210 protein-coding genes and 1 tRNA gene (1 of these 211 running past the window's edge) are annotated in these 223,595 nt (G+C 68.1%); 132 read left to right on the top strand and 79 right to left on the bottom strand.

What is annotated here, in order from left to right:
• From EJO71_RS19455 to EJO71_RS19445, 3 genes are all read right to left on the bottom strand, one after another.
• Window positions 1-516, bottom strand: the 5' portion of a protein-coding gene (locus tag EJO71_RS19455) for a DUF1365 domain-containing protein (RefSeq protein ID WP_125950381.1). The gene continues 285 nt to the left of window position 1, outside the view; only the first 516 of its 801 coding nucleotides appear in the window; its start codon is at window positions 514-516; its stop codon lies off the left edge, out of view.
• Window positions 513-1,859 (bottom strand): FAD-dependent oxidoreductase, encoded by a 1,347-nt coding sequence (locus EJO71_RS19450; protein WP_125950382.1) that lies wholly within the window; start codon window positions 1,857-1,859, stop codon window positions 513-515. Before EJO71_RS19450 ends, EJO71_RS19455 begins: the two co-directional genes overlap by 4 nt.
• A 293-nt stretch (window positions 1,860-2,152) precedes the next feature.
• A complete protein-coding gene (locus tag EJO71_RS19445; protein ID WP_125950383.1) occupies window positions 2,153-2,767 on the bottom strand; it encodes a glutathione peroxidase in 615 nt (204 codons plus the stop codon).
• A gap of 128 nt (window positions 2,768-2,895) precedes the next feature.
• Between EJO71_RS19445 and EJO71_RS19440 the strand changes: the two genes are divergently transcribed.
• The 3 genes from EJO71_RS19440 (at window position 2,896) to EJO71_RS19430 (ending at window position 5,296) form a co-directional block, all read left to right on the top strand.
• A complete protein-coding gene (locus EJO71_RS19440; protein ID WP_093055286.1) occupies window positions 2,896-3,753 on the top strand; it encodes a ferritin in 858 nt (285 codons plus the stop codon).
• A 93-nt stretch (window positions 3,754-3,846) separates the two neighbouring features.
• Entirely contained in the window at window positions 3,847-4,737 is an 891-nt protein-coding gene (locus EJO71_RS19435; RefSeq protein ID WP_125950384.1) for an RNA polymerase sigma-70 factor, read from the top strand.
• Between the two features lie 97 nt (window positions 4,738-4,834).
• Window positions 4,835-5,296, top strand: a complete 462-nt coding sequence (locus tag EJO71_RS19430; RefSeq protein ID WP_125950385.1) for a carboxymuconolactone decarboxylase family protein — start codon at window positions 4,835-4,837, stop codon at window positions 5,294-5,296.
• A gap of 27 nt (window positions 5,297-5,323) precedes the next feature.
• On the opposite strand, the gene EJO71_RS19425 is transcribed toward EJO71_RS19430, so the two are convergent.
• On the bottom strand, window positions 5,324-6,505 hold the full coding sequence (locus EJO71_RS19425) for a septal ring lytic transglycosylase RlpA family protein (RefSeq protein ID WP_125950386.1): 1,182 nt from the start codon (window positions 6,503-6,505) through the stop codon (window positions 5,324-5,326).
• Window positions 6,498-9,308: a bifunctional [glutamate--ammonia ligase]-adenylyl-L-tyrosine phosphorylase/[glutamate--ammonia-ligase] adenylyltransferase gene (gene glnE / locus EJO71_RS19420; RefSeq protein WP_125950387.1), complete on the bottom strand. Its 2,811-nt coding sequence runs from the start codon at window positions 9,306-9,308 to the stop codon at window positions 6,498-6,500. Before glnE ends, EJO71_RS19425 begins: the two co-directional genes overlap by 8 nt.
• Window positions 9,309-9,333: 25 nt before the next feature.
• On the opposite strand from glnE, the gene EJO71_RS19415 reads away from it, so the two are divergent.
• The 4 genes from EJO71_RS19415 to EJO71_RS19400 are packed head-to-tail and all read left to right on the top strand — an operon-like array spanning window position 9,334 to window position 17,051.
• Window positions 9,334-13,521, top strand: a complete 4,188-nt coding sequence (locus EJO71_RS19415) for a YhdP family protein (RefSeq protein ID WP_125950388.1) — start codon at window positions 9,334-9,336, stop codon at window positions 13,519-13,521.
• Window positions 13,518-14,333 (top strand): carbon-nitrogen hydrolase family protein, encoded by an 816-nt coding sequence (locus EJO71_RS19410; RefSeq protein WP_125950389.1) that lies wholly within the window; start codon window positions 13,518-13,520, stop codon window positions 14,331-14,333. The genes EJO71_RS19415 and EJO71_RS19410 overlap by 4 nt, the downstream gene beginning before the upstream one ends.
• 2 nt (window positions 14,334-14,335) lie before the next feature.
• Window positions 14,336-16,381, top strand: a complete 2,046-nt coding sequence (locus EJO71_RS19405) for an ATP-binding protein (protein WP_125950390.1) — start codon at window positions 14,336-14,338, stop codon at window positions 16,379-16,381.
• A gap of 43 nt (window positions 16,382-16,424) precedes the next feature.
• Window positions 16,425-17,051, top strand: coding sequence for a response regulator (locus EJO71_RS19400; RefSeq protein ID WP_125950391.1), 627 nt, complete (start codon window positions 16,425-16,427; stop codon window positions 17,049-17,051).
• Window positions 17,052-17,161: 110 nt separating this feature from the next.
• On the opposite strand, the gene EJO71_RS19395 is transcribed toward EJO71_RS19400, so the two are convergent.
• The 3 genes from EJO71_RS19395 to EJO71_RS34385 all read right to left on the bottom strand — a co-directional run bounded on the left by EJO71_RS19395 (window position 17,162) and on the right by EJO71_RS34385 (window position 18,829).
• On the bottom strand, window positions 17,162-17,725 hold the full coding sequence (locus EJO71_RS19395) for an OmpA family protein (RefSeq protein WP_125950392.1): 564 nt from the start codon (window positions 17,723-17,725) through the stop codon (window positions 17,162-17,164).
• Between the two features lie 86 nt (window positions 17,726-17,811).
• Window positions 17,812-18,468, bottom strand: a complete 657-nt coding sequence (locus EJO71_RS19390; RefSeq protein WP_125950393.1) for an OmpA family protein — start codon at window positions 18,466-18,468, stop codon at window positions 17,812-17,814.
• Between the two features lie 196 nt (window positions 18,469-18,664).
• Window positions 18,665-18,829, bottom strand: a complete 165-nt coding sequence (locus EJO71_RS34385) for a hypothetical protein (RefSeq protein ID WP_164546865.1) — start codon at window positions 18,827-18,829, stop codon at window positions 18,665-18,667.
• On the opposite strand from EJO71_RS34385, the gene EJO71_RS19385 reads away from it, so the two are divergent.
• Window positions 18,828-19,976 carry an MltA domain-containing protein gene (locus tag EJO71_RS19385; protein WP_125950394.1) on the top strand — a complete coding sequence of 383 codons (1,149 nt, stop codon included), beginning with the start codon at window positions 18,828-18,830 and terminating at the stop codon, window positions 19,974-19,976. The two genes, EJO71_RS34385 and EJO71_RS19385, sit on opposite strands and share 2 nt — an antisense overlap.
• Before the next feature lie 222 nt (window positions 19,977-20,198).
• The gene (locus tag EJO71_RS19380) at window positions 20,199-22,442 is read left to right on the top strand and encodes a PhoX family phosphatase (RefSeq protein WP_125950395.1); all 2,244 of its coding nucleotides are present in this window, start codon (window positions 20,199-20,201) and stop codon (window positions 22,440-22,442) included.
• A gap of 132 nt (window positions 22,443-22,574) precedes the next feature.
• On the opposite strand, the gene EJO71_RS19375 is transcribed toward EJO71_RS19380, so the two are convergent.
• Window positions 22,575-23,048: an Lrp/AsnC family transcriptional regulator gene (locus tag EJO71_RS19375; protein WP_125950396.1), complete on the bottom strand. Its 474-nt coding sequence runs from the start codon at window positions 23,046-23,048 to the stop codon at window positions 22,575-22,577.
• 105 nt (window positions 23,049-23,153) lie between these two features.
• Between EJO71_RS19375 and mdeB the strand changes: the two genes are divergently transcribed.
• The 11 genes from mdeB to EJO71_RS19320 all read left to right on the top strand — a co-directional run bounded on the left by mdeB (window position 23,154) and on the right by EJO71_RS19320 (window position 35,438).
• Window positions 23,154-25,808, top strand: coding sequence for an alpha-ketoglutarate dehydrogenase (mdeB, locus tag EJO71_RS19370; RefSeq protein WP_125950397.1), 2,655 nt, complete (start codon window positions 23,154-23,156; stop codon window positions 25,806-25,808).
• A gap of 65 nt (window positions 25,809-25,873) precedes the next feature.
• Window positions 25,874-26,650: a FadR/GntR family transcriptional regulator gene (locus tag EJO71_RS19365; RefSeq protein WP_125950398.1), complete on the top strand. Its 777-nt coding sequence runs from the start codon at window positions 25,874-25,876 to the stop codon at window positions 26,648-26,650.
• 122 nt (window positions 26,651-26,772) lie between these two features.
• Complete coding sequence (locus EJO71_RS19360; protein ID WP_125950399.1) at window positions 26,773-28,098, top strand: MFS transporter; 1,326 nt, start codon at window positions 26,773-26,775, stop codon at window positions 28,096-28,098.
• A gap of 25 nt (window positions 28,099-28,123) precedes the next feature.
• Window positions 28,124-29,050: an L-threonate dehydrogenase gene (gene ltnD, locus EJO71_RS19355; RefSeq protein WP_125950400.1), complete on the top strand. Its 927-nt coding sequence runs from the start codon at window positions 28,124-28,126 to the stop codon at window positions 29,048-29,050.
• Entirely contained in the window at window positions 29,047-29,943 is an 897-nt protein-coding gene (locus EJO71_RS19350) for an alpha/beta hydrolase (protein ID WP_125950401.1), read from the top strand. The genes ltnD and EJO71_RS19350 overlap by 4 nt, the downstream gene beginning before the upstream one ends.
• A gap of 29 nt (window positions 29,944-29,972) precedes the next feature.
• Complete coding sequence (gene denD, locus EJO71_RS19345) at window positions 29,973-30,989, top strand: D-erythronate dehydrogenase (protein WP_125950402.1); 1,017 nt, start codon at window positions 29,973-29,975, stop codon at window positions 30,987-30,989.
• Window positions 30,990-30,995: 6 nt separating this feature from the next.
• Window positions 30,996-32,267 carry a 3-oxo-tetronate kinase gene (gene otnK / locus EJO71_RS19340; protein WP_125950403.1) on the top strand — a complete coding sequence of 424 codons (1,272 nt, stop codon included), beginning with the start codon at window positions 30,996-30,998 and terminating at the stop codon, window positions 32,265-32,267.
• 8 nt (window positions 32,268-32,275) lie between these two features.
• A complete protein-coding gene (locus EJO71_RS19335; RefSeq protein WP_125950580.1) occupies window positions 32,276-32,941 on the top strand; it encodes an aldolase in 666 nt (221 codons plus the stop codon).
• 12 nt (window positions 32,942-32,953) lie between these two features.
• Complete coding sequence (gene otnI, locus EJO71_RS19330; protein WP_125950404.1) at window positions 32,954-33,775, top strand: 2-oxo-tetronate isomerase; 822 nt, start codon at window positions 32,954-32,956, stop codon at window positions 33,773-33,775.
• Window positions 33,772-34,971 carry an amidohydrolase family protein gene (locus EJO71_RS19325; RefSeq protein WP_125950405.1) on the top strand — a complete coding sequence of 400 codons (1,200 nt, stop codon included), beginning with the start codon at window positions 33,772-33,774 and terminating at the stop codon, window positions 34,969-34,971. The genes otnI and EJO71_RS19325 overlap by 4 nt, the downstream gene beginning before the upstream one ends.
• Window positions 34,968-35,438, top strand: a complete 471-nt coding sequence (locus EJO71_RS19320) for a RidA family protein (RefSeq protein ID WP_125950406.1) — start codon at window positions 34,968-34,970, stop codon at window positions 35,436-35,438. Before EJO71_RS19325 ends, EJO71_RS19320 begins: the two co-directional genes overlap by 4 nt.
• Window position 35,439: 1 nt before the next feature.
• On the opposite strand, the gene EJO71_RS19315 is transcribed toward EJO71_RS19320, so the two are convergent.
• From EJO71_RS19315 to EJO71_RS19275, 9 genes are all read right to left on the bottom strand, one after another.
• The gene (locus EJO71_RS19315; protein WP_125950407.1) at window positions 35,440-36,111 is read right to left on the bottom strand and encodes a TetR family transcriptional regulator C-terminal domain-containing protein; all 672 of its coding nucleotides are present in this window, start codon (window positions 36,109-36,111) and stop codon (window positions 35,440-35,442) included.
• A complete protein-coding gene (locus tag EJO71_RS19310) occupies window positions 36,108-37,073 on the bottom strand; it encodes a PDR/VanB family oxidoreductase (RefSeq protein ID WP_125950408.1) in 966 nt (321 codons plus the stop codon). The genes EJO71_RS19315 and EJO71_RS19310 overlap by 4 nt, the downstream gene beginning before the upstream one ends.
• 14 nt (window positions 37,074-37,087) lie before the next feature.
• Entirely contained in the window at window positions 37,088-37,678 is a 591-nt protein-coding gene (locus EJO71_RS19305) for an NAD(P)H-dependent oxidoreductase (protein ID WP_125950409.1), read from the bottom strand.
• 144 nt (window positions 37,679-37,822) lie between these two features.
• Window positions 37,823-38,851 (bottom strand): ABC transporter substrate-binding protein, encoded by a 1,029-nt coding sequence (locus tag EJO71_RS19300; RefSeq protein WP_125950410.1) that lies wholly within the window; start codon window positions 38,849-38,851, stop codon window positions 37,823-37,825.
• Window positions 38,852-38,911: 60 nt separating this feature from the next.
• Complete coding sequence (locus tag EJO71_RS19295) at window positions 38,912-40,291, bottom strand: FAD-binding oxidoreductase (RefSeq protein ID WP_240651458.1); 1,380 nt, start codon at window positions 40,289-40,291, stop codon at window positions 38,912-38,914.
• Entirely contained in the window at window positions 40,281-41,168 is an 888-nt protein-coding gene (locus EJO71_RS19290) for an ABC transporter permease (RefSeq protein WP_171022580.1), read from the bottom strand. The genes EJO71_RS19295 and EJO71_RS19290 overlap by 11 nt, the downstream gene beginning before the upstream one ends.
• Complete coding sequence (locus EJO71_RS19285; RefSeq protein WP_125950581.1) at window positions 41,146-41,958, bottom strand: ABC transporter ATP-binding protein; 813 nt, start codon at window positions 41,956-41,958, stop codon at window positions 41,146-41,148. Before EJO71_RS19285 ends, EJO71_RS19290 begins: the two co-directional genes overlap by 23 nt.
• Window positions 41,955-42,776 carry a creatininase family protein gene (locus tag EJO71_RS19280; protein WP_125950412.1) on the bottom strand — a complete coding sequence of 274 codons (822 nt, stop codon included), beginning with the start codon at window positions 42,774-42,776 and terminating at the stop codon, window positions 41,955-41,957. The genes EJO71_RS19285 and EJO71_RS19280 overlap by 4 nt, the downstream gene beginning before the upstream one ends.
• Before the next feature lie 155 nt (window positions 42,777-42,931).
• Window positions 42,932-45,526 carry an autotransporter outer membrane beta-barrel domain-containing protein gene (locus EJO71_RS19275; protein WP_125950413.1) on the bottom strand — a complete coding sequence of 865 codons (2,595 nt, stop codon included), beginning with the start codon at window positions 45,524-45,526 and terminating at the stop codon, window positions 42,932-42,934.
• Between the two features lie 281 nt (window positions 45,527-45,807).
• On the opposite strand from EJO71_RS19275, the gene EJO71_RS19270 reads away from it, so the two are divergent.
• From EJO71_RS19270 to EJO71_RS19245, 6 genes are read left to right on the top strand one after another with little or no spacing between them, the layout of a single operon-like run.
• A complete protein-coding gene (locus EJO71_RS19270; protein WP_125950414.1) occupies window positions 45,808-46,332 on the top strand; it encodes a DUF1269 domain-containing protein in 525 nt (174 codons plus the stop codon).
• Between the two features lie 42 nt (window positions 46,333-46,374).
• Window positions 46,375-47,535 (top strand): cytochrome c oxidase subunit II, encoded by a 1,161-nt coding sequence (locus EJO71_RS19265; protein ID WP_125950415.1) that lies wholly within the window; start codon window positions 46,375-46,377, stop codon window positions 47,533-47,535.
• A gap of 26 nt (window positions 47,536-47,561) precedes the next feature.
• A complete protein-coding gene (gene ctaD / locus EJO71_RS19260) occupies window positions 47,562-49,331 on the top strand; it encodes a cytochrome c oxidase subunit I (RefSeq protein ID WP_125950583.1) in 1,770 nt (589 codons plus the stop codon).
• The gene (locus tag EJO71_RS19255) at window positions 49,328-49,957 is read left to right on the top strand and encodes a bb3-type cytochrome oxidase subunit III (RefSeq protein WP_125950416.1); all 630 of its coding nucleotides are present in this window, start codon (window positions 49,328-49,330) and stop codon (window positions 49,955-49,957) included. The genes ctaD and EJO71_RS19255 overlap by 4 nt, the downstream gene beginning before the upstream one ends.
• Before the next feature lie 11 nt (window positions 49,958-49,968).
• Window positions 49,969-50,673 carry a heme-copper oxidase subunit III family protein gene (locus EJO71_RS19250; RefSeq protein ID WP_125950417.1) on the top strand — a complete coding sequence of 235 codons (705 nt, stop codon included), beginning with the start codon at window positions 49,969-49,971 and terminating at the stop codon, window positions 50,671-50,673.
• Between the two features lie 8 nt (window positions 50,674-50,681).
• On the top strand, window positions 50,682-50,996 hold the full coding sequence (locus EJO71_RS19245; protein ID WP_125950418.1) for a cytochrome C oxidase subunit IV family protein: 315 nt from the start codon (window positions 50,682-50,684) through the stop codon (window positions 50,994-50,996).
• A gap of 23 nt (window positions 50,997-51,019) precedes the next feature.
• Here the strand turns inward: EJO71_RS19245 and EJO71_RS19240 are convergent, their stop codons facing one another.
• From EJO71_RS19240 to EJO71_RS19230, 3 genes are all read right to left on the bottom strand, one after another.
• The gene (locus tag EJO71_RS19240; protein WP_125950419.1) at window positions 51,020-52,645 is read right to left on the bottom strand and encodes an MFS transporter; all 1,626 of its coding nucleotides are present in this window, start codon (window positions 52,643-52,645) and stop codon (window positions 51,020-51,022) included.
• 32 nt (window positions 52,646-52,677) lie between these two features.
• Entirely contained in the window at window positions 52,678-53,448 is a 771-nt protein-coding gene (locus EJO71_RS19235; RefSeq protein WP_125950420.1) for an amino acid ABC transporter permease, read from the bottom strand.
• Between the two features lie 83 nt (window positions 53,449-53,531).
• Window positions 53,532-54,296, bottom strand: coding sequence for a basic amino acid ABC transporter substrate-binding protein (locus EJO71_RS19230; RefSeq protein WP_125950421.1), 765 nt, complete (start codon window positions 54,294-54,296; stop codon window positions 53,532-53,534).
• Window positions 54,297-54,620: 324 nt separating this feature from the next.
• Here EJO71_RS19230 and EJO71_RS19225 point away from each other — a divergent pair, with 324 nt between their 5' ends.
• From EJO71_RS19225 to EJO71_RS19205, 5 genes are all read left to right on the top strand, one after another.
• A complete protein-coding gene (locus tag EJO71_RS19225) occupies window positions 54,621-55,193 on the top strand; it encodes a hypothetical protein (RefSeq protein ID WP_125950422.1) in 573 nt (190 codons plus the stop codon).
• A gap of 12 nt (window positions 55,194-55,205) precedes the next feature.
• Complete coding sequence (locus EJO71_RS19220; protein WP_125950423.1) at window positions 55,206-55,748, top strand: GTP-binding protein; 543 nt, start codon at window positions 55,206-55,208, stop codon at window positions 55,746-55,748.
• Window positions 55,745-56,128, top strand: coding sequence for a roadblock/LC7 domain-containing protein (locus EJO71_RS19215; protein ID WP_125950424.1), 384 nt, complete (start codon window positions 55,745-55,747; stop codon window positions 56,126-56,128). The genes EJO71_RS19220 and EJO71_RS19215 overlap by 4 nt, the downstream gene beginning before the upstream one ends.
• Window positions 56,129-56,205: 77 nt before the next feature.
• Window positions 56,206-56,565: a hypothetical protein gene (locus EJO71_RS19210; RefSeq protein WP_125950425.1), complete on the top strand. Its 360-nt coding sequence runs from the start codon at window positions 56,206-56,208 to the stop codon at window positions 56,563-56,565.
• Window positions 56,566-56,754: 189 nt separating this feature from the next.
• A complete protein-coding gene (locus EJO71_RS19205; protein WP_125950426.1) occupies window positions 56,755-58,431 on the top strand; it encodes a M28 family metallopeptidase in 1,677 nt (558 codons plus the stop codon).
• Between the two features lie 8 nt (window positions 58,432-58,439).
• Here the strand turns inward: EJO71_RS19205 and EJO71_RS19200 are convergent, their stop codons facing one another.
• Window positions 58,440-58,937, bottom strand: a complete 498-nt coding sequence (locus tag EJO71_RS19200; protein ID WP_125950427.1) for an Lrp/AsnC family transcriptional regulator — start codon at window positions 58,935-58,937, stop codon at window positions 58,440-58,442.
• A 175-nt stretch (window positions 58,938-59,112) separates the two neighbouring features.
• Here EJO71_RS19200 and EJO71_RS19195 point away from each other — a divergent pair, with 175 nt between their 5' ends.
• The 5 genes from EJO71_RS19195 (at window position 59,113) to EJO71_RS19175 (ending at window position 68,834) form a co-directional block, all read left to right on the top strand.
• A complete protein-coding gene (locus EJO71_RS19195; protein WP_125950428.1) occupies window positions 59,113-62,724 on the top strand; it encodes an indolepyruvate ferredoxin oxidoreductase family protein in 3,612 nt (1,203 codons plus the stop codon).
• Between the two features lie 289 nt (window positions 62,725-63,013).
• Window positions 63,014-63,343, top strand: coding sequence for a preprotein translocase subunit YajC (gene yajC / locus EJO71_RS19190; protein ID WP_125950429.1), 330 nt, complete (start codon window positions 63,014-63,016; stop codon window positions 63,341-63,343).
• A 78-nt stretch (window positions 63,344-63,421) separates the two neighbouring features.
• Entirely contained in the window at window positions 63,422-65,305 is a 1,884-nt protein-coding gene (gene secD, locus EJO71_RS19185) for a protein translocase subunit SecD (protein ID WP_125950430.1), read from the top strand.
• 22 nt (window positions 65,306-65,327) lie between these two features.
• A complete protein-coding gene (secF, locus tag EJO71_RS19180) occupies window positions 65,328-66,281 on the top strand; it encodes a protein translocase subunit SecF (RefSeq protein ID WP_125950431.1) in 954 nt (317 codons plus the stop codon).
• Window positions 66,282-66,440: 159 nt separating this feature from the next.
• Window positions 66,441-68,834, top strand: coding sequence for a DUF1631 family protein (locus EJO71_RS19175; RefSeq protein ID WP_125950432.1), 2,394 nt, complete (start codon window positions 66,441-66,443; stop codon window positions 68,832-68,834).
• On the opposite strand, the gene EJO71_RS19170 is transcribed toward EJO71_RS19175, so the two are convergent.
• The 3 genes from EJO71_RS19170 to EJO71_RS19160 form a co-directional block, all read right to left on the bottom strand.
• On the bottom strand, window positions 68,831-69,781 hold the full coding sequence (locus EJO71_RS19170; protein WP_125950433.1) for an IS481 family transposase: 951 nt from the start codon (window positions 69,779-69,781) through the stop codon (window positions 68,831-68,833). The genes EJO71_RS19175 and EJO71_RS19170 overlap by 4 nt on opposite strands.
• A 224-nt stretch (window positions 69,782-70,005) precedes the next feature.
• Window positions 70,006-70,524 carry a DUF494 domain-containing protein gene (locus tag EJO71_RS19165; protein WP_125950434.1) on the bottom strand — a complete coding sequence of 173 codons (519 nt, stop codon included), beginning with the start codon at window positions 70,522-70,524 and terminating at the stop codon, window positions 70,006-70,008.
• A 56-nt stretch (window positions 70,525-70,580) separates the two neighbouring features.
• Window positions 70,581-71,483, bottom strand: coding sequence for a LysR family transcriptional regulator (locus EJO71_RS19160; RefSeq protein WP_125950435.1), 903 nt, complete (start codon window positions 71,481-71,483; stop codon window positions 70,581-70,583).
• Window positions 71,484-71,683: 200 nt separating this feature from the next.
• Between EJO71_RS19160 and EJO71_RS19155 the strand changes: the two genes are divergently transcribed.
• Window positions 71,684-72,670 (top strand): zinc-binding dehydrogenase, encoded by a 987-nt coding sequence (locus tag EJO71_RS19155; protein WP_125950436.1) that lies wholly within the window; start codon window positions 71,684-71,686, stop codon window positions 72,668-72,670.
• A 32-nt stretch (window positions 72,671-72,702) separates the two neighbouring features.
• On the top strand, window positions 72,703-73,185 hold the full coding sequence (locus tag EJO71_RS19150; RefSeq protein WP_125950437.1) for an SgcJ/EcaC family oxidoreductase: 483 nt from the start codon (window positions 72,703-72,705) through the stop codon (window positions 73,183-73,185).
• Here EJO71_RS19150 and dprA read toward each other — a convergent pair.
• Window positions 73,182-74,324: a DNA-processing protein DprA gene (dprA, locus tag EJO71_RS19145; protein ID WP_125950438.1), complete on the bottom strand. Its 1,143-nt coding sequence runs from the start codon at window positions 74,322-74,324 to the stop codon at window positions 73,182-73,184. The two genes, EJO71_RS19150 and dprA, sit on opposite strands and share 4 nt — an antisense overlap.
• Before the next feature lie 34 nt (window positions 74,325-74,358).
• The gene (locus EJO71_RS19140; protein WP_125950439.1) at window positions 74,359-75,576 is read right to left on the bottom strand and encodes a LysM domain-containing protein; all 1,218 of its coding nucleotides are present in this window, start codon (window positions 75,574-75,576) and stop codon (window positions 74,359-74,361) included.
• A 159-nt stretch (window positions 75,577-75,735) separates the two neighbouring features.
• Between EJO71_RS19140 and def the strand changes: the two genes are divergently transcribed.
• The 5 genes from def to EJO71_RS19115 are packed head-to-tail and all read left to right on the top strand — an operon-like array spanning window position 75,736 to window position 78,809.
• Window positions 75,736-76,254 (top strand): peptide deformylase, encoded by a 519-nt coding sequence (gene def, locus EJO71_RS19135; RefSeq protein WP_125950440.1) that lies wholly within the window; start codon window positions 75,736-75,738, stop codon window positions 76,252-76,254.
• Window positions 76,255-76,259: 5 nt separating this feature from the next.
• On the top strand, window positions 76,260-76,769 hold the full coding sequence (locus tag EJO71_RS19130; RefSeq protein ID WP_240651459.1) for a hypothetical protein: 510 nt from the start codon (window positions 76,260-76,262) through the stop codon (window positions 76,767-76,769).
• The gene (gene fmt, locus EJO71_RS19125; protein WP_125950441.1) at window positions 76,766-77,725 is read left to right on the top strand and encodes a methionyl-tRNA formyltransferase; all 960 of its coding nucleotides are present in this window, start codon (window positions 76,766-76,768) and stop codon (window positions 77,723-77,725) included. The genes EJO71_RS19130 and fmt overlap by 4 nt, the downstream gene beginning before the upstream one ends.
• On the top strand, window positions 77,725-78,465 hold the full coding sequence (locus EJO71_RS19120; protein ID WP_125950442.1) for an AzlC family ABC transporter permease: 741 nt from the start codon (window positions 77,725-77,727) through the stop codon (window positions 78,463-78,465). Before fmt ends, EJO71_RS19120 begins: the two co-directional genes overlap by 1 nt.
• A 32-nt stretch (window positions 78,466-78,497) precedes the next feature.
• On the top strand, window positions 78,498-78,809 hold the full coding sequence (locus tag EJO71_RS19115) for an AzlD domain-containing protein (protein WP_093055509.1): 312 nt from the start codon (window positions 78,498-78,500) through the stop codon (window positions 78,807-78,809).
• Between the two features lie 100 nt (window positions 78,810-78,909).
• Here the strand turns inward: EJO71_RS19115 and EJO71_RS19110 are convergent, their stop codons facing one another.
• From EJO71_RS19110 to EJO71_RS19085, 6 genes are read right to left on the bottom strand one after another with little or no spacing between them, the layout of a single operon-like run.
• The gene (locus EJO71_RS19110; protein ID WP_125950443.1) at window positions 78,910-79,884 is read right to left on the bottom strand and encodes a tripartite tricarboxylate transporter substrate binding protein; all 975 of its coding nucleotides are present in this window, start codon (window positions 79,882-79,884) and stop codon (window positions 78,910-78,912) included.
• 45 nt (window positions 79,885-79,929) lie between these two features.
• Window positions 79,930-80,895: an MBL fold metallo-hydrolase gene (locus EJO71_RS19105; RefSeq protein WP_125950444.1), complete on the bottom strand. Its 966-nt coding sequence runs from the start codon at window positions 80,893-80,895 to the stop codon at window positions 79,930-79,932.
• Window positions 80,892-81,101, bottom strand: coding sequence for a DUF2783 domain-containing protein (locus EJO71_RS19100; RefSeq protein WP_125950445.1), 210 nt, complete (start codon window positions 81,099-81,101; stop codon window positions 80,892-80,894). The genes EJO71_RS19105 and EJO71_RS19100 overlap by 4 nt, the downstream gene beginning before the upstream one ends.
• The gene (locus EJO71_RS19095; protein WP_125950446.1) at window positions 81,098-82,750 is read right to left on the bottom strand and encodes an FAD-dependent monooxygenase; all 1,653 of its coding nucleotides are present in this window, start codon (window positions 82,748-82,750) and stop codon (window positions 81,098-81,100) included. Before EJO71_RS19095 ends, EJO71_RS19100 begins: the two co-directional genes overlap by 4 nt.
• Before the next feature lie 7 nt (window positions 82,751-82,757).
• Window positions 82,758-83,879 (bottom strand): alpha/beta hydrolase, encoded by a 1,122-nt coding sequence (locus EJO71_RS19090; protein WP_125950447.1) that lies wholly within the window; start codon window positions 83,877-83,879, stop codon window positions 82,758-82,760.
• Window positions 83,872-84,411, bottom strand: a complete 540-nt coding sequence (locus tag EJO71_RS19085; protein WP_125950448.1) for a VOC family protein — start codon at window positions 84,409-84,411, stop codon at window positions 83,872-83,874. The genes EJO71_RS19090 and EJO71_RS19085 overlap by 8 nt, the downstream gene beginning before the upstream one ends.
• A gap of 93 nt (window positions 84,412-84,504) precedes the next feature.
• On the opposite strand from EJO71_RS19085, the gene EJO71_RS19080 reads away from it, so the two are divergent.
• The 3 genes from EJO71_RS19080 to pyk all read left to right on the top strand — a co-directional run bounded on the left by EJO71_RS19080 (window position 84,505) and on the right by pyk (window position 88,256).
• Window positions 84,505-85,413 (top strand): LysR family transcriptional regulator, encoded by a 909-nt coding sequence (locus EJO71_RS19080; RefSeq protein ID WP_125950449.1) that lies wholly within the window; start codon window positions 84,505-84,507, stop codon window positions 85,411-85,413.
• A gap of 102 nt (window positions 85,414-85,515) precedes the next feature.
• Complete coding sequence (locus EJO71_RS19075; RefSeq protein ID WP_093196043.1) at window positions 85,516-86,709, top strand: phosphoglycerate kinase; 1,194 nt, start codon at window positions 85,516-85,518, stop codon at window positions 86,707-86,709.
• A gap of 98 nt (window positions 86,710-86,807) precedes the next feature.
• Entirely contained in the window at window positions 86,808-88,256 is a 1,449-nt protein-coding gene (gene pyk, locus EJO71_RS19070) for a pyruvate kinase (protein ID WP_125950450.1), read from the top strand.
• Between the two features lie 115 nt (window positions 88,257-88,371).
• Here the strand turns inward: pyk and EJO71_RS19060 are convergent, their stop codons facing one another.
• Window positions 88,372-89,388, bottom strand: coding sequence for a 1-aminocyclopropane-1-carboxylate deaminase (locus EJO71_RS19060; RefSeq protein WP_125950451.1), 1,017 nt, complete (start codon window positions 89,386-89,388; stop codon window positions 88,372-88,374).
• A gap of 135 nt (window positions 89,389-89,523) precedes the next feature.
• On the opposite strand from EJO71_RS19060, the gene EJO71_RS19055 reads away from it, so the two are divergent.
• The 5 genes from EJO71_RS19055 to EJO71_RS19035 all read left to right on the top strand — a co-directional run bounded on the left by EJO71_RS19055 (window position 89,524) and on the right by EJO71_RS19035 (window position 94,952).
• Window positions 89,524-90,009, top strand: a complete 486-nt coding sequence (locus EJO71_RS19055) for an Lrp/AsnC ligand binding domain-containing protein (RefSeq protein WP_125950452.1) — start codon at window positions 89,524-89,526, stop codon at window positions 90,007-90,009.
• A 35-nt stretch (window positions 90,010-90,044) separates the two neighbouring features.
• Window positions 90,045-90,974, top strand: a complete 930-nt coding sequence (locus tag EJO71_RS19050) for an alpha/beta hydrolase (protein WP_125950453.1) — start codon at window positions 90,045-90,047, stop codon at window positions 90,972-90,974.
• Window positions 90,975-91,039: 65 nt separating this feature from the next.
• Window positions 91,040-92,104, top strand: a complete 1,065-nt coding sequence (gene fba, locus EJO71_RS19045; protein WP_125950454.1) for a class II fructose-bisphosphate aldolase — start codon at window positions 91,040-91,042, stop codon at window positions 92,102-92,104.
• A 203-nt stretch (window positions 92,105-92,307) separates the two neighbouring features.
• The gene (locus tag EJO71_RS19040) at window positions 92,308-93,213 is read left to right on the top strand and encodes a phosphoribosylaminoimidazolesuccinocarboxamide synthase (RefSeq protein WP_125950455.1); all 906 of its coding nucleotides are present in this window, start codon (window positions 92,308-92,310) and stop codon (window positions 93,211-93,213) included.
• A gap of 128 nt (window positions 93,214-93,341) precedes the next feature.
• A complete protein-coding gene (locus tag EJO71_RS19035; RefSeq protein ID WP_125950456.1) occupies window positions 93,342-94,952 on the top strand; it encodes a hypothetical protein in 1,611 nt (536 codons plus the stop codon).
• 7 nt (window positions 94,953-94,959) lie between these two features.
• Here EJO71_RS19035 and EJO71_RS19030 read toward each other — a convergent pair whose 3' ends face one another.
• Together EJO71_RS19030 and EJO71_RS19025 are read right to left on the bottom strand one after the other, a co-directional pair.
• The gene (locus EJO71_RS19030; RefSeq protein ID WP_125950457.1) at window positions 94,960-95,415 is read right to left on the bottom strand and encodes an META domain-containing protein; all 456 of its coding nucleotides are present in this window, start codon (window positions 95,413-95,415) and stop codon (window positions 94,960-94,962) included.
• A gap of 150 nt (window positions 95,416-95,565) precedes the next feature.
• Window positions 95,566-96,486 (bottom strand): tetratricopeptide repeat protein, encoded by a 921-nt coding sequence (locus EJO71_RS19025; RefSeq protein WP_125950458.1) that lies wholly within the window; start codon window positions 96,484-96,486, stop codon window positions 95,566-95,568.
• Window positions 96,487-96,522: 36 nt separating this feature from the next.
• Between EJO71_RS19025 and purE the strand changes: the two genes are divergently transcribed.
• From purE to EJO71_RS19010, 3 genes are read left to right on the top strand one after another with little or no spacing between them, the layout of a single operon-like run.
• A complete protein-coding gene (gene purE, locus EJO71_RS19020; RefSeq protein ID WP_125950459.1) occupies window positions 96,523-97,074 on the top strand; it encodes a 5-(carboxyamino)imidazole ribonucleotide mutase in 552 nt (183 codons plus the stop codon).
• Window positions 97,071-98,267 carry a 5-(carboxyamino)imidazole ribonucleotide synthase gene (locus EJO71_RS19015; RefSeq protein WP_125950460.1) on the top strand — a complete coding sequence of 399 codons (1,197 nt, stop codon included), beginning with the start codon at window positions 97,071-97,073 and terminating at the stop codon, window positions 98,265-98,267. The genes purE and EJO71_RS19015 overlap by 4 nt, the downstream gene beginning before the upstream one ends.
• Window positions 98,264-99,265 (top strand): L-threonylcarbamoyladenylate synthase, encoded by a 1,002-nt coding sequence (locus EJO71_RS19010; RefSeq protein ID WP_125950461.1) that lies wholly within the window; start codon window positions 98,264-98,266, stop codon window positions 99,263-99,265. Before EJO71_RS19015 ends, EJO71_RS19010 begins: the two co-directional genes overlap by 4 nt.
• A 99-nt stretch (window positions 99,266-99,364) precedes the next feature.
• On the opposite strand, the gene EJO71_RS19005 is transcribed toward EJO71_RS19010, so the two are convergent.
• The 3 genes from EJO71_RS19005 to EJO71_RS18995 all read right to left on the bottom strand — a co-directional run bounded on the left by EJO71_RS19005 (window position 99,365) and on the right by EJO71_RS18995 (window position 103,113).
• A complete protein-coding gene (locus tag EJO71_RS19005) occupies window positions 99,365-100,963 on the bottom strand; it encodes a prolyl oligopeptidase family serine peptidase (protein WP_240651460.1) in 1,599 nt (532 codons plus the stop codon).
• Window positions 100,964-101,096: 133 nt separating this feature from the next.
• Window positions 101,097-102,518 (bottom strand): D-alanyl-D-alanine carboxypeptidase/D-alanyl-D-alanine-endopeptidase, encoded by a 1,422-nt coding sequence (gene dacB / locus EJO71_RS19000; protein WP_125950463.1) that lies wholly within the window; start codon window positions 102,516-102,518, stop codon window positions 101,097-101,099.
• A 7-nt stretch (window positions 102,519-102,525) separates the two neighbouring features.
• Complete coding sequence (locus EJO71_RS18995; protein WP_125950464.1) at window positions 102,526-103,113, bottom strand: GDP-mannose pyrophosphatase; 588 nt, start codon at window positions 103,111-103,113, stop codon at window positions 102,526-102,528.
• 79 nt (window positions 103,114-103,192) lie between these two features.
• On the opposite strand from EJO71_RS18995, the gene EJO71_RS18990 reads away from it, so the two are divergent.
• Genes EJO71_RS18990 through pyrF form a run of 5 tightly spaced genes read left to right on the top strand, consistent with a single transcriptional unit; the run spans window position 103,193 to window position 106,919 of the window.
• The gene (locus tag EJO71_RS18990; RefSeq protein ID WP_125950465.1) at window positions 103,193-103,963 is read left to right on the top strand and encodes a DeoR/GlpR family DNA-binding transcription regulator; all 771 of its coding nucleotides are present in this window, start codon (window positions 103,193-103,195) and stop codon (window positions 103,961-103,963) included.
• Between the two features lie 34 nt (window positions 103,964-103,997).
• Entirely contained in the window at window positions 103,998-104,702 is a 705-nt protein-coding gene (tsaB, locus tag EJO71_RS18985) for a tRNA (adenosine(37)-N6)-threonylcarbamoyltransferase complex dimerization subunit type 1 TsaB (protein ID WP_125950466.1), read from the top strand.
• Window positions 104,703-104,721: 19 nt separating this feature from the next.
• Complete coding sequence (gene rimI, locus EJO71_RS18980) at window positions 104,722-105,264, top strand: ribosomal protein S18-alanine N-acetyltransferase (protein ID WP_125950467.1); 543 nt, start codon at window positions 104,722-104,724, stop codon at window positions 105,262-105,264.
• On the top strand, window positions 105,261-106,061 hold the full coding sequence (locus tag EJO71_RS18975) for a uracil-DNA glycosylase family protein (protein ID WP_125950468.1): 801 nt from the start codon (window positions 105,261-105,263) through the stop codon (window positions 106,059-106,061). The genes rimI and EJO71_RS18975 overlap by 4 nt, the downstream gene beginning before the upstream one ends.
• Before the next feature lie 33 nt (window positions 106,062-106,094).
• Entirely contained in the window at window positions 106,095-106,919 is an 825-nt protein-coding gene (gene pyrF, locus EJO71_RS18970) for an orotidine-5'-phosphate decarboxylase (protein ID WP_125950469.1), read from the top strand.
• Window positions 106,920-106,922: 3 nt separating this feature from the next.
• Here pyrF and EJO71_RS18965 read toward each other — a convergent pair whose 3' ends face one another.
• Complete coding sequence (locus tag EJO71_RS18965) at window positions 106,923-107,657, bottom strand: helix-turn-helix transcriptional regulator (RefSeq protein ID WP_125950470.1); 735 nt, start codon at window positions 107,655-107,657, stop codon at window positions 106,923-106,925.
• 146 nt (window positions 107,658-107,803) lie between these two features.
• Here EJO71_RS18965 and EJO71_RS18960 point away from each other — a divergent pair, with 146 nt between their 5' ends.
• From EJO71_RS18960 to EJO71_RS18930, 7 genes are all read left to right on the top strand, one after another.
• Window positions 107,804-108,658, top strand: a complete 855-nt coding sequence (locus EJO71_RS18960; RefSeq protein ID WP_125950471.1) for a hypothetical protein — start codon at window positions 107,804-107,806, stop codon at window positions 108,656-108,658.
• A gap of 14 nt (window positions 108,659-108,672) precedes the next feature.
• Window positions 108,673-110,631, top strand: a complete 1,959-nt coding sequence (locus tag EJO71_RS18955) for an MFS transporter (RefSeq protein ID WP_125950472.1) — start codon at window positions 108,673-108,675, stop codon at window positions 110,629-110,631.
• A gap of 125 nt (window positions 110,632-110,756) precedes the next feature.
• On the top strand, window positions 110,757-111,266 hold the full coding sequence (locus tag EJO71_RS18950; protein ID WP_125950473.1) for a YiaA/YiaB family inner membrane protein: 510 nt from the start codon (window positions 110,757-110,759) through the stop codon (window positions 111,264-111,266).
• Window positions 111,267-111,295: 29 nt separating this feature from the next.
• Window positions 111,296-111,757 carry a hypothetical protein gene (locus EJO71_RS18945; protein ID WP_171022473.1) on the top strand — a complete coding sequence of 154 codons (462 nt, stop codon included), beginning with the start codon at window positions 111,296-111,298 and terminating at the stop codon, window positions 111,755-111,757.
• Window positions 111,754-112,554: a DUF2145 domain-containing protein gene (locus EJO71_RS18940; RefSeq protein WP_125950475.1), complete on the top strand. Its 801-nt coding sequence runs from the start codon at window positions 111,754-111,756 to the stop codon at window positions 112,552-112,554. Before EJO71_RS18945 ends, EJO71_RS18940 begins: the two co-directional genes overlap by 4 nt.
• 22 nt (window positions 112,555-112,576) lie before the next feature.
• On the top strand, window positions 112,577-113,647 hold the full coding sequence (locus EJO71_RS18935) for a zinc ribbon domain-containing protein (RefSeq protein ID WP_125950476.1): 1,071 nt from the start codon (window positions 112,577-112,579) through the stop codon (window positions 113,645-113,647).
• Window positions 113,648-113,784: 137 nt separating this feature from the next.
• The gene (locus EJO71_RS18930; protein WP_125950477.1) at window positions 113,785-114,174 is read left to right on the top strand and encodes a DUF3597 domain-containing protein; all 390 of its coding nucleotides are present in this window, start codon (window positions 113,785-113,787) and stop codon (window positions 114,172-114,174) included.
• Between the two features lie 70 nt (window positions 114,175-114,244).
• Here EJO71_RS18930 and EJO71_RS18925 read toward each other — a convergent pair whose 3' ends face one another.
• A complete protein-coding gene (locus tag EJO71_RS18925; RefSeq protein WP_125950478.1) occupies window positions 114,245-115,027 on the bottom strand; it encodes an SDR family oxidoreductase in 783 nt (260 codons plus the stop codon).
• Between the two features lie 113 nt (window positions 115,028-115,140).
• Between EJO71_RS18925 and EJO71_RS18920 the strand changes: the two genes are divergently transcribed.
• Window positions 115,141-115,518, top strand: coding sequence for a hypothetical protein (locus EJO71_RS18920; RefSeq protein WP_125950479.1), 378 nt, complete (start codon window positions 115,141-115,143; stop codon window positions 115,516-115,518).
• A 9-nt stretch (window positions 115,519-115,527) separates the two neighbouring features.
• Here EJO71_RS18920 and tgt read toward each other — a convergent pair whose 3' ends face one another.
• On the bottom strand, window positions 115,528-116,700 hold the full coding sequence (tgt, locus tag EJO71_RS18915; protein WP_125950480.1) for a tRNA guanosine(34) transglycosylase Tgt: 1,173 nt from the start codon (window positions 116,698-116,700) through the stop codon (window positions 115,528-115,530).
• 5 nt (window positions 116,701-116,705) lie between these two features.
• Window positions 116,706-117,749 (bottom strand): tRNA preQ1(34) S-adenosylmethionine ribosyltransferase-isomerase QueA, encoded by a 1,044-nt coding sequence (gene queA, locus EJO71_RS18910; protein WP_125950481.1) that lies wholly within the window; start codon window positions 117,747-117,749, stop codon window positions 116,706-116,708.
• 120 nt (window positions 117,750-117,869) lie between these two features.
• Between queA and EJO71_RS18905 the strand changes: the two genes are divergently transcribed.
• Genes EJO71_RS18905 through recG form a run of 3 tightly spaced genes read left to right on the top strand, consistent with a single transcriptional unit; the run spans window position 117,870 to window position 122,172 of the window.
• Complete coding sequence (locus EJO71_RS18905; protein WP_125950482.1) at window positions 117,870-118,547, top strand: DUF4166 domain-containing protein; 678 nt, start codon at window positions 117,870-117,872, stop codon at window positions 118,545-118,547.
• Window positions 118,544-120,034: a TIGR01777 family oxidoreductase gene (locus EJO71_RS18900; protein ID WP_125950483.1), complete on the top strand. Its 1,491-nt coding sequence runs from the start codon at window positions 118,544-118,546 to the stop codon at window positions 120,032-120,034. Before EJO71_RS18905 ends, EJO71_RS18900 begins: the two co-directional genes overlap by 4 nt.
• A gap of 11 nt (window positions 120,035-120,045) precedes the next feature.
• Window positions 120,046-122,172, top strand: a complete 2,127-nt coding sequence (recG, locus tag EJO71_RS18895; protein ID WP_240651461.1) for an ATP-dependent DNA helicase RecG — start codon at window positions 120,046-120,048, stop codon at window positions 122,170-122,172.
• A gap of 6 nt (window positions 122,173-122,178) precedes the next feature.
• Here the strand turns inward: recG and EJO71_RS18890 are convergent, their stop codons facing one another.
• The gene (locus tag EJO71_RS18890) at window positions 122,179-122,811 is read right to left on the bottom strand and encodes a LysE family translocator (protein WP_125950485.1); all 633 of its coding nucleotides are present in this window, start codon (window positions 122,809-122,811) and stop codon (window positions 122,179-122,181) included.
• 382 nt (window positions 122,812-123,193) lie between these two features.
• Between EJO71_RS18890 and EJO71_RS18885 the strand changes: the two genes are divergently transcribed.
• Window positions 123,194-126,244, top strand: a complete 3,051-nt coding sequence (locus EJO71_RS18885; RefSeq protein ID WP_240651462.1) for an autotransporter outer membrane beta-barrel domain-containing protein — start codon at window positions 123,194-123,196, stop codon at window positions 126,242-126,244.
• 49 nt (window positions 126,245-126,293) lie between these two features.
• Here the strand turns inward: EJO71_RS18885 and EJO71_RS18880 are convergent, their stop codons facing one another.
• The gene (locus EJO71_RS18880) at window positions 126,294-127,004 is read right to left on the bottom strand and encodes a GntR family transcriptional regulator (protein WP_125950487.1); all 711 of its coding nucleotides are present in this window, start codon (window positions 127,002-127,004) and stop codon (window positions 126,294-126,296) included.
• Between the two features lie 326 nt (window positions 127,005-127,330).
• Between EJO71_RS18880 and EJO71_RS18875 the strand changes: the two genes are divergently transcribed.
• From EJO71_RS18875 to EJO71_RS18805, 15 genes are all read left to right on the top strand, one after another.
• Window positions 127,331-128,071, top strand: coding sequence for a DUF969 domain-containing protein (locus EJO71_RS18875; protein WP_125950488.1), 741 nt, complete (start codon window positions 127,331-127,333; stop codon window positions 128,069-128,071).
• A gap of 5 nt (window positions 128,072-128,076) precedes the next feature.
• Window positions 128,077-129,033: a DUF979 domain-containing protein gene (locus EJO71_RS18870; RefSeq protein ID WP_125950489.1), complete on the top strand. Its 957-nt coding sequence runs from the start codon at window positions 128,077-128,079 to the stop codon at window positions 129,031-129,033.
• A 9-nt stretch (window positions 129,034-129,042) separates the two neighbouring features.
• On the top strand, window positions 129,043-129,729 hold the full coding sequence (gene pcp / locus EJO71_RS18865; RefSeq protein WP_125950490.1) for a pyroglutamyl-peptidase I: 687 nt from the start codon (window positions 129,043-129,045) through the stop codon (window positions 129,727-129,729).
• Between the two features lie 41 nt (window positions 129,730-129,770).
• Window positions 129,771-130,538 (top strand): 5-oxoprolinase subunit PxpA, encoded by a 768-nt coding sequence (locus tag EJO71_RS18860; protein WP_125950491.1) that lies wholly within the window; start codon window positions 129,771-129,773, stop codon window positions 130,536-130,538.
• 2 nt (window positions 130,539-130,540) lie between these two features.
• Entirely contained in the window at window positions 130,541-132,106 is a 1,566-nt protein-coding gene (locus EJO71_RS18855) for an urea amidolyase family protein (protein WP_125950585.1), read from the top strand.
• A 10-nt stretch (window positions 132,107-132,116) separates the two neighbouring features.
• Complete coding sequence (locus EJO71_RS18850; protein WP_125950492.1) at window positions 132,117-133,847, top strand: biotin carboxylase N-terminal domain-containing protein; 1,731 nt, start codon at window positions 132,117-132,119, stop codon at window positions 133,845-133,847.
• An 11-nt stretch (window positions 133,848-133,858) separates the two neighbouring features.
• Window positions 133,859-134,848 (top strand): TRAP transporter substrate-binding protein, encoded by a 990-nt coding sequence (locus tag EJO71_RS18845; RefSeq protein ID WP_125950493.1) that lies wholly within the window; start codon window positions 133,859-133,861, stop codon window positions 134,846-134,848.
• A 292-nt stretch (window positions 134,849-135,140) separates the two neighbouring features.
• Window positions 135,141-142,649 (top strand): non-ribosomal peptide synthetase, encoded by a 7,509-nt coding sequence (locus EJO71_RS18840; protein ID WP_125950494.1) that lies wholly within the window; start codon window positions 135,141-135,143, stop codon window positions 142,647-142,649.
• Window positions 142,650-142,653: 4 nt separating this feature from the next.
• Window positions 142,654-143,973, top strand: coding sequence for a nucleotide disphospho-sugar-binding domain-containing protein (locus EJO71_RS18835; RefSeq protein WP_125950495.1), 1,320 nt, complete (start codon window positions 142,654-142,656; stop codon window positions 143,971-143,973).
• Window positions 143,974-144,002: 29 nt separating this feature from the next.
• Window positions 144,003-144,224 carry an MbtH family protein gene (locus EJO71_RS18830; protein ID WP_125950496.1) on the top strand — a complete coding sequence of 74 codons (222 nt, stop codon included), beginning with the start codon at window positions 144,003-144,005 and terminating at the stop codon, window positions 144,222-144,224.
• Window positions 144,225-144,393: 169 nt separating this feature from the next.
• Entirely contained in the window at window positions 144,394-145,629 is a 1,236-nt protein-coding gene (locus EJO71_RS18825; protein ID WP_125950497.1) for an acyltransferase, read from the top strand.
• A 77-nt stretch (window positions 145,630-145,706) separates the two neighbouring features.
• Window positions 145,707-146,672 carry a LysR substrate-binding domain-containing protein gene (locus tag EJO71_RS18820; RefSeq protein ID WP_125950498.1) on the top strand — a complete coding sequence of 322 codons (966 nt, stop codon included), beginning with the start codon at window positions 145,707-145,709 and terminating at the stop codon, window positions 146,670-146,672.
• A 152-nt stretch (window positions 146,673-146,824) separates the two neighbouring features.
• Window positions 146,825-147,400 (top strand): DNA starvation/stationary phase protection protein, encoded by a 576-nt coding sequence (locus EJO71_RS18815; RefSeq protein ID WP_125950499.1) that lies wholly within the window; start codon window positions 146,825-146,827, stop codon window positions 147,398-147,400.
• Window positions 147,390-148,289: a 4-hydroxybenzoate octaprenyltransferase gene (ubiA, locus tag EJO71_RS18810; protein ID WP_171022455.1), complete on the top strand. Its 900-nt coding sequence runs from the start codon at window positions 147,390-147,392 to the stop codon at window positions 148,287-148,289. Before EJO71_RS18815 ends, ubiA begins: the two co-directional genes overlap by 11 nt.
• Window positions 148,290-148,294: 5 nt before the next feature.
• Entirely contained in the window at window positions 148,295-148,777 is a 483-nt protein-coding gene (locus EJO71_RS18805; RefSeq protein ID WP_240651463.1) for a MaoC/PaaZ C-terminal domain-containing protein, read from the top strand.
• A gap of 22 nt (window positions 148,778-148,799) precedes the next feature.
• Here the strand turns inward: EJO71_RS18805 and proC are convergent, their stop codons facing one another.
• Both proC and EJO71_RS18795 read right to left on the bottom strand, forming a co-directional pair.
• Window positions 148,800-149,657: a pyrroline-5-carboxylate reductase gene (gene proC, locus EJO71_RS18800; RefSeq protein ID WP_125950500.1), complete on the bottom strand. Its 858-nt coding sequence runs from the start codon at window positions 149,655-149,657 to the stop codon at window positions 148,800-148,802.
• Window positions 149,654-150,745: an esterase-like activity of phytase family protein gene (locus EJO71_RS18795; protein WP_125950588.1), complete on the bottom strand. Its 1,092-nt coding sequence runs from the start codon at window positions 150,743-150,745 to the stop codon at window positions 149,654-149,656. The genes proC and EJO71_RS18795 overlap by 4 nt, the downstream gene beginning before the upstream one ends.
• 298 nt (window positions 150,746-151,043) lie before the next feature.
• Between EJO71_RS18795 and rplN the strand changes: the two genes are divergently transcribed.
• The 18 genes from rplN (at window position 151,044) to EJO71_RS18705 (ending at window position 159,976) form a co-directional block, all read left to right on the top strand.
• Window positions 151,044-151,412: a 50S ribosomal protein L14 gene (gene rplN / locus EJO71_RS18790; protein WP_009124801.1), complete on the top strand. Its 369-nt coding sequence runs from the start codon at window positions 151,044-151,046 to the stop codon at window positions 151,410-151,412.
• A 12-nt stretch (window positions 151,413-151,424) separates the two neighbouring features.
• The gene (gene rplX / locus EJO71_RS18785; protein WP_093196099.1) at window positions 151,425-151,757 is read left to right on the top strand and encodes a 50S ribosomal protein L24; all 333 of its coding nucleotides are present in this window, start codon (window positions 151,425-151,427) and stop codon (window positions 151,755-151,757) included.
• A gap of 11 nt (window positions 151,758-151,768) precedes the next feature.
• Window positions 151,769-152,308: a 50S ribosomal protein L5 gene (rplE, locus tag EJO71_RS18780; RefSeq protein ID WP_093196100.1), complete on the top strand. Its 540-nt coding sequence runs from the start codon at window positions 151,769-151,771 to the stop codon at window positions 152,306-152,308.
• Window positions 152,309-152,316: 8 nt separating this feature from the next.
• The gene (gene rpsN, locus EJO71_RS18775; protein ID WP_093196101.1) at window positions 152,317-152,622 is read left to right on the top strand and encodes a 30S ribosomal protein S14; all 306 of its coding nucleotides are present in this window, start codon (window positions 152,317-152,319) and stop codon (window positions 152,620-152,622) included.
• Window positions 152,623-152,642: 20 nt separating this feature from the next.
• The gene (gene rpsH / locus EJO71_RS18770) at window positions 152,643-153,038 is read left to right on the top strand and encodes a 30S ribosomal protein S8 (protein WP_081267428.1); all 396 of its coding nucleotides are present in this window, start codon (window positions 152,643-152,645) and stop codon (window positions 153,036-153,038) included.
• Window positions 153,039-153,062: 24 nt separating this feature from the next.
• Entirely contained in the window at window positions 153,063-153,596 is a 534-nt protein-coding gene (gene rplF, locus EJO71_RS18765; RefSeq protein WP_125950501.1) for a 50S ribosomal protein L6, read from the top strand.
• Between the two features lie 14 nt (window positions 153,597-153,610).
• Window positions 153,611-153,976 (top strand): 50S ribosomal protein L18, encoded by a 366-nt coding sequence (gene rplR / locus EJO71_RS18760; protein ID WP_042672913.1) that lies wholly within the window; start codon window positions 153,611-153,613, stop codon window positions 153,974-153,976.
• 18 nt (window positions 153,977-153,994) lie between these two features.
• Window positions 153,995-154,513 carry a 30S ribosomal protein S5 gene (gene rpsE, locus EJO71_RS18755; protein ID WP_125950502.1) on the top strand — a complete coding sequence of 173 codons (519 nt, stop codon included), beginning with the start codon at window positions 153,995-153,997 and terminating at the stop codon, window positions 154,511-154,513.
• Between the two features lie 35 nt (window positions 154,514-154,548).
• On the top strand, window positions 154,549-154,731 hold the full coding sequence (gene rpmD, locus EJO71_RS18750; protein ID WP_019653974.1) for a 50S ribosomal protein L30: 183 nt from the start codon (window positions 154,549-154,551) through the stop codon (window positions 154,729-154,731).
• An 11-nt stretch (window positions 154,732-154,742) separates the two neighbouring features.
• Window positions 154,743-155,174 (top strand): 50S ribosomal protein L15, encoded by a 432-nt coding sequence (rplO, locus tag EJO71_RS18745; protein WP_019653975.1) that lies wholly within the window; start codon window positions 154,743-154,745, stop codon window positions 155,172-155,174.
• Window positions 155,175-155,201: 27 nt separating this feature from the next.
• Window positions 155,202-156,515, top strand: a complete 1,314-nt coding sequence (secY, locus tag EJO71_RS18740) for a preprotein translocase subunit SecY (RefSeq protein WP_125950503.1) — start codon at window positions 155,202-155,204, stop codon at window positions 156,513-156,515.
• A gap of 64 nt (window positions 156,516-156,579) precedes the next feature.
• Window positions 156,580-156,693 (top strand): 50S ribosomal protein L36, encoded by a 114-nt coding sequence (gene rpmJ / locus EJO71_RS18735; RefSeq protein WP_013544106.1) that lies wholly within the window; start codon window positions 156,580-156,582, stop codon window positions 156,691-156,693.
• A 23-nt stretch (window positions 156,694-156,716) separates the two neighbouring features.
• Window positions 156,717-157,082 (top strand): 30S ribosomal protein S13, encoded by a 366-nt coding sequence (gene rpsM / locus EJO71_RS18730; protein ID WP_013544105.1) that lies wholly within the window; start codon window positions 156,717-156,719, stop codon window positions 157,080-157,082.
• A 12-nt stretch (window positions 157,083-157,094) separates the two neighbouring features.
• On the top strand, window positions 157,095-157,499 hold the full coding sequence (rpsK, locus tag EJO71_RS18725; RefSeq protein WP_009124825.1) for a 30S ribosomal protein S11: 405 nt from the start codon (window positions 157,095-157,097) through the stop codon (window positions 157,497-157,499).
• 131 nt (window positions 157,500-157,630) lie between these two features.
• Complete coding sequence (gene rpsD, locus EJO71_RS18720) at window positions 157,631-158,254, top strand: 30S ribosomal protein S4 (RefSeq protein WP_125950504.1); 624 nt, start codon at window positions 157,631-157,633, stop codon at window positions 158,252-158,254.
• A 142-nt stretch (window positions 158,255-158,396) separates the two neighbouring features.
• Window positions 158,397-159,386 (top strand): DNA-directed RNA polymerase subunit alpha, encoded by a 990-nt coding sequence (gene rpoA / locus EJO71_RS18715; RefSeq protein ID WP_009124827.1) that lies wholly within the window; start codon window positions 158,397-158,399, stop codon window positions 159,384-159,386.
• A gap of 96 nt (window positions 159,387-159,482) precedes the next feature.
• Entirely contained in the window at window positions 159,483-159,881 is a 399-nt protein-coding gene (rplQ, locus tag EJO71_RS18710) for a 50S ribosomal protein L17 (RefSeq protein ID WP_125950505.1), read from the top strand.
• Between the two features lie 18 nt (window positions 159,882-159,899).
• Window positions 159,900-159,976: transfer RNA gene (locus EJO71_RS18705), tRNA-Met, on the top strand.
• Between the two features lie 118 nt (window positions 159,977-160,094).
• Here the strand turns inward: EJO71_RS18705 and EJO71_RS18700 are convergent.
• From EJO71_RS18700 to EJO71_RS18670, 6 genes are all read right to left on the bottom strand, one after another.
• The gene (locus EJO71_RS18700) at window positions 160,095-160,493 is read right to left on the bottom strand and encodes a RidA family protein (protein ID WP_125950506.1); all 399 of its coding nucleotides are present in this window, start codon (window positions 160,491-160,493) and stop codon (window positions 160,095-160,097) included.
• Window positions 160,490-162,112, bottom strand: coding sequence for an AMP-binding protein (locus tag EJO71_RS18695; protein ID WP_125950507.1), 1,623 nt, complete (start codon window positions 162,110-162,112; stop codon window positions 160,490-160,492). The genes EJO71_RS18700 and EJO71_RS18695 overlap by 4 nt, the downstream gene beginning before the upstream one ends.
• Before the next feature lie 5 nt (window positions 162,113-162,117).
• Window positions 162,118-163,311, bottom strand: coding sequence for an acyl-CoA dehydrogenase family protein (locus tag EJO71_RS18690; protein WP_125950508.1), 1,194 nt, complete (start codon window positions 163,309-163,311; stop codon window positions 162,118-162,120).
• 4 nt (window positions 163,312-163,315) lie between these two features.
• Window positions 163,316-164,170 carry an enoyl-CoA hydratase family protein gene (locus EJO71_RS18685; protein ID WP_125950509.1) on the bottom strand — a complete coding sequence of 285 codons (855 nt, stop codon included), beginning with the start codon at window positions 164,168-164,170 and terminating at the stop codon, window positions 163,316-163,318.
• The gene (locus EJO71_RS18680; protein ID WP_125950510.1) at window positions 164,167-164,649 is read right to left on the bottom strand and encodes a MarR family transcriptional regulator; all 483 of its coding nucleotides are present in this window, start codon (window positions 164,647-164,649) and stop codon (window positions 164,167-164,169) included. Before EJO71_RS18680 ends, EJO71_RS18685 begins: the two co-directional genes overlap by 4 nt.
• 164 nt (window positions 164,650-164,813) lie before the next feature.
• The gene (locus EJO71_RS18670) at window positions 164,814-167,198 is read right to left on the bottom strand and encodes a bifunctional salicylyl-CoA 5-hydroxylase/oxidoreductase (protein WP_125950511.1); all 2,385 of its coding nucleotides are present in this window, start codon (window positions 167,196-167,198) and stop codon (window positions 164,814-164,816) included.
• Window positions 167,199-167,328: 130 nt separating this feature from the next.
• Here EJO71_RS18670 and EJO71_RS18665 point away from each other — a divergent pair, with 130 nt between their 5' ends.
• Both EJO71_RS18665 and EJO71_RS18660 read left to right on the top strand, forming a co-directional pair.
• Window positions 167,329-168,597 carry a cyclopropane-fatty-acyl-phospholipid synthase family protein gene (locus EJO71_RS18665; RefSeq protein ID WP_125950512.1) on the top strand — a complete coding sequence of 423 codons (1,269 nt, stop codon included), beginning with the start codon at window positions 167,329-167,331 and terminating at the stop codon, window positions 168,595-168,597.
• A gap of 11 nt (window positions 168,598-168,608) precedes the next feature.
• On the top strand, window positions 168,609-168,932 hold the full coding sequence (locus EJO71_RS18660; protein WP_125950513.1) for a DUF1840 domain-containing protein: 324 nt from the start codon (window positions 168,609-168,611) through the stop codon (window positions 168,930-168,932).
• Between the two features lie 118 nt (window positions 168,933-169,050).
• Here EJO71_RS18660 and EJO71_RS18655 read toward each other — a convergent pair whose 3' ends face one another.
• Complete coding sequence (locus EJO71_RS18655) at window positions 169,051-170,070, bottom strand: tripartite tricarboxylate transporter substrate binding protein (RefSeq protein ID WP_125950514.1); 1,020 nt, start codon at window positions 170,068-170,070, stop codon at window positions 169,051-169,053.
• 91 nt (window positions 170,071-170,161) lie between these two features.
• The gene (locus EJO71_RS18650) at window positions 170,162-171,100 is read right to left on the bottom strand and encodes a LysR family transcriptional regulator (protein ID WP_125950589.1); all 939 of its coding nucleotides are present in this window, start codon (window positions 171,098-171,100) and stop codon (window positions 170,162-170,164) included.
• 122 nt (window positions 171,101-171,222) lie between these two features.
• Between EJO71_RS18650 and EJO71_RS18645 the strand changes: the two genes are divergently transcribed.
• Both EJO71_RS18645 and EJO71_RS18640 read left to right on the top strand, forming a co-directional pair.
• Window positions 171,223-171,996 (top strand): SDR family oxidoreductase, encoded by a 774-nt coding sequence (locus EJO71_RS18645; RefSeq protein ID WP_125950515.1) that lies wholly within the window; start codon window positions 171,223-171,225, stop codon window positions 171,994-171,996.
• A 17-nt stretch (window positions 171,997-172,013) separates the two neighbouring features.
• Window positions 172,014-172,772 carry an SDR family oxidoreductase gene (locus EJO71_RS18640; protein WP_125950516.1) on the top strand — a complete coding sequence of 253 codons (759 nt, stop codon included), beginning with the start codon at window positions 172,014-172,016 and terminating at the stop codon, window positions 172,770-172,772.
• On the opposite strand, the gene EJO71_RS18635 is transcribed toward EJO71_RS18640, so the two are convergent.
• The 4 genes from EJO71_RS18635 to EJO71_RS18620 all read right to left on the bottom strand — a co-directional run bounded on the left by EJO71_RS18635 (window position 172,760) and on the right by EJO71_RS18620 (window position 175,908).
• Entirely contained in the window at window positions 172,760-173,227 is a 468-nt protein-coding gene (locus EJO71_RS18635; protein ID WP_125950517.1) for a MarR family winged helix-turn-helix transcriptional regulator, read from the bottom strand. The two genes, EJO71_RS18640 and EJO71_RS18635, sit on opposite strands and share 13 nt — an antisense overlap.
• Before the next feature lie 13 nt (window positions 173,228-173,240).
• Window positions 173,241-174,206: a transketolase C-terminal domain-containing protein gene (locus tag EJO71_RS18630; RefSeq protein WP_125950518.1), complete on the bottom strand. Its 966-nt coding sequence runs from the start codon at window positions 174,204-174,206 to the stop codon at window positions 173,241-173,243.
• Window positions 174,197-175,231, bottom strand: a complete 1,035-nt coding sequence (locus tag EJO71_RS18625) for a thiamine pyrophosphate-dependent dehydrogenase E1 component subunit alpha (RefSeq protein ID WP_125950519.1) — start codon at window positions 175,229-175,231, stop codon at window positions 174,197-174,199. Before EJO71_RS18625 ends, EJO71_RS18630 begins: the two co-directional genes overlap by 10 nt.
• Before the next feature lie 359 nt (window positions 175,232-175,590).
• On the bottom strand, window positions 175,591-175,908 hold the full coding sequence (locus EJO71_RS18620; protein ID WP_125950520.1) for a hypothetical protein: 318 nt from the start codon (window positions 175,906-175,908) through the stop codon (window positions 175,591-175,593).
• Between the two features lie 131 nt (window positions 175,909-176,039).
• Between EJO71_RS18620 and EJO71_RS18615 the strand changes: the two genes are divergently transcribed.
• Window positions 176,040-177,248 carry a TonB family protein gene (locus tag EJO71_RS18615; protein ID WP_125950521.1) on the top strand — a complete coding sequence of 403 codons (1,209 nt, stop codon included), beginning with the start codon at window positions 176,040-176,042 and terminating at the stop codon, window positions 177,246-177,248.
• Window positions 177,249-177,704: 456 nt separating this feature from the next.
• On the opposite strand, the gene EJO71_RS18605 is transcribed toward EJO71_RS18615, so the two are convergent.
• Window positions 177,705-179,153 carry an aldehyde dehydrogenase family protein gene (locus EJO71_RS18605; RefSeq protein WP_125950590.1) on the bottom strand — a complete coding sequence of 483 codons (1,449 nt, stop codon included), beginning with the start codon at window positions 179,151-179,153 and terminating at the stop codon, window positions 177,705-177,707.
• A gap of 103 nt (window positions 179,154-179,256) precedes the next feature.
• Window positions 179,257-179,610, bottom strand: coding sequence for a cupin domain-containing protein (locus tag EJO71_RS18600; RefSeq protein ID WP_125950523.1), 354 nt, complete (start codon window positions 179,608-179,610; stop codon window positions 179,257-179,259).
• 650 nt (window positions 179,611-180,260) lie between these two features.
• Between EJO71_RS18600 and EJO71_RS18595 the strand changes: the two genes are divergently transcribed.
• Window positions 180,261-180,896: a response regulator transcription factor gene (locus EJO71_RS18595; protein ID WP_125950524.1), complete on the top strand. Its 636-nt coding sequence runs from the start codon at window positions 180,261-180,263 to the stop codon at window positions 180,894-180,896.
• Between the two features lie 190 nt (window positions 180,897-181,086).
• Complete coding sequence (locus EJO71_RS18590) at window positions 181,087-181,587, top strand: PA2169 family four-helix-bundle protein (protein ID WP_125950525.1); 501 nt, start codon at window positions 181,087-181,089, stop codon at window positions 181,585-181,587.
• A 24-nt stretch (window positions 181,588-181,611) separates the two neighbouring features.
• Here the strand turns inward: EJO71_RS18590 and EJO71_RS18585 are convergent, their stop codons facing one another.
• Window positions 181,612-181,884 (bottom strand): hypothetical protein, encoded by a 273-nt coding sequence (locus EJO71_RS18585; protein ID WP_125950526.1) that lies wholly within the window; start codon window positions 181,882-181,884, stop codon window positions 181,612-181,614.
• A gap of 263 nt (window positions 181,885-182,147) precedes the next feature.
• Between EJO71_RS18585 and xylF the strand changes: the two genes are divergently transcribed.
• The 4 genes from xylF (at window position 182,148) to EJO71_RS18560 (ending at window position 186,676) form a co-directional block, all read left to right on the top strand.
• Complete coding sequence (xylF, locus tag EJO71_RS18580; protein WP_125950527.1) at window positions 182,148-183,170, top strand: D-xylose ABC transporter substrate-binding protein; 1,023 nt, start codon at window positions 182,148-182,150, stop codon at window positions 183,168-183,170.
• Between the two features lie 159 nt (window positions 183,171-183,329).
• On the top strand, window positions 183,330-184,526 hold the full coding sequence (locus EJO71_RS18575; RefSeq protein ID WP_125950528.1) for an ABC transporter permease: 1,197 nt from the start codon (window positions 183,330-183,332) through the stop codon (window positions 184,524-184,526).
• Window positions 184,527-184,690: 164 nt separating this feature from the next.
• A complete protein-coding gene (locus EJO71_RS18565; RefSeq protein ID WP_125950529.1) occupies window positions 184,691-185,491 on the top strand; it encodes an ATP-binding cassette domain-containing protein in 801 nt (266 codons plus the stop codon).
• Window positions 185,492-185,500: 9 nt separating this feature from the next.
• Window positions 185,501-186,676, top strand: a complete 1,176-nt coding sequence (locus tag EJO71_RS18560) for an ROK family transcriptional regulator (protein WP_125950530.1) — start codon at window positions 185,501-185,503, stop codon at window positions 186,674-186,676.
• A 19-nt stretch (window positions 186,677-186,695) separates the two neighbouring features.
• On the opposite strand, the gene EJO71_RS18555 is transcribed toward EJO71_RS18560, so the two are convergent.
• Window positions 186,696-187,463 carry an SDR family oxidoreductase gene (locus EJO71_RS18555; RefSeq protein ID WP_125950531.1) on the bottom strand — a complete coding sequence of 256 codons (768 nt, stop codon included), beginning with the start codon at window positions 187,461-187,463 and terminating at the stop codon, window positions 186,696-186,698.
• A 101-nt stretch (window positions 187,464-187,564) separates the two neighbouring features.
• Here EJO71_RS18555 and EJO71_RS18550 point away from each other — a divergent pair, with 101 nt between their 5' ends.
• Window positions 187,565-188,488 (top strand): AraC family transcriptional regulator, encoded by a 924-nt coding sequence (locus EJO71_RS18550; RefSeq protein ID WP_125950532.1) that lies wholly within the window; start codon window positions 187,565-187,567, stop codon window positions 188,486-188,488.
• A 15-nt stretch (window positions 188,489-188,503) separates the two neighbouring features.
• On the opposite strand, the gene EJO71_RS18545 is transcribed toward EJO71_RS18550, so the two are convergent.
• Window positions 188,504-189,769, bottom strand: a complete 1,266-nt coding sequence (locus tag EJO71_RS18545) for a helix-turn-helix domain-containing protein (RefSeq protein WP_125950533.1) — start codon at window positions 189,767-189,769, stop codon at window positions 188,504-188,506.
• A 132-nt stretch (window positions 189,770-189,901) separates the two neighbouring features.
• Here EJO71_RS18545 and EJO71_RS18540 point away from each other — a divergent pair, with 132 nt between their 5' ends.
• Window positions 189,902-192,016: a PQQ-dependent dehydrogenase, methanol/ethanol family gene (locus EJO71_RS18540; protein ID WP_125950534.1), complete on the top strand. Its 2,115-nt coding sequence runs from the start codon at window positions 189,902-189,904 to the stop codon at window positions 192,014-192,016.
• Window positions 192,017-192,028: 12 nt separating this feature from the next.
• Here the strand turns inward: EJO71_RS18540 and EJO71_RS18535 are convergent, their stop codons facing one another.
• The 4 genes from EJO71_RS18535 to EJO71_RS18520 form a co-directional block, all read right to left on the bottom strand.
• Window positions 192,029-194,446 carry a hypothetical protein gene (locus tag EJO71_RS18535; protein ID WP_125950535.1) on the bottom strand — a complete coding sequence of 806 codons (2,418 nt, stop codon included), beginning with the start codon at window positions 194,444-194,446 and terminating at the stop codon, window positions 192,029-192,031.
• Entirely contained in the window at window positions 194,443-195,177 is a 735-nt protein-coding gene (locus tag EJO71_RS18530) for a hypothetical protein (RefSeq protein WP_125950536.1), read from the bottom strand. Before EJO71_RS18530 ends, EJO71_RS18535 begins: the two co-directional genes overlap by 4 nt.
• A gap of 112 nt (window positions 195,178-195,289) precedes the next feature.
• Window positions 195,290-196,264 (bottom strand): tripartite tricarboxylate transporter substrate-binding protein, encoded by a 975-nt coding sequence (locus tag EJO71_RS18525; RefSeq protein ID WP_125950537.1) that lies wholly within the window; start codon window positions 196,262-196,264, stop codon window positions 195,290-195,292.
• 120 nt (window positions 196,265-196,384) lie between these two features.
• Window positions 196,385-197,311, bottom strand: a complete 927-nt coding sequence (locus EJO71_RS18520) for a LysR family transcriptional regulator (protein ID WP_125950538.1) — start codon at window positions 197,309-197,311, stop codon at window positions 196,385-196,387.
• A 240-nt stretch (window positions 197,312-197,551) separates the two neighbouring features.
• Here EJO71_RS18520 and EJO71_RS18515 point away from each other — a divergent pair, with 240 nt between their 5' ends.
• The 10 genes from EJO71_RS18515 to EJO71_RS18470 all read left to right on the top strand — a co-directional run bounded on the left by EJO71_RS18515 (window position 197,552) and on the right by EJO71_RS18470 (window position 208,086).
• Window positions 197,552-198,331, top strand: coding sequence for a 5-oxoprolinase subunit PxpA (locus EJO71_RS18515; protein ID WP_125950539.1), 780 nt, complete (start codon window positions 197,552-197,554; stop codon window positions 198,329-198,331).
• A gap of 43 nt (window positions 198,332-198,374) precedes the next feature.
• Window positions 198,375-198,623 carry an acetyl-CoA carboxylase gene (locus EJO71_RS18510; RefSeq protein WP_125950540.1) on the top strand — a complete coding sequence of 83 codons (249 nt, stop codon included), beginning with the start codon at window positions 198,375-198,377 and terminating at the stop codon, window positions 198,621-198,623.
• An 11-nt stretch (window positions 198,624-198,634) separates the two neighbouring features.
• Window positions 198,635-200,041: an acetyl-CoA carboxylase biotin carboxylase subunit gene (locus tag EJO71_RS18505; RefSeq protein ID WP_125950541.1), complete on the top strand. Its 1,407-nt coding sequence runs from the start codon at window positions 198,635-198,637 to the stop codon at window positions 200,039-200,041.
• The gene (locus EJO71_RS18500; protein WP_125950542.1) at window positions 200,038-200,934 is read left to right on the top strand and encodes an allophanate hydrolase subunit 1; all 897 of its coding nucleotides are present in this window, start codon (window positions 200,038-200,040) and stop codon (window positions 200,932-200,934) included. The genes EJO71_RS18505 and EJO71_RS18500 overlap by 4 nt, the downstream gene beginning before the upstream one ends.
• Entirely contained in the window at window positions 200,924-201,901 is a 978-nt protein-coding gene (locus EJO71_RS18495; RefSeq protein WP_125950543.1) for a biotin-dependent carboxyltransferase family protein, read from the top strand. Before EJO71_RS18500 ends, EJO71_RS18495 begins: the two co-directional genes overlap by 11 nt.
• Window positions 201,902-201,950: 49 nt before the next feature.
• Window positions 201,951-203,033 (top strand): TMAO reductase system periplasmic protein TorT, encoded by a 1,083-nt coding sequence (gene torT, locus EJO71_RS18490; protein WP_125950544.1) that lies wholly within the window; start codon window positions 201,951-201,953, stop codon window positions 203,031-203,033.
• 8 nt (window positions 203,034-203,041) lie between these two features.
• Window positions 203,042-204,547 (top strand): sugar ABC transporter ATP-binding protein, encoded by a 1,506-nt coding sequence (locus tag EJO71_RS18485; RefSeq protein WP_206169035.1) that lies wholly within the window; start codon window positions 203,042-203,044, stop codon window positions 204,545-204,547.
• Window positions 204,544-205,590 carry an ABC transporter permease gene (locus EJO71_RS18480; RefSeq protein ID WP_125950545.1) on the top strand — a complete coding sequence of 349 codons (1,047 nt, stop codon included), beginning with the start codon at window positions 204,544-204,546 and terminating at the stop codon, window positions 205,588-205,590. The genes EJO71_RS18485 and EJO71_RS18480 overlap by 4 nt, the downstream gene beginning before the upstream one ends.
• A gap of 44 nt (window positions 205,591-205,634) precedes the next feature.
• On the top strand, window positions 205,635-206,897 hold the full coding sequence (gene gabT / locus EJO71_RS18475; protein ID WP_125950592.1) for a 4-aminobutyrate--2-oxoglutarate transaminase: 1,263 nt from the start codon (window positions 205,635-205,637) through the stop codon (window positions 206,895-206,897).
• 175 nt (window positions 206,898-207,072) lie between these two features.
• Window positions 207,073-208,086: a hypothetical protein gene (locus EJO71_RS18470; RefSeq protein WP_125950546.1), complete on the top strand. Its 1,014-nt coding sequence runs from the start codon at window positions 207,073-207,075 to the stop codon at window positions 208,084-208,086.
• On the opposite strand, the gene EJO71_RS18465 is transcribed toward EJO71_RS18470, so the two are convergent.
• From EJO71_RS18465 to EJO71_RS18435, 7 genes are all read right to left on the bottom strand, one after another.
• Window positions 208,077-209,327 (bottom strand): AMP-binding protein, encoded by a 1,251-nt coding sequence (locus EJO71_RS18465; RefSeq protein WP_125950593.1) that lies wholly within the window; start codon window positions 209,325-209,327, stop codon window positions 208,077-208,079. The two genes, EJO71_RS18470 and EJO71_RS18465, sit on opposite strands and share 10 nt — an antisense overlap.
• A 149-nt stretch (window positions 209,328-209,476) precedes the next feature.
• Window positions 209,477-210,289, bottom strand: coding sequence for an ABC transporter ATP-binding protein (locus EJO71_RS18460; protein ID WP_125950547.1), 813 nt, complete (start codon window positions 210,287-210,289; stop codon window positions 209,477-209,479).
• 169 nt (window positions 210,290-210,458) lie between these two features.
• On the bottom strand, window positions 210,459-211,790 hold the full coding sequence (locus EJO71_RS18455; protein WP_125950548.1) for an ABC transporter substrate-binding protein: 1,332 nt from the start codon (window positions 211,788-211,790) through the stop codon (window positions 210,459-210,461).
• A gap of 58 nt (window positions 211,791-211,848) precedes the next feature.
• Window positions 211,849-212,913 (bottom strand): branched-chain amino acid ABC transporter permease, encoded by a 1,065-nt coding sequence (locus EJO71_RS18450; RefSeq protein ID WP_125950549.1) that lies wholly within the window; start codon window positions 212,911-212,913, stop codon window positions 211,849-211,851.
• 94 nt (window positions 212,914-213,007) lie between these two features.
• Window positions 213,008-213,937, bottom strand: coding sequence for a branched-chain amino acid ABC transporter permease (locus EJO71_RS18445; RefSeq protein ID WP_125950550.1), 930 nt, complete (start codon window positions 213,935-213,937; stop codon window positions 213,008-213,010).
• 2 nt (window positions 213,938-213,939) lie between these two features.
• Complete coding sequence (locus EJO71_RS18440) at window positions 213,940-214,773, bottom strand: ABC transporter ATP-binding protein (RefSeq protein WP_125950551.1); 834 nt, start codon at window positions 214,771-214,773, stop codon at window positions 213,940-213,942.
• The gene (locus EJO71_RS18435; protein ID WP_125950552.1) at window positions 214,770-216,725 is read right to left on the bottom strand and encodes an AMP-binding protein; all 1,956 of its coding nucleotides are present in this window, start codon (window positions 216,723-216,725) and stop codon (window positions 214,770-214,772) included. The genes EJO71_RS18440 and EJO71_RS18435 overlap by 4 nt, the downstream gene beginning before the upstream one ends.
• A gap of 84 nt (window positions 216,726-216,809) precedes the next feature.
• Here EJO71_RS18435 and EJO71_RS18430 point away from each other — a divergent pair, with 84 nt between their 5' ends.
• Together EJO71_RS18430 and EJO71_RS18425 are read left to right on the top strand one after the other, a co-directional pair.
• Entirely contained in the window at window positions 216,810-217,574 is a 765-nt protein-coding gene (locus tag EJO71_RS18430) for a Crp/Fnr family transcriptional regulator (protein ID WP_125950553.1), read from the top strand.
• A gap of 11 nt (window positions 217,575-217,585) precedes the next feature.
• Window positions 217,586-218,056 carry a hypothetical protein gene (locus EJO71_RS18425; RefSeq protein ID WP_125950554.1) on the top strand — a complete coding sequence of 157 codons (471 nt, stop codon included), beginning with the start codon at window positions 217,586-217,588 and terminating at the stop codon, window positions 218,054-218,056.
• A gap of 84 nt (window positions 218,057-218,140) precedes the next feature.
• Here the strand turns inward: EJO71_RS18425 and EJO71_RS18420 are convergent, their stop codons facing one another.
• Window positions 218,141-219,361, bottom strand: a complete 1,221-nt coding sequence (locus tag EJO71_RS18420) for a type II toxin-antitoxin system HipA family toxin (RefSeq protein ID WP_125950555.1) — start codon at window positions 219,359-219,361, stop codon at window positions 218,141-218,143.
• Window positions 219,351-219,632 carry a helix-turn-helix transcriptional regulator gene (locus EJO71_RS18415; protein ID WP_093196151.1) on the bottom strand — a complete coding sequence of 94 codons (282 nt, stop codon included), beginning with the start codon at window positions 219,630-219,632 and terminating at the stop codon, window positions 219,351-219,353. The genes EJO71_RS18420 and EJO71_RS18415 overlap by 11 nt, the downstream gene beginning before the upstream one ends.
• A gap of 168 nt (window positions 219,633-219,800) precedes the next feature.
• Here EJO71_RS18415 and EJO71_RS18410 point away from each other — a divergent pair, with 168 nt between their 5' ends.
• Window positions 219,801-220,565 carry an SDR family NAD(P)-dependent oxidoreductase gene (locus EJO71_RS18410; protein WP_125950556.1) on the top strand — a complete coding sequence of 255 codons (765 nt, stop codon included), beginning with the start codon at window positions 219,801-219,803 and terminating at the stop codon, window positions 220,563-220,565.
• A gap of 19 nt (window positions 220,566-220,584) precedes the next feature.
• Window positions 220,585-220,842: a hypothetical protein gene (locus tag EJO71_RS18405; RefSeq protein ID WP_125950557.1), complete on the top strand. Its 258-nt coding sequence runs from the start codon at window positions 220,585-220,587 to the stop codon at window positions 220,840-220,842.
• A gap of 18 nt (window positions 220,843-220,860) precedes the next feature.
• Here the strand turns inward: EJO71_RS18405 and EJO71_RS18400 are convergent, their stop codons facing one another.
• Both EJO71_RS18400 and EJO71_RS18395 read right to left on the bottom strand, forming a co-directional pair.
• Window positions 220,861-221,868: an MBL fold metallo-hydrolase gene (locus tag EJO71_RS18400; RefSeq protein ID WP_125950558.1), complete on the bottom strand. Its 1,008-nt coding sequence runs from the start codon at window positions 221,866-221,868 to the stop codon at window positions 220,861-220,863.
• A gap of 60 nt (window positions 221,869-221,928) precedes the next feature.
• Window positions 221,929-222,924 (bottom strand): tripartite tricarboxylate transporter substrate binding protein, encoded by a 996-nt coding sequence (locus tag EJO71_RS18395; protein WP_125950559.1) that lies wholly within the window; start codon window positions 222,922-222,924, stop codon window positions 221,929-221,931.
• Window positions 222,925-223,176: 252 nt separating this feature from the next.
• On the opposite strand from EJO71_RS18395, the gene EJO71_RS18390 reads away from it, so the two are divergent.
• A complete protein-coding gene (locus EJO71_RS18390; protein ID WP_125950560.1) occupies window positions 223,177-223,554 on the top strand; it encodes a VOC family protein in 378 nt (125 codons plus the stop codon).
• The last annotated feature ends 41 nt before the right edge of the window (window positions 223,555-223,595 follow it).

Here is a 223,595-nt window from a genome sequence, read left to right as displayed (position 1 = left end):
GCGGAAGCGGTAGCTGCCGTCGATGCGGCAGAAGGGCGAGACGTGGAAGGCCTTCGTCGCCTGCAACTCCGCGCCGTACGCCGGATGTTCGAGCAGGTAGCAGTGACGCTCGCCGAAGGTGTTGTTGACCTCGACCACGATGGCCCGCAACGCGCCTTCGAGCGTGTGGCAGTACCAGAAGCTCACGGGCTTGAAGGTGTAGCCGAACACGCGCGGGTAGCAGTGCAGCCAGGCTTCGCCGTTGGCGTCCTCGATGCCGTGGGCTGCAAGCAGTTCATCGAGCCAGGCCAGCGCGCCGCCGCGTTCGGGCGGGCGGCCGTCGCCGTGGTCGACGTCGTGGAAGGAGATGGCGGCGGCGCGGTTGAGCGCCAGGGCCTGGCTGCCATGCGCGCGCAGGGTGCGCATCGGCAGCATCAGGAAGTAGGTCGGGTAGACGAAGGCATTGCGCGCCGGGCGCAGGCGCGTGTGGCGGACTTCGCCGAAGCCCATCAGCGGCACGGCCTGCGTCGGTGTCATGCCGCCAGCCTCGCCGTCGTTGTCGTTGCGTTCTTGCCGGCGGACAGGCGCGCCCGCAGGCCCTCGGCCACGGCCAGGCCGGCCTTCAGGCCGTCTTCGTGGAAGCCGTAGCCCATCCACGCGCCCGCGAACCAGGTGTTGCGCCGGCCCTGCAGGGCCGGCACTTCGGCCTGCGCGCGGATCGCGGCGAGGTCGAGCACCGGGTGGTCGTAGTCGTATTCAGCCATGACCTGACTACGCTGGATCTCGCGAACCGGATTCAGCGAAACGACGACCGGCTGCTCCCACGGCAGCGGTTGCAGCTTGTTCAGCAGGTAGTGCAGGCAGACGCGGCCCGATTCGCGCTCGCCGGCGGCCGCGCGCTCGTAGTTCCAGGCAGCCCAGGCGGCCCGGTTCTGCGGCAGCGCCGAGGCGTCGGTGTGGAGCACGGCATGGTTGGCCTGATAGCGGATCGAGTCCAGCACCGTGGTCTCGGCGGGGCTCGCGTCGGCCAGCATGGCGAGCGACTGGTCGGAGTGCGTGGCCAGCACGACGTGGTCGAAGCGCTCGGTTCCTGCGTCGGTGGTCAGCAGTACGCCGGCCTCGTCGCGGGCGATGCGGCGCACGCGCGTGTTCAGGCGCTTGTCGGGCAGGCCGGCGACGATCTTCTCCACGTAATGGCGCGAGCCGCCGCGCACGGTGCGCCACTGCGGCCGGTTGGCGATCTGGATCAGGCCGTGGTTGTGGCAGAAGCGGATCATGGTCGCGACCGGGAACCTCAGCATCCGCGTGGTCGAGCAGCTCCAGATGCAGCCCATCATCGGCAGGAAATACCACTCGCGGAACGCCTTGCCGAAGCGGTGGGTGTCGAGGAAATCGCCCAGCTGCTGGGTCAGTTCGCCCTCGGTGCCGGCCTTGGCGATGCGCGTGGTGAGGCGGTTGAAGCGCAGCAGGTCGGCAAGCATCCCCAGGAAGCGGCCGTCGAACAGGTTGCGCCGCTGCGCGAACACGGTGCCGAGGTTGTTGCCGCTCCATTCCAGCCTGCCGCCGCCGTTGTCGCGCGTGGCCTGGACCGAGAACGACATGTCCGACGGGGCAGTCTCGACGCCGAGATCGGAGAAGAGCCGGATCAGGTTCGGGTAGGTGCGGTCGTTGTAGACCAGGAAGCCGGTGTCGACGCCGTGGGCGATCGGGGTGCTGTCGGTGGAGGAGCGCGGAAGCTCGATCGTTGCCGTATGCGCGTGACCACCGAAGTAGTCACTGGCTTCGAGGAGGGTGACGGAGGCCGCGTCGCGCAGCGAGTGCGCTGCGGCCAGTCCCGAGATGCCGGCGCCGACGACGGCGATGCGAGGGGGCCGCGTCATCGCGAAACCCCGCCCCGGCTGGAATACAAAAATGCTGCGAGGCGCCCCGACGCGAAGGAGGGAGGGAGGGAGGAGGAGAAGAATCGCCTCGGGATTTCGACCGGACGGCAGGCGCCCGGAAGACCTCGCAACATGAAAACCGTAGGGCACTTACTGCCCACGCGAATTAGGAGCGCGGCATCCGCGGCACGGTTCCCGTCCGTTTCGTAAACGTTTGTGTCGTCGAGTTCACAATGGGTTAGACGCATCGGTGAATAATATTACCGATGCGTTTTCTTGTGAACTGATTAGTCTCAATTTGGCCCGAGCTGCTTCTCGATGACGTTCACGAAGCCGTTTTCGTCGGGTGCCGTCATGCTCGACCACGCCTGTACGACCTTGCCGTCGCGCCCGATCAGGTACTTGTAGAAATTCCACTTCGGCGTGGTGCCCGAAGCCTGCGCGAGCTGCTTGAACAGCGGATTCGCGTCCGTGCCGCGGACCGAGGACTTGGCGAACATCGGGAATTTCACGCCGAAGGTGCTCTCGCAGAAGTCCGCGATTTCCTTGTTCGAGCCCGATTCCTGGGCGAAATCGTTCGACGGAAAGCCCAGCACCACGAGCCCGCGCGAGCGGTATTTCATGTCCAGCGATTCCAGGCCCTTGTACTGCGGGGTGAAGCCGCAGAAGCTGGCCGTATTCACCACCAGAACGACCTTGCCGGAGTACTGGCACAGGGACTGGGGTTTTTCATCCTGCAGCCGCGGGAAGGTGTGTTGCAGGATCGCCGGGCATCCTGCGGCCTCTGCCGGGGCAGGCGCGGCGGCCGTTGTCTGGGCATGGGCCGGAAGGGGCGAAACGAGGCTCGCCACGAGGGAAACCGCAGGGGCGCAGCGCCACAGCATCGACAATCGGTAGGGGGTTCGCATCGCGGGCTCCTGATTCAAAAAGGGGGTGCGCATCCATGCCGCAAGGGCGCGCGTATCCGCATCATCGCGCGTCTGTCACGGGCGCGCCAAACGGGCCGACTAAAATCGACGGCCTTAGAAAGATATAGATGCTCTATCCGGAACTCTTCAGACAACTCGAATCCGTCCGCTGGGACATGGACAAGGACATTCCCTGGCAGTCGTTCGACGCTTCCTTGCTGTCGGAAGAGCAGGCGCAGACCATCAAGATGAATGCCATCACCGAGTGGGCGGCACTGCCGGCTACCGAGATGTTCCTGCGCGACAACCGCCACGATAGCGACTTTTCCGCTTTCATGTCGATCTGGTTCTTCGAGGAGCAGAAGCATTCGCTGGTGCTCATGGAGTACCTGAAGCGCTTCAGCCCCAAGCACGCCCCCACCGAGGAAGAGCTGCACGAGGTGCGCTTCGACTTCGACCCGGCCCCGCCGCTCGAAACCCTCATGCTGCACTTTTGCGGCGAAATCCGCCTCAACCACTGGTACCGCCGTGCCGCCCAGTGGCACACCGAGCCGGTCATCAAGCACATCTACACCACGCTGAGCCAGGACGAAGCCCGCCACGGCGGCGCCTACCTGCGCTACATGAAGCGCGCCATGGAGAAGTTCGGCGACGAGGCCCGTGCCGCCTTCACCAAGGTCGGCGTCCTGATGGCCAGCGCCCGCCGCACGGCGCAGGCCCTGCATCCGACCAACCTGCACGTCAGCAAGGCGCACTTCCCGCGCGACACCATCCAGAGCCGCATGCCCGATCCGGATTGGCTCGAGCACTGGCTCGACAAGCAGATCAAGTTCGATGCCGTCTGGGAAACCAAGGTCGGCGAGCGCATCCTGCACAACCTGAGCCTGCTGATGAACCGCAGCTTCAAGACGGTTCAGGAGCTGAACCGCTACCGCAAGGAACTGGCGGCCACCCTCGGCCCCAAGCCTGAGTACCAAGGCGCCTGAGCCTGAGAGCACACGAAAAAACGCCCCGCAAGCCGGGGCGTTTTTTTTGCAGAATCCATGTCACAAACCGGGGACGCCAGCCGTCTAGCCCGCATGGACGACGCAACTCTCACCTTCGACCGCCACCGCCCTCGCCTGCAGGGCATCGCCTACCGCATGCTCGGCTCCGTGGCCGAGGCCGAGGAGGTCGTGCAGGACGCCTGGCTGCGCTGGCACGAAGCCGCCAAGGACACCCTCGACAGCGCCGAAGCCTGGCTCGTGACCGTGGTCACGCGCCTGTCGATCGACCGGCTGCGCGCCGCCAAAATCCAGCGTGAGCACTACATCGGCGCCTGGATGCCCGAGCCCACGCTGACCGGGGCCGCCGATTCACCCGCGACGCCCGAGCAGCTGCTCGAGCGCGCCGACAACATCTCCGTCGCCTTCCTTGCCATGCTGGAGCGCCTCGCGCCCGAGGCCCGTGCCGCCTTCCTGCTGCGCGAGGTGTTCGATGCCGACTACGACGAAATCGCCCTCACCCTCGGCAAGTCCGAGGCCGCCTGCCGCCAGCTCGTGCACCGCGCCAAGCTCCAGGTGCAGGAAGGGCGCCCGCGCTTCAGCGTGCCGCGCGAAACCCACGAGCGCCTGCTGCGCGCCTTCGCCGATGCCGCGGCGCGCGGCAGCCTGCAGGACCTGAAGGCGCTGATGGCCGAGGACGTCGAGCTCATCGGCGACGGCGGCGGCAAGGTCCAGACCTTCAGCAAGACCCTGTGCGGCAGCCAGCGCCTTGCGCAGCTGTACTTCTCGCTGTGGCGCCGCATGGGGGCGGGGGTTCGCATGGAGATCGTCGACATCAACGGCGAGCCCGGCATGCTGCGCTTTCTCGACGGCGAGCTCGAATCGGCCCAGACCTTCGAGATCGAGAACGGCCGCATCGTGCGCATCCGCGCGCAGCGCAATCCAGACAAGCTCGCGCGCATCGCGCAGCTCTTTTCCTCGAAATAGTTCGAGCAGCGTGTCACAGGGCGCCCGGCTCGCCCGTCTTCAGCAGGTAGCAAGCAGATTCCGTCGCAACCCACCTACCTACCTACTGGAGAAACCCATGAACACCGCCCCCCGCCTGAACTGGTTCAAGCTCGCCCCGAAGTCCTTCGAGGCCATCCTCGCCGTGAACGCCACCATCGAGTCGAGCACGCTCGGCAAGGTGCTGGTCGACTACGTCTTCGCCCGCGTCTCGCAGATCAACGGCTGCGCCTACTGCCTCGACATGCACGTGCGCGACCTGCGCAAGCAGGGCGAGGAATGGCAGCGCATCAACAGCCTGCCGACGTGGCGCGAAGTGAGCTTCTTCAACGAGCGCGAACGCGCGGCGCTGGCCTGGGCCGAATCGCTTACGCGCCTGGCCGACCGTTATGACGCGCGCGAAGCCGAATTTGCTGCGCTGAAGGCCAACTTCAGCGACCAGGAGATTGCCGAGCTGTCGGTGGCGATCGCGCAGATCAACACCTGGAACCGCCTCAACGTCGCCAGCGGCGTGCCGGTTCCGGTGAAGCCGCTGGTCTGAACGCGCGGGCTCCTGCCCTTTTCCCGGCTACCTGCGTTCCACCACCATCGGCGCGATGCGCAGGCTGTCGCGCAGCTGCGTGACCACCTCGCCGGCCGCATTGCGCGAGGCAAAGGGCCCTGCCTGCAGCCGATGCGTTCCGGCTTCGCTGAACACCCGTAGCTGCGATGCAAGCGAAGGCAGGCCGCGCGCAGCCTGATTCAACAGGCTCTCGGCGCCGTCGCGCTCGCGGAACGCGCCGAGCTGCACCCAGAAGCCGGGTAGCGCCGTGCCGGGTTGCTGCGCGGCGCCCGCGGGTGCCGCCGCTGCTGTTGCTGCCTGCAGCGGCGGAAGCTCGTTGACCAGGATGGCCTGCCGGCCCGGTGGAATGGACGGTGGCGACTGCGCCGATTCCGGCTCCGCCCCCGTCCCCGCCGGTAGCGCCATGGCCATCGGTGTCTGCGGCGCGACTGGCATCGTCGATGCCGGCTGCGGCACATCGTTGTTCGCCGCAGCGACCGGCGCCACCCATTCGGCCGGCACCCGCACCTGTTGCTGCTGCTGCTGCGCGCTCGCCACACGCACCGGCACCGCACGCACCGGCGCGGGCGCTTCGGCGGCGGCGTACGCCGTTCCTGAGTCCCGACGCCATGCACCGGTGCGGATGTCTTCGTTCGTGATCCGCTCGATCTCCACAGGCGCCACGCCGCGCAGCAGGTCGAGCTTGAGCGCGGCCGTGTAGCTCAGGTCGATGACGCGGCCGTCCACGAACGGGCCGCGATCGTTCACGCGCACGATCACCTCGCGCCCGTTGGCCGGGTTGCGCACGCGCACGTAGCTCGGCAGCGGCAGCGTCTTGTGCGCGGCCGTCATGGCGTACATGTCGTAGGGCTCGCCGCTGGAGGTGGACGCCGCATGGAACTTGCGCCCGTACCACGAGGCCAGCCCAGATTCGCGGAACGGCCGGTCGTCGGTGATCGGCGCATAGCCGCGGCCCAGCACCGTGTAGGGCTTGCTGGTGCCGCCGGTGGTGCGGATGGGTTCGACGCGGGGCTCGGCGTCGGGCACGCTGGCAAGGTCCGGCGGGATGTTGGTGCCGGGGCCGTCGCGGCCGCTGGCTACGCCGCCTCCGCTACGCGGTCCGCTTGCACAGCCGGCCAGGAGGACGGCGATGACCACCGCGCACGCAGCCAGCGCGGTGGTGGCGGGGGAGCGGGCGCCGTCAGCCAAATACCGCCTTCCACAGGGCCAGCATGGCGTCGCGTTCGGCCGCCAGCGCGGGCGGCGTGACCTGCGTCGGCTCTTCGTTGAGGCGCGCACGGTGCTGCACGCGACGCAGCTCGCGGTACGCCCGCGCCGCGCTGCGGCCCACGCCTTCGGGCAGCAGCCCCGCGAGCTCGGCCCGCAGCAGCAGCGCGATGTTGCCCACGTTCGGAATCAGCTCGGGATGTTCGCCCGACGACGACAGCACCAGGAACTGCACCGCGAACTCGGCATCGACCATGCCGCCGGGGCTGTGCTTCACGTCGAAGCGGTCGGCCTTCACCGGCCGCGCGCCGCGCAGCTTGTTGCGCATGGCGATGATCTCGGCCTTCAGCGCCTCGCGGTCCCGCGGCGCCACCAGCACCGCCTCGCGCACCTGGTCGAAGCGCGCGCCCAACTCGGCGCCGTGGTCCTCGCTGCCGAGCACGAAGCGCGCGCGCGTCATGGCCTGGTGCTCCCAGGTCCACGCGGTGTTGCTGCCGCGGCCGAGCTGGTATTTCTCGTAGGCCTCGAAGCTGGTGGTCAGCAGGCCCGAGTTGCCGTTGGGGCGCAGGGCGGTGTCGATCTCGAACAGGTCGCCCTCGCGCGTCTTCACCGTGAGCCAGTTGATGAGCTTGCGCACATAGGCCGCGTAGACCTCGCCGGCGCGCTCGTCGTCATCGTCGTAGACGAACACGATGTCGAGGTCGCTGCCGTAGCCCAGCTCCTTTCCGCCCAGCTTGCCGTAGCCGATGATCGCGAACTGCGGCACCTCGCGGTGCCGGTTGCGCACGTGCGGCCAGCACCAGCGGGCGGTCACGCGCAGCGTGGTGTCGGCCAGCGCGCTCAGGTCGTCGGCCACCTGCTCGACGGTGAGACGGCCGTCCACGTCGCGCGCCAGCGTGCGGAACACCTCGGCGTGATGCGCGTGGCGCAGCAGGTTCAGCAGGCGCTCTTCGTCGGCCTCGCCGGTGCGGGTGAGGGATGCGTGGCGCGCGTCGAGCTCGCGCTCGAACTCGGCGGCGACGAAGCGGCCCGAGAGCATCTCGTCGCTTGCCAGTTCGTCGATCACGCCGGGGTGCTGCATCAGGTAGCGCGCGGGCCACCTGGCCGCGCCCAGCAGGCGCAGCAGGCGTTCCTGCACGGCGGGGCGCTCGACCAGCAGCGCCAGATAGCTCTCGCGGCGCATCAGCGGCTCGATCCAGTCGGCCCAGCGCATCGCGGCGTCGACGTGGCGCGGCGTCTGGCCCGCGCCGTCGCCGTCGGGCTCCTTGAGCCACTGGCCGGTGCGCTGCACCAGCTGGCGCAGCCGCGCGCGCGTCTCTTCGCGCAGGGCCAGCACGCGGGGCTGCTCGCACCAGTCGCGGATGCGCTCTGCGAACGCCTGGGGCAGGTCGTCGAGCAGGTCGGCCAGGTCGGCGGGCGCCGCGGCCTTCTTGCCGTTGCACTTGCCGTTGCAGGGCTTCTCGCCGCCGAGCAGCTTGTCGAACTCCTGCGCGACGAACTCGCGATGCGTGTCGAGCTGCTCGAGGAAGGGGCAGCAGCTGGGGTAGCCCATGGTCTGGGCGATCCAGCGCAGGTCGTCGTCGGACACCGGCAGCACGTGAGTCTGCTGGTCGTCGAGGTACTGGATGCGGTGCTCCACGCGGCGCAGGAACTCGTAGGCCGAGGCCAGCGCGTCGGCGGTTTCCTGCGGCATGAGGTTGGCGCGCGCCAGGCGCTGCAGCGCATCGAGCGTGGGCCGGGTGCGCAGCTCCGGAAACTGGCCGCCGCGCACCACCTGAAGCAGCTGCACGGTGAACTCGATCTCGCGGATGCCGCCGCGCGAGAGCTTCACGTCGTTCGCGCGCTCGGGCCGCCCGGCGCTGCGGCGCGCCGACTGCTCCCGGATCTGCCGATGCAGCACGCGCAGCGAGTCGAACACGCTGTAGTCGAGATAGCGGCGGAACACGAAGGGCAGCACGGCGCCGCGCAGGCCCTGGGCCTGGCCCGCGAGCACGATGTCGCGCGGCGCGACCACGCGGCTCTTCATCCAGGCGAAGCGCTCCCACTCGCGGCCCTGCACCTGGAAATACTCCTCGAGCGCATCGAGCGAGACCACGCTGGGGCCCGAGTTGCCGTTGGGCCTCAGGGCCAGGTCGACGCGGAACACGAAGCCGTGCTCGGTGGTGTCGCCCACCAGCGCATAGATGCGCTTCACGGCGCGAGCGAAGTATTCCTGGTTGGCCAGCCGGCCGCGGCCGTCGGCGTCGCCCTGGGTCTCGCCGTCCACGTCGTAGAGGTAGATCAGGTCGATGTCGCTCGACACGTTGAGCTCGCGCGCGCCGAGCTTGCCCATGCCCACGATCCACAGCTGCGCGCGACGGCCATCGGGGCCAAGCGGGGCGCCGTGCGTCGCGTCGAGTTCGCGGCAGGCCTCCTGGCACGCAATATCGAGTGCCAGCTCGGCCAGCTCGGTGACGGCGGTGGTCACCACGGCCAGCGGGGCCTGCTCGTCGCAATCAAGAGTTACAAGCCGCTCCATCACGAGCTGCCGCACAATTCGCAGTGCATCGCCGACGCCATCCCCACGTCGGCGCAATGCCTCGTAAGCCAAGGACATCGATTCGCGCAGCGGCGCGCCGGGGGGAAGCAATGAAAGCTCGCCTGCATACCTGCGGCGCAGGCGCTGCACGAAGCGCGAATAAGAAGAGAACGAAGAACGCGCGTCGTCTCGCGTCGATGTGGTGGCTGGCAACTGGTTCACACTGATGCTGGTTTCCGTGGAACCCCTCTGAATGCTGGCGGTCATAATTCCCGACACAGCGCGATCCTCAATGAACGACACGGCGTCTACCCCTTCACGTCTGCTCAAAATAACCGCTGTGACGGCGCGCTGGCTGCTGGGTCTGTTGATCGCTGCATGGCTTCTGCTGGCGCTGTCAGTCGTTGTCCTACACGCGTGGATTGTGCCGCGAATCGGCGATTTTCGTGATGCGCTGGAGGCTCAGGCTAGCAAGGCCATCGGCGTGCCGGTGCGCATCGGATCGATCACCGCCCGCTCCGAAGGGCTTTTCCCGGCCTTCGAATTGCGCGACGTGGTGCTGCAGGACGCAGGCAGGCGGGAAGCCCTTCGCCTCGCACGCGTGGTGGCCAGCGTGTCTCCGCGCTCGCTCTGGCGGCTCAATTTCGAGCAGCTCTACATCGAGGGGCCGCAGCTCGACGTGCGCCGCGACACTCAGGGAAAACTCCATGTGGCTGGTTTGCACATGGCGACCGACACGACCGGAGAGACCCGCGGCGCCGACTGGTTTTTCGCGCAGCGCGAGCTGGTCATCGAAGGCGGCGTCGTGCGCTGGACCGACGAGCAGCGCCAGGCCGAGCCCCTGCTGCTGACCGACGTGCGATTCGTCGCGCGCAACAGTGCCAGGCGCCACAGCCTGCGGCTCGACGCCACGCCGCCCGCCGGCTGGGGCGAGCGCTTCACGCTGCGCGGCCAGTTCCGCCAGCCGCTGCTTTCCATCCGCAGCGGCCACTGGCAGACCTGGGACGGCCAGCTCTACGCCGACCTGCCCTACATCGACGTCACCCGGCTCGGCCAGTACGTGTCGCTCGACGCCCGCATCCGCGAAGGCAACGGCGCGCTGCGCCTGTGGGCCGACGTGGACGACGGCCAGGTCGTCGGCGGCGCGGTCGACCTGGGGCTCGACAAGGTCGACGTTTCGCTCGACAAGGGCCTGCAGCCGCTGGTGCTGCGCGCCGTCACCGGCCGCATCTCGGGGCAGCTCACCGAGGAGACGCTCGAGTTCGCCACCACCGCGCTGCAGTTCGACACCACCGACGGCCTGCGCTGGCCCGGCGGCAACCTCTGGCTGCAGCACACGCCGGGCAAGGGTCGCACGCCCGAGCACGGCGCGCTGCGCGCCGACCGCCTCGACCTGGCCGCGCTCGCCCTCATCGCCGACCGGCTGCCGCTGGGCGACGCCACCCACCGCGCGCTCGATGCCTATGCGCCGCGCGGCCTCGTCGAGCACGTCGACCTGAACTGGCAAGGCGCACTGGGGGCACCCACCCGCTACCAGGCCAAGGGCCGCGTCAGCGGGCTGCGCATCGCCTCCCAATCGGCCAAGGCAGATACAGCGGCGGCGCCAGCGGCAACCGCCAATGCCACCGGCGCGGCGGCACCCCAGCCCAGGATCCACAGCGGCACCCCGGGCCTGAGCGGCGCCACGATCGACTTCGACGCCACCCACACCGGCGGCACCGCCACGCTCGCCATCGCGCAGGGCACGCTCGAATTCCCGGGCGTGTTCGACGAGCCCGTCATTCCCGTCGACCGGCTCTCGACGCAGCTGCAATGGAAGCTCGACAGCGGCAATGGCAGCGCCCAGCTGCAGATGTCGAAGCTCAGCTTCGCCAACGTCGATGCCGAGGGAGAAGCCCAGGCCAGCTGGCGCACCAGCGATCCGGCCACGTCGAGCAGCAAGTCCCGCTTTCCCGGCGTGCTCGACCTGCAGGGCAAGCTGACCCGCGCCGACGGCACGCGCGTGTTCCGCTACCTGCCGCTCGACATTCCCCAGCACACGCGCGACTACGTGCGAGAGGCCGTCACCAAGGGCACTGCCAGCAACGTCGACTTCCGCGTGCGCGGCGACCTGTACGACATGCCGTTCAAGGACCCGAAGCAGGGCGACTTCCGCATCGTGGCCAAGGTGGCCGACGTCAACTACGCCTATGCGCCGCCCTCGATCACGAACGCCACGCCGTCGCGCAACGGCACGCCCGCACGGGTGTGGCCGGCACTCACCGGCCTCTCGGGCGAACTGGTGTTCGAGCGCGACGGCATGCTGGTGCGCAACGCACGGGGCCGCCTGGCCGGCACCACCGGCGTCGAGGTGACCAAGGGCGAGGCACAGATCCCGGAGCTGTCGCACCATGCGCAGGTTCTGCGCGTCGACGTGCAGGCCAAGGGGCCGCTGGCCGAGGTGCTGCGGGCGGGCGCGCCGCTGGCCGGCATCGAGCCGGGCGGCGTGGGCGAGGTCATGCAGGCCGCGCGCGCCACCGGCTCGGCCGACTACAAGCTGCACCTCGAGCTGCCCCTCGAGGCGATGGACAACGCCAAGGTGCAGGCCAGCGTGGTGCTGGCCGACAACGAGCTGCAGGTGGTGCCCGAGGCGCCATCGTTCGCGCAGGCGAAGGGCACGGTCAACTTCACCGAAACAGGCTTCTCGCTGGCCGGCGTGCAGGCGAAGCTGCTGGGCGGCGACATCCGGGTCGAAGGCCGGGGCCGCTTCTCCGGCCCCAACCGCGAAGTGGCGCTGAAGGCGCAGGGCACCGCCACTGCCGAAGGCCTGCGCGGCGCGCGCGAGGTCGACTGGCTCGCCCGCCTCGCGAAGAAGGCCACCGGCAGCACGCCCTTCGCGGCCACCTTCTCGGTGCGCGAGGGCACCACCGAGTTCTCGCTCAACAGCAGCCTGCAGGGCCTCGCGCTGCAGCTGCCGCCGCCGCTCGTGAAGACGGCCGAGGAGCAGATGCCGCTGCGCATCGAGAAGAAGGTGCTCGCGCGCGACGCCCGGCAGGGCATCGCCACGCAGGACCAGCTCTCGCTCGACCTCGGCCGCGTCGGCGCCGTCCAGTACGTGCGCGATCTCCTGCCCAACGGCGATGCGCGCGTGCTGCGCGGCAGCATCGGCGTCGGCCTCGCGCAGGGCGAGACGGCCAGCCTGCCCGACAAGGGCGTGTTCGCGAACGTCAACGTCGGCAAGCTCGACATGGCCGCGTGGCAGGCGCTGATCGGCGAGGCCGCCGGCACAGGCACCGACGCCGTGGAGCGCGCCGACGATCCGTCGATGGCCTACCTGCCCACGCGCATCGCGGTGCGCGCGCAGCAGCTCGGCATCGCCGGCCGCACGCTGCACAACGTGGTGCTCGGCGGCACGCGCGAGGGCAGCGTCTGGCGCGCCAACATCGACGCCACCGAGCTCAGCGGCTATGCCGAATACCGCCACGCGCAGGCCGGGCGCCTCTACGCACGGCTCGCGCGGCTGAAGATCGCGCCCTCCGAGGCCACGCAGGTCGAGACCTTGCTCGACGAGCAGCCCGGAACCCTGCCGGCGCTGGACATCGTGATCGACGACTTCGAACTGCTCGGCAAGCGCCTCGGCCGCGCGGAGATCGACGCGGTCAACCGCGGCGGCGCGGGGCGCGAATGGGCGCTCAACAAGCTGGTCTTCACCATGCCCGAGGCCAGCTTCGCGGCCAAGGGCACCTGGGCCGCGGTGCCCGGCGCGGCGGCCGGCCAGCGCCGCACCGCCATGACCTTCAGGCTCGACATCGCCGACGCCGGCGAGCTGCTCACGCGCTTCGGCATGCCGGGCGTGCTGCGGCGCGGGCGCGGGAGGATGGAGGGCGACGTCAACTGGCGCGGCTCGCCGTTCTCGCTCGACTACCCGAGTCTGGGCGGGCAATTGCAGGTCGACGTGGAACAGGGCCAGTTCCTCAAGGCCGATCCGGGCCTGGCCAAGCTGCTCGGCGTGCTGAGCCTGCAGGCGCTGCCGCGCCGGCTCACGCTCGACTTCCGCGACGTGTTCAGCGAGGGCTTCGCCTTCGACTTCATCCGCGGCGACGCGAAGATCAACAAGGGCATCGCCAGCACCAACAACCTGCAGATGAAGGGTGTCAACGCCGCCGCGCTGATGGACGGCTCGGCCGACATCGTGCGCGAGACGCAGAACCTGCGCGTGGTGGTGGTGCCCGAGATCAACGCGGGCACGGCGGCGCTGGTGGCCACCGCCATCAATCCGGCGATCGGCCTGGGCACCTTTCTCGCGCAATGGGTGCTGAGCAAGCCGCTCGCCGCCGCCGCCACGCAGGAGTTCCACGTCGAAGGCACCTGGACCGACCCCAAAATAGCGAAGGTGCCGCGTACGCTGCAGCTGCTGCCCCAGAGCATTCCCGGCATTCCCGGGCTGCCGCCAGCCTCCCAGACTGCGGACGACGGCAAGAAAACGGAGACCAAGCAATGAAAGTCGCAGCCATCCAGATGGTGTCGGCCATCGCCCGCGAAGCCAATCTCGCGCGCGCCCACGACCTGCTCGCGCAGGCCGCCGCGGCCGGTGCCGAGCTTGCCGTGCTGCCCGAGTATTTCTGCATGATGGGTGCGCGCGACACCGACAAGCTGGGCCTGCGCGAAACGGCGGGCGCGGGCACGGTGCAGGGCTTCCTGGCCGATGCGGCGCGCGAGTTCGGGCTGTGGATCGTCGGCGGCACGCTGCCCATCGAGAGCACCGACGCCGAGCATGTGTTCAACAGCTCGCTGGCCTTCTCGCCCGACGGCCGCTGCGTGGCGCGCTACGACAAGATCCATCTCTTCTTCTTCGACAACGGCACCGAGCGCTACGACGAGCGCCGCGTCATCGCGCCCGGAGCGAAGCCGGTGGTGTTCGAGCTGCCTTCGCGCGACGGCCACCGCTGGCGCGTTGGCATGAGCGTTTGCTACGACCTGCGCTTTCCCGAGCTGTACCGCGCGCTCGCGAAGCAGGGCGCCGACCTGCTGCTGGTGCCCAGCGCCTTCACGCGCACGACCGGCGCCGCGCACTGGGAGGTGCTGCTGCGCGCCCGCGCCATCGAGAACCTCGCCTGGGTGGTCGCGCCCGCGCAGGGCGGCACGCACGAGAACAGCCGCCAGACCTGGGGCCAGTCGCTGGTCGTCGACCCATGGGGTGAGGTGGTGGCGCAGCAGGCCACCGGCGAAGGCGTGGTGCTGTTCGACATCGATGCGGCAAAAGTCCAGAGCACACGTACGCAACTGCCCGTGCTCTCCCATAGCGTGCTCTAGCGATGTCCGATGCGCTGCTGACCGTCGCACCGCAGCGGTGGGCGCTGCTGGCGTACGGCCGGCTGCGCTCGCTGTGGCAGCGCTGGTTCCTGTGGCTGCTGCTGGCGGTGCTGGTGTCGGTGCTGCTGGTCACGGTGGTGTGGCTCGCTGGCCGGCATGAGGTCGAGCAGGTGCAGGCCGCGCTCGACCGCGATACCGCCGATGCCGTCTCCGACCTGCGCAGCGGCTTCCAGCGCAACGCGCAGAGCCTGCGCGCCACGCAGGCGCCGGGCGCCGACGCCGCGAAGTGGCCGGAGGTGGCCGCGGCGCTGCTGCGCGAGCACCGCGAATGGCTGCGGCTCGAGTGGCGCGATGCCGCGCTGCGTCCGCTGCAGGCCGTCAACACGCCCTACCGCATGCGCGTGCTCGACGAGGACACGCGCGGCCCCGAGCAGTCCGACGTCACGCTGGCCTGCGCAGCCGCGCGCAAGCTCGGCGCGCCGGCCTATTCGCCGAGCCACTACGTGCCCATCGCCGGAGGTGGCGGTATCGAGGTGATGGAGCTGTGCGTGCCCATCGACGCCGGCGGGTACCTCGTGGCCAGCTATTCGCTGCGCGACGCGCTCATCGAGCTGGTCGGCCCCACGCTCACGCGCGGCCAGGAAGTGGCATTCACCGAGGCCGACGGCACGCGGCTCGTGGCGCTGGGCAGTTCGCGGCGCACCGGCACGCGCGTGTTCACCTCGCAGCAGCTCATCGACCTGCCGGGCGCCGCGCTGATGCTGCGCGTGGACGGCTGGCGCGCCGCGCCCGACCTGTTCCCGAACATGCTCACGGCACTGGTCACGGCGATTTCCATCGCGCTGGTGTCGGTGCTGGTACTGCTCGCGCGCGACACGCGCCGGCGGCTGCGCGCCGAGCGCGACCTGGCCGATGCGCTCGCCTTCCGCAAGGCGATGGAAGACTCGGTCATCACCGGCTTGCGCGCGCGCGACCTGCGGGGGCGCATCACCTACGTGAACCCGGCCTTCTGCGAGATGGTCGGCTTCAGCCCCGAGGAGCTCATGGCCGACAGCGTCGAGGCTCCCTACTGGCCCACCGAGCTGGCGCACGAGTACCAGCAGCGGCAGGCGCGCCGGCTGGCCGGCGGCATGCCGCCGCGCGAGGGCTTCGAGTCGGTCTTCATGCGCAAGGACGGCACGCGCTTTCCGGTGCTGATCTTCGAGGCGCCGCTGATCAACGCCCACAAGGTGCAGACCGGCTGGATGAGCGCGTTCATCGACGTGAGCGAGCAGCGCCGCATCGAGGAGCTGTCGCGCGCCAGCCAGGAGCGCCTGCAGGCCAGCGCGCGGCTGGCGACCGTGGGCGAGATGGCCTCGCTGCTGAGCCACGAGCTCACGCAGCCGCTGGCGGCCATCGCCAGCTATGCGAGCGGTTCGCTCAACCTGTTGGGCCCTGACGCCAAGGGCGACCAGGGCGAGGTGGCGATGGCTGTTAAGCGCATCGCCGAGCAGGCCGATCGCGCGGGCCAGGTCATCCGCAGCGTGCACGACTTCGTGCGGCGGCGCGACCGCACGCGCGAGGCCGTGGCGCCGCAGGCGTTGATCGACGCGGTGCTGCCGCTGGTGCGGCTGCAGGCGCGCAAGCTCGGCGTGATCATCGAGGTGGTGCTGGAAGACCGCCTGCCCGCGGCCATGTGCGACCGCACGCTGGTCGAGCAGGTGCTGCTGAACCTTGCGCGCAATGCGATGCAGGCCATGGACAACCCCGACAATGTCGGCAGCCGCGTGCTGCGGCTGCGCGTGGCGCGTGCCGCGGCGATGGGCGCCACCGGACAGGAAGACAGCCGGCGCTGGATAGAGTTCTCGGTGGCCGACCTGGGCAGCGGCATCAGCGAGGAAGTCGAGGAGCGGCTCTTCACGCCCTTCTTCACCACGCGCGCCGACGGCATGGGGCTCGGCCTGAGCCTGTGCCGCACGGTGGTGGAGCAGCACGGCGGGGCGCTCGTGTACGAGCCCAACAAGCCGCGCGGCACGGTCTTCAGGTTCACGCTGCCGGCGGCCGCCTGAGAGCGCTTTTTTCGACGGACAACTTTTTGCTGGACTTCATCGCATGCAACCGCTGATCGATGGTTTGATCTTCATCGTGGACGACGACGCCAGCGTGCGCGAGGCGCTGGCCTGGCTGCTGCGCTCGCGGCGCCTGGCCAGCGAGCACTTCGCGAGCGCCGAGGCGTTCGAGCAGTTCCTCGACCAGGGCCCGTTGCCCCAGCAGCCGCTGTGCCTGCTGCTCGACGTGCGCATGCCCGGCACCAGCGGGCTGGTGCTGTTCGACCGGCTGGTCGAGCGCGGCCTGCTGCCGGCGATGCCGGTGATCTTCCTCACGGGCCATGCCGACGTGCCGACGGCCGTCGACGCGGTCAAGCGCGGCGCCTTCGACTTCTGCGAGAAGCCGTTCTCGGACAACGCGCTGGTCGACCGCATCGAGCATGCGCTGAACGCGTCGCTGCAGGCGCTGGAAGTGCAGCGCGCGCGCCGCGGGCTGGCCGAACGCATCGGCGAGCTGACCGAGCGCGAGCGGGACGTGATGCGGCTGGTGATCGAGGGCCTGCCCAACAAGCTCATCGCCGACCAGCTCGCGATCAGCGTGCGCACGGTGGAGGTCCACCGCGCGCGCGTGTTCGAGAAGATGGAAGTGAAGTCGGCCGTCGAGTTGGCTAACCGTTTAAGAGAGCTCTAGCCTCCCCGATTCCCCAGGGAAACACCGCGGAACCGGCTTTGCCGGGCCGCTGGTGTTGCCCCCTGCAAGGGGGTTGGCGAAGCGACACGAAGTGTCGCGAAGCCTGGGGGTTAGGCCTTCTCCGCCACGAAGATTTCCACGCGGCGGTTTTGCGCGCGGCCAGCTGCGGTGCCGTTGTCCGCCAGCGGTTCGCGAGAGCCGCGGCCGTCGGTCGTGATGACCGTGGTCGAGACGCCGCGGCTCACGAGGTGGTTGCGCACGCTGTCGGCGCGGCTCACCGAGAGGCGCTCGTTGCCTTCCTCGCTGCCGGTGTTGTCGGTGTGGCCGACCACGCGCACGCTGGCGGCGGTGGCGCTCTTCAGGCCTTCGGCCACCTTGTCGAGCACCTGCGCGAGGTTGCGCTTGACGTTGGAGCGGCCGGTGTCGAACGACAGTTCGTTCGGGATCACCACGTGCAGCTGGTTGTCGGTGGTCTGTTCGATCACCACGCCCGTGCCCTTGGTCGAGGTCTCGAGGTCGCTCTTCAGGGCGGCCAGGCGAGCGGTCCAGCTGTTGGCTGGCGCGGCCGGTGCGGCTGCGGGCGCGGGGGCCGGCGGCGGCGCCGACTGCGATGCGCAGCCCGCGATGAACAGCAACGCGGCAGCGGCCGCACCCGAAACAACAAACTTCCTCATGAGATTCCCTCTTAATGGACCAATGGAACGGTGATGGCGGGAACCGGCCTTTCAGCGCGGCCGGTTTCCCTGCGTGCCGAGATCGCTCAGCCTTGCGGCGCGCGCTCGCCCACGTAGATTTCGACGCGGCGGTTCTGCGCCCGGCCGGAGTCGGAGTTGTTGTCGGCGACCGGCTCGTGCGAGCCGCGGCCCTCGATGCGGAAGGCCGCCGCGTTCACGCCGCGCGCCACGAGATAGTCGCGCGTGCTCGTCGCACGCTCGACCGACAGCGGGTTGTTGATGGCGTCCGAGCCGGTGCTGTCGGTGTGGCCGATGATGCGCACCTCGGCGTTCGGGTTGTTGCGCAGGCCGCTGGCGAACTGGTCGAGCACCGGCGCGAAGTTCGGCTTGATGTTGGCGCGGCCCACGTCGAAGGACACGTCGCTCGGGATCTGCAGCTTCAGCTCGTTGTTGGGCGTCTGCGTGACGGCGACGCCGGTGCCCTGCGTGGCGGCTTCCATCTGGCGCTTCTGGTTCTCCATGCGCTGCGACCACAGGTAGCCGCCGAGCGCGCCGGCCGCCGCACCGACGACCAGACCCGTATTGACACCGGTGCGGCCGCCCGTGGCTGCACCGATGGCGGCGCCGCCCAATGCGCCGATGCCGGCACCGATGCCGGTGTTGCGCTGCGTGTCGGTCATGCCACCGGCACAGCCGGAGAGGACGAGGGCGGTGGCGACGGTTGCGAGTACGAACTTTTTCATGGCGATCCCTTTCAAGGTTGAATAGGCGGGCGACAGCTTAGCCTTCGGGGAGTACGCGATGGTACGGGCTCAAAGCCCTACGGAAAATAAGAAAAGTTTCGCCTTCGCGCATGAATGCTGCGATGATTGCTACTAAAGTAATAGCAATCAGGTGCTTGTCCGACAGCGCCGCGCGGCACGGGACTGCACAAGCAGTTCACGCTTCGGGCGGTTGCTTCCGGTCGGTGGCGTCGCGGCTGGCCTCGCGCTCATCGTCGTCATCGTGCAATTCGCCCTTGTTGCGACCGGAGAACATGGTCCACCAGATGATCAGGATGAACACGAGTCCCGCGGCGAGGGCTTCAAGCAGAATCAAACCCATGAGAAATGGACTCCAGTGGCTGGTCGGGCTTGTGATCGTAGCAACGCTCGCCGCCTGTTCCACCGGCCCGCGTGCCCCCGAGGCCCCCATCCGCCCCCCAGTCACCCAGCCGCGCGACCTCGGTCCGCTCACCGGCTCGCTCGCGCATCCCAAGAGCCGATGGGTGCCGGTCGGCTGGGCCGAACTGCCCGGCTTCGGCGAAGACCCGCTGCACGAGGCGTGGATCGCGCTGCTGGCGAACTGCTCGCGTCCCAACGCCGCCTTCGCGCCGCTGTGCCGCGACGTGCGCCAGCTCGCCATCGCTACCCCCGAGGAGCAGCGCCAGTGGATGACCGACCGGCTGCAGCCCTACCGCGTCGAAGCGCTCAACGGCCAGACCGAAGGCAAGCTCACCAGCTACTACGAGCCGGTGTACGAGGCCTCCCGCGTGCCCACCGCCACCTTCAACGTGCCGATCTACCAGGCCCCCGACGGCCTGGTGCCGCGCCGCCCCTGGTACACGCGCCAGGAGATCGAGACCCTGCCCGAGGCGCAGGCCGCCTTGCGCGGCCGCGAGATCGCATGGATGGCCGACCCGATCGACGCGCTGATGCTGCACATCCAGGGCTCCGGCCGCCTGCGCATCACCGAGGCCAACGGTTACCAGCACACGGTGCGCATGGCCTTCGCGGCCACCAACGAGCAGCCCTACCGCAGCGTGCAGCAATGGCTGATGAGCCAGGGCGTGACCAAGGTCGGCAAGTGGCCCGACGACACCAAGGCCTGGGCCGCGCAGAACCCGCAGCGCGTGACGCAGCTGATGTGGAGCAACCCGCGCTACGTGTTCTTCCGCGAGGAGACCATGAGCGAGGTCGACGCCGCCTTCGGCCCGCGCGGCGCGCAGGGCGTGCCGCTCACGGCCGGCCGTTCCATCGCGGTCGACCGCGAGAGCATCCCCTACGGTACGCCGGTGTGGCTTGCGTCGAACGGACCGGCGGCGCAGCTGCAGAAGCTGGTGGTGGCGCAGGACACCGGCAGCGCCATCCTCGGCGCGGTGCGGGCCGACTACTTCGCGGGCACCGGCGCCGACGCGGGCCGCTTCGCGGCGAGCATGAACCAGCCGCTGAGGCTGTGGGCGCTGTGGCCGCGGCAGTTGCCGGCGCCTTGAACTCGCGGGTGCGGCATTTGCCAGAAACACCGCGGAACCGGCTTCGCCGGGCCGCAGGTGTTGCCCCGGCGAGGGGGAGGGCGTAGCGACACGAAGTGCGCGAAGCCTGGGGGTGGATCAAATCAACCTGACCGGAGCCTGATCAATTCACGGAGTCGTCATACGAAGTACCTAACTTCGCGGGCTGGTTACTTTTCCAACCCACGAAGAAAGACATTGCGCATGACCGCAAACACCCGCACCGACGATCCCTCGGTCGATCTCGACGACATCGGCACCAACCCCACGTCGAACCCCTCGTTCACCGACCTGATCGCCTCGCGCCTGAGCCGTCGCCACCTGTTCGGCCTGGGCGTCGGCACCGCCGGCACCGCAATGCTCCAGGCATGCGGTGGCGGCGGCGGCGGTGGCACCGCCTTCCCGGTGCTGCCCCCGGCACCGGCTCCCGCCCCGGCACCTGCGCCGGCTCCCGCGCCCGCCGGTCCGATGAAGCTCGGCTTCAATGCCGTCGCCAAGAGCCTCGCCGACGTGGTCACCGTGCCCGCCGGCTACACCGCCAGCGTGCTGTACCGCCTGGGTGACCCGACCGCCGCTGGCGTTGCCGCCTACAAGAACGACGGCACCGACGACGCCACCACATTCGACCGCCGCGGTGGCGACCACCACGACGGCATGACCTTCTTCGGCGTGAACGCGTCGAACAAGTGGGACGCGACCAACGCTTCGCGCGGCCTGCTCGTGATGAACCATGAATCCATCACGTCGGCGTTCCTGCACCCCAAGGGCCAGAGCATCACCAGCGGCGCACGCACCGTCGCCGACGAAGTGCTGCGCGAGTTCTACGTGTTCGGCGTCAGCGTGATCGAGGTCAACAAGAGCGGCAGCACCTGGAGCTATAAGCAAGACTCGAGCTTCAACCGCCGCATCCACACGCTCACCGAAATGACCTTCTCGGGCCCGGCCGCGAAGACCGAGCATCTGAAGACCAAGTACTCGATCGATGGCAGCAAGACCCGCGGCACGGTCAACAACTGCGCCAACGGCACCACGCCATGGGGCACGTACCTGACCTGCGAAGAGAACTGGGCCGGCTATTTCCGCCGTGTCACCGCCAACGACAACGCCAACCGTACGCCCAAGGAACTCGCGTCCTTCGGCCGCTACGGCGTTTCCGGCAACGGCCGCGAACTCTGGGCGACCGTCACGCCCGATACCGCCGACAACCTGTACGGCCGCTGGAACACCGAAGTCGTTGCCTTGGGCGGCACTGCCGTCGACGACTACCGCAACGGCGCCAACACCTACGGCTGGGTGGTCGAGATCGATCCGTTCAACCCCGCCGGCACGCCGAAGAAGCGTACCGCGCTCGGCCGCTTCGGCCACGAAGGCGCCTGCCTTGGCCCGGTCGTGGTCGGCAAGCCGTTGGTCTGGTACATGGGCGACGACGCGCAGAACGAGTACCTCTACAAGTTCGTGTCGGCCAAGAACTGGGATGCGGCGGACATCGGCGGCGGCATCGCGGCCGGCGACAAGTACATGGACGCCGGCAAGCTCTACGTTGCCAAGTTCAAGGCCGACGGCACGGGCGATTGGCTCGAACTCAAGTTCGGCGTCAACGGCATCACGTCGGCCAACACGACCTACGCGTTCGCCGACGATGCCGACGTCGTGGTCAACACACGCCTTGCCGCCGATTCGGCCGGCGCCACGAAGATGGACCGCCCGGAATGGACCGCCGTCAATCCGAAGAACGGCGAGGTGTACCTCACCCTGACCAACAACGCGAGTCGCACGATCAACGGCGCCAATGGCATCGACGCGGCCAACCCGCGTTTCTACAACGACCCCAAGGGCGCGACCGCGCAGCGAGGCAACCCGAACGGCCACATCGTCCGCTTCGCCGACGCCGGCGGTGACCCGGCGGCCGTCACCTTCAAGTGGGACGTCTACCTGTTCGCCGCGCGCTCGACCGCCTCGGCCGACGTGAACGTGTCCGCCCTCGGCGCCGACAACGACTTCTCCAGCCCCGACGGCATGTGGTTCAGCCAGGCTGCGCCCGGCCTGCTCTGGATCGAGACCGACGACGGCAAGTACACCGACGTGACCAACTGCATGCTGCTCGCGGCACTGCCGGGCAAGGTCGGCGACGGTGGGGCCAGGACCATCACCAACTTCGACGGCGCCACCACCGTGCAGCAGGCGACTTTCGTCGGCAAGGCTCCGGGCACCGACGGCCTGCGCCGCTTCCTGGTCGGCCCGGTGGAGTGCGAAATCACCGGCATCGCCGAATCGGGCGACGGCCGTGCACTGTTCGTGAACATCCAGCACCCGGGCGAGGACACCAAGGTGGCCGACATCCTGGATCCGTCGAAGTTCACGAGCCACTGGCCGCAAGGTGGCACTGCCCGCCCGCGCTCGGCGACTGTTGTGATCACGAAGAACGACGGCGGCCTGATCGGCCTCTGATCGGCTTGGCCGGATCCCCCCGGCCTCTTTTCGGAAGACACCGCGGAACCGGCTTTGCCGGGCCGCAGGTGTCGCCCCCGGCGAGGGGGCAGGCGAAGCGACACGAAGTGCGCGAAGCCTGGGGGAGTGCTACTACCCTGGCGCTGCCGGCAACGGCAGCGCCGTTTTGTATCTGACCTGCTTGAGCGCAAAGCTCGAGCGGATCTTCTCGATCCCCGGAATCGGCGTGAGCTGTTCCAGGATGAATTTCTCCAGCGCCGCCATGTCCGCCACCGCGATGCGGATCAGGTAGTCGCTGTCGCCCGTCATCAGGTAGCACTCCATCACCTCGTCGTGCTCGGCGATGCGTTGCTCGAAGTCGGCGAGCGACTGCTTGCTTTGCGTCGTGAGGCTGATCGAGATGAAGACGTTGAGGCCCAGGCCGAGCGCCTTGGCGCTGGCGAGCGCCACATAGCGGTCGATCACGCCATTGGCCTCCAGCACCTTCACACGCGCCAGGCAGGGCGACGGCGACAGGTGCACGCGGCGCGCCAGCTCCACGTTCGACAGCGCGCCGTCGCGTTGCAGCTCGTCCAGAATGCGCAGGTCGATGGCGTCCAGTTGCATGAAATGCCGCTCAATTTGAATTCGGCGGAATTTTATGCTGCGAAGTAAACGAGGATTTAGCTTTGCCAGTAGCTAATTCTCCGCATTGCGGCCTAAAGTGCCGATATGAACGCCCCGATTTCGCCCGACCAGATGCGCGCCCTGCTGCTGGATGAAACGCAGCTCTCGCACGACCCCGACCCCGCCGAGACCGCCGAATGGCGCGACGCCTTCCTGGCGATGGCGCAGACGCAGGGGCCGCAGCGCGCGCGGCAGATGCTGGTCGAGCTGGCGCGTCTCGCGCGGCAGCAGCGCATCGGCTGGCAGCCCGAACTCGCCACGCCGTACGTCAACACCATCGCGGTGGAAGACCAGCCACCGTTCCCGGGCGACCTCGCCATCGAGGAAAAGCTCGCCTCGCTGATGCGCTGGAACGCGCTCGCGATGGTGGCCAAGGCCAACCAGGCGTATGGCGAACTCGGCGGCCACATCGCCAGCTATGCCAGCGCGGCCGACCTTTTCGAGACCGGCTTCAATCATTTCTTCCACGCGCGCAGCGAGCAGCATCGCGGCGACCTCGTGTTCTTCCAGCCGCACAGCGCGCCGGGCGTCTATGCGCGTGCGTACCTCGAAGGCCGTCTCAGCGAGGAAGACCTGAAGCACTACCGCCAGGAACTCACCGCCCCCGCCTTCGTCGACGGCAGCGGCGCGCGGGGCCTCTGCAGCTATCCGCATCCGTACCTGATGCCGGACTTCTGGCAGTTCCCGACCGGCTCGATGGGCATCGGCCCCATCAGCTCGATCTACCACGCGCGCTTCATGCGCTACCTCACGCACCGCAACCTGCTGAACTGCGAAGGCCGAAAGGTGTGGGGCGTGTTCGGCGACGGCGAGATGGACGAGCCCGAGTCGATGAGCGCCTTGACGCTCGCCGCGCGCGAGAAGCTCGACAACCTCGTGTGGGTCGTCAACTGCAACCTGCAGCGCCTCGACGGACCGGTGCGCGGCAACGGCCGCATCATCGACGAGCTCGAGAAGCTCTTCGCCGGCGCTGGCTGGAACGTCATCAAGCTCGTGTGGGGCAGCGACTGGGACGGCCTCTTCGCGCAGGACTTGAGCGGCGCGCTGGCCCGCGTGTTCGCCAACACCGTCGACGGCCAGATGCAGACTTTCGCGGCCAAGGACGGCCGCTTCAACCGCGACAACTTCTTCGGCCAGAACCCCGAACTCGCGCGCCTGGCCGAAGGCATGACCGACGAGCAGATCGACCGCCTGAAGCGCGGCGGCCACGACCTCGTGAAGATCCACGCCGCCTACGCGGCCGCCGCCCGGCACAAGGGCCAGCCCACCGTGATCCTCGCCCACACCAAGAAGGGCTACGGCATGGGCAGCGCCGCGCAGGGCAAGATGACCACGCACTCGCACAAGAAGATGGGCGACGTGGACCTCATCGAATTCCGCGACCGCTTCAACCTGCCGCTGACCGACGCGCAGGCCACCTCGATGGACTTCTACCGCCCCGCCGAGGACAGCGCCGAGATGCGCTACCTGCGGCAGCACCGCGAGGCGCTCGGCGGCGCCATGCCGCGCCGCGAGACCGCCTGCGAGGTGGTGGCCAAGCCCGACATCGCGAGCTATGCGCAGTTCGCGACCGTCGCCGCCGGCAAGGAGATGAGCACCACCATGGCCTTCGTGCGCATGCTGGGCAACCTCATGAAGGACAAGGCACTGGGCCCGCGCATCGTGCCCATCGTGGCCGACGAGGCGCGCACTTTCGGCATGGCCAACCTCTTCAAGCAGGTCGGCATCTATTCGAGCGTGGGCCAGCGCTACGCGCCGGAAGACATCGGCTCGGTGCTGAGCTACCGCGAGGCCACCGACGGGCAGATCCTCGAAGAGGGCATCAGCGAGGCCGGCGCCATCGCGAGCTGGACCGCTGCCGCCACCAGCTACAGCGTGCACGGGCTGGCGATGCTGCCCTTCTACATCTACTACTCGATGTTCGGCTTCCAGCGCGTGGGCGACGCCATCTGGGCCGCGGCCGACCAGCGTGCGCGCGGCTTTTTGCTGGGCGCCACCTCGGGCCGTACCACGCTCGGCGGCGAAGGCCTGCAGCACCAGGACGGCAGCAGCCACCTCGTGGCCGCGACCATCCCGAACTGCAAGGCCTACGACCCGGCCTTCGCGGGCGAGATGGCGGTGATCGTCGACGCGGGCATCCGCGAGATGATGGTCGAGCAGCAGGACGTGTTCTATTACGTCACGCTCATGAACGAGAACTACGCGCAGCCTGACGTGCCCGAGGGCGCGGAAGGCGACATCCTGCGCGGGTGCTATCGCTTCGGCAGCTACGCGCCGGCATCGGGCAAGGCAAAGAAGAAGGTCACGCTGATGGGCTCGGGTGCGATCCTCACCGAGGTCGTCAAGGCCGCGCAGCTGCTGGCCGACGAGGGCATCGAGGCCGAGGTGTTCAGCGTCACGAGCTGGAGCGAGCTCGCGCGCGACGGGCTGGCCTGCGAGCAGCGGGCGCTGGCGGGTGAAGAAGCCGGTACCGCGTTCATCGCGCAGCAGCTTGGCAAAGGCAAGGCGCCGATCGTCGCCGCCACCGACTATGTGCGCGCCGTGCCCGAGAGCGTGCGCGCCTTCCTGCCCGAGGGCCGCCGCTACATCACGCTCGGCACCGACGGCTTCGGCCGCAGCGACACGCGTGCTGCGCTGCGCGGCTTCTTCGGCGTCGATGCGCGCAGCATCGCCAACGCCGCGCGCCACGCACTGAGCTGAACCCGCGGTGGCCGTGGAAGTGGCGGGCCCTGCGTTAGAGTCGCAGGCCCCACCACCTTCGCGCCATGACTGCCCGCTTCCAATCCATCGCCCCCGCCGTCCGCCTGGCCGATCAGGTGGCCGATGCGCTCGCGGCCGAAGTGCGCAGCGGGCGCCTGTCCGAAGGCGACCGGCTGCCGACCGAGACCGCGCTGGCCGAGCAGTTCGGCGTGAGCCGCACCGTGGTGCGCGAGGCGGTGTCGCGGCTCAAGTCGCTGGGGCTGCTTGATTCGCGCCAGGGCAGCGGCGTGTACGTGCGCGCTGCCGGCGTCGAACCGCTGCGCTTCGAGATGCCGCACGTGGCCTCGCGCGAGGCCGTGATCCAGATGGTCGAGCTGCGCCGCGCGCTCGAGGCCGAGGTGGCTGCGCTGGCCGCCGAGCGCCGCACGGACGAGGACGTGCAGCGCATCCGCGACGCCATCGCCGCATTGCACGCGGCGGTAGCGGCGGGCGGCAACGGTGCCGACGAGGACGTGCTCTTCCACCGCGCCATCGCCGAGGCGGCGCGCAACCCCTTCCTCATCGGCACGCTGCAGTACCTGCGGCAGTTCCTGCACGGCGCCACCCGCGTCACGCGCGCCAACGAGGCGCGCCGCGCCGACTTCGCTCGCGAAGTGGCGCAGGAGCACGCGCGCATCGTCGAAGCCATCGAAGCCGGCGATCCGCTGCGTGCGCGCGAGGCGGCCAAGAACCACATGGACAACGCGATCCGCCGCATCGAGCTGGCCGATCCGGTGTTCTGGCAGCAGGAAGGCGAGCAGCTCGCCCGTCCGCTGGTCGAGGGCTGGCCGGTCGGCGGCTGAGCCGACACACAAAGACACCAGAAAGCCGACGGAAGGCGTTTTTCCGAGGGTTTACCCGGGTCAGTCATCAAAACTCAAATTTGTATGATGACCTGACAAATCATCCGAGACAGACCTCCCTCATGACTTCCTCGACCCTCCAGGCCGGCGCCGTGTCGTCCGCCGCCGCCGATGCCGCGCTCGAAAAGCGCACCTACGCCAAGGTGTTCTGGCGCATCGTGCCTTTCCTCATGCTCTGCTACGTGATCGCGTACCTCGACCGCGTGAACGTCGGCTTCGCCAAGCTGCAGATGGGCCAGGACCTGGGCTTCAGCGAGACCGTGTTCGGCCTGGGCGCCGGCATCTTCTTCCTCGGCTACTTCCTCTTCGAGGTGCCGAGCAACCTGCTGCTGAACCGCGTGGGCGCACGCATCTGGATCGCGCGGATCATGATCACCTGGGGCCTGCTCTCGGCCTGCTTCATGTTCGTGAAGACGCCCACCAGCTTCTACATCCTGCGCTTCCTGCTCGGTCTGGCCGAGGCGGGCTTCTATCCGGGCGTGATCCTCTACCTCACGCACTGGTACCCGGCGCACCGGCGCGCGCGGATCATCGCGGTGTTCATGTCGGCCATTCCGGTGGCGGGCATCTTCGGCAACCCGCTGTCGGGCTGGATCATGGACAGCTTCCACGGCGTCTCGGCCATGAGCGGCTGGCAGTGGATGTTCCTGATCGAGGCCATCCCCGCGGTGCTCATCGGCCTGATGGTGCTCTTCTACCTCGACAACGGCATCGCCCAGGCGCGCTGGCTGAACGCCGAGGAAAAGGCGCTGCTGCAGCGCGAGGTGGCGAAGGACGCCGCCCACGGCGCGAAGGGCCCGCACTCGGTGGCTGGCGTGTTCCGCGATGCGCGCATATGGTGGATGGCGTTCATCTACTTCGCCTTCGTCATGGGTCAATACGCACTCACCTTCTGGCTGCCCACGCTGGTCAAGGCCACGGGCGTGCAGGGCAACCTGAACATCGGGCTGCTCAGCGCCATTCCGTTCCTCTGCGCCATCGTCGCGATGAACCTCTTCGGCCGCAGCGCCGACCGCCGCCAGGAGCGCCGCTGGCACTTGATCGTGCCGGCCATGATGGGCGCGGTGGGCTTCACCGTCGCTGCCTCGTACACGCAGAACACGGCCGTGTCGCTGGCGTTCCTTTCGCTCGCCGCGGCCGGCGTGCTGACCTGCGCGCCGCTCTTCTGGTCGCTGCCCACCGCATTCCTCACGGGCACGGCCGCCGCCGCCGGCATCGCGGCCATCAACTCCGTGGGCAACCTCGCGGGCTTCGTGAGCCCGTATCTCATCGGCTATCTGAAGGACCTGACGGGCAGCACGCAGATCGGCATGTACGTGCTGGCCGGCGCGCTGGTGCTCGGCGCCATCGGCGTGTGGTTCACGCCGAAGCAACTCGTGAATCGTTGACCCGCGAAAGAGAAAGAACTCCTGCATGACTTCCAGCAACAACACCCCCGTCGTCGGCCTCGTGGGCCTGGGCGCCATGGGCGCCGGCATGGCACAGTCGCTGCGCCGCGCAGGCCATGCGCCGCATGTGTTCGACGTGCGCCGCGAAGCCGCTGAAACCTTCGCGCGCGAGGGCGGCACGGCCTGCGACACGCTGGCCGCGCTCGGCGCGCAGTGCGACATCGTGGTCAGCGTGGTGGTGAACGCCGCGCAGACCGAGTCGGTGCTGTTCGGCGACGGCACCGTGCCCGGCTGCGCCGCGTCGATGAAGCCCGGCAGCCTGTTCGTGATGTGCTCCACCGTCGATCCGAACTGGTCTGTGGCGCTCGAAGCGCGCCTCGAGAAGCTGGGCATCCTCTACCTCGACGCCCCCATCTCCGGCGGCGCCGCCAAGGCCGCGAGCGGCCAGATGACGATGATGACCGCCGGCAAGCCCGCCGCCTACGAGAAGGCCGGCGCCGTGCTCGACGCGATGGCAGCCAAGGTCTACCGCCTGGGCGACAGCGCTGGTGCGGGCAGCAAGGTGAAGGTCATCAACCAGTTGCTGGCTGGCGTGCACATCGCCGCCGCCGCCGAGGCCATGGCATTGGGCCTGCGCGAAGGCGTGGACCCGGCGGCGCTGTACGAAGTCATCACGCACAGTGCGGGCAACAGCTGGATGTTCGAGAACCGCATGGCGCACGTGCTCGCAGGCGACTACACGCCGCTGTCGGCCGTGGACATCTTCGTGAAGGACCTGGGGCTGGTGCTCGACGTGGCGCGCGCGAGCAAGTTTCCGCTGCCGCTGTCGTCCACCGCGCACCAGATGTTCATGCAGGCCTCGACCGCGGGCTATGCGCGCGAGGACGACAGCGCCGTCATCAAGATCTTCCCGGGCATCGAAGTGCCGGCACCGAAGGGGAAAGCCTCATGAGCGAACCACAGGTCAAGTTCGTCGACACGCCGCTGCTGCGCATCGGCTACGAGGAATGGAACCCCGCCGGCAAGGCCACGGCGGTGCTGGTGCACGGCTGGCCCGACAGCCCGCGCTGCTGGCACGGCGTGGCCGCGCGGCTCGTCGAAGCCGGCTGGCGCGTGCTGCTGCCCGCCCTGCGCGGCTTCGCACCGACGACCTTCCTGCATGCCGAGACGCCGCGCAGCGGACAGCTCTCGGCGCTGGGCCGCGACCTGCTCGATTTCATCGATGCGCTCGGCCTGCAGCAGCCTGCGCTGGTCGGCCACGACTGGGGCGCGCGTGCGGTGGGCAATGCCTGCGGGCTGCGGCCCGGCGTCGCGAGTTCGCTCACGCTGATGTCGATCGGCTACGGCACCAACGCGCCCGACCAGCCGATGCCGCTCGAACAGGCGCGCAACTACTGGTACCACTGGTACATGGCCACGCCGCGCGGCGAACGCACCGTGCACGACGACCGCATCGCCTTCACGCGGATGATGTGGGACACCTGGGCACCGGCCGGCTGGTACGAGCCCGCCGAGTTCGAGGCCACCGCCGCCGCCTTCGAGGGCAACGACTGGGCGCGGGTGGTGGTGCATTCGTACCGCCATCGCTGGGGCCATGCGCCCGGCGATCTGCACTACGCGGCCGACGACGCCGCGCTCAGTCCCGCGCCCGTGCTGTCGGTGCCCTCGCTGGTGCTGCACGGCGCGGCCGATTCCTGCAATCATCCAGACACCTCGGCAGGCAAGGAGCGCTTCTTCAGCGGTCCCTACCGCCGCGAGCTGCTCGATGGCGTGGGCCATTTCCCGCAGCGCGAGGCGCCGCAGGCGGTGGCCGATGCGCTGCTGCGCTTCCTGCCCGCGCTCTGAACAGAACAAAGACGAAAGACAAGACGACCATGAACATCCTCATCACCGGCGGCTGCGGCTTCCTCGGCGCCCGCCTCGCCCGCACGCTGCTCGCGGGCGGCAATCTCGCGCTGGCCGGCGCCGCCGCGCAGCCCGTCTCGCGCATCACCCTGGCCGACCGCGTGCCGCCGCCCGCCGACCTGGCGGCCGACGCGCGCGTGCAGTTCGTGCAGGGCGACCTGCTGGAGCAACTCGCGAACGGCGCGCTGCCCATCGCCGACACGCAGCTCGTCTTCCACCTCGCCGCCGCAGTCAGCGGCGAATGCGAGGCCGACTTCGACCTCGGCATGCGCAGCAACCTCGACGCCACGCGCGGCCTGCTCGAAGCGGCGCGCCGCGCGGGCCACTCGCCGGTGTTCGTGTTCTCCAGCTCGGTCGCCGTGTTCGGCGACTCGCCCGAGCAGCGCCTGCCCGCGGTGATCGAAGACACCACGCTGCCGACGCCGCAGAACAGCTACGGCATCCAGAAGTTCATCGGCGAGCAGCTGGTGGCCGACTTCACGCGCAAGGGCTTCGTGCAGGGCCGCAACGTGCGGCTCATGACGGTGTCGGTGCGCCCCGGCCGTCCCAACGGCGCGGCTTCGAGCTTCCTCAGCGGCATGCTGCGCGAGCCGTTGGCCGGCGAGCGTGCGCGCTGCCCCGTGTCGCCCGACACGCCGGTCGCGCTGGCCTCGCCCGGCAACACCGTCGCCGGCATCGTGCGCGCGGCCACCGCCGGCGCTGCCGAGTGGGGTGCGCGCACCGCCATCAACCTGCCCGCGCTGACGACCACCGTGCGCGAGATGGCGCAGGCGCTCGAACGCATCGCGGGCAAGGACGCCACCGGCCTGATCGACTGGGAGCCCGATGCCGCCATCGCGAAGATCGTCACCAGCTGGCCCAGCCGCATTCATGCCGCACGCGCCGAGGCTCTGGGCCTGAAAGCCGATGCGAGCTTCGACGCGATCCTGCGCGACTACGTGCGCGAGAACGCGCAGGCAGTGAAGCTACCTATCGCGAAGGACTGAAGAGCCATGGCAAAGCTCGTGCTCGGCTGCATCGCCGACGATTTCACCGGCGCCACCGACCTTGCCAACAACCTCGTGCGTGCCGGCATGCGCGTGGTGCAGGCCATCGGCGTGCCCGAGGGCCCGCTCGACGCCGACGTGGATGCGGTGGTCGTCGCCCTCAAGTCGCGCACTATCGCGCCGGCCGAAGCCATCGCCCATTCTCTCGAGGCGCTGCGCTGGCTGCAGGCACAGGGCGCGCAGCAGATCTACTTCAAGTACTGCTCCACCTTCGACAGCACGCCGCAGGGCAACATCGGCCCGGTCACCGAGGCGCTGATGGACGCGCTGCAATGCGACTTCACCATCGCCACGCCCGCCTTCCCCGACAACAAGCGCACCGTGTTCAAGGGCTACCTGTTCGCGGGCGACGTGCTGCTCAACGAGAGCGGCATGCAGAACCACCCGCTCACGCCGATGACCGACCCGAACCTCGTGCGCGTGCTGCAGGCGCAGTGCAAGCGCAAGGTGGGGCTCGTCGACTACGCGGTGGTGGCGCGCGGCGCGGCTGTCATCGAGGAGCGCATCGCGCAGCTCAAGGCCGAGGGCGTCTCCATCGCCATCGTCGACGCGGTGTCGAACGACGACCTGCTGCGCATGGGCCCGGCGCTCGCGAAGATGCCGCTGCTCACCGCGGGTTCGGGCGTGGCCATCGGCCTGCCGGCCAACTTCGGCCTCGCGCCCTCTTCGCAGGCGAGCGCGCTGCCCAAAGCCGGCGGAAAGACAGCAGTGGTCTCGGGCAGCTGCTCGCTCGCCACCAACCGCCAGGTGCTCGACTTCATCCAGCGCGGCGGTGCGGCGATGGCCATCGATCCGCTGCGCATCGCGGCGGGCGTGGATGTCGCTGCCGAGGCTCTGGCGTGGGCCGCTCCGCTGATCGACAAGGGCTCCGTGCTCGTCTACTCGACCGCCGAGGCCGGCGCCGTGAAGTCGGTGCAGGGCCGCCTGGGTGTGGAAGAAGCCGGCGCGATGGTCGAGCGCACCATCGCCGCCATCGCGCGCGGCCTGGTCGAGCGCGGCGTGCACCAGCTGGTGGTGGCCGGCGGCGAGACCTCGGGCGCCTGCGTGCAGGCGCTGGGCATCGCGCAGATGCAGATCGGCCCGCAGATCGACCCCGGCGTGCCGTGGTGCCATGCGCGCTCCGAAGCCGCGCCCGAGGCCGGCCTGCACATCGCGCTGAAATCCGGCAACTTCGGCAGCGACGATTTCTTCACCAAGGCATTTACAGTGCTCGAATGACCGAGAGCATCACCGAGAACCAGGCCCGCGAGGAAATCTGCCGCGTCGGCCGCAGCCTGTTCGAGCGCGGCTACGTGCATGCAACGGCCGGCAACATCAGCGTGCGGCTGGACGACGGCTTTCTCATCACGCCGACCGACGCCTGCCTTGGCTTTCTCGACCCCGCTCGTCTGGCCAGGCTCGATGCCCAGGGCCAGCAGACCGGCGGCGACCGCGCCAGCAAGACCATCGCGCTGCACACGCGCATCTACGCCGCCGCACGCAGCTTCGACGCGAACACCGCCTGCGTGATCCACACGCACAGCACGCATTGCGTGGCGCTCACGCTGCAGGCTCCGGGCGACGAACTGCTGCCCGCACTCACGCCCTATTTCGTGATGAAGGTCGGCCACGTGCCGGTCATTCCGTACCACCGCCCGGGCGCGCCCGAAGCGGCCGAACAGGTGGCGCAGGCCATCGGGCGCTTCGGCGCGGCAGGTACGCCGATCCGCGCCGTGATGCTCACGCGCCTCGGCCCCAACGTCTGGCACGACACGCCGGCCGCCGCGATGGCCGTGCTCGAAGAGCTTGAAGAAACCGCACGGCTCCAGCAGCTCACGCAGGCCGCAAGGCCCGAGCCGCTGGATGCCGAACAGATCGATGAACTGCGTCGCACTTTCGGTGCGCGCTGGTAGTAAAAACACCCCATGCCTCAATTCGCAGCCAATCTTTCGATGCTCTATCCGGAGCTCGCCTTTCTCGACCGCTTCGATGCCGCCGCGAAGGACGGCTTCAAGGCCGTGGAATACCTCTTCCCCTACGACTTCGCGAAAGAAGAGATCGTTGCGCGACTCAAGCACAACGGCCTGCAGCAGGTGCTGTTCAACGGCCCGCCGGGCGACTGGAACGGCGGCGAGCGCGGCCTGGCCTGCCTGCCGGGGCGCGAAGCCGAGTTCCGCGAAGGCATCGCGAAGGCCATCGACTACGCCGTGGCGCTCGACTGCCCGCGCATCCACGTCATGGCCGGCCTCGTGCCTGCCGGACAGCAGCGCGACGCACTGCAGCCGGTGTACGTCGACAACCTGCGCCGGGCCGCGGCCGAGGCCGCCAAGGCGGGCCGCGACGTGCTGATCGAGCCGATCAACACGCGCGACATCCCGGGCTTCTTCCTCAACCGGCAGGACCACGCGCACGAGATCGTCGAGACCGTCGGCGCGCCCAACCTCAAGGTGCAGATGGACCTCTACCACTGCCAGATCGTCGAGGGCGACGTGGCGATGAAGATCCGCAAGTACCTGCCCACCGGCCGCGTCGGCCACATCCAGATCGCCGGCGTGCCCGACCGCAACGAGCCCGACGTCGGCGAACAGAACTACCCGTACCTGTTCGATGTGCTCGACGAAGTGTCGGCGCAGTGCGGCTGGCAGGGCTGGGTCGGCTGCGAATACCGGCCGAAGCGCGGCGCGGAACCCGGCGGCACTTCGGCAGGGCTCGGCTGGTTGCGCGACTGGCGGCAGCGACACGCATGAAGCTCGAAGCGCTGCGCATACCGGCGCCGCTGCGTGGCTTCGCGGCGGGCGATGCGCAGCTGTTCGACGTCACGCTGGCCGGCGACAAGGTCGCATCCATCACGCCCAGCGCGCAGCAGCAGCACGCGAACGGCACGCTGCTGAGCGCACCGGTCGAGGCCCATGCGCACATCGACAAGAACTACACCGTGCAGGACGTGGGCGCGGCCGAGGGCAACCTCTTCGTGGCCATCGAGCGCATGAACCGGCACCGCGAGAGCTGGACCGGCGAATCGCTGCGCCTGCGCATGGAGCGCGCGCTGCGCGACGCATGGCGATCGGGCACGCGCGCGCTGCGCACGCACCTCGACTGGGTGCAGCCCGAGCCGCCGGCCGCGCTGGCGGTGTTCGAGTCGCTGCGCGAGGAATGGCGCGGCCGCGTCGAGCTGCAGTTCGTCTCGCTCACGCCGCTCGACCTGTTCGCCGACATCGCCGCGGGAGAGCGCATCGCGCGCGAGGTGAAGCGCGCGGGCGGCGTGCTCGGCGCCTTCGTCTATCGCAACGAAGGCGTCGTCCACAAGCTGGGCCGCGTGTTCGACCTCGCGCAGCAGCATGGGCTGGCGCTCGACTTCCACGTCGACGAGGGCCTGGACGTCGAGGCCACCGGCCTGCGCAGCATCGCGCAGCTGGTGCGGGCGCGCGACTTCCGGCGCGGCGTGGTCTGCGGCCATGCATGTTCGCTCTCGGTGCAGGACGACGCCGTCGCCACCGAAACGCTCGCGCTGTGCGCGGGTGCCGACATCCACCTCGTCGCGCTGCCCACCACCAATCTCTACCTGCAGGGCGCGTGGGACCGCACCCCGCTGCAACGCGGCATCACGCGCATCCGCGAGGCGGCGGCACGGGGCTTGCGTGCGAGCCTGGCAACCGACAACGTGCAGGACGCCTTCTATCCCTACGGCAGCTACGACCTGCTGGAGACCTTCGGCCTCGGGGTGCAGATGGCGCATCTCGCGCCGGCCTCCGACTGGCTCGATACCGTCACGGTGAACCCCGCGAAGGCGCTGGGGCTCGCGTGGGACGGGCGCATCGCGCCGGGCTGCCCGGCCGACCTGCTGGTACTGTCGGCCACCGACGAACACGAACTGATCGGCCCGCGCGGACGGCAACGCACCGTCATCCGCGCCGGCCAACGACTGGAGAGCAACGAGCAATGAGCATGGGCAAGCCGATGGCCAACTACGCCGCCGCGAAGCGCGTGGGCGATTTCGTCTTCATGAGCGGCGTGGTCGCCGTCGACCCGGCCACGCGCCGCGCCGTCGCCGGCTACGACGCCATTCCGGAAGAGGCGCGCACCGCGCTGCAGGGCGTGGGCTACGCCACCGGCCAGATGTCGGTCGATGTGTTCGAGGCGCCCATCGTCGCGCAGAGCTGGTTCGTGCTGGAGCGCATCCGCCAGATCGCCGCCGAGCACGGCGGCACGATGCAGGACGTGGTGAAGCTGGTGCAGTACTTCCGCCACCTTCCGCACTACGCCTTCTACAACCGCGTGCGCGGCCTGTTCTATCCGGGCGAGCCGCCGGTGAGCACGGTGGTGGAGGTCTCGCGTTTCCTGCCGGGGGACGAGGTGCTGGTCGAAGTGGAGGCCACGATGTACCTGCCCCTGCACCCCTCCTCGAGCTGATCTACCTGACCCCCGCCCCCTTCAGCAGGAACTCCGTCACCTGCTCGATCAGGTAGCGCCGGTCCTTCTCCTCGCCTTGCTGGGCAGTGTCGCGGTAATAGGCAGCCTGCGTGGCGTGGTCGGCGTAGAACTGCGTCACGGCCCAGATGTGGAACAGCACCAGCATCGGGTCGGCCTTGTCCATCAGGCCCTGGTTCATCCAGTTCTGGATCACGGCGGCGGCCTGGTCGGTGCGCTGCTTGCTCGTCTCCATCATGTTGTTGATGACGGGCGCGCCGCGCATCATCTCGGCCGTGAAGATGCGCGAGCGCAGCGGGTGCTCGAACGAGAACATCATCTTGCGGCGGATCAGGTCGCCCAGCACCTTGCGCGGGCCGAAGGCCTCGTCGCTGAAGCCGAACACCACGATCCAGTCGGTGAGGATGTCCTGCAGCACCTGGCGGTACAGCGCCTCCTTGCTGTCGATGTAGTAGTGCAGCTGCGCCTTCGACAGCCCCGCCTTGTCGGCGATGGCCTGCGTCGATGCGCCGGCCAGCCCTTCGCTCGCGAACACCTCGATCGCGGCCTGGTTGATGAGGCCGAGCACCTGCGTGTACTTGCGCGAACGGCCGCGCGTGGCGGTGGGCGCCTCGGCGTCGCTCTCTTCGTTGATGGAGGCGGGGCGTGCGCTCACAGCTGCAGTTCCAGTTCCTGGCCTTTGGCGCGCGAGCAGCACAGCGCCACCTTGTGGCGGCGCTCGCTGCCCGTGAGGCAGAAGTCGCGGTGCTCGGCGCCCTCGCCGTCGCCCTCGACCACGCAGGTGCCGCACAGGCCCTGCTGGCACGACACGGGAATGTCGATGCCCACCTCGTGCAACGCATCGACGGCCGTCTGGTCCGCGGCCACCGGCACCGTGATGCCGCGCCGCGAGAGCTTCAGCGTGAAGGGCAGGCCGGTGGTGGTGTTGGCGTCGGTCGGTGCGGCGAAGTACTCGGCGTGCAGTGCGTCCTCGGGCCAGTGCGCGGCCGCGTCGCGCACCGCCTGCATGAAGCCGCCGGGGCCGCACACATACAGGTGCGTGCCGCTCGCGCGCTCGGCCAGCAGTGAACGCAGGTCGATGCGCTGCGAGGCATCACCCTGGTCCAGATGCAGCCGCAGGTGCGGCGCCAGCGCCGGCGCATGCAGCGCATCGGCGAATGCCAGGTGCTCCTCGCTGCGCGCGAACACGCACAGCGTGAACGCGGCGCCGCGCGCGGCCAGCGCCTGCGCCATCGCCAGCAGCGGCGTCATGCCGATGCCGCCGGCCAGCAGCAGGTGGTGCGTGGCTTCCTCGCGCAGCGGGAAGGTGTTGCGCGGCGCGCTGATCGGCAGCAGGTCGCCCTCGCGCACGCGCTCGTGCATCGAGGCCGAGCCGCCGCGGCTGGAAAGCTCGCGCTTCACGCCGATCACGTAGCTGCCCGCGCTGGCCGCCGAAGGCGCGCGCGCCAGCGAGTACTGCCGCGAGAAGCCGCCGGGCATGTGCACGTCGATGTGCGCGCCGGCCTCGTAGGAAGGCAGCGGCCGGCCCCACGGGTGGGCCAGCTCGAAGGCCAGGATTTCCGGCGTCTGCCGCGAGATGCGTTCGACGCGGACGGTGAGCGTGCGTTCGAGGCTCATGGTGTTGTCTCTCCCTAAATGCTGCCCAGCTTGCGCGACACGCGCTCTATGAAATGGGTTCGGTCTCTCGCGGTCACGGCGTTCATGTCATGCAGCTGCAGCCACGTCACCTTGCAGCGCCACGCGAAGAGCGCGCGCAGCGCCCGCGTGAACAGCCGCCGCCCAGGGTCGCCGATCACCATCACGAACCAGCGCGGCGAGCCGCCGGTGGTCACCACCGTGAGCCGCCTGATGTGCCGCATGCCCGACTTCGCGAGCTGCCCCTTGCGCTCCGCCGGCAGGAAGGCCACGCCCGGCAGCCACACCCTTTCGAGCCAGCCCTTGAGCATCGACGGCGGCCCGTGGAACCAGGTGGGAAACACGAACACCAGGTGCTCGGCCCACAGCAGCGCTTCGACGTGGGGTCTCACGCGTTCGCGGATCAGGTCGGGGTTGTCGAGGTAGGCGATGCGCTCTTCGCATGTCAGCGTGGGGTCGAAGCCCTCGGCGTACAGGTCGATGGCCTTGACGGGGTGTCGCGGCTCGAGCGCCTCGAGGGCGGTGCGGTAAAGCGCGTGGTTGAAGCTGTCAGGGTTCGGATGGCAATGGACGACTAGCGTTTTCATGTGGAGGGCCGGTTCGCCTGTCGGCGAGACGGGGTCAGAGCCCAAGGAGTGAAAGGCCGCGCGGTGCCTTATGGCAACCCAGGCGCCGGCATCTGACCCCGGCGCAAGCCCCGCGCGACCCACGGGAGAAACTTTCGAAGCGACTTACTTGCCGGTGAGCTTCTTGCGGACGTCGACGCCGACGCCCTTGTTCACGAACTGCGTGGTGACCACCTTCGACAGGTCGACCTCGCCGGCCTTGTACAGCCCGGCCTTGACCATCTTGTCGTAGAAGTCCTTCACGCGGGCCTCGTCCATCGCGCCGATGCCCTTGGTGAGCGATTCACCGCTGTCGACGATGCCCATCTTCTTCATCAGCTCGATGGAGCCCTGCAGCGTGGCGATGGGCGAGTCGGGGTTGGTCTTGGCGATGAGCTCGTTGGCGGCCTTGTTGTCGCCGTAGAGGTAGTTGTTCCAGCCGATGATCGATGCCTCGATGAACTTGCGCACCGTCTCGGGCTTGGTCTTCACCAGGTCGGCGCGCGTCTCGATGGTGGTCGAGTAGGTCGAGAAGCCGTTGTCGGCCAGGAGCTGCACCACCGGGTCGAAGCCGGCCTGCGCCTTGATCGACAGCGGCTCGGAGATGGCGTAGCCCTGTTGAATGGATTTCTTGTCGGCCAGGAACGGGCCCACGTTGAAGGTGTACGGCTTGAGCTGCGAGTCCTTGAAGCCGTGCTCCGACTTCATCCACTGCCAGAAGCTGAACTGGCCGTCCTTGCCGATGAAGGCCACCGGCGCCTTCGTCATGTCCTTGAAGGTGTCGAAGCCCTGGCCCGGGTGGGCGAACATGGCCTGCGGGTCCTTCTGGAAGAAGGCCGCCACCACCACGGTGGGCACGCCGTTCTTCACGTTGTCGAAGGACTGCAGCAGGTTGCCGGTCATCAGGAAGTCGACCTTGCCGGCCGGCAGCATCGGCCGGTTGTTGACCATCGGGCCGCCCTGCTGGATGTCGACGTCGAGGCCGTACTTCTTGTAGGTGCCGTCCACCAGCGCCTGGTAGAAGCCGCCGTGGCCGGCCTGCGCCTTCCAGTTGGTGGCGAACACCACTTTTTCCTGCGCCTGCACGGCGAAGGCGGCGCCCGCGAGGGCCAGGCCGAAGACAAGCGGGCGGAGGGTGAAAGCGGGGATGCGCATGGGGACGGACTCCTGTGGAGGTTTGGGAAAGTACGGTTGGGATGCGGAGACTAAATCGTTTCAGCGTTCGGCGGCCATCTCGGGATGCCATCCGCGCGTCTTGCCGGGGTTCATCAGGCCCATCGGGTCGCTGCGCTTCTTGAACTCGATCTGCTGCGTGTCGATGGTCTTCATGCCGCCGTCCTCGATGGTCACGACGTGCGGGTTGAAGATCTGGCAGCCGCCCTGCGATTCGATCTCGCGGATCAGCTCGTACTGGTGGGCCTCGCCCTTCCAGCGCACCAGCAGGATGCCGAAGGTGCCGCACTCGCCGTTGGCGCGCGCGAAGTCCTGGTGCTGCAGCACGTCGTCGCCGAAGATTCCGAGGTGCCGCTCGACCACGGCCGGGTCGAAGGGCTGCGCGTAGGCCACCTGCAGGTAAGTCCAGCTGCGGTCGGCCTTCAGCGCCTGCAGCGTGGTGTGGTTGAAGGCGCACTCGTAGGCCGGCGGCAGGCCGTCGGCGAGCAGCTCTGCCTCGGTGCCCGCGACGGAGATCGTGCCGCCCTGCGCATCGGCCAGGGCGCGGAAGTCCGCCATCGATTCGGGCGAGACCATTGCGAACACCGCGTGCCGGTCGGCCGGGAAGCGGTCGCGCATGGCCGTGTAGTAGGGCGAGAAGCGAGCCTCCACCGTCGAGAGCAGGAAGATGTCGAGCGAAGGCGCCTGCGCGGCGATGCCGAAGTCGAGCGCGCCGCGATACGAGTCGAACAGCACCGTGCAGTGCACCCATTCGACGGCCGGGCTCAGCGCCACTTCCACGTCGAGGATCACGCCGTTGGTGCCGTAGGCATGGTGCACCTGCTGGATTTCGTCGCCGTGCAGCTCGATGACGCGCGGCTCGCGCTCCACCGTCATCACGCGCGCGCGCAGCAGGTTGCCGGGGTCGCGCAGGATGCCGTGGCGGAACGAGCCGATGCCGCCGAAGCCGCCCGCGATGAAGCCGCCGATGGACGCCACGTGCCAGGTCGATGGCCACATGCGCAGCGCCTGTCCGGTCTCGCGCGCGGCGAGGTCGATGTCGTGCATGCGCGCACCGGCCTCGACGCGGATGCTGCCCGGCTGGATGTCGAGCACGCGGCACATCTGCGTCACGTCGAGCACGATGCCGCCCTCGAGCGGCACGCACTGGCCGTAGTTGCCGGTGCCGCCCGCGCGCACCGTGAGCGGCAGCTTCCACTTCGCTGCGACGGCCGCGGCCTGCCGCACGTCGTCTTCGGTGCTGACCTTGACGACGAGGTCGGCCACGCAGCCCGCGAGCTGCGCCGTGAGGATGGGGCTGTACCAGTAGAAGTCCTTCGACAGCTGCTTGCGCTGCGCCGGCGCGGTGACGAGGTTGAGGCCGCGCAGGTCGGCGCACACGGCATCCCAGTCGACGGCAGACACGATGGTCCTAGCGTTCACGGCGCATCTCGCTTTCATGCCAATGACCGAGAACGAAGCGAGACAAGGCCGCGAACACGATGAAGATCACGATGCCCAGCAACGACACCAGCAGCAGCGCCGCGAACATCATTGGGATCTCGGTGCGGAAGCTCGATTCGAGGATGCGCGAGGCCAGCCCCGTCTCCTTGCCCGCCGTGCCGGCCGTGAACTCGGCCACCACCGCGCCGATCAGGCTCAGGCCGCCCGCGATCTTCAGGCCCGCCATGAAATACGGCAGCGCGCTGGGCGCGAGCAGGTAGCGGAAGGTCTGCCAGGGCGAGGCCTTGTAGAGCTGGAACAGGTCGCGCAGGTTGCTGTCGGCGCTCTTCAGCCCGATGACTGTGTTCGACAGGATCGGGAAGAAGGCCACGATCCACGCGCACAGCAGCAGCGCCGCCGTGGTGCTCGACACGTAGATCAGGATCAGCGGCGCGATCGCGATGATCGGCGTGACCTGCAGGATCACCGCGATCGGGAACAGGCCGATCTCCACCCACTTGAAGAGCGCGAAGGCAATCGCCAGCAGCACGCCGCCCACGATGGCCGCGACGAGCGCGAGCAGCGTGAGCTTCACCGTGAACCACAGCGCGCTCGAGAGCGAATCCCAGTTGTCGAACAGCGTGCGGATGATGAGCGAGGGCGCGGGCAGGATGTAGTGCGGGATGTTGTTGGCCCGTACCGTCCACTCCCACGCCAGCAGCAGCAGCGCGACGATGGCCGCGGGCACCACGATGCGCAGCATCGATTCGCGCCGGCGCAGCCGGTCCTCGTGCGCGCGCAGCGAGGCCTCGGAGGGCGCCGCGTCCGCATCTGCCGTGACGGCGACGGCGGGTTCAGTGATCGATGTCGACGCCATGCAGGGCTCCGTGCAAGGATTGCGACACGGCAGTGCAGTGCGCGTTGTAGCGGGTCGAGGTGCGGAAATCTTCTCCGCGCGGGTAGGGCTCGTCGATGCGGATCTCGTCGATCACGCGGCCGGGCCGCGCCGCCATCACCACGATGCGGTTCGACAGATACACCGACTCGTACACGCTGTGCGTGACGAACACCACCGAGAAGCGGTGCTCGCGCCAGATGGCCAGCAGGTCGTTGTTGAGCTTGATGCGCGTCATCTCGTCGAGCGCGGCGAAGGGTTCGTCCATCAGCAGCAGGCGCGGGTGCGTGACCAGCGCGCGCGCGATCGACACGCGCATCTTCATGCCGCCCGAGAGTTCGCGCGGGTACACGTCGGCGAAGCGCGAGAGGCCGACCATCTCCAGCGCCTGCTGCACCACGGGCGCTGCCGCGTCGCGGCTGGTGCCGGCCAGCTTGAGCGGCAGCCAGACGTTGTCGAACACCTTGGCCCAGGGCATGAGCGTGGGCTCCTGGAACACGAAGCCCAGGTCGCGGTCGGTCTTGCCGTTCTTGCTGGCGGTGCTGGCACCGGACCAGTGCATGTCGCCCGAACTCAGGCGCGTGAGCCCCGCGATGAGGCGCAGCGCGGTGCTCTTGCCGCAGCCCGAGGGGCCGAGGAAGCTGATGAAGTCATGTTCGCCGACGTCGAGCGACATGCCCTGCAGCGCGAGCGTGCCGTTGGCGAAGCGCTTGCTGACGTTGCGCAGGGTGACCAGCGGCGCGCTGGCAGCGGTGGTGGCGTCGGAGCTCATTTCCATGCGGGCTGGTTGGCCAGGCGCGAGAGCGGGAAGCGGTCGACCTCCTGCAGCAGCTCGACGAAGCGGCGGCCCACGTGGTCGAGCACGGCGGCGCCTTTCTCTGCGGTGGCGCGCGTGGCGTCGCCGGCGGCGCCCGCGGGGTTGATGTCGTGCATCTGCCAGCCGAGCTTGCCGCTGGGGGTGATCGAGAGGAACTTGTTCTCCGCGGCCAGCTGCTCGGTCATGGAGCCGAAGTTCTGGAACTGGTCACGGCGCACGTAGTCGGGCGTGAGGTGCAGCATGACCGAGCTTTCGAGGTCGCCGGCGTGGATGCCGTGCTTGCCCTCGTGCGCGGTGAACAGGCCCTCGGGCAGGCCCAGCGTGTACCAGTTGGCGGCCACGACCATCATGTCGTGCTCTTCGCGCAGGTCGCGCGCGACGATGTCCATCACGCTCATCTGGCCGCCGTGGCTGTTGTAGAGCACCAGCTTGCGCACGCCGGCCTTGGCGACGCAGGCGCCGATGTCCTTCCACATCGAGATCAGCGTGTTCGCCGACACGGTGAGCGTGCCGGGGTAGCGCGAGTGCTCGTTGCTCTTGCCGTAGGGCACGGTGGGCAGGAACAGCACCGGCAGGTCGTCGGGCAGGTGCGGCAGCGTGGCGCGCACCATGCCGTCGATGGTGGCGGTGTCGGTCGACATCGGCAGGTGGGGGCCGTGCTGCTCGGTGGCGCCCACCGGCAGCACGGCAATGAGCCGTTCGCGGTCGAGGCGGGAGAACTCTTCGCTGGTCAGGTCGGACCAGAAGCGGCTGCGCAGGGGAGGCGGATTCATCGGGGGTGTACCTCGTGACGCCGGAGTTGGCGGTGGCTTAAATTATCCATACGGTCAAAAAAGAATGGATATCCGTGGATACCCGGCGATTTCCTGCATGCAAGCTGCATGCCGCCAAATTGATCCGAATGGTAAAGAAATGGCTGCCGCCGCGCTCACCAGCGCATACGCAGCCCCATCTGCCCCTGCCAGCCGGTCTGCTGCGTGTTGCCGACGGCGCTGGTGTAGGCCAGGCCGCCGTAGACCGCCAGCGTCCTGTTCAGCTGCCCGACGATGCCGCCGCCGGCTTCGAGCGCGCCCGAGTTGCGGCGGTTGACGACCTGGTCGGTCGGCCCGAGGTAGATCGCGTTGCTGCCGCTGAAGGTGTGCCACAGGTTGAGCTTGAGGTACGGCTTCCAGACGCCGCCGCCGGCCTCGAAGCGGCCTTCGAGCCGCGCGCCCAGCCTGCCGGTGACGGCGTTGTCGCGCTGGAAGCGAACGGACGAGATGCCGTCGTCGAAGCTGTCGAGCGAGCTGCGCTGCCAGATCAGCTGCACCTGCGGCTGCAGCGTCACGCTGTCGCTCAGCGCCAGCGGGTAGCCGGCCTCGATCGACGCGGTCACGCTGGTGCCGTGCGGGCGGCCGCCGCGGCCGAGGAAGGAGCGCGCGTCGGCCTTGTAGCGCGTGGCCATGAGCACTGCGTCGCTGTACCAGCCGCTGCTGGCGACGCGGGTCCAGTACGCGCCCAGGCTGTAGCCCTCGACGGTGACGCGGCCGGCCGCCTCGTTGGTGGCGCCGTCGGCGATGCCGCTCGCGTTGCCGCTGGCGCGCGTGTAGCCGCCGAGCACGCCGACGCGGTTGCGCCCGCCCGAGGCGTCGGTGGCGGCCAGGAAGTCGTGGCCCAGCTGCAGGCCGCTGACGTTGCCGTCGAACTGCGGATTCGCATCGCCGCGCAGGCGCTGCCGGGTGCTCTGGCCGAACACGCGGCCCCACGAGGCCTGTCGGCCTTCGTCGTCGGCAAGCAGCTGCTGGTCGCCCTGCCGGTCGTGGAAGCTGCCGAGCTGCGCCAGCCCGAGGCGGCGCACAGCGATCGGCAAGGCGCTGTAGACCGGGATCTCGGGCCGGTAGAGCTTGACCTGCTCCACCGGCGTCAGCGAGCCCGAAGTCCCGGCCTCCTCGATGGCTTCTTCCAGCGTGCCCACCACGTGGCCGTCGACCAGGTAGCCGTTGTTGCGCAGGTACCAGTTGTCGGCGTTGTTGCCCATCGCGCCGCTGCGGAACAAGCGGTAGTTGTAGGCGCCGGCTTCCACCGGCTGGCTCAGCGAGAAGGCCTTGTCGGCCGTGGTGGCGCCGTTGACGGCCTGCACCACCAGGATGCCGTCGGCCAGCGTCGGCGCGCCCATGCCGCCGCGGTTGACGACGCGGATGGCGGTGCTGCCCGTGGCCGCGCCGCCGTCGATCACCAGCCTGTCGGAAGGCGAGTTGTCGCCCGCCAGCACCGTGTTGACCTGCATCAGCGCGCCGCTGCCGCCGAAGTAGTTGCCGCGCACGGTGAAGGCGCCGAAGTTCGTGCCGTCGTTCGGCCCGGGCAGCAGCGTGCCCTGGCTTGTCACGTTGCCCGCGAAGGTGCCGGTGCCGGCCACGGTGGCGCCGGGCAGCACCGTGATGACGGGGCTGGTCAGCGTGGCGGGCAGGGTGAAGCGGCCGGACTCCACCCGCACCGATTCGGAGAAGTTCGCGTCGGTCAGCCATGACCACGCGGTGCCGCGCATCGTGAGGTTCTGGAAGTTCCTGAACGCGTTGTCGACCGTGCCGTTGCCTTCGAGGAAGGTGCTCGCGGTCTTCCCGATACCGCCGTCCGCGGCGCCGCGTATGACCGAGCCCGTCTGCAGGATCAGCGTGCCGAGGCCCAGCGCGCCCATGTAGATCGCGTCGGTGTTGTTCGCGCCGCCGTTTCCCTCGATGGTGCCGGCGTTGACCAGCGTGTCGTTGCCGTTCTGGCCGCGATAGCCGTAGCCGTTGGCGCTCGAGAGCGTGGCGCCGGCGCGGTTCTCCACGCGCGAGAAGAAGCTCGTGCCCAGCGTGTTCGCGTGTACCGCGTCGGCCCCGCCCGAGGGCGAGTTGGCGCCGGTGGTGGCGATGCTGCCGGTGTTCACCAGCAGGTTGGCCACGAGGTTGCCGCCCTGCAGGTACACGCCCTTGGCCGAGTTGCCGCTGGTCGCGATGCTGCCGTTGTTGATGACCGTGTTGCCCGGCCCCAGCGTGGAGATGCCGTGCGAGCTGCCGCCCGTGGTGGAGATGCTGCCGTTGTTGGTGATGAGCGTGCGCGTGCTGCTGTTCGACGTGACCAGGATGCCCGAGGTGCCGCTGCTGGTGGTGCGGATCGTGCCGTTGTTGGTCAGCGTGTTGTCGTTGCCCGTGGCGACCATCGCCGCGCGCGCCGAGCCCGAGCCGCCCGAGACGGTGATGGTGCCGTTGTTCGTGATGGTGCTGGCGTCGCGCACCAGCAGGGCCTGCGTGGCGTTGGTGCTCAGCGTGGCGCCGTTGTCCACGGTGATGCCGACGCCGGTGCTGCCCGGCACGGCGATCACGCTGGCCGAGCCGGTGGTCGTTCCGCTGCAGACCACGCTGTCGCCGGTGCCCGGCGTGGCGGTGGGGTCGCATGCCGCGTTCGCGGCGCCGCCAGCCAGCCCCGCGAGGGCGGCCACGAACCAGGGGATGGGGTGCGCCGGCGTGCGGCGTGACGATCGGGTCGGGCGCTCGATGTGCATGTCTCTCCTCTTGTTCTTGTTCGCGGCCGTGGGGTCGGGAGCGACCCATTATTCAGGGGAATTGACAATTCAGAAACCGATGAACTTCCGTATTCATCGGTGCCGCCGAGCGGAAGAAGAGGGGTTTGCCGCCGGCTTCCCGCACCTGGAAACAGCGCCGGGCGCCTGCTGATTCCGCTTGGCCGAAATAGGCTCTGTGCGGGCTGCTTGATAGCGGCTCCCCTTGGGCATATAAGTCGTCCATGGATCCTTGTCTCGTCGCAAGACGGAAAGGGGATGCTATGAAAAGACGCATTTACTGGCTGATGCCGGACCTGGCCAGCGCCAGGAGCGTGATGCACGATCTGGTGCGGGCGCGCGTCGACATCGCGCGCATTCATTTCACCGGGCCGGAAGGCATGGACATGACCGGGCTCCATGCGGCCAACGTGTGGCAAACCTCGGATCTCGTCCACGCAGCCAAGACCGGGCTGGTGATCGGCAGCGCCTGCGGCGCAGTCTTCGGCCTCGTGGCCGCGCTGCTCTTCCCGATCGTCGGCGACGACCCCGAATGGGAGGTGGCAGTGCTGCTGGCCATCCTGGGTGGCGTGGTCGGCGCCTGGTCGGCCAGCATGATCGGCATTTCCATCCCGAGTCCCCGCCTGCAGCGTTTCGAGAGTGCCATTGCGCAGGGCCGGATCCTGCTGATGGTGGACTTGCCGCGTTCGCGCGTGCGGGAGATCGAGGCGCTGCTGCAGTCCGCGCATCCCGAAGCCAGGTTCGAGGGCGAGGAGCCGCAAGTCCCGGCGCTGCGCTCGAGCGCATGAGCCCCCGCACCCCTGAACCGATGACGAACCGAGGGGCTGCACATGATCATGGCCGTCGCCCTGTTGCTCATCGTGGCAGCCTCGGTGCTGTTTCACGTCGTCAATCCGTGGTGGACGACACCCCTTGCCTCGAACTGGCGGCAGATGGACGACACCCTGACCATCACGCTGGTGATCACGGGCCTCTTCTTCGTCGTCATCAACGTGTTCATCGCCTACACGCTGGTGCGCTTCCGTCATCGCGAGGGGCACCGCGCGGCGCATGAACCCGAGAGCAGGAAGCTCGAGCGCTGGCTGATCGGCGGCACCACCGTCGGCATCATGGCGCTGCTGGCGCCCGGCCTCGTGGTGTACGCGAACTATGTGAAGGAGCCCCGCGACGCTCTCGTGCTGGAAGTGCTGGCCCAGCAGTGGCAATGGCGTTTCCGCTTCCCGGGTGCGGACGGCAAGCTGGGCGCGACCGATGCGCGCTTCGTCAGCGCCGCCAATCCGTTCGGGATCGATCCCGGCGACCCTGCCGGGCAGGACGATCTCCTGGTCGCCGGCAACGAGGTGCATCTGCCGCTCGGCACGCCGGTGCTGGTGCTGATGCGCTCGAACGATGTGCTGCACGACTTCTTCGTCCCGCCCTTCCGCGCGCGGATGAACATCGTGCCGGGGCAGGTCAGCCGCTTCTGGTTCACGCCGACCGTCGCGGGCAACTACGAAGCGCTCTGCGCGCAGCTGTGCGGCGTGGGCCATCCCAACATGCGCGGCTTCGTGGTGGTTGAGGACCCGGCGAGCTACAGGGCCTGGCAGGCGGCGCTGCCGACCTTCGCCAGTTCGCAGGCCAGGGCTCCCGAACTCCCGCCGGACGCCGCGGCGGCCGGCGGCGGCGCGCGTGTCCAGCAGGGCCGCGCGCTGGCGGATGCCAAGGGCTGCGTGGCCTGCCATACGGTCGACGGCAGCGCGCGCGTGGGACCGACCTGGAAGGGCCTGTACGGCAAGACCGAAACCATGTCGGACGGCTCCACCGCGCTGGTCGACGACGCCTATCTGCGCAGCTTCATCCAGGATCCGCAGGCCCGCCAGGTGAAGGGCTTCCCGCCGGTCATGCCCAGGATCGAGCTGAGCGACGAGGAACTGGCCGCGCTGGTGGCCTATATCCAGAGTCTCGGCAGCCCGCCGGCGCAGGCCGCCCCCGAACAGAAGGCCGCGCGATGAACCATCCCTCGCCCACGGGGCACGCCGTGTCCCACGCCGATGACGCGGGGCACCCCGCGCCGCGCAGTTTCCTGACCCGCTACATCTGGAGCCAGGACCACAAGGTGATCGCGGTCCAGTACGCCTGCACGGCCATCGCGGTGGGCGTGGTGGGTCTGGTGCTGTCCAACCTGATGCGGCTGCAGCTCGGCTTTCCCGGTCAGTTCGAGTTCATCAACGCCGAGCGCTACTACCAGTTCGTGACCATGCACGGGATGATCATGGTGATCTACCTGCTCACGGCGCTGTTCCTCGGCGGCTTCGGCAACTACCTGATTCCGCTGATGGTGGGGGCGCGGGACATGGTCTTCCCCTACCTCAACATGCTGAGCTTCTGGGTCTACCTGCTCTCGGTGGTGGTTCTGATGGCGAGCTTCTTCGTCGAGGGCGGCCCCACCGGCGCGGGCTGGACGCTGTATCCGCCGCAATCGATCCTGCCCGGCACGCCGGGCCATGCGGGCGGCATCGTGCTGATGCTGGTGTCGCTGCTCATCTTCATCGTGGCGACCACGATGGGCGGCCTCAACTACGTGACCACCGTGCTGCAGGCGCGCTGCGAAGGCATGACGCTGCTGCGCATGCCGCTGTCGGTGTGGGGCATCTTCGTTGCCACCATCCTCGCGCTGCTCGGCTTTCCGGCGCTGTTCGTCAGCGGCGTGATGCTGCTGCTCGACCGGACGCTGGGCACCAGCTTCTTCATGCCGGCGCTGGTGTCGATGGGGCAGGTGACGAACTACAAGGGCGGCAGCCCGCTGCTGTTCCAGCACCTGTTCTGGTTCTTCGGCCATCCCGAGGTCTACATCGTGGCGCTGCCGGCCTTCGGCCTCGTGTCCGACCTGATCAGCGTGCACGCGCGCAAGAGCATCTTCGGCTACCGCACGATGGTGTGGGCCATCGTGGCCATCGGCGGACTCAGCGTGGTGGTCTGGGCGCACCACATGTTCGTGAGCGGCATGAACCCGTACTTCGGCTTCTTCTTCGCGACCACCACGCTGGTCATCGCGGTGCCCACCGCGATCAAGGTCTACAACTGGCTCCTGACGCTGTGGCGGGGCGACATCCACCTGTCGGTGCCGATGCTGTTCGCGCTGGCCTTCGTGTGCACCTTCGTCATCGGCGGGCTGACCGGGCTCTTCCTCGGCAACGTGAGCGTGGACATTCCGCTTTCCGGCACCTATTTCGTGGTGGCGCACTTCCACATGGTGATGGGCGTGGCACCGCTGCTGGTGGTGTTCGGCGGCATCTATCACTGGTTCCCCAAGATCACCGGCCGCATGCTCGACGACCGGCTCGGCCGGCTGCACTTCTGGATCACGTTCCTCGGCACCTACGCGATCTATTTCCCGATGCACTACCTCGGCGTGCTGGGCATGCCGCGGCGCTACTACAACTTCGACGGCTACAAGTTCATTCCGCAGTCGGCATTCAGCCTGAACACGTTCATCACCGTGGTCGCGCTGATCGTCGGCATGAGCCAGCTGATCTTCATCGCCAATCTCGCCTGGAGCGCCTGGCGCGGCCGGCGCGCCGACGCCAATCCGTGGCGTGCCGCGTCGCTCGAATGGCAGACACCCGAAACGCCGCCGGCTCACGGCAACTGGGGCCCCCGGCTGCCGGTGGTCTACAGGTGGGCCTACGCCTACGGGGTGCCGGGTGCGGCGGAGGATTTCGTCGCGCAGAACGCACCGCCGCAAGCCGGGGGCGAGGAGCCCGGAGCGCAGCAGGGCGAGGGCGGGGTTCGAGGGGCACCGGCATGAACCCGGGCATCGCCTCCATGGGCGTGCGCGGCGTCGGCCGCGGCGGTGGTCCTCGCGACGCGAGCGCGAGCGCGGCCAGCATCGGCCTGTGGGTTTTCATGGGCGTGGCCACCGCGTTGTTTTCTCTCTTCATCGTGGCCTACGTGATGCGCATGAGCGGCGACGACTCGATGACGATCGCGCTGCCGTGGCAGCTCTGGCTCAGCTCGGCGCTGCTCGTGGGGGGCAGCATGGCGCTGCAATGGGCAGCTGCCGCGTCGCGCGACGCCGGGTCGGCGCGCAGCCGCCGCCTGCTGCTGGCCGGCGGCCTCGGCGCCGCGGCCTTCCTGGGCGTGCAGCTGTGGGCCTGGCAGGTGCTGTGGAGCGCGCAGGTGATGCCGGCCGGCAATCCGGCGGGCAGCTTCTTCTATCTGCTGACCGCCATGCACGGGCTCCACCTGGCGGGTGGGCTGGTCGGGTGGGCATGGACGGCGCGCGTCGCATGGGTCGATCCTGCCGCAGCCGCATGGCGCGTCGCGCTGTGCGCGCGCTACTGGCACTTCATGCTGGCGGTGTGGCTGGTGCTGTTCGGGCTGCTGGGCTGGGTGACGCCGGAAGTGGCGCGCTTCGTCTGCGGCACATCCTGAGGAGGCGTCCCATGAACACCTCGACGATCGCGGCAACGCCATCGAACCCGGCCGTCGCCGCCGCCGCGAGCGGCTGGCGCGGGCTGGTTGCCGACTGGTCTTCCGATCGCCAGGCGTTCCACGTCTCGTGGGGCAAGGCGATGATGTGGATCTTCCTGCTCAGCGACACCTTCATCTTCAGCTGCTTCCTGACCGGCTACATGACGGTGCGCGTCTCGACCACCGTGCCGTGGCCCAACCCGAGCGAGGTGTTCGCGCTCCATGTCGCAGGGGCCGACATACCGCTGCTGCTGATCGCGATCATGACCTTCGTGCTCATCAGCAGCAGCGGCACGATGGCGATGGCCGTCAATTTCGCCTACCGTCGCGACCGCGTGAACGCCGCCACCCTGATGCTCGTGACCGGCACGCTGGGCGAGCTTTTCGTCGGCATGCAGGCCTTCGAGTGGTCCAAGCTGATCCTCGAGGAGGGCGTGCGGCCCTGGGGCAACCCGATGGGCGCGGCGCAGTTCGGCTCGACCTTCTTCATGATCACGGGCTTTCACGGGTTGCATGTGTCGGCCGGCGTGGTCTTCCTGTTCACCGTGGCCTTCAAGCTGATGCGCGGCGACTACGACAGGGCCGGCAACTACCAGATCGTCGAGATCGCCGGCCTGTACTGGCATTTCGTCGATCTGGTGTGGGTGTTCATCTTTGCGCTGTTCTATCTCTGGTGAGGACGACCATGAACCCCGCTACTGGCCAGCAACATCCGATCGGCCTCTATCTCAAGATATGGGGGCTGCTGTTCGTGCTCAGCACGATGTCGTACCTGGTCGACTACTTCCATTTCCAGGGGTATCTGCGCTGGGTCCTGATCATCACCTTCATGCTGTTGAAGGCCGGGCTGATCGTCGCGGTCTTCATGCACATGGCCTGGGAACGGCTGGCGCTGGTCTATGCCATCCTGCTGCCGCCCTTGTGCCTGCTGGTCCTGGTCGGGCTGATGGCGGCGGAGGCCGGCCATACCTTCCTGACGCGGCTGCTGTTCTTCCACTGAAGGTGGTGGTGGCTGCGGGCCCCTCAGCGCCGCACGATGTAGCGCGTGATGACCGGCCCCGCCTCGCCGATGTGGAAGGCGAGCCGGCGCTCGCGCAGCGCCATGTCGCTCGCGGTGGCGCGGTTGAAGCGGCGCAGGTGGTCGGTCCACGATTCGTCGACGATCTGCTCCACGTAGCGCTCCGGCTGCGCGATGTCGTGCAGCAGCTCCCAGCCGATCGCGCCCTGGCTCAGGCGCGCGCGGCGCGTCTGCTGCATCACGAGGTGGAAGGACGCAGCGCGCGCGGGTTCGATGATGTATTCGACGGTGATCACCACGCGGCCGTTTTCCTCCGGCGCCTCCGTCGGCGGCCCGACGGCCCAGCCGGCCTGCGCGGGGCTGGTGTCGTCCTCGCCGCTCACGTCGGTCACCCAGCGCAGCGCCGCGAGCATCAGCAGCGTGCCGCTGATGGCGGCCACTGACAGACTGGAGACCAGCGAGGTGACCGTGGCCACCTGCCCCCAGATGGCCGCGCCGATCGCGCTCGCGCCCATGATCGCCATCTGGTACATCGACATGCCGCGCGCGCGCACCCAGTCGGGCAGCGCGAGCTGGGCCGACACCGAGAGCGAGTTGGCCACCGTGATCCACGCCATGCCGCCGAAGAACATCGCCGGCACCGCGATCCACGCGTTGGGCGCGAAGGCCATGACGGCCGTGGCGCCCGACTGCAGCAGCGTGCCGCGCAGCACCAGCTGGTCGCGCCCCAGCGCCTGGCGCAGCCGCGGCAAAAACAGCACCGCGATGATCGCGCCCGCGCCCATGGCGGCCAGCAGCAGCGTGAAGGTGCCCGCGCCGCCGCCCTGCAGGTTGCGCGCCAGCAGCGGCAGCAGCGCCAGCAGCGCCGTCGAGTGAAAGAAGAAGATCGAGATGCGCGTGAGCACCGCGCGCATGCGCTGCGACTGCCGCACGAACTGCACGCCCACGCGCATCGCGCTGATGAGCTTCTCGCGGCCCAGCGGGTTGGGCGTGTGCTCGCGCCGCCAGCGCAGCACCACGAAGCCCGAGGCCACCGACAGCACTGCGTTCAGCGCAAAGACCCAGATGCTGCCCGCGCTCGCGATCAGCATGCCGGCCGTGAGCGGGCCGACGATGCGCGATGCGTTCATCGCAATGCCGTTCAGGCCCAGCGCGGCCGGCAGCTGCGGCCGGGGCACCAGCTCAGGCACGATGGCCGCGAACACCGGCCAGCGCAGCGCCAGCCCGATGCCGTTGGCAAAGGTGAGCGCCAGCAGCAGCGGCGCGGTCATGAGGTCGAGCGCCAACGCGGCGCACAGCACGATGGCGGTGCCGGCCAGCCAGAACTGCGTGGCCACCAGCCAGCGCCGACGATCGAGGATGTCGGCCAGCGCGCCGCTGGGCAGGCCCAGCAGGAACACCGGCAGCGTGGAGGCCGACTGCACCAGCGCCACCCAGATGGGCGAGGTGGTCAGCGAGGTCATCATCCACGCGGCGGCCACGTCGTTCATCCACATGCAGATGTTGGCGACGAGCCAGGTACTCCACAGCATGCGGAACACGGGGAGCCTGAGGGGCTCGAGGGCCGCGAGCTTCGCTGGCTGCGGCCGGGCCGGGGGGATCGGTGTCTCTTCGGGGGATATGGGCGGCATGTGCCGCTATTGTGGCGCGGCCTGTTGGCGGCCTATCCCCTGTCGCTGCGTGCGAGGCGGTGCTCCAGGCGGCGCAGAAGCGTCGTCAGCACCAGCGTCATCACCCAGTAGATCACCGAGATCGCGAGGTACGGCTCCCAGTAGCGCGCATAGGCGCCCGCCACGGTGCGCGCGGCGTAGGCCAGTTCGGCCAGGCCGATGGCGGAGACCAGCGACGTATCTTTCAGCAGCGCGATGGCGTTGTTGCCCAGCGGCGGCAGCATGCGGCGGAAGGCCTGCGGCAGCACTACGTAGCGCATCACCTGCGCGGGCGAAAAGCCGATCGAGCGGCCGGCGTCGAACTGCCCGCGCGAGATCGACTGGATGCCCGCGCGGAACACTTCGGAGATGTAGGCCGCCGAGTTGAGCGTGAGCGCGACCACGCCCGAGATGAGCGCGCCATGCTCCTGCTTGAGCGTGCGCGCGAGCTCGCCGTCGATCAGGATGCCCGAGGTCGGGTGGATGAACACCGGCATCACCGCGAAGTGGATCAGGAGGATCTGCACGAACAGCGGCGTGCCGCGGAAGAAGCTCACGTACACCGTGGCCGGCCAGCGCAGGAAGAAGCGCGCGACCCAGGTCCACGGTGCGTGGCGCGGGTGCGCCAGCCGCGCGAGCGCGAGGCAAAGCCCCCAGCTCGCGCCCAGCAGCACGCAGACCACCGTCATGCGCAGCGTCATCCATGCGCCCTGCCAGAACAGGTCCTTGTATTCCACGAGGATGTCCCATCGGAACCATCCAAAAAGCAGCACCGGTTGTTCCATGCCTGCGTCCTCAACTCTCTCTTGTCGACCGAAAACGAAACGGCCGCTGGAGGGCGGCCGTATTCAATGAAATGCCGTGCGGCTCAGCGCACGTTCGGGTCCTTGTTGAACCACTTCTTGTAGATCGTCACGTAGCTGCCGTCGGCGCGGATGGCGGCGAGGCCGGCCGTGAGCTTGTCGAGCAGGGGCTTGTCGCCCTTCTTCACAACGATGCCGAAGCCTTCTTCGGGGAAGGACTTGTCGTCCAGCGTCTTCAGATCGGGGTTCTGCGCCACGCGGTAGGCGATCACGCCGTTGTCGCCCATGGCGGCATCGACGCCGCCGCCGGCCAGCTCGGAAATGATGAGCGGCGTGCTCTCGAAGCGGCGGATGTCGGGGCTGGTCTTGCCGAATTCGCGCGAGGCGATGTCGTCGGCGGTGGAGGCGCTGACCACGGCGATCTTCTTGCCGGCCAGGTCCTTCAGCGAGGCGACCTTGCTGTTCTTCGGCAGCGCGATCAGCTGGCGGGCCGCGAAGTAGGGCGGCGTGAAGTCGTAGCTCTGCTTGCGCTTCTCGTTGATGGTCACGCCCGAGATCACGAGGTCGACGTCGCCGTTGTTCAGCGCGCCGAAGATGCCGGTGAAGGGCGTGTTGACGATCTTGATCTTCAGGCCCTGCTGCTTGGCGATGGCATTGATGATGTCGATGTCGAAGCCGACGATCTGCTTGTCCTTGTTCTCGAAGGCGAAGGGCGCGTAGGTGGCGCTGGAGGCCACGATGAGTTCGCGGTTCTGGGCCTGGGCTCCCAGGCCGAAGGCCGCGCTGGTGGCCAGAAGAACGAGCGACAGGGCGCGCCGGATGCGGTTCATGGGGTTATCTCCGGGAAGTGGCGGCCAAGGCCGCCCAAAAAGGGCAAAGGAGCGGGATTTTAGGCTCCCGGCCGCCGGCCCCCTGTTACATCCCGGCGTGCGCGGATGTGGTGCCGAGACCCTGCCTGGTAACAAATGCTGTGGATTTCTTCTCGTTGCCTGCCCCAATTTCAGGGGGTGGCCCGATTTGCAATACACCAATAGTTAACAGGAATAACAATGGCAAACCTTTGAAAACAAGTCATCAGGGAAGAAGAAGGTATGTCTCTCGTTCTGGGCGTCTTGGGGCTCCCTCAGGTTGAGGTCGAGCTCCTGAGAATCATCGTGCGCCTCAGCTCCAATCTCCGTTCGCGCTGGACTGTCAGCGAATCGCGATCCTGCGATCTGCTGCTGATGGACGGCGATGTCCCGGCCTCCGAGTGGCAGGCGCTCAGGGCACGCTTCGTGGTGCCCATGGTGGCCCGCGGCGGTGCCGCCGCCGCGAGCGCCAGCCGCGCGCTCGCGCGGCCCATCTATGCCGAGGAACTGGTGGAGCTCCTCAACCAGGTCGGGCCGGGCACCCCGTCCGGCGACGCACCGCGCGCCGCGCAGCGCTCCGCCAGCATGCGCGCCTCGCTGGTGCGCTGGCCCTCGCAGGCGACCCTGCAGCGCCATCCGGCCTTCGTCCGGCTGGCGGCCGCGCTTTCCAGGAGCACGCAGTCGGCGGAAAGCCTCAGCGTGCTCGGCCGCGTCGACGTCGAGGTGTGCAGCACCTTCCTCGGCCTGCTCGACGGCGAAGGCGCCCTGGCCTGGGCCGAGGAGGCGCCGGTGCCTTCTCGCGCGCCGGCCGGCGGCGATGCCGCGCGGCGCAAGCAGGGCCTGCTCTCGCGCATCCGCCAGCGCCTCGGGCTGGCCTGAGCGGGAGTGGAAATGAGGGAATACAAGCTCGTCTTCACGGGCCCGATGGGCGTGGGCAAGACGACCGCCATCGCCGCCATCAGCGAGACCGCGCCGATCAGCACCGATGTCGCCAATGCCGACACCTCGGTCGCAAAGGCCACCACCACCGTCGGGCTGGACTTCGGCCAGGTCACGCTGGACAACGGCGACCGGCTGCGCCTGTACGGCACGCCGGGGCAGGCCCGCTTCGACTTCGTGTGGAAGATCCTGGTGCGCGACGCGCTGGGCCTGGCGATCCTGATCGACAACAGCCGGCCCGATCCGCTTGCCGACCTGGCGGTCTACCTCGACGGCTTCGCGGACGCGATCCGCAAGATGCCGTGCGCGCTCGGCGTGAGCCGCATGTCCTCGCATCCTTCGCCCACGCTCGACGACTACGCGGGCGCGCTGGCCGCGCGCGGGCTGGTGTTTCCGATGCTGGCGGTGGACCCGCGCCGCAGGGACGACGTGGTCGCGCTGATCGAAACGCTGCTGATGCAGATCGAGGTGCTCGACGAGGAGGTCGCGCCATGAGGATTCCCCACGCCATCAGGGCGCGCGCCGCGGAAGAAGTCCGGCGCCTGCTCGACGAGACGACCGGCGTCGCCTCGGTGGTGGTTGCCACGCCTGACGGCTTCGAGATCGCCAGCGCCAGCATCCGCGACTTCCAGGCCTCGCGCATCGCCGCGATGGCCAGCTCGATTTCCGCCATGGGCGCCGTCGTGTCGCAGGAGGCCCGGCTCGGCCGCTGCACCGGCATCACGGTGACCACCGACAACGGCTTCGCGCTTGTCAGCCCTGTGCGCAACGGCGAAACCGAGCTGGTGGTGAACGTCATCGCCGACGCCGGCGCGGTGCTCGCGCAGGTGATGTACCGGACCGCTGCCTGCGTGCGCGCATTGGAAGCCCCCTGATCTGCCGGCGGTGGCGGTTTGCATGCGACGCCCCTGCTTCATCCCTTCATTCGCATGACCTACAGGACAACCTTCAAATGGCTTCGATCCAGAGCAACCTCGAAAACCTCCTGACCGCCGACGGCGCCCTGTGCGCGGCCGTGGTCGATTCTTCCAGCGGCATGATGCTGGGCTCCATCGGTACCGGCGTCGACCTCGAAGTGGCCGCCGCGGGCAATACCGAAGTGATGCGCGCCAAGCTCAAGACCATGCGCGCCCTCGGCCTGAACGACAGCATCGAGGACATCCTGATCACCCTCGGCAAGCAGTACCACCTGCTGCGCCCGATGGCGCGCCACGAAGGCGTGTTCATCTACTTCGTGCTGGACAAGGCCAAGTCGAACCTGGCGCTGGCCCGCCGCAAGCTGCAGGACGTCGAGAAGGAAATGACCTTCTGAGCGTCCGGGCGCGCGAGCTTTCGGCTGATCGGGGCCGGCCTTCTCGTGGGGCCGGCCCCTTTCTTTTGTCCCTTTGGGTTCCTTCGCGGACGCGGGCTAACTAAGGTTCTCCGGGCGGGATGAAGGACATCGAAGAGCGACCGGTGCCCGCTGGCTAGCATCCGGGGCTTCCCTGTTCAGGAGCCTTGCATGACGACCCTCCGGCTTGCTTCTCTTCTCTGCGGCATCGGCCTTGCATGGAGCGCCACGGGCGCGCGGGCGGCCGATCCGCCGGCGCCGCGCTTCGATCCGCAGCGCCTGTCGCAGATCGTGAAGACAGTTTCGGGCGACGATTTCGAGGGCCGCGCGCCGGCCACCCCGGCGGAGGCGAAGACGGTCGACTACCTCGTGGCCCAGTTCAAGGCCGCCGGCCTCGTGCCCGGCGGGGAACTCGAGGGTGGCCGCCGCACATGGACGCAATCGGTGCCGCTGGTGAAGACCGAGTTCCGCGGCACGCCGCAGATCACGCTGCAGGTGGGCGCGCAGCGCGACGCGCTGGCGCAGGGCGAGCAGATCGCGGTGCGTGCGGCGCTCGACGGCTCCACGGCGGTCTCGATCCAGCAGGCGCCGCTGGTCTTCGTGGGCTACGGCGTCAGCGCGCCCGAGCGGCGCTGGGACGACTACAAAGGCGTCGACCTCAAGGGCAAGATCGCCGTCGTGCTGGTGAACGACCCCGACTTCGAGACCGGCAGCGGCGACTTCGGCGGCAAGGCCATGACCTACTACGGCCGCTGGACCTACAAGTTCGAGGAGGCCGCGCGCCGCGGTGCGCTGGGCGTGCTGATCGTGCACGAGACCGCTCCCGCCGCCTACGGCTGGGCCACGGTCAAGAACTCCAACACCGCGACCATGCTCGACATCGAGCGCGACAAGCCGGCGGCAGTGCATCCGAAGCTGGAGGGCTGGATCCAGCGCGACGTGGCGGTCGACCTGCTGCGCCGCGCCGGGCTGGACTTCGAGGCGCAGAAGAAGCTCGCGCAGACCCGCGAGTTCCAGCCCCAGTTGCTGAAGGACGCGAGCCTGTCGGCCGAGTACGCGATCGACCGGCAGGTGATCGTCTCGAAGAACGTGGTGGGCCGCGTCGAGGGCCGCAGGCACCCGGGCGAGACGGTGATCTACAGCGCCCACTGGGACCACCTGGGCGTGGGCGCGCCCGACGCGAAGGGCGACCGGATCTACAACGGCGCCGTCGACAACGGCACCGGCCTGGCCGCGCTGATCGAGATGGGCCGCGCCTTCGCGAGCGCGCGCAGCAAGCCCGATCGCTCGGTCGTGTTCCTGGCGGTGACGGCCGAGGAGCGCGGCCTGCTCGGCTCCGAGTTCTACGGCGCCAGGCCGCTGTACCCGCTGGAGAAGACGGTGGCCGTCATCAACATGGATGCGCTCAGCCCCGAGGGCACTGCGCGCAACTTCAGCACCTCGGGCAGCGCGGTCTCGCAGCTGCAGGACCTGCTGGTCGAGCAGGCCAGGGGCTTCGGCCTGGCCTACGCGACGGACCCGCACCCCGAGGCCGGCCATTTCTTCCGCTCCGACCATTTCTCGTTCGCCAAGCGCGGCGTGCCTGCGCTGTCCTTCGCCTCGGGCAACGATCTGGTGGAAGGCGGTCTCGCGGCCGGCGAAGCGGCGAGCAAGGCCTACACCGCCGATCGCTACCACCAGCCCGCCGACGAATGGCGCGCCGACTGGTCCTTCGCCGGCATGGCGCACGACCTGCCGCTGCTCTACCGCGTGGGCGAGACGCTGGCGAACAGCCGGCGCTGGCCCGAGTGGGGGCCGGGGTCCGAATTCCGCGCGATCCGCGATGCCAGCCGGAGCGAACGGCGCTGACCTGAGGGCTAGGACGCGCGCTGCCGGGCGGCGCTGCCCAGGTGGCCCAGCGGCAGCGCGCTGCTGGCCTTCACCTCGCCCAGCGAGAAGCTGGTGTGCAGGTCCTTCACGTTCGGCAGGTTCATGAGGTGCTGGCGCGCGAAGGCCGAGAAGCTGTCGAGGTCCTGCGCCACCACCTGCAGTTCGAAGGTGCCGGTGCCGCTGATGTAGTGGCAGGCGATCACGTCGGGCAGCTTGCGGATCGCGTCCTCCAGCTTGCGCGTGGCCTCGTGGGTGACGCGCTCGGTGTCCACGCGCACGAAGGCGAGCACGCCCAGCCCGATCTTGTGGCGGTCGATCTCGGCGTGATAGCCCTTGATGAAGCCCGCCTCCTCCAGCGCGCGCACCCGGCGCCAGCAGGGCGCCGCCGAGAGGCCCACGCGCTGCGCAAGCTCGGCGTTGGTGAGGCGCCCATCGGCCTGCAGTTCTTGCAGGATTGCGAGGTCGAACTTGTCAATGCTTTCCATGGATGGCGATGTTAAGCAAGATTCTTTCTGGATACGCGTTTTTCCCGGCAAAGAACGCAAACACCTGTCGCGGACCCCGGCATACACTTTGCGGGATCATGGGCTCGTGCCCTACCCGGGCACAGACCCAGAAACAGCCAGGCCCACGAGGCCCTGCCAAACGGAGACAGACGACATGAATGCACCGCTACCCGCGCACATTCGCAAGGCCCTAGAAACCGTCACGCTCGACGACAAATACTCCCTCGACTACGGCCGCGCCTTCATGAGCGGCGTCCAGGCCCTCGTGAAGCTGCCCATGCTGCAGCGGCTGCGCGACCAGCAGGCCGGCAAGAACACCGCCGGCTTCATCAGCGGATACCGCGGCTCCCCGCTCGGCGGCTACGACCAGGCGCTGTGGAAGGCCAGCAAGTTCCTCAAGGAACAGAACATCGTCTTCCAGCCCGGCGTGAACGAAGAGCTGGCCGCCACCGCGCTCTGGGGCACCCAGCAACTGGGCTTCTCTCCGCAGGGCACCAACAAGTTCGACGGCGTCTTCGGCATCTGGTACGGCAAGGGCCCGGGCGTGGATCGCTGCTCCGACGTGTTCAAGCACGCCAACATGGCCGGCACCACCCAGTACGGCGGCGTGATCGCGGTGGCGGGCGACGACCACATCTCCAAGAGCAGCACGGCCGCGCACCAGAGCGACCACATCTTCAAGGCCTGCGGCACGCCGGTGTTCTTCCCGGCGAACGTGCAGGAAATCCTCGACCTTGGCATCCACGCCTTCGCGCTGAGCCGCTTCTCGGGCGTGTGGTCGGGCATGAAGACGATCCAGGAGATCGTCGAGTCGAGCGCCACGGCCATGATCGACCCCGAGCGCGTCGAGATCGTCATTCCCACCGACTTCGAGATGCCGCCCGGCGGCCTGCACATCCGCTGGCCCGACCATGCGCTGGAGCAGGAAGCCCGGCTCATGCACTACAAGTGGTACGCCGCGCTGGCCTACATCCGCGCCAACCGGCTCAACCACAACGTGATCGAGGGCCCGAACGACCGCTTCGGCATCATGGCCAGCGGCAAGGCCTACAACGACACCCGCCAGGCACTGATCGACCTGGGCCTGGACGACGCGGCCTGCCGCCAGCTCGGCATCCGCCTGCACAAGGTGGGCGTGGTGTGGCCGCTGGAGGCGCAGCTCACGCGCCAGTTCGCCACAGGCCTGCAGGAGATCCTGGTGGTGGAAGAGAAGCGCCAGGTCATCGAATACCAGCTGAAGGAAGAGCTCTACAACTGGCGCTCCGACGTGCGGCCCAACGTGGTCGGCAAGTTCGACGAGGGCGAGGTGCACGCGGCCGAGGGCTACTCGGGCGGCGAATGGTCGATGCCCAACCCGACCGCGCACACGCTGCTGCGCGCCAACGCCGACCTGAACCCGGCGCTCATCGCCAAGGCCATCGCCACGCGCCTGAAGAAGACCGGCCTGCTGGCGGCAGCCGGCGCCGACATGACCGCGCGCATCGACGCGCAGCTCGCCATCCTCGAGGCCAAGGAGCGCTCGATGGTGGTGCAGCAGGCCTCCACCGGCGTGGCAGACGCCACGCGCCAGCCCTGGTTCTGCTCGGGCTGCCCGCACAACACCAGCACCGTGGTGCCCGAAGGCTCGCGCGCGATGGGCGGCATCGGCTGCCACTTCATGGCGACCTGGATGGACCGCTCCACCATCGGCTTCACGCAGATGGGCGGCGAGGGCGTGCCATGGGTGGGCCAGCAGCCCTTCACGACCGACCAGCACATCTTTGCCAACCTGGGCGACGGCACGTACTTCCACAGCGGCCTGCTCGCCATTCGCCAGAGCATCGCGGCGGGCGTGAACATCACCTACAAGATCCTCTACAACGACGCGGTCGCCATGACCGGCGGCCAGCAGGTCGGCGAGCGGCCCGAGGGCCATTCGGTGCTGCAGATCGCCGAGAGCCTGCATGCCGAGGGCGCCAAGAAGGTCGTCATCGTCACCGACGAGCCCGAGAAGTACGAGGGCGTGAACATCCCCGGCGACCACGTGCAGGTGAAGCACCGCGACCTGCTCGACGACGTGCAGCGCGAGTTCCGCGCCATCGCCGGCACCACGGCCATCATCTACGACCAGACCTGCGCCACCGAGAAGCGCCGCCGCCGCAAGCGCGGCACGGCCGTCGATCCGGCCAAGCGCGTGGTCATCAACGAGCTGGTCTGCGAAGGCTGCGGCGACTGCAGCGTGCAGAGCAACTGCCTGAGCGTGGAGCCGCTGGAGACCGAGTTCGGCCGCAAGCGCACCATCAACCAGAGCAGCTGCAACAAGGACATGAGCTGCCTGAAGGGCTTCTGCCCGAGCTTCGTGACCGTCGAGGGCGGCCAGCTCAGGAAGAAGGGCAAGAACAAGGCAGGCACGCCGGCCGAGTTCGGCCTGCTGCCCGAGCCCGCGATTCCGTCGCTGGCCGGCGGCAAGGTCTGGGGCGTGGTGGTGGCGGGTGTCGGCGGCACCGGCGTGATCACCATCGGCCAGCTGCTGGGCATGGCCGCGCACATCGAGGCCAAGGGCATCGTCACGCAGGATGCGGCCGGCCTCGCGCAGAAGGGCGGCGCCACCTGGAGCCATGTGCTCATCGGCGACACGCAGGACGATATCCGCACCACGCGCGTGGGCACGGCGGCGGCCGACCTGATCCTGGCCTGCGACCCGCTGGTCACGGTGAACGCCGAGACCATGGCGCGCATGCGCGAAGGGCGCACGCACGTGGCGCTCAACAGCCACAGCTCGCCGACGGCCGCCTTCGTGCGCAACGCCAACTGGAAGAACCCGGAAGAAGCCTGCGCCGCCGAGATCGCGCGCGCCGTGGGCATCGACGGCGTGGGCAGCTTCGACGCGGATGCCGCCGCGACCACGCTGATGGGCGACACCATCTACGTCAATCCGATGATCCTGGGCTACGCCTGGCAGAAGGGCTGGATCCCGCTGGCGCACGAGTCGCTGATGCGCGCCATCGAGCTGAACGCGGTGGCCATCGAGAACAACAAGGCGGCCTTCGAATGGGGCCGCCAGGCGGCGGTGCGTCCCGAAGAGTTGCAGAAGCGCGTGCGCCCGGGCCAGGTCATCGAGTTCAAGAAGCGCGAATCGGTCGAGAGCATCGTTGCGCGCCGCGTGGAGTTCCTGACGGGCTACCAGAACGCGGCCTATGCCGAGGAATACAGGCAGTTCGTGGGCAAGGTGCAGCAGGCCGAGTCGGCCGCCGGCAAGAGCATGGCGCTGACCGAGGCTGTCGCGCGCTACCTGTTCAAGCTGATGGCGTACAAGGACGAATACGAAGTCGCCCGCCTGCACACCGACCGCGCCTTCCTCGACCGCGTCGAGGGCATGTTCGAGGGGGACTACAAGCTCAACTACCACCTGGCTCCGCCGATCATCGCGAAGAAGAACTCCAAGGGGCAGCTGCAGAAGCAGAAGTTCGACCCGTGGATGCTGACCGGCTTCAGGTTCCTCGCGAAGCTCAAGGGCCTGCGCGGCACGGCGCTCGACGTCTTCGGCCGCACGGAAGAACGCAGGACCGAGCGCGCGCTGATCGGCGAATACCGCGCCAGCATCGAGGAAGTCATCGGCGCCCTGCGTGCCGACAACCACGCGCTGGCGCTGGAGATCGCCGGCCTGCCCGAGCAGATCCGCGGCTACGGCCACGTGAAGGACCGCAACCTGGCGGCGGCCCGCGCCCGCTGGAGCGAGCTGATGTCCAGGTGGCGCAACCCGCAGGCGCCGCGCGCGGCGGCCTGATCTTCAGGTCCGGTTGATCGTATCGAGGGCGCCCCACGGGCGCTCTTTGCTATTGAAAGCGTAGCAAGGCGCGGTCGATCCCGATTGCAGGAAAGCCCTCCCCACTGCGCCGGATAAGCGCGCAAAGCGGCCATCCGCGCCGAATACAATGCCCGGTGCTGTGCGCGGCCGAGCCCCGCCGCGCTTTGACTCCCGGCCTGCATCCCACGCAGCCGCGAAGCCCAAGGGACTGCGGGTGTCGCCCGCGCTTCCATACGTTTTCTTTCTCTTCCCTCTGCTGGAGACTCTCTTGTTCATTTCCTCTGCTTTCGCCCAGACCGCGCCCGCTGCAGGCGGCGGCGACATGATGTCCTCGCTCGGCAGCATGCTGCCCCTGGTGCTGATGTTCGTGGTGCTGTACTTCGTCATGATCCGGCCCCAGATGAAGCGCCAGAAGGAAGCCCGCGCCATGATCGAGGCCCTGGCGAAGGGCGACGAAGTCGCCACCGCCGGCGGCGTGCTCGGCAAGATCACCTCGCTGGGCGACCAGTACCTCGGCCTCGAGATCGCCAACGGCGTCGAGATCAAGATCCAGCGCAGCGCCGTGGTGCAGGTCCTGCCCAAGGGCGCCGTCAAATAAAAGCGTGAGCTGAACCTTGCGCCTTGCGGCGCAGGCCCCAGATCACGCCGTGTTCCGTTTCAGAAAAAGCGCTTTCTCATGAACCGTTACCCGGTCTGGAAGTACGCGATCATCGTGGTCGTGCTGCTCGTGGGGCTCATCTACGCCCTGCCCAATTTCTTCGGTGAAGCGCCTGCGGTGCAGGTGTCGGCGGCGAAGTCCACCGTCAAGATCGACGCGTCGACCCAGGCCAAGGTGCACGAGCTGCTCAAGACAGCCGGCCTCGAGCCCGACCTGCTGAGCCTCGAGCCGACCGCGGTGCGGGCGCGCTTTGCCACCACCGACGACCAGATCAAGGCGCGCGACACGCTGCAGCAGGCGCTGGTGCCCGACGCGGACGACGCCTCCTACACGGTGGCGCTGAACCTCGTGTCGCGCTCGCCCTCGTGGCTGACGGCGCTGCATGCCTTCCCGATGTACCTGGGCCTCGACCTGCGCGGCGGCGTCGACTTCCTGCTGCAGGTCGACATGCGCGGCGTGCTCGACAAGAAGGCCGAGTCCTTCGCCGGCGACATCCGCTCGAGCCTGCGCGAGAAGAAGGTGCGCGGCAGTGCCGTGAACCGCAACGGCCAGACCGTCGAGGTCACGCTGCGCGACGCCGACAGCGTGGAAATCGCCCGGCGCCTGATCCAGGACCAGATGCCCGACCTCAGCACCGTCGAGACCCAGCAGGGCAACGAATGGCGCATCGTGGCGAGCATCAAGCCCGAAGCCGCCCGCCGCTTCCAGGACGCGGCGCTCAAGCAGAACGTGACCACGCTGCACAACCGGATCAACGAACTCGGCGTAGCCGAGCCGGTAATCCAGCAGCAGGGCATCGACCGCATCGTCGTGCAGCTGCCCGGCATGCAGGACCCGGCCCAGGCCAAGCGGATCATCGGCCGCACCGCCACGCTCGAAATGCGCATGGTGGACGAAAGCGCCGAAGGCCGCGCCGCCGAACTGAGCGGCGGCCCGGTGCCCTTCGGCTCCGAGAAATTCCTCGACCGCTCCGGTCGACCGGTGATAGTGAAGAAGCAGGTGCTCGTCACCGGCGAGAACCTCACCGACGCGCAGCCCGGCTTCGACCAGCAGAGCAACCAGCCCAAGGTTGACCTGACCATGGACTCGAAGGGCGGCAGCATCATGAAGCAGGTCAGCATCGAGAACTACAAGAAGCGCATGGCCATGCTGATCTTCGAGAAGGGCAAGGGCGAAGTGCTCACGGCTCCCTCGATCAACGGCGAACTCGGCAATCGCTTCCAGGTCTCGGGTTCGATGACCGTGGCCGAGGCCAACGACCTCGCGCTGCTGCTACGCGCCGGCTCGCTGGCCGCGCCGATGGAAATCATCCAGGAACGCACCATCGGCCCGACGCAGGGTGCGGAGAACATCAAGAAGGGCTTCGACAGCGTGATGTACGGCTTCGCCGCGATCATGGTGTTCATGTGCATCTACTACGCGCTGTTCGGCCTGTTCTCGTCGATCGCGCTGGCCGTCAACCTCATGCTGCTGGTGGCCATCCTCTCGATCCTGCAGGCCACGCTCACGCTGCCCGGCATCGCGGCCATGGCGCTGGCCATCGGCGTCGCCATCGACTCCAACGTGCTGATCAACGAGCGCGTGCGCGAGGAACTGCGCAACGGGGCGTCGCCGCAGGCGGCCATCCACGCGGGCTACGAACGCGCCTGGGGCACCATCCTGGACTCCAACGTGACCACGCTGATCGCGGGCATCGCGCTGCTGGCCTTCGGGTCGGGCCCGGTGCGCGGCTTCGCGGTGGTGCACTGCATCGGCATCGTCACCTCGATGTTCTCGGCCGTGTTCTTCTCGCGCGGCCTCGTGAACTTCTGGTACGGCCAGAAGAAGAAGCTCAAGACGGTGTCCATCGGCACGGTCTGGCGCCCCGCGGCTGACGGCACGGCCGTGGCCGAGACGAAGTAAGAGGCAAAAGGGACGCACAGCCATGGAATTCTTCCGCATCCACAAGACCATCCCGTTCATGCGCCACGCGGTGGTGCTGAACATCGTTTCCGTCGTCACCTTCGTACTGGCGGTGTTCTTCCTGTTCCACCGCGGCCTGCACCTGTCGGTGGAGTTCACCGGCGGCACGGTGATGGAAGTCGCCTACACGCAGTCGGCCGACGTCGGCAAGGTCCGTGAAATCGTCGGCACGCTGGGCTACACCGAAGTGCAGGTGCAGAGCTTCGGCAAGTCGGTGCAGATCCGCCTGCCGGTGAGGAAGGGTGCAACCTCCGCCCAGCAGAGCGCCGAGGTGATGAACGCGCTGAAGGCGGCCGAGCCCACGGTGGAGCTGCGCAGCAACGAGTTCGTCGGCCCGCAGGTGGGCGACGAGCTCACCACCAACGGCCTGAAGGCCCTCGCCATGGTGGTCGTCGGCATCATGATCTACCTGGCGTTCCGCTTCGAATGGAAGTTTGCGCTGGCTACTGTTCTGGCGAACCTGCACGACGTGGTGATCATCCTGGGCTTCTTCGCCTTCTTCCAGTGGGAGTTCTCGCTGGCGGTGCTGGCGGCGGTGCTGGCGGTACTGGGGTACTCGGTGAACGAATCGGTCGTGATCTTCGACCGCATCCGCGAGAACTTCCGCCGCTACCGCAAGATGTCGACCACCGAGATCATCGACAACGCGATCACCTCGACCATCAGCCGGACCATCATCACCCACGGTTCCACCCAGCTGGTGGTGCTGTCGATGTTCTTCTTCGGCGGCCCTACGCTGCACTACTTCGCCCTGGCGCTGACCATCGGCATCTGCTTCGGCATCTACTCGTCGGCCTTCGTGGCGGCGGCGATCGCCATGTGGCTGGGCGTGAAGCGCGAGGACCTGGTCAAGGGCGGCCCGGCCAAGCGCGACGGCGGCTCCGAGGACGACCCGAACGCCGGCGCCGTCGTCTGACGGATACTTCAGGGTTCAACAACAGGACGGCGGCGGCAACACCGCCACCGCGGTTCGCATGCAACGCCGGGCACTTCCACACTTGTGCGGTAGCCCGTCCCGATGCAAGCTCGCGGTTGTTGCCGACGAACAGACCACCCTGGCCCTTCCGATTTTTCAATGAGCACTGCGCGGTCCGCCTCTTCCCTGCAGCTCGCACGCGAGACGCGTGAGCGTTTCGTATCGGCCACGGAAGGCGCCATCGTGCCGCTGGCCCGCGCGATCCGGGACCGGCTGACGGCATTGGCCACCGAGGCCGGCACCGCCCGCGCCATGCAGGAGAACCGCGACGACTTCGTCGCGTTCCAGGGCCAGGCCACGCAGTGGGTCACGCTTTCCCAGACTGGCTGGCGCAAGGCGCTGGCCGCCTCCGGCGGCGCGTCGAGCATGCCTTCGGCGCTGCGGCTCGAGCTGATCGGCGACGAGGTGGTCGAGAGCAACATCCTCTCCTCGCGCCTCGCCCAGCTGATCCACGACAAGGCCAGCTTCGAGCTCAGCGACCTGCGCCTGCGCATCCAGCACCTCGAAGGCACCACCGAACTCGACGCCAAGGACGTGCTCAAGCCCGAGACGCTGGCCAAGCTGCTGGTCGAGCAATGGCTCGCGGTGGGCCTGAGCCGCGGTCTCTGGACCCGCGTGCAGGACACCGTGCAGCAGGGCCTGGTCGACGTGATCGTCAAGGCCTATGAGAACGCCAACGCCTACCTGATCGCCAACGGCGTGATGCAGGAGATCGACCTCAAGAGCTTTGTCCGGCGCACGGGCAGCGCAGGGGGAAGCGGCGGCGGTGGTGGCGGATCGGGTGCCGCTCCGGTCGACAGCGGGATCTCCGGTGCGCCCCAGAACATGCAGCGGACCGGTTTCAGCTTCGATCCCCAGCAGATGTCCGTGCCGACCACCGCGGCCCCCACGTCGACCATGAGCACCTCGCCGCTGACGATTGCGCGGCAGCGTGCCCAGACCGCGCTGCTGAGCCTCAAGCGCTTCGTGACGGCACGCATCGGCGGTGATGCGGGCGGCGGCGCCGGGCCGTTCCAGACAGCGGGAGCAGGCGGGGACGGCCGTGCCACGGGCCCGGGCGGCCAGCCGGGCCAGGGCGGCGGGGCGCCGCGCGCTTTCTCCAGGACGTTCGCGGGCGCCATTGCCGAAGCCGAGGTCGCCTACCGCATGGCCGCCACGCAGTACATGGAAGGCGCGGGCGAACAGGCCACGCTGATGCAGCAGACGGCCGTCGACCTGCGCCGGCGCACCGCCGAACTCAAAAAGCGCGCGCCCACCACGGCCGACAAGGCCACGGTCGAGATCGTGGCGCTGATGTTCCAGGCGATCCTTGCCGAGGAGCGCATCCCGTTCTCGGCCCGCGTGTGGTTCGCGCGCCTGCAGATGCCGGTTCTGCGCGTGGCCATCGCCGAGCCCGAGTTCTTCGGCACCCTGCAGCATCCCGCGCGCATGCTGATCGACCGCATGGGCTCGTGCGTGATGGGCTTCGACGCGGCCGCCATCACCGGCAGCGCGCTCGAAGGCGAGATCCGCCGCGTGGTGCAGGTGATCGAGCAGTACCCCGAGACCGGCCAGCGCGTATTCAAGCTGGTATTCGACGAATTCGTCGCCTTCCTCAACCGCTACCTGACGCAGAGCGACACCACGCAGCGCGTGATGAGCGTGGCGCAGCAGGTCGAGCAGAAGGAAACGATGGCGATCCAGTACACCATCGAGCTGCGCAAGATGCTGAACGACATGCCGGTGCGCGACGAGATCCGGGAGTTCCTCTTCAAGATCTGGGCCGAGGTGCTCGCCATTGCCGCGCTGCGCTATGGCGCGCAGGGCGAGCAGACCGTGATGCTCAAGCGCGTGGCCTCCGAGCTGGTGTGGGCCGCGAGCGCCAAGCCCAACCGCACCGACCGCGCCCGCGTCATTCAGGACCTGCCGCAGCTGCTGCAGCGCCTGCGCCAGGGCATGGCGCTGCTGGGCATCGTCGACGAGCCGCAGGAAGCGCAGATCAAGATCATCGGCGCCACGCTGTCCGACGCCTTCCTGTCGAAGACCGAGGCGATTCCGCAGGCCAAGATCGAAGCCATGGCCGAGCGCCTGGCGCACCTCGAAGACTTCGTGAGCGACGTGGGCGGCACCGCCGACCTGCCGCTCGACGCCCAGAGCATCGAACTGCTGCTGGGCGTGGACGCTGCGTCGATCGAAGTCATTCCCGACACCGCCGGTGCCAAGGTGCCCGAGGACATGATCAGCTGGGCGCACGAGCTGCAGGTGGGCAACTGGTTCATGCTCGACCACAACGACCGCGTGAGCCAGGTCCAGTTCGTCTGGCGCAGCGAGCGCAAGCAGCTGCATCTTTTCGCGTCGGGGGATGGACGCAGCTTCCTGATCCAGGCCGGGCGCCTGGCGACCTACCTGCAGGCCGGCCTGCTGGTGCCGGCCGAAGAGGAAACGCTCACGGTGCGCGCCACGCGCGAAGCGCTGGCGAAGCTCGACGCGAATCCCGAGCGTCTCCTGAACTAGCTGTGAAGCGTCAAGAGGTTGTTTCTTGACGAGTTGAGTCTGGACATAGGTGCGATGCCGCCAATGCCGCTGTGCGGGCGATGCCAGTTGTAGTGGTGCTGCCAGTCTGCCAAGGCGTCGATTCGTTGGGCTGAGTTCTGGTAGGTCCAGCCATAGGCCCACTCACGCAACGCGGACTGGATGAACCTCTCGGCTTTGCCGTTGGTCTGCGGCCGGTAGGGCCGCGTGAAGCTGTGCTTGATGCCGAGTTCGATGCAAGTCGACCTGAACTCTCGCGAGCGGAACGCCGAACCGTTGTCCGTCAGCAGTCGTTGCACGGCAATGCCCAAGCGGGCGTAATAAGCCACGGCATTGCGCAGGAACAGGGCTGCCTGCGCCTGCTTCTCGTCTGGATGCATGGCGGTGAAGGCCACCCTGGCGTGATCATCGATCGCCACGAACAGCGTCTCCCAGCCTGCCCCATCGACCGAGTCGCGCCGGTTGCCCGTGACGCGATGGCTGGGTCGCACGATGCGTCCAAGCTTCTTGGTGTCGATATGCAGCAGACTGCCCGGAGCTTCGTGCTCATAACGCACGATCGGCTCGGCAGGCTCCAGGTCGCTCAGCTTGGACATGCCTGCTCGCGCCAGCACGCGGCTAACGGTCGAGGCCGAGACGCCCACGCTGCGTGCAATGCGTGCCTGCAACATCCGACGCTTGCGCAGCTCGACGATGAGCAAGGCCTTACCCGAGTCGATGGCCCTGGGCGAGCGTGCTGGCTTGGAAGATGCATCGGCCAAGGCGGCTTCTCCGCCTGCCAAGTACCGCCCAAGCCACTTCCTGGCCGTGGGTGCAGTGACACCGTGCGCAGCTGCAGCGCTCACGGCATCCAAGCCTTCCAAAGTCATCTGCTTGACCATCTCGATTCGGCGGGCAAAGGTAAGTCGGGCATGCTTATGGGTGTTCATCCGGTTGGGCGTCCTGAGTGGATTGGGTGTTTGGCGACTTCCAGTCTCTCAAACCCAATCCGGATGAACACCGGATACAACCTATTGAAGCTTCACAACTAGCCGGCCGGGCTCCCGCTCTTTTCCAGGAACACCGAGGAACCGGCTTTGCCGGGCCTCCGGTGTTGCCCCCGGTAGGGGGTTGGCGTAGCGGACACGAAGTGCCGCGCAGCCTGGGGGCGAACCTAGTGTGCCGTGCGGCCTTCGCGGCTCTCGCAGAGTTCGTCGAGCACCAGCGCATCGGGCTCGATGCCGGTGCTCCAGTGAACCATCAGCACGATGATCTTCAGCTCGTCGAGCGCGACCGGATCGCCGGGGGCGGCCATTGCGCGCTCGATGACGATCTCGCGCAGCCCGCAGGGCAGCACGTCCGAGGATTCGAGAAAACGGATGAAGCCGAGGCACTCGGCACCCAGGTGCTCCTGCTCGGCCTGCGAGTACACGCGCATCGCGTTGCCGGACTGAGGCAGGGCCGCAGGGGGCGCTCCGGACAGCACGACCGTGGCGGTGGCCTCGTCGTCGGCGCTGTGCTCGATCTGCATCCCTTGCGTTGCAAGGCTGAGGCCGTCGAGCCAGTGAAGGGCTTCGCGGATCTCCTCCGCCTCGAAGCCGTGAGCACTGAGCTTGCGGCCCAGTTGTTCGGCTTCGGGGCAGGCATCGCCGCGCCAATAGTTTTCGTACACAAAAACAAGCACTTCGAACATGGACCCAATATAGCCGACGTTCGTGCAATGTCGATTGGTGCAGGCATCTGCTGCGGTCATCGCTGCCGGGCCCTGGCCGGCTCGGCATGCAGGTACGCAGCCACATGCTGCCGGCAGAAGTCCAGGTAGGCCCGCACGATGCTGGACGGGTGGCGGTGCGATGGATAGAGCAGGTGGACGACCTGCTCGGGAAGCTGGTGCCTGGCGAGCAACGGCTCCAGCCGGCCTTTTTCGATTTCCCGCTGCGCGAGGAACGGCGGCAGCTCGGTGATCACTTCACCGTCGGTGGCCCGGGCCCGAAGATGCAGGTAGTCGTTCGTCGTCAACACGGGCGTGGGCTCGAACTCCTGCTCGCCGAGCCGCCACACGCTGCGGCTGCCCGGTTCGGCGGACCACATCGCGCAGGGAAAGCGATGCAGGTCGTCGATCGATCGCGGCTTGCCCAGCCGCTTGAGCAGCGCTGGAGATGCGACCAGCATGTGCCGGTAGGCAGCAACGCGACGCGCCACCATCGATTCATCGGCAACGGCTCCCACCCGCAGCGCCACGTCGATGCCGTCATGCACGAGGTCGACACGGCGCTCGGTCGAATACACGCTCACCCGGATCTCCGGAAACTGATTCTGGAAGTCCTGCAGTAACGCCCACCAGGGCTCGAAGGCCGGGGGCAGCGAAAGCCTGAGCCGTCCCTTCAGCCGCGCCTGGTCGCTGCGGATCGCCTCCTCGCCCTCGGCCAGTGTCTCGAGTCCCCGGCTTGCGTGCTCGTACAGCCGCATCCCGGCATCCGTGAGCTGGATGCCGCGCGCCGAGCGCTCCAGCAGCTGCACGTTGACCTGCTGCTCGAGCTGCCGGATGCGCCGGCTCAGCGTCGGCAGCGGGATGTCCATTCGTGCCGCCGCGGCCGACAGGCTGCCCGACTGGACGGCGTTCACGAACATCAGGGTGGCGTTGAGGTCCATTTTCAGATTCTCAAATATGGAAGGATGGTTGCCGGATTCGTTCATTCCATTCTGGATTCGAGACTCCTAGAGTTCAAGCCACGCAGAGACGCAAGGGGCCCGAACCGATGTTCGAAGAGGCGATGGCCCCGGGTGCCGAGCTGCGTTGCTCATCAACCGTGGTGCGCTTCGGGCGCCATTCACTCCCAAGGAGAATCGAAATGAAGGCTTATGTGATCGAACGTGCGGGCGGCCCCGAGGCTCTGCAGTTGCGCGATATCCCGTCGGTGCCCCCGGGTCCGGACGAAGTGCGCATCCGCGTGCGCGCATTCGGGCTGAACCGCGCGGAGCTCTATCGTCGCGCCGGAAAGATGGGGCCCATCGAAGGCCAGGTCGTGCCGGGCATCGAGGCCGTCGGCGAAGTGCTGCAGGACCCGTCGGGCGTCTTCCGTCCCGGCCAGCGCGTCGCCACCGCGATGGGCGGACTGCAGTTCACCCGCAACGGAAGCTACGCCGAGGAAGTGACCGTGCTGCGCGGCAACGTCGTGGACCTGCAGGCGACCACGCTTTCGTGGGAAGAGCTGGCGGCACTGCCCGAGAGCTACCTGACGGTCTGGGGCGCGCTGGGACGGCTGATCGATCATGACCCCGGCCAGACGCTTCTGGTGCGCGGCGCCACCTCCGGCGTCGGGCAGGCCGGCGTGGCGTATGCCAAGGCTCGCGGACTCAAGGTCGTCGCCACGACGCGATCCGCGCAGAACGCGTCGCGGCTGAAGGCGATCGGCGCCGATGCGGTGGTGGTCGACACGGGCGAGATCGCCGGCAAGCTGCGCGATGCCGCGCCGCAGGGCATCGACGTGGCCCTGGAGGTCGTCGGCGCCGCGACCGTGCGCGACAGCCTAAAGGCCCTCAAGCCCTTCGGCACCGCCGTCGTGATCGGCCTGCTGGGCGGTGCGCCCGTGCTGGAGAACCTGCAGCTGATGAGCGACCTTCCGCAGGCCACGCGCCTGGCGTTCTTCGGCAGCGGCATGCTCGGTACACCGGCCCTGCCGCTGGACGACGCCCCCCTGTCCTGGATCGCCGAGCGGGTGGCGCACGTGGCCATGCCTTCGCTGCGGGTCCAGACCTTCGACTTCGACGATGTCCGGCGCGCGCACAGCCTGATGGAGAGCGACGGCGCGCTCGGCAAGCTGGTGGTGCGCGTCTGAGCGGCAGGCTGCAGCAAACAAGGAGCCGAGCCATGAACCGCTTTTTTCGCAAGATGCTGGTGGCCGCAGCGGCGGCCATGGTGCTGCCGGGCGTTGCCTTTGCTGCCGATGGCGACGACGCGCAGGCCGTCCGCAGGCAATTGCTGCAGTACGAGCAGGCGCTCAACGCGTCGAGCACCGACAAGGTGATGGCGCTCTACGCCGCGGACGCCGTCTTCATGCCGCAGAACAGCATGCCCGCCGTTGGTCGCCAGGCCGTCAGGGAGAGCTACGACCGCGTGTTCGGTGCGATCAGGCTGAACGTCCGGTTCGAGATCGACGAGGTGGGGGTTCTCTCGCCGGGCTGGGCCTATGCCCGCACGCGCTCCAACGGGACCGTGCAGGTGCTCGGCAGCGCAGCGCCGCCCGGACCCGAGTCCAACCAGGAGCTGTTCCTGCTGCACAGGGAGCCGGATGGCCAGTGGCGCTTTGCGCGCTACATCTTCTCGGCCACCACGCCTCCCGCTCAGCGCTAGGTGGCCGCCACCCGCTGGAAGAGCCCGCCGGGAAGCCGCGAGACATGGCCGTCGAGTTCGAGTTCGAGCATCTTCGCCTGGAGTGCCGCGGCACTCCAGCCGGTGCGCGCGCCGAGGGCGTCGAGGCTCACCGGTTCATGGCCGAGGGCCTCCAGCAGCGGGTTGTCCGCCCGAGGCGCCGCGCTCGCACCGTTGGGCGCGGGCGCAGCCGCAATGCGCGGAGCCTGCAGGGGCGGCAGCTCCTCGAGGATGTCGCCCACCGACTCCACCAGCTTCGCGCCCTGGCGGATCAGCGCGTGACAACCGCGCGATTGCGGCGAATGGATCGAACCGGGGATCGCGAACACCTCCTTGCCCTGCTCGGAGGTGAGCCGCGCGGTGATCAGCGAGCCCGACTGCAGCGCCGCCTCGACCACCAGCGTGCCGCGCGCCAGCCCGGCGATGAGCCGGTTGCGCTTCGGAAAATTCTGCGTGAGCGGCGGCGTACCCAGCGGCAGCTCGCTCACGATCAGCCCCTGCAGCGTGATGCGGTGCGCGAGGTCGCGGTGCCGTGCGGGATAGACCCGGTCGAGCCCGGTGCCGACCACGGCCACTGTCGCGAGCCGGTGCACATCGCCCGCCGCGTCGAGTGCGCCCAGGTGCGCCGCGCCATCCACGCCAAGTGCCAGCCCCGAGACCACTGGCAGTCCGGCCTCGCCGAGCGCCCTCGCGAAGCTGCGCGCATTGGTCGCGCCCTGCGGCGTGGGGTTGCGGCTGCCCACCACGGCGATGCTGTGGCCGAGCTGCGTGAGATCGAAGTCGCAGGCGCCGAGCACGTAGAGCATCAGCGGCGGATCGGCCATTTCGAGCAGGGAGGCCGGGTAGCCGGCGTCGCCGAGCGTGACCACGCGGCGCGAGACCTGGTCGTCGCCCGCCTGCAGCCATTGCCAGGTCAGGTCGATCTGGGCCTGCAGGCCGGTGGGCGGCTGCATCAGCGCCTCGGCCTGCGCGTGCGAGACGACCTCGCGCAGCGCGGCATCGGGCTGCGCGAAGATGCGCTCGGGCAAGCCGAAGGCCGCCAGCAGGCGGCGTGCGGCACCGTCGCCGATGCCGGGCGTGAGCGAAAGTCGCAGCCAGCCTGCGAGTTCTGCGCGTTCCAAACGAGTGTGCGAGAAGAAAGGCCGGAGTCGCGGGTCAGGGATTGACGAGGAAGTCGCCGGCGCGCGGAGTGTCGTTGATTTCGAGCACCAGCGCGTACGAAACTTTCTCGAAGGTGCGGAACACCATCAGCAGGCCGATGCGTTCGTTCGGCAGCTTGATGGTTTCCTTGCGGGCACCGGTGCGGTCGAGGATGGTCTCGCCGTTCTTCAGGATGGCCAGCACGTGGCCGTTGTCGATGCCGTCGCGCGTGCCCTTGTTGATGGCCACCACCTGGTTCTGCGCCGCGAACTGCACCGCGTTGCCGTAGACCGAGATGATGCGGCCGTCGACCTGCGTCGACGGGGCACGCGGCACGTAGCTCAGCAGCTGGCGCGGCGGCTCCGGCAGCAGGCGGTCGCCGGCGCGCATTTCCTCGCGCGAGGCAATGATGTCGATGCTGGCGGGCACCACCGTGATGAGGTCCTTGTCCTCGACCGTCTCGACGGTGGTCGACTCGCCGCGCTGCAGGCGGGCCTTGCCCAGGTACTGCGCCTCGTAGCCGAGGATCTCGCCCGTGCCCGGGTCCTTCAGCGGCGTGGCGTTGCGGAAGATGCGGAAGTTCTGCACCGGGCCCGGCACCTCGACCAGCGGCGCCTCGGCGGTGCCGCGGGCATAGGCCCGGTCGCCGCGCGACAGCAGCACGCGGCTGTCGTTGCCTGCAACGATGCGCGGCGCGGCCTCGAGCGTGCCGGCGTCGACCACGATGGGTTCGCTCAGGAAGGGTTCGATGATGCTCGGGTTGAGCGTGGGCAGCGCCATGCCGGCCAGCGAGTCGAAACGGGTGCGAGGTGACAGCTTGATGGTGCCGCCGTCGCCGCTCGTGCCGCCGCGGCGCATGGTCAGGCGGGCGCGGCCGCCGCTCTTGTCGAGATAGAGCACCTGGCCCGGGTAGATCCGGTGCGGGTTGGCGATCTCATTGATGTTCATGCCCCACAGCTCCGGCCAGCGCCAGGGGTGCAGCAGGTAGAGGCGGGAGATGGCCCAGAGCGTGTCGCCGGACTTGACCGTGTACTCGTCGGGCGCCTTGGGCGACAGTTCGCTCAGCGGCACGCCGGCCTGGGCCGTCTGCTGCGCGGTGGCGCGCTGCTGCTGGGTGATGGGGTAGTTCTGAGCCCAGGCCGTCGTGGCGCCGCAACTGCCGATCACCGCCAGGGCTGTCAGCGTGGCAAGGAGGGAGGGGCGCTGGCGTTCGGTGAGTCTGAGCTTTTTCATGTCTGGATGGGTGAGCGCGCGACGTATCGCTGCGCATACGAATCTCACAATTTGCTACGAATTCTGCGCTGAAGCCCTTGGGAGGGCAACGTTTTCGGGCTCCCGTGGCGCGTGTCGTCGCGGAATTGGCGAAAATAGCCACAACTTTCCCCCGATTTCATGGCCAAACGAAACATTCTGAGTTACCCGGACAAGCGCCTGCACACCGTGGCCAAGCCGGTGCAGGGCGTCGACGCGCGCATCAAGACCCTGGTCGCCGACATGCTGGAAACCATGTACGACGCCAACGGCATCGGTCTGGCCGCGACCCAGATCGACGTGCACGAGCGCCTCGTCGTGATCGACGTGTCCGAGGAGCGTAACCAGCCGATCGTGCTGATCAACCCCGAGATCACCTGGGCCAGCGAAGAGAAGGTCGTGAACGAGGAAGGCTGCCTGTCGGTGCCGGGCATCTACGACGGCGTGCTGCGTTCCACCTCGGTGAAGGTGCAGGCGCTCGACGAGAACGGCGAGATGCGCACCATCGAGGCCGAAGGCCTGCTGGCCGTATGCATCCAGCACGAACTCGACCACCTGCTGGGCAAGGTGTTCGTCGAATACCTCTCCCCCCTGAAGCGCAACCGCATCAAGAGCAAGCTGCTGAAGCAGCAGCGCGAAGAACTGCGGGAACGAGCCTGAACGCCATGACCATGCGGCGCTTCGGCTCCCTTGCGGCATTGGCGGTTTGCGCGGTCGCGGCGCTCGGGCTCGCAGGTTGTGCCAGCGAACCCACGCGCGTCCAGCCCGGCGCCACCGCCGCCGACACCCTGCAGCGCCTGGGTGCGCCCACCGGCCGCTACCCGCTCAACGGCGGCGGCGAGCGGCTGCAGTACTCGCGCATGCCGGCCGGCTTCGAGGTCACCGACATCGACGTCGACGCCTCCGGCAAGGTCGTCTCGGTGACGCAGGTGCTCAGCGAGGCGCGCTTCGGCCAGGACATCAAGGTCAACCAGTGGCGCCAGAACGACGTGATGGCCTTCTACGGCCGCCCCTATGAAATCACCCGCGTCAGCTCCTTCGACGGCGCTGTCTGGACCTGGCGCTACAAGGCCGTGAACGAGCGCCGCATGCTGTACATCTACATCGATCCGACCGGCGTGGTCCGGCGCTATCACACGGGGGACGATCTCGAATTCGATCGGATCCGGGATTGAGCCGCCTCAGAGTCGTTTTCGCGGGCACGCCCGAGTTCGCGCGCGTCGCGCTCGAAGCCATCGCCGCCGCCGGCCATGAGGTCGTGCTGGTGATGAGCCAGCCCGACCGCCCCGCCGGCCGCGGCATGAAGCTGCAGGCCTCCCCCGTCAAGCAATGCGCCGTGGCCAACGACTGGCCCGTGGCCCAGCCGCGCAGCCTGCGCCTGGACGGCAAGTACCCCGACGAAGCCTCGGCCGCGCGCGACACCCTGCTGGCCGCGAAGCCCGACGTGATGGTGGTCGCCGCCTACGGCCTGATCCTGCCGCAGTGGGTGCTCGACCTGCCCGTGCACGGCTGCCTCAACATCCACGCGAGCCTGCTGCCGCGCTGGCGCGGCGCCGCGCCGATCCACCGCGCCATCGAGGCGGGCGACGCGCAGACCGGCATCACCATCATGCAGATGGACGCCGGCCTCGACACCGGCGACATGCTGCTGCGCGAGGCCGTCGACATCGCCGCCGGCGACAACACCGCCCGCCTGCACGACCGCCTGGCCGACCTGGGCGGAAAGATGATCGTCGAGGCATTGGCGCGCATCGGCTCGCTCGTCCGCACGCCGCAGCCGGCCGAAGGCGTCACCTACGCCAACAAGGTCGAGAAGCACGAGGCGCTGGTCGACTGGGCCCAGCCCGCCGACGCCATCGTGCGGCGCGTGCTCGCATTCGATCCGTTCCCTGGCGCCAACAGCCCGCTGGACGGCGAAACCGTCAAGCTCTGGGCGGCCCATGCGGCGGCGTCGGCCGAACAGGTGGTGCCGGGCACCATCCTCGCCGTGAACGACGCCGGCGTGACCGTGGCCGCCGGCAACGGCTCGGCTCTCATCGTCACCGAACTCCAGCGACCGGGCGGCAAGCGCCTGGCCGTGGCCGATTTCCTGCGCGGCTTCGATCTGAAGCCCGGGCAGGCGTTCGGCTGATGTTCCTCTCGCAAAGCATCCGCAGCCGCCCCGAATTCCGCATCGGCGTGCGCGACATGACCCCGGTGGCGATGGGCATCGGCGCCTGGGGGCTGATGACCGGCGTGGCCATGGTGAAGTCGAACATGAGCCTGGTCGAGGCGGTGGCGATGACGCTGCTGGTCTACGCGGGCAGTTCGCAGCTCGCGGCCATCCCGCTGCTCTTTGCCGGCGCGCCGGCCTGGGTGATCCTGGCCACGGGCTTTTGCGTGAACCTGCGCTTCGTGGTGTTCAGCCTGCACCTGCGGCCCTACCTCATGCACATGCCGCGCTGGCGCCGCATGCTGCACGGCTACCTCACGGCCGACATGAGCTATGCGCTCTTCACGAAGAAGTACCCGAAGCCGCCGCTGACCGTCGCCGAGCAGGAAGCCCAGGAGGCCTACCTCACCGGCAACTACTTCGTGACTTGGGGCGCCTGGATGGGCATGAGCCTGCTGGGCATCGCGCTGGCCAACTTCATTCCCCAGAGCTGGGGCCTGGGCTTCGCGGGTGTGCTGAGCCTGGTGGCCATCGTCTGCTCGATGGCGACGACGCGCCTGCGCGTGCTGGCCGCGTTGATCGCCGGCGCGACGGCCGTGGCGGCCTATGCGCTGCCGCTGAAGCTCAACATCGTGGTCGCCATCGGCGTGGCGGTGCTGATCTGCTTCTGGCTCGAGAAGCAGTTCGGCCTCGACCCGACGGCGGAGGACGACAAGTGAGCACCGCGAACGCGACCACCGACTGGTGGACCATGGGCGTGATCGTCGGGCTGGCCCTGGTCACCGTGCTCACGCGCTGCTTCTTCTTCATCCTCGACCGGCCCTGGGGCCTGCCCGAGTGGGCGCACCGCGCGCTGCACTACGCGCCGGCCGCCGCGCTCGCGGGCGTGATCGCGCCCGAGATCGTCATGACGCAGGGCCACCTGATCACCACGCTGCACGACGCGCGCCTGTACGCGGCGGTGGTCGGCGCGGCCTACTTCTACTGGCGGCGCGGTGTGCTGGGCACGATGCTCGCGGGCATGGCTGTGTACCTGCCGCTGCACCTCGGTCTGGGCTGGTAGGCGGCCGCCGCCGGGCCGCCCCAAGGCGGGCCGCGCCTCCCCCTCGGGGGGTGGAGTTACACGCAGCGAAGCGAAGTGAAAAGCCGGGGGGCTCCGGTTTCTAGTCGAGCTTCACGCCGGCCGCGGCGATGATCTTGCCCCAGCGATCGCTCTCCGCCCGCGAGAGCTTGTAGAAGTCCTGCGGCGTCCCCGGCAGCGCCTCGAAGCCGAAGTCCGCGAACAGCTTCGTCACCTTCGGTGCCTTCATCGCCTTGTGCAACTCGGCGTTGATTCGCGCCACCGCCTCGGGCGGCATGCCGGCCGGGCCGATCAGGCCGTGGAAGGCGTAGGCGTTGACGTCGCTGAAGCCGGCCTCGACGAAGGTCGGCACGTCCGGCAGGGCGCTCGCGCGCTGCGGCAGCGCAATGGCCAGCACCCGCACCTTGCCCGACTTGATGATCGGCAGGCCCGAGGCCAGGTCCAGCATCATCGTCGGCACCTGGCCGCCCATCACGTCGGTCATGGCCGGCGCCGCGCCCTTGTAGGGTACGTGCGTGATCGTCAGGCCGGCCTTCTGCTTGAAGAGCTCCATCGCCATGTGATGCGGCGAGCCATTGCCGGGCGAGGCGTAGCTCACCTTGTCGGGGTTGGCCTTCACGTAGCGCACGAACTCCGCCACGTTCTTCGCGGGAAAGTCGGGGTGCACCACCAGCGCCACCGGAAAGCGGCCGATGGTGCCGATGTAGGTGAAGTCGCTCGCGGGCTTGTACGGCAGCTTGGCGAACATGTGCTCGTTGAAGAGCAGCGCGGCGTTCTCGGCCTGCATGATCGTGTAGCCGTCGGGCTTGGCCTGCATCATCACGCCCACGCCGATGTTCGTGGACGCGCCCGGCCGGTTGTCGATGATGAGCGGCTGCCCCAGCGACGGCTGCATCGCCTCGGCCAGCGTGCGCGCGAGGTTGTCGGTGCCGCCGCCGGCCACGTAGGGCACGATCCATTTGATCGGCTGGGTGGGGTAGGCCGCCGGTTGCGCCGATGCGAAGGGGGAAGTGGCCAGCGCCAGGGCCGCGGCCAGCAGGGGAAGGAATCGCTTCATCGTCTCTTGTCTCCGTTGCTCGTTTTGAAATCCGTTCAGGTCAACTCACTCGCCGCGCAGCGTCTGCCACAGCTGGCGGTCGCGCTCGGCGGTCCACACCACCGGGTGCTCGATGCCGCGCAGCTCGTCGTACGCGCGCGAGACATCGAAGGGCAGCACGTGCTGGAACACGGGCCAGCTGCCGAAGCGCGGCGTCATCGCCGCCTCGGCGCGCGCGAAGCAGCCCTTGAGCGTGTCGCCGGCCGAGATGCCGGCCTTCACGCTCTCGAGCAGCGTCGAGAGGAATGCCTTGGTGAGTGCGATGGCCTCGGCGCATGCGGTCTCGTCCAGCAGCACCGCGCCGCGACCGGGCACCAGCACGCGCGGCTTCAGGGCAGCCACGGCGTCGAGCGTGCCGGCCCAGTCGCCGATGTAGGCGTCGCCGGCATACACGCCGCAGTGGTTCTCGACCACGTCGCCCGAGAACAGCACGCCGCTGTCGGGCAGCCATGCGACGGTGTCGCCGCTCGAATGGCCCCGGCCCAGCGCCATGAGCCGCAGCTCGCGGCCGCCGCCGAGCGGCAGCGTCATCTCGCGCTCGAAGACCGTCGTCGGGATGGTCAGGCCCGGAATCTCCTCCACGCCGGCGAAGAGTCGCGGAAAGCGGCCCACCTCCGAGTCGAAGTCGGCCTGCCCCCGTGTGCGGATCCAGTAGAGCGTGCCCGCGCTCGCGACGATGTCGCGCACCTCGTCGAACGCGCTCGCGCCCATCACGCGCACCGCGTGGTAGTGCGTGAGAACGATGGTGCGGATGGGCTTGTCGGTCACCGTGCGGATGGCCGCGAGGAAGTCGCGCGCCATGCGCGGCGTGGGGCGCGTGTCGATAAGCACGACATGCTCGTCGCCGACGACGAAGCCGCAGTTGGGATCGAAGTCGCTGATGTAGCCGTACACGCCGGGCGCGAGCTCCTGCAGCCGGGGCTTCTGCTCGCGGGTGTCGGAGGCGGATGCGAAGGAAACGGTCGTGGTCATGGCGAGTCTTTCGTCGTCGTGGTGTCTTCTTCGGCCGCCGCGCGGATGCAGGCGAGCAGCACGTCCTGGTCGCCGCACTGGTTGGCCAGCTGCAGCACGAGGCGCGCATTGAGATCGGCGCTCTGCGCTTCGGTGCGGCCCTCGTGCGCGGCGAGCAGCGCCGCGTAGAAGCCGTCGGGGTCGGGGATGCGGGGCTCGGTGATCATGGGTTGCGTTCGTTGGCGGCCAGTACGGTGCGCACTGCGGATGCGATGGCTTCGGGCGTGGCGTTCGCCAGCGCGGCGGCGCGATAGGCGTCGGGGCGCACGAGGACGAGGCTGCCCGCATCGCCTGCGCAGAGATGGCTCGCGAGCCTGTCGTCGGCCTGCAGCGTGGGCAGGCCGCTGTCGCCGCCCACGGCCAGCAGGCGCAGCGGCAGTGACGCCATCGCATCGAGCGCCGCCTGCGCCTGCTCGCGGGTCGGCGCGAACCACAGGCCGATGCACTCGGTGCCCTCGGACAGCAGCTGCATCAGCGTCGTCTCGCGGCCGTCGGTCCAGCGCAGCGACAGGTTCTGCACCGAGCGCGCGCCCTCGGGCAGCAGCGGCGCGGGTGGATAGTCGTTGGCCGCCGACATGCGGCCGGTGTTCACCAGCGCCCGTGCGAACGGATGGCGCGCCGCCAGCGCAACCACGGCGCGGCGCAGCGTGTGCTCGGCCGGTGAGCGCGGTGCGAGGAAGCGCGCCGAGCGGCTCGTGACCTGCAGGTTCTGCTTCGCGGCGGGTTGCCGCTCGGCGTCGTAGCTGTCGAGCAGTGCGTCGTCCGTCTTGCCCTGCGCGACGAGCGCGAGCTTCCAGCCGAGGTTGGCTGCATCCTGGATGCCGCTGTTGCCTCCACGCGCGCCGAAGGGGCTCACCACGTGCGCCGCGTCGCCGATGAAGAACACGCGGCCGTGGCGAAAGCTGTCGAGCAAGTGGTCGCGGTAGCCGTAGGGGCCGATCCAGACGAACTCGAATTCCACGTCCGGCCCGAGCTGCTCGCGCAGCCGTGCGCCCGCCACTTCGGGCTTGCTGATATGGGCGGTGTCGCAGTCCTCGGGCATCTGGTAGTCGATGCGCCACACGCCGTCGGCCATCAGGTGCTGCCACACGCCGCGGCCTTCGTTGAAGGGCGCGTCGACCCAGGTCCAGCGCTCGGTGGGCAGCGGCTTCTTGAAGCGCACGTCGCTGATGCACCAGCGGTCGGTGCTGCGCGAGGAATGCGCGTCGATGCCCAGTTGCGTGCGGATCGGGCTGTTGGCGCCCGTTGCGTCGATCAGCCGGTCGGCCTCGATGGTGTAGCTGCCGGCGGGCGTCTCCACATCGAGGCGCACGCCGTCGGCCAGTTGCTCCACGCGCGTGACGCGGTTCTTCCAGCGCACGTCGGTCAGCCCCAGTTCGAGGATGCGGTCGACCAGGAACCACTCGACGTAGAACTGCTGCAGGTTGATGAAGGGCGGCTGCCTCGAGACGCTGTTGGCCTGCAGGTTGAAGTTGTAGACCTCCTGCTCGCCCGAGAAGGTGCGCCCGAACGACCAGGTGACGCCCTTGGCAGCGATGCGCTCGTAGATGCCAAGGCGCTCGAAGATCTCCAGGCTCTTCTGCGCGTAGCAGATGCCGCGCGACGAGGCGCCGCGCACGCCGACGGTGTCGTCCTCGTCGAGCAGCACGGCATGCACGCCGCGTTGCGCGAGGTCGCAGGCCAGCGTGAGGCCCGAGGGGCCGGCACCGACGATCACGATGGGGTGGCGCACGGGCTTCGTGCTGCCCAGTTCGGGCGGCGGCGTGAAGGGCCAGACCGGCAGCTCGTAGGCCGGCGCGAAAGCGAAGTTTTCCATGTCTCTTCTACAGCGCGTGCGCGAATTCGGCGATGGCATCCGCCGCCCTCGGAATCAGCTCCGGCTGCCCCGCGAGATAGTGGTTGCCGCCGACGATGTCGACGTTGCGGATACGCGATCCGCCCGCCGCCATCCACGCGTCGCGCGTGCTCGGGAAGGTCGACTGGTCACCGGTGTAGGTCAGCAGCAGCTTGGGCACCGTGGTGCGCGCGAGGTTGGTCGGCCCGTCGGCCTGCGAGCGCGACGACCACTGCGACAGGAACGCCGTGAGCGAGGTGGTGCGACCCATCGCGTTGGCCGAGTAGTTCACCTGCCGCGCATCGCCCCACACGCTGCCGGGCAGGCGGTCGTTGGGGTCGAGCGAAAGATCCACGCAGCGCGGATCGGCGTGCGTTCGGTAGACGACGAAGGTCTGGTCGCGTGGCGCGCCCGGCGTGTCGCGCAGCAGCGCGAGGCGGTCGATGCACCACTGCTCGATGCGATCGAGACGTGCCTTCTGCGCGGCGCCGAAGCGCGCGAGGAAGTCGCCGTCGTAGGGCACGCGATGGCGCGCGTCGTACATGTCGAGCTCGGGGTCGACCGAGAGCGGGTCGTGCTCGTCGGTGACCGAGGGGTCGATCCAGTCGCGCATCAGCCGCGTGCGGCCCAGGTGCGCGGCGCACAGCGCGATGCCGTCGACCGGCGGCAGGTCGTCGGGGTGCAGGTGCGTGGGGTCGCCGTCGGGCAGGTGCGTGGCGGTGAGCTTCTCGGCCTGCGCCTGGTAGAAGGCCGAGAGCGCGGCGCCGCCGGAGTTGCCGACGAGGAATACCTTCTCGTAGCCGGCCGCGCGCAGGTATTGCACGCCGGCGCCCAGGTCCTGGATGGCGCGCTCCATCAGCAGCACCGTGTCGTTGCCGACGAAGCGGGAGTTGAGGCCCATGCAGCAGATGCCGCGCTCGGCCAGCGGGCCGATCAGGTAATGGCCCATGAAATTGCTCGTGGGGTGCATCACGATGGCTGCGATCTTCTTCGAGCCCTGCGGCGCGCGGTATGCGCCGTAGATGCGCGGGCGCAGCAGCTGGAGGCCCGACTGGCTCTCCATGGCTGCGCCGGGCTTCACGTCGATGACGGCGAGTTGCAGCTCAGGCATTCGACGCGCTCCTTGCCGCGCGAAGTTCGGCCTTGCGCGCGGTCCATGCGTCGAGGTCTGCCCGGGCACGCAGTGCGTGTTCGTCCATCTCCGATTGCGGCACGGTCGGCGTGGTCAGCTCCACGCGGATGCCGTTGGGATCGAAGAAGTAGATCGATTCGATGATGTGGTGGTCGGTCACGCCCAGCACCTCGACGCCCGCGCCTTCGAGCCGCGCCTTGGCGGCCAGCAGGTCAGCCACCGAATCCACTCGCAGCGCGATGTGGTTGACCCACGAGGGCGTGTTGGGCGAGGGCAGCGCGGCGACGTCGTCGCCCAGGTCGAAGAAGGCGATGTACGAGCCGTCGCGCATCTGGAAGAAGATGTGCACGTAGGGGCAGTACTCGCCGGTACTCGGCACATGGTCGCTCTTGATGACGTGGGCCAGCGGCAGGCCGAGCAGGTCTTCGTAGAAGCGGCGGGTTTCCTCGCTGTCGCGGCAGCGCCAGGCGAAGTGGTGCAGCCCGCGCACGGGCGGTGGTGGGGTCGGCATGGCTCGTGTGTCTCCGGTGAGCCGGTATTGGGCGATGCCGGGTCTTATGATGCAATCGAAATTAATTCATCGATTGATGAAATAACCGTATATATGAACCTCACCCTGCGCCAGCTGCGCGCCTTCGCCGCCGTGGCGGAAACCGGCAGCTTCACCGCCGCGGCGCAGCAGCTGCACCTCACGCAGTCGGCGCTCAGCGTGCTCGTGCGCGAACTGGAGCGCGAGATGGGCGTGCAGCTGCTCGACCGCAACACGCGCCGCGTGCAGCTTTCGGAGGCGGGGCGCGAGTTCCTGCCGTCGGTGCACCGGCTGCTGGGCGACCTTTCCAGCGCGGTAGCCGGCGTCACGGACTTGCGTGACAAGAAGAAAGGCTTGCTACGGCTTGCCGCGCCGCAGCTCATGGCCTGCACGCTGATGCCGCGCGTGATCGCTCTCTACCGCGAGCAGTACCCCGACGTGGACGTGCGCCTGGCCGATACGCTGCCCGAGCACCTGCTCGCAGGCGTGGCGGCCGGCGACGTGGAACTGGCCGTGGGGCAGGACGTGGCCGTCGACGATGCCATCGAGCGCCGCGCGCTGCTGCGCGACCGGCACTGGCTGATCTGCCCCCCCGGCCACGCCTTCGCCAACCGCCGCAAGGTGCGCTGGCACGAGCTCGAGCCCTACACCTTCATCGCCCCCACGCGCGACTTCCGCCAGCGCGTGCTGCCCGAGCTGGCCCCGGCCGAGCGCGACTACATGCTGCGCCCCGGCACGCAGGAGGTGTCGTACATGACCACCGCGCTGGGCATGGTGGCCTCGGGGCTGGGGCTCACCGTGTGCCCGACCTATTCCGCGCCGCTGGTGCGCGCCCATGGCCTGCAGATGGTGCGGCTGGAATCGCCCGACTTCCATCGCGAGGTGTGCATCTACAGCGCGGCGCGGCGCTCGCTCTCGCCGGCTGCCGCGAGCTTCGTCGGGGTGCTCGAAGGCTTCGCGCGCGAACAGCAGCAAAAGGGCTGAAAAGCATCGAAGCGCGGCAAGAGGCGCATAGAGCGGCGTTGGGGCCAAAACTACAATGCAGGCCGACTCCCGTCTTGTGTTTCATCTTCTCCGGATTCCCCCATGAACGTCATTCGCTTCACCGACCTCTGCGCGCAGGGCAAGGCCGCCGGCCAGCGCGTCTTCATCCGTGCCGACCTCAACGTGCCGCAGGACGACGCCGGCAACATCACCGAAGACACGCGCATCCGCGCTTCCGTGCCCTGCATCAAGCTGGCGCTGGACGCTGGCGCGGCCGTGATGGTCACCTCGCACCTGGGCCGCCCGACCGAGGGCGAGTTCAAGCCCGAAGACTCGCTGGCTCCCGTCGCCAAGCGCCTGGGCGAGCTGCTCGGCCGTGAAGTGCCGCTGGTCTCCAACTGGGTCGACGGCGTCGACGTCAAGCCCGGCCAGGTCGTGCTGCTCGAGAACTGCCGCGTCAACAAGGGCGAGAAGAAGAACGACGAGGGCCTGGCCCGCAAGCTGGCCGCGCTCACCGACATCTACGTGAACGACGCCTTCGGCACCGCCCACCGCGCCGAGGCCACCACCTACGGCATCGCGCAGTTCGCCAAGGTGGCTGCCGCCGGCCCGCTGCTGGCGGCCGAGATCGACGCCATCACCAAGGCGCTGGCGCAGCCCAAGCGGCCGCTGGTGGCCATCGTGGCGGGTTCCAAGGTCAGCACCAAGCTCACCATCCTGAAGAGCCTGTCGGCCAACGTCGACCAGCTGATCGTCGGCGGCGGCATCGCCAACACATTCATGCTGGCCGCCGGCCTGAAGATCGGCAAGTCGCTGGCCGAGCCCGACCTGGTCGACCAGGCCAAGGCGGTGATCGACGCCATGCGCGCGCGCGGCGCCGACGTGCCGATTCCGGTGGACGTGGTCACGGCCAAGACCTTCGCGGCCGACGCGGCCGCCACCGTGAAGGACGCGAGCGACGTGGCCGACGACGACCTGATCCTCGACATCGGCCCGAAGACGGCCGCCCAGCTTGCCGCGCAGCTGCGCGAGGCCGGCACCATCGTCTGGAACGGCCCGGTGGGCGTGTTCGAGTTCGACGCCTTCGCGGGCGGCACCAAGGCCATCGCGCAGGCCATCGCCGAGAGCAGCGCGTTCTCGATCGCCGGCGGCGGCGACACGCTGGCGGCCATCGCCAAGTACGGCATCGAGAAGCAGGTCGGCTACATCTCGACCGGCGGCGGCGCCTTCCTGGAAGTGCTGGAGGGCAAGACCCTGCCGGCCTTCGAGATCCTGTCCAAGCGCGCGGCAGGCTGAGGCCGGGTCCCGGGGCTCATTGCGGAAAAACCCATGGGTGACTTCCGCCGGACACACAAAGTGTATACAGTAGCGAATACAAAACGGAGACTACCTTCATGAGCACGGACCGCATCCCCCGCCACGCCACCAAGATCGTCGCCACCCTCGGCCCGGCGTCCAGCTCGCCCGAACTGCTGGAAAAGATGATCCAGGCCAAGGTCAGCGTGGTTCGGCTGAACTTCAGCCACGGTACCGCGCAGGACCACATCGACCGCGCCACCATGGTGCGCGAAGCCGCCCGCAAGGCCGGCCGCGAGGTGGCCATCATGGCCGACCTGCAGGGCCCGAAGATCCGCGTCGGCAAGTTCGCGCAGGGCAAGGTCTGGCTGGAGCCGGGCGCCAAGTTCGTGCTCGACGCCTCGCGCACAGAGCTCGGCGACACCGATGCCGTGGGCCTCGACTACAAGGACCTGCCGCGCGACGTGAAGCCCGGCGACCGCCTGCTGCTGAACGACGGCCTCATCGTGCTGACCGTCGACGCCGTCAGGGGCGAGGCCGTGCACACCACCGTCAAGCTCGGCGGCGAGCTGTCGAACAACAAGGGCATCAACAAGCAGGGCGGCGGCCTCACGGCGCCCGCGCTGACCGCCAAGGACATGGAAGACATCAAGACCGCGATGAGCTTCCAGGCCGACTACGTGGCCGTGAGCTTCCCCAAGAACGCCACCGACATGGAAATGGCGCGCCAGCTGTGCAACGTGGCCGCGGCCGAGTACGGCCACAAGCCCGGCATGATCGCCAAGATCGAGCGTGCAGAGGCCATTCCGAAGCTGGAAGAGATCCTGCGCGCCAGCGACGGCATCATGGTCGCGCGCGGCGACCTCGCGGTCGAGGTGGGCAACGCGGCCGTGCCGGCGCTGCAGAAAAAAATGATCCGCATGGCGCGCGAGATGGACAAGGTGGTCATCACCGCGACCCAGATGATGGAGTCGATGATCACCAACCCCGTGCCCACCCGCGCCGAGGTGAGCGACGTGGCCAACGCCGTGCTCGACGGCACCGACGCCGTGATGCTCTCCGCCGAGACCGCCTCGGGCCGCTACCCGCTCGAGACCGTGCAGGAGATGAGCCGCATCTGCGAAGCCGCCGAGGCAGCAGAAGACAAGCAGCTCGACGCCGACTTCAGCGGCCAGAACTACAGCCGCATCGACCAGTCGATCGCCATGGGCGCACTCTTCACCGCCCACCACCTGGGCGCCAAGGCCATCGTGGCGCTCACCGAGTCCGGCTCCACCCCGCTGTGGATGAGCCGCCACCGCGCGCACATCCCCATGTACGCGCTGACCTCGCGCCTCGCCACGCAGCGCAAGATGGCGCTCTACCGCAACGTGCGCCCGCTGCTGATGGATTCGGAAAGTGACCGCGACACCGCGCTGCTGCAGGCCGAGAACCACCTGAAGAAGCGCGGCATCGTGCAGAGCGGCGACGTCTACGCCATCACCTGCGGCGAGCCTATGGGTGCCCCGGGGGGCACCAACATGCTGAAGATCTGCCGAGCGAGCTGACGGCACCATTCGGGAAACACCGCGGAACCGGCTTTGCCGGGCCGCAGGTGTTGCCCCCTGCAAGGGGGTTGGCGTAGCGACACGAAGTGCGCGAAGCCTGGGGGTTTGCCTATTTCTAGCCGTTCCTGAAGAGGAAGCTGTAGGCGTTCAGCGCTGGCACCCCGCCCAAGTGGGCGTACAGCACCTTCGAGCCCGCCGGGAATTCACCCAGCCGCACCTTCTCGATCATCCCGTGCATCGACTTGCCCTCGTACACGGGGTCGGTCAGCATGGCCTCGAAGCGCGCGCTCAGGCGGATGGCTTCCAGCGTGCCTTCGTTCGGCAGGCCGTACTCGGGGCCGCCGAAGCGGCGGTCGAGCACGATGTCCTTTTCAGTGATGTCGCGGCCCAGCTCCACCAGCTCGGCCGTGTTCTTCGCGATGCGCAGGATCTGCTCGAAGGTCTGCTGCGGCTTGGCCGACGCGTCGATGCCGATCACGCGGTCGGCCCGGCCGTCGGCCGCGAAGCCCACCACCATGCCGGCCTGCGTGCTGCCCGTCACCGAACAGACCACGATGTAGTCGAACTTGAAGCCCAGTTCGGCCTCCTGCTGGCGCACTTCCTCGGCGAAGCCGACGAAGCCCAGCCCCCCGCGCGGATGCTCCGAGCAGCCCGCCGGGATCGGGAAGGGCTTGCCGCCGGCCTTGCGGACGCTCTCCATGGCGTCTTCCCAGCTCTTGCGGATGCCGATGTCGAAGCCCGCCGCGTCCAGCCGCACGTCGGCGCCCATGATGCGTGACATCTCGATGTTGCCGACCCGGTCGTACACCGCGTCGGAGTAGTTGACCCAGTTCTCCTGCACCAGCACGCACTTCATTCCGAGGTGCGCCGCCACGGCCGCGACCTGGCGCGTCTGGTTCGACTGGATGCCGCCGATGGACACCAGCGTGTCGTAGCCGCCTTCGAGCGCCTCGGGGATCAGGTATTCGAGCTTGCGCGTCTTGTTGCCGCCGAAGGCCAGGCCGCTGTTGCAGTCCTCGCGCTTGGCATAGAGGTCGACCTTGCCGCCGAGGTGCGCGCTCAGGCGCTTGAGCGGCTGGATCGGCGTGGGGCCGAAGGTGAGGGGGTGGCGGGGAAACTTCTTGAGGTTCATGGTGCGGCTCCAGCGTGTTGAAGCCCCTGATCGTAGGAAGAAGCGCACGCAACGTGCTCGCGAAGTTTTCCGGCATTAATCAAGAAAAAAATGCAAGATTGCCGGATTGAATATTTTTGTCTTGAAGATTAGGCAATGAGCACAACAAAGTTGCGTGACCCCCCGGAGCTCGACCGCATCGACCGCGCCATCCTGCGCACCATGCAGCGCGACGCCTCGCTGTCGAACGTGGCGCTGGCCGCCAAGGTCAATCTCAGCGCCGCCGCCTGCCTGAGGCGCGTGGAGCGGCTCAAGGCGGCCGGGCTCATCAAGGGCGTCGTGGCGCTGCTCGAACCCGACGCGCTCGAGCTCGGCATGCTGGTGATGATCGGCGTGGTGCTCGACCGCTCCACGCCCGACTCCTTCTCCGACTTCGAGAAGGCGGCGCAGAAGGTGTCGGGTTGCCTCGAATGCCACGTGGTCACCGGCGAATTCGACTACTTCATGCTCCTGCGCACCCGCGACAACGACAGCTTCAACCGCTTGCACGCCGAACAGCTGCTCTACCTGCCGGGCGTGCGGCAGATCCGCACCTTCGTCGTGCTCAAGCAGGTGCTGTCGACCACGCAACTGCCGATCTGACGAAACCGGCACCCGGCGGCGCGCGTACTGTGGCGATGAGTCTTCCCTCCTTCGCCTCGCTCCGCCGGCGCCGCAGCGCTTTCCTCATCGCTTTCTCCGTCATCGCCGCGGCAGTGCTTTCGGCCTGTTCGCCGGTCAAGGTGCTCAACGGCCTGGTGCCCACCGACACCTACCGCTTCCAGGGCGGCATCGCCTACGGCCGGGCGCCGCACCAGCTGCTCGACGTGTACCAGCCGCTGCCGTCCACGCAGCCGGCTTCGGGCGCGCGGCCGCTGGTGGTGTTCTTCTACGGCGGCACCTGGACGACCGGCGACCGCGCCAGCTACAGGTTCATGGGCGAGGCGCTGGCCGCACGGGGTGCCTTGGTGGTGGTGCCCGACTACGGGCTCTCGCCCGCCTTCACATATCCGGCGTTCGTGCGCGACAGCGCGCTGGCCGTCAAATGGGCGCTCGACAACGCAGTCCGGCTGGGCGCCGATCCGAAGCAGGTGTTCGTCATGGGCCACAGCTCGGGCGGCTACAACGCCGCGATGGTGGCGCTCGACGGGCGCTGGCTCGGGGAGGTGGGCGCCAGCCCGGCACAGCTTGCGGGCTGGATCGGCCTGGCGGGTCCCTACGACTTCCTGCCCATCATCGACCCGCAGGCGCGGGTCGCCTTCAACTGGCCCGACACGCCGCGCGACTCGCAGCCGCTGGCGCATGTCACGTCCGAATCGCCGCGCGCCCTGCTCATGGCGGCGTCGAAGGACGACCTGGTCTATCCCGACCGCAACACGGGCCAGATGGCCGCGGCGCTGCGCGCAGCGGGTGTTCCGGTGCAGGTCCGGCTGTTCGACGACTTGAGCCACGTGACGCTGGTCGGCGCCTTCGCCAGGCCCATCCAGTGGCTGGGCGGGCCGGTGCTGCCGCCCGTCATGGATTTCCTGGGGCTGGCGTCGGTCCTGTCCCACAAGGGGGCTCGGTAGAATTAGGGCAGTTTTTCTCGTCTTTCCGTCTTCTTCTTTTCCTAATTCCCGCGAGGTATTTCCCCATGGCACTCGTCTCGATGCGCGAACTGCTCGACCATGCCGCAGCCAATGGCTACGGCATTCCGGCCTTCAACGTCAACAACCTCGAACAGGTCCAGGCCGTCATGGAGGCCGCCAAGGAAACCGGCGCTCCCGTCATCCTGCAGGCCAGCGCAGGCGCCCGCAAGTACGCCGGCGAAGCCTTCATCAAGCACCTGATCCAGGCCGCCATCGAGCAGTACCCGAACATCCCGCTGGTCATGCACCAGGACCACGGCCAGAGCCCGGCCATCTGCCAGGGTGCCATCGACCTCGGCTTCTCCTCCGTCATGATGGACGGCTCGCTGCATGAGGACGGCAAGACGCCCGCCTCCTTCGACTACAACGTCGACGTGACCCGCAAGGTCGTGCAGCTGGCGCACAAGGTCGGCGTGACCGTCGAAGGCGAGCTGGGCTGCCTGGGCTCGCTCGAGACCGGCATGGCCGGCGAGGAAGACGGCATCGGCGCCGAAGGCGTGCTCGACCACTCCGCGCTGCTGACCGACCCCGAGGAAGCCGCCCAGTTCGTCAAGGCCACGCAGCTCGACGCGCTGGCCATCGCCATCGGCACCAGCCACGGCGCCTACAAGTTCACCCGCAAGCCCACGGGCGACATCCTGTCGATCCAGCGCGTGAAGGAAATCCACGCCCGCCTGCCCAACACCCACCTGGTGATGCACGGCTCGTCGTCGGTGCCGCAGGACCTGCTCGAAATCATCCGCAAGCACGGCGGCAACATGAAGGAAACCTACGGCGTGCCCGTCGAGGAAATCCAGGAAGCCATCAAGTACGGCGTGCGCAAGATCAACATCGACACCGACATCCGCCTGGCCATGACCGGCGCGGTGCGCAAGTTCCTGTTCGAGAACCCCGAGAAGTTCGACGCCCGCGAATGGCTCAAGCCCGCGCGCGAAGCCGCCAAGCAGATCTGCAAGCAGCGCTACATCGAGTTCGGCTGCGAAGGCCAGGGCGCCAAGATCAAGGGCGACACGCTGCAGGTCGTCGCAACCAAGTACGCCAAGGGCGAACTGGCGCAGGAAGTGATCTAACCAGGCTCGCCCCCAGGCTGCGCGCACTTCGTGTCGCTTCGCCAACCCCCTACCGGGGGCGGGCCGGCCGCTTCGGGCGGCCGTGCGCGGCGGCCCCCTCGAATGAGCAGGGCCTTTTCACGATCTGCGGGCCACCTTCGATGGTGGCTTTTTTCTGCGCGCACAATCCGAACTCCGCTATCCCGTTTCACCGCACCAGCCCCATGACCACCGTCCACACCTCCTCCATCCAGAGCCTGCCCCTGCTTGCGCGCGGCAAGGTGCGCGACAACTACGCCGTCGGCGAGGACCGCATCCTGATGGTCGCGAGCGACCGGCTCAGCGCCTTCGACGTGATCATGGGCGAGCCCATCCCCGGCAAGGGCGAGATCCTCACGAAGATGGCGCTGTGGTGGTTCGAGCGGCTCGGCCAGATCTGCCCCAACCACCTGACCGGCGATGCGCCCGAGAGCGCCGTCACGGCCGAAGAGGTGCCGCAGGTCACGGGCCGCTCGATGCTGGTCAAGCGCCTGAAGCCGATCCCGGTCGAAGCCGTGGTGCGCGGCTACCTGGCCGGCAGCGGCTGGAAGGAATACCAGGAAAGCCGCTCGGTCTGCGGCGTGCCCCTGCCCGAGGGCCTGACCAACGCCAGCAAGCTGCCGCGCCCCATCTTCACGCCCGCCGCCAAGGCCGCCGCCGGCGAGCACGACGAGAACATCAGCTACGAGCGCGTGGTCGAGATCGTCGGCCCCAAGCTGGCCCAGCAGATCCGCGAGACCAGCATCGCCATCTACGAGACCGCCGCGCAGATCGCCCTGGCCAAGGGAATGATCATTGCCGACACCAAGTTCGAGTTCGGCCTCGACGAGAACGGCACGCTGGTGCTGATGGACGAGGTGCTCACGCCCGACAGCTCGCGCTACTGGCCGGTCGAGGGCTACCAGGCCGCGCTGGCCGCCGGCGCCAATCCGCCGAGCTACGACAAGCAGTTCGTGCGCGACTGGCTCGAAGCCACGAAGATCAACGGCAAGCCCTGGGACAAGACGCCGCCCGCGCCGCGCCTGCCGGCCGAGGTCATCGAGAAGACGGCCGCCAAGTACCGCGAGGCGCTGGAGCGGCTGACGGGCTGATGCCCTCCGCCGTTTCGCCGCCGCAGCAGCGGTAGTTCATCCCGGGCGCGTTGTCGCCACGGGAACAGGGGATGTCCGAACATCTCCGCCTCGCCATCATGTGTGCTCAAAACATGAGGGGTGGGGATATGAAAACCGGAAGCGTTCTTCGTTGGCAGCGCTGCGTGGCGGCGGCGCTCGCCTTGGTCATCGCAGGCTGCAGCAGCATCGATCCCTACCAGCGCAGCAAGCGCGCCGACCTACCGATCAATCAGCTCGGCTACGAGGAGATCACATTCGCCAATGCCAGGCCGCTGGCCGGCAACCTTCAGGGCGCGCTGGGCGCGCTGAAGGACCAGCGGCGCGAGTGGTACGAATCGCTGTCGGCGCAGGCCCGCGTCCGCACGATGACCCAGCTCAGCTTGCTGGGCGTGACGGCGCTGGCGCTGTACGGTGGCCTGAAGTCCGGCGTAACCAGCGACCGCGAGAAGACCCGGCTGGCTGCGGCCGGGGCGGTGGGCTTCACGGCCTATTCGGCAAGCAACTGGTTCGTCAATCCCCATCAGGAGCAGGCCTACGTCGAAGGCGTTCTCGGGTTGACGTGCGCGATGCTGACCATCGAGCCGCTGCGGTTGGACATTGCGAGCTTCGACCAGATGTGGGCCGAGCAGTACCGGTTGACGCAAGCCATCAACAGGCTCGACGCGGAGCTGTTGCGCGCCCAGGCCGTTCATCGCTATGCCCGCGACATCGAACTGCCGCAAGCCCAGGTGCGCCGCGAGGCCGCCACCGCGCTGGGGCGCGCGCGCAGAACCCTGGCTTCCAGCGAGCAGCTGTATGCCCAACTGGGGAACAGCGGGATCATCCTGATGCGAGAAGGGGACCTTGTCTTTGCCCGCGTGGCTGCGCGCGTCAACGCCGCCAACAAGACGGTGTCCAGCCCGGATGAACTGGCGACACAGGCCACGGGAATCATCAGCAAATTCCGGGCGGTCAAGATCGATCCAGGAGAGGGCGAGTCCGAGGCCGCTGGCCGGACGGGGGCGGATACAGCCGGGAAAAAGCCGAGCGGCGGTGATGCACCCGCGGTCGACAAGGACGACGATGACGCGGCGCCGCCGGCAGCAGCCATGACCAGGCGGAAGGCGCAGGCTCTGCTCGACGCGGTCAAGAAGAAGGACGCCGCCGACGCCGATGCCGCCATGGCGCAGATACACAGGAACCTGAAGGCGTCCGAATTGGCGCTCAAGCAGGCCAAGGCGGCAAACGACGTGGCCGCCACTGCCGCGAACAGGAAAGTGATCGATGCCTGCAAGGCTGCGGGGCGCAGCGATTGCGGCCCGCTGAAGGCGGACGACATCGCGCTCAAGCTCGCTTCCGGGACGGCAGATGTCTATGCCGCTCGCCGGCCATTGAGCAATCGCCTGCTCACCTTCAACGACGCACGCAAGGCAGCCGCGCGAAATGCCGGCTGCGTAGGCGGCGGCAGCGCCATGACCGTGTCGCCGGCCGAGGATGCCAAGGTCAAGCCGGGCCAGCGCTATTCCATTACCGTGAACGGCGTCACCAAACCACCGCTGGCGTCGGTCAAGGGGCCCGCAACCGTGGAAGTTCTCGTCGTCAGCGGCAATTCGACTCAGTACATCGTGCGCGTCATCGTGAAGGCCGATGCCAAGGGCACGGTGGACGTCAGCATCTCCGATCAGGGCCTGGCCGTCGAAGAGATCCAGCTGACGGTCGACGCGCCAGCTGCCAAGTAGGGGCGCCTCAGCGCCCCCCGCCGCTGCTCAGCAGCGCCGCCGTCCGCCCGTTGCCGTCCAGCAGCGCCAGCCGGTTCGGCCCCGCCAGCCGGTAGCTCGCGGTGCTTTGCAGCGCCGAGATGAACTGGGCCTCGTTGGCGCCGCGCGTCGGGTCGGTGCAGGCCATGCGGGTCGATGCCATCTGGCCGATCTTCAGCGTGACGCCGGTGCGCGTGAAGGTGCCCGAGATGCGGTTGCAGCCGCCCGAGCCGCTCACCCGCCCGCTGCTGCGGTCGAACTGCACCTGCGCGCCATTACCCGGCGCGACCGGTTCGTCGCCCAGCTGAACCAGTTGCCACGCCGGGCCTTCGATCGGTTCGTCGAGGCTGATGCCGCTCCCGCAGCCGGTCAGGGCGGTCGTCAGTGCCGCCGCCGCGAGGGCGGAAGGCGCGATGCGGCGGGCGAGGCGGGCGAATGAGCGCATGGCCGGTCTTTCCTTTTCAGATCAGATCTGCAACAAGTTGAATCGGGCGTGATCGTATGCGACGGCGCGGGGCTCGCCAATGTCGCGCTTCTTCGCCGCCGGACCATGAAAAAAGCGACCCCGGGGGTCGCTTGCCTTGGCTCGGGTAGATCAGCTCAGCACGATGCTGCTGAGCCGGCGCCGGTAGGTGGCCACCACCGGGTCGTCCGGCGGAATCTGCCCGTCGGCAACCTTCACCTTCGGCGGCTCGATCAGGTCGAGGACGGCGATGTAGGTCTTGCGGGCCAGGTCCTCGCTCCAGGTCTTGTCGCGCATCAGGATGTCGAGCAGCTCGTCCATGGCGTCGGTCCAGCGCTGCGCGGCCATCAGCAGGCGAGCGCGGCCGAAGCGGGCGTCGAAGTCGCGCTTGTTGGCAGCAATCTTCGCGTCGAAGTCGGCGATCGAGGGTGCGGCGCCTGTTACCGGTGCTGCGAAATCGATAGCGTCCATCCAGCGCTGCAGCGCGTCGAAGCGGCGCACCACCGTGGTCTTGGCGATCACCGGGGCGAAGGCCACCTTGGCATCGTCGATGCGGCCTTCCTGCAGCAGCAGCTTGATGTAGTCGAAGCGGGCGTCGTCGTTGGCCGGATCGGTGGCCACGGCGTGCTGCAGCTTCTCGAGCGCGCCCTCGGTGTCGCCACCGGCCAGCGCCTCCTGGGCGGCGGCTTCCTGCGAGGCGGCCTCGGCCTCGTCGGCGTCGGGCACGTGCTTGTCGAGGAATTCGCGGACCTTGTCGGCCGGGATGGCGCCGACGAAGCCGTCCACCGGCTGGCCGTCCTTGAACATCACGCAGAACGGGATGCTGCGCACTCCGAACATCTCGGACAGCTGCGAGGAAATCTGCGGCACCTTGTCGGCGTCGAGCTTGGCCAGCGTGAAGCGCCCGCCATACTCGACTTCGAGCTTTTCGAGCACCGGGCCCAGCTGCTTGCAGGGGCCGCACCATTCGGCCCAGATGTCCAGCAGCACCGGCGTGGCGACCGAGCCTTCGATCAGTTCGGCCTGGAAATTTTCGAGAGTGATGTCGATCATCGGAACCAGCTGGGGGTGAAACGTAAAATTGAAACCATGAACGAAACCATTCAGGTCGGTGTAGTGATGGGCTCGAACTCCGATTGGGAGACGATGCGCAACGCGGTCGAGATTCTCCAGCAATTCGGAATCGGGCACGAAGCCAGGGTGGTCTCGGCCCACCGGATGCCCGATACGCTCTTCGAATACGCCGAAACGGCAGCCGGGCGCGGCCTCGCCGCGATCATCGCGGGCGCGGGCGGCGCGGCCCACCTGCCGGGCATGCTGGCCTCCAAGACCACGGTGCCGGTGCTGGGCGTGCCGGTGGCGAGCCGCCACCTGCAGGGCGTCGATTCGCTCTACAGCATCGTGCAGATGCCCAAGGGCGTGCCGGTCGCCACCTTCGCCATCGGCAACGCGGGCGCGGCCAACGCGGCGCTGTTCGCGGTGGCCATGCTGGCGGTGAACAACCCGGCGCTGCGCGCGAAGCTCGACGCCTTCCGCGCCGCGCAGACGGCAGCCGCCGAGGCCATGACCCTGCCCCCGGCCCCCGCTGGCGAGGCGCCCCCCGTGTCTCCTTTCTCGCCGCAAGGCGGAGGTGCCCTGTGAGCAGCAAGAACGGCGACCTGCCCATCCTCCCGGGCGCCACGCTCGGCGTGCTCGGCGGCGGACAGCTGGGGCGCATGTTCGCCCACGCCGCCCAGCGCATGGGCTACTTCACGGCGGTGCTCGACCCCGACACCGACAGCCCCGCCGGCCGCGTGAGCCACCACCACATCCACACCGACTACGACGACATCGACGGCCTCGCCCGCCTCGCCGGCCTGGCCGACGCGGTGACCACCGAGTTCGAGAACGTGCCCGCGCCCTCGCTGGAGCACCTCGCGGTGGCGCGACCGGTGTCTCCCGCCGCGCCGGCCATCGCCATCGCGCAGGACCGCATCGCCGAGAAGGCGCACTTCACCCGCTGCGGCGTGCCCTGCGCGCCCTACGCCGTCATCGAAACCGCCGCCCAGCTCGCCGCCGTCGACGACAACCTGCTGCCCGGCATCCTGAAGACCGCGCGCCTGGGCTACGACGGCAAGGGCCAGCAGCGCGTGAAGACGCGCGCCGAACTGGTCGACGCCTGGCAGGCCACGGGCTGCGTGCCTTGCGTGCTCGAGAAGATGCTGCCGCTCGAATTCGAATGCTCGGTCATCCTCGCGCGCGGCCGCGACGGCCAGATCGTGCACTTCCCGCCGCAGCGCAACCTGCACCGCGACGGCATCCTGGCCGTCACCGAGGTGCACCCGCAGAACATGCCCAAGACGGTGGCGCAGGGCGCGGTCAATTCGGCAAAGAGCATCGCCAACGGCCTGGGCTACGTGGGCGTGCTGTGCGTCGAGTTCTTCGCGCTGGCCGACGGCTCGCTGGTCGTCAACGAGATGGCGCCGCGTCCGCACAACAGCGGCCACTACACGATGGAAGCCTGTGACGTGTCGCAGTTCGAGCTGCAGGTGCGCACGCTCGCCGGCCTGCCGCTGGCGGCACCGCGCCAGCACAGCCCCGCGATCATGCTCAACCTGCTGGGCGACCTGTGGTTCACCGCGGGCGGCGACAAGCCCGTGCCGCCGCGCTGGGGCGAAGTGCTCGCGCTGCCGGGCGCGCACCTGCACCTCTACGGAAAGATGGAGCCGCGCCGTGGCCGGAAGATGGGCCACCTCACGCTCACCGGCGCCACGCTCGAAGCGGTGCGCGCCACGGCCTCGCAGGCCGCGCTGCTGCTGGGCCTGCCGGCGGTGACCACCGCCGACCTCGCATGATCCTCGACGGCCGCTCCCCCGAAGCCATCGCCGAGGCGGCGCGCGTGCTGCGCGCGGGCGGGCTGGTGGCCTTCCCGACCGAGACCGTCTACGGCCTGGGGGCGGACGCGAGCAGCGACACGGCCGTGGCCGGCATCTTCGAGGCCAAGGGCCGGCCCTCCGACCATCCGCTGATCGTCCACGTGGCGGCCGGCATCAAGGGCACCGAATCGCTCTCGCGCTTCGCCCAGCCGCTGCCGCCCTTCGCGCAGAAGCTGGTGCAGGCCTTCTGGCCCGGGCCGCTCACGCTGATCGTCACGCGCCAGCCCGGCGTGGGCGCGGCGGCCGCCGGCGGGCAGGACACCATCGGCCTGCGCTGCCCCTCGCATCCGGTGGCGCAGGCGCTGCTGGAAGCCTGCGCCGAGCAGGGCGTGCCCGGCGTTGCGGGGCCCAGCGCCAACCGCTTCGGTCGCGTCAGCCCGACCACGGCTCAGCACGTGCACGACGAATTCGGCGACGACCTGCTGGTGATCGACGGCGGCGCCTGCGACGTCGGCATCGAGTCGACCATCGTCGACTGCAGCCGCGGCGCGCCCGTGCTGCTGCGCCCCGGCCTCATCACGCGTGCCGAGATCGAGGCTGCCTGCGGCGAGAAGCTTGCCGACCGCGAAGTGCTCGAAACGCCCGATCCGCGCGCCTCCGGCACGCTCGAGGCGCACTACGCGCCGAACGCCAAGGTGCGGCTGATGGATGCCAAGGCGATCCAGACCGGCCTCGACGTGCTGGGCGCGAACGCCGCGCACATTGCCGTATGGTCGCGCGCCGCGGTGCGCAGCCGCTCGCAGCGCGTGGTGCTGCGGCGCATGCCCGACGATGCGGCAGCGAGCGCGCAGCTGCTGTTCGCGGTGCTGCGCGAGTTCGACGCGCAGGGCGTCAAGCTGATCTGGGTGGAGACGCCGCCCGACACGCACGAGTGGGAAGGCGTGAAAGACCGCCTTCAAAGGGCGTCGGCCGCTTGATCCAGAAACACCGTGGAACCGGCTTTGCCGGGCCACTGGTGTTGCCCCCGGTAGGGGGTTGGCGAAGCGCACGAAGTGCGCGCAGCCTGGGGGCGAGCCCTATCCTCCGGCGGCCAGTACACCCTGGAAGAAGCCACGGGCCGATGCCAGGCAGAACGGCGGCGCCAGCGTGCCGTGGTACGCCAGCGTGACCGCCTGCGCCTTGTCCGTTGCGCTGCCCGGCGTGCTTTGCGCCAGCAGCGACTTGGCCTGCGCGAAGCCGGCGCGGGCCGTCGAGTAGGCGTCGATCGCGGCCGAATCCTCCAGGTCGACCACCGCCAGTGCGGCGGCCGGCACGCCCCTGGCGCGGAAGTAGCCCGAGGTGGCGCGGGTGCTCGCGAAGTTCACCGTCGGGTCGTTGGCGCCGCCGCACATCAGCATCGGCCGGGTCGGCGCCCAGTTGCGCAGGTCGTTGGCGATCGCGGCCTTGCGGAAGCCGGTCGACGGCTTGCAGTCAAGCGGCGTGGTGGTGCCCCGCGAGGCCGTCGTGTCCGGCAGTGCGTTGCCGGGGCAGGGGTTGGACTGGATGTCGCCCGCCGCCAGCGTCAGGAAGCTCTGCTTGATGAGGTTGTTGGGGCCGTAGAAGATTTTCAGATCCGAGGTCAGCGGCCCCGGCTTGGCGTCCGCCGGGAACAGCGCGAGCTGCGGCAGCTTGCCGCTGGTGAACAGCGTGCCGGGCGAGGTGCTCGGCAGCAGGGTGTCGATGCCGGTGGCGTACTGGGCCTCGTAGACGTCGCTGGTGGAGCTGTAGACGTTGCCGAACTGCTGCTGCCAGCTGGTCGACAGCAGCGGCACGAACAGCGTGGAGCCCAGCGCCGGCCAGCCCAGGTAGGTGTAGTCGGTCAGCAGGCTGATGGCCGATGGCGCCGACAGCGGCGCCGAGGCCGTGACCGTCTTGCCGGTGGCCTGCATCTCGCGGTGCGCCGCCATCGCCACGTAGCCGCCCTGCGAGTAGCCGGTGATGAAGAGCGAGCCGGCATCGTTCGCGTTGATGCCCGAGAAGGTCTTGCGCGCGGCGGTGAGCGCGTCGACCATGTCCTTGCCCTGCTGGTCGCCGTTGAGGTACGGGTGGTAGGGCAGCGTCGACTTGTCGTAGCCCGCGTAGTTGGGCGCCACCACGATGAAGCCCTGCGCCGCGAACATGGCGGCGACCATCAGGCCCTCGCCGGCGGCGGGCTGGGTGCTGTCGGTCCACTTGGCCAGGTTGTAGGCCTTGGCGGCGGTGGTGCCGTGGGCATAGAGCACCACCGGGCGCTGGCCGCTGCAGGCCACGTCGGTGCCCGTGGGCACCATGATCGCGGCGGTGGCGTTGGTGGCCTCGTTCTTTGCGCCGACGGTGCGGTATTCGAGGTAGCGCAGGTCGATGCCGCACTTGGGGGCGCCAGCCACCTGCAGCAGCGCCTTGCCCTGGTCGCTGGCCTGCAGGCTGGTGGCGAACTGGCTGGCCGACAGCGCTGCGGTCAGCGTGGGCGGGTCGGAGACCACCGAGCCGCGGCCGTTGTCGACGGCGGGTGGCGGAACGCCCACTCCGATGCCTATGCCCCCGCCTCCACCACCGCCGCCGCAGGCGGCGAGCAGCAGCAGGGTCGCGCCCGAGAGCGCCGCCAGGGCGGCCGTCTTGCGTGTCGGAACTGACGGGAGAAGGTGTGGCTGGTTCAAGGCATGTCTCCTGCGTTGGTCTTGTACGGAATAGAACGACCGTCCGATTCTGTGCAGGGGCATGCCCGCGCGCAAGCGGGCGTTTGCCCTCAGAAGACTTCAGTACACAGGGCTACGAACCAGCCACCGGCCTTCAGTTGTCCTGCGAGGCCCAGTCGACCAGCGCGTCGAAGGCCGCGCGCGCGGCTCCGGCGTTCTCGCCGTTGGCGATCGCCACCAGCACGTAGCGCCGCCCGCTCGCGCCGTCCACGTAGCCGGCCACGCCCGAGGCGTCGCGCAGCGTGCCCGTCTTCAGGTGCGCCGAGCCGCCCGAGCGCAGCGTGCGCTTCTTCAGCGTGCCGTCCACGCCCATGGCCGGCAGCGAGGACATCAGCTCCGGCATCACCGGCGAGCGCCACGCCACCTGCAGCATCCTGCCGAGCGCGGCGGCGCTGATGCGCTCGTCGCGCGACAGGCCCGAGCCGTTCTCGAACACCGGCTGCGCCTCGCCCGTGCCGATGCGCTCGCGCCACCATTGGCCCAGCGCCGAGCGCGAGGCCTCGAAGGTGCCGCGGTTCTTCTGCGTGAGCCCGATCGTGAGGAACAGCTGCTGCGCCATCACGTTGTTGCTGTACTTGTTGATGTCGCGGATCACCTCGGCCAGCGGCGGCGACTCGAACTCGAAGGCCGGCTTCAGCCCCGCCGGCACGCGCCCCTCGCGCATCTGCCCGCCCACGCGCCCGCCCATCTCGGCCCACATGCCGCCGATGGCGCGCATGGCGTAGGTGCGCGGGTCGCCATACGCCACGGCCCAGCTTTTCTCGCCGCAGCCGGAGGGGAAGCCGCCGTTGAAGCGGATGCGGTTCACGTCGCTGAAGTCGGTGCGCAGCGCGGCACGCCAGTCGCCACATTCGCCGGGCACGATCGCCACGGTCTGCGGCATCACCACGCTCGCGAGCGGGGGCTCGTAGCTCACCCGCGCGATCTGTCCGGCGCGGTCGGGCGAGAAGGTCATGTTGACCGACTTGAAGTTGACGAGCAGCGCGTCGGGCGAGGCGTTGTAGGGGCGCAGCGGCTCGCCGTCGAAGGCGGCGGGGTCGCCCTCGACCGTGGTCTCGAAGGCGCTGCGGTCGATCACGATGTCGCCGCTCACGGTGGTGATGCCCAGTCCCTGCACGTGGCGCAGCAGCAGCCACATGCGCTCCAGCACCAGCTTCGGATCGCCCTGGCCCTTGATGTAGAGATTGCCGTTGAGCACGCCGTTGTTCACCGTGCCTTCGACGTAGACCGGCGTGGTCCAGTTGTAGGCCGCGCCGAGCAGGTCGAGCGCGGCGTAGGTGGTCACCAGCTTCATGATCGACGCGGGGTTCACCGGCGCCTGCGTGCGCCACGCAAGGCGCGGCTGGCGCGTGCCGTCGGCCTCGGCCACCAGCATGGTCACGGACTCGCGCGGAACCTTGGCGCGGGCGAGGGCGGCTTCGACCTGGGTTGGGAGGGCTTGCTGGGCGAACACGCCGGCCGGGGCCAGCGTCGTAAGGATCAGGGCGCAGGCGGCGCGACGGAAGGCAAGAGGCATCCGCCCATTATCCCGGCGGGAAAACGTGCAGCTTCGCGTGATACAGCAGCATCACCGTCTTGGCGTCGGCGATGCGGCCGTCGGCCACCATGGCCAGCGCCTCGTCGATGCCGAGTTCGAGCACCTCGATGTCCTCGCCTTCCTCGGCCAGCCCGCCGCCCGCGCCGATGCGCATCGAGGGCTCGTAGGGCGCGACGAAGAAATGCAGCTTCTCGGTAACCGAGCCCGGGCTCATGAAGCTCTCGAAGATCTTGCGCACCTCGCCGAGCCGGTAGCCGAGTTCTTCCTCCACCTCCGCGCGGATGCGCTCCTCGGGCGCCGCGTTGTCCAGCAGGCCGGCGGCGGCCTCGATCAGCAGGTCGTCGTGACCGTTGACGAAGGCCGGGTAGCGGAACTGGCGCGTGAGCAGCACGGTGCGCTGCGCGAGGTTGTAGGCCAGCAGCGTGGCGCCGTTGCCGCGGTCGTAGGTCTCGCGGTGCATGCGTTGCCACTGGCCGTCGTTGCGCCGCCAGTCGAAGGCGGTGGTGCGCAACGTGTACCAGTTGTCGGAAAGGAGGGTGACTTCGTGCACCCGGACGCGGTCGTGGATGGTCATGGCGGCGAGCATATGCGCACGTTCGTGCAAAAACAAGAAAAAACGTGCAAACGACGGCACAAGTCGATACCATCGGGCGATGCTCACCAGCCAGCGCAAGCAACACATCCTCTCGGTCCTGCAGCGCGACGGCAACGTCGTCGCGAAGTCGCTCAGCGAAGAACTGGGCCTGTCGGAAGACACCATCCGCCGCGACCTGCGCGAGCTGGCGGCCGAGGGCCTGCTGCAGCGCGTGCACGGCGGCGCGCTGCCGGTCGCGGCGGCAGAGGCCGACTTCGCGGGTCGCCAGCAGCTCGTGCCCGACGAAAAGATCGCCATCGGCCGCGCCGCCGCGCGCCTCGTGAAGCCGGGGCAGGTGGTTTTCATCGACGGCGGAACCACGGCAGTGCAGCTCGCGCGCCACCTGCCGGCGAACCTGCAGGCCACGGTGGTCACGCACAGCCCCTCGGTGGCGGTCGAGCTGGCGTCGCATGCGAGCGTGGAAGTGGTGCTGGTCGGCGGGCGGCTCTTCAGGCATTCGATGGTGGCGGTGGGCTCGGCGGCGATGGCGGCCATCGCGCGCATCCACGCCGACACGTATTTCATGGGCGTCACCGGCGTGCACGCCGAGGCCGGGCTGACCACGGGCGACCTGGAAGAGGCCGAGATCAAGCGCGCGCTGATGGCGTCGGCGGCCGAGACGGTGGTGCTGGCCTCGTCGGAAAAGCTCGGCGCGGCGTCGGCATGGGTGGTGAACCCCGTCACCTCGGCCGCCAGCCTGCTGGTATCGCCGGACGCGCCCGCCAGGGCGCTGGCGCCGCTGCGGCAGGCGGGGCTGACCATCTTGCGCAGCGACAACAACGGCGCATGACCCTGGGGATTGCCCGCCCCTCGATAATCGGGGGATGTCCCCCGTCTCGCCCAAGCTGCTCGCCTTCGACACCAGCACCGAACACCTGTCCGTGGCCGTGCTGCACGGCGACAGGCTGCTGGCGCACAACGGCGCTGGCGGCGCGCAGGCATCGAGCACCCTGCTTCCGCTGATCCGCCAGTTGCTGGGCGATGCCGGCCTCGCGCTGGCCGAGCTCGACGCCATCGTCTTCGGCCGCGGCCCCGGCTCCTTCACCGGGCTGCGCACCGCCTGCTCGGTGGCCCAGGGGCTGGCTTTCGGCGCCAAGGTGCCGCTGCTGCCGGTCGATACGCTGCTCGCCGTGGCTGAAGAGGCGCGTCATGCCTCCGGCGCGCAGCAGGTGGTGGCGGTGCTCGACGCCCGCATGGACCAGATCTACGCGGCGCGCTACGACTTCGCGGCCGATGGCCCGATCGGTGGCAACGACGAGCCCCTGCTGCTGTCGCCCGAAGCCCTCGAAGTGCCCGCCGGCTGGGCGCTCGCCGGCAATGCCTTCGCCGCCTACGGCCCGCGCCTGGCCCCGGCCGCCGCCCGCCACGAGGCGCTGCCGACCGCCACCGCCATGCTTCGGCTGGCCCCCGCGCTGCTCGCGGCCGGGCGCACCGTGCCGCCCGCGCAGGCCTGGCCGCTCTACGTTCGCGATAAAGTGGCGCAAACCACCGAGGAGCGCGCCGCCATCAAGGCGGCCGCCGCTCACTGACCCCGCCGCCAGACCCCGCATGAGCGCCGTCCTCCAACCCGTCGAAGCCCGCCTCGAACCGCTCACCGTCGAGCGGATCGATGCCGTCTGCGCGGTCGAGCAGACGGCCTACAGCCATCCCTGGACGCGCGCCAACTTCACCGATTCGATGGCGGTGGGCTATCACTGCCAGTGCCTGCTGGCCCCCGGCACGGCGCCGGGCGTCGATTCGCCGGTCACCACGCTGGGCGAAACGCTGATCGGCTACTTCGTCGCCATGAAGGGCGTCGACGAGGTGCACCTGCTGAACATCACCGTGGCGCCGGCCTTCCAGCGCCAGGGCTGGGCGCCGCTCATGCTCGAGGCGCTGGGCGGCTGGTCGCGCGCCGAGGGCGCGCAGTGGCTCTGGCTCGAAGTACGCCAGAGCAACCAGCGCGCGCTCGACATCTACATGCGCCAGGGCTTTCGCAGCGTCGGCGTGCGCAAGGGCTACTACCCGGCGCACGACGGCAAGCGCGAGGACGCCGTCGTCATGAGCCTGCGTTTGAACGAAACAGGCTCCGCCTGGGGAGCCTTGCGATGAGTGCGGTACAGACATTGAAGCTCGACGCCCGACAGCGCGCGATGCTCGACGAGATGGGCGTGAAGGTCTGGTGGCCGGTGCCCGAGGCGGTCGAAGTGGCTGCTGCTGCGCCGGCCGAGCCCGAAGCGGTGGCGGTTGCCGAAGAAGAAGTGGCTGTGGTCGAAGAGCGCATGCCGGTCGAAGCGCCCGTGGCAGCACCGGCACCCGTCGCACGACCTGCCGCGGCACCCGCACCCTCTGCCCGCCCGGCCGCGGCGCCGCTCTCGCAGGGCGCGGCCGTGCTGGTCGAGGCGCCGTGCCGCCTCTATGCCGAGGCCGGCGCAGCCGGATCCGCGCAGGGCGGCTGGCTGGTCGTGGCCGACATGCCGCCCGAGGCCGATGGCCGCCACGGCGAGCCCTTCGCGGGCGACGCCGGCCGCCTGCTCGACAACATGCTGCGCGCCCTGAAGCTGCACGATGGCGGCACGCCCGTGCACCTCATGCGCACCCACCGCGGCGTGGCCGCCGGCCAGCCCGGCAGCCCCCGCGCCATGGATGAAGCCTTCGGCGAGCACGCCGCGGCGCTCGCCCCGCGCGTCGTGCTGGCGATGGGCCCGCTGGCGGCGCAGAGCCTGATGCGCAGCGGCGACCCGCTGGGCAAGCTGCGCGGCCGCGTCGTGCCGCTGGATTCCGTGGGCGGCGCGTCGGTGGTGGCGACCTATCACCCGGCGTACCTGCTGCGCAATCCGGCCGACAAGGCCCGCGCCTGGGCCGACCTCTGCCTGGCGGCCGAACAGCACACGCCCGCCCCGAACTGAGGGCGGGAGGCGGGCCGCCTAAAATCGGGCCTCATGACTTTTCTCGACAAGCTGGCCGCCGCACAGCAAAAAAACGGCTCCCTGCTCTGCGTGGGGCTCGATCCGGAGCCCGCCAGGTTCCCGGGGCAGTTCAAGGGCGACGCCAGCCGCATCTTCGATTTCTGCGCCCGCATCGTCGACGCGACGGCCGACCTGGTCATCGCATTCAAGCCGCAGATCGCCTACTTCGCGGCCCACCGCGCCGAAGCCCAGCTCGAACAGCTCATGGAGCACATGCGCCGCAACGCGCCCCATGTGCCCACGATCCTCGACGCCAAGCGCGGCGACATCGGCTCCACCGCCGAGCAGTACGCCCTGGAAGCCTTCGACCGCTACGGCGCCGACGCGGTCACGCTGTCGCCCTTCATGGGCTTCGACTCGGTCGCGCCGTACCTCAAGCACGAGGGCAAGGGCGCCTTCCTGCTGTGCCGCACCAGCAACCCGGGCGGCTCCGACCTGCAGGGCCAGCGTCTGGCGGACGTCGAGGGGCAGCCCTTCCTGTACGAGCACGTCGCCAGGCTGGCGCAGGGGCCGTGGAACCTGAACGGCCAGCTCGGGCTGGTGGTGGGCGCGACCTACCCCGCCGAGATCGAGCGCGTGCGCGAGCTCGCGCCGACGGTGCCGCTGCTGATTCCGGGCGTCGGCGCCCAGGGCGGCGATGCGGTTGCCACGGTGCGTGCCGGCTGGCGCGCCGATGCGCCGATCGTCGTGAACTCGTCGCGGGCGATCATCTACGCGTCGTCGGGCGACGATTTCGCCGAGGCGGCCAAAAACGCCGCGCGCGCCATGCGCGACACCCTGGAAGCGGCCAGGCCCTGAGCCTCAGGCTCTACGGAGGCGGGTAAAAGCCTCGAACTCCCAGTTCCGCATCCCCAGCAGCAGCGTGTAGCCCTCGCGGTCCTTGGCGGCCAGTTTCTGGTCGGTCTGGTGTTGCTGGGCGAAGTCCTGCGCCACGCGCTGCAGGCGTTCCAGGAAGGCGGGCGCCAGCGAGCGGCTGATCTGGCCGTGCACCAGCAGCAGGCCCTCGGCCGGGCCGTCGAAGCCGCCCTTGTAGTAGTCGAGCACCACGTTCTCGCGGAAGAACTCCATCACCGGACCGTGCGGCCGCCAGCGGAAGGTCTTGGCGAGCTTCAGGCGATACCGGTTGAGCGGGCGCAGCTCGATGATGCCGATGCGGTCCAGCTGCGCCAGGAAGCCGATGCACTCGGCCTCGCTCACGCGGTAGGCCGCCACGATCTGCTCCAGCGTCCACTGGCTCAGCACGCTGATGGCCACCAGCAGCAGCTTCTTGTCCTTGACCACGGCCTTTTCCTGCTCGTGCGTCAGCTCCTTCAAGAGCGGCTGGGCGTCGGCCACGCGGCGCGCCAGCTCGGCGAAATCGATCTTCAGCGCCCGGCAGATCGCGTCCACGCGCGACAGCGGCATGTCGCTCTTGGCCAGCATCCGCTTGACGCTGGATTCGGCCATGTCGAGCGACCGTGCCAGGTCGGCGTAGGTCATGCGGGCGCTCTTGAGTTCGTTCTTGAGGGCTTGGACGAGATCGACGGTGGTACTCATGGGCCGGAAGCGTACACGGGCGGCGGGGAGTATCAAGTGGAGATACCGTCAGGTGTGAATTAATGCCTCGTATCGATTCTCGATGCCTGCAGAGCGCCGCGCCCCTAAATTCCGCGACTCGTACAGACCACCCACCGAGGACCGCCATGCTTCTGCCCTCTCTCAGCCGCCGCGAACGCGGGTTGCTTTTCACCTTCGCACTGCTCGCGCTGATCGCCTTCTTCGGCCCCGAGCTGCCGGCCGCCGACATCGCCATCGCCTCGGTGTTCGCCGACAACCGCGCCTGGCACGGGCTGCCCAACGCCATGGACGTGCTGAGCAACATCCCCTTCGTGGTGATCGGCCTGTGGGGCCTGTACCGGCTCAACCGCATCGACCGCTCGCACCAGGAGGCGCTGTCGCAGTTCCCGCTGGCCCCGCCCGCGAGCGACCCGCCGGACAACACGCTGGACTGCGCCTGGCTCTTCTTCGCCGGCCTGATCGCCACCGCCGCGGGCTCCGCCTTCTATCACCTCGTGCCCGACGGCCCCCGGCTCGCGGCGGACCGCGCCGGCATGGCGGTGGCCTTCGCCGGGCTGATCGGGGTGGCGGTCTGCGAGCGGGTGAGCCAGCGCGCCGGCTGGCCCGCCGCCTGGTTCGTGCTGACGGCCGGCCTGCTCTCGGCTGAGGTGTTCCAGGAAACCGGCAACGTCATGCCCTGGGCGCTGGTGCAGTTCGGCGGCATGGCGCTGGTGCTGACGCTGGCGCTGGCCTCGCCGATGCGCAAGTCGGTCGGCCTGAAGCTGGGCTGGGTCATCTTCTTCTACGTGCTGGCCAAGGCCTTCGAGATGGCCGACCACCAGATCTACGAGTTCACGCAGCACACGGTTTCGGGCCACACGCTCAAGCACCTGGCGGCCTCGTTCGCCGGGCTGCCCGTGGTGTTCGCGCTGCGCAAGCTGGAGATGCGCTGGGAAGCCGCGCTGCGGCACAATCCGGGCGCCGCCGCCGTGGCCGCATGAGGAGCACTCTTCGAATGACAAATCCCGCCGCTGCCGCAGCCACGCCCGTGGTCCACGAGGAGAACGCCCACGCCAACCAGTTCGCGCTCCTCGGGCAGCGGCGCTTCGCGCCCTTCTTCTGGACCCAGTTCGCCGGCGCGGCGAACGACAACCTCTTCAAGTTCGCCTTCACCGTCATGGTGACCTACCAGCTCCAGCTGAGCTGGATGCCGCCTTCCATGGCGGGCCTGGTGATCGGAGCGCTGTTCATCCTGCCGTTTTTGCTGTTCTCGGCCACCTCCGGCCAGCTCACCGACAAGTTCGACAAGACGAAGATGATCCGCTTCGTCAAGGATCTCGAGATCGTGATCATGCTGATCGCCGCCTGGGGCTTCGTCACGGCCAACGCGGTGGTGCTGCTGGGCTGCGTGTTCCTCATGGGGCTGCACTCCACGCTGTTCGGGCCGGTCAAGTTCGCCTACCTGCCGCAGGTGCTCGACGCGCGCGAGCTCACGGGCGGCAACGGCATGGTCGAGATGGGCACCTTCGTCGCCATCCTGCTCGGGCAGGTGGCGGGCGGTCTTCTGGTGGCGGTGCCGCAGATCGGCCACACCAGCGTGGCCGTGGGCTGCGTGCTGCTGGCGCTGGTCGGCCGCGGCGTGGCGCAGGCCATTCCGACCGCGCCGGCCACCGACCCGGGGCTGGTCATCAACTGGAACCCGGTCAGCGAGACCTGGCGCAACCTCAAGCTCGCGAACGAGAACGTGGTGGTGTTCCGCTCGCTGCTGGGCATTTCGTGGATGTGGTTCTTCGGCGCGGTGTTCCTGAGCCAGTTCCCGAGCTTCGCCAAGGAAGTGCTGCACGGCGACGAGCAGGTGGCCTCGCTGCTGCTGGTGGTGTTCTCGGTGGGCATTGGCGTCGGCTCGCTCCTGTGCGAGACGCTGAGCCGCCGGCAGGTGGAAATCGGCCTGGTGCCGCTGGGCGCTATCGGCATGAGCGTGTTCGCGATCGACCTGTACTTCGCCTCGCGCGGGCTCGCTCCCGCCACGCACGACATGGGCATCGGCACCTTCGTGCACCAGACCGCGCACTGGCGCGTGATGGCCGACCTGGCGCTGCTGTCGCTGTTCGCTGGCCTCTACAGCGTGCCGATGTACGCGCTGATCCAGCTGCGCAGCCAGCCCACGCACCGCGCGCGGATCATCGCGGCGAACAACATCCTCAATGCGCTCTTCATGATCGGCAGCTCGGTCATCGCGGGCGCGCTGCTGGGCGCGGGCTTCACGATTCCGCAGATCTTTTTGTTCACCGGCATCGCGAACGCGGTGGTGGCGTTCTACATCTTCATGCTGGTGCCGGAGTACCTGCTGCGCTTCGTGGCCTGGGTGCTGTCGCGCTTCGTCTACCGCTTCGACATCAAGGGCGAGACGCACATTCCCACCGAGGGCGCGGCCGTGCTGGTGTGCAACCACGTGAGCTTCATCGACGCGGTGCTGCTGATGGCGGCGAGCCCGCGGCCGATCCGCTTCATCATGGACCATCGCATCTTCAAGGTGCCGGTGCTGGGCTGGTTGTTCAAGCTGGCCAAGGCGATCCCCATCGCGCCGCAGAAGGAAGACCCCGCGGCCTACGAGGCGGCCTTCGCCAAGGCGCTGGACGTGCTGCGCGAGGGTGACCTGCTCGCCATCTTCCCCGAGGGTGCGATCACGCGCGACGGCACGCTGCAGCCCTTCAAGGGCGGGGTGATGAAGATCATCGAGGGGGCGCGCGCCGAAGGCATCGAGCCGCCGGTGATCCCGATGGCGCTGACCAACCTCTGGGGCTCGTACTTCAGCCGCATCGAGCTGCGCGGCGGCGAGCAGGTGGCCATGGCCAAGCCTTTCCGCCGCGGCTTCTTCAGCCGCGTGGGCCTGAACGTCGGCGCCCCCGTGCCGTCGGCCGAAGTGCAGCCCGAGTCGCTGCGCCAGCGTGTGAGCGCCCTGCTGGGCGCCTGAGCCCCCGAAAAGTATCTCTTGCGGATACCAGCGGAGCCGAAAACCGCAACTGGTGCAAGCATTCAAGCCTCGCGGTGCGGGAGCGAACCATCATTCGCTCACCTTCACTACGCCGCGAGGCACACATGCAACCCCTCTCATCCTCCACGACCGTCTTCATCCAGCGCGACACGCGGGCCTGGCAGTTCCAGGCCTGGACCTCGTTCGCGATCGCCGTCTTCCTGTGCGCCACCGGCCTGAGCTGGCTGCCGGACGAGGCGCTGGACCGGGCGTTCATGGTGATGGGCTACGTGTTCTGCCTGAGCACCGCCTTCATGCTGTCGAAGTTCGTGCGCGACAACCAGCAGGCGGCCGAGCGCGGCGCTGAAGCCAGCCGCGACGTGCCGATGTGGAAGCTGGTCGTCTGGGGCAGCTTCTTCATCGCGATGGGCCTGACCGGCTGGGGCCTCGTGCGCATGGAGATCAACGAGGCCTACAAGGCCTTCCTGGGCGTGAGCTGGCTGTTCCTCATCAGCTCGGCCTTCACGCTGGCCAAGACGCTGCGCGACCGCCATGAGGCCGACCTGGCCGAAGCCCGGATGCAGGGCCGCCGCATGGCGCGCGCAGAAGCCGCCGCCGCTGCCGCCGCCGAATGATCCACACGACCGAAGAACGGAGACCCATCATGATCAGGAAGTCGATTGCCGCCGCCCTCGTCGCCGCCAGCACTGCCTTCGCCGGTGTCGCGGTTCCCATGCAAGCCAATGCGCAGAGCGACGCCTCGCTCGCCCTCTCGCTGATGCCAGTGGCGTCGGTGGTGGTCGCGGGCTCGGCCGTCGGAGCCTCGGCAACCACGGCGGTCGCGCTGCCTGCCGCGCTGTCGGTGGGCGGCTCGACGCTCGCCGTGGTCGCTGTCGAGGCCTCGGTCGACGGCACGGTGTACGTGCTCGAACGCGCCTCCGACGGCGCGCGCGCCAGCATCAAGGTCTCGGGCCGGGTGGCCGAAGGCACGGCGAAGGCGGTGGGCACCAGCGTCCTCGTCACCGTGATCGGCTCGGGTGTCGTGCTGTCGGCAGCCGGCGAGGTTCTGGCCTTCGTGCCCAACGCCATCGGCCGCGCGCTGCTCCACAACGAGAGGTTGTCGTGAACCGCGCGCTGGCGCCTCTGCTCGCGCTGGCCGTCGTGGCGGCCTTGCTGCCGATGCAGGCGCAGGCCGGCCGCTCCTGCGAGCAGGTCAAGCCCACGCCCGACGTGATCGTCAAGGGCATGCGGATGGCCGAGCGCACCTCGCAGGCGCTCGACGCCAGCGGCGCGCGCGTGGTGATCCTCGCGCGCGCCGGGCAGGACCTGAGCAAGTACGGCCTGCGCTATTCGCACCTGGGCTTTGCCTACAGGACCGAGGCCGGCCCGTGGCGCGTGGTGCACAAGCTCAACCAGTGCGGCACCGCCATCGCCGAGGTCTACCGCCAGGGGCTCGGCGAGTTCTTCCTCGACGACCCGTGGCGCTACGAGGCCGCGTGGGTGGTGCCCACGCCCGAGGTGCAGGCGCAACTGCTGGCCGCGCTCAACGAATCGCCCGCGCGCATCGTGCGGCTGCATGTCGAGCCCTACAGCATCGTGAGCTACGTGTGGGGCCGCAAGTACCAGCAGTCGAACCAGTGGGCCATGGAGACGCTCGCCGCAGCCGTGGAGCCCGCCACCATCGCCAACCGCGCGCAGGCGCAGGCATGGATGCAGTTCAAGGGCTACGAGCCCACCACGCTGAAGCTGGGCCCGCTCACGCGGCTGGGCGGGCGGGTGGGTTCGGCCAACGTGGCTTTCGACGATCATCCGAACGACAAGCGCTTTTCGGACCGCATCGAGACGGTGACGGTCGACTCGGTGTTCGCCTGGATGCCGCGTGCCGGGTTGGGCGCGGCGCCGGTGACACTGAAGCTCCAGTGAGAAAGAACAAGGAGAAAACAACATGAGCAAGTCCCTGAGACTTTCCGAGAAATGGTTCCGCCGCGGCCTCTGGCTGGTGGCGCTGGTGTTCGCGAGCTTCCTCATCGGGCTCGGCAGCACCGTGGTGAGCGACCTGCCGCAGGTCGAGCGGGTGCGCCAGCTCGACGACTTCATCGACAAGCCAAGGGCCGAGCCGCTGCGCGCCACCATCAAGGCCTCGGAAGCCGCCGAGCTGCAGGCCGCGCGCGACCTCGACCAGATCCGCCTGCAGCTCAACGCCGCGCAGCAGGCCAGCGCGAACGCGCGCGAGACCTTCGGCAACTGGCTTTCCACGCGGCGCGCCACCGCGCAGCCCGACCAGGACACCGAGCTCATCGCGCGCACCAAGGCGCTCGACGCCTTCAAGCAGAAGGAAGAGGAGCTGCAGCGCAAGGTCAATGCGCAGCAGCAGATCGCGCTCGACGCGCGCCAGGCCGAGCAGGGCGCGCGCACGGCGCTGTCGGTGCTGGAGTACGAGGCGCAGCGCAAGCTCGACGCCGAATATCGCCGCATCGAGTTGCGCGTGTTCGCCTACCGGCTGGCGCTCACGCTGCCGCTGCTGGTGGTGGCCGGCTGGCTCTTCGCGAAGAAGCGCAAGAGCACCTACTGGCCGTTCGTGTGGGGCTTCATCTTCTTCGCGCTGTTCGCCTTCTTCGTCGAGCTGGTGCCCTACCTGCCGAGCTACGGCGGCTATGTGCGCTACGTGGTGGGCATCGTGCTCACGGTGCTGGTGGGGCGCTACGCCATCGTCGCGCTCAACAGCTATCTCGCGAAGCAGAAGCTGGCCGAGCAGCAGCCCGACCAGGTGCGGCGCGAGGAACTCAGCTACGACACCGCGCTCGCGCGCCTGGCCAAGAGCGTGTGCCCGGGCTGCGAGCGTCCGGTGGACCTGAAGAACAACGAGATCGACTTCTGCCCGCACTGCGGCATCGGCCTGTTCGACCACTGCGGCAAGTGCGACACGCGCAAGAGCGCGTTCTCGAAGTTCTGCCACGCCTGCGGCACCTCGGCCGCGCCGCGCGTGCTGCCGCCGCTGGACACGGCCGAGGCGTAGTCTGCGAATTCGGTCACGGCTGGCGGAACGATCGACACACCGTGTAGCGGGCACGCCGCACGGTCGTGCTACAACCGCCCGCTGCGACACAAATGTTGCCGCAGCCTTCCCAGCCACCTCTTCAACGGAGCATTCGCATGAGCATTTTTGGCAGCATCCTTTCCAAGATCTTCCCGGGCGCCAAAGCCGCTGAGGCCCCCGCGCCTGCCCCCGCCGCCGCGGCGCCAGCCGATGCACCCGCACCCGCCGTGGCAGCGCCGCCGCCCGCCATTCCGCTGGGCGACGTGGCCGCCGTGCTCGACGCCATGCCCGGTGCGAGCAGCCTGAACTGGCGCACCTCCATCGTCGACCTGATGAAGCTGCTGGGCCTGGACAGCAGCCTCGACGCGCGCAAGCAGTTGGCCGCCGAGCTGAGCTACGGTGAAGACACCAGCGACAGCGCCAAGATGAACATCTGGCTGCACCGCCAGGTCATGACCAAGCTGGCTGCCAACGGCGGTACGGTTCCGGCGGAACTTCGCGACTGATCCGCTCGCAGCGCAGACAGGAAAGCCCGGCATGCCGGGCTTTTTTGCTTTATGGAGAGGGCGAAAGGCTTCAGGTCCAGCCGGCATCCACCACGTAGTCTTGCGCGGTGCACATGCGCGAATCGTCCGCCGCCAAGAACAGCGCCATCGCCGCGATGTCCTCGGCCATCACGCGCCCCGGCAGGCATTGCGCCGCATCGATCTCCGCGCCCGACTCGGGCTTGACCCACAGCTTGATCTGCCGCTCGGTCATCACCCAGCCCGGCACGATCGAATTCACTCGGATGTTCTGCTTGCCAAGGTCGCGCGCCAGCGAGCGCGTGAGGCCGCGTGCCGCCGCCTTGCAGGCCTGGTACACCGGGTAGCCCTTGCCCTTGATCATCCAGCTGATGGAACCGAAGTTGACGATCGATCCGCCGCCCAGCGCGCGCATGTCGTCGGCCACCGCCTGCGCGGCGAAGAACTGGTGTTTGAAGTTGACGGCCACGAGGCGGTCGAAGTCCTCGTCGGTCACGTCGGCCATCTCGTGGCGGCGGTCGTTGGCCGCGTTGTTCAGCAGCACCGAGACCGGCCCGAAGCGCTGGCGCACCGCATCGATGGCGGCGGCGAGGGCGGCCGTGTCGGTCACGTCGCAGCGCACGAACAACGCCGGATGCTGCCCCTGCAGCTGCGCCGCGAGCGCGTTGCCGGCAGCCGTGTCGAGGTCGCAGAAGCCGACCTTCGCGCCCTGCACATGAAAGGCCCGTACCAGCGATTCACCGATGCCGCTGGCGCCGCCGGAGATGAACACAGTGCGCCCGGCCAGAGAGGGATAGCGGGCGGTGTAGGGCGAAAGTTGTGATGCGTCGGTCATGTGGATGCAGCAACGGCGTTGGAGACGGACGGCAAGCGTAGCGGATAGCGGCCGGCCGGTGTATGGCTTCCGGTGAATGGCCGGCACGCACGCGCGTGGCTACGCTTGCTCCCATGAAGATCAGGACACTGCCCCGCCGCCGCACCCTCATTGCGTTCGCGATGCTCGTACCCGCCGCGCTGGCGGTGCGCTCCGTGCGGGCCCAGGCAGCCGCGTCCGGTGTCCAGCTCTTCAAGGTGGTCTCGTCGCGCGACGAGGTGATCGTGGGCGCCGATGCCGCACTGCTCGGCGCCGGCTCGGGCCCTGCCGTGGAACGGCTGGCCGCGCAGCTCACGGCCAAGGGTCAGCTCACGCTCTGGCAGTACGCCTCGAGCAAGGACGCGGGCGGCGCGCTGGTGCAGGCGCCGCTCAGGCAGATCGTGGTTTTCAAGAACGATGCGCTGCGCATCGAGCCCTACGCCACGCCGCTGCCGATCCAGCCGCTGAAGTAAGACGAAGCCTCAGACGCCTCGCGCCCGCTCCGACTTGAAGCGCGCGCGGAACTCCGTGAACGTGCCCGCGTCCAGCGCCTCGCGGATCTCGCTCATCAGGTTCAGGTAGTAGTGCAGGTTGTGGATGGTCGTGAGCATCGGCCCGAGCATCTCGCCGCAGCGGTCCAGGTGATGCAGGTAGGCGCGGCTGAAGCCCTCGCGCCCGCCGTCGTTCCAGCTCACGCCCGAGGTGCCCGCGCAGGCGTGGCAGGTGCAGCTCGGGTCGATGGGCTGCGGGTCGCTCTTGTGGCGCGCGTTGCGCATCTTCAGGTCGCCGAAGCGGGTGAAGAGGGTGCCGTTGCGCGCATTGCGCGTGGGCATCACGCAGTCGAACATGTCCACGCCGTCGGCCACGCCCTGCACCAGGTCTTCGGGCGTGCCCACGCCCATCAGGTAGCGCGGCTTGTTCGCGGGCAGCCGGTGCGGCGTGTGGCCCATGATGTGCAGCATCTCTTCCTTGGGCTCGCCCACGCTCACGCCGCCGATGGCGTAGCCGGGAAAGTCCATGTCGACCAGCGCCGCGAGCGATTCTTCGCGCAGGTTCTCGTACATGCCGCCTTGCACGATGCCGAAGAGCGCGTTCGGGTTCTGCAGGCGCGAGAACTCCGCCTGGCAGCGCTTCGCCCAGCGCAGGCTCAGCTCCATCGAGATGCGCGCCTCGGCCTCGGTCGTGATGTGGCCCTTGGTGTCGTAGGGCGTGCACTCGTCGAACTGCATCACGATGTCGCTGTTGAGGATGGTCTGGATCTGCATCGAGACCTCGGGCGTGAGGAACAGCTTGTCGCCGTTGACGGGCGATGCGAACTTCACGCCCTCCTCGCTGATCTTGCGCATCGCGCCGAGCGACCACACCTGGAAGCCGCCCGAGTCGGTGAGGATGGGCTTGTTCCACTTCTCGAACTGGTGCAGTCCGCCGAAGCTTTCCATCACGTCGAGGCCGGGGCGCATCCACAGGTGGAAGGTGTTGCCCAGGATGATCTGCGCGCCCATCTCTTCGAGGCTGCGCGGCATCACGCCCTTGACCGTGCCGTAGGTGCCCACGGGCATGAAGATCGGCGTCTGCACCTTGCCGTGGTTGAGCGTGAGCGTGGCGCGGCGCGCGTGGCTGTCGGGGTCGGTCTTGAGGAGTTCGAAGTTCAGCATGTCGTTCAGTCCTGGGTGCGTGCGAGCAGCATGGAGTCGCCATAGCTGAAGAAGCGATAGCGCTCCGCGATGGCATGGGCATAGAGCGCCATCACCCGCTCGTAGCCCGCGAAGGCCGAGACCAGCATCATCAGCGTGCTCTTCGGCAGATGGAAGTTCGTCACCAGCAGGTCGACGTGCTCGAAGGCGAAGCCCGGCGTGATGAAGATGCGCGTGTCGCCCGTGGCCTCGCCGCTCTTTGCCCACGATTCGAGCGTGCGCACGGTGGTAGTGCCGACCGCGACGATGCGTCCACCGCGTGCCTTGCACTCGGCAATGGCGCGCTGCGTGGCCTCGGGCACCTCGTAGCGCTCGGCGTGCATCGTGTGCTCTGAGATGTTCTCGGTCTTCACCGGCTGGAAGGTGCCGGCGCCCACATGCAGCGTGACGTTGGCGCGTTGCACGCCGTTCGCCTCGAGCTCGGCCAGCAGGCCTTCGTCGAAGTGCAGCGCGGCCGTGGGCGCGGCCACCGCGCCGGGCACGCGCGCGAACACGGTCTGGTAGCGGCTCTCGTCGTCGGCCGAGTCGGTGTGCGTGATGTAAGGCGGCAGCGGCACGTGGCCGCAGCGGGCCATCAGCGCATAGGGGTCTTCGCCTGCGTCGCTTTCGAAGCCGAAGCGGAACAGAGCGCCGTCTTCCTCGGGCCAGCGGCCGAGCAGCGTGGCGCGGAAACCGCCGACCATCTGCAGCGTGGTGCCCACGGGCGGCTTCTTGCTGACCTTCATGTGCGCGACCACCTCGTGGCCCTGCAGCACGCGTTCGACCAGCAGCTCGAGCTTGCCGCCCGTCGGCTTCTCGCCGAACAGGCGGGCCTTGACGACGCGCGTGTCGTTGAAGACCAGCAGGTCGCCCGAGCGCAGCAGCGAGGGCAGGTTCTTGAAGATGCGGTCGACCGGTGCGGGCCCCGTGCCGTCGAGCAGGCGGGAGGAGGTGCGTTCGGTGGCCGGGTGTTGCGCCACCAGTTCGGGTGGCAATGCGAAATCGAAATCGGAGAGCGTGAAAGCGCGCATGTGCTTGAGGGCCGGACGGGCCCGTTCCAAGAAAGACGGGAAGACGGGGGATGCGACCCGGATTGTCCCATGCCGTGAAAGCCGTCCGTTTTCGCGGGGCTGTCGAGGCAGAATCGGCGGATGGTCGATTCACAAGTAGCGCGTGTTCCGTCGGGTTCATCGTCCGGCCCCTCCGAAGGCGAGCTCTTCAAGAAGATTCTCGGAAGCGCATGGCAGGGCCTGCATCCCGACATCCGCCGACGCTTCGACAAGAACCCGTCGCCGGGCAAGGCGCTGCATTACCTGGGCTCGCTCAGCGAACTGCGCTGCTCGCGCTTCGGCAAGCTGTTGGGCCACATCACGCAGCCGATGATCCAGGGCGCGCTGATTCCCTACAGCGATGCCAACTTCCCGGTGGAGATCCAGGTGTATGCGAAGCCGCAAGACCCGGCGATCTACAAGCAGCGCATCTACCGCCTGCATAGTCGCAAGCCGATCCAGTTCACCAGCTTCATGCGCGAGAGCGAGCGTGGCGAGGTGCTGGAATACGTGGGCATGGGCCTGGGCATGAAGCTGGTGCTGAGTGTGGAGAACGGCAGCCTGCATTTCCAGAGCGACGGCTATTTCTGGGACCTGTTCGGCTGGCGCATTCCGCTGCCGGGCGTTTTCACGCCGGGCAAGACTTTCCTCTGGCATCACAACGAGACGCCCGAGCGCTTCAACATCCGCATCGAGATCCGGCACTGCCTGATGGGCACGACCTTCACCCAGGTCGGTGTGTTCGAGGAGATCCCGGAACCGAAGGCGGTGCCCGCGTGATCGACACGCACCTGCTCGCGCTGCAGCTCATGGCCGCGCAAGGCGCGCTGGGCGCGTTCGACACGCTCTACCACCACGAGGGCACCGAGGCACTGCCGCGGCGCGGCACGGCGGGGCGCGAGCTGGCGATCCACGCGACGCGTTCGTCGATCTACTGCGCGCTGTTCATCGGGCTGTCGTCGTGGGCCTGGCACGGCGCATGGGCGTGGGTGCTGCTCGTGGTGTTCGGCGTCGAGATCGTGCTCACGCTGTGGGACTTCGTGGTGGAAGACGGCAGCCGCCTGCTGCCGCCCACCGAGCGCGTGACGCACACGGTGCTGGCCATCAACGCGGGCGCCTTCATCGCGCTGCTGGCGATGAGCGCGACGGGCTGGGCCGCGCAGCCGACCGCGATGGTGTGGCAGCCGCAGGGCTGGCTCGGCGCATTCCTGGCGCTGTGCGGCGTGGGTGTCGGCCTGTCGGGCCTGCGCGATGCCTTCGCGGCGCGGGCCCTGTTCAGGCGCAGCGCGCAGGAACACGTCCGTGCAGTCGAGGCGCCGGTGCGCTTCGGCTCCAGGCCGCAGCGTGTGCTGGTGACGGGCGGCACGGGGTTCATCGGCCAGCTGCTCGTGCGGCATCTGGTGGCTGATGGGCATGCCGTGACGGTCTGGACGCGCGACGCGCGATCGGCCGCCTGGGGCTTCGGCGGCGTGGTGCGTTGCGTGCAGTCGCTCGACCGGATTCCGGCGGCCGACGATGTCGACGTGGTCGTCAATCTCGCGGGCGCGCGCATCCTGGGCATGCGCTGGAGCGAACGACGCAGGGCGCAACTGCTGCAAAGCCGCGAAGGGCTGACGCAGCAGCTGGTCGCATGGATCGCGGCGCGCCCGCGGAAACCTTGGCTGCTGCTTTCCGGCTCCGCCATCGGCTACTACGGCGTGCAGCCGCAAGGCGACGCCAGCGAACTCGCAGAAGACGCGCCACCGCAGGCGGTCTTCATGTCGCAACTCTGTCAGCGCTGGGAGCAGGCGGCGCGATCGGCCGTCGCGCACGGCGTGCACGTGGCCTGCATGCGATTCGGCTTCGTGCTGGGCCATCAGGGCTCGCTGCCGCAGTTGCTGCTGCCGATCTCGCTGGGCATGGGCGGACGTCTGGGCAGCGGGCGACAGTGGCTGTCGTGGGTGCACGTGCACGACTTGATCCGCGCCATGGCGCATGTGTGGACCGAGACGGAGAAGGCTGCCTCGCCGGCGGCAGCGCAGGCGTTCAACTTCACCGCGCCTGGCGCGCTGAGGCAGGAAGACTTCACCCGCATCGCCGCCAGCGTGCTGCACCGGCCCTGCTGGATGCCGACTCCCGCCGCGCCCGTCAGGCTGTTGCTCGGCGAGCAGGCCGACCTGCTGCTCGAAGGCCAGCGCGTGGTGCCGGCGCGCCTGCTGCAATCCGGCTTCCGGTTCATGTTCCCCGATGCCCGCAGCGCCTTGACGGACCTTTGCCGTCCACGCTAGAAGCCTTGTCCGTGCCCGCCAAGAAAGCCCCGACTCCTTCCGAAGCGAACGTCGCCACCGCCGCGCCGTCGCCGCCGGGCGCCGGCCTGAGCCAGGTCCAGCGCGCGCTGCGCAAGCTCGGCCTCGTGCGCGACATCGACTTCGCGCTCTACCTGCCGATGCGCTACGAGGACGAGACGCGCATCGTGCGCATCGCCGACACGCGCGACGGCGACATGGCGCAGGTCGAGGGCGTGGTCACCGAATGCGAGGTGGTGTATCGGCCGCGGCGCCAGCTGCTGGCGACCATCGACGACGGCAGCGACACGTGCCAGCTGCGCTTCTTCAATTTCTACCCTTCGCAGCAGAAGCAGCTCGCGGTCGGCGCGCGGGTGCGCGTGCGGGGCGAGGTGCGAGGCGGCTTCGTGGGGCGGCAGATCATGCATCCGACCGTGAAGGCGGCCGGCACCGCGCTGCCGAATGCGCTCACGCCGGTGTATTCGACCGTGGCCGGGCTCGCGCAGCCGGTGCTGCGGCGCGAGGTGCGCTCCGGCCTTGCGCGCTCGGTGCTCGACGAGACCATTCCCGTGCAGATCGGCTTTCGCGGCGCGTGGGACCTGCGCGCCTCGCTGACTTTCCTTCACTACCCGACGCCCGACGTGGCGATGGCCACGCTCGAGGACCACAGCCATCCGGCATGGCAGCGCATCAAGGCCGAGGAACTGCTCGCGCAGCAGCTCTCGCAGCTGCAGGCCCGGCTGGAGCGCGCGGCGCAGCGCGCACCGGTGCTGCCGCCCGCGCCGCCCGAGCCGGATGCGGCCTCGCTGCATTCGCAGCTGCTCGCCGTGCTGCCCTTCGGGCTCACGGGTGCGCAGCAACGCGTCGGCGAGGAGATCACGCGCGACCTCTGCCGCGAGATCCCGATGCACCGCCTTCTGCAGGGCGACGTGGGTTCTGGCAAGACGGTGGTGGCGGCTCTGGCTGCGGCGCGCTGCATCGATGCGGGCTTCCAGTGCGCGCTGATGGCGCCCACAGAAATCCTCGCGGCACAGCATTTCGGCAAGCTCGTCGGCTGGCTCGATCCACTGCTGGCCGCGCGCGGCCTGCGCGTGGCGTGGCTCACGGGCAGCCAGAAGAAGAAGGAGCGCGACGAGATGTCGGCGGCGGTGGAAAGCGGGCAGGCCGCGCTGGTCATCGGCACGCATGCGGTCATCTCCGAGAAGGTGCGCTTCCACAACCTCGCGCTGGCGATCATCGACGAGCAGCATCGTTTCGGCGTCGCGCAGCGCCTGGCCCTGCGCGGCAAGGCCACAGGGCACCTGGAGCCGCATCTGCTGATGATGAGCGCCACCCCCATTCCGCGCACGCTCGCGATGAGCTACTACGCCGACCTCGACGTGTCCACGCTCGACGAACTGCCGCCGGGCCGAACGCCCATCATCACCAGGCTGATTGCCGATCACCGGCGCGACGAGGTCATCGACCGCATCCATGCGCAGATCGCGCAGGGCCGACAGGTGTACTGGGTGTGTCCGCTGATCGAGGAAAGCGAGGCCGTCGACCTGCGCAACGCCACCGAGACGCGCGACGAGCTCGCCGAAACACTGGGCGAGCCCATCCAGGTCGGCTTGCTGCATTCGCGCATGCCCACGGCCGAGAAGCAGGCGGTGATGGCCGCGTTCACCGCCAACGAGATCCAGGTGCTGGTGAGCACCACCGTGATCGAAGTGGGCGTCGACGTACCGAACGCCTCGCTGATGGTGATCGAGCACGCCGAGCGCTTCGGCCTCTCGCAGCTGCACCAGCTGCGCGGCCGCGTGGGGCGCGGCGCGGCGGCCTCGGCCTGCGTGCTGCTCTATGCGCCGGGCGACAGCGGCCGCGTCGGCGAGGCGGCGCGTGCGCGACTCAAGGCGATGGCCGAGACCGGCGACGGCTTCGAGATCGCGCGCCGAGACCTGGAGATACGCGGGCCCGGCGAGTTCCTCGGCGCGCGCCAGTCGGGCGCGCCGCTGCTGCGCTTCGCCGATCTCGCGACCGATACGCTGCTGCTCGACTGGGCGCGGGAACTCGCGCCGGTGATGCTGCAGAAGCACCCCGAGCTGGCGCAGCGGCACATCGACCGCTGGCTGGGCACCAAGGCCGAGTACCTCAAAGCTTGAGAAGGATCAGGCGGTGGGTCGGCGCGTGAACGCCAGGATCAGTCCGAAGCCGACCATCATGCTGCCGCTGATGCGGTTGAACCATTGCATCGCGCGGCTGCCGTCGGCAAGCCGGCGCATGCGCGCGCCCAGCAGCGCATAGAGCGCGATCGCCACCAGCTCGAACACCAGGAAGGTCAGGCCCAGCAGCACATAGCTGGAGGCGTACGCGCCCGGCACCACGAACTGCGGGAAGAAGGCGGTGAACACCAGGATCGCCTTCGGGTTGCCCGCCGCCACGGTGAACTCCTGCCGCACCAGCGCGCGCATGGAAGGCGGCGCGGACGCGTCGCGTGCCTGCACCTCGGCCGTGGGCGCCGGCGCGCGCAGCAGGCGGATGCCGATCCACACGAGGTAGGCCGCGCCGATGTACTTGATGACGTCGAAGGCCAGCTCCGACGCCACCAGCACCGCGCCCATGCCCAGCCCCGCTATGGCGATCATGACCGCGAAGGCCACGAGGCGGCCGCTCGCCGCGATCACCGCGGGCGACACGCCGTGCTTCGCGCCGTTGGTCACCGACAGCAGGTTGTTGGGGCCGAAGGCCATGTTGATGGCGAAGCAGGCCGGCAGGAAGAGCAGGTAGCTGGAGAGGTTCATGGTGACATCCTGCAACGCAGATAACGAGGGGACGAAGAAGGTTCGCCATTATCCGCAGCGTGCGCCGCGTGTACGACGAAAGCTCATTACTGCAACAATGATGCAATAGAGCAAGAGGATTTACGCCGACGAAAGTTGCGCGCAAGGCGTCTTGTTCTTCAGGGAAAAGACCGGCCGCTTCGAGGGAACTTCCTTCCTAGACTGCCCCGCTTGGCAACGGCACCCTCACTTCCGCATCGCCCACCGGCACCGTCTTCGACGACCGCGTGCCGCCGCGGTTCCATCCCCGGTTCTTCCTTCCACGGCATGTGTCACGCGCATGCCCGTGGGGCCTGGTGCCTGCCATCCAATCCAACAACGCACTTCACGGAGGAAAGTCGCAATGACTTCGAAGAGGATGAAAAAGCTCGCGTTCGCCATGGCCGCCGCAGGCCTGGCAACGCACCAGGCATGGGCTATTCAAAGCTACCCCGGAGACCCGGGAATGATCGGCTCGCCGGCCAGCTGGCGCACCGCCGAGTTCCTGCGCGACTGGGGCCTGCGCGCGATGGGTGCCGAGTACGCGTATGCGGCGGGCGTCAGCGGCATGGGCATCAAGGTCGGCGAGGTCGATTCGGGCTATGACGCGTCGCATCCCGAGTTCGCGGCCTCGCGCTACCAGGGCGTGCTCGTGGGCACCATTCCCGGCGCCTACAACGCGGCCTACAACGACCGCCACGGCACCCACGTCGCGGGCACCATCGCGGCCAATCGCGACGGCGGCAGCGCCGTGGAGAACATGCACGGCGTGGCCTTCAACGCGAACCTCTTCGTCGCCAACACGGCGAAGACCGACAGCGCCAACTTCGGCAGGCCGGTGCCGGGACAATCAGCAACCATCACGGTCGACGACCAGCACATCGCCGATGCCTACCGGCAGGCGAACGCACAGGGTGTGCGCATCATCAGCACCAGCTGGGGCAGCCCGCCGACCGGCGAGCAGTACAACACGCTCGCGCAGCTTCACACGGCCAATGGCTACTACGTGGCCAACAACACCTGGATCCAGGGCGCGTTCGACGCGGCCAAGACCGGCACGCTGATGGTGTTCAGCGCGGGCAACGGCGGCTGGCTCAACCCGAGCCCGCGCGCAGCGGCGCCGTACTTCGACCCGAAGCTCGAATCCAACTGGCTCGCCGTGTCCGCCCTGCGCACCACGGGGCAGACCTTCAACGCCGACGGCTCGGTCAACGTGCCCGGCACCCAGAACTACAACAAGTGCGGCGTGGCGAAGTGGTCGTGCGTCACCGCGCCCGGCGTCGCCATCAACGGCACGGTGCTCGGTGGCGCCTACGCCTCGCTGAACGGAACCTCGATGGCCGCGCCCCACGCCTCCGGCGCGCTCGCGCTGATCATGGAGCGCTTCGGCTACATGACGAACGAGCAGGTGCTCACGGTGCTGAAGACCACCGCGACGCAGAACGCCACCATCGCCGACGCGGCCGGCACCGGCACCGTCGCCAACCCCGAGGCGGGCCAGCAGGTCAAGGTGCCCGACGTGGTCAACGGCTGGGGCACGCCGAGCCTGCGGCGCGCGATGAACGGGCCCGGCCAGTTCATCGGGCCCTTCGCGGTCAACACGCAGGGGCAGAACGACACCTGGTCGAACGACATCTCCGACATCGCGATCCGCGCCCGCCGAGCGGAAGACATCGCCGAGGCCGCCACCTGGGAGACGACCAAGCAGACGCGCGGCTGGACCACGGGCCTGCCGCCCGGCGCCAGCGATGCGGACCGCAGCGAATACGCCACCGGCACGGCCCGCGAGGCCGCGCGCGCCACGCGGGTCTACGCAGGCAGCCTCGAAAAGCTCGGCGTCGGCACGCTCACGCTGAGCGGCCAGAACAGCTACACCGGTAGCACCGCCGTGAACGGCGGCACGCTCAAGGCCGGTGCGACGAACGCCTTCAGCGGTGCGTCGGCCCATACCGTGGGCGCGGGCGGCACGCTCGATCTCGCGGGCTTCAGCCAGAAGCTGCCTTCGCTGGCCAACAGCGGTGTCGTCTCGCTGGTCGGCACCTCACCGGGAACCACGCTCACCATCACCGGCGCCTACGTGGGCAGCAACGGCACGCTGCGGCTGGGCACCGCCCTCGGCGACAGCGGCAGTGCGAGCGACCGGCTGGTGCTCGACGGCGCAGGTGCCAGCGCCAGCGGCCGCACAACGCTGCAGGTCACGAACCTCGGCGGGCTCGGCGCCCTGACCAGTGGCAGCGGCATCGAACTCGTCAGTGCGCTCAACGGCGCAACGACGACGGCACAGAGCAGCAAGGACGCGTTCACGCTCGCGAACGGGCACGTCGATGCGGGCGCCTACGAGTACCGGCTGCACGCGGCCGATGCCAATGGCGCCGGCGAGAACTGGTATCTGCGTTCCGCCATGCAGGTGGGGCCCGGGCCGGTGCTGCAGATCCCGACCTATCGCACCGAAGTCCCGATGCTCGCGGCGCTGCCCGAGCAACTGCGCCAGGGCAGCCTCGCCATGCTGGGCAGTTCGCGCGTGCGCATGGGCGATGACGATGGCATCGGGCGCAACGACGCGGGCGATACGCTCGACGGCCCGCGACGCAGCGCCTGGGGCCGCATCGTGGGCACGAGCCTGAAGACGCGCCAGCAGGGCACCGTGAGCCCGGCCACCGAAGGGCGCCTGACGGGCCTGCAGGCCGGCACCGACCTGTGGGCCGACCGCAACTGGCGCGCCGGTGTGTACGTTGGCCGGCTCGAAGGCGATGCCAGGGTCAGCGGCTTCGCGCGCGGCGTGCCCGGCCTCGCCGTCGGCAGCACCGACCTGCGCAGCGAGTACCTCGGCGCCTACGGCAGCTTCACGAACGACACCGGCTTCTACGCCGACGCCGTGCTGCAGGGCGGCCGGCATCGCTACACGGCGGCTTCCTTCGACGGCTCGGCTTCCGCCTCGGGCAAGGGCAACAGCACGCTGCTCTCGCTGGAAGCGGGCCAGAGCTTCCCGCTGGGGGGCGACTGGAAGATCGAGCCGCAGCTGCAGCTGGTGCATCAGCGCCTGAAGCTGGGCGACGTGAATCTCTTCGGCGCCCGTGTCGCGCAGGATGCCGACAGCGGCTGGACGGTCCGCGCGGGCCTGCGGCTCAAGGGCCGCATCGCGATGGACGCTGGCGTGCTGCAGCCGTATGCGCGGCTCAATGTCTATCGCAGCAGCAGCGGCACCGACGCGGCGCGTTTCATCGGCCCTGCGGGCTCGACCGACATCGGCACGCGCACCGGCGGCACCAGCACCGAGGTGGCGGCGGGCGCCACGCTGTCCATCGGCGAACGGACCAGCCTGTACGCGGAAGCGGGCAAGCTGTTCGCATCGGGCGGCGATTCGCGCGTCAGGAGCGGCATCAACGCCAGCCTTGGCGTGCGCGTGAAGTGGTGAGATAGGTCACGGGCCGGGGCGCGGAAGGAGCGGCCCGTTCCCTGCTCGTTCAGCTGTCGATGCCCCCCTCGGGCATGCTCCGCGCGTACACCGCCAGCACGATGCGCTCGGAGTGCACCAGGTAGTCGTTGAGCGCCGCCGAGCCCTCGGCGAACTTGCCGGCCTCGATGAGTTCGAGCAGCTTCATGTTCATGTCCACGTAGGGCGCGTGCAGGAACTCCGGGTCCTTGAGCAGGCCGAAGGCCAGCCGCAGCTCGACGAGGATGTGCGCGAACAGGTTGTTCAGCCGTTCGCTGTCGGCCAGCTCCACGATGGCCATGTGGAACTCCATGTTGGCGGTGCCCACGCCCAGCCAGTCGCCGGCCTCGCGGCACTTGAGCGCCATCTCCACCGCCTCGCGCATGTGCTTCTTGGCCGGGTGGCGCGGATAGGCCTGCGCCAGCGCCTGGCATTCGATGAGCCGGCGCACGCGGTAGATGTCGATGATCGACGCGATGCTCGGCACCGCCACGAACACGCCGCGGTTCGGCGCGTGCTTGAGCAGCCCTTCCTTGGTCAGCGTGCGGAACACCTCGCGCAGGGTGTTGCGCGAAATCTCGAAGCTGTCGGCCAGCGCGGCCTCGGACAGCCGCTGCCCCGGCAGGAACTCGCCCTTCACGATCTTCTGGCGAATGAGCTCGGCCACCCGGTCGTTGAGCGTCTGCATGCCGGCGGCCGGCGCAGCGGGGGCGGATGAGGGCGTGGAGGCCGGTGGAGTCATGCCGGAAGAGGACCGCAAGGAGGGTGGAAGGGGCGGAAAGCGCATCGGAAGGCGCGCCGCGACCGCGCGTTTTTAGCAGGTTTTCCCCGCCGGACCGTTGCTTGCCGGGCGCCGCCCGATGCACCAAGTGCTGGCGCGCTCAGGGTTTTCATGGAGTCGGATTGGCACCTTTGTTGGGCACACTCGCATAAATTGTTCAACAATTTCCATTAAATGAGTGATTCATAAGAAACGAATTGCTCATTCATTGGCACGCAGTTTGCAAGCAGCGGCCAGCCGGCGCCTCCGCGCAAGGTGTCTCCGAATCACCCGAACGAAAGACCAACATGACTCCTGACATCCCTCACCTGTGGCCGCTGATCGGCGTCGCCGTGATCATTGCGGGCTTCGTCCTGCGCTTCAATCCGATGCTGGTGGTGATCGTCACCGCCATCGCCACGGCGATCGCCGCGGGCTTCGGCCCGATGGCGATCCTCACGGCCATCGGAACCGGGTTCATCAAGACCCGCAACCTGCCGCTGATCATTCTTCTGCCGCTGGCGGTGATCGGGCTGCTGGAGCGCCATGGCCTGCGCCAGCACGCGCAGAACTGGATCAGCCGCATCAAGTCGGCCACCGCGGGGCGCCTGCTGATCGTCTACCTCGCAGCGCGCGAACTCACGGCGGCCATGGGCCTCACCAGCCTGGGCGGCCATCCGCAGATGGTCCGTCCGCTGCTCGCGCCGATGGCCGAGGGCGCCACCGAGACGCGCTACGGCAAGTTGCCCGACCGCATCCGCCACAAGCTGCGCGCCTATGCGGCGGCCACCGACAACGTGGGCCTGTTCTTCGGCGAGGACATCTTCGTGGCCTTCGGCGCCATCGTTCTGATGACCACCTTCCTGCACGAGGCCGGCATCGACGTGGAGCCGCTGCACATCGCGATGTGGGGCATCCCGACGGCCATCGCCGCCTTCATCATCCACGCCTGGCGCCTGCGCCGGCTCGACCAGGCGCTGGCGCGTGAACTCGACGGCGCCCCGGCGTCCGACGTGCCCGCCGTTCCCGCCACGCAAGAAGGACGCTGAGCATCATGATCCTCTCGATCCAGCATCTCTACATCCTGGTCGGCCTGATCCTCGCGATCACGGCGGTCATGACGCTGGCCGACCGCCAGCACCCCAAGCGCTACACCAGCGCGCTCTTCTGGGGCCTCTATTCGCTGGTCTTCCTGGTCGGCGACAAGCTGCCGCCGGCCGTGGTCGGCGTGGGTGCGATCGCCATGGCCGTCATCGCCGGCCTGCGCGGCGTCGGTGCGGGCAAGCACAACGAGCCCACGCCCGCCCAATACGAAGCCAGCGCGAAGCGCCTGGGCAACAAGCTCTTCATGCCGGCGCTGGCGATCCCGCTGGTCACCGTCATCGGCACCGTGCTGATGAGCAAGGTGAAGATCGGCGACGCCTTCCTGCTCGACCCCAAGAACACCACGCTGGTGAGCCTGGGCGTGGGCTGCGTGGCGGCACTGGCGCTGGCCTGCTGGCTGACGCGCGAGACGCCGGTGCAGGGCATGCGCGAGTCGCGCCGCCTCACCGACGCGCTGGGCTGGGCCGTGGTGCTGCCGCAGATGCTGGGCATGCTGGGCCTGGTGTTCTCCGACGCCGGCGTGGGCAAGGCCGTGGCGTACATCACCACGAGCTACATCAACATGGACATCCGCTTCGTCGCGGTCGCGGTATACGTGCTGGGCATGGCGCTCTTCACCATCATCATGGGCAACGGCTTCGCAGCCTTCCCGGTGATGACGGGCGGCGTCGGCGTGCCGGTGCTGGTGGGCGTGTACCACGGCGACCCGGCGGTGATGGCGGCCATCGGCATGTTCTCGGGCTACTGCGGGACGCTGATGACGCCGATGGCGGCCAACTTCAACATCGTGCCGGCGGCGCTGCTGGAGCTGCCCGACAAGAACGCGGTGATCCGCGTGCAGATACCGACGGCGGCCGCACTGCTGGTGGTCAACATCTTCCTGCTGTACTTCCTGATGTTCCGCTGAGGCCCCCGCATGACCACCGATGACAAGGCACCCCGGGTGCTGGTCGCGGGCTTCGAGCCTTTCGAGAACGATCCCGTCAACCCCGCGTGGGAGATCGCCCGCGCGCTCGACGGCTGGGCCTGCGAAGGCGCCGTGGTGCAGGCGCTGCAGCTGCCCTGCGTGTTCGGCCGCGCGATCCATGTGCTCGATGCCGCCATGGCGGGCATCGTGGCCGCGAAGGCGCCCCTGCCGCTGGTGCTGTGCATCGGCGCCGCGGGCGGGCGCACCGAGATCTCGCTGGAGCGCGCGGCGCTGAACGTCGACGACGCGCGCATTCCCGACAACGCCGGCTACCAGCCCATCGACATCGAGGTGGTGGCCGATGGCCCCGCGGCCTATTTCTCGACGCTGCCCATCAAGGCCATGGTGCGCGACATGCGCGCAGCGGGCCTGCCGGCGGCGGTGTCCAACAGCGCCGGCACCTTCGTGTGCAACCACATCTTCTACGCGCTCATGCACCGCATCGCGACCTGGCCCGCGCTCGCGCACACGCGCGGCGGCTTCGTGCACGTGCCCTACCTGCCGGAGCAGGCCGCGTCCAAGCCCGGTGTTGCGAGCATGGCGCTCGCAACGCAGGTGGAAGCCTTCCGCGTGGCGATACGCACCGCGCTCATGGTGCGCCAGGACGTGCGCGAGACGGCGGGCCGCCTGCATTGACGAACCATGGCGCGCACCGCCGCGCGCCGGAGACGAACACGATGAACATCGACTTGAACAGCGACCTCGGCGAGAGCCTGGGCGTATGGCGCATGGGCGACGACGCCGCCATGCTTTCCCTCGTGAGCAGTGCCAACGTGGCCTGCGGCTTCCATGCGGGCGACCCGGCCGGCATCCTGCGCACGCTGCGCCAGGCGAAGGAGCGTGGCGTCGCCATCGGCGCCCACGTGTCCTACCGCGACCTCGTGGGCTTCGGGCGCCGCAACATGGACGTCGAAAGCGCGGACCTGCGCGCCGACGTCATCTACCAGATCGGCGCGCTCAAGGGCCTCGCCGCCGCGGCCGGCACCACCGTGCGCTACGTGAAGCCGCACGGCGCGCTCTACAACACCATCGCCCACGACGAGCGCCAGGCGCGCGACGTGATCGCCGCCATCCGCGAGATCGACGCGAGCCTTGTTCTGGTGGCATTGGCCGGCTCGCCGCTGCTGGGCTGGGCGCGCGACGCGGGCCTGCGCGTGGTGGCCGAGGCCTTCGCCGATCGCGCCTACACGCCCAAGGGCACGCTGGTGTCGCGCCGCGAACCCGGCGCGGTGCTGCACGACGCCGGCGAGGTGGCCGAACGCATGCTGCGGCTGGCCTCCGAAGGCGTGGTCACGGCCATCGACGGCAGCACGGTGCGCATCGAGGCCGAGTCGGTCTGCGTGCACGGCGACAGCCCGGGCGCGGTCGAGATGGCGCGGCAGGTGCGCGCGCGGCTGGAGCAGTCGGGCGTGGCGATCCGGTCTTTCGTGGATTCAGCTGCATGACGATGCGCTTCCTGCCGGTCAACCTGAATGCGGTGCTGGTCGAGCTCGACGACCTGCCGCAGACCCTCGCGCTGCTGGCCTCGCTGCGCGCGGAACCCATCGCGGGTATCGAGGAGCTGGTGCCCGCCGCGCGCACGCTGCTGATCACATTCCGGCCGGCCGCGATCGCGGCCGATGAACTCGCGCGGCAGGTCGGCGCACGCAGCCTCGACGCGTGCGAGACGCGCATCGACAGGCGCATCGAGATCCCCGTGCGCTACGACGGCGAAGACCTCGCCGAGGTGGCCGGCCTGCTCGGCATCACGCCCGGGGAAGTGGTGCGCCGCCACACCGGCAGCGACTACACGGTCGCCTTCACCGGCTTCGCGCCGGGCTTCGCGTACCTCTCGGGCGGGCATCCGAGCCTGAACGTGCCGCGCCGCAAGGTGCCGCGCACGCGCATTCCGGCGGGCGCGGTCGGCCTCGCGGGCAGCTTCAGCGGCGTCTATCCGCAGGCCAGCCCGGGCGGCTGGCAGATCCTCGGCATCACCGATGCGCCGATGTGGGACCTCTCGCGCGAGACGCCCGCGCTGCTGCAGCCGGGCGACACAGTGCGCTTCGTCGACGTCACAGGCCAGCCGGGCGCAGAGCCCAAGGCTGCCGCGCCCGCGCGATCGCAACCAGCGGCAACGAACGGCGGCAGCGCCTTCGAGATCCGCGCCACCGGATTGCAGGCGCTGCTGCAGGACGGCGGCCGCCAGGGCCAGGCGAAGCAGGGCGTCTCCGCTTCCGGCGCGATGGACCGTCGCTCGCTGCAGGCGGCCAACAGGCTCGTCGGCAATGCTTCCGACGCCGCATGCATCGAGATCGCGTACGGCGGCTTCCAGCTGGCATGCCGCGGCGACGCAGTGGTTGCCGTCACCGGTGCCGAGGGCCCCGTCACCCTCACGCGCGCCGACGGCGCGACGTGGCCGCTGCAGCGCTACCAGCCCGTCGCGTTGGCCGACGGCGACCTGCTCGCGCTGGGCGAACCGGCCGCCGGCATCCGCAGCTACATCGCCGTGCGTGGCGGTTTCGACATCGCGCCCGTGCTGGGCAGCCTCTCGACCGACACGCTCGCGCGCGTCGGCCCGAACGCCATCGCAACGGGCGACGTGCTGCCCGTGCGCGCGGTGTCTGCCGGCGCCCTGGTCGGCGAGCCCGAGGCGCCGCCGGCCGATCTGCCAACCGTGCAGGAGGAAGTCGTGCTCGACATTGTGCTCGGCCCGCGCACCGACTGGTTCACGCCCGACGCGGTCGAGCTGCTGTGCAGCCAGTCGTGGACCACCACGCCGCAATCGAACCGCGTCGGCATCCGCCTGGCCGGCGAAGTGGCTCTGGCGCGCGCCAACCACGACGAGCTGCCCAGCGAGGGCACGGCACGCGGCTCGATCCAGGTGCCCGCGAGCGGCCAGCCCGTGCTGTTCCTGGCCGACCATCCGCTGACCGGCGGCTATCCCGTGATCGCCTCCGTCGCCACCCATCACCTGGACCGCGCGGGACAGATCCCCGTGAATGCGCGCGTCCGATTCAGGCCCATGGCCCAGTGAAAGCCTCCACATGAAGAAACTCCTGATCGCCAACCGGGGCGAAATCGCCGTGCGCATCGCGCGCGCCTGCGCCGATCACGGCGTGCAGTCGGTCGCGGTGTACGCCGACGCCGACCTGAATGCACTGCACGTGCGCATGGCCGACGAGGCCTACGGGCTCGAGGGCAACAAGCCCGCCGACACCTACCTGAACATCGCCAAGCTGCTCGCGGTGGCCGAGCGCAGCGGCGCCGATGCGGTGCATCCGGGCTACGGATTTCTTTCCGAGAGCGCGGCATTCGCGCAGGCCGTCATCGATGCCGGCCTCACCTGGGTCGGCCCGTCGCCGGCCGCCATCGCGATGCTGGGCGACAAGGTGCAGGCCCGCAAGCTCGCGATGAAGGTCGGCGCGCCGCTGGTCGCGGGCACGGCCGACCCGGTGAAGAACGCGGGCGAGGTGCTCGCCTTCGCGGAGAAGCACGGGCTGCCGGTCGCGATCAAGGCCGCGTTCGGCGGCGGCGGGCGCGGCATCAAGGTGGCGTGGCGGCTCGACGAAGTCGAAGGCCTCTACGAATCGGCGGTGCGCGAGGCGGTGACGGCCTTCGGGCGCGGCGAGTGCTATGTCGAGCAGTTCCTCGACCGCCCGCGCCACGTCGAGGCGCAGGTGCTGGCCGACACGCACGGCAACGTGGTGGTGCTCGGCACGCGCGACTGCTCGCTGCAGCGCCGCAACCAGAAGCTGGTGGAAGAGGCGCCCGCGCCCTTCCTGAGCGACGCGCAGCGCGAGCGCATCCACCAGGCCGCGCGCGACATCTGCGCGGAAGCGGGCTACACGGGCGCGGGCACGGTCGAGTTCATGCTGAGCACGACCGGCGCGATCTCCTTCCTCGAAGTGAACACGCGGCTGCAGGTGGAGCACCCGGTGACGGAGGAAACCACGGGCATCGACCTCGTCATCGAGCAGTTGCGCGTTGCCGACGGGCTGCCGCTGTCGATCACGCAGACGCCGGTGCCGCGCGGCCACTCTTTCGAGTTCCGCATCAACGCCGAGGACGTGGGGCGCGGCTTCCTGCCGTCGCCGGGGCCGGTCGATGTGTTCGAGGCGCCCTCGGGGCCCGGCGTGCGCGTCGATGCCGGCGTGGATTCGGGCTCGCAGGTGCCGGGCACCTTCGATTCGCTGATGGCCAAGCTCATCGTCACCGGCGCCACGCGCGAGCAGGCCATCGCGCGTGCACGGCGTGCACTGAAGGAATTCCGCATCGAGGGCCTGCCGACCGTGCTGCCCTTCCATCGCGCGGTGATGGCGCATCCCGATTTCGTTTCGGGCGATGTCTTCAAGGTGCATACGCGCTGGATCGAGACCGACTTCGCCAACGGCGAAGCGCCGGCCCTGCGCCCCGATCCGCTGCCTGACGCTGCATTGCTGCGCACGGCGATCGAGGTCGATGGACGGCGCATGGCGCTGGGCCTGCCTGCCGTGCTGCTGAGCGGGCTTTCATCGGCGGCTGGCGGTGCGGTTGCGGCTCCTGCCGCGCAGGCGCCGGCAGCGGATGCCGCAGCAGTGGCTGCGCCCGTCTCCGGCACGGTGCAGGGCTGGAAGGTGGCCGATGGCGACGAGGTTGCCGAAGGCGCGGTCATCGCCGTGATGGAGGCGATGAAGATGGAAATGCAGGTGCTCGCGCATCGCGCGGGGCGCATCGCCTTCGCGGTTGCAGCAGGCGGCTACGTGGCGGCCGGCACCGCCATCGCGACCATCGGCTGAGGGGCCGCGCCATGGACCGTGCCCGCATTTCCCGACGCGACTTCGCGCTGCTGGCGTGCGGCGCGGGCGTCCTGCCAGCGGCACGAGCGGCTGTCGTTTGGCGGCTGGCCACCGGCTATCCGGCGGAGAACTTCCACACCGCCAACCTGCTGGCCATGGCGAAGGACGTCGAGGCCGCGACCGGCGGGCAGCTTCGCATCGAGATCCATCCCGCCAACACGCTGTTCGCGCTGAACGCCATCCGCGCCGCTGTGCAGGAGGGCAAGGTCGAGGCCGGCGAGGCCATCATGAGCAGCCTCGCCGCCGACGTGCCGCTGGCCGGTGCCGACTCCGTTCCCTTCATCACCCGCAGCTATGCCGACGCGCAGATGCTGTGGCGCATCCAGCGCCCGCTGATCGAGCAGGCCTTCGCGCAGCGCGGGATGCGCGTGCTCTGTGCCGTGGCGTGGCCGCCGCAGGGCCTGTACTCGACACGGCCGCTCGGCGGCGTGGGCGACCTGCGCGGCATGCGCATGCGCGCCTACAACGACACGACCGCGCGCATCGCGACGCTGATGGGCGCAGTGCCCGTCGACGTTCCGGCCACCGGGCTCGACAAGGCCCTGGCGGAAGGCCGCATCGACTGCATGCTGACCTCCGCGGTGACCGGCGTGGAAAGCCACGCGTGGCAGTCGATGCGCTACTTCTACGAGATCAACGCGTGGTTTCCGAAGAACCTCGTGTTCGTCAACGGCAAGGCATGGGACGCCCTTGCCCAATCCTCGCGCAACTCCCTGGCTGCCGCATGCGCGGTAGCCGAAGCGCGCGGATGGGCCCGCAGCGCCGAGGTGGCGGCCCGTTCCACCGACGAATTGCGGCGCAACGGCATCAAGGTCGAGCCGGTTTCCTTCCTGCTCGGGCGCGACCTGCAGCGCCTCGGCGAGAACTTTTCGCTGAACTGGGTCAAGCAGGTCGGCGTGGCCGCCAACGACATCTTCATTCCGTATTTCGAGAAGCGCTGAAGCCGCGCTCCGGAGGGAAAACCCTACACCCAGGAGATGAAGTTGTTGCATTGCAACATTCCATTTCCCGCGCTTCCTGTTGCGGTTACGACTAAAGCCATCGGATTTGGCAGCCGCTCATCGGGTGACCACTTCCCGATGAAATCTTTCTTGCTCAACGTCTCACGTGAAATGTTTTCACCCGAGAAGCTGTCTCTGAAATTGTTGAAACAGCTTGTACATTGATTCGGAGTTTGCGAATGTGTCTTCAGGACACATTCACCTCCGATTCATTCAAGACGTGGAGAAGTTCATGAGCACGGTCGAACCTCTGGGTGACGCATCTGTCCTCACTTCGGGCCAGATGGCGATGTGGCTCGGCGCCAGGTTCGCCTCGCCCGACACCAACTTCAATCTCGCCGAAGCCATCGACATCGAAGGCCCGATCGATCCCGACGTCTTCTTGGCCGCGATGCGGCAGGTGACCGGGGAAGCCGAAGCGACGCGCCTGAGCTTCGTCGACACCGCGCAGGGGCCGCGCCAGGTGGTCGCACCCGCCTTCACGCGCGAGATGCCCTACCTGGACTTCAGCGGCGAGGCAGATCCGCTCGCAGCGGCGCAAGCGTGGATGCAGGCCGACTTCAACCGCAAGGACGACCTCGCGCGCGACCAGCTGTGGATGTCCGCGCTGATCCGCATCGCGCCCGAGCGCCACGTCTGGTACCACCGCAGCCATCACATCGTGCTCGACGGCTTCGGCGGCGGGTTGATCGCGCGGCGCTTCGCCGACGTCTACACCGCGCGCATCGAAGGCACCGAAGTACCTGATGCGTCGCGCCTCGCGCCCATCTCGCAGCTGGCCGAGGAAGAGAAGGCGTACCGCGAATCCGGCCGCTTCCCGCGCGACCGCCAGTACTGGACGGAGCGCTTCGCCGACGCGCCCGATCCGCTGAGCCTCGCTTCGCACCGCTCGGTCAACGTCGGCGGCCTGCTGCGCCAGACTGCGCACCTGCCGGCCGCCAGCGTACGGGCGCTGGCCGACATCGCGCAGCAGCTCGGCACCACGCTGCCGCAGATCCTGATCGCCACCACCGCGGCCTACCTGTACCGTGCCACCGGCATCGAGGACATGGTGATCGGCATTCCCGTCACCGCGCGCCACAACGACCGCATGCGCCGCGTGCCGGCGATGGTGGCGAACGCGCTGCCGCTGCGGCTCGCGATGCGCCCGGACCTGCAGGTGCCGGAGCTCATCAACGAAGTGGGCCGGCAGATGCGGCAGATCCTGCGGCACCAGTCGTACCGCTACGAGCACCTGCGCAGCGACCTGAACATGCTGGTGAACAACCGGCAGCTCTTCACCACCGTGGTCAACGTCGAGCCCTTCGACTACGACTTCCGCTTCGCGGGCAGCAGCGCGAAGCCGCGCAACCTGTCGAACGGCACGGCCGAGGACCTGGGCATCTTTTTGTACGAGCGCGGCAACGGGCAGGACCTGCAGATCGACTTCGACGCCAACCCGGCGATCTACACCGCGCGGGAACTGGCTGCTCATCAGCGCCGGCTGCTGGCCTTCATGACGGCGGTGATCCGCCAGCCCGACCAGGCCATCGGCCACATCGACCTGCTGCAGGCGGGCGAGCGCGAACAGCTGCTGGTGACGTGGAACGACACGGCCCACGCGGTGCCCGACACCAACCTCGTCGCGCTGATCGAGGCGCAGCTTGCGGCCAACCCGCAGGGCGTCGCGTTGCGCTTCGACGGCGAGGCGATGAGCAACGAGGAACTGAACCGCCGTGCCAACCGTCTCGCGCACCTGCTGCGTGCGCGCGGCGCGGGGCCGGAGCGCACCGTGGCGCTCGCCATTGCGCGCTCGTTCGACCTGATGGTGGCGCTGCTCGCCACGCTGAAGACCGGCGCGGCCTACCTGCCGGTGGACCCCGACTTCCCGCAGGACCGCATCGCCTTCATGCTCGGCGACGCGCAGCCGGCGTGCCTCGTCACCACCGCCGCGCTTGCGGAGTCGCTGCAGGTGAGCTCCCCGACACTTCTGCTCGATATAGAGCAAACGTTTGCGGACTTGGCGAATAGCGACGACGCCGATCACGGCATCGACATCGATCCCTCGCGCCCGGCCTACGTGATCTACACCTCCGGCTCGACCGGCAGGCCGAAGGGCGCGGTCGTGTCGCACCGCGCCATCGTCAACCGCCTGCGCTGGATGCAGGACCGCTATCGCATCGGGGCCGACGACCGCGTGCTGCAGAAGACGCCGTCGAGCTTCGACGTGTCGGTGTGGGAGTTCTTCTGGCCGCTGATCGACGGCGCCACGCTGGTGCTGGCGAAGCCGGGCGGCCACAAGGACGCGGCTTACCTCGCGGGGCTGATCGCGGATGAAGGCATCACCACGATCCACTTCGTGCCGTCGATGCTGGAAGTGTTCCTGCTCGAACCCACGGCCTCCGCGTGCACTTCGCTGCGGCGCGTGATCTGCAGCGGCGAGGCCCTGTCGCCCGCGCTGCAGTCGCAGTTCCAGCAACTGCTGCCGTGCGAGCTGCACAACCTCTACGGGCCGACCGAGGCCGCCGTCGACGTCACCTCGTGGGAGTGCCCCCGCACGACGGAAGGCGGGACCGCCCTGAAGAGCGTGCCGATCGGCAGTCCGATCTGGAACACGCAGATGCACGTGCTCGACAGCGGCCTGCAGCCCGTGCCGCCCGGCACCACCGGCGAGCTGTACATCGCGGGCATCGGCCTGGCGCGTGGGTATCTCAACCGCCCGCTGCTGAGTGCCGAGCGCTTCGTCGCCAATCCTTACGGCCAGCCCGGCAGCCGCATGTACCGCACCGGCGACCTGGCGAGCTGGCGCAGCGACGGCAGCCTCGACTTCCTCGGCCGTGCCGACCAGCAGGTGAAGATCCGCGGCCTGCGCATCGAGCCCGGCGAGATCGAGTCGGTGCTGCTGCGCCACCCGCAGGTCGCGCAGGCCGCGGTGGTTGCGCGCGAGGACGTGCCGGGCGAGAAGCGGCTCGTGGCCTACGTGGTGGCTGCCGACGCGGCCGATCCGCAGGCGGCCGAGCTGCGCACCCACCTCGCGCAGTCGCTGCCCGAGTACATGGTGCCCTCGGCCTTCGTCAACGTGCTGGCCCTTCCGCTCGGCCCCAGCGGCAAGCTCGACCGCAAGGCGCTGCCGGCGCCCGAGCTGCAGGCGGCCACGCCCTATGCGGCGCCGCGCACGCACACCGAGAAGGTCCTCGCGGGTCTCTGGGCCGAGACGCTGCACCTGCCGCGCGTGGGCATCCACGACAACTTCTTCGAGCTCGGCGGCCACTCGCTGATGATCGTGCAGCTGATCTCGATGATCCGGCAGCAGTTCATGATCGACCTGCCGCTGGACACGCTGTTCCAGGTCTCCACCATCGCCGGCCTCGCCGAGCTGCTGGACCAGGCCTCGCAGTCGCGGCCCAGCATCACGCCGATGCCGCGTCCGGCGCGCATTCCGCTGTCCTTCGCGCAGCGCCGCCTGTGGCTGATGAACCAGCTCGAGAACGCGAACCCCGCCTACAACATGCCGCTGGCGCTGCGCCTGTCGGGCGCGCTCGACCGCGCCGCGCTGCAGTCGGCGCTCGACGACCTGATGCAGCGCCACGAAAGCCTGCGCACCGTCTACCCGAGCGAGGACGGGCTGCCCTATCAGCACATCCTCGAGGGCGAAAAGGCGCGCGCATTGCTGATCGAGGCCGACAGCAGCGAAGAAGAGATCGCCGTGCAGCTGCACGCCGCGGCCCGCACCGGCTTCGACCTCGGCACCACGGTCCCGCTGCGCCCGCACCTGTTCAGGCTGGCTGCCGACGAGCATGTGCTGCTGCTGCTCACCCACCACATCGTCGGCGACGGCGCGTCGCTGCTGCCGCTGGCGCGCGACCTGAGCATTGCCTACGCCGCGCGCAGCGAGGGCCAGGCGCCCGGCTGGGCGCCGCTGCCGCTGCAGTACGCCGACTACGCGCTGTGGCAGCAGGACCTGCTCGGCAGCGAGGACGACCCCGAGAGCATGGCCGGCCGCCAGCGCGAGTTCTGGCGCGAGACCCTGCGGGAGCTGCCCGAGCGCCTGAGCCTGCCGGTCGACCGGCCGCATCCGACGGTGCCCAGCTACCGCGGCGATGTGGTGCCGCTGCAGATTCCGGCGCACGTTCACGAGCGCATGCTGCAGCTGGCGCGCGACGGCCAGGCCAGCGTCTTCATGGTGCTGCAGGCCGCACTCGCGGGCCTGCTGAACCGGCTCGGCGCGGGCGACGACATCGTCATCGGAACGCCGGTGGCAGGACGCAGCGACCATGCGCTGGACGAACTCATCGGCTGCTTCGTCAACGCGCTGGTGCTGCGCACCGACGTCGCGGGGCAGCCCGGCCTGCGCGAGCTGGTCGCGCGGGTGCGCGCCACCAACCTCGCCGCTTATGCGAACCAGGAGTTCCCGTACGACCGCATCGTGGAGCTGCTGCGGCCCCAGCGCGGCGGCGCCAACCTGCCGCTGTTCCAGGTCATGCTGGGCTTCCAGAGCAGCAACAACAACCGCCTGTCCTTCAGCCTGCCGGGCCTGTCGCTCACGCCGCAGCCGGTGGAGGTCGACACGGCGAAGTTCGACCTGTCCTTCATCCTCGACGAGCAGCGCGGCGCCGACGGCCTGCCGGGCGGCATCGCCGGCGGCATCCAGTACAGCACCGACCTGTTCGAGCGCGGCACCGTCGTGGCCATCGGCGAGCGGCTGGTGCGACTGCTGGAACAGGCCTGCGATGCGCCCGACGCGGCGCTGGGCAGCCTGGACATCCTGGGCGAGGAGGAAAGCCGCCGCCTGCTGTCCGACTGGAGCGGCAGCACGCATGACATCGCGCCGCTCTCGCTGGCGGCCATGGTGGAGTCGCATGCCGCCGCGCGCCCCAATGCGCCGGCCGTGGTGCTCGACGACGCCACCGTCGGCTACGCCGCGCTCGACATGCGCGCCAATCGGCTCGCGCACCTGCTGCGCGGCCGTGGCATCGGTGCCGGCGACATCGTCGCGACGGTGCTGCCGCGTTCGCTCGATCTCGTAGTGGCGCACCTGGCCATCGTGAAGGCCGGCGCGGCGTACCTGCCCATCGACCCGAACCACATGGCGGGGCGCAGCGCCTTCGTGTTCGCGGAAGCGGCGCCTGCCGCCGTGCTGACGCACGCATCGCTGCTGCCTGAGCTGGCCGGCATTGCGCATTGCCTGGCGCTCGACAGCGACGAGACCGTCGCCGCGCTGGCGATCCAGTCGGACGGCCCCATGGCGCAGGCGCGCGCGGTCGATCCGCGCGATGCCGCCTACGTCATCTACACCTCGGGCTCCACCGGCTTGCCCAAGGGCGTGGTGGTGCCGCATGCGGGCCTGAGCAGCCTCGGCGCCTCTATGGCGCAGCGCTTCGCCATCGGCCACGACTCGCGCGTGCTGCAGTTCTCCTCCAGCGGCTTCGACGCCTCGGTGATGGACCTGCTCATGGCCTTCCACGCCGGCGCCGCGCTGGTGGTGCCGTCGCCGCAGCCGCTGCTGGGCACGGATCTGGCCGAACTGCTCGGCAGGCAGGCTGTGAGCCATGCGCTGATTCCACCGGCCGCGCTGGCCACGCTGCCGGAGGGTGACTACCCGTACCTGCAGACGGTGGTGGTGGGCGGCGATGCCTGCCCGGCCGAGCTGGCGGCGCGCTGGTCGAAGGGCCGCCGCATGATCAATGCGTACGGGCCGACCGAGATCACCATCTGCGCGAGCATGAGCGCGCCGATGAACGCGAAGGAAGCGCCGTCCATCGGCAAGCCGGTGTGGAACACGCGGCTGTACGTGCTCGACGACGCGCTGCAGCCGGTGCCGCCCGGCGTTGCGGGCGAGCTCTACATCGCGGGCAGCGGCGTCGCGCGCGGCTACCTGAACCGCCCGCTGCTGAGCGCCGAGCGCTTCATCGCCGATCCGTTCGGCGAGCCCGGCAGCCGCATGTACCGCAGCGGCGACCTGGTGCGCTGGCGCAATGACGGCAGCCTCGACTTCCTGGGCCGCGCCGACCAGCAGGTGAAGATCCGCGGCTTCCGCATCGAGCCGGGCGAGATCGAATCGGTGCTGCTGCGGCATCCGCAGGTGACGCAGGCGGCTGTGATCGCCCGCGAGGACGTGCCGGGCGAGAAGCGCCTCGTGGCCTACGTGGTCGCGTCGGCCGATCCGCAGCCGCTGGAGCTGCGCGCCCACATGGCGCAGTCGCTGCCCGACTACATGGTCCCCTCGGCCTTCGTGCACCTGCCGTTCCTGCCGCTGACGCAAAGCGGCAAGCTCGACCGCAGGACGCTGCCGGCGCCGGGGCAGCAGCAGGCGGCCGCGCCGTATGCCGAGCCTCGCACTGCCACAGAAAGGCAGCTGGCCGCGCTCTGGGCCGAGACGCTGCACCTGGAGCGCGTGGGCATCCACGACAACTTCTTCGAACTCGGCGGGCATTCGCTGATGGCCATCCAGCTCGGCATGCGCATCCGCCAGCAGGTGCGCGCCGACTTCCCGCACGCCGAGGTCTACAACCGCCCGACCATCGCAGCCCTGGCCGCGTGGCTCGACGACAGCGCGAACGGCGCCGCCGAGGCGCTCGACCTGTCGCGCGAACTCGACCTGCCCGCGCACATCCAGCCCCATGTGGCCCTGCCGCCGCTGATCGCGAAGCGCGTGTTCCTGACCGGCGCCAGCGGCTTCGTCGGCAGCCACCTGCTGGCCGCGCTGCTGCGCGAATCATCGGCCTGCGTGGTCTGCCATGTGCGCGCCGCCGACGAGGAAGCGGGCAAGCGCCGCCTGCAGCTCACGCTGGCGCAGCGCCAGCTCGGCGCGATCTGGGACGACGAGCGCATCAAGGTCGTGACCGGCGACCTCGGCAAGCCGCTGCTCGGCCTCGACGACAGCGCCGTGCGGCTGGTGCGCGACGGCTGCGACGCCATCTACCACTGCGCCGCGCAAGTCGACTTTTTGCACCCGTACGCCAGCCTGAAGCCGGCCAACGTCGACAGCGTGGTCACGCTGCTGGAGTGGACCGCGCAGGGCCGGCCCAAGAGCATGCACTACGTGTCGACGCTGGCGGTGATCGATCAGAACAACAAGGAGGGCACCGTCACCGAGCAGTCGGCGCTGGCCTCCTGGAGCGGGCTGGTCGACGGCTACAGCCAGAGCAAGTGGGTCGGCGACGCGCTGGCGCGCGAGGCGCAGGTGCGCGGCATGCCGGTGGCGATCTACCGGCTGGGCGCGGTCACCGGCGACCACACGCACGCCATCTGCAACGCCGACGACCTGATCTGGCGCGTGGCGCATCTCTATGCCGACCTGGAAGCGATTCCCGACATGGACCTGCCGCTCAACCTCACGCCTGTGGACGACGTGGCGCGCGCCATCCTCGGACTCGCGGGGCAGCAGGCCTCGTGGGGCCAGGTGTTCCACCTGACGAGCCAGGAAGCGCTGCGGGTGCGCGACATTCCTCCGGTATTCGAGCGGCTCGGCATGCGGCTCGAACCGGTCGGACTCGAGCCCTGGCTGCAGCGCGCGCATGCGCGGCTCGCCGTCGGGCAGGACCGAGACCTCGCGGCGGTGCTGGCCATCCTCGACCGCTACGACACTTCGGCCACGCCGCCGAAGGTCAGCGGCGAGGCCACGCATGCGCAGCTCGAAGCCATCGGCGCGGCGATCCGCCCGGTGGACCGCGACCTGCTGCAGCGCTACTTCGTCGACCTGGGCATCGACACCAAGGCGCGCCGCGCCGTCGTCGAAGCCGGCGCATCGCAGGAGGCCTGACACCATGGCGCGCTACCTCATCGCGGCGACACCGTTGCCGGGACACGTGTTGCCGATGCTGGCCATCGCCCAGCACCTGATGGGCCTCGGGCACGAGGTGCGGGTGCACACCGCGAGCCGCTTCCGGGCGCAGGCCGAGGCCACCGGCGCGAGCTTCACCGCTTTCGAGGCCGCGATCGACTTCGATCACCGCGAGCTCGACCAGCGCTTTCCGCAGCGCCAGCGCCTGCCGTCGGCGCATGCGCAGCTGTGCTTCGGCCTGAAGCACTTCTTCGCCGATGCCATGGCGGCGCAACGCAGCGGCCTGAGCGCGATCCTGAAGGACTTCGCGGCCGATGCCATCGTGGTCGACACGATGTTCTGCGGCACCTTCCCGCTGCTGCTGGGGCCGCGCGAGCAGCGCCCTGCGGTCGTGGCCATCGGCATCTCGGCGCTGCCGCTGTCGAGCTGCGACACGGCCTTCTTCGGCACCGCGCTGCCGCCTTCGTCCACGCCGGAAGGGCGCGTGCGCAACCGCGCGATGAACACCAACCTCAAGCAGGCGATGTTCGGCGAGGTGCAGCGTTATTTCGATGCGCTGCTGACCTGCGCGGGATTGCCCGTGCTGCCGGAGTTCTTCATCGACGCGATGGTCAAGCTGCCGGACCTGTACCTGCAGCTGACTTCCGAATCCTTCGAGTACCCGCGCAGCGACATGCCGGCCTCGGTGCGCTTCGTCGGCCCGCTGCTCGCGCCCGCCAGCCGCGACTTCGTGGAGCCCGACTGGTGGCACGAGCTGGACGACGGCCGCTCGGTGGTGCTGGTCACGCAGGGCACGTTGGCCAACGAGAACCCGGCGCAGCTGATCGGCCCGACGCTGCAGGCGCTGGCCGGGGCGAAGGACATCCAGGTCATCGCCACCACCGGCGGCCCGCTGCCGGCCGCGCTGAACATGGCCGTGCCGGCGAATGCCCGCGTGCTGCCTTTCCTGCCCTACGACCGGCTGCTGCCCAAGGTGCATGCGATGGTGACCAACGGCGGCTATGGCTCCGTCAACCATGCGCTGAGCCTCGGCGTGCCGCTGGTGGTGGCCGGTGCCACCGAGGAAAAGCCCGAGATCGCCGCGCGCGTGGCCTGGTCGGGCGCGGGCATCAACCTCGGCAGCGGCCAGCCGGGCGCGCGCCAGATCGGCGACGCGGTGCGCCGGCTGCTGAACGAGCCCGGCTACCGCCAGCGCGCCGGCGTGCTGCGCGAGGACTTCGCGCGCCATCGCGCGCTGACCGAAATCACCGCGGCTCTCGCGGCGCTGCGCGAGGCGGCGCCCGAGTCCATGGAAATGGCCTGAACGAAGAATCCCCTGCAAGGAAACCGAAGATGAGCAATCCGTTTGACGACAAGAACGCCAGCTTCCTGGTGCTGGTCAATGAAGAGGGGCAGCACTCGCTGTGGCCGGCCTTCATCGCCGTGCCGGCCGGCTGGGAAGTGGCGCTGCCGGCCACCGACAGGGCGGCCTGCGGCGCCTTCATCGAATCGAACTGGACCGACATGCGGCCGCGATCGCTCGCGGCCAGGGACCTCGACGCCGCCGGCGCATGAGGGTGTTCGCGCTGCACCGGCGCGGCGCCGCATGGGCGTATGCGTCGCGCTTCCGGTCGCCGGCTTCCGGTGAGCTGAACAAGGAGCGCGCAGGGCCGGCGGGAGCAGATGCCGGCGTTGTCGCAAAGGCGCCTGAAGCAGGAACGCCGCGAAGCAGGCCGCGCCGGCGATGAGCGTCTTTTCCGCCTGGCCGTACTTCGTGCTCGTGCTGGCCGTGCTTTGCATGCTGGCCCTGCCGGTCTTCCGCGTGGCCGACGAGCCGCACGGGCGCGATCAACGCACCGCGACGCTCGACGGGCTGCGCGGCTTTCTCGCGCTGAGCGTCTTCGTGCACCACCTGATGGTGACGCACGGCTACATCGTGCGCGGCGAATGGAGCTTTCCGCCGCCGGGCTTTCCCACGCTGCTGGGGCAGGTCGGCGTGGGCGTCTTCTTCATGATCACCGGCTTCCTGTTCTGGGGGAAATTGCTCGACGCGAAAGGGCGGCCGGACTGGAAGAGCCTGTACATCGGCCGGCTCTGGCGCATCGGGCCGACGTACCTACTGGCTGTGGGCCTGATGTTCCTTGTCGTTGCGTGGAAAACCGGGTTCGAGCTGAGGGAGCCGGCGGGGTCCGTGCTGGGCACGATGCTGCAGTGGCTGGCGCTGGGCATCTGGCCGCTGCAGCCGGACATCAACGGCCATGTCGGCACAGGGCTGATCCTGGCGGGCGTGACGTGGACGATCTTCTTCGAGTGGCTGTTCTACGGGGCGCTCAGGCCGATGGCGCCGATCGCGCGCAGCGGGCGGACGCCGCGCTTCGTCGCAGGCGGCCTGCTGCTGTGCCTGCTGGCGTTGACCGCCGCGGCGTTTTCGCCGGGTGCCACGCCCAATCGCCCGACGATTGCACTGCTGATCGGCGCCGTGGCCTGGGTGCTGGCGTCGTTCCTGCTGGGCATGCTGTCGGCGTGGCTGGTCCGGCGCGACGGCGCACGGCGACTGCCGGAATGGGCGGCCTCGCTGCTCGCGCTGGCCTGCCTCGTGGCCGTGTTCATCGGCTTCGAGCACATGGTCGGGCCGATCCAGGTCCTGCTGCTGTGGGGCTTCTTCCATCTGGTCTGCCGTGGCAGCACGCTGTTCGGCCTGCTGGACCTGCGCTCGGCCCGGCGCATGAGCACGGTGAGCTACAGCATCTACCTGCTGCAGGGGCTGGCGCTGACCGTGGTCTTCGCCGCGGGGCCGGTGCGGGAGTTCGCGATGGCCGGCGCGCCGCAGTACTGGCTGACCGGCACCCTTTGCGCGCTGCTGCTCGTGGCGGCCTCGGTCGTCAGCTACCGGCTGGTCGAGAGGCCGGGCATTGCGCAGGGCAGGCGGGCAAGATCCGGCCCGCGCCGCCTGCCCGCCGCACAGGCCGCGCCGCCCTGAATGCGGCGGGGCAGGCCCGATCGCCAAGACCCCAGGCCATCCCGGTCACAAACCCTTGCGCATAATTGACGCAAGCTATGACTCTCACCGAACTCAAATACATCGTCGCAGTGGCCCGCGAACGGCACTTCGGCAAGGCGGCCGAGGCCTGCTACGTTTCGCAGCCGACTCTCTCCGTTGCCATCAAGAAGCTCGAGGACGAGCTCGAAGTCAAGCTCTTCGAGCGCAGTGCCGGCGAAGTGACCGTCACGCCGCTCGGCGAGCAGATCGTGCAGCAGGCGCAGAGCGTGCTCGACCAGGCCGCCAGCATCAAGGAGATCGCCAAGCGCGGCAAGGATCCACTGGCCGGCCCGCTGAATCTGGGCGTGATCTACACCATCGGGCCGTACCTGCTGCCCGACCTGGTGCGCCAGGTGATCGCGCGCACGCCGCAGATGCCGCTGGTGCTGCAGGAGAACTTCACCGTGAAGCTGCTGGAAATGCTGCGCGCCGGCGAGATCGACTGCGCCATCATGGCCGAGCCCTTTCCCGACACCGGCCTCGCGATGGCGCCGCTGTACGACGAGCCCTTCATGGCGGCGCTGCCCAACAAGCACAAGTTCGCCGACCGCGATTCCATCACCTCGGAAGAGCTGCAGAGCGAGACCATGCTGCTGCTGGGCACCGGCCACTGCTTCCGCGACCACGTGCTGGAGGTGTGCCCGGAGTTCGCGCGCTTTTCGAGCAATGCGGAAGGCATCCGCAAGAGCTTCGAGGGCTCGTCGCTCGAGACCATCAAGCACATGGTGGCCTCGGGCATGGGCGTGACGCTGGTGCCGCGCCTGTCGGTGCCGGCAGAGGCGATCAAGCCGAAGGTGAAGGGCCGCAAGGAGCCCGAGCAGATGGTGCGCTACCTGCCGGTGCGCGACGCGCAGGACCGCGATCCGCCCACGCGCCGCGTGGTGCTCGCGTGGCGGCGCACCTTCACGCGCTACGAGGCCATCGCCGCGCTGCGCAACGCGATCTACGCGTGCGAGCTTCCCGGCGTCAAGCGCCTTTCGTAGATGGCCGCGATTCGGGGCGCCGGCCTACGCGGCCGCCGTTTTGAATCGTTGATCGCTGAGATAGAGTGGCGCTGTTGCGAAGCCGCATGCCGGCTTTCAGAATTCAGGCGTACACCCGAAACTCGAACCCGATTGAAGAAGGATCTCCCGCCATGGCCAAAGCCCTGAAGAAATCATCGCCCGCCTCTTCCGCCGGCAAGGTGCCCAAGAAGGGCGGCAAGCAGGTCGCGCAGGAGTCGGGCAGCCGCAATGCGCCCATCATCAACATCGGCATCGAGCGCCAGGACCGCGCCGCAATCGCTGAAGGCCTGAGCCGCGTGCTGGCCGACACCTACACGCTCTACCTCACCACGCACAACTTCCACTGGAACGTGACGGGCCCGCACTTCAACTCGCTGCACGCGATGTTCATGGGCCAGTACACCGAGCTGTGGGGCGCCACCGACGTGCTCGCCGAGCGCATCCGCGCGCTGGGCCACTATGCGCCGGGCTCGTACGCCGAGTTCAGCAAGATCGCCACCGTGCCCGACGTGCCGCAGAACCCGCCCAAGGCGATGGAGATGGTGCGCATCCTGGTGAAGGGCCACGAAACCGTCTCGCGCATCGCGCGCGAATTCATTCCTGTCGCCGAAGAAGCCGGCGACGACCCGACGGCCGACATGCTGACCGCGCGCTGCACTGTGCACGATCAGACGGCCTGGATGCTGCGCTCGCTCCTTGAAGACTGATTCCGCTCCCCCCGCCATCGCGCCCGCGCCCCCTCGCGGGCGTTTTGCGTTGTATCTCGACCTGATCCGCTGGAACCGTCCCGCGGGCTGGCTGCTGCTGCTGTGGCCCACGCTCGGCGCGCTCTGGTTTGCGGCGGGCGGCTGGCCCGGCTGGCACCTGCTGGTCGTGTTCACGCTCGGCACTTTCCTCATGCGCAGCGCAGGCTGCTGCGTCAACGACGTGGCCGACCGCGACTTCGACCGTCACGTGAAACGCACGGCGCAACGGCCCGTCACCAGCGGCGCGATGTCGGTCAAGGAAGCGCTGGGGCTGGGCGTGGTGCTCGCGCTGGTGTCCTTCGGGCTGGTGCTCACGACCAATCGCACGACGGTGCTGTGGTCGTTCGCGGCGCTGGCCATCACGCTGATCTATCCGTTCGCCAAGCGCTTCGTCTCGATCCCGCAGGCGGTGCTGGGCATCGCCTTCAGCTTCGGCATTCCGATGGCCTTTGCGGCGGTGCAGTCCGACGTGCCGGTCTTTGCCGCGGTGCTGCTCGCGGGCAACCTGTTCTGGGTGCTGGCCTACGACACCGAGTACGCGATGGTCGATCGCGACGACGACCTCAAGATCGGCATGAAGACTTCAGCCATCACCTTCGGCCGCTTCGACGTGGCGGCGGTGATGGCGAGCTACGCGATCTTCCTTGCGGTCTGGACCTGGGCCGGTGCGAGCCGTTCGCTGGGCGTGCTGTTCTACGCCGGCATCGCGGTGGCCGCGGCGCAGGCGCTGTGGCACTGGCGGTTGATCCGCGAGCGCACGCGCGAAGGCTGCTTCAAGGCATTCCGGCTGAACCACTGGCTGGGGTTCACGGTGTTCGCCGGCGTGGTGGCTGGCTACGCGCTGCGTTGAACGCGATGTCCGACGCGCTGCTGGAGCGGCTGAAGCTGAAGATCGGCCAGGAAGGCCACTCCGGCTGGCACCGCATCACGCAGGAGATGGTCGAGCGCTATTCCGAGCTGTCGGGCGACGGCGAGGGCGAATGGATTCACCTCGACCCCGAGCGCGCGGCGCGCGAGGCGGACTACGGCGGCACCATCGTGCAGGGCTTCTTCCAGGTGTCGCACCTGATCCGTCTGACCGGCGAGGCCATGCGCACGCTGCTGCCCTTCGACTCGAACCACGCGCTCAACTACGGCTTCGACCGCCTGCGCTTCGTGCGCCCGATGCCGGTGGGCGCGCGCTTCCGGGCGCGGGTGCGCATCGCGGACGTGGTGCCGAGGGCGGGCGACAGCTTCCTGCTGAAGGAAGAGGTCTGGCTGGAGCTGGAAGACAGCACCGTCACGCTCGCCGCCGAATGGCTCTTCCTGCTCGGGCCGCGCTCGCTGCCCGAAGCCTGACATTTCTCTTGCCGTTGTCCGGTCAGTCGCGGCCGAATTCCTCGCCCAGTTCGGCGGCGCGCTTCTGTGCCGCGCGGATCGCGGTCTTGAACTGCGACTTCACGTCGGCAGCCTGCAGCGAGGTGATGGCCGCGTAGGTCGTGCCGCCCTTGGAGGTCACGCGTTCGCGCAGCACCGACGGCGGCTCGGTCGCGCTGTGCGCCAGCGCCGAGGCGCCGGTGAAGGTGCCGATGGCCAGCCGCTGAGCCTGGTCGGGCGTGAGGCCCATCTCGACACCGGCTTCGGTCATTGCCTCGATGAAATAGAACACGTAGGCTGGGCCCGAGCCCGACATGGCGGTCACTGCATCGAGTGCCGGCTCGGCATCGACCCAGAGCAGCTCGCCGGTGGGCGCCAGCAGCTGCCCGACCATCGAGCGGTCGGCGCCGTCCACGCCGGGGCGGGCGAACAGGCCGGTCATGCCCTTGCCGACCAGCGCGGGCGTGTTGGGCATGGCGCGCACCACGCGTTCGGTGCCGAGCCAGCGGGCGATGCTGTCGGACGGGATGCCGGCCGCCACGCTCAGGTGCAGGGCGTCCTCCGCAAAGGGGCGCACCGGCCGGGCGGCTTCGGCAAAAGTCTGTGGCTTGACCGCCCAGACCACCACGCCGCAGCGCGAGAGGGCTTCACCCGCCTCGGCCTTCGCGACGATGCCGAAGGAGTGGGCCAGCTTCGTACGCGCCTCGTCGAAAGGCTCGACCACCTCGAACGCGTTGGCCGGGGTGCCTTGCTGGATCAGGCCGCCGATGATGGCGCTGGCCATGTTGCCGCCCCCGATGAAGGCGACGGGGGGCAGCGGCGCGGGGCCGGTGCGGGGCAGGAAGGTCACGGCGATGGTCATGGTCGGTCGGCGTATTCGAAGGCAGCGAACTGGGTGATTTGAAGCGGGTTGAAATTGTCGTCGCTCACGACCACCAGCATGCGCTTGCCGCCTGGCAGGGGCGGGCCCCAGCACATGCCTTCGGTGTTGTCGAGCCGCGAGAGGCCTAGTGCGGCGAAGTCGGCCACCAGCGTCTTGGCCGCCGGCCGGTGGTTGCCGGGCGCCAGCGCGTCGACGGCGAGCACGTCGCTGGCTGCACGGGTGTCTATTTCATACAGGCGCAGCGAATTGCCGCGGCCGGTGGCGTAGGCGCGCTCCAGCACCAGCATGCGGTCGGCATCGAGCATCAGGATCTCGCTCACGCCGTTGTCGGCGTAGCTGCCGGGAACTAGCGGGCGCAACGGGATGGCGTCGGGAACGTAGGCGATCTGGCGGTCGGCCTGGCCGGTCTCGAGGTCGATCCGGGTGAAGCGGCAGGGGCCGCCGGGCGCGCCGATGGTCGGCTCGGGGCCATCCTGGATCAGGGCGTTTTCCATTCCCAGCCAGGCGAATCGGCCGTCGGGCGTGAGGCTGACGCCTTCGAAGGTCAGGTTGTCGCGCGGGCCGCGGCGCTGGGCGGGATCGGGCCGGAACATCGCTGGCATCTGGAATTCGCGCAGAAAGCGGCCGTCGCGGGCCGATTCGTACAGCGCAGGGCCGAAGCCGCGGGCGATGTCGCCCTCGCTGGTCCACAGCAGGGTGTTGGTCTCGGGGCGCAGGCGCAGCGCCTCTGGGTCGGGGACCGGGAGCCCGTCGACCGCGTTGCGTCGGTTCGGCCAGGGGCCGCCACCGGGGCGTTGCAGCTGCACAACGCCTGTCGGTTCGGGCGGCCCGGCCTGCGGGTCGGGCCAGCGGGCGATGTAGTAGCGCACGGGAGCAAGATCTGACCGGTCGTCGCTGATGAGCAGGTACTCACCTCGGATCGGGTCGTAGTCGATGCCGGAGAGACCGCCGACTGTGGTTCCTTCTATATGAAGGCGGTGCGGCCAGCGCGCCTCGGCGATGCGGCGCAGCCGGCCGGGGTCGGGATTCGGCATCGCGCCGCTCTTGCAGCCGGGGAGACCCAGCATCGCCAGGCCGGCACCGCCCGCCAGAATCAGGCGGCGGCGCTGCAGCAACGAGGTCGAAAGGATGGTTTCTTCGGGCTTGCGCACGCCCCGGAGTCTAGTTGCAGCGCTGAAGAGCAGGCAGGGTTGTTGACTTCCGAATTCATGCGTGCAACAATCGCGGGCTTCGCTTTCAAAAGGCGGAGCTTTCAGCCCAAAGCGGAAGTGCCCCGAGTGGTTCGGGGTATGGACGACGGGCCCAAGACTGACTGATTTGCCTCCCTCCTGGTGGCGCATCAGTACAAGTTGGGAATATCAAGAAATGATCCAAACTGAATCCCGGCTCGAAGTGGCCGACAACACGGGCGCGAAATCCGTCCTGTGTATCAAGGTGCTCGGTGGCTCCAAGCGGCGTTACGCCAGCGTGGGCGATGTCATCAAGGTCAGCATCAAGGAAGCCGCTCCGCGTGGTCGCGTCAAGAAGGGCGAGATCTACAGCGCAGTGGTGGTTCGCACCGCCAAGGGCATCCGTCGCGCCGACGGTTCGCTCGTGAAATTCGACGGCAACGCTGCAGTGTTGCTCAACGCCAAGCTGGAGCCCATCGGCACCCGCATCTTCGGACCGGTCACGCGCGAACTGCGCACCGAGAAGTTCATGAAGATCGTGTCGCTGGCACCCGAAGTTCTCTAAGGACACAACGCCATGAACAAGATTCGCAAGGGCGACCAGGTCATCGTGTTGGCCGGCCGCGACAAGGGCAAGCGGGGCACCGTCTCGCTGCGCAAGGATGACTCGCACGTGGTCATCGAAGGCATCAATCTCGTCAAGAAGCACACCAAGCCGAACCCGCTCAAGGGTACGACCGGTGGCATCGTCGAGAAGGCCATGCCGATTCACCAGTCCAACGTGGCGATCTTCAACGCTGCGACCGGCAAGGCCGATCGCGTGGGCGTCAAGGTCACCCAGGATGCTGACGGCAAGCGCGTGGCTGTTCGCGTGTTCAAGTCGAGCGGCGAAGAAATCAAGTTCGCCTAAGAGGTACTCACATGGCACGTCTCCAACAACACTATCGCGAAAAGATCGCGAAAGACCTGACGGAAAAGTTCGGCTACACGTCGCCGATGCAGGTTCCGCGCCTCACCAAGATCACGCTCAACATGGGTGTGGGTGAAGCAGTCGCCGACAAGAAGGTTCTCGACAACGCCGTCGCCGACCTGACCAAGATCGCCGGCCAGAAGCCCGTGGTCACCAAGTCGAAGAAGGCTATCGCCGGCTTCAAGATCCGCGAAAACCAGCCGATCGGCTGCATGGTCACGCTGCGTGGCGTGCACATGTACGAATTCCTGGACCGTTTCGTGACCATCGCGCTGCCGCGCGTTCGCGACTTCCGTGGTATCTCCGGCCGTGCTTTCGATGGCCGTGGCAACTACAACATCGGTGTCAAGGAACAGATCATTTTCCCCGAGATCGAGTACGACAAGGTCGATGCCCTGCGCGGTCTCAATATCAGCATCACGACGACGGCCAAGACCGACGAAGAAGCCAAGGCGCTTCTCGCTGGCTTCCGTTTCCCGTTCAAGAACTGAGGTGACCTGTGGCTAAAGCATCTTTGATCCAGCGCGAACTCAAGCGCGACAAGCTGGTTGCCAAGTTCGCCGCGAAGCACGCGGAACTGAAGGCAGCTTCCAACGACCTGAAGAAGAGCGAAGAAGAGCGCGCTGCTGCACGTCTGGCGCTGCAAAAGCTGCCGCGTAACGCGAACCCCACGCGTCAGCGCAACCGTTGCGAAATCACCGGTCGCCCGCGTGGCACCTTCCGTCAATTCGGTCTGGCCCGCGCCAAGATCCGCGAACTGGCTTTCAACGGCGACATCCCCGGTGTCACCAAGGCCAGCTGGTAAGCCAGGCAGGAGCAAACAACATGAGCATGAGTGATCCCATTGCCGACCTGCTGACGCGTATCCGCAACGCGCAGATGGTGGCGAAGCCCACCGTGTCGGTCCCGTCTTCCAAGGTGAAGATCGCGATCGCACAAGTCCTGAAGGACGAGGGCTACATCGACGGCTTTCAGGTCAAGACCGAAGCCGGCAAGAGCGAACTTGAAATCTCGCTGAAGTACTACGCTGGCCGTCCGGTCATCGAGCGCATCGAGCGCGTGAGCCGCCCTGGCCTGCGCGTCTACAAGGCCAGTGCTTCGATCCCGCAGGTCCAGAACGGCCTCGGCGTTGCGATCGTCACGACCCCCAAGGGCGTGATGACCGACCGCAAGGCTCGCGCTTCCGGTGTCGGCGGCGAAGTTCTGTGCTACGTCGCCTAACCGAGACATCGAGGAGTTACTGAAATGTCCCGAGTAGGAAAAATGCCGATCACCATCCCCGCAGGCGTGGATGTGTCGATCAAGGAAGATCAGATCAGCGTCAAGGGCACGGGCGGCACGCTCGCCCTCGCGCGCAATGCACTGGTCAACGTCGTCAGCAAGGACGGCAAGCTGAGCTTCGAGCCCGCCAACGATTCGCGTGAAGCCAACGCGATGAGCGGCACGGTTCGCCAGCTCGTGAACAACATGGTGGTCGGTGTGACCAAGGGCTTCGAGAAGAAGCTCAACCTGATCGGCGTCGGCTACAAGGCCGCAGCCCAGGGCACGAAGCTGAACCTCCAGGTCGGCTATTCGCATCCAGTCAACATCGACATGCCGCAAGGCATCACGGTGGCCACCGCGACCCCGACTGAAATCGTGATCAAGGGTGCTGACCGTCAGCGCGTTGGTCAAATCGCCGCTGAGATCCGCGCTGTTCGTCCGCCAGAGCCCTACAAGGGCAAGGGCATCCGCTATGCGGACGAGAAGATCGTGATCAAAGAGACCAAGAAGAAGTAAGGGGCAGCAAAATGATGTTGACCAAAAAAGCACAGCGTCTTCGCCGCTCGCGCCAGACCCGCATCCGCATCGCGACGCAGGGTGTGGCCCGTCTGACGGTGAACCGCACCAATCTGCACATCTACGCCACTGTCATCTCCGACGACGGCACCAAGGTGATTGCAACCGCATCGACGGCAGAAGCCGAAGTGCGTACCTCGCTCGGCGGTTCGGGCAAGGGTGGCAATGCCGCCGCCGCCACCGCCGTCGGCAAGCGCATCGCTGAAAAGGCGAAGGCTGCCGGCGTCGAGAAGGTCGCCTTCGACCGCGCAGGTTTCGCATACCACGGCCGCGTCAAGGCGTTGGCCGAGGCCGCCCGCGAAGCCGGCCTGCAGTTCTAACCGGACACGAGATTCAAAATGGCAAAGATTCAGGCAAGAGCTCAGAACGAAGGCCCTGAGGACGGTTTGCGCGAGAAGATGATCGCGATCAACCGCGTCACCAAGGTGGTGAAGGGTGGTCGTATCCTCGGTTTCGCAGCACTCACCGTGGTCGGTGACGGCGATGGCCGCGTCGGCATGGGCAAGGGCAAGTCGAAGGAAGTGCCCGCTGCAGTGCAGAAGGCAATGGAAGAAGCGCGTCGCAACCTGCTGAAGGTTTCGATCAAGAACGGCACGCTGCACCACCAGGTGCAAGGCCACCACGGCGCTTCGACGGTCGTGATGTATCCGGCTCCCAAGGGTACCGGCATCATCGCCGGCGGCCCGATGCGCGCCGTGTTCGAAGTGATGGGTATCACCGACATCGTGGCCAAGAGCCATGGTTCGTCGAACCCCTACAACATGGTTCGCGCCACGCTCGACGGATTGAAGAATTCGACGACCGCCAGCGAAGTGGCTGCCAAGCGTGGCCTGACCGTCGAAGAAATCTTCGCCTGAGCGCAGGCCGTCGCAAGCCTCAAGGAAGCATTCAAATGACGCAACAACAAACCCTCAAGGTGCAGCTGGTCAAGAGCCCGATCGGCACCAAGGAATCGCATCGCGCGACCGTGCGCGGCCTCGGCCTGCGCAAGCTCAACAGCGTGAGCGAGCTGCAAGACACGCCCGCGGTGCGCGGCATGATCAACAAGATCAGTTATCTGGTCAAAGTCCTGTAAGAGAGACTGATATGGAACTCAATGGCATCAAGCCGGCGGATGGCGCCAAGCACGCCAAGCGCCGTGTCGGCCGCGGTATCGGTTCCGGCCTGGGCAAGACCTCGGGTCGCGGCCACAAGGGCCAGAAGTCGCGCGCAGGCGGTTTCCACAAGGTCGGCTTCGAAGGCGGTCAAATGCCGCTGCAGCGTCGTCTGCCGAAGCGTGGCTTCAAGTCGCACCTGCTGAAGTTCAACGCCGAAGTCACGCTGACCGCCCTCGAGCAGCTCGGCCTGGCCGAAGTGGACATCCTGGCGCTGAAGCAAGCCGGCCTCGTCGGCCAGCTGGCCAAGGTCGTCAAGGTCGTGAAGACCGGTGAGCTCACCAAGGCCGTCAAGCTGACGGGCGTGGGCGCAACGGCTGGCGCCAAGGCCGCTATCGAAGCGGCTGGCGGTAGCATCGCCTGATCATCATCGGACTGAAAGAAGTTCTTCGTGGCAACTAACGCGGCAACGATCGCAAAAACAGGCAAGTTCGGCGACCTTCGTCGTCGGCTCGTCTTTTTGCTGCTCGCGCTCGTGGTCTACCGGATTGGCGCGCACATCCCTGTGCCGGGTATCAACCCGGACCAGCTGGCTGCGCTGTTCCAGGGCCAGCAGGGCGGCATTCTGAGCCTGTTCAACATGTTCTCGGGCGGGGCGCTGTCGCGCTTCACCGTGTTCGCGTTGGGGATCATGCCGTACATCTCGGCGTCGATCATCATGCAGCTGATGACCTACGTGCTTCCGACCTTCGAGCAATTGAAGAAGGAAGGCGAGGCCGGCCGCCGCAAGATCACGCAGTACACGCGCTATGGCGCGCTGGGTCTGGCGCTGTTCCAGTCGTTCAGCATCGCGGTGGCTCTCGAGTCGTCGGCCGGCCTGGTGATCTCGCCCGGTTTCGGCTTCCGCATCACCGCCATGGTGAGCCTGACGGCGGGTTCGATGTTCCTGATGTGGCTCGGCGAGCAGATCACCGAGCGTGGCCTGGGCAACGGCATCTCGATCCTGATCTTCGCGGGTATCGCGGCAGGCCTGCCCAACGCCATCGGCGGTCTGCTGGAGCTGGTGCGTACCGGCGCCATGAACGTGATCATCGCGCTCTTCATCGTCGCCGTGGTGGTGCTGGTCACCTACTTCGTGGTGTTCGTGGAGCGAGGTCAGCGCAAGATCCTCGTGAACTATGCGCGGCGCCAGGTCGGCAACAAGGTATATGGCGGTCAATCGTCGCACCTGCCGCTGAAGCTGAACATGGCTGGCGTGATTCCGCCGATCTTCGCCTCGTCGATCATCCTGCTGCCGGCAACGGTGGTTGGCTGGTTCAGCACCGGCGAAGGCGGCTTCCGCTGGATCAAGGACGTTGCCAGCGCACTGCGCCCCGGCGAGCCGATCTACGTGCTGCTGTATGCCGCTGCGATCGTTTTCTTCTGCTTTTTCTACACGGCACTCGTGTTCAACAGCAAGGAAACGGCTGACAACCTGAAGAAGAGTGGCGCATTCATTCCTGGCATTCGCCCGGGTGACCAGACCGCTCGCTACATCGACAAGATTCTGGTTCGCCTGACGCTGGCTGGCGCGGTGTACATCACCTTCGTCTGCCTGCTGCCAGAGTTCCTGATCCTGAAGTACAACGTGCCGTTCTACTTCGGTGGTACCTCCCTGCTGATCATCGTGGTCGTCACGATGGACTTCATGGCCCAGGTGCAAAACTACATGATGTCCCAGCAGTACGAATCGCTGCTGAAGAAGGCGAACTTCAAGACATCGTAGGGCTGTGTTTCAGTATTGAGTCCGGGCGGTAGACCGCCACGTTAAACAGTTTTAGGAGAGTGAAATGAGAGTTTCGGCTTCGGTCAAAACCATTTGCCGTAATTGCAAGGTCATCCGCCGCAAGGGTGTGGTGCGTGTGATCTGCACCGACCCGCGCCATAAGCAGCGCCAGGGTTGATTGAAGAGTATTAGAGGACGCACATGGCACGTATTGCTGGCATCAACATCCCGCCGCACAAGCACGCTGAAATCGGCCTGACCGCCATCTTCGGCATCGGTCGCACCCGCGCCCGTCAGATCTGCGAAGCGAGCGGCATCGAATATTCGAAGAAGATCAAGGATCTGACCGACGCCGATCTCGAGAAGATCCGCGACCAGATCGCTCTGTTCACCATCGAAGGCGATCTGCGTCGCGAAACGACGATGAACATCAAGCGCCTGATGGACATCGGTTGCTATCGCGGCTTCCGTCACCGTCGCGGCCTGCCGATGCGCGGCCAGCGCACGCGCACCAACGCCCGCACTCGCAAGGGTCCGCGCAAGGCTGCGCAGTCCCTGAAGAAATAAGGATAGAACAGCATGGCTAAAGCACCTGCAAACAACGCCGCACAGCGCGTTCGCAAGAAGGTTCGCAAGAACGTTGCGGACGGCATCGCTCACGTGCACGCTTCGTTCAACAACACCATCATCACGATCACCGATCGCCAGGGCAACGCCCTGTCGTGGGCTTCGTCGGGTGGCCAGGGCTTCAAGGGCTCGCGCAAGTCGACCCCGTTCGCTGCGCAGGTCGCTTCCGAAGTGGCCGGCCGTGCTGCTGTCGAACAAGGCATCAAGAACCTCGACGTCGAGATCAAGGGCCCCGGCCCCGGTCGCGAATCGTCGGTGCGCGCACTGGCTGCGCTCGGCATCCGGATCAACTCCATTGCCGACGTGACGCCCGTTCCGCACAACGGCTGCCGTCCCCAGAAGCGTCGCCGCATCTGATCGTCGGTCAGCAAGGCGCAGCCGGCTTTGAAGAGCGGCTGCGCATTTGTTTTTTTACTAAGCCCACCGCCATCCGCGTCCCGCAGATGGCTCCCGCAGGCAACTGCGGCAGATGACACAAAGGAAAAATCGTGGCACGTTACCTCGGCCCCAAGGCCAAACTTTCCCGCCGTGAAGGCACCGACCTGTTCCTGAAGAGCGCCCGCCGTTCGATCCAGGACAAGGCCAAGTTCGACTCCAAGCCCGGCCAGCACGGTCGCACCTCGGGTCAGCGCACCTCCGACTACGGCCTGCAGCTGCGCGAAAAGCAGAAGGTCAAGCGCATGTACGGCGTGCTCGAGAAGCAGTTCCGCCGCTACTTCGAAGAAGCTGATCGCCGTCGTGGCAACACCGGCGCCAACCTGCTGTTCATCCTCGAATCGCGCCTGGACAACGTCGTCTACCGCATGGGCTTCGGCTCGACCCGCGCCGAAGCGCGCCAGCTCGTGTCGCACAAGGCGATCACGGTGAACGGTCAGTCGGTCAACATCCCGTCGTACCTGGTGAAGACCGGCGACGTGATCGCCGTGCGCGACAAGTCGAAGAAGCAGACCCGCATCGTCGAAGCTCTGCAACTCGCCCAGCAAGTCGGTATCCCGGCCTGGGTCGACGTGAATGCCGACAAGGCCGAAGGCACGTTCAAGAAGGTGCCCGATCGCGACGAATTCGCAGCCGACATCAACGAATCGCTGATCGTCGAACTGTATTCGCGTTGATTTTTTCTACCCGCCTGCGCATCCACGCGTCGGCGGGAGATTGTTTTTGTTGTTCACGTTCCTGTTCCGCGCTTCGTCGCGGCTCAGGTGCTTCACCAGCCTTACCGGTGTAACGAGCCGGGGGTATTGAGAGGAAGTCTGCATGCAAACCACCCTGCTGAAACCCAAGACCATCCAGGTCGAGCAACTTGCCGCCAACAAGGCCAAGGTGACGCTCGAGCCTTTCGAGCGCGGCTACGGCCACACGCTCGGCAACGCGCTGCGTCGCGTTCTGCTGTCGTCCATGGTCGGCTACTCGGCCACCGAAGTCACGATCGCTGGCGTTCTGCATGAGTACTCGTCGATCGACGGCGTGCAGGAAGATGTCGTCAACATCCTGCTGAATCTCAAGGGCGTGGTGTTCAAGCTCCACAACCGCGACGAAGTCACGCTGAGCCTGCGCAAGGACGGCGAAGGCCCGGTCCTGGCATCGGACATCCAGACCCCGCACGACGTCGAGATCATCAACCCCGACCACGTGATCGCCCACCTGTCGCAAGGCGGCAAGCTCGACATGCAGATCAAGGTCGAGAAGGGCCGCGGCTACGTGCCCGGCACGATGCGCCGCTATGCGGACGAGCCGACCAAGTCGATCGGCCGCATTGTCCTCGACGCTTCGTTCTCGCCCGTCAAGCGCGTGAGCTACACGGTCGAAAGCGCCCGCGTCGAGCAGCGTACCGACCTGGACAAGCTGCTGGTCGAGATCGAAACCAACGGCGCAATCACCGCGGAAGACGCAGTGCGCGCTTCGGCTAAAATCCTGGTCGAGCAGCTCGCTGTGTTCGCGCAGCTCGAAGGCGGCGAACTCGCTGCATTCGATGCACCCGCACCGCGCAGCGCACAGCAGTTCGATCCGATCCTGCTGCGCCCTGTCGACGAGCTCGAACTCACCGTGCGTTCGGCCAACTGCCTGAAGGCCGAAAACATCTACTACATCGGTGACCTGATCCAGCGCACCGAAAACGAGCTGCTCAAGACCCCGAACCTGGGTCGCAAGTCGCTCAACGAAATCAAGGAAGTGCTTGCCTCCCGCGGCCTGACCTTGGGCATGAAGCTCGAAAGCTGGCCGCCGGCCGGTCTCGACAAGCGTTGATTATTTGAATTTTTGAAAGAGGCCCCCTGAAAAGGGCCAGTGCACCGGGCAGTACCTGACACGGCTGCCTGTTTTTATAAAGTAAAGGAAAGCACCATGCGTCACGGACACGGACTCCGCAAACTCAACCGCACCAGCTCGCACCGCCTCGCGATGCTGCAGAACATGATGAATTCGCTCATCGAGCACGAAGTCATCAAGACCACGGTCCCCAAGGCCAAGGAACTGCGCCGCGTCATCGAGCCGATGATCACGCTCGCCAAGAAGCCCACGCTGGCCAACAAGCGCCTGGCCTTCGACCGCCTGCGCAGCCGCGACAGCGTCGTCAAGCTCTTCGGCGAACTCGGCCCGCGTTTTGCAGCGCGTCCGGGGGGCTACACCCGCATCCTGAAGATGGGTTTCCGCGTGGGCGACAACGCTCCGATGGCGCTCGTCGAACTGGTTGACCGTCCTGAAATTAAAGAAGACGCAGCCGAGCAAAACGCTGCTGAATAAGCTATAATCTAAGTCTGCCGCGCGATGGAGCAGCCTGGTAGCTCGTTGGGCTCATAACCCAAAGGTCGCAAGTTCAAATCTTGCTCGCGCAACCAATTAAAAAGGCCCTTTGAATTTCAAAGGGCCTTTTTCTTTGCCCAATAAATTCGTAAAAAAGAAATGCCCTCGTAATGAGGGCATTTTCATTTGCGGCGCTGAAACGAGCCGCTGCGATCAGTCCGGAATGACCGCCGTCACCTCGATCTCGACCTTGGCGCGGTGCTCCACCAGCGCCGCCACCTGCACGCATGTCATGGCCGGGAAGTTGCGGCCCATTGCATCGCGGTAGACAGGGCCGAGCTCGGCGAGCCGGCGGCTGTATTCATCGCGATCCGTCACGTACCAGGTCATGCGCACCATGTGCTCGGGGCCCGCGCCGCCCGCGCGCAGCACCTCGGCGATGTTGCGCAGAGCCAGGCCGCATTGGTCGATGAAGTCGTCCGACTCGAATTGCTGCTGTGCATTCCAGCCGATCTGGCCGCCGATGAACAGCATCGTTCCACGAGCGGCAACGCCGTTCGCATAGCCCTTGGGAGGCAACCAGCCTTCGGGCTGCAGGAGTTTGTTGATCATGATGTCGTGTTGAGTTGTCTCAGTTTGAATCTCTGGAGCTTGCCGGTTTCGGTGCGCGGCAGTACCGGCACGAACTCGATCTCCCGCGGGTATTTGAATGGCGCGATGGTCGCCTTCACATGGTCCTGCAGTGCCTTCACGAGGGCTGCATCGCCCTCGTTGCCCGGTTTGAGGACGCAGAACGCCTTCACGATCATGCCCCGCTCGGCATCGGGTTTGCCGATCACGCCGCACTCGGCCACGGCCGGGTGCTTGAGCAGTGCATCCTCCACCTCCGGCCCGCCGACGTTGTAGCCGGCCGTGATGATCATGTCGTCGGCACGCGCCTGGTAGAAGAAGTAGCCATCGTCGTCCTGTACGAACGAATCGCCCGGGTAGTTCCAGCCATTCTTCACGTAGTCGGCCTGGCGCGGATCGTCCAGATACCGGCAGCCCACCGGCCCCTGCAGCGCGAGCTTGCCGACCGTGCCGCGCGGCACTTCGTTGCCTTCGCTGTCGACCACCTTCGCGATGAAGCCGGGCACTGCCTTGCCGACCGCACCCCGGCGCACCTCGTCGCCCGCCGCCGAGATGTAGATGTGGAACACCTCGGTGCCGCCGATGCCGTCGAGCATCTCGATGCCGGAAGCCTCCTTCCACAGCTGGCGCGTGGCGTCGGGCAAGGCCTCGCCGGCGCTCACGCTGATGCGCAGACCGGGCATGCCGTGCTGCTTCACGAACGGCGCCATCTGGCGATAGAAGGTGGGTGCCGTGTAGCAGATGGTCGCGCCGACCTCGTTGATGAGCTTCACCAGCCCCTCGGGCGTGAACGGAGCATCGGGAAAATAGACTGACGCCCCCGCCCACATTGGAAACACCAGCAGCCCACCCAGCCCGAAGGTGAAGGCCAGCGGCGGCGATCCCACCACGATGTCGTCGCTGCGCGCGCGCAGCACGTGGCGCGGCCATGTCTCGCACATCGCGAGCACGTCGCGGTGCGTGGTGACGGGCGCCTTCGGCTTGCCAGTGGTGCCCGAGGTGAAGGCCAGCAGCGCGACATCGTCGGAAGCCGTGGGGCAGGCCCTGAACACACCGCTCTTCTTCGCCGCACGCGCGGAGAGTGAGTCTTCCGCGTCGGGCTTGTTGAATGCGATCACCGTGGCAAGCACCGGATGCTCCCGCTGCGCGATCGCCAGTTCGTCGAGCAGGCGCCCGTCGCACAGCGCGGCCACGGGCTGCGCCTTCTCGATGATGTCGCCCAGTTCCTTTGCGCGCAGCAGCGGCATCGTCGCCACCGCGATCAGCCCGGCCTTCACCACCGCGAGCCACGACAGCGCCATGGCCACCGAGTTGCCGCCGCGCAGCAGCACCCGGTTGCCCGGCACCAGCCCGAGGTCCTCCGTCAGCACCTGCGCGATGCGATTGACCTCGACGGCCGCCTGCGCGTACGTCAGCGTGCCCTGCGGCGAGCGCAGCATCGGCTTGTCGCCGAATCCTTTCGCCGCTGCCTTGTCGAGCAGTTCCTCGACCAGGTTCAGCTGGTCGGGCAACCTCAGCTCGGGCAGGTCGTAGCGAAAGACGGGCAGCTGCGCCGCAGGCGGCAGGCGGTCGTGAACGAAGCGGTCGACTTGGGCAGACACGGTGTTTATCCCCGCAGAACGGATTTGCCGATGATCAGTTGTTGAACTTCCGTCGCGCCCTCGTAGATGCGCAGCGAGCGGATGTCGCGGTAGAGGCTTTCAACCTTCGTGCCAACCTTCACGCCGAGGCCGCCGTGCATCTGCAGCGCCATGTCGATCACGCGGCTTGCGTTCTCGGTGGCGCACATCTTGGCCATGGCTGCAGCGGCCGACACATCGCCCACCGCAGGTGCACCGCGCTGTTCGGCGTCGTCGCGCATCCATGCCGCGCGGTAGGTGAGCAGCGCAGCGCTGTCGATCAGCGCGGCCATCTCGCCGAGCTTGGCCTGGGTGAGCTGGAAGTCAGCGAGCGTCTGGCCGAACATGCGGCGCTTCTTCGAATGCGCGATCGCTTCCGTCAGCGCGCGACGCCCCATGCCGAGTGCGGCTGCTGCCACCGAGGCGCGGAAGATGTCGAGCGTGCGCATCGCGAGCTTGAAGCCGCCGTTGAGCTCGCCGAGCTGCGCCGTGCGCGGCACGACGCAGTTCTCGAAGCGCAGCGTGGCGAGAGGATGCGGCGCCATCACGTCGATGTGCGCGGAGGTGTCGAGGCCGGGCGTCGTCGCGTCGACGATGAATGCCGTGATGCCGCGCGTGCCGCCTGCAGGGTCGGTCTTCGCGAACACGCAGTAGAAATCGGCGATGCCGCCGTTGCTGATCCAGGTCTTCTCGCCGTTGAGCTTCCAGCCGTCGGCGGTTTCCTCGGCGCGCATGGCCATCGCGCCAACATCGGAGCCAGCCTCGGGCTCGCTGAGTGCGAACGCCGCGATCTTGCTGCCCTTGGCCACGGCCGTCAGGTAGTTCGCGTGCTGTTCGGGCGTGCCTGCGAGCGTGATCGCCCCGCTGCCCAGGCCCTGCATCGCGAACGCGAAGTCCGCGAGCGGCGAGTGAAATGCCAGCGTCTCGCGCAGCAGCACGAGGGCGCGCGAGTCGAGCCGTTCCAGCGCGCCGCCGGACGTGCCAGGCACGCAATAGCGCAGCCACCCGCCGGCGCCGAGGCGCTGGACCCAGTCGCGGCAGGCGGCGCGGTCGTCGCGCTCATCGACTTCCTGCGCCGCAGCCCAGGGCAGCAGCCCGTCGGCGAGCGCGCGATGCACGTCGTCGAAGAACGGCAGCGCGAGGTGCGCGGTCGATGGCGGTGCGGGAGCCTTGGTCATCATCGCGTCAGTCTCCGCCGAACACGGGCTTGCGCTTGGCCGCGAAGGCCTCGTATGCCCGCTTGAAGTCTTCGGTCTGCATGCAGATGGCCTGCGCCTGCGCTTCGGCCTCGATGGCCTGGTCGATGGTCATCGACCATTCCTGCGACAGCATGGTCTTGGTCATGCCGTGCGCGAAGGTCGGGCCTTCAGCCAGGTCGCGCGCCACCTTGGTGGCGGCTTCGAGCAGTGCATCGCTTTCGTGCAGCGCGTTGAAGAAGCCCCAGGCATGGCCTTCCTGCGCCGTCATGGCGCGGCCCGTGAAGAGCAGTTCCGACGCGCGGCCCTGGCCGATCACGCGCGGCAGCAGCGCGCAGGCGCCCATGTCCGCGCCGGCGAGGCCGACCCGCGTGAAGAGAAAGGCCGTGCGCGTGGCCGGCGAGCCGTAGCGAAGGTCGCAGGCCAGCGCGATCATCGCGCCGGCGCCGGCGCACACGCCGTCGATGGCACCGACTATGGGCTGCGGACACGCGCGCATCGCCTTCACCAGGTCGCCCGTCATGCGCGTGAACTCCAGCAGCTCCGGCATGCGCATGCCGGTCAGCGGGCCGATGATCTCGTGCACGTCGCCGCCAGAGCAGAAGTTGCCGCCCGCGCCGGTCACGACGATCGTCTTCACGTCGGTCGCGTAGGTCAGCGCGCGGAACAGGTCGCGCAGCTCGGCGTACGAGTCGAAGGTCAGCGGGTTCTTGCGCTCCGGCCGGTTCAGCGTGATGGTGCCCACGCCGGCCTCGAAACTCCATGCGAAGTGCTCGGCCTTGTAAGGCGCCTTCGCCTCGAATTGCGCGCGCATGGGATTGCCCGCGCCGATGTAGTGCTTCATTCGGTCTCCGCTATCAGTAGTTGGTTGTGCGAGTGCTGCTTGACCTTGCCGAGCAGCTTGTGGAGCTGTGCGATCTCCTTGGCGCCGAGTCCCGCGAAGGCCTCGACGATCCAGTCTTCGTGCTGTTGCGCCATCTCGTTGAAGAGCTTGCGTCCGCGCGGCGTGAGGCGAACGCGCCAGGCGCGGCGGTCGCCCTCGACGTCGACGCGCTCCACCAGCCCCTCGGTCACGAGCTGGTCGGTGATGCCGGTCACGTTGCCGCCCGTCACCATCATGCGGCGCGAGAGCTCGTTCATCTTGAGTCCCTCGGGCGAGCGCTCGAGCTGCGACATCAGGTCGAAGCGCGGCAGCGTGGTGGCGAACTGCGAGCGCAGTCCGTTGCGCACCTGCTTCTCGATCAGCTGGGTGCAGGTGAGCAGCCGAAGCCACAGCCGCAGTGCTTCGGGGTGTTCGCTGTGCGCGCGTGCTTCGAGATCCATGTCAGTTGCTCCACCGCGCTGCGCGCGACCCACGACCCATGAAACTGCCCCGATTCAGTCGGGAGACACCGCGGAACCGGCTTTGCCGGGCTGCTGGTGTCGCCCCCTGAAAGGGGGTTGGCGAAGCGACACGAAGTGCGCGAAGACTGGGGGTGAGCTTCATCCTAGTGTGTCTCCTCGCTGTTCTGCGCGGCCATCGCGGCATTGGCGGCGGCCGCGAGCTGTTGCTGCTTCGCGATCTCGCGGTACATCTGGTCGCGCCCGCTGAGGTACTGCACGGGCCACTCGACATCACGACTCTGCAGCTTGGCCGCTTCGTGCAGCGTCCATGCCGGGTCTGCCAGGTGCGGACGCGCGATGGCGCAGAGGTCGGCACGGCCGGCCGCGATGATGCTGTTGGCCTGGTCGGCGTCGGTGATGGCGCCCACCGCGATGGTCGAGATGCCGACCTCGTTGCGGATGCGGTCCGAGAACGGCGTCTGGTACATGCGGCCGTACACCGGTTTCGCGGCGCGCGTGGTCTGGCCGGAAGACACGTCGATGAAGTCGGCGCCGGCCTCCTTGAAGAGGCGTGCGACCACGATGGCGTCGTTGTCGGTGTTGCCGCCGGGCGCCCAGTCGTGCGCGGAGATGCGCACGCTCATGGGCTTGTCGGCGGGCCACACGGCGCGCATGGCGCGGAACACTTCGAGCGGATATCGGCAGCGCGCCTCGATGTCGCCGCCGTACTCGTCGGTGCGCTGGTTCGTCAGCGGGCTGATGAAGGCCGACAGCAGGTAGCCGTGCGCGCAGTGCAGCTCGAGCCAGTCGAAGCCGCACTCGGCGGCGCGGCGTGTCGAGTCGACGAACTGGTCGCGCAGCGTGTCCATCTCGGCACGCGAGATGGCGGCGGGCAACTGGTTCTGTTCGCCGTAGGGCAGCGCGCTCGCGGCCAGCAGCGGCCAGTTGCCGCTTTCTAGCGGCTCGTCGGTGCCTTCCCAGCCCACGCGAGTGGAGCCCTTGGGGCCGCTGTGGCCGAGCTGCATCGCGATCTTCGCGCTCGACTGCGTGTGCACGAAATCGACGATGCGCTTGAACGCGGCCTGCTGCGCGTCGTTGTAGAGACCTGTGCAGCCGGGGGTGATGCGGCCTTCAGGCGTCGGGCTCGTCATTTCGACGAACACCATCGCGGCACCGCCGAGCGCGCGCGCACCAAGATGCACCAGCAGAAAATCTTGCGGCACGCCGTCGACCGCGCTGTAGGTGGCCATTGGCGAAACCAGGATGCGGTTCTTCAGCGTGAGCCCGCGCACCTTGTAGGGCATGAGCATCGGCGGGAGCGCCTTGCCGCCGGCCAGCCATTGTTCGTAGCCGCCCAGCCATTGCGTGTCGCGCAGGCGCAGGTTCTCGTGGCTGATGCGCTGCGAGCGCGTGAGCAGCGAGTAGGCGAACTGCTCGATCTGCATGCCGGTGTAGCGCGGCACGTTCTCGAACCACTCGGTGGAGTTGCGCGCGGCGTTCTGGATCTTCAGCACCTCGACGCTGCGGCGCGCCTCGTAGCCTTCGAGCACGTGGTCGATGGTGCCGCCCTGCGCGAATTCGTTGGCCAGGTCGATCGCATCTTCCAGCGCGAGCTTGGTGCCCGAGCCGATCGAGAAGTGCGCCGTGTGCGCCGCGTCGCCCATCAGCACCACGGGCACGGAGCGGCCCTCGACGTCGATGCGGTGCGTCCAGCGCTCGCACACCACGCGCGGAAAGCGGATCCAGTTGGCCGAGCCGCGCAGGTGCGTGGCATTGCTGATCAGCGAATGGCCGCCGAGGTACTTGGCGAACAGCTTCTCGCAGAAGGCGATGGCTTCTGGCTGCTCCATCTGGTCGAGGCCATGGGCCTTCCACACGGCCTCTGGCGTCTCGACGATGAAGGTCGAAGTCTTGTCGTCGAACTGGTAGGCGTGCGCCTGGAACCAGCCGTGCTCGGTCTGCTCGAAGGCGAAGGTGAAGGCGTCGAAGGTCTGGTGCGTGCCCAGCCACACGAAGCGGCAGTTGCGCAGATCGACGTCGGGCTTGAACACGTCGGCATAGCGCTGGCGGATGCGGCTGTTGAGGCCGTCGCTGGCGATCACCAGGTCGGCCTGGTATTTCGCGGCAATGGCCTGGTCGTCGGCGACGTCGGTTTCGAACACCAGCTCGACGCCGAGTTCGAGGCAGCGCTCCTGCAGGATGTTCAGCAGGCGCTTGCGGCCGATGCCGCAGAAGCCATGTCCGCCCGAGCGCACCTGGCCGCCCTTGAAGAAGACCTGGATGTCGTCCCAGTGGTGGAACTCGTCGCCGATGAGCGCCGCGGTTGGCGCATCGGCCGCGCGCAGGTTGGCGAGTGTCTGGTCGCTCAGCACCACGCCCCAGCCGAAGGTGTCGAAGGGGCGGTTGCGCTCCACTACCGTGATCTGCAGCGCAGGGTTGCGTGCCTTCATCAGCAGGGCGAAGTAGAGGCCTGCCGGCCCGCCGCCGATGCACAGGATGCGTTGGAGGTCCGAGGCGGGGGCGGGCTTGGACGGGCTGAAGCTGTTCATGATTCAATAGTTTAGACATAAACAATCTGATGTCAATCCGGGTTCGTGCGGGCCGTCCGACAGGCCGCTCGGGGCCTCCGCCGACACGGGTAGTCATGCAAAAACTTGGAAAAATCAATACCATGGCCCCATGCAACACTTGATACCCAAGATCGAGTCGCAGCTGGCTTCGCTGCCTGTTCCCATCGCGCTTGAACTGCCGGATGGCCGGCGCGTTGCCCAGGCGGGAGCCCGCGTCACGCTGGCCTTCAAGGAATGGGCGGTGCTCGCCAAGCTGGCGGCACGACAGGTGGGAGCCATCGGCGAGGCATACGTCGAGGGCAAGGTGCAGATCGAAGGCGCCATGCGCGACCTGATCGACGCCACGGTCGGCATGCTGCCGGGCAACCCGGCCGAGACCGACACCGGCTGGTGGAGCCGCCTGCAGCGCCGGGCCAAGTCGCACGGCTCGCATTCGCTGCGCAAGGACGCGGCCCAGATCGAGTTCCACTACGACGTCTCCGACGACTTCTATGCGCTGTGGCTCGACCCGCGCCGCGTGTATTCATGCGCGTACTTCCGTACGCCCGAGCTCACGCTGGCGCAGGCGCAGGAAGCCAAGCTCGACCACATCTGCCGCAAGCTCATGCTGCAGCCGGGCGAGCGCTACCTCGACATCGGCTCCGGCTGGGGCGCGCTGCTGCTGTGGGCGGCCGAGCACTACGGGGTGGACGCCACCGGCATCACACTGTCGAAGAACCAGCATGCGCACGTGCAGCGGCTGATCGAGGAAAAGGGCCTGCAGGGCCGCGTGCGCGTCGAGCTGCGCGACTACCGCGAGGTGCCCACCGACCGGCCCTTCGACAAGATCTCGTCGGTCGGCATGTTCGAGCACGTGGGCGCGGCCAACATGCCGACCTACTTCCGCAAGATCCATTCGCTGCTGAAGCCGGGCGGCCTGGTGCTGAACCACGGCATCACCTCGGGCGAGCTCAACTACCGGCAGCTCGGCGCCGGCATGGGCGACTTCATCGAGAAATACATCTTCCCCGGCGGCGAGTTGCTGCACGTGACGCACGTGCTGCGCGAGACGGCCGCGGCCGGCCTGGAGATGGTCGACACCGAGAGCCTGCGCCCGCACTACGCGCGCACGCTGTGGGCCTGGTCCGATGCGCTGGAGGCGCAGCTCGACACCGCGCGCGAGGTGCTCCAGCGCAGCGGCGGCCGCCAGGGCGAGAACGCCGAGCGCGTGCTGCGGGCCTATCGCCTGTACCTCGCGGGCTCGGCCATGAGCTTCGAACAGGGCTGGATCTCGCTGCACCAGATGCTTTCCACCAGGCCCGACGGAAAGGTCGAACACGGCGTTCTGCGCGGCGCGCAATCGGTGTACCCTTTTGCCCGTGACTACATCTACAAGTGAGTGAGAACACCATGCTCTATCGATTCCAGTCCCGGGCCTCTCCCGATTTCGTGATGCTCGAAGTGCATGCCCGCCAGCTGCTCGAGATCGTCGGCAAGTCGATCGCCCCGCAGGGCATCATCACCGTCGAGCAGATTCCGGGAGCCATTGCAGCCATCGAAGCCGCGCTCGCGCGCGAGGCCTCCAACGCCCACAACAACGACGACTACGCCGTCGAAGGCCACGCCAACGAGGCCGAGAAGCAGCACATCGGGCTGCACCAGCGTGCGATCCCCCTGCTGCACATGCTCAAGGACTCGCTGGCCGAGAAAAAAGACGTGACCTGGAAGACCTGATCAACAGGGCCCACCGGCGTCTTTCATGAAACGCCGCGGAACCGGCTCAGCCGGGCCGCAGGCGTTGCCCCCTGCAAGGGGGAAGGCGTAGCGACACGAAGTGCGCGAAGCCTGGGGGTTAGTCCACCTTCGCTCCGGAGTCCTTCACCACCTTCGCCCACTTCACGTGCTCGCTCGCAATGAGCTTCGTGAAGTCCGCCGGCGAATTCCCGCTAGGGATCGCGCCCTGCGCGAGCATCTTCTCCTTGATGGCCGGCGTGCCCAGCGACTTGGCCACTTCCTGCTGGATCCGGTTCACGATCTCGGGCGAGGTGCCGGCCGGCGCCAGCAGCCCGAACCACGAGCTCGCCTCGTAGCCCTTGAGCGACGGGCCACCCACTTCCTCCACCGTCGGAATGTCCGGCAGCGCCGGCGAACGCTGCGCGCTCGTCACGGCCAGCGCGGTGAGCTTGCCGCCCTTGATCTGCGCCATCGACGAAGGCAGGTTGTCGAACATCACGTCGGCGCTGCCGCCCACCATGTCCAGCAGCGCGGGGCCCGAGCCCTTGTACGGGATGTGCGCCATGAACGTGCCCGTCATGCTCTTGAACAGCTCGCCCGCCAGGTGGATCGAGGTGCCGCTGCCGCTGGAGGCCATGTTCAGCTTGCCCGGGTTGGCCTTGGTGTACTTGATGAAGTCCTGCACGTTGCGGATGTTCAGCGACTTCGCCTTGTCGGCGTTCATCTCCATCACGTTCGGCACGGCGGCCACCAGCGTGATCGGCGCGAAGTCCTTGATGGGGTCGAAGGGCAGCTTGGGGTACAGCGCGCGGTTGATGCCGTGCGTGCCCACCGTGCCCATCAGCAGCGTGTAGCCGTCGTTCGGCGCGCGCGCGACGATCTCGGCGCCCAGGTTGCCGCCCGCGCCAGGGCGGTTGTCCACGATGAACTGCTGGCCGAAGGCCTTCGACAGCTCGGGCGCCACGGCGCGCGCCAGGATGTCGGTGGTGCCGCCGGCCGCGAAGGGCACGACGATGCGCACGGGCTTGGTCGGCCAGGTGCTCTGGGCCCACGAGGGGGCGGTCATCAGGGTCAGTGCGGCGGCGATCGACGCGGCCAGCGCGGTGCGGCGATTCGGGGTGAGGGTGAAATTGGTCATGCGCGCGTTTGTACAGGCGCGCGCTGCGGCCGTCGCGGGTGAAAACCCCGTGAGCTTGTGAGGGAGTTGGCAGTCCGCCGGGCGCCCTGCCTCAAGCCACCTGCATCCGCTGCGCAAAGCGCTCGCTGCGCAAACGCTCGAGCACGAAGTCGATGAACACCCGCGTCTTCGGCGGCAGCAGCTTCTTGCTCGGGTAGTAGAGCCACACCGCGCCCGCGTCCTGGTACCACTCGGGCAGCAGCCTCAGCAGCGCGCCGCTGCGCAGCCCGCGTTCCACGAAGGGCAGCGGCAGCATTGCCGCGCCCAGCCCCATCAGCGCGGCATGCGCGATCGCCTCGGGGTCGTTGAAGATCGCGCGCGGCCGTGGCAGCTCGACGCTGATTTCTCCCTCGCCGGCACCTGCGCGCACGCGCCGCAGCGTCCAGCTGCGCACCCGGCCCGTGGGCGAGGAGCGGCGCAGCAGCGTGTCGAGCGCCGCCAGTTCCGACGGGTGCTTGGGCAGCTGCCGTCCCTCCATGTACGCGGGCGACGCCACCGCCACCACGTGGATGCGCGCCAGCTCCCGCGCCACCATCCCGGCCGGCAGCTCGATGCCGCCGCCGATGGCCGCGTCGAAGCCCTCGCCGACCAGGTCGACCTGCTGGTTGTCGAAATGCCAGTCCGGCAGGATGGCCGGATAGCGCGCGAGAAAGTCGCCCATCATCGGCAGCACATGCTCGCGCCCGAAGGCCTGGCCCATGCTCACCTTCAGCGTGCCGGCGGGCTGGCCGTCGTCGGTATCGACGCCGGCCACGGCCTCCTGCAGCGTGGCCAGCGCGGGGGCGACCTGCGCCAGGAAGCGTTCGCCGCCCTCGGTCAGCGTCAGGCGGCGCGTGCTGCGCTGGAACAGCCGCACGCCCAGACGCGCTTCGAGCCGCGCCACGTTCTTGCTGACGGCGGCCGGCGTCAGGCCCAGGCGCCGGGCAGCCTCGGAAAAGCTGCCGCCTTCGGCGCTCTGCACGAAGGATTCGAGGTGATTGAGCGGCTCCATGGCCGCATTGTCGTGCTCATCTTCAACCATTGGTTGAATTTGATTGAGCCAATTGGTGGCTACCGAAGAAGGAATGAAAAACCCAAACTGAGGCCTTCTTCCTCCACCTCATCGGAAAAATCATGGCCTCCAACACTGCTTCTTCTTCGTCTTCTTCCCCCGTCCTGGCCGGCAAGGTCGCCTTCGTCACCGGCGGTTCGCGCGGCATCGGCGCGGCCATCGTGCGCCGGCTGGTGCGCGACGGCGCCGCCGTCGCCTTCAGCTACTCCAGCTCGGCCGCCCCGGCCGACGAGCTGGTGCGCAGCATTCAGTCCGAAGGCGGCCGCGCCCTCGCTCTGAAGATCGACAGCGCCGATGCCGCGGCCCTCACCGCCGGCATCGACGAAGCGGCCCGCGCTTTCGGCAAGATCGACATCCTGGTGAACAACGCCGGCGTGTTCCTCGGCGGCACCCTCGACGACTTCTCGCTCGAGGACTTCGACAAGACGCTGAACGTCAACGTGCGCGCTGTCTTCGTTGCCGCCAAGGCGGCCTCGCGCCACATGGGCCAAGGCGGCCGCATCATCAATATCGGCAGCACCAACGCCGTGCGCATGCCCTGGCCCGGCGGCAGCGCCTATGCCATGAGCAAGTCGGCGCTGGTCGGCCTGGTGCAGGGCCTGTCGCGCGACCTCGGCCCGCGCGGCATCACCGTCAACAACGTGCAGCCCGGCCCGGTCAACACCGACATGAACCCGGTGGACGGCCCCAATGCCGCCGCCATGCACGGCCTGATGGCAGTCGCCCGCCACGCCCTCCCGGAAGAAATCGCCGGCATGGTCGGCTACCTGGCCAGCCCGGAAGCCGCGTTCGTCACAGGCGCCAGCCTGAACATCGACGGCGGCTTCGCGGCCTGAGCCCGGACGCGACGACGATGACGCACCCGACTCCCAAGCCCGCCCTGGCCGGCAAGGCTGCTCTCGTCACCGGTGGCTCGCGCGGCATCGGCGCGGCCATCGTGCGCCGGCTGGCGCGCGACGGCACCGCAGTGGCCTTCACCTTCGTGAGCGCGCAGGCCGAGGCCGACGCGCTGGCCGGCGAGATCCGCGCCGCCGGCGGCCGCGCACTCGCCCTTCGTGCCGATGCGGGCGATGCCGCTGCGCTCACCGCCGCCGTCGAGCAGGCCGCGAAGGCCTTCGGACGGCTCGACATCCTGGTGAACAACGCCGGTGTCTACCTGCGCGGCGATCTCGACAGCTTCACGCTCGAGGACTTCGACCGCACCGTGAACGTCAATGTGCGCGCCGTCTTCGTCGCGACCCAGGCGGCCGCGCGCCGCATGGGCGAGGGCGGGCGGATCGTCAACATCGGCAGCATCAACGCCGAGCGCGTGCCGGCTGCGGGCGCCAGCGTCTATGCAATGAGCAAGGCCGCGATCGTCGGCCTCACGCGCGGCCTGGCACGTGACCTCGGCCCGCGCGGCATCACGGTCAACAACGTGCAGCCGGGCCCGACCGACACCGACATGAACCCCGCCGCCGGACCGCGCGCCGGCTTCATGCACGGCCTCATGGCCCTGCCGCGCCACGGCCGCGCCGACGAGATTGCCGGCATGGTGGCGTATCTCGTCGGGCCCGATGGCGGCTTCGTCACCGGCGCCAGCCTGAGCGTGGACGGCGGCTACACGGCCTGAGCGTCCGGCCCCTGAGCGCCATCGCCACCGCCGTCGCCGCTGTTCGACACGGCGAGGATCAGCTTGTCGAGCGTGGCCTCCATGCGCGCCAGTTCGCCGGCCTCGATGCCCGCGAAGAGCTCGGCCTCGCGCTCGCGGCCGAGCGCGCCGACCGTTTCATGCAGTGCCTTGCCGGCGGCGGTGAGATAGAGCCGGCTGCTGCGCCGGTCGGTCGGATCGTCGTGACGCTGCATGCGCTTGTGCCGCCGCAGGCCGGCGAGCGCGCGGCTCACCGCCATCTTGTCGAGGCCGGTCTGGTCGGCAACCTGCGTGGCGTTGAGCCCCGGCTGCGCGGCGAGCACGGCCATCGTGCGCCACTCGTTCAGCGTGAGCCGGTGCTCGCGGCCTACGCGCTCGTGAAAAGGCCGCGCCGTGAGGTTCACGACCCGCACCAGCTTGAAGAAGAGCGGGTCCATCGCCGGTCGTGTTTCAGTCGGCGAGCCTTTTCGCCGCGGCCACGATGGCTTCCGTGCCGACGCGCGACTGCGCCTCCAGCACTGGCGAGTAGCCGACCGGAATGCGCGGCGCGCCCAGCCGCGCGACGCGGCAGCCCGTGGCTTCCGCCGCGCTCGCTGCAATCTCCGCGCCGAAGCCAGCGGCCTGCACCGCCTCGTGCACCACCAGCAGCCGGCCGGTGCGCGCGCACGACGACAGCACCGTCTCGCGGTCCCAGGGCCACAGCGTGCGCAGGTCGATCAGGTCCACCGCGATGCCTTCTGCGGCCAGCGCATCGCAGGCCGCCGCGCATGCCTGCATTTGCCGGCTCCAGCTCACCAGCGTGAGCGCGTTGCCCTCGCGCACGCGCGCCGCCTTGCCCAGCGGCACGGCAACGTCCTCATCGACTTCGCCCAGCGTGCCCCACAGCGTCTTGTGCTCGATGTAGACCACCGGGTCGCCGCACTGCAGCGCGGCGCGCAGCAGGCCGTGGTTGTCCTGCGGCGTCGAGGGGCACACCACCACCACGCCCGGCAGGTGCGCGAACCAGGCTTCGAGCGACTGCGAATGCTGCGCCGCCGAGGCGTCCCAGATGCCGCCCGGCATGCGCGCCACCAGCGGCACGCGGCCCTGGCCGCCGAACATGAAGCGGTTCTTGGCGGCCTGGTTCACCAGCTCGTCCATGCCGCACAGCGCGAAGTCGACCACGCGCATCTCGACCACCGGCCGCAGGCCCGCGAGCGCCATGCCCACGCCGGCGCCCATGATCGCGGCCTCGCTGATCGGCGTGTCGATCACGCGTCCGTCGCCGAAGTGTTGCTGCAGTCCCTTGTACTGGCCGAAGATGCCGCCGCGCCCCACGTCCTCGCCAAGCACCACCACGCGCGGGTCTGCTTCCATCTCGCGCCGCAGGGCCAGCAGGGCGGCTTCCGAATAGCTGAGTTGCTGTTTCATCGCCATTGGCCCTCCCCGACGGTCTGCACATCGGTGAAGGCGGCGGTGGCCTCGGGCCATGGCGCCGCATCGGCAACGGCGAGCGCGGTGTCGACTTCGTCGCGCGCGGCGTTCTCGATGGCGTCGAGCGTCGCCGCGGCAACGCCGACTGCCAGCAGGTGGCCGCGAGCCCGCGCGATCGGATCGGTTTCGAGCGCTGCGGCCAGCTCGGCTGCGTCGCGGTACGCCGCGACGTCCACCGACACATGCCCCTTCACTCGATAGGTCAGCGCATGCAGCAGGCGCGGCCCGACGCCGGCGCGTACTTCGGCCACCAGCTTCGCTGCGGCCGCGTGCACCGCGAACACGTCGTTGCCGTCGACCTGCGTGGCCCCGATGCCGAGCGCCTCGGCGCGCACCGAAGCGCCTTCGCCCGCCGTCATCGGCCCGCTCGCGGTGGTCGCGCTCCAGCGGTTGTCTTCGCAGACGAACAGCACCGGCAGCTCGTACACGCGCGCCCAGTTCAGCGCTTCGAGAAAGGGCCCGCGGTTGATCGCACCGTCGCCGAAGAAGCAGACCGTGATGTCATCGCGTTTCTTCAGCAGCTTCTGCGCATGCGCCGCGCCCACCGCGATAGGCAGCCCCGCCGCCACCACGCCGTTGGCGCCCAGCATGCCGACAGAGAAATCCGCGATGTGCATCGAGCCGCCCTTGCCGCCGTTGAAGCCGGTGGCCTTGCCGAACAGCTCGCACATCATCCTCGTGAGGTCCGCGCCCTTGGCCAGCGTGTGGCCGTGGCCGCGATGGGTGGAGGTGAGGTAGTCGCTGGCGCGCAGATGGGCGCAGACCCCGGCCGGCACCGCCTCCTGCCCGGTCGACAGGTGCAGCGGGCCGCGCACCTTGGCGGCGCCCGCCGCCTGCTGGCCGTAGGCGCTCACGCCGCCCTGGCTGGCGGTCTCCGCCGCGTTCTCGAAGGCCCGGGTCCGCACCATGGTGCGGTACAGCGCCTCGCCGGCGCCGTGGTTGGCGTGGCTGGAAATGTTCGAGTCCATCTTGTCTCCGACGCCCGTGGGGCGGGCATTTCGACAAAAATCGTATCAAGCGAGATGGAATCGCGGCACCGGGCTTACCCGCCGGCGTTCAAAGTCTGGCGTCGGGCTTTTGCTTCGGACGGGTTGTGGGCATGCGTTTGGAACAGCTTTGGGCCCGAAGCGGCTGTTCAGATTTCTCTGAAGCGGACCTTCAAATCGCGCGATGCAAGTGAACTCCTGGCCACGCTGCGATGACGGCGGCACGTCCTACCAAGAGTCCTTGGCTCCGGGGTCCCCCAACCACCAACGCATGGTGCGCGCGGCAGCAATCTCTGCGTCGCTCAAGCCCTCCGTCGACTGCGCATACGTGAGCGCATCGATTACCGCCTCCTTTCCAAGCACTCGGCCAGCTGCTCGACGCTGAGGTCGTAGTACGGCAGAGAGGCGCGTATGCATTCGACCAAGTCAAACTGATTGGTCGGCTCCGCCGTATCGAGCAATCTGCCGGCCAGTTCCTGCCGCTGAGACAGCAATCCCTTGGGCGCACTCTCTATAAAGACCGCGAACAGGCCCGCAAAAACTTCAGCGGGTGCACTGCGGCTCAGCCGCGACCGAAGAAAGGCAAGTTGTTGAGGGTTATCCGCTCCAAATCTGTCTGCCGACTGAAGCACGGCGGTAAGAATCTCATCACGCTTCATTGGCCGTCATTCAACTTCTGGAGGTAACTGCGGGCGGCACCGCAGCTGGGCCGAGACGAAATTCCGGCGTCGCCGCATTGATTTACATGTTGTAGCATTCTGCCGCAATCGGTTTGCCTGGACCCCTGCACATGTCTCTCTTCCGGATTGATCTAACCGCCATGCTGATGGCACTCTCATTGCTCGGATGCTCCACCGCCCCGCTTGCCGGAACCATGAGTGCCGTGGGTCAGCAGCAAGCCAGCGCAGGCGCGAATTCATCCCGACTCGGAATCGGGCTCTTTGAGGGTGACGCCAAGACTGGCGCACTGGTCGTCGACGTCCTGATGCAAGACTTGCGGCGAGGAGCCGCGGTCTCGGTAGTTGACGCAACGTCGATTCGGTTAGGGGCTGACACCCGTCCAGACTGGGAGAGTTGGCGAGCGGCGGGAGTCGGTACTTTTCTGGCTGGGAGCATCAAGCAAAAGCCCGATGGGACCTTCAACGTTCGGGCCCGCTTGTGGAGCTTGGATGGATTTCGGGACATTGCAGGCATGGAGTGGAACGTGACATCCCAGGACATGCGCTTGGTAGCTCATGCTCTTGCCGATTTTGTTCAAGAGAAGCTGACCGGCACCCCAGGTCAATACAGCGAACGCCGTATCAGCGTCAGTCGCAAAGACTCCCGCTACGTAATGTCCATAACCGATAGCGACGGCGCAGGTGCTCAGGCTGCTCTCGCATCACCGCGACCGATACTGATGCCGACGTGGCTATCTGACAAGCAATTCATTGCCTATGTGTCGCTCGAAACGTCCGTCCCTACAGTTTGGATGCATGACGTGAATACGGGAATGCGTGCGCCGGCTGCGGCTGCTATGTCCCTGGTTGGCGAATGTCCTGCGGCGACTCGATTTCTTTCGATACCGCCGGAAGTGAATCCGCCGACCGAGTTGCTGGATGATGGATGGGCGAGTATGGGTGGGGCGGCCTGCAAGGGCGCGCTATCGGCGCTCGCGAAGCAAGCCGAGGCAAACCTCGCGCGTCAACGCCTTGGAATACGGACATCCATCTCGCCAAAGCCGGACAACGAGATGACGTACGCCGAACGCGTTGCCCGCACCGTTCGCCGCAATGTTGTTTTTGACACTTCCTCGTTGATTGGGAATCCCGAGGTGGTGGTCAGAATGAAAGTGTCGCCCGATGGGTTCATCGCAGACAGCACCGTTGATAAGTCAAGCGGTTTGACTGAATGGGATGATGCCGCGCTCCGCGCTGTTCGCAAGACTGAACGCCTGCCGTTTGATGCCAATGGCAAAGCCCCTTCCGTCCTCATCTTGCATATGCGCCCCTTGCTATGAGGCCACAAGAACGACGCAATGCGCCATTTGTTTGTGTTTCGGCTCCATCAGACTGATTTCGGAACGAGGCATCCGTGATGCGCGAACCTCCCTTCGGAAGGTTTCCGCTAGAGAACCGCAACCATTGCTAAGCGGATGTCCCGGCGATAACTCCTATCAAGGCAGAGAGAGCAAAGCCGACGGCCATGCACTCGGCGCGGCCAACGGTTCGTAGTGGCCTTTTTATTGCCCAGCACCTTCACTCGCAACTGCACGCAACGACTGAATCGTCCCCTCGGTCGTTTCAATACGCCGCCGCAGTTCTTCATTGACCACCCGCACTAGCGCTCCGAGTTCGGAGCGACTCGGATAAGCCTCTTCCGCATCGTTCACGCCCTGCTGAACGACTAGCTTTTCGAGGCCCGCATACGCGCGTTGCACTACCGGCGCGGCATAGCCACGGGCAACGCAGCCAACCTACGCATCAAAGAAGCCAAGAACGGCCTTCGTCTCCAGGTACTCCTCCAGCCCATGGCGCCCGTACTCGCGCCCATTGCCTGAAAGCTTGTAACCGCCGAAAGGCGCAAAGGGGTCCCACGCCGGGTGGTTGATGAGCACCTGGCCGGCGCGGATCTGCCCGGCCACCGCGCGGGCCAGGACCATGTCGGTGCCTTGCACATGCGCACCCAGGCCGTACACCGTGTCGTTGGCGATGGTCACGGCCTCTTCCACCGTGTCGTAGGGAAGGATGCAGAGCACGGGACCGAAGATTTCTTCCTGCGCGATGCGCATGCCGGTGCCCACCGACGAGAAGATGGTCGGCCGTGCGTAGAAGCCTTCGTGCAATCCCTCCGGCCGGCCGGGGCCGCCACACAGCAGTCGCGCGCCGTCCTCTTCCATGCCGACCCGGATCATGTGCTGCACCCGCTCGAACTGGGCCCTGTTGGCAATGGGGCCCAAGATGGTCTGCGGCGACATCGGGTCGCCCACCACCAGCGCCTCGGCGGCCTCGCGCGCCAGCACCTCCACTTGAGCAAGGGCGTTGCGCGGCACGACCATGCGCGTGGGCGCGCTGCAAGACTGGCCGACGTTGCGGAACGCGGCAGCCACGCCCAGCGGAACCGCGCGTGCGAAGTCGGTGTCGGGCAGCATCACGTTGGGCGACTTGCCGCCGAGTTCCTGCGTGACCCGCTTGACGGTGGGTGCAGCGGCCTGTGCCACCAGCACGCCGGCACGGGTCGAGCCGGTGATGGAGATCATGTCGATGCCGGGGTGTTCGGCCATGGCCGCGCCTACCTCGGGACCGGTTCCGTTGACGAGGTTGAACACACCGGCCGGCACCCCGGCGTCGTGCATCAGGCGGGCGAACATGAGGGCGCTGAACGGCGACAGCTCGCTGGGCTTCAGCACCACGCAGCAACCGGCCGCCAGCGCGGGCGCGACCTTGGCAGTGACCTGGTAGAGCGGCCAGTTCCACGGCGTGATGAGGCCGCAGACACCGATGGCCTCGCGTGCGATGGCGGAGGTGCCCTGCTGCTGCAGGAACGGGTAGTCCAGCAGGGTCTCGCGCGCCACCCGCACATGCTCCGCCGCGAACGGGACCTGCGCGGCGCGGGCGTAGCTGATCGCCACGCCCATCTCCAGGCTGAGCACCAGCGCGAGTTCGTCGGCGCGCTCCAGGATCAGGGCGTGGATTCTTTCCAGCAGCGCGGCGCGTTCCTGCACGCTCGAGCGGGAGAACGCGGGGAACGCCCTGCGCGCAGCGGCGACCGCACGGTCCACGTCGCTTGCGTTGCCCATGGCGATGCGGCCCAGCACCTGTTCGTTGGCGGGGTTCACCACCGCGAATGCGTGTGCGCCTTCGCCGGGTTCCTGCCAGGCGCCATCGATGTAGAAGCGATGGCAGTCGGCGCTCTCGGCATTCATGGCGATGAGCAGGCGCACGGCCTCGGGCGATGCAGTGGTCGTCATCTTCGATAGCCTATTTTTTCAGCAGAGGTGCGCGCTCGAGCATGGCAATGCATCTGCTTCAGGCCGTGACCCACACCTTGCGAACCGTCTCGACGGTGCGCCAGGTTCCGAGGTAGCCGGGCTTCATGATGAAGCAGTCGCCGGCCTTGTAGGTCACGGGGGCGTGCCCGTCCTCGGTGATCTCCGCCACGCCGGACAGGATCAGGCAGAACTCCCAGGTCTCGCCCTTGATGGAGCGGTTGACGCCCGGCGTCGACTCGAACACGCCGGCGCGCACCTTGCCGTCCTTGGCGCTGTCGACGTCCCAGCTGCGGCACACGACATCGCCTTCGAGCACGCGGTCGGCCGGCGGCCGGTATTCGCGTGGTTCGCCGAGTTGATCGAAGTCGAAGGAGACGAGCAGATTTGACATGGAAGACGGACGTGCCGCGGCGGGTTGTTCGGTGCATCGATGCTAGGGGTGCTAGCTGCCGTGCCGATGCCGAAGCTGGTTGCCGCAACGGCTGCAAATGCGCGAATCGCCGGCCTGCGCAGCGCAATCTGCCGAGGTCCTTCCAACCTCCCCGTGGCATTTCCGGATGCGTGATCTCCGGCTGGACCTTTGCGACGCGTCGCAGCTTCGCCCTCGTCTTCCTCTTCTCTATTTATTCTTCTTATTGAAGATAGTAGTAGTAGATAAGGGTAAACCCGGGCTGTGGACATCACCCCTTTTCCCTTGGCCGACAACGACTTGGCTTGCCCGTCTTGCTGTGCGCACCTCTGCTTTCGGGTTGCTCCGGAAAAAGAACAACTCGGCACCGGCCGGTCCGTCTGTGGACAACCATGGCGTTGTGCCGGAATTTTCCCCAGGGCTTTCCCACGCTCATGCCGTTCGCGCCATGGAGCCCGGCCCTCACCGACGGCCCCTGCTCCTACGTCGCCGAAAGACGCTTCCCGCATCGCTTGCAGGACAAACGCCCGACCTGCGCCGCGATGCTCCGATCCGCGGATGCGTGTGGCATGGTGTTGCGCTTCTTCCGCGTGCTTGCTCGCGGCCGCCCACCAACCAGGAGGAACACAACCATGATCAAGATCGGCATCGTCGACGACCACGCGGTCGTCCGCACAGGCCTCAAGTCATTCTTCTCCACCTTCGTCGACTTCCGCGTCGCTGGCGAGGCCGGCTCGGGCCGCGAGGCCATCGACCTCGTGCGCACGGCCGACCTCGACGTGCTGGTGATGGATCTCTCGATGCCCGGCCAGAGCGGCATCGACGCGCTCGCCATGGTGCGCGCCAAGGCGCCCGACCTGGGCGTGCTCATCCTCAGCGGCTACCCCGAGGAGCACTACGCGGTGAACCTGATCCGCCAGGGCGCCTCGGGCTACCTCAACAAGGAATGCGAGCCCGAGGAAATCGCCAAGGCGATCCGCACCATCGCGCTGGGCCGCCGCTATATCTCGCCCTCGGTGGCCGAGCTGCTCGCGGGTCAGCTGGAGCGCAAGGACGGCAGCGCGCCGCCGCACGAGCACCTGTCGGAGCGCGAGTTCCAGGTGTTCCTCAAGCTCGCGAAGGGCGAGACCGTGGGCGCCATCGGCGAGGCACTGTCGCTGTCGGTGAAGACCATCAGCACCTACCGCACGCGGCTCATGGAGAAGATGAACCTCTCCACCAACAGCGACCTGACGTACTACGCGATCAAGACGCAGCTCATCGATTGACGATGAGCCTGGAGGACGCGCGGGTCGTCCTTCGCCTACGCCGTGTCGCCCGATGGGACGACGCGGCGCCGCCGCCGGCCTTTCCACCATGGGTCTTCGACCAGCCGCCAGAGCACGCAACCAAAGCAGAGGCATGGCTGGACTTCGCAGACCCGGCCTGCCGCACGGCAGGCAACGAAAGGATCACGACATGGCATACACCGAAGCAACCGCAGACGCCCTGAGCACGGGCCCCACGCTCGGCCACGACGAGGTGGTGGACGTGCTCAACGAACTGCTCGAGAACGCGCGCGACGGCGAGTACGGTTTTCGCGCCTGCGCCGAAGAAGTGGAAGACCCCGCGACCAGGCAATTGTTCGCGAGCCGCGCGGAGCAATGCAGGCAGGCCGGGGTCGAGCTGATCGCCCTGATCGCCACCTACGGCGGCACTCCGGCCTCGGGCGGCACCGCGAGCGGCGCATTGCATCGCGGCTGGGTGCATGTGAAGGGATCGCTGGGCGCGAACAGCGAGCTCTCGATCCTTGAGTCGTGCGAGCGCGGCGAAGACACGGCGGTCGCGCGCTACCGCAAGGCGCTGAAGCAGAACCTGCCGGCCGAGGTGCGCAGGGTGGTCGCAATGCAGGCCGACGGCGCGCAGCGCAACCACGACCAGATCCGCGACCTGCGCAACGCGGTGCGCCCGCGTGAGTGAATGACGTGACGCGCGGACCGCGCCTCAGGAAAGGGCCAGGGCTTCCCGGCCCTTTTTCTCGCGGGCGCCTTCGCCCGGATAGCTCACGCACTGGAGCGCCTCGAAGCCCTTCTGCGTGACCGCCAGCACCTGCACCACGCGCAGGCCCGGCATCTTCGCGATGTCCGCGGCCGAGGGAACCAGCGCGAGCACCAGTCCGGCGGCGCGCAGCTTCAACACTTCATCGATGTCCCTGGGCGAGGACATCACCATGGGCAGCCGCGTGGCGGCAATCTGCCTGAGCATGTCGGTCGGCATCTGCTTGTCTCCTTGTCGGTCGGAGCGCCTGGAGCGCCCCGGGGAATGCGGTCTCCCGCCAGGGGCGGGAGGGATGCGAAAGATACCGGGCCGCGCACGCGCGCGACGTAGGACCGCATCCCGCGGCAGGGAGCGCAATGCGCTCCGGGAATTCCCGGATGCGGCCGGCCACGCCGCAATGGGATAGTTAGTTCGCCCTTCAAACTAACTAATTTCTTACTCGGCTGATCCCCGCGGGGCGCACCAACTCAGGAGAGACATCGATGCAACTGAAACACACCCTGGCCGCGATGGCCTTCGGTCTCACGGCCGTGGGCGCCATGGCGCAGACCGTGGTCGGCGTGAGCTGGTCCAACTTCCAGGAAGAGCGCTGGAAGACCGACGAGGCCGCCATCAAGGCCGAGCTGGAGAAGCTCGGCGCCAAGTACATCAGTGCCGATGCGGGCGGCTCGCCCGAGAAGCAGCTGGGCGACATCGAAGGGCTGATGTCGAAGGGCGCCAAGGCGCTCATCGTGCTGGCGATGGACAAGGACGCCATCCTGCCGGCAGTGACCAAGGCCACGCGCCAGAAGGTGCCCGTGGTGGCGTACGACCGGTTGATCGAGGCGCCCGGCGTCTTCTACATCACCTTCGACAACGTCGAGGTCGGCCGCATGGAGGCGCGCGAGGTCTTCAAGGTCAAGCCCAAGGGCAACTACGTGATCATCAAGGGCTCGCCGAGCGACCCGAACGCCGACTTCCTGCGCGCGGGCCAGCAGGAAGTGCTGGACGCCGCCATCAAGAAGGGCGACATCAAGATCGTCGGCGACGAATACACCGAGGGCTGGAAGCCCGAGGTCGCGCAGAAGAACATGGAGCAGATCCTCACCAAGGCCGGCGGCAAGGTCGACGCGGTGGTCGCGGCCAACGACGGCACGGCCGGCGGCGCGGTGGCCGCGCTCACGGCCAAGGGCATCCGCGGCATTCCGGTGTCGGGCCAGGACGCCGACTTCGCAGCGCTCAACCGCATCGCGCTGGGCACGCAGACCGCCACCATCTGGAAGGACTCGCGCGAACTCGGCCGCGAAGCCGCCATTGCCGCCGTGGCGCTGGCCGCCGGCAAGCCGGTCGACAAGGCTGCGCCGTGGGCCGGCGGCGCGAAGAAGATCTCGCTGTCCTCGCGTCTGCTGACGCCCGTGCCGATCACCCGCGACAACCTCGATGTGGTCGTCAAGGCCGGCTGGATCAAGAAGGACGAGCTCTGCAAGGGCGCTTCGGGTGCGAGCGCACCCGCGGCCTGCAAGTAACGCGACGCAGCGAACGACTGGCAACGCGCCGGCGCCGTCCGTCCCCAGGAAGCGCGCCGGCCTTTCCTCCCTCCCATGCAACGCATCCGTCTGCCGGCCCCACGGGTCCGGCCGGCGGGCGCTTGCGCACCTCTCCGTAGTCCCAAGGGGGTCTGAAACATGAGCAACCCATCATCAACACCGGGCTGGTGGCGCCGCACCGGCATCGACCTGCGACTGATCCTGATGTGCGTGCTGCTGGCCGTGATGGCCGTGGTGTTCAGCGTCATGTCTGGTGGCGTGTTCCTCTCGCCCGAGAACCTCTACAACGTCGCGCAGCAGACGGCCGTGGTCGGCATCGTCTCCACCGTGATGGTGCTCATCATCGTGGCGCGCCACATCGACCTGTCGGTCGGCTCGGTGATGGGCTTCGTCGGCGTGCTCATCGCCTACCTGCAATACACCTCGGGCTGGTCGTGGCCCACGGCCTGCCTCGCGGGGCTCGCGGTGGCGCTGCTGGTGTCCATCTACCAGGGCTGGCTCACGGCGGTGCTGGGCGTGCCGTCCTTCGTGGTCACGCTGGGCGGCCTGATGTCGTTTCGCGGCGCTGCCTTCCTGGTGGCCGACGGCAAGACGCAGCCGGTGAACGACGAGTTCTTCCAGCGCCTGGGCGGCGGCTACGACGGCGGCATCGGCGTCACCGCGAGCTGGGTGCTCGCGGCGCTGGTGGCGCTGGTGCTGTTCGGGCGCATGGTGCAGAAGCGCCGCGCGCGCCAGCGCTACGAGATGCCGACCGAGGCGCTGTGGCTCGACGTGCTCATCACCGCCGTGCCGGTGGCCGTGGTGTTCGGCTTCGCCTGGGTCATGAACAACTACCAGATCTCGTCGAAGAGCGAGCCGCAGGGCATTCCGATCCCGGTGCTGATCTGGGCGGCGGTGGCCATCGTGCTGTCGTTCATCGTGCACCGCACGCGCTTCGGGCGCTATGTGTTCGCGATGGGCGGCAACCCCGACGCGGCGGCGCTGGTGGGTATTCCGGTCAAGCGCGTCACACTGATGCTGTTCGCGCTGCTGGCGGTGCTGGTCACCGTGGCAGCCATCGTGTCGATCGCGCGGCTCAACGCGGGCACCAACTCGCTGGGCACGGGCATGGAGCTGTACGTGATCGCGGCGGCCGTCATCGGCGGCACCGCGCTCGCGGGCGGCAGCGGTTCGATCTTCGGCTCGGTGCTGGGCGCGCTCATCATGCAGTCGCTCGACAGCGGCATGCTGCTGCTCGACGTGCCCATCGGCAAGCGCATGGTCATCATCGGGCAGGTGCTGATCGTGGCCGTGGTGTTCGACGTGCTGTATCGCCGCAAGTTCGGGGAGAACTGAGATGAAGCCCACCCCCAGTCTTCGCGCACTTCGTGTCGCTTCGCCAACCCCCTTCCAGGGGGCGACACCGGCGGCCCGGCAAAGCCGGTTCCGCGGTGTCTCCCGACTGAGCCGCGGTAATTTCATGCGCCATGAACTGCGCCCGGCGAAGTGGAGCAACTGACATGGATACGAACATCAATATGTCCAAACCCCTCGTCGAACTGCGCGAGATCCGCAAGGCCTTCGGCGGCGTCAAGGCCGTGGACGGCGTGAGCGTGAATCTCTATCCCGGCGAAGTGGTCGCGCTGCTGGGCCACAACGGCGCGGGCAAGTCCACGCTGATGAAGATGCTCGCGGGCGCCTACCCCATCGACTCGGGCGACACGCTGATCGCGGGCGAGAAGGTCCACATCCGCACGCCCGCCGAGGCGCAGGCGCAGGGCATCGAGACCATCTACCAGACGCTCGCGCTGGCCGACAACCTCGACTCGGTATCGAACCTCTTCCTCGGCCGCGAGAAGATGACGCGCTGGAACACGCTCGACGACCACTTCATGGAAGTGCAGGCGCGCAAGGTGTTCCATCGCCTCAACAAGAACTTCACCAACATCCGCGTGCCGGTGCGCCGGCTCTCGGGCGGGCAGCGGCAGGTGGTGGCGATTTCGCGTGCGCTGTACTTCAACGCGCGCATCCTCATCATGGACGAACCCTGCGCCGCGCTCGGCCCGGAAGAAACCGCGATGGTCGGCGGCCTCGTGAAGCAGCTCAAGGCCGACGGCGTGGGCATCTTCCTCATCACGCACGACATGCCCGACGTGTTCTCGCTGAGCGACCGCCTCGCGGTGATGAAGAACGGCAAGCTGGTCGGTACCTACCGCACCGCCGACGTCACGGAGGACGAAGTGCTCGGCATGATCATTGCCGGCAAGCGTCCCGAGGGCAAGGAGCAGGCCCATCACGCGGACACGGCAGCGCTCGCCTGACAGGCCGACGTGAAGACCACCGCCGACCAGCAACTGGTGAAGCGCATGAACCGCAGCGTGCTGCTGCGGTTGCTGCGCGCGCAGCCCGGCCTTTCGCGCGCGCGGCTGGCCGGTGAGAGCGGCCTCACCAAGTCGACCGTGAGCCTGCTGGTGCGCGAACTGATCGACGAAGGCTGGCTCAGCGAGGCCGGCGCCACGGTGGCCGACGGGCTGGGCCGGCCTTCGACGCCGCTGCAGATCAACGTCGGCGTGCGCGCGCTGATGGGCGTGGAGATCGCGGTGGAGACCGTGCGCCTCGTGTGCATGTCGCTGCAGGGCGAGGTGCTCCATTCGGACACCCACGCGCTGACCGACGGTTCACCGGCCGGCGTGTGCGCGCTGGTCGCGCGCATGGCCGCGGCCGCGCACGAGAGGCTGAAGCAGCTCGGCCTGCGCCTGTCGAGCATCGGCGTGTGCGTGCCCGGCGCGGTGGACGACTGCACCGGCGTGGTCCGCTTCGCGCCCAACCTCGGCTGGCGCAACGTGAGCCTGCTGCCCGCGCTCGAGAAAGCCTTTGCCGCCGTCGGCCTGCCCGGCGTCACCGTGCAGCTGCAGAACGACGCTGATGCCGCCGTGCTCGGCGAGTACGAATTCGCGGCCGCCGTGGGCCAGGAGGGCGAAGACCCGCTGATCTTCGTCAACTGCGACGTGGGCGTGGGCGCCGGCGTGGTGCTGAACGACCGGCTCTTCACCGGCGGCCAGGGTATGGCCGGCGAGATCGGCCACACCATCCTCGAACTCGACGGGCCCCTGTGCTCCTGCGGCCGGCGCGGCTGCGCCGAGGCCTTCTTCGGCTCGCGCGTGCTGGAGCGCGAAGGCGCCGACACGCGGCGCGCCGCCGCCTTCTTCGGCGTGTTGCTGCAGAACCTGTGGGTCACCTTCAATCCGCGCGCCATCGTGCTCGGCGGCAAGGCCTGCACCGACCATCGCGGCTTCGTGCAGACGGCCTTCGAATGCGTGAAGCGCCATGCCGACGGCGCCGGCATGCCCGCACCCGACCTGCGCACCGCGCGCTACGGAGAGCTTGCGCCCGCCGTCGGCGCCGCCGCGCTCGCGCTGCACGAATACCTGCGGCCGCTGCAGCCCGATGCCACGGCACGCCGCGCCCAGGCCGCGCGGGCCGCGCAGGTTTCCGCATCAGCCTGAGTTTTCTTTCTTTCGGCCTTCAGCGGGCTTCGGCCTCCTCGGCAGCCCATTGCACGGCGTCCGCACCTGCCGGGATGCGCAGGGGCGCCGACGGATCGGTGGCCGCGCGCCACACCGCCTCGGCCACGTCATGCGCGCGCGTGCCCGGGCCGGTGGATGCGAGCATGCGCGCGATGGTCTCCTGCATGAACCCGCCGTAGGCCTCGTCGTCGAGGCCGCGCAGGCGCGTGCGCGCGGTGTCCCGGAAACCCGTCTCGCCCGAGGAGCCGGGCAGCACGATGCGCACGCGCACGCCGAACGGTTCGAGCTCGCCTGCCATCGATTCGGTGAACGCATTCACCGCAGCCTTGGCCGCGCGGTAGATGCCGACCAGCGGCAGCGGCTTCAGCGTGACGCTGGAAGTCACGTTCACGATGACGCCGGACTTGCGCTCGCGCATGTGCGGCAGCACCGCCTGCGTGAGCGCGATCGTCCCGAAGGTGTTGGTCTCGAACAGCGCGCGCACCGTCTCCATGCGCGTGAGCTCGAACGGCGACGGCGCGCCAAAGCCGGCGTTGTTGACGAGCACGTCGATCGGGCCCGCGGCCAGTGCCGCGTCGACGGCCCGGCGGATGCTTTGCGCATCGGTCACGTCGAGCTGCAGCACGCGCAGGCGTTCGGACGGCGGCAGCACGCCGTCGCTCGGCGTGCGCATCGTGGCGATCACGTGCCAGCCTTGCGCCAGGAAGTAGCGCGCGGTCTCGAGGCCGAAGCCGGAAGAGCAGCCGCTGATCAGGACGGTTTTCATGAGGTGTTTCCTTCGTGTGGATGACGATGCCTTCACGATAGGTGCGCACGGCCGTACTTGCTACCATCCTGAGTCCATAACTCATGTTCGAGAGTCCGGTCATGATCGATCCGCTGGCCGAGGTGGTGACGCTGCTGCAGCCGGCCGCACGGTTCTCCAAGCACGTCGTCGGCGCGGGCCGGTGGCGGATCCACCGCTCCGACGCAGGGCAACCCTTCTATTGCGCGGTGCTGGAAGGCGGCTGCCGCCTCGCGCTCGACGGCCACGAGCCGGTCGAGCTCCAGGCGGGCGACTTCGTGCTCGTGCCCGCGGCCTTCGGGGTTGCCATGTCCAGCCTGGAGCCACCGGTCGACGCGGCAGGCGTCGATTCGATGCCGGTCGCGCTGGGCGAGGGGCTGTTCAGGATCGGCGCGCAGCAGGGGCCGACCGACCTGCGCATCCTCGCGGGCCATTGCAGCTTCGGCTCGCCGGATGCGGCCCTGCTGGTTTCGTTGCTGCCGCAGTTCGTTCACGTGCGCGGCGAGCAGCGGCTGGCGACGCTCGTGCAGCTGGTGCGCGAGGAGTCGCACGCGCAGCGGCCCGCGCGCGAGGTCGTGCTCGTGCGACTGCTGGAGGTTCTGCTCATCGAGGCCCTGCGCTCGACGCCCGGCACGGCGGCATCGCCGGGCCTGGCGCGCGGGCTCGCCGATGCGCGCCTCGCGGCGGCGATCCGCGCGATGCACGCGCAGCCGACGCGGGCATGGACGGTCGTCGAACTGGCAAGGGAGGCGGCGCTCTCGCGCTCGTCGTTCTTCGAGCGCTTCAGCCGCGAGGTAGGCATGGCGCCGATGGCGTACCTGCTCGCCTGGCGCATGGCGCTGGCGAAGGACCTGCTGCGCCGCAACGAAGGCGGCGTCGCCGAAGTCGCGGAGCGTGTCGGCTACAGCTCGGCGAGCACGTTCAGCGTGGCCTTCACCCGCCATGTCGGGCTGCGGCCGACGCAATACGCACGCGAGCAGGCGGACGCGGCGCGGGCAGGCGCCTAGCGGAGCAAGCCGGGGCTACAGGCCGGTCGACGGCGCCGCAGTGTCGTCGCGCCAGCCGCGCAACCGCCGGTACAGCGTGCCGCGCGACACGTTCAGCTGCCGCGCCGCCTGCGACACGTTGCCGCCGTGCGCGGCGAGCGTCTCCTCGATCAGCTTGCGGCTGTGCTCGCGCAGTGTCGTCGTGGCCTCCTCCGCATGAGGATCGCCGTGGTCCGCATGCTCGCGTGCTTCGCCGGCGGGCGCATGCGCGTCGCGCTCGATGGCGAACTGCGCCGGCTCGCCCGGCATTGCCACCGCATGCCGGAAGTCGGCGCCGTCCGCGCCCTTCAGCCGCGCCTGGACCCACACGCCCAGCCCGCTCGCCAGCCGCAGCGGCTGCGCGGCCTCGCGCCGGCCCAGCCGCAGCAGGCTCGCGAGATCGTGCCCCAGCAGAAATTCGACATCGCGCTCGTCCGCCGCCTCGGGCAGCCGCCCCAGGAGCCGCGCGCCCGCGTTGTTGAGCCAGGCGATGGTGCCGTCGGGCGCGATGCCGGCCAGCGCTTCGAGCGGCGTGCCCAGCAGCGTCGGGCTGGCCTGGAAGCGCAGGATCAGGTGGTCGCGCGACTGCGCCTGCAGCAGCCTGTTCTCGATGGTGGTGGCGTAGAGCGAGACCATCGAGGCTGCGTCGAAGCCGAAGCGTCGCGCCTCCACCGTCAGGTCGAGCACGCCGGCCAGCCGGCCCGTCACGTCGCGGATCGGCGCGGCCGCGCACTGCATGTGGCACAGCACGTCGAAGTAGTGCTCGGCGCCATCGACCGTGCACGCCTGCCCGGTGCTCGCCACGATGCCCGGCGCGGTGGTGCCGACGATGTGCTCGGCAATGTTCACGCCCACGCGCGCCGTCTTGCGCAGCACCGGCTGGTGCGCGGCGGCGGGCTGATGCGTGACATGCACCACCACGCCCTCGCTGTCGGTGAGGATCACGCGGCAGTCGGTGCCGGCCAGCGCGTGCTCCATCTGCACCAGTTCCTGCCGCGCCACCTCGAGCAGTTGGCGGTTGCGCGCGAGCGTGGCGTGCAGGCGGCTGGGCGTGACCGCGTCGAAGGGCACGATGCGCTGGCGGTCGGCGTGCGTGCGGCTGCAGCGCATCCACGACTGGATCACCGCCTCGCCGACGAGGCCCGAGGGGCGCACGCCTTCCTCGAAGAACTGCTGCCGCGCGAGCGCCACGCGCTGCGCGGGCGTGCTGGCGAAGAGCTGGCGCGGGGCGTCCGGCGTGCCGAGTCTTCTGTCGAGGGCCATGGTGTTCGCTGCCTCCCGGTTCAGGACCAGCGTCGAATGTGTTCCGCAATGGAACAGCGCCGGACTGGGGAAATCCCGAAGATGAACGCCGGGCCCATGAGAACCATCCTTGAGGCACAAAGGAGACCTGCGATGAAAAAAACACACTCCGGGCTGCTCGTGCTCGCCGGCGCATTGCTGTGCCTGGGCGCGACGACGGCGGCCACGGCCCAGAATGCACAGGACCGCGCCGCAGCCGCGACGAAACGAGTCGACGGCAGCTTCATCCGCGCCAACGCCGCGCAGAAGAAGACGCCCGACTGGCCCAGCGTGGGGCTCGACTATTCCGAATCGCGCTTCAGCCAGCTCGACCAGGTGAACGCCGGCAACGTCGGGCAGCTGGGGCTGGTCTGGTCGTACAACCTCGAGTCCACGCGCGGCGTGGAAGCCACGCCGCTGGTGGTGGACGGCATCATGTACATCACCGCCTCGTGGAGCGTGGTGCATGCCATCGACACGCGCACCGGGCAGCGGCTGTGGACCTTCGATCCGCAGGTCGATAAGTCCAAAGGCTTCAAGGGCTGCTGCGACGTGGTGAACCGGGGCGTTGCGATCTACGAAGGCAAGGTCTACGTGGCCGCCTACGACGGTCGCCTCATCGCGCTCGATGCGGCCACCGGCCAGAAGGTGTGGGAGAAGAACACCATCGAGGGCCAGAAGGGCAGCTACACCATCACCGGCGCGCCGCGCGTGTTCAAGGGCAAGGTCATCATCGGCAACGGCGGCGCCGAGTACGGCGTGCGCGGCTTCGTCACCGCCTACGACGCGAAGACGGGCGACCAGAAGTGGCGCTGGTTCGTGGTGCCGGGCGACCCGGGCAAGCCTTTCGAGGACGAGTCGATGGCGCGCGCCGCCAAGACCTGGGACCCGAGCGGCAAGTACTGGGAAGCCGGCGGCGGCGGCACCGCGTGGGACAGCTTCGCCTTCGACCCCGAGCTCAACCTGATGTACGTGGGCACCGGCAACGGCTCGCCCTGGTCGCACAAGGCGCGCAGCCCCAAGGGCGGCGACAACCTCTACCTGGGCTCGGTGGTGGCGCTCAACCCCGACACCGGCAAGTACGTGTGGCACTACCAGGAGACGCCCGGCGACAACTGGGACTACACCTCCACGCAGTCGATGATCCTGGCCAACGTGAAGATCGCGGGCAAGTCGCGCAAGGTGCTGCTGCATGCGCCGAAGAACGGCTTCTTCTTCGTCATCGACCGCACCAGCGGCAAGTTCATCTCGGCGAAGAACTTCACCGAAGTGAACTGGGCCACGGGCTACGACAAGAACGGCCGGCCCATCGAGCTTGCCGCCGCGCGCGACGGCACCAAGCCCTACGACGCCATTCCGGGGCCGTTCGGCGCGCACAACTGGCACCCGATGTCGTTCAACCCGCAGACCGGCTTCGCCTACCTGCCCGCGCAGCACGTGCCGATCAACCTCATGGACGACAAGGACTGGAAGTTCAACGAGGACGTGCCCGGCCGCCCGCATGCGGGCCTGGGCTGGAACCTCGCCAAGTTCGCCAACGCCGAGCCGCCCAAGAGCAAGCCCTTCGGCCGCCTCGTGGCCTGGGACCCGGTGGCGCAGAAGGAAGCCTGGGGCGTGGACTACGCATCGCCGTGGAACGGCGGCACCCTCACAACCGCCGGCAACCTCGTGTTCCAGGGCACGGCCGACGGACGCCTGCTGGCCTACAACGCGAAGACCGGCCAGAAGCTGTGGGAGACGCCCACCGGCACCGGCGTGGTGGCGGCACCGTCGACGTACATGGTCGACGGCAAGCAGTACGTGTCTGTCGCGGTGGGCTGGGGCGGCGTGTACGGCCTCGCGCAGCGTGCCACCGAGCGGCAGGGACCGGGCACGGTCTACACCTTTGCGGTGGGCGGCACGGCCAAGATGCCCGACTTCGTGCAGTACCGCATGGACAAGCTGGTGCAGGGCGTGAAGTACGACCCCGCCAAGGTCCAGGCCGGCACCATGCTCTACGTGAGCAACTGCGTCTTCTGCCACGGCGTGCCGGGCGTGGACCGCGGCGGCAACATCCCCAACCTCGGCTACATGGACGCGGCCTACATCGAGAACCTCGACAAGTTCGTGCTCAAGGGCCCGGCCATGGCGCGCGGCATGCCCGACTTCACGGGCAAGCTCTCCAACGACGACATCGAGAGCATCAAGGCCTTCATCCAGGGGACGGCCGACGCCGTACGCCCGAAGTAAGGACCGCTCCTCCTATCGGCCGCCGTACCAGTACTGGGTGCTGGCGGCCCAGCCCGACTTCGGGTAGTTCGCGTGCAGGGCCTGCAGGCCCTTGCGCGACCAGTCGCCCACCGCCTTGTCCTGGCAGGTGTAGCGCGCCATCTTCACCGCGACCGACAGCGCTTGCGGCACCAGCGGATCGGCGCGGTCGCGCTGCATCAGCGCCAGGCTTTCCTGGGTGAAGTAGACCGAGTCGGGCGGCATCGCGCGCAGCTTCTCGACCAGCGCGGCCTGCTGCGCGCGCTCTTCCTGCGGCAGGAACGCGGGCATCTCGAATTCGGCCGCCGTGGCCGCCTGCGGGCCCGCGGTCACCACGCCGAGCGGACGGCACCACTTGCCGTAGCTGCCGACAGCGACGCCGCTGCGGTCGTCTGTCGCGGGCCCGAGCCTGAGCGGCGTGGGCCGGATGCCTTCGGCACTCGGCCAATGCGGAGGCAGCAGGACCTCGGTGGTGCTCGCCATGCGCTCCAGCAGCAGGCGATGCCAGCCGGCGGTGTCCGTGTCCGCCAGCGCGACGGAGCGCCGGATGCCGGCGATCGGGTCGGCGCCCTTTGCCGCAGGCGCCTGCGATGCGATGCGCATCTGCGCCGCGCGGCGGGCCATGGGGTAGTCCTCGGCCAGCACCGCGCGGGTCCACGCGGTTTCGAGCAGGCTGTCGCGCAGCGCGGGCGACAGGGCGGGGTCGGCGGCCAGGCGCAGCCACATCGGCAGCGGCGCGCGCGTGTTGAGGAAGCGCATCGCGTCGTCGTCGAAGGTGCTGGCCAGCGGCACCGCATTCGGCTTCGCCTCCATCGCCTCGGGATCGCGGCGCGCGACCACGGGACGGATCGCGAGGCGGCGCCACTCTTCTTCCGAAGCGGCCGTCGGCAGCAGCAGGGCCTTCACGAGGTTCTGCCCCGAGGGGCTGCGCGCGATCAGCGGCGAATCGCCCGCATTGGCCACGAGCTCGCGCACCTCCTTGTAGCGGCCTTGCGCGAACAGGCGCTGCGCGCGCAGCTGCGTGGCGGCGAAGCGCGCCGGATGATCCTCGGGCACCGCCGCCAGCGCGGCCTGCAGTTCGGTCTCGCGCTTGTCGTCGTTCGTGGCGGCCACCGGCACCAGGCTCGCGGCAGCCATCAGCCATGCGAGATCGTGCGTGCGCTGGTAGCGGTTCCAGCTCAGCGTCTCGCGCCATTTGCCGTTCGGCTCGGTGCCACTGCCCGGACCGTCGAAGCCGCGCACGGTGCTGAGCCACTGCACGAGGTCGGAAGTCTGTGCCGGGCCGATGTAGTTGCAGCCTCCGAAGAACCCGCAGGCGCGGAACTCGTGGTTCAGCAGCAGCAGCTTCGCGGCGGCCGCGTCGGGCGTGCTGCCCATGGTCTTCAGGCCGTCGGCCAGCCGCTGCATGCGCGTGGCGGGCAGCAGGTAGCGGATGCGCAGCGCCTCTGCCAGCCGGTGCACCGAGGGGTGCAGCGCCTTCAGGCGCGGGTTCTTCAGCAGCGGCAGCGCGATGGCGTCGACCTCCTTCGTGAGCTCGGCCTGCTGCTTGAGGGCCTCGGCGCTTTCCTTCTTGTCCTGCGAGCCGTCCGAAGGCGCATCGCCCGGGTTCTGCCGCGCCAGCACGCGCAGCCGCATGTAGGCAGCGAGGTCGCGCCAGGCGCTGGCCTTGTCCGCCGAGATGGCCGTGAATGCGGTGTCGGCTTCGTCGAAGTCGCCGGCATAGAAGCGCTGTGCGGCCAGCTGGTAGGCGTGGTCGGCCTGCAGCCAGGCGGGTGCGTTCTGCGGCAGCCCGGGGACAGTGCCGGGCGCCTTGTTGCAGGTGTCGAACACGGCGTCCTGCGCCTTCAGCCAATGCAGCACGAAGGGGCCGGCCGACTTGTCGCCGGCCGCGCGCGTCATGCGCTGCGCCAGCGTCTTCGTGGCATTGCGGAAGGCGTCGCCGTAGAAACAGTTCGGGTCCGCCTGCAGGGTTGCGGCGTTCCAGTTCGGCTGTTGCTGCGACGGCGGCGGTATAGAAGGCTTGTCGTGGGACGACTGCGGATCGAGCTTCGCCAGGGCCTCGTCGCGTGCCTTGCGCCATTCGGTCCAGGCGTCGTCCGTCTCGCCCATGCTGTTGTCTTCGCGCGGCAGCTTCTCCAGCAGGCCGGTGAAGGCGCGCACGGCATCGGGAGAGAAGGCCTGGCCGTGCAGGCGCCAGTACCAGAGCACCTGGTAGGGCACGAGGTAGCTGGTGTAGTAGCCCGCGGGCCGTTCGACGAACTCGCGCACCGGCTGGTCGGGCCGGGTGGTGGCGAAGAACAGGTCTTCGGGGTCACCGCCGCCGCTGGCATGTGCCGCAGCAGTGCCGAGCAGCGCTGCCATTGCGAGCAGCCTGGCGCCGGCGCGCATCGTGTTTGCCGTTGAAAGAATCATTTATGCGAATCCCTGTTGCCGAGTTGTTCGAAGTCTTCGTTCTTCCATGCGCCCGCGTGGAATACATAGCGCCGCTTCACGCTGCCGAGAACGGGCCATGTCTCGCCGAACATCAGTCCCGCCGCGTCGCGGCAGGCCGGCACCGTGGCCGCCCCTGTCGCGTCGAGCCGCTGTCGGATGCGCGAGGCTTCCGCGCCCATGCGGAAGTACATCGGAACGATCTCGTCGAGCAGGCCGGAGGGCAACCACGGATCGCTCATGCACCACGAGGCGAGCGCGGTGGCCGAGAGGCGCACGCCGCTTGCGCGCAGCGGCTGCAGGCGCTTGAGCAGCGCGACATACGCCTCGCGTTGGCTGTGCCGCGCCTCGAAGTCGAGCTGCACCCAGCCCGAGCGGTTGCCCTGCTTCGCCGCGTGCTCGACGGCGTCGGCGATGGCCTGCTGCTGCGCGTCGTCGACGGTCGAGGGCGCGAGGTTGTCGAGCGTGACGTGGATCACCGGCATCACCGTGGTGCCGGGCGCGATGCGCAGCGGCCATTGGCGCCACGTGGTGCGGCTGCGCTCGCCGCTCAGCAGCACCGTGGCATGCAGGTAGGCCACGCCCGTGTCTTCGGGCAATGCGGAGAAGAGCTGGGGCCGATCCCACACCCACAGCAGCGTCTGCGGCCGGGCCGCGCCCTCCTGCGCCAGCAGGGCCAGGAAGACGGAAAAGGCCGCGCCGCGAAAACGCATGAAGGAGGGCAGGAGAGTGGAAGAAGAATCCCGGCCAGCATAACGAAAAAGCCGCCTGGCCCAGGGGGCTCAGGCGGCCTTGCGGCTGCGCGTGAAGGCAGTGGTATTTCGATCAGTCGGCGTACACGCCGGCGGCCTTGATGATCGGGCCCCACTTGGCGATTTCAGCCGAGACGAACTTCTTGTGCTCGGCCGGCTCGGTGCGCTTGTCGGTGGTGATCACCGCGCCCAGCGCTTCTTCGCGCTGGATGAAGCCCGGATCCTTCATCGCCGCCTTGATGGCCTCGTTGAGCTTCTTCAGCACCGGTGCGGGCGTGCCCTTGGGCGCGTACACGCCGTGCCAGATCGCCACCTCGAAGCCCTTCAGGCCCGACTCGTCCAGCGTCGGCAGGTCCTTCAGCGCGGGCGTGGTCAGGCGCTTGCTCGTGGTCACCGCATAGGCCTTGACCTTCTTGGCCTCGATCTGCGACGTGGTGTTGGTGGTCTGGTCGCACAGCAGGTCGATCTGGCCGCCCAGCAGGTCGGCGATGGCCGGTGCCGTGCCCTTGTAGGGAACCGGCGTCATCTCGACCTTCAGCGCGCTCTGGAACAACAGGCCGCACAGGTGCGAGGCGGCGCCCAGGCCCGCGTTGCCCAGGTTGATCTTGCCCTTGTTGGCGGCGATCCAGGTCGTCAGTTCCTTGTAGTTGTTGGCGGGCAGGCCGGGCTTGCCGATCATCGTCATCGGCACTTCGTTGACCATGCCCAGGTATTCGAAGTCGGTCTCGACGTTGAAGGGCAGCTTGCGATAGAGCGCCGGCATCGTCGACATGCCGATGTGATTCAGCAGCAGCGTGTAGCCGTCGGGGTTGGCGCGCGCCACCTTGGCGGTGCCGATGGAACTGCCCGCGCCCGCGGTGTTGTCCACCACGATGGTGGTGCCGAGCGTCTTCTGCATGGCTTCCGCCAGGTCGCGCGCCACGCGGTCGGTCGGGCCGCCGGCAGCGAAAGGCACCACCAGGGTCACGGTCTTGCCCGCGGGGAAGTCCTGGGCGTGGGCACCGACGGCCGCGGCGGCAATCGCCGCGAGGGCGAACAGTTTCTTCATGTCGTCTCCGAAAAGGGGGGTGATAAAAACGCCGCGATCTTAAGGGCTGACTGCTACCTGACCTATACCGAATAGCCCTTAGGTTCGCGTCGCCATCGCGGCCCTGCCGGGGCGCCGCGCTCAGAGCCGGCTTCGTCCCGAGCGCGCGGAAGCGGGCTCCAGGAAGAGCTGCCGGAAGTAGTCGCGGAACGCCGTCATGGCCGGCGAGAACTCGATGCCCTGCTTCCACCCCAGCCCGATGTTCATCGTCGGCACCGCGTCGCGCAGGTTGATGGTCTCGATGCGCTTGCCCTCCAGCGACCAGGGGCGGTAGACCATGTCCGACAGCACCGTCACGCCGAGCCCGTTGGCCACCGTGCTGCGCACCGCCTCCACCGAACTGGTGCGCAGCCGCACCTTGGGCTGGTGCGGCGTCTTGCTCCAGTACTTGAGCGCGGTGGCCGCCGCTTCATCCACCGTGAGCATGATGTAAGGTTCGGCCGCCACGTCGGCCAGCGTCACCTCGGCCTTGTCGAGCAGCGGGTGCTTGGCCGGCACCCACAGCCTGCGCTGCGAACCGAAGAAGGTCTCCAGCGAAAGCTCGCGCAGCACCACGTTGGACGTGAGCACCACGCCGATGTCGTAGCGCTGCGTGATCAGGCCCTCCTCGATGGCCTCGCGCGCCACCTCGTGCACCTTGACCGTGACCTGCGGATGCAGCTGCTCGAAGCGCTGCAGGTGGTGCGGCAGGAAGTAGCCCAGCACCGTGTAGCTCGCCGCGATGGTCAGCGAGCCTTCGACGTTCTCTCCCTCGTGCGGCATGCGGATCGCCTCGTCCGCGGCCGAGAGCACCGCGTAGGCATGGCTCAGGAAGCGCCGCCCCGCCTTGGTGAGTTCCACGCCGTGGGGGTGCCGCTCGAACAGCTGCTGCCCCATCAGTTCCTCCAGCTCCCGGATCGCGGTGGTCACGGCCGACTGCGAGATGTTGAGCTGGAGCGCCGCATGCGAGATGCGCCCCACCTCGGCCACGGCCGAGAAGTACTTGAGCTGGCGAAGGGTCAGGGACATGGTGCGGCTTCCTCAGGGTATTTCCGGGTGCGCTGGCAGCGGGCTCCCGAAGGCGCAAACCCGATACCGGAGAAACGATTCCCTCCAGCGTAGCGCTCAATCCGCGCCGTTGCCGAATCTGTTTTTCAGATATCGGGCCACTCGAAAACAATGCTTTTCGGTCTTTCGACCGCTCACTAATCTTCGCCCTGTCCTGCATTGCCGCTTTTCGGCGATGCCACCAAACAAAGGCTGCGAGACGTGAAGAAGACGCTGATCGATCTGAATTCCGACATGGGCGAAGGCTTCGGCCCCTGGACCATCGGCGACGGTGTCGACGAGCAGCTCATGCCGCTGATCAGCTCGGCCAACATCGCCACCGGCTTCCATGCGGGCGATCCGAACATCATGCGCAGGATGGTGGCGCTGGCCCGCGAGCACGGCGTGGGCATCGGGGCGCATCCGGGCTTTCGCGACCTGGTGGGGTTCGGGCGCCGCCACATCAACGCGCCGGCCGACGAGCTGGTCAACGACATGGTCTACCAGCTCGGCGCGCTGCGCGAGTTCGCGCGGCTGGCGGGCATGAAGCTGCAGCACATCAAGCCGCACGGCGCGCTCTACATGCATGCGGCGCGCGACGAGGCGCTGTCGCGCGCGCTGGTCTCCGCGCTGCGGCAGATCGAGCCCACGCTGCGCCTCTTCTGCATGGAGGCATCGGTCACTTTCCAGGTGGCGCGCGAACTCGGCCAGCCGGTGGTGCGCGAGTTCTATGCCGACCGCGACTACGACCTGAGCGGCTCCATCGTCTTCACCCGCCGCGTCGGCGCGCTCGACCCCGACGCCGTGGCTGCGAAGGTGCTGCGCGCCTGCACCGAGGGGCTGGTGCGCACGGTCGAAGGCAAGGATGTTGCTATCGGCTTCGACTCGGTCTGCATCCACAGCGACACGCCCGGTGCGCTCGCGCTGGTGCAGGCCACGCGGCGCGCCCTTGCCGACCACGGCATCCGCATCGCCGGCCCTGCCGCGCCAGCAGGGGCCTGACCGCTCTCGCGTTTCTTCCCGTTCTTGTTCCAGGAGTGCATCGATGTCCGCTACCCACGAAGTCCTGAGCCCGCTGCCGGGCACTTTCTATCGCCGCTCGGCGCCCGACGCGCCGCCTTTCAAGGCCGAAGGCGACATCGTGGCCGTGGGCGACGTGCTGGGCCTGGTCGAGGTGATGAAGCAGTTCAGCGAAGTCACGGCCGATGCGGCCGGCCGCCTGCAGCGCTTCGTGGTCGAGAACGCCGAGCCGGTCGATCCGGGCCAGGTGCTGGCCGTCATCGAGACGGCGTGAGGTCCGGGCAAATGCAAGCCGCATTCGACAAGCTGCTGATCGCCAACCGTGGCGAGATCGCGGTGCGCATCATCCGCGCCGCGAAGGAACTGGGGCTGAAGACGGTCGCCGTCTACAGCGACGCCGACGCGCAGAGCCTCGCGGTCCGCATGGCCGACGAAGCGGTGCGCATCGGACCGGCGCACGCCTCAAAGAGCTATCTGAACGTCGATGCCGTCCTGCAGGCGGCCGCCGGCAGCGGCGCCGGTGCGGTGCATCCGGGCTACGGCTTCCTCTCGGAAAACGCCGATTTCGCCGAGCGCATCGAGGCCGCGGGCCTCGTGTTCGTGGGACCGACGCCGCATGCCATTCGCACCATGGGCGACAAGGCTGCCGCGCGCGCCGCCGCCATGAAGGCGGGCGTGCCCGCGGTGCCCGGCAGCGCAGGCGTGGTGACCGACCCCGATACCGCCGTCGAGGTCGCGAAGGACATCGGCTATCCGATCATGATCAAGGCCTCGGCCGGCGGCGGCGGGCGCGGCATCCGCGTGGCGCACGACGAGGCCGAGCTGCGCCAGCAGTTCGCCACCGCCACGGCCGAAGCGCTGGCCGCCTTCGGCAACGGCGAGGTCTATCTGGAGCGCTTCATCCGCAAGGCGCGCCACATCGAGGTGCAGATCCTCGGCGACGGGCAACGCGTGGTGCACTGCTTCGAGCGCGAATGCTCCCTGCAGCGCCGCCGCCAGAAGGTCTGGGAAGAAGCGCCCTCGGCCGCCATCGGCGAGGCCACGCGCGCCGCGCTGTGCGAATCGGCGCTGCGGCTTGCCAATGCCGTGGCCTACCGCGGCGCCGGCACGCTCGAATACCTGTACGACGACGACACGCGCGAGTTCTTCTTCATCGAGATGAACACGCGCATCCAGGTCGAGCACCCGATCACCGAGATGATCACCGGCGTCGATCTCGTGAAGGAAATGCTGCGCATCGCGCTCGGCCAGCCGCTGCGGCTTGCGCAGGAAGACATCCGGCTGACCGGCGCCGCCATCGAGGTGCGCGTGAATGCCGAGAACGCGGCGAAGAACTTCATGCCCAGCCCCGGCCTGGTGTCGCAGCTCGTGGTGCCGGGCGGGCCGGGCGTTCGCTTCGACACCATGCTGTTCCCGGGCTGCAACGTGCCTGCGTACTACGACTCGCTGCTCGGCAAGCTGATCGTGCACGACACCGACCGCGCCGGCGCGCTGAGCCGCATGCGGCGTGCGCTCGACGAGTTGCGCGTCGAAGGCATCCACACCACGATCCCGCTGCACCGCGCGCTCTGCGAGGACGCCGACGTGGCCAGCGCCGCCTTCCACACCGGCTTTCTCGAGACCTGGCTCGCGGCCAACCCGCTCGCCGATGCCGTCGCCACCACCATTCCTCCACAGAAGGTGCCCGCATGACCGTCACCACGCTCCCGGCCCGGGCCCGCTACAGCTTCGGCGGCGACGAGCACCTGTTCGTCGAGATCAGCGAGGAGATGTCGCTGCCCGCCTTCTTCAAGGGCATGGCCATCTGCAACGAGCTGCGCCGCCGCGCGCTGCCCGGAGTCACCGAGATCTGCCCGGCCAACGCGGCCTACCTGGTGCGCTTCGACCCGGACGTGATCGCGCCCGACGCACTGCTCGCCACGCTCGAGGAGATCGAGGCCGGTCTTGGCGAGGCCGACCTGCAGATGCAGACCCGCATCGTCGAGATACCGGTGCTCTACAACGACCCGTGGACGCACGAGACGCTCATGCGTTTCCGCGAGCGCCACCAGGACCCGTCGAGCACCGACATCGAATACGCGGCGCGCATCAACGGGCATGCCTCGGTCGATGCCTTCATCGAAGCCCACTCCTCGGCGCCGTGGTTCGTGTCGATGGTCGGCTTCGTGGCGGGGCTGCCCTTTCTCTTCCAGATGGTCGAGCGCGAGCGGCAAATCGAGGTGCCCAAGTACCTGAGCCCGCGCACCGACACGCCCAGACTCACGCTGGGCCACGGCGGCTGCTTCAGCTGCATCTACTCGGTGCGCGGCGCGGGCGGCTACCAGATGTTCGGCGTCACGCCGGCGCCGATCTTCGACCCGGCCCAGCGCCTGTCCTACCTGAAGGAGCTGATGGTGTTCTTCCGGCCCGGCGACATCGTCAAGTGGAAGCCCATCGACCGCGCCGAGTACGACCGCCGGATCGCCGAGGTCGAGGCCGGCACCTTCGCGCTGCGCATCGCGCCGGTGTCGTTCTCGCTCAAGGAATTCCTGGCCGACCCCGACGGCTACAACCAACAGCTCCTGAAGGTGCTCCATGGCGATTGAAGTGCTCAAGCCCGGCCTTGCGACCAGCGTGCAGGACGCCGGCCGCCCCGGCTACTACAACCTCGGCATTCCGCTCTCCGGAGCGCTCGACCAGCAGAGCCTGGTGCTCGCGAACCTGCTGGTGGGCAACGACGAAGGCGCGGCCGTCATCGAGAGCACGCTGCTCGGCCCCGAGCTTCAGTTCGACGCGCCCGCGCTGGTGGCAGTGACCGGCGCCGACGCCAAGGTCAAGCTCAACGGCAACGAGATGCCGCGCAACGAATCCTTCGCGGTGCAGGCCGGCGACAAGCTGGGTTTCGACTTCATGAAGCTCGGCGCGCGCATGTGCATCGCGGTGGCCGGCGGCATCGACGTGCCGGTGGTGCTGGGCAGCCGCTCCACCTACGGCCTCGGCGCGTTCGGCGGCTTCAACGGCCGCAAGCTGCTGGCGGGCGACAGGCTGCCGGTCGGCACGCCATCGGCTCGCGCGAAGCCTGGCCGGAGCGTGCCCGCCGAACTGTTGCCGGTGCTGGCGAAGGAGGTGGAGCTGCGCGTGCTGCCCGGCATCTATTTCCACCGCCTGCAGGAGGTGTCGGTGCGCAGCTTCTTTGCCGACACCTGGACCGTGGGATCGGAGGCCGACCGCATCGGCTACCGCTACAAGAACGGCACGCCGCTGCAGTTCCTCGACCGCAAGCCGCCGTTCGGCGCGGGCCACGATCCGTCGAACATCGTCGACGCGGGCTATCCCTACGGCTCGATCCAGGTGCCGGGTGGGCGCGAGCCGATCATCCTGCACCGCGATGCGGTCTCGGGCGGCGGCTACGCCATGGTCGGCACCGTGATCAGCGCCGACATGGACCTGATCGCCCAGATGCAGCCCAACCACAAGGCCCGCTTCGTGGAGGTCGACATGGCCCGGGCGCTGGAAGCCCGCGCCGAACGGCGACGAAGGCTCGATCGCCTGCGCGCCGCGCTCGCGGCCTGAGCCTTCCCTCTCTCTCCCTTTTTCATCGTCGTCATCAAAGGAGTTCTTCATGAACAGCTCGCCCCTGCGCGTTTCCCTGATCGCCGGCTCGCTCGCTGCAGCCCTGCTGTGGCACGGCGCAGCCTCCGCCGCCGACTGGTTCCCCTACAAGGCGGAGGCCACCGAGCCCGCCTTCTCGGCCGAGGGCACGAAGAAGCCCATCGACTACACGCCCCTGGCCAAGGCCTCGAAGAAGTGGGACATCTGCGTGTCGTTCCCGCACATGAAGGACGCCTACTGGCTGGGCGTGGACTACGGCGTCATCGAGGAAGCCAGGCGCCAGGGCGTGAAGCTGCAGGTGGCCGACGCGGGCGGCTACACCAACCTGAGCAAGCAGGTCTCCCAGATCGAGGACTGCGTGGCGCGCGGCGCCAACGCGGTGATCATCGGCGCGATCTCGGGCGACGGGCTCAACAACGTCATCAAGGCCACGGCCGCGAAGAAGGTGCCCGTGATCGACCTGGTCAACGGCATCAGCTCGCCCGACCTGTCGGCCAAGTCGCTGGTGTCGTTCTACACCATGGGGCATTCGACCGGCGAATACCTCGCGAAGAAGCACCCGGCCGGCTCGCCGCCGGTGAAGGTGGGCTGGTTCCCCGGTCCCGCCGGCGCCGGCTGGGTCGAGGCCGCGCACAAGGGCTTCATGGACGCGGTCAAGGGCAGCGCCGTAGCGGTGCTCGATCCCAAGTACGGCGACACCGGCAAGGAGGCGCAGGCCAAGCTCGTCGAGGACGTGCTGCAGGGCAACCCCGATCTCGCCTACGTGGCCGGCACGGCAGTGACGGCCGAGGCGGCCACCGGCATCCTGCGCTCGCGCGGCCTCGACAAGAAAGTGCAGGTGCTGTCCTTCTACATGACGCCGGGCGTGTACGAGGGCATCCAGAAGGGCCGCATCGTCGCGTCGCCTGCCGACTCGATGGTGATCCAGGGCCGCATCGCGGTCGACCAGGCGGTGCGCCTGCTCGAGAACAAGGACGTGGTGAAGCACGTCGGCCCGAAGATCTTCGTGGTCGACAGCGGCAACATCAAGACGGTGAAGCTCGACGACATCCTGCCGCCGCCGGGCTTCAAGCCGGTGTTCGAAGTCAAGTAGGCCGGTCGATGCCTGAACTCCTGCTGCAGACCGCCGGGCTCGGCAAACGCTATCCGGGCGTGCTGGCGCTCGATGCGATGGACTTCGAGCTGCGCGCCGGCGAGGTGCACGTGCTGTTCGGCGAGAACGGGGCCGGCAAGTCCACGCTGATCTCGCTGCTGGCCGGCGCCAACGCACCCTCGGCGGGCGAGATCCGCATGCGGGGCGAGCCCGTGAGGTTCGCGACCGTGCACGACGCAAGGCGCCGCGGCATCAGCGCGGTGTTCCAGGAGTTCTCGCTGATCCCCACGCTCTCCGTCGCGCAGAACCTGAGCCTGGGCGAGGAGCCTCGCAAGGGTGGCCTGCTCGACCGCGTGGCAGTGCGCGAGCGGGCCCGCGCGATGCTGGCCGACCTCGGCTTCGGGATCGATGTCGACGCGCCGGTATCGGGCCTCACGCGTGCCCAGCAGCAGATGGTCGAGATCGCCAAGGGCCTGCGCGGCGACGTATCGGTGCTGATCCTCGACGAGCCCACCGCCTCGCTGACCGACACCGAGGCGCAGCGCCTCTTCGAGCTGGTGGCGCGGCTCAAGGCGAGCGGCGTGGGCATCGTCTACATCTCGCACCGCATGCAGGAGATCGCGCAGATCGCCGACCGCATCACGGTGCTGCGCGACGGCCGCAAGGTCACGACCGTGGAAGCCGGCGCGACCAGCGCCGACAGGCTGATCGAGCTGATGAGCGGCCGTGCGATCGAGCAGATCTACCCCCGCATCGCGGCCGACCCGGGCGAGGTGGTGCTGCAGGTCGAGGGGCTGGTCTCGCCCAACGGCGTGCGCGGCGCGAGTCTCACGGTGCGGCGCGGCGAAGTGGTGGGGCTGGCTGGGCTGGTGGGCTGCGGCAAGTCGGAGCTTTTCCGCGCGATCTGCGGGCTCGACCCGGTGACCGGGGGGCGCGTGCTCTTCAAGGGCCAGTTGCGCACCGGCGCGAAGGTGCGCCAGATGCTCGACGAGGGCCTGTTCTACCTGCCTCCCGACCGCAAGGGCGAGGGGCTGGTGCTCGGCTTCAGCTCGCGCGCCAACATCACGCTGCCGCTGGTGCATGGACCATTGCGCGGGCGCGGCGGCTGGCTGCGCAAGCGCCTGGGCCGCCGGCTCTCCACGGCGGCGGCCGAGCGCGTGGAGCTTGCGCCGCGCAACCTCGAGCGGCCGGTGGCGCTGCTCTCGGGCGGCAACCAGCAGAAGGTGCTCTTCGGCAAGGGCATGACGCGCGATGCCGCGCTCTATGTGTTCGACGAGCCCACGGTCGGCGTCGACATCGGCACCCGCAGCGCGCTCTACGAGGTGATACGCAAGCTCTGCGAAGGCGGCGCGGCGGTGGTCGTGATCTCGTCCGACCTGCCCGAGGTGCTGCACCTGAGCCACCGCGTCTACGTGATGTGCCGCGGCGAGATCGCCGGCGAGCTGCAGGGCGATGCAATCGGCGAGACCCGCGTGCTCAACCTGTTCTTCGGTTCCAGCGAAAGAGAGTCATGACTTCGTCCTCCACCGTGGCCGCCAGCGCGGCACCTGCCATCGGCCCCGGCGGCCGTCTCCTCGGGCTGCTGCGCGGCCTGTTCCTGCGCCTCGGCGTGCTGCCCTTCATGCTGGTGATCGCCTTCGCGGTGTTCAGCATGCTGTCGGACCAGTTCCTCACGGTGCAGAACCTCGTGAACCTGCTGCGCCAGTCGGTCTACCTGATCCTGGTGTCGCTGGGCCAGATGCTGGCGCTGGTGACAGGCGGCTTCGACCTCTCGGTCGGCACCGTGATGGCCATCACCTCGGTGGTCTCGGCGCTGGCCATGCAGTACTTCGGCGCGGCCCTGCCCGACGCGACCTGGGTGGTCGTGATCGCCGGCTGCTTCTGCGGGATGCTCGCGGGGCTGACGGTGGGCTTGATCAACGGCATCGGCGTGGCCTTCATCGGAGTGTCGCCCTTCATCGTCACGCTGGGCGTGCAGTCCATCGGCTTCGGCTTCGCGCTGTTCCTCACGGGCGGCGTGCCGGTGTCGGGCATGCCGGGCGAGTTCAGCGAGCTGTTCGGCTTCGGCACGCTGCTCGGCATTCCGATACCGATCCTGGTCACGGCCGTGTGCGTCGCGGGCATGGGCGTGCTCATGGCCCGCATGCCGGCCGGCACGCACCTGCTGGCGGTCGGCGGCAATGCCAAGGCGGCCGCGCTCTCTGGCATCGACACCCGCCGCGTGCTGCTGATGGCCTACCTGCTGTGCGCCGGCCTCGCGGCCGTGAGCGGCCTGCTGCTGACGGCGCGCGTGGAGACCGGCGAAGCCAACCTCGGCGGTACCGTCGCGCTCGAATCCATCGCGGCCTGCGTGATCGCCGGCGTGAGCCTGCGCGGCGGTATCGGCCGGGTGCCGAACGTGGTGATGGGCGCGATCTTCATCGGCCTCGTGCAGAACGGCATGAACCTGGCCAGCGTCGGCTCGTACCTGCAGATGGTGGTGCTGGGCGCGCTGCTGATCGTGGCCGTGGTCGCCGACCAGATCCGCCACCGCATGGTCGCGCCGGGCGGCCATTGAACACGGACAGAAAACACACAAGGAAGGAAACACGCATGACCCTCATGACCAACGCCGCCATCGACGCGCGCCGCATCGCCGCCACGCCGCGCGGCATAGGCATCGGCTTTCCCATCTACGCGGATCGCGCGCTCAACGCCGAGCTGTGGGACGTGGAAGGCCGCCGCTACATCGACTTCGGCTCGGGCATTGCGGTGCTCAACACCGGCCACCGGCATCCGCGCGTGGTCGAGGCGATCCGCGCGCAGCTCGACCGCTTCACCCACACCGCCTACCAGGTGGTGCCGTACGAAAGCACCGTCGCACTGGCCGAGCGCATCAACAGGCTGACGCCCGGCACCCACGCCAAGAAGACGGCCTTCTTCACCACCGGCGCGGAGGCCGTCGAGAACGCCATCAAGATCGCGCGCGCGGCCACCCGCCGGCCCGGCGTGATCGCATTGGGCGGTGGCTTTCATGGCCGCACCTTCATGGGCATGGCGCTCACCGGCAAGGTCGCGCCCTACAAGACCGGCTTCGGGCCTTTCCCCGGCAGCATCTTCCATGTGCCCGCGCCGGTCGCGCTGCATGGCGTGTCGGTCGAGGAGTCGCTGCATGCCATCGAGCGGCTGTTCAAGGCCGACATCGAGCCCGAGCAGGTGGCCGCGATCATCCTGGAGCCGGTGCAGGGCGAAGGCGGCTTCTACGCGGCGCCGCCCCTGTTCGTGCGCGCGCTGCGCCGGATCTGCGACAGCTACGGCATCCTCCTGATCGCCGACGAGATCCAGACCGGCTTCGCCCGCACGGGCAAGTGGTTCGCGATGGAGCATCACGACGTGGTGCCCGACCTCATGACGATGGCCAAGAGCCTTGCCGGCGGCACGCCCCTGTCGGCGGTGTGCGGCAGCGCCGGGGTGATGGATGCTCCCGCGCCCGGCGGGCTCGGCGGCACCTATGCCGCCAACCCGCTGGCCGTTGCGGCGTCGCATGCGGTGCTGGACGTGATCGAGGAAGAACGGTTGTGCGAGCGCGCGCAGGTGCTGGGCGACCGGCTCAAGGCGCGCCTCGAAGGCCTGCGCGCGAGGGTGCCGCAGATCGCCGACGTGCGTGGCCTGGGTGCCATGGTGGCCGTCGAGTTCGCCGGCGCCGATGGCTCGCCCGACCCCGGGTTCGCGAAGCAGGTGCAGGCCCGTGCGCGCGATGCGGGCCTGCTGCTGCTGACCTGCGGCGTGCATGCCAACGTGATCCGCTTCCTCTTTCCGCTGACCATCGAGGACGCCGTGCTCGAAGAGGGGCTCGGCATCCTTGCTTCCGCCCTGCAGGCCTGAGCAACGACCGATCTCCCTGACGCCCGAAGTCGAGCACGTCTGCCTTGCGGGCGCCGACGGCTGGTGGCCGTGCCGCATTCGCGCATCGGGCCTACAGGGGCAACCCGCGTCATCCGATACCCTCGCTTCTTTTTCGCGTGCCACGGCACGTGCCACGAGAAGCGAAAGTATTTCAATGACGGAGCCCTTTCCTCACGAGAGCGGGATCGCGCAGCGCCTGCCGCGCGATCTCGCGCTCGTCACCGTGGTCATCGACATCGCGATGGTGGCGGTCAACATGGCCATCCAGCTCTGGCCCGATTCGCCCGACAGCGAACAACTGCGCAGCGCCTACGCCCTGCCGGGCGTGTGGATACCGATGGTGTTCAGCATCGGCATGGCCTGGGTGCTGGCTGCGGCGCTGGCCTGGAGCCACGGGCGCAACGCGCTCGAGAAGTGGGGCACGCAGAGCGTGGCGGCGCTGCCCCAACCGCGCATCCGCTACGCCGTGGCGTACATCGTGGTGCTGGTGCTGAACTTCCATGCGCTGAGCCCTCTGCTCTACGACCTGCAGCTGCTCTTCATGCCGGGTGGCCGGCTGCACGAGTTCTTCGGATCGCCGTCCATGCGCGCTGCGATGCCGGTGTTCATGTTCCTGCAGTCGATTGCCCAGCTTGTCGTGCTGGCGCTCGGTGTATGGGTCTCGGCCTGGTTCGCGCTGAGGGCGGGGCGCGCCGCGCTCCCCGAGATGCAGCATGACGAAAGCCTCGGCGCTTCGCCGCGCCGCGCGGTGGCGCTGGTGGGGGCCTCGGTGTTCGCGTCGCTGCAGATGTGGATCGGCGCGGCGGTGAGCCGCTGGACCTCCGTGACGCGCGACCTGGACGGCCCCGAACTGCTGGTCGCCTGGGTGCTGCCGCCTCTGGCGGCGTTCGCGCTGGCGTTCTGGGGCGGCTGGCTGGGCGCCGCGCCGGTGGTCTCGCGCGTGCGGCCTTTCAGGGCCGTGGGTGCCGCCGTGCTGACGTTCGTGCTGGTGCAGGTGGGCTGCGTCGCCTTCATGCTGTTGTGGCTGATGCTGGCGGTGTGGCTGCACGGCTTCAACAGCGCGGGCAGCCTCGTGAGCTTCGTGGCGGCGCTGGTGCTGATCTACTCGATGCTCGTGGTCGTGCTTACACGCGTCACCACGCGCGTGCTGTACCGCCGCTACTTGTAGCTGCGCGCGTCCTCGATCACCTTGCCGTCGTTGGGCAGTTCGCCCGCGCCCGCGACGACGACCTCGCCGCGCAGCTTGGTCACTTCGCGGATCACCGCGCTCACGCGGGCCTCGATGCCTTCGGGCGCCGTGCCGGCGCATTCGAGCCGCAGCGTCATCCTGTCGTCGCCCATCTCGCCCGACACCACGAGCCGCGCGCGTTGCACTTCGGGAAAGCGGCGGACGATCTCCGCCACCTGCGAGGGGTGCACGAACATGCCGCGCACCTTGGTGGTCTGGTCGGCGCGGCCGAGCCAGCCCTTGATGCGCTTGTTGGTGCGGCCCGTGGGGCAGGTGCCCGCGAGCACAGCGGAAAGATCGCCGGTGCCGAAGCGCACCAGCGGGTAGTCGGGGTTGAAGGTGGTGACGACGATCTCGCCGACTTCGCCATCGGGCACCGGGTCGCCGGTGCCGGGCCGCACGATTTCGACCAGCACGCCCTCGTCGAGCACCAGCCCTTCACGCGCGCTGGTCTCGTAGGCGATGAGGCCCAGGTCGGCGGTGGCATAGCACTGCGTGCCCTTCACACCGCGCGCGGCGATCCAGTCGTGCAGGCTCGGCGGAAAGGCTTCGCCGGAGACGAGCGCCTTGGTGAGCGAGGGCAGCTTCAGGCCTTTTTCTTCGGCCTTCTCCAGCAGGATCTTGAGGAAGCTCGGCGTGCCCGCATAGCCTTCGGGCTTCAGGTCGACCATGGCTTCGAGCTGCTGCTCGGTCTGGCCGGTGCCGCCCGCCAGCACAGTGCAGCCCAAGGCTCGCGCGCCGCATTCCATGATCGAGCCGGCGGGAGTCATGTGGTAACTGAAGCTGTTGTGGATGAGCTCGCCGCTGCGAAAGCCAGCCGCATGCAGGGCGCGTGCGGTGCGCCAGTAGTCGCGCGCTTCGCCTTCCGGCTCGTAGATGGTGCCGGGGCTCGCGAACACGCGCGGCATGCGCGGGCCGCGCACGATCGAGGAGAAGCCGCCGAAGGGGTCGTCGGCGCGGCGCGCCTTCTGCAGGTCGAGCAATTCCGATTTGCGCGTGACCGGTAGTTTCGCGAGCGCCTCGCGCGTGGTGACGTCGGCGGGCTTCACGCCGTCGAGGATCTTCGCGAACGCGGGGGCTGCCGTCTGTGCCTGCGCGATCTGCTTCGGCAGCGCGGCCAGCAGGTCGCGTTCGCGTTCGGCGGGGTCTCGGATCTCGAGCTTGTCGTAGTGGTCGGTCATGTCCGTACCCTTCATCTTTCAGTTCTGTTCAAGGCGCTCAACTTGCTCTTTCAGGAATACCGCGGAACCGGCTTTGCCGGGCCGCTGGTATTGCCCCCGGCGAGGGGGAAGGCGCGCGCGACACGAAGTGCGCGAAGACTGGGGGAGGGTCAAGCCAGCCAACGCTTGCGCCGCTTGTAGCTCTTCACGTCGCGGAAGCTCTTGCGGTCCGCGCCGCCCACGCCAAGGTAGAACTCCTTCACGTCCTCGTTCTCGCGCAGGCTCTTCGCCTCGCCGTCCATCACGATGCGGCCGTTCTCCAGGATGTAGCCGTAGTCGGCATAGCGCAGCGCCATGTTGGTGTTCTGCTCGGCCAGCAGGAAGGTCACACGCTCCTTGGCGTTGAGGTCCTTCACGATCTCGAACACTTCTTCCACGATCTGCGGCGCGAGGCCCATCGAGGGCTCGTCGAGCAGCACCATGCTCGGGTTGGCCATCAGCGCGCGGCCGATGGCGCACATCTGCTGCTCGCCGCCCGATGTGTAGGCCGCCTGCGAGGTGCGTCGCGTCTTCAGGCGCGGGAAGTACGCATACACCTTCTCCAGCGTCTGCTGCACAGCGGCCTTGCCGTCGGTGCGCGTGTAGGCGCCGGTCATCAGGTTCTCCTCGATGGTCAGGTGCGCGAAGCAGTGGCGGCCTTCCATCACCTGGATCAGGCCGCGCTTCACCAACTCGGCCGGGGACAGCGCCTCGATGCGCTCGCCGCGCAGCTCGATGGTGCCCTTGGTGACCGCGCCGCGTTCGCCCGCGAGCAGGTTGCTCACCGCGCGCAGCGTGGTCGTCTTGCCCGCGCCGTTGCCGCCGAGCAGCGCCACGATGCCGCCGTCAGGCACGGTCAGCGACACGCCCTTGAGCACCAGGATCACGTGGTTGTAGATGACCTCGATGCCGTTGACGTCGAGGAGGATTTTGGATTCGCTCATGGTGTGGTCCGAAGCATTTGAAAAAACAAAAACATCGTTCTTTCAGATGCCCGCTCGGCCCGCCTCCCTTCGGGGAACACCGCGGAACCGGCTTTGCCGGGCCGCAGGTGTTGCCCCCTGCAAGGGGGTGGGCGAAGCGACACGAAGTGCGTGCAGCCTGGGGGTTAGCTCAAGATTGGCAATCCGCCGCTTCGCGGCGGGTCAGCTTCTTCTCGCCCGCGTACTTGTCGGCGGCGGTCTTCACCATCGGCTTGATGATCTGTTCGTCGGCCTGGTACCAGTCGGACATGTCGCCCCACTTCGCACCGTCCCAGGTATGGACGCGCGCCCAGGTCGAGCCCATGTGGTCCTGGCACGAGGTGCTCACCGGACGCATCACGCCCGAGAAGCCCAGCGCATCGAGCTTCTTCTGGTCGAGCGCGAGGTTCTCCATGCCCCAGCGCACCTGCTCGCCGGTCATGACCTTGCCCTTGCCGAAGCGCTCCTGCGCGCGCTTCACGGCCTCGACGGTCAGCATCTGGATGATCACGCCGCGCGTGTAGAGCACCGAGCCCACTTCGTCCTTCGGACCCGTGCCCTGGCCCTTCTCGTGCACCTGCTTCAGGATGTCCTGGATCACCTTGGGCTGCGTGCCCGAAGTGTTCAGCGCCAGCGCGTGATAGCCCTTGGCGTTGGCGCCCACGTCCTTCACGTCGGGCTCGGCACCGGCCCACCACACGCCGTACATCTTCTCGCGCGGGTAGCCGGTGGCCACGGCTTCCTTCAGGGCGGTGGAGTTCATCACGCCCCAGCCCCACAGCAGGACGAAGTCGGGGCGCTGCTGGCGCACCTGCAGCCAGGCCGACTTCTGCTCCACGCCCGGTGCGGTCACCGGGATCAGCGAGAGCTCGAAGCCGTTCTGCTTCGCACGTTCCTGCAGCAGCGGGATCGGCTCCTTGCCGAACGGCGAGTCGTGGTACACGAGGGCGATCTTCTTGCCCTTGAGCTTGTCCATGCCGCCTTCGGTCTTGCCGATGTGCTGGATCAGGATGTCGGCCGCGGTCCAGTAGGAGCCCATCAGCGGGAAGTTCCACTTGAAGACGCCGCCGTCCTGCGAGGCGGCCAGGCCGTAGCCCAGCGTGATCAGCGGGATCTTGTCGGTCGGCACCTTGTCGGTCAGCGCGAAGGTGATGCCGGTGGCCTGCGGGTCGAAGAGCGCCACGCCCGGGCGGCCCTTCAGGCGCTCGTAGCATTCGACGCCCTTGTCGGTGGCGTAGCCGGTCTCGCACTCCTCGTACGAGATCTTCACGCCGTTGATGCCGCCGGTCGCGTTGACCAGCTTGATGTAGTCCTGCTTGCCGTTGGCCCACGGCGTGCCGTTGGGGGCATAGGGGCCCGTGCGATACACCAGCAGCGGGAAGAACTGCTCCTTGGCCTGTGCCTGCGCGAGCGATGGCGCGAGCAGGGCGCCGAGGGTGCTGGCCACCAGGGCGGCGGTCAGAGCGAGCGATTTCAGTTTCATGCCTGTCTCCTTTGTGGGCACCTCGGTGCCGGGTTTTTTACGAACGGGAACTCGTCAATCAATGAGGGAAGGGCCACAGCCGCAGCTTTTCCTTGGCCGTGGACCACAGCCGCGCGAGGCCGTGCGGCTCGACGATCAGGAAGAACACGATCAGCGCGCCGAAGATCATGGTTTCCAGGTGCGATGCCAGCGCGGTCGAAATCGAGAAGCCCAGCCAGCCCGGCAACTGGTTCAGCAGCAGCGGCAGCAGCACGATGAAGGCGGCGCCGAAGAAGCTGCCCATGATCGAGCCGAGCCCGCCGATGATCACCATGAACAGCAGCTGGAACGAGCGGTCGATGCTGAACGCAGCCGGTTCCCACGCGCCCAGGTGCACGAAGCCCCACAGCGCGCCGGCCACGCCGACGATGAAGCTGCTCACCGCGAAGGCCGTGAGCTTGGCGTACACCGGTCGGATGCCGATCACCGCGGCTGCCACGTCCATGTCGCGCATCGCCATCCACTCGCGGCCGATGGCGCTGCGCACCAGGTTCTTCGCCAGCAGCGCGAACACCGACACGAAGATCAGGCAGAACAGGTACTTCTGTGCCGGCGATTCGATGGGCACGCCGAACACGTTGAGCCCCGCCACACTCACCGAACCGGAAGACGAATTGTTGGTGAACCACTGGATGCGCAGGAAGGCCCAGTCGGTGAAGAACTGCGCCGCCAGCGTGGCCACCGCCAGGTAGAGCCCCTTGATGCGCAGGCTCGGAATGCCGAACAGCACGCCGATCACCGTGGCGCACAGTCCGCCCAGCAGCAGCGAGGCAATCAGCGGCATGCCGTCGATGCGCACCTGGAAGTTGTAGGCTGCGTAGGCGCCCACCGCCATGAAGGCGCCGGTGCCCAGCGAGATCTGGCCGCAGTAGCCCACGAGGATGTTGAGGCCCAGTGCCGCGAGCGACAGGATCAGGAAAGGCGTGAGGATGGCGCGCATCCAGTAGTCGGACACGCCCAGCGGCACCACCACGAAAGCCACGAGCAGCAGCACCAGGATTGCGAGGCGGTCCTGCGCGATCGGGAAGATCTGCTGGTCGGCGCGGTAGCTCGACTTGAATTGGCCGTTTTCTCTGTAGAACATTTTCAGACCCGATCGATGATCTTTTGGCTCCGGCCCGCTTCGCTTGACTTGCTTCGCAAGTTAGCCTGCACCGAAAAATTGTTGATCTCGTATTTCATACGCGATCAATAATTTTTTCGCCGAAGAGGCCTTGCGGACGGACCAGCAGGAACACCAGCGCGAGAACGTAGGCAAACCAGATCTCGATGCCGCCGCCGAACATCGGCCCGAGATAGATTTCGGACAGCTTCTCGCCCACGCCGATCAGCAGGCCGCCGATGATGGCGCCCGGGATCGAGGTGAGACCACCGAGGATCACCACCGGCAGCGCCTTCAGCGCCACCAGCGACAGCGAGAACTGCACGCCCAGCTTCGACCCCCAGATGATCCCGGCCACCAGCGCCGAGAAGCCGGCCACCGACCACACGATCACCCAGATGCGCTTGAGCGGAATGCCGATGGACTGCGCGGCCTGATGGTCGTCGGCCACCGCGCGCAGGGCGCGGCCGGTGGCGGTCTTCTGGAAGAAGATGGCCAGCACCACCACCAGCCCCGCCGCCACCAGCGCGGCGATCAGGTCTTCCTGGCTCAGCAGAAGGCCGCCCTGGAAGGTGTTCTGCAGCACCATCAGCGGCTCCTTGGGCATGCCCACGTCGATCTTGTAGATATCGTTGCCGAAGATGGTCTGGCCCACGCCGTCGAGGAAGTAGGCGATGCCCAGCGTGGCCATCAGCAGCGTGATGCCTTCCTGGTTCACGAGCTTGCTGAGCGCCAGCCGCTCGATGAGCCAGGCCACGACGATCATCACCGCCATGGCGGCGATGAAGGCCAGGATGTTCGCGAGGATCTGGCTCTGGAAGCCGAACCACAGCGGGAACCACTCCGAGAAGCGCGCCATGGCGAGCGCCGCAAAAAGCACCATCGCGCCCTGCGCGAAGTTGAAGACGCCCGAGGCCTTGTAGATCAGCACGAAGCCGATGGCGATCAGCGAATAGAGCATGCCGACCATGAGGCCGCCAAACAGGGTTTCAAGAAAAAAGCCCATGCTCAATGCTCCACGCCGAGGTATGCCCGGATCACGTCTTCGTTGTTCCGGACTTCATCCGGCGTTCCGTCGCCGATCTTCTTGCCGTAGTCCAGCACCACCACGCGGTCGGAGATGTCCATCACCACGCCCATGTCGTGCTCGATCAGCACGATGGTCGCGCCGAACTCGTCGTTCACGTCGAGGATGAAGCGGCTCATGTCCTGCTTCTCTTCCACGTTCATGCCGGCCATGGGTTCGTCCAGCAGCAGCACCTGCGGCTCCATCGCGAGCGCGCGGCCGAGGTCGACGCGCTTCTGCAGGCCGTAGGGCAGGCGGCCCACGGGTGTCTTGCGGTGCGCCTGGATCTCGAGGAAGTCGATGATGTGCTCGACGAACTCGCGGTGCTGCAGTTCCTCGCGCTCGGCGGGGCCCCAGCGGAAGGCCTGGGCCAGCAGCCCGCTCTTCATCTTGAGGTTGCGCCCGGTCATGATGTTGTCGAGCACGCTCATGCCCTTGAAGAGGGCCAGGTTCTGGAATGTGCGCGCCACGCCCATCTCGGCCACCTGGCGCGAATTCATGTGCCTGAAGGTCTGGCCGCGGAAGGTGATGGAGCCCTGCTGCGGCTGGTAGACGCCGTTGATGCAGTTCAGCATCGAGCTCTTGCCCGCGCCGTTCGGCCCGATGATGGCGCGCACTTCATGCTCGCGCACATTGAAGCTGATGTCCGTCAGCGCCTTCACGCCGCCGAAGCTCAAGCTGATGTTCTGCACGTCGAGGATGACCTCGCCGTCTTTGCGGCCGCCTCGAGTCGTTGTTGCAAGCATGGATGCCTCGGTGAGGTTGTGCGCGTTCATGCGGCCGCCCTGATCAACGGAAAGCGCTTCGCATCGACGATCTTCAGCGTGGCGCTCACCGAGCCCGTGCGTCCGTCCTCGAACTTGACCTGGGTCTCGATGAACTGCTCGGCCTTGCCGCCATAGAGCGCATCGACCAACACCGCGTACTTGTCGGCGATGAAGCCGCGGCGCACCTTGCGCGTGCGGGTCAGCTCGTCGTCGTCGGGGTCGAGCTCCTTGTGCAGCACGAGGAAGCGCGAGATCTGCGTCTCGCCCATGCCGTCCTCGGCGGCGAGGTCGGCGTTCACCTTGGCGATGCACTCGGCCACCAGCGCCAGCACGTCGGGCTTGCCTGCCAGGTCGACGTAGCCGCCGTAGGCCAGGCCCCTGCGCTCGGCCCAGTTGCCCACTGCCTCGAAGTCGATGTTGATGGCCGCGCACACTTCGTCGCGGCCGTTGCCGAAGCACACGGCCTCCTTGATCTGCGGGAAGAACTTGAGCTTGTTCTCGATGTAGTTGGGCGCGAAGATCGCGCCGCCCACGAGCCGGCCCACGTCCTTCGCGCGGTCGATGATGCGCAGGTGCCCTTCGCTGTCGAGCACGCCCGCGTCGCCGGTGTGGAAGTAGCCGTTGGCGTCGAGCACCTCGGCGGTGGCGTCGGGGCGCTTGTAGTACTCCTTGAGCACCGACACGCCGCGCACCAGCACCTCGCCGTCGTCGGCGATCTTCAGCTCGATGCCCGGCGCGGCCGTGCCCACGGTCTGCAGCTTGACCTTGCCGTCCTGCTGCAGGCACACGTAGGCGCAGGTCTCCGTCTGGCCGTAGAACTGCTTGAGGTTGACGCCGATGGAGCGGTAGAAGCGGAACAGGTCGGGCCCGATGGCGGCGCCCGCGGTGTAGGCCACGCGGATGCGGCTCATGCCCAGCACGTTGCGCAGCGGGCCGTAGATCAGCAGGTCGCCCAGGCGGTACATGAGGCGGTCGCGCATGCCTACCGGCGCGCCGTTGAGGATGTCCGCGCCCACGCGCTGCGCCAGCGCCATGAATTTCGCGTACAGCCAGCGCTTCGGAGCGGCCGCGTCCTCCATGCGGATCGACACGGCCGTCAGCAGCCCCTCGAAGGTGCGCGGCGGGCCGAAGTAGTAGCTCGGGCCGATCTCGCGCATGTCGTTCATCACCGTCTCGCTCGACTCGGGGCAGTTGAGCGTGAAGCCGCCCACCAGCCACTGCGCCACAGAGAACAGGTGGTCGCCCACCCACGCCATCGGCAGGTAGCTCATGATGTTGTCGCCGGGGCCGAGCCTGTCGGTCTCGACGCCACCGCGGCCCGCCGCGATGAAGCTCGCATGCGTCTGGCACACGCCCTTGGGGCGGCCGGTGGTGCCCGAGGTGTAGAGGATCACGCCCACGTCGGTGGCCTCGCCGCCGGCCACCGCGCGGTCGTAGTAGCCGACGTTGCTCTTGTCGAACTCGCGGCCCAGTGCGCGCAGCTGCTCGTAGCTCATGAGCCCGGGCTGGTCGTAGTGGCGCAGGCCCTTGGGGTCGTCGTAGATGATGTAGCGGATGCCCGGCTGCTTGCCTTGCTGGATCTCGCGGCACTCGAGCAGCTTGTCGACCTGCTCCTGGTCCTCGACGATCACGAATTCGATGCCGGCGTCCTGCAGCATGAAGACCATCTCGCCGGCCACCGCGTCCTGGTACAGCGGCACCGGCACGCCGCGCAGGCTCTGCGCCGCGACCACCGCCATGTACAGGTGCGGCCGGTTGGCGCCGACGATGGCCAGGTTGTCGAAGGGCCTGAAGCCCAGGCTCGCGAGACCGCAGGCCATTTCGCGCACTTCCTGCGCCACGGCGTTCCAGGTCCAGGTTTGCCAGATGCCGAGATCCTTCTCGCGCATGGCGGGCGCCTCGGGTTGGGCCTCGGCATGCGCGAGCAGCAGACGGGGGAAGGTGGGGGCGGTTGTTTGCACAGTGGGCGGATCGTAGGACTCACTTTGACGCCCGGTTGTCGTTCCAACGACAATCCTAGGGACACTACTCCCCGGAGTTTCCCGATGCCTCACGGCAATCCCAACCACAACAGCGCGCTCGGCGGTTCGTCCATCAGGGACCGCGTGCGCCCCGCCAATGCCGCGGAGCTCGAAGGCATTCCCTGGCTGCCCAGGCTCACGCCCGCCGAGCGCCGCCGCGCCGAGGCCGCGCTGGTGGTCGGCGAGGCCGAACCCGGCGACCTGGTGTGCCGCGTGGGCCGCTCGCCCACCTACTGGTTCGGCGTGGTCGAAGGGCTGCTGAAGATGAGCAACGACAACGCCGACGGCGGCTCCGTCACCTACACCGGCGTGCCGCCGGGCGGCTGGTTCGGCGAAGGCACGGTGATGAAGCGCGAGCCCTACCGCTACAACATCCAGGCGCTGCGGCGCAGCCTGATCGCGGGCCTGCCGACCGAGAGCTTCCACTGGCTGCTGGACCACTCCATCGGCTTCAACCGCTTCGTGATGAACCAGCTCAACGAGCGGCTGGGCCAGTTCATCGCGGCGCTGGAGATCGACCGGCTCAACAACCCCGACGCGCGGGTGGCGCGCAACCTGGTGTCGTTGTTCAACCCGGTGCTGTATCCGGGCGTGGGCGAAGTCCTGCGAATCACGCAGCAGGAGCTGGCCTACCTGGTCGGCCTCTCGCGCCAGCGCGTGAACGAAGCGCTGAACGGCCTGTCGGCGCAGGGCCTGATCCGCGTGGAGTACGGCGGGCTGCGCGTGCTCGACCTGCCGGGCCTGCGCGCGACCGCGATGTCGAACAACAAGAAGAGCGCCACGGCGTAAACGGAAAGAACATGACCCTCAAAGACCAGCTCCTGGTGGTGCCCGCGAATGCGGAAGCAGCCTTCGTCCCTCCGCCGGCCGAGGCTCCTCCGAAGGCGAAGGCGGAAGACGCCGGCCCGACGCTCGAAGAAGCCATCGAGCGCAACGAGGCGCTGGCGAAAAAGCTCGATGCACTCAATGAAGTGCTGGCCAGGCCGCTCAACGAGATCCTTGCCGACCGCGAGAAGGCGGAAGAGGCCGCGCTCGCGTGGGACCGCTTCGGCGCGATGTGGATGCTCTCGCAGCGCGCAATGCGGCGCGTGGCGCTCGACCTTGCGGCGCAGCTCGGCGTGAGCGAGGAAGAAGTCGTCGCGCGTGCGATGGCGAACGCCAACGCGGTGCTCAACGGCGCGGACGAGGTCGACCTGGGCGGCAGTGTCGCGCCGGCGCAGATGCAGCACATCGCGCGGCATCGCAACTTCCTGCGCAAGCAGTTCCGCTAGAGGCTGGAGATCTTGTCCGCGAACAACTGACTGGCAGCACCGGCTTCCGGTGTTCGAACAGGCGAGCCCGATGCATCCGGAGATCTACCGCGCCTTGGCGTAGATCACCCCGTCGGCCCACGTGTCTCGCATCTTCTCCAGCAGGTCTTTCGGGATTCGCTGGTCACGGCCCGCCTGGTCCAGCGTCTTGCGCATCCCCTCGGCGATGCGCGCGAGAACGAGCGCGGGCTTTGCGACCCCGCATACCTTGCTGCCGAACAGCAGCAGTTCCTCGGTAGTCGGATAGGCTTTCGTGTGGCCCTTGCCGGCGAAGAGCTTGAGCGCCAGTGTGCGATCTTCCAGCTCGGGCCCGCCTTCATAGCGCGTGTACCTGTAGATCGCGGTGGTCACCACATCGAACATCGGCGCCAGGCGGCAGTCCGCCGTCGAGGTGTAGAGCAAGCCGTAGTTCTTGAGGTGGCCGTCGCCGTTGCGCACCATCACGCTGAATGCCACCTGCTCGAAGAAGCGCTCGAGGTTTTCGCTGGGCAGTTGAAGGTACTGCATCAGCTCGGCGATGCGCTGGTAGCTCCCGTGGTATTTCCGATCGGATTGGATGTCGCGAACCCGAAGGTTCATCAACGCCGCGATGTCCTCGAAACCGATGCGAGATCCGTCCGCCGCGATGTCGAACCGGTCGACCAGCAGCAGTTGCCCATCGTCCGAGAGGTCGAACGTGGGCGTCTCGATGCCGGCGTGGCCGGCGGCCGTCAGGCACATGAACTCGTTGGCCGACAGGCCCGGATAGGACGGTGCGGCGGCCTTCACGATGATCGTGGGCACCGGGAGGGTGACCCGATCCGGCACCATGATCTTCGGCTGCATGCCGGCAATGCCTGCGCCCGTGCTCAGGTACGCCCTTACCAGCTCGTCGAACACCTCGGGCGTGTAGCGGGTCCCTAGCAAGGTCTTGCGGTCGATGATCCGAGGCGCCGCGAGTGGCTGCGCCCCCGGCAGCCGGAAGCCCAGCCGTCCGATGCCGTTGGCCCCGACCACTGCGAGCAGGTGCATCGGCGTGAGCTGCTGCTTGGGAAACATCGCCCGCAGGCGCAGGTACAGGTCGCCTTCGGGCAGGTTCTGATCCATGACTGCGAAGAGGTCACCGTCCTGGTACGTCGGCCGGGTCGGCGGCATGAGCAGCGCGACCGAGGGCTGATCCGCACGGCCGTCGAGATACCGGAACTCGTAGACCGAGTGTCTGAGCAGCTGGCCGGCCGACGCGCCGGCGATCTCGACGTCGAGTTGCTTGATCTTTTCAGGAAGCATCGTCGTCATCCTGTCCGAAGCGCTCCGTGACTTCCTCCAGCGTCGGCATGCCCAGACGCTCCAGACGGATCGTGAGATCCATGGCGCGCAGGATGTCGAAGAGCGAGGCGAGGGTGATGTCTTCCCCTCGTTCCAGGCGGTAGAGAACGTTGCGCGCGCGGCCTGAACGCGAGGCGATGTCGGTCGCCTTCAGGCGGCCTTCTTTTCGCGCGCGCTGGATGGCCTGTCCAAGCTCGATGGGAAGTCGGATTTTGTCCTTCATGCGCCACATTTTGGATATGGAAGAAGAATTTGTCCATTTATAAGGACACTCTTCCGCGTCCTTCAGCTACAGCTACCGGGCTTCATGAGACAGCGGCCGGTTCAACCGCAGCTTCCACCGAGCCTCTGCACATCGCCTAAGCTCACGGTCTTTCTTTCTGTCTCCACCGCAATCTTCATGTCCACCTCCCACCTCACCCTCATCACCGGCGCCTCGCGCGGCCTGGGCCAGGCCATGGCCGAACAGCTGCTGCAGGCCGGCCACACGGTGATCGGCATTTCGCGCAAGCAGTCCCCGGCGCTGGCCGAAGCGGCAAAGGCCGCCGGTGCCGAGCTCACGCAATGGGAGCAGGACCTGTCCGACCCCGTGGCCGCAGCCGAGCGCCTGTCTGCCTGGCTGAAGACCGTCGACGCGCAGCGCTTCGACAGCGTCACGCTCATCAACAACGCCGGCACGGTCGGCAACCCGGCGCCGCTGTCGCGCGCTGTGGAAGCAGAGCTCTCGCTGGCCCTGCGCATCGGCCTCGAAGCCCCGATGCTGCTGACGGCTGCGTTCCTCGGCGCCACGCGCGAATGGCGCGGCGCTCGCAAGGTGCTGAACATCTCCTCGGGCCTGGGCCGCAACGCCATGGGCAGCCAGGCGCCCTACTGCGCGGCGAAGGCCGGCATGGACCACTTCTCGCGCGCCGTGGCGCTCGAGGAGGCGAATGCGCCGAACGGCGCGCGCATCGTCTCGCTCGCGCCGGGCGTGATCGACACCGACATGCAGGTGCAGTTGCGCGGCGCATCGGCCGAGAAGTTTCCGGACCGCACGCGCTTCGAGAAGATGAAGAACGAAGGCATGCTCGACAGCCCCGCCTCGGCGGCGGCCAAGGTGCTGAAGTACCTGGCGCGCGCGGACTTCGGCGCGAAGCCCGTGGCCGACGTGCGCGATCCGGATTGATCGGAAAGCGAGCATTCCCATGGCAACCGCACAGGCCATCGACACCGGCGAGTACAAGCTCTTTCCCTCGCCGCGCAACGTGCACCGCATCGTGTTCGCGCACCAGGTGTTCGTGCCTTACCCCTATGCGCTGATCGTGATGGACGAGTTCGGCTTCGCGGGGCGCTACAGCCTGTTCTCGGCCTGCCGCATGAGCGACGGGAAGATGGGGCAGGTGGTGACGTTCGAGCAGGAGTCGGACGTCGCCGTCTTCAACGCCAAGTTCGTGCCGGACTGAGTCCGGCACCCGCTCAGCTCACTGCATCGCGAACCTGTCGCGCTGAGCCTGCGCGCATTCGCCCATCACGTTCAATGCGCGTTCCACCGTGGGCGTGCCCATCACGAAGGGATTCGGGGCGCCAGCGGGCTGCTGCCGCAGTGCGGCCATCTTGGCCTGCGAGCTGTCGACGTTCGAATGGTTCGACAGCATCACGTCGACGTTCTGCGCCTTCACCCGCGAGTCCATGCGCTTCGTGGACGCGATGTAGCTGTCCAGCCGCGGCACGTCCTTGCCGAAGTTGAAGCCCGTGCCACCCCAGAGCATGGCGCGATGCTTCCTGCCGTTCTCGCTCACGTCGAACACCGGCGAGAGCGTGCCCATGGTGTGGCCCGGCGTGAGGTAGAGCGTGACGGTGGTGTCGCCCAGGGTGACGCGGTCGCCGTCCTTCACCGAGATGTCTCGCTTGGGCGGCGCGCCCCAGATGGGCGTGGCGAACTCCAGCTTCGTCTCGGTCATGGTCCAGTCGAGATCGCTCATCACCACGCGCGCCCGGTACTTCTGCGCGAGGTACGGCGCACCGCCGTAGTGGTCGCCGTGGCCGTGCGTGACGATCACGTACCTGATCTGCGCCGGGTCGAGGCCCAGCTTGCGCATGCCGCCTTCGATCAGCGCGGCGGCTTCCACCTGGTTGTTGAGCGCATCGATGAGGATGATGCCGTCCGATGTCTTGATGGCCCAGGCGCTGACCCAGTCGGCACCCACGAAGTAGAGGTTGTCGAAGGCCCTGGCGGGCGGCGGCGCGGGCTTGTTGATGAGCAGCGGGAGGCCCTTGTCGAGCTCCTCCTGCGGCGGTCGCGTGGCGGGAGCGGGCTTGCACAGCGAGAGCAGCGGCCCGAGGTCGGTGCCCGCGGCCTTCGTGGCTGCCGCGACGTGAGCGGCGACGGTCGTGTCGGAGGGCTTCTGCGCAGGCGTCTGGGCGCAGCCCTGGACGAGGGCGACAGCCGCCGCCAGGGCGGCCGTCTTCAGGGAAAGGGAAGGAACCATCGGTGTCTCCGCGCCGTCGCTGCGGCCTGTTCTGGGGACACCATTCTGCGGCGCGTGGCCTTATTCGATTGTCGCGCCCGAGGCTTGCACGATGCCCTTCCACTTCTCGTAGTCGGTCTTCAGCAGCTTGCCGAACTGCTCGGGCGTCATGCTCTGCGGTTCGGCGCCCTGGGCAATGATGGCCGCCTTCATCTCGGGCGTGGCCAGCAGCTTGTTGACTTCGGCATTCAGTGCCGTCACCACGTCCTTCGGCGTGCCCGCCGGCACGAAGATGCCGTACCAGGTGCTCACGTCGAAGTCCTTGTAGCCCAGCTCGGCCACGGTGGGCGTGTCGGGCAGCGAGGTGCTGCGCTTGGCCGACGTGACCGCCAGCGGCCGAAGCTTGCCGGCCTTGATCTGCGCCATGGCCGAGGGCACCGACGACACCATCAGGTCGACGTTGCCCGCGAGCACGTCCATCATGGCCGCGTTGGAGCCCTTGTAGGGCACGTGGCGCATCTTGATCTTGGCGGCGCCATTGAAGATCTCGCCGGCCAGGTGGATGGTGGTGCCGTTGCCGGGCGAGCCGTAGGTGACGGTGTCAGGCGCGGCGCGCGCGGCCTTCACCACGTCGTCGAGCGTCTTGAACTTCGAGTTGGCCTGCGTGACGATCACCACCGGCGTGTAGGCCACGTGAGCCACGGCCGTCAGGTCCTTCACGGGGTTGTAGCTCAGGCTCTTGTAGAGCCAGGGCGCGACGACCATGTTGTCCTTCTGGCCCATCACGATGTCGTAGCCCGTGGGCGCGGCGCGCGCGGCCTCGGCGATGCCGATGGTGCCGCCGGCGCCGGCGCGGTTGTCGGGCACCACGGTCCAGTGGTTCACCTCGGTGAGCTTCTGGGCCACCAGGCGCGCCAGGATGTCGGTGCCGCCCCCGGGCGGGAAGGGCACGACCATGCGGATGGGCTTGGCGGGGTAGGTCGCGGTCTGCGCGTGGGCGGTGGCCGTGAGGGCCAGGGGGAATGCCAGCGTGAATGCCAGCGAGGTGGCCAGCTTGCCGAGGTGTCTGCGGATCATGGGTTGTCTCTTTGTCGGAGTCGATTCGGGGTTGCAGTCGTTGCCGTCGTCACTGCACCGGGGGTGCAGTGTGCCGGAAGCCGCATAAGAAGGATTTCTTCATTTGCGATGGGGCACGTCTCGACTTGCGGGGTGTCATTTTCCGATGCCTTGACAGGGCCTCGTCCGACGCGAATACTGCACCGCATGGTTGAGTATTTTTGGCAAGCCCGGCGCCGTTCGATGGCACGTCGGGTCTGGAAGGAGACTCGCATGCTCGGAAACATCAACGCGGTGGCCAACCTGGCGGTGAAAGACCTCGCCGCGGCTCGCCGCTTCTACGAAGACACGCTGGGCCTGTCGCAGGTCGATGCGGAGGGAGACGAGGTCATCGTCTACCGCAGCGGCAGCACGCGCATCAACGTGTACCGCTCGGCATTCGCGGGCACCAACCAAGCCACGGCCGTGACGTGGTCGGTCGACGGCGACATCGAGCGCATCGTGGACGCCCTGAAGTCCCGGGGCGTGCGCTTCGAGCACTACGACATGCCCGACACGAAGCTGGTGGGCGACCTCCATGTCATGGGCGACATGAAGGTCGCGTGGTTCAAGGACCCTGACGGGAACATCCTGAACCTGATCAACGACTGAGCGGCAAAAGCCGCTCGAGCGATCAGCCGAAGTTCTTCGCG

This window comes from Variovorax sp. 679 (genome assembly GCF_003952185.1).
Lineage (GTDB): Bacteria > Pseudomonadota > Gammaproteobacteria > Burkholderiales > Burkholderiaceae_C > Variovorax.
The sequence above is the reverse complement of the archived record's forward strand: the minus strand, read 5'-3'. Positions and strand labels throughout refer to the sequence as shown.

Excerpts from the sequence above, each read along its gene's own strand:
- EJO71_RS19450 (WP_125950382.1), bottom strand. The coding sequence starts at position 1,859 with ATGACGCGGCCCCCTCGCATCGCCGTCGTCGGCGCCGGCATCTCGGGA.
- EJO71_RS19445 (WP_125950383.1), bottom strand. The coding sequence starts at position 2,767 with ATGCGAACCCCCTACCGATTGTCGATGCTGTGGCGCTGCGCCCCTGCG.
- EJO71_RS19440 (WP_093055286.1), top strand. The coding sequence starts at position 2,896 with ATGCTCTATCCGGAACTCTTCAGACAACTCGAATCCGTCCGCTGGGAC.
- EJO71_RS19435 (WP_125950384.1), top strand. The coding sequence starts at position 3,847 with ATGGACGACGCAACTCTCACCTTCGACCGCCACCGCCCTCGCCTGCAG.
- EJO71_RS19430 (WP_125950385.1), top strand. The coding sequence starts at position 4,835 with ATGAACACCGCCCCCCGCCTGAACTGGTTCAAGCTCGCCCCGAAGTCC.
- glnE (WP_125950387.1), bottom strand. The coding sequence starts at position 9,308 with ATGACCGCCAGCATTCAGAGGGGTTCCACGGAAACCAGCATCAGTGTG.
- EJO71_RS19415 (WP_125950388.1), top strand. The coding sequence starts at position 9,334 with ATGAACGACACGGCGTCTACCCCTTCACGTCTGCTCAAAATAACCGCT.
- EJO71_RS19410 (WP_125950389.1), top strand. The coding sequence starts at position 13,518 with ATGAAAGTCGCAGCCATCCAGATGGTGTCGGCCATCGCCCGCGAAGCC.
- EJO71_RS19405 (WP_125950390.1), top strand. The coding sequence starts at position 14,336 with ATGTCCGATGCGCTGCTGACCGTCGCACCGCAGCGGTGGGCGCTGCTG.
- EJO71_RS19400 (WP_125950391.1), top strand. The coding sequence starts at position 16,425 with ATGCAACCGCTGATCGATGGTTTGATCTTCATCGTGGACGACGACGCC.
- EJO71_RS19395 (WP_125950392.1), bottom strand. The coding sequence starts at position 17,725 with ATGAGGAAGTTTGTTGTTTCGGGTGCGGCCGCTGCCGCGTTGCTGTTC.
- EJO71_RS19390 (WP_125950393.1), bottom strand. The coding sequence starts at position 18,468 with ATGAAAAAGTTCGTACTCGCAACCGTCGCCACCGCCCTCGTCCTCTCC.
- EJO71_RS19385 (WP_125950394.1), top strand. The coding sequence starts at position 18,828 with ATGAGAAATGGACTCCAGTGGCTGGTCGGGCTTGTGATCGTAGCAACG.
- EJO71_RS34385 (WP_164546865.1), bottom strand. The coding sequence starts at position 18,829 with ATGGGTTTGATTCTGCTTGAAGCCCTCGCCGCGGGACTCGTGTTCATC.
- EJO71_RS19380 (WP_125950395.1), top strand. The coding sequence starts at position 20,199 with ATGACCGCAAACACCCGCACCGACGATCCCTCGGTCGATCTCGACGAC.
- EJO71_RS19375 (WP_125950396.1), bottom strand. The coding sequence starts at position 23,048 with ATGCAACTGGACGCCATCGACCTGCGCATTCTGGACGAGCTGCAACGC.
- mdeB (WP_125950397.1), top strand. The coding sequence starts at position 23,154 with ATGAACGCCCCGATTTCGCCCGACCAGATGCGCGCCCTGCTGCTGGAT.
- EJO71_RS19365 (WP_125950398.1), top strand. The coding sequence starts at position 25,874 with ATGACTGCCCGCTTCCAATCCATCGCCCCCGCCGTCCGCCTGGCCGAT.
- EJO71_RS19360 (WP_125950399.1), top strand. The coding sequence starts at position 26,773 with ATGACTTCCTCGACCCTCCAGGCCGGCGCCGTGTCGTCCGCCGCCGCC.
- ltnD (WP_125950400.1), top strand. The coding sequence starts at position 28,124 with ATGACTTCCAGCAACAACACCCCCGTCGTCGGCCTCGTGGGCCTGGGC.
- EJO71_RS19350 (WP_125950401.1), top strand. The coding sequence starts at position 29,047 with ATGAGCGAACCACAGGTCAAGTTCGTCGACACGCCGCTGCTGCGCATC.
- denD (WP_125950402.1), top strand. The coding sequence starts at position 29,973 with ATGAACATCCTCATCACCGGCGGCTGCGGCTTCCTCGGCGCCCGCCTC.
- otnK (WP_125950403.1), top strand. The coding sequence starts at position 30,996 with ATGGCAAAGCTCGTGCTCGGCTGCATCGCCGACGATTTCACCGGCGCC.
- otnI (WP_125950404.1), top strand. The coding sequence starts at position 32,954 with ATGCCTCAATTCGCAGCCAATCTTTCGATGCTCTATCCGGAGCTCGCC.
- EJO71_RS19325 (WP_125950405.1), top strand. The coding sequence starts at position 33,772 with ATGAAGCTCGAAGCGCTGCGCATACCGGCGCCGCTGCGTGGCTTCGCG.
- EJO71_RS19320 (WP_125950406.1), top strand. The coding sequence starts at position 34,968 with ATGAGCATGGGCAAGCCGATGGCCAACTACGCCGCCGCGAAGCGCGTG.
- EJO71_RS19310 (WP_125950408.1), bottom strand. The coding sequence starts at position 37,073 with ATGAGCCTCGAACGCACGCTCACCGTCCGCGTCGAACGCATCTCGCGG.
- EJO71_RS19305 (WP_125950409.1), bottom strand. The coding sequence starts at position 37,678 with ATGAAAACGCTAGTCGTCCATTGCCATCCGAACCCTGACAGCTTCAAC.
- EJO71_RS19300 (WP_125950410.1), bottom strand. The coding sequence starts at position 38,851 with ATGCGCATCCCCGCTTTCACCCTCCGCCCGCTTGTCTTCGGCCTGGCC.
- EJO71_RS19290 (WP_171022580.1), bottom strand. The coding sequence starts at position 41,168 with ATGGCGTCGACATCGATCACTGAACCCGCCGTCGCCGTCACGGCAGAT.
- EJO71_RS19285 (WP_125950581.1), bottom strand. The coding sequence starts at position 41,958 with ATGAGCTCCGACGCCACCACCGCTGCCAGCGCGCCGCTGGTCACCCTG.
- EJO71_RS19280 (WP_125950412.1), bottom strand. The coding sequence starts at position 42,776 with ATGAATCCGCCTCCCCTGCGCAGCCGCTTCTGGTCCGACCTGACCAGC.
- EJO71_RS19275 (WP_125950413.1), bottom strand. The coding sequence starts at position 45,526 with ATGCACATCGAGCGCCCGACCCGATCGTCACGCCGCACGCCGGCGCAC.
- EJO71_RS19270 (WP_125950414.1), top strand. The coding sequence starts at position 45,808 with ATGAAAAGACGCATTTACTGGCTGATGCCGGACCTGGCCAGCGCCAGG.
- EJO71_RS19265 (WP_125950415.1), top strand. The coding sequence starts at position 46,375 with ATGATCATGGCCGTCGCCCTGTTGCTCATCGTGGCAGCCTCGGTGCTG.
- EJO71_RS19255 (WP_125950416.1), top strand. The coding sequence starts at position 49,328 with ATGAACCCGGGCATCGCCTCCATGGGCGTGCGCGGCGTCGGCCGCGGC.
- EJO71_RS19250 (WP_125950417.1), top strand. The coding sequence starts at position 49,969 with ATGAACACCTCGACGATCGCGGCAACGCCATCGAACCCGGCCGTCGCC.
- EJO71_RS19245 (WP_125950418.1), top strand. The coding sequence starts at position 50,682 with ATGAACCCCGCTACTGGCCAGCAACATCCGATCGGCCTCTATCTCAAG.
- EJO71_RS19240 (WP_125950419.1), bottom strand. The coding sequence starts at position 52,645 with ATGCCGCCCATATCCCCCGAAGAGACACCGATCCCCCCGGCCCGGCCG.
- EJO71_RS19235 (WP_125950420.1), bottom strand. The coding sequence starts at position 53,448 with ATGGAACAACCGGTGCTGCTTTTTGGATGGTTCCGATGGGACATCCTC.
- EJO71_RS19230 (WP_125950421.1), bottom strand. The coding sequence starts at position 54,296 with ATGAACCGCATCCGGCGCGCCCTGTCGCTCGTTCTTCTGGCCACCAGC.
- EJO71_RS19220 (WP_125950423.1), top strand. The coding sequence starts at position 55,206 with ATGAGGGAATACAAGCTCGTCTTCACGGGCCCGATGGGCGTGGGCAAG.
- EJO71_RS19215 (WP_125950424.1), top strand. The coding sequence starts at position 55,745 with ATGAGGATTCCCCACGCCATCAGGGCGCGCGCCGCGGAAGAAGTCCGG.
- EJO71_RS19210 (WP_125950425.1), top strand. The coding sequence starts at position 56,206 with ATGGCTTCGATCCAGAGCAACCTCGAAAACCTCCTGACCGCCGACGGC.
- EJO71_RS19205 (WP_125950426.1), top strand. The coding sequence starts at position 56,755 with ATGACGACCCTCCGGCTTGCTTCTCTTCTCTGCGGCATCGGCCTTGCA.
- EJO71_RS19200 (WP_125950427.1), bottom strand. The coding sequence starts at position 58,937 with ATGGAAAGCATTGACAAGTTCGACCTCGCAATCCTGCAAGAACTGCAG.
- EJO71_RS19195 (WP_125950428.1), top strand. The coding sequence starts at position 59,113 with ATGAATGCACCGCTACCCGCGCACATTCGCAAGGCCCTAGAAACCGTC.
- secD (WP_125950430.1), top strand. The coding sequence starts at position 63,422 with ATGAACCGTTACCCGGTCTGGAAGTACGCGATCATCGTGGTCGTGCTG.
- secF (WP_125950431.1), top strand. The coding sequence starts at position 65,328 with ATGGAATTCTTCCGCATCCACAAGACCATCCCGTTCATGCGCCACGCG.
- EJO71_RS19175 (WP_125950432.1), top strand. The coding sequence starts at position 66,441 with ATGAGCACTGCGCGGTCCGCCTCTTCCCTGCAGCTCGCACGCGAGACG.
- EJO71_RS19170 (WP_125950433.1), bottom strand. The coding sequence starts at position 69,781 with ATGAACACCCATAAGCATGCCCGACTTACCTTTGCCCGCCGAATCGAG.
- EJO71_RS19165 (WP_125950434.1), bottom strand. The coding sequence starts at position 70,524 with ATGTTCGAAGTGCTTGTTTTTGTGTACGAAAACTATTGGCGCGGCGAT.
- EJO71_RS19160 (WP_125950435.1), bottom strand. The coding sequence starts at position 71,483 with ATGGACCTCAACGCCACCCTGATGTTCGTGAACGCCGTCCAGTCGGGC.
- EJO71_RS19155 (WP_125950436.1), top strand. The coding sequence starts at position 71,684 with ATGAAGGCTTATGTGATCGAACGTGCGGGCGGCCCCGAGGCTCTGCAG.
- EJO71_RS19150 (WP_125950437.1), top strand. The coding sequence starts at position 72,703 with ATGAACCGCTTTTTTCGCAAGATGCTGGTGGCCGCAGCGGCGGCCATG.
- EJO71_RS19140 (WP_125950439.1), bottom strand. The coding sequence starts at position 75,576 with ATGAAAAAGCTCAGACTCACCGAACGCCAGCGCCCCTCCCTCCTTGCC.
- def (WP_125950440.1), top strand. The coding sequence starts at position 75,736 with ATGGCCAAACGAAACATTCTGAGTTACCCGGACAAGCGCCTGCACACC.
- EJO71_RS19130 (WP_240651459.1), top strand. The coding sequence starts at position 76,260 with ATGACCATGCGGCGCTTCGGCTCCCTTGCGGCATTGGCGGTTTGCGCG.
- EJO71_RS19120 (WP_125950442.1), top strand. The coding sequence starts at position 77,725 with ATGTTCCTCTCGCAAAGCATCCGCAGCCGCCCCGAATTCCGCATCGGC.
- EJO71_RS19115 (WP_093055509.1), top strand. The coding sequence starts at position 78,498 with ATGGGCGTGATCGTCGGGCTGGCCCTGGTCACCGTGCTCACGCGCTGC.
- EJO71_RS19110 (WP_125950443.1), bottom strand. The coding sequence starts at position 79,884 with ATGAAGCGATTCCTTCCCCTGCTGGCCGCGGCCCTGGCGCTGGCCACT.
- EJO71_RS19105 (WP_125950444.1), bottom strand. The coding sequence starts at position 80,895 with ATGACCACGACCGTTTCCTTCGCATCCGCCTCCGACACCCGCGAGCAG.
- EJO71_RS19100 (WP_125950445.1), bottom strand. The coding sequence starts at position 81,101 with ATGATCACCGAGCCCCGCATCCCCGACCCCGACGGCTTCTACGCGGCG.
- EJO71_RS19095 (WP_125950446.1), bottom strand. The coding sequence starts at position 82,750 with ATGGAAAACTTCGCTTTCGCGCCGGCCTACGAGCTGCCGGTCTGGCCC.
- EJO71_RS19090 (WP_125950447.1), bottom strand. The coding sequence starts at position 83,879 with ATGCCTGAGCTGCAACTCGCCGTCATCGACGTGAAGCCCGGCGCAGCC.
- EJO71_RS19085 (WP_125950448.1), bottom strand. The coding sequence starts at position 84,411 with ATGCCGACCCCACCACCGCCCGTGCGCGGGCTGCACCACTTCGCCTGG.
- EJO71_RS19080 (WP_125950449.1), top strand. The coding sequence starts at position 84,505 with ATGAACCTCACCCTGCGCCAGCTGCGCGCCTTCGCCGCCGTGGCGGAA.
- EJO71_RS19075 (WP_093196043.1), top strand. The coding sequence starts at position 85,516 with ATGAACGTCATTCGCTTCACCGACCTCTGCGCGCAGGGCAAGGCCGCC.
- pyk (WP_125950450.1), top strand. The coding sequence starts at position 86,808 with ATGAGCACGGACCGCATCCCCCGCCACGCCACCAAGATCGTCGCCACC.
- EJO71_RS19060 (WP_125950451.1), bottom strand. The coding sequence starts at position 89,388 with ATGAACCTCAAGAAGTTTCCCCGCCACCCCCTCACCTTCGGCCCCACG.
- EJO71_RS19055 (WP_125950452.1), top strand. The coding sequence starts at position 89,524 with ATGAGCACAACAAAGTTGCGTGACCCCCCGGAGCTCGACCGCATCGAC.
- EJO71_RS19050 (WP_125950453.1), top strand. The coding sequence starts at position 90,045 with ATGAGTCTTCCCTCCTTCGCCTCGCTCCGCCGGCGCCGCAGCGCTTTC.
- fba (WP_125950454.1), top strand. The coding sequence starts at position 91,040 with ATGGCACTCGTCTCGATGCGCGAACTGCTCGACCATGCCGCAGCCAAT.
- EJO71_RS19040 (WP_125950455.1), top strand. The coding sequence starts at position 92,308 with ATGACCACCGTCCACACCTCCTCCATCCAGAGCCTGCCCCTGCTTGCG.
- EJO71_RS19035 (WP_125950456.1), top strand. The coding sequence starts at position 93,342 with ATGAAAACCGGAAGCGTTCTTCGTTGGCAGCGCTGCGTGGCGGCGGCG.
- EJO71_RS19030 (WP_125950457.1), bottom strand. The coding sequence starts at position 95,415 with ATGCGCTCATTCGCCCGCCTCGCCCGCCGCATCGCGCCTTCCGCCCTC.
- EJO71_RS19025 (WP_125950458.1), bottom strand. The coding sequence starts at position 96,486 with ATGATCGACATCACTCTCGAAAATTTCCAGGCCGAACTGATCGAAGGC.
- purE (WP_125950459.1), top strand. The coding sequence starts at position 96,523 with ATGAACGAAACCATTCAGGTCGGTGTAGTGATGGGCTCGAACTCCGAT.
- EJO71_RS19010 (WP_125950461.1), top strand. The coding sequence starts at position 98,264 with ATGATCCTCGACGGCCGCTCCCCCGAAGCCATCGCCGAGGCGGCGCGC.
- dacB (WP_125950463.1), bottom strand. The coding sequence starts at position 102,518 with ATGCCTCTTGCCTTCCGTCGCGCCGCCTGCGCCCTGATCCTTACGACG.
- EJO71_RS18995 (WP_125950464.1), bottom strand. The coding sequence starts at position 103,113 with ATGACCATCCACGACCGCGTCCGGGTGCACGAAGTCACCCTCCTTTCC.
- EJO71_RS18990 (WP_125950465.1), top strand. The coding sequence starts at position 103,193 with ATGCTCACCAGCCAGCGCAAGCAACACATCCTCTCGGTCCTGCAGCGC.
- tsaB (WP_125950466.1), top strand. The coding sequence starts at position 103,998 with ATGTCCCCCGTCTCGCCCAAGCTGCTCGCCTTCGACACCAGCACCGAA.
- rimI (WP_125950467.1), top strand. The coding sequence starts at position 104,722 with ATGAGCGCCGTCCTCCAACCCGTCGAAGCCCGCCTCGAACCGCTCACC.
- EJO71_RS18975 (WP_125950468.1), top strand. The coding sequence starts at position 105,261 with ATGAGTGCGGTACAGACATTGAAGCTCGACGCCCGACAGCGCGCGATG.
- pyrF (WP_125950469.1), top strand. The coding sequence starts at position 106,095 with ATGACTTTTCTCGACAAGCTGGCCGCCGCACAGCAAAAAAACGGCTCC.
- EJO71_RS18965 (WP_125950470.1), bottom strand. The coding sequence starts at position 107,657 with ATGAGTACCACCGTCGATCTCGTCCAAGCCCTCAAGAACGAACTCAAG.
- EJO71_RS18960 (WP_125950471.1), top strand. The coding sequence starts at position 107,804 with ATGCTTCTGCCCTCTCTCAGCCGCCGCGAACGCGGGTTGCTTTTCACC.
- EJO71_RS18955 (WP_125950472.1), top strand. The coding sequence starts at position 108,673 with ATGACAAATCCCGCCGCTGCCGCAGCCACGCCCGTGGTCCACGAGGAG.
- EJO71_RS18950 (WP_125950473.1), top strand. The coding sequence starts at position 110,757 with ATGCAACCCCTCTCATCCTCCACGACCGTCTTCATCCAGCGCGACACG.
- EJO71_RS18945 (WP_171022473.1), top strand. The coding sequence starts at position 111,296 with ATGATCAGGAAGTCGATTGCCGCCGCCCTCGTCGCCGCCAGCACTGCC.
- EJO71_RS18935 (WP_125950476.1), top strand. The coding sequence starts at position 112,577 with ATGAGCAAGTCCCTGAGACTTTCCGAGAAATGGTTCCGCCGCGGCCTC.
- EJO71_RS18930 (WP_125950477.1), top strand. The coding sequence starts at position 113,785 with ATGAGCATTTTTGGCAGCATCCTTTCCAAGATCTTCCCGGGCGCCAAA.
- EJO71_RS18925 (WP_125950478.1), bottom strand. The coding sequence starts at position 115,027 with ATGACCGACGCATCACAACTTTCGCCCTACACCGCCCGCTATCCCTCT.
- EJO71_RS18920 (WP_125950479.1), top strand. The coding sequence starts at position 115,141 with ATGAAGATCAGGACACTGCCCCGCCGCCGCACCCTCATTGCGTTCGCG.
- tgt (WP_125950480.1), bottom strand. The coding sequence starts at position 116,700 with ATGCTGAACTTCGAACTCCTCAAGACCGACCCCGACAGCCACGCGCGC.
- queA (WP_125950481.1), bottom strand. The coding sequence starts at position 117,749 with ATGCGCGCTTTCACGCTCTCCGATTTCGATTTCGCATTGCCACCCGAA.
- EJO71_RS18905 (WP_125950482.1), top strand. The coding sequence starts at position 117,870 with ATGGTCGATTCACAAGTAGCGCGTGTTCCGTCGGGTTCATCGTCCGGC.
- EJO71_RS18890 (WP_125950485.1), bottom strand. The coding sequence starts at position 122,811 with ATGAACCTCTCCAGCTACCTGCTCTTCCTGCCGGCCTGCTTCGCCATC.
- EJO71_RS18885 (WP_240651462.1), top strand. The coding sequence starts at position 123,194 with ATGACTTCGAAGAGGATGAAAAAGCTCGCGTTCGCCATGGCCGCCGCA.
- EJO71_RS18880 (WP_125950487.1), bottom strand. The coding sequence starts at position 127,004 with ATGACTCCACCGGCCTCCACGCCCTCATCCGCCCCCGCTGCGCCGGCC.
- EJO71_RS18875 (WP_125950488.1), top strand. The coding sequence starts at position 127,331 with ATGACTCCTGACATCCCTCACCTGTGGCCGCTGATCGGCGTCGCCGTG.
- EJO71_RS18870 (WP_125950489.1), top strand. The coding sequence starts at position 128,077 with ATGATCCTCTCGATCCAGCATCTCTACATCCTGGTCGGCCTGATCCTC.
- pcp (WP_125950490.1), top strand. The coding sequence starts at position 129,043 with ATGACCACCGATGACAAGGCACCCCGGGTGCTGGTCGCGGGCTTCGAG.
- EJO71_RS18860 (WP_125950491.1), top strand. The coding sequence starts at position 129,771 with ATGAACATCGACTTGAACAGCGACCTCGGCGAGAGCCTGGGCGTATGG.
- EJO71_RS18855 (WP_125950585.1), top strand. The coding sequence starts at position 130,541 with ATGCGCTTCCTGCCGGTCAACCTGAATGCGGTGCTGGTCGAGCTCGAC.
- EJO71_RS18850 (WP_125950492.1), top strand. The coding sequence starts at position 132,117 with ATGAAGAAACTCCTGATCGCCAACCGGGGCGAAATCGCCGTGCGCATC.
- EJO71_RS18845 (WP_125950493.1), top strand. The coding sequence starts at position 133,859 with ATGGACCGTGCCCGCATTTCCCGACGCGACTTCGCGCTGCTGGCGTGC.
- EJO71_RS18840 (WP_125950494.1), top strand. The coding sequence starts at position 135,141 with ATGAGCACGGTCGAACCTCTGGGTGACGCATCTGTCCTCACTTCGGGC.
- EJO71_RS18835 (WP_125950495.1), top strand. The coding sequence starts at position 142,654 with ATGGCGCGCTACCTCATCGCGGCGACACCGTTGCCGGGACACGTGTTG.
- EJO71_RS18830 (WP_125950496.1), top strand. The coding sequence starts at position 144,003 with ATGAGCAATCCGTTTGACGACAAGAACGCCAGCTTCCTGGTGCTGGTC.
- EJO71_RS18825 (WP_125950497.1), top strand. The coding sequence starts at position 144,394 with ATGAGCGTCTTTTCCGCCTGGCCGTACTTCGTGCTCGTGCTGGCCGTG.
- EJO71_RS18820 (WP_125950498.1), top strand. The coding sequence starts at position 145,707 with ATGACTCTCACCGAACTCAAATACATCGTCGCAGTGGCCCGCGAACGG.
- EJO71_RS18815 (WP_125950499.1), top strand. The coding sequence starts at position 146,825 with ATGGCCAAAGCCCTGAAGAAATCATCGCCCGCCTCTTCCGCCGGCAAG.
- EJO71_RS18805 (WP_240651463.1), top strand. The coding sequence starts at position 148,295 with ATGTCCGACGCGCTGCTGGAGCGGCTGAAGCTGAAGATCGGCCAGGAA.
- proC (WP_125950500.1), bottom strand. The coding sequence starts at position 149,657 with ATGACCATCGCCGTGACCTTCCTGCCCCGCACCGGCCCCGCGCCGCTG.
- EJO71_RS18795 (WP_125950588.1), bottom strand. The coding sequence starts at position 150,745 with ATGCTGGGTCTCCCCGGCTGCAAGAGCGGCGCGATGCCGAATCCCGAC.
- rplN (WP_009124801.1), top strand. The coding sequence starts at position 151,044 with ATGATCCAAACTGAATCCCGGCTCGAAGTGGCCGACAACACGGGCGCG.
- rplX (WP_093196099.1), top strand. The coding sequence starts at position 151,425 with ATGAACAAGATTCGCAAGGGCGACCAGGTCATCGTGTTGGCCGGCCGC.
- rplE (WP_093196100.1), top strand. The coding sequence starts at position 151,769 with ATGGCACGTCTCCAACAACACTATCGCGAAAAGATCGCGAAAGACCTG.
- rpsH (WP_081267428.1), top strand. The coding sequence starts at position 152,643 with ATGAGCATGAGTGATCCCATTGCCGACCTGCTGACGCGTATCCGCAAC.
- rplF (WP_125950501.1), top strand. The coding sequence starts at position 153,063 with ATGTCCCGAGTAGGAAAAATGCCGATCACCATCCCCGCAGGCGTGGAT.
- rplR (WP_042672913.1), top strand. The coding sequence starts at position 153,611 with ATGTTGACCAAAAAAGCACAGCGTCTTCGCCGCTCGCGCCAGACCCGC.
- rpsE (WP_125950502.1), top strand. The coding sequence starts at position 153,995 with ATGGCAAAGATTCAGGCAAGAGCTCAGAACGAAGGCCCTGAGGACGGT.
- rpmD (WP_019653974.1), top strand. The coding sequence starts at position 154,549 with ATGACGCAACAACAAACCCTCAAGGTGCAGCTGGTCAAGAGCCCGATC.
- rplO (WP_019653975.1), top strand. The coding sequence starts at position 154,743 with ATGGAACTCAATGGCATCAAGCCGGCGGATGGCGCCAAGCACGCCAAG.
- rpmJ (WP_013544106.1), top strand. The coding sequence starts at position 156,580 with ATGAGAGTTTCGGCTTCGGTCAAAACCATTTGCCGTAATTGCAAGGTC.
- rpsM (WP_013544105.1), top strand. The coding sequence starts at position 156,717 with ATGGCACGTATTGCTGGCATCAACATCCCGCCGCACAAGCACGCTGAA.
- rpsK (WP_009124825.1), top strand. The coding sequence starts at position 157,095 with ATGGCTAAAGCACCTGCAAACAACGCCGCACAGCGCGTTCGCAAGAAG.
- rpoA (WP_009124827.1), top strand. The coding sequence starts at position 158,397 with ATGCAAACCACCCTGCTGAAACCCAAGACCATCCAGGTCGAGCAACTT.
- rplQ (WP_125950505.1), top strand. The coding sequence starts at position 159,483 with ATGCGTCACGGACACGGACTCCGCAAACTCAACCGCACCAGCTCGCAC.
- EJO71_RS18700 (WP_125950506.1), bottom strand. The coding sequence starts at position 160,493 with ATGATCAACAAACTCCTGCAGCCCGAAGGCTGGTTGCCTCCCAAGGGC.
- EJO71_RS18690 (WP_125950508.1), bottom strand. The coding sequence starts at position 163,311 with ATGATGACCAAGGCTCCCGCACCGCCATCGACCGCGCACCTCGCGCTG.
- EJO71_RS18685 (WP_125950509.1), bottom strand. The coding sequence starts at position 164,170 with ATGAAGCACTACATCGGCGCGGGCAATCCCATGCGCGCGCAATTCGAG.
- EJO71_RS18680 (WP_125950510.1), bottom strand. The coding sequence starts at position 164,649 with ATGGATCTCGAAGCACGCGCGCACAGCGAACACCCCGAAGCACTGCGG.
- EJO71_RS18670 (WP_125950511.1), bottom strand. The coding sequence starts at position 167,198 with ATGAACAGCTTCAGCCCGTCCAAGCCCGCCCCCGCCTCGGACCTCCAA.
- EJO71_RS18665 (WP_125950512.1), top strand. The coding sequence starts at position 167,329 with ATGCAACACTTGATACCCAAGATCGAGTCGCAGCTGGCTTCGCTGCCT.
- EJO71_RS18660 (WP_125950513.1), top strand. The coding sequence starts at position 168,609 with ATGCTCTATCGATTCCAGTCCCGGGCCTCTCCCGATTTCGTGATGCTC.
- EJO71_RS18655 (WP_125950514.1), bottom strand. The coding sequence starts at position 170,070 with ATGACCAATTTCACCCTCACCCCGAATCGCCGCACCGCGCTGGCCGCG.
- EJO71_RS18650 (WP_125950589.1), bottom strand. The coding sequence starts at position 171,100 with ATGGAGCCGCTCAATCACCTCGAATCCTTCGTGCAGAGCGCCGAAGGC.
- EJO71_RS18645 (WP_125950515.1), top strand. The coding sequence starts at position 171,223 with ATGGCCTCCAACACTGCTTCTTCTTCGTCTTCTTCCCCCGTCCTGGCC.
- EJO71_RS18640 (WP_125950516.1), top strand. The coding sequence starts at position 172,014 with ATGACGCACCCGACTCCCAAGCCCGCCCTGGCCGGCAAGGCTGCTCTC.
- EJO71_RS18635 (WP_125950517.1), bottom strand. The coding sequence starts at position 173,227 with ATGGACCCGCTCTTCTTCAAGCTGGTGCGGGTCGTGAACCTCACGGCG.
- EJO71_RS18630 (WP_125950518.1), bottom strand. The coding sequence starts at position 174,206 with ATGGCGATGAAACAGCAACTCAGCTATTCGGAAGCCGCCCTGCTGGCC.
- EJO71_RS18625 (WP_125950519.1), bottom strand. The coding sequence starts at position 175,231 with ATGGACTCGAACATTTCCAGCCACGCCAACCACGGCGCCGGCGAGGCG.
- EJO71_RS18620 (WP_125950520.1), bottom strand. The coding sequence starts at position 175,908 with ATGAAGCGTGATGAGATTCTTACCGCCGTGCTTCAGTCGGCAGACAGA.
- EJO71_RS18615 (WP_125950521.1), top strand. The coding sequence starts at position 176,040 with ATGTCTCTCTTCCGGATTGATCTAACCGCCATGCTGATGGCACTCTCA.
- EJO71_RS18605 (WP_125950590.1), bottom strand. The coding sequence starts at position 179,153 with ATGAATGCCGAGAGCGCCGACTGCCATCGCTTCTACATCGATGGCGCC.
- EJO71_RS18600 (WP_125950523.1), bottom strand. The coding sequence starts at position 179,610 with ATGTCAAATCTGCTCGTCTCCTTCGACTTCGATCAACTCGGCGAACCA.
- EJO71_RS18595 (WP_125950524.1), top strand. The coding sequence starts at position 180,261 with ATGATCAAGATCGGCATCGTCGACGACCACGCGGTCGTCCGCACAGGC.
- EJO71_RS18590 (WP_125950525.1), top strand. The coding sequence starts at position 181,087 with ATGGCATACACCGAAGCAACCGCAGACGCCCTGAGCACGGGCCCCACG.
- EJO71_RS18585 (WP_125950526.1), bottom strand. The coding sequence starts at position 181,884 with ATGCCGACCGACATGCTCAGGCAGATTGCCGCCACGCGGCTGCCCATG.
- xylF (WP_125950527.1), top strand. The coding sequence starts at position 182,148 with ATGCAACTGAAACACACCCTGGCCGCGATGGCCTTCGGTCTCACGGCC.
- EJO71_RS18575 (WP_125950528.1), top strand. The coding sequence starts at position 183,330 with ATGAGCAACCCATCATCAACACCGGGCTGGTGGCGCCGCACCGGCATC.
- EJO71_RS18565 (WP_125950529.1), top strand. The coding sequence starts at position 184,691 with ATGGATACGAACATCAATATGTCCAAACCCCTCGTCGAACTGCGCGAG.
- EJO71_RS18555 (WP_125950531.1), bottom strand. The coding sequence starts at position 187,463 with ATGAAAACCGTCCTGATCAGCGGCTGCTCTTCCGGCTTCGGCCTCGAG.
- EJO71_RS18550 (WP_125950532.1), top strand. The coding sequence starts at position 187,565 with ATGATCGATCCGCTGGCCGAGGTGGTGACGCTGCTGCAGCCGGCCGCA.
- EJO71_RS18545 (WP_125950533.1), bottom strand. The coding sequence starts at position 189,769 with ATGGCCCTCGACAGAAGACTCGGCACGCCGGACGCCCCGCGCCAGCTC.
- EJO71_RS18540 (WP_125950534.1), top strand. The coding sequence starts at position 189,902 with ATGAAAAAAACACACTCCGGGCTGCTCGTGCTCGCCGGCGCATTGCTG.
- EJO71_RS18535 (WP_125950535.1), bottom strand. The coding sequence starts at position 194,446 with ATGATTCTTTCAACGGCAAACACGATGCGCGCCGGCGCCAGGCTGCTC.
- EJO71_RS18530 (WP_125950536.1), bottom strand. The coding sequence starts at position 195,177 with ATGCGTTTTCGCGGCGCGGCCTTTTCCGTCTTCCTGGCCCTGCTGGCG.
- EJO71_RS18525 (WP_125950537.1), bottom strand. The coding sequence starts at position 196,264 with ATGAAGAAACTGTTCGCCCTCGCGGCGATTGCCGCCGCGGCCGTCGGT.
- EJO71_RS18520 (WP_125950538.1), bottom strand. The coding sequence starts at position 197,311 with ATGTCCCTGACCCTTCGCCAGCTCAAGTACTTCTCGGCCGTGGCCGAG.
- EJO71_RS18510 (WP_125950540.1), top strand. The coding sequence starts at position 198,375 with ATGTCCGCTACCCACGAAGTCCTGAGCCCGCTGCCGGGCACTTTCTAT.
- EJO71_RS18505 (WP_125950541.1), top strand. The coding sequence starts at position 198,635 with ATGCAAGCCGCATTCGACAAGCTGCTGATCGCCAACCGTGGCGAGATC.
- EJO71_RS18500 (WP_125950542.1), top strand. The coding sequence starts at position 200,038 with ATGACCGTCACCACGCTCCCGGCCCGGGCCCGCTACAGCTTCGGCGGC.
- EJO71_RS18495 (WP_125950543.1), top strand. The coding sequence starts at position 200,924 with ATGGCGATTGAAGTGCTCAAGCCCGGCCTTGCGACCAGCGTGCAGGAC.
- torT (WP_125950544.1), top strand. The coding sequence starts at position 201,951 with ATGAACAGCTCGCCCCTGCGCGTTTCCCTGATCGCCGGCTCGCTCGCT.
- EJO71_RS18485 (WP_206169035.1), top strand. The coding sequence starts at position 203,042 with ATGCCTGAACTCCTGCTGCAGACCGCCGGGCTCGGCAAACGCTATCCG.
- EJO71_RS18480 (WP_125950545.1), top strand. The coding sequence starts at position 204,544 with ATGACTTCGTCCTCCACCGTGGCCGCCAGCGCGGCACCTGCCATCGGC.
- gabT (WP_125950592.1), top strand. The coding sequence starts at position 205,635 with ATGACCAACGCCGCCATCGACGCGCGCCGCATCGCCGCCACGCCGCGC.
- EJO71_RS18470 (WP_125950546.1), top strand. The coding sequence starts at position 207,073 with ATGACGGAGCCCTTTCCTCACGAGAGCGGGATCGCGCAGCGCCTGCCG.
- EJO71_RS18465 (WP_125950593.1), bottom strand. The coding sequence starts at position 209,327 with ATGACCGACCACTACGACAAGCTCGAGATCCGAGACCCCGCCGAACGC.
- EJO71_RS18460 (WP_125950547.1), bottom strand. The coding sequence starts at position 210,289 with ATGAGCGAATCCAAAATCCTCCTCGACGTCAACGGCATCGAGGTCATC.
- EJO71_RS18455 (WP_125950548.1), bottom strand. The coding sequence starts at position 211,790 with ATGAAACTGAAATCGCTCGCTCTGACCGCCGCCCTGGTGGCCAGCACC.
- EJO71_RS18450 (WP_125950549.1), bottom strand. The coding sequence starts at position 212,913 with ATGTTCTACAGAGAAAACGGCCAATTCAAGTCGAGCTACCGCGCCGAC.
- EJO71_RS18445 (WP_125950550.1), bottom strand. The coding sequence starts at position 213,937 with ATGGGCTTTTTTCTTGAAACCCTGTTTGGCGGCCTCATGGTCGGCATG.
- EJO71_RS18440 (WP_125950551.1), bottom strand. The coding sequence starts at position 214,773 with ATGAACGCGCACAACCTCACCGAGGCATCCATGCTTGCAACAACGACT.
- EJO71_RS18430 (WP_125950553.1), top strand. The coding sequence starts at position 216,810 with ATGCCTCACGGCAATCCCAACCACAACAGCGCGCTCGGCGGTTCGTCC.
- EJO71_RS18425 (WP_125950554.1), top strand. The coding sequence starts at position 217,586 with ATGACCCTCAAAGACCAGCTCCTGGTGGTGCCCGCGAATGCGGAAGCA.
- EJO71_RS18420 (WP_125950555.1), bottom strand. The coding sequence starts at position 219,361 with ATGCTTCCTGAAAAGATCAAGCAACTCGACGTCGAGATCGCCGGCGCG.
- EJO71_RS18415 (WP_093196151.1), bottom strand. The coding sequence starts at position 219,632 with ATGTGGCGCATGAAGGACAAAATCCGACTTCCCATCGAGCTTGGACAG.
- EJO71_RS18410 (WP_125950556.1), top strand. The coding sequence starts at position 219,801 with ATGTCCACCTCCCACCTCACCCTCATCACCGGCGCCTCGCGCGGCCTG.
- EJO71_RS18405 (WP_125950557.1), top strand. The coding sequence starts at position 220,585 with ATGGCAACCGCACAGGCCATCGACACCGGCGAGTACAAGCTCTTTCCC.
- EJO71_RS18400 (WP_125950558.1), bottom strand. The coding sequence starts at position 221,868 with ATGGTTCCTTCCCTTTCCCTGAAGACGGCCGCCCTGGCGGCGGCTGTC.
- EJO71_RS18395 (WP_125950559.1), bottom strand. The coding sequence starts at position 222,924 with ATGATCCGCAGACACCTCGGCAAGCTGGCCACCTCGCTGGCATTCACG.
- EJO71_RS18390 (WP_125950560.1), top strand. The coding sequence starts at position 223,177 with ATGCTCGGAAACATCAACGCGGTGGCCAACCTGGCGGTGAAAGACCTC.